This window comes from Shewanella sp. FJAT-52076, from assembly GCF_019457455.1.
In the GTDB taxonomy this organism is placed as follows: Bacteria; Pseudomonadota; Gammaproteobacteria; order Enterobacterales; family Shewanellaceae; genus Shewanella; species Shewanella zhangzhouensis.
In genome coordinates this window covers 4,081,007-4,292,500 of the sequence record NZ_CP080415.1, presented here as the reverse complement: position 1 = coordinate 4,292,500, position 211,494 = coordinate 4,081,007, and the positions used below count along the sequence as shown (strand labels likewise).

196 protein-coding genes, 2 tRNA genes, 2 rRNA genes, 2 pseudogenes and 1 riboswitch (2 of these 203 only partly in view) are annotated in these 211,494 nt (G+C 53.7%); of the genes and pseudogenes, 91 read left to right on the top strand and 111 right to left on the bottom strand.

Translation table 11 applies throughout. The features are described from left to right. The 4 genes from K0H79_RS19075 to K0H79_RS19060 form a co-directional block, all read left to right on the top strand. A 23S ribosomal RNA gene (locus K0H79_RS19075) occupies nt 1-1,827 on the top strand; it begins 1,067 nt to the left of the window's first position. A 124-nt stretch (nt 1,828-1,951) separates the two neighbouring features. Next, nucleotides 1,952-2,067: ribosomal RNA gene (rrf, locus tag K0H79_RS19070) — 5S ribosomal RNA — on the top strand. Nucleotides 2,068-2,090: 23 nt separating this feature from the next. Beyond that, nucleotides 2,091-2,167: transfer RNA gene (locus tag K0H79_RS19065), tRNA-Asp, on the top strand. Between the two features lie 372 nt (nt 2,168-2,539). After that, nucleotides 2,540-3,802, top strand: coding sequence for a mechanosensitive ion channel family protein (locus tag K0H79_RS19060; protein ID WP_220076890.1), 1,263 nt, complete (start codon nt 2,540-2,542; stop codon nt 3,800-3,802). Here K0H79_RS19060 and K0H79_RS19055 read toward each other — a convergent pair. From K0H79_RS19055 to K0H79_RS19040, 4 genes are all read right to left on the bottom strand, one after another. Next, entirely contained in the window at nt 3,792-4,415 is a 624-nt protein-coding gene (locus K0H79_RS19055; protein WP_220066179.1) for a LysE family translocator, read from the bottom strand. The two genes, K0H79_RS19060 and K0H79_RS19055, sit on opposite strands and share 11 nt — an antisense overlap. Nucleotides 4,416-4,477: 62 nt before the next feature. Further along, complete coding sequence (locus K0H79_RS19050; protein WP_220076889.1) at nt 4,478-5,053, bottom strand: lysophospholipid acyltransferase family protein; 576 nt, start codon at nt 5,051-5,053, stop codon at nt 4,478-4,480. Nucleotides 5,054-5,096: 43 nt separating this feature from the next. Then, nucleotides 5,097-5,858: an NRDE family protein gene (locus K0H79_RS19045; protein WP_220076888.1), complete on the bottom strand. Its 762-nt coding sequence runs from the start codon at nt 5,856-5,858 to the stop codon at nt 5,097-5,099. 66 nt (nt 5,859-5,924) lie between these two features. Then, nucleotides 5,925-7,457: a metal transporter gene (locus K0H79_RS19040; RefSeq protein WP_220076887.1), complete on the bottom strand. Its 1,533-nt coding sequence runs from the start codon at nt 7,455-7,457 to the stop codon at nt 5,925-5,927. Between the two features lie 193 nt (nt 7,458-7,650). On the opposite strand from K0H79_RS19040, the gene K0H79_RS19035 reads away from it, so the two are divergent. From K0H79_RS19035 to K0H79_RS19025, 3 genes are all read left to right on the top strand, one after another. Then, nucleotides 7,651-8,247 carry a YhgN family NAAT transporter gene (locus K0H79_RS19035; RefSeq protein WP_011761732.1) on the top strand — a complete coding sequence of 199 codons (597 nt, stop codon included), beginning with the start codon at nt 7,651-7,653 and terminating at the stop codon, nt 8,245-8,247. 68 nt (nt 8,248-8,315) lie between these two features. Then, complete coding sequence (locus tag K0H79_RS19030) at nt 8,316-10,475, top strand: MGH1-like glycoside hydrolase domain-containing protein (RefSeq protein WP_220076886.1); 2,160 nt, start codon at nt 8,316-8,318, stop codon at nt 10,473-10,475. A 235-nt stretch (nt 10,476-10,710) separates the two neighbouring features. Next, nucleotides 10,711-13,530 (top strand): immune inhibitor A domain-containing protein, encoded by a 2,820-nt coding sequence (locus K0H79_RS19025; RefSeq protein WP_220076885.1) that lies wholly within the window; start codon nt 10,711-10,713, stop codon nt 13,528-13,530. A gap of 29 nt (nt 13,531-13,559) precedes the next feature. Here K0H79_RS19025 and K0H79_RS19020 read toward each other — a convergent pair whose 3' ends face one another. Next, nucleotides 13,560-14,123, bottom strand: coding sequence for a chorismate lyase (locus tag K0H79_RS19020; protein WP_220076884.1), 564 nt, complete (start codon nt 14,121-14,123; stop codon nt 13,560-13,562). Nucleotides 14,124-14,266: 143 nt separating this feature from the next. Between K0H79_RS19020 and K0H79_RS19015 the strand changes: the two genes are divergently transcribed. Together K0H79_RS19015 and rlmF are read left to right on the top strand one after the other, a co-directional pair. Then, nucleotides 14,267-14,635: a flagellar basal body-associated protein FliL gene (locus K0H79_RS19015; protein WP_408733402.1), complete on the top strand. Its 369-nt coding sequence runs from the start codon at nt 14,267-14,269 to the stop codon at nt 14,633-14,635. A 40-nt stretch (nt 14,636-14,675) separates the two neighbouring features. Next, entirely contained in the window at nt 14,676-15,617 is a 942-nt protein-coding gene (rlmF, locus tag K0H79_RS19010) for a 23S rRNA (adenine(1618)-N(6))-methyltransferase RlmF (RefSeq protein ID WP_258405440.1), read from the top strand. On the opposite strand, the gene K0H79_RS19005 is transcribed toward rlmF, so the two are convergent. Further along, nucleotides 15,618-16,526, bottom strand: a complete 909-nt coding sequence (locus K0H79_RS19005; RefSeq protein ID WP_220066170.1) for a helix-turn-helix transcriptional regulator — start codon at nt 16,524-16,526, stop codon at nt 15,618-15,620. Then, nucleotides 16,526-17,398 carry a formate dehydrogenase accessory sulfurtransferase FdhD gene (locus tag K0H79_RS19000; RefSeq protein ID WP_220076882.1) on the bottom strand — a complete coding sequence of 291 codons (873 nt, stop codon included), beginning with the start codon at nt 17,396-17,398 and terminating at the stop codon, nt 16,526-16,528. The genes K0H79_RS19005 and K0H79_RS19000 overlap by 1 nt, the downstream gene beginning before the upstream one ends. Before the next feature lie 278 nt (nt 17,399-17,676). Between K0H79_RS19000 and K0H79_RS18995 the strand changes: the two genes are divergently transcribed. From K0H79_RS18995 to K0H79_RS18930, 14 genes are all read left to right on the top strand, one after another. Further along, entirely contained in the window at nt 17,677-18,141 is a 465-nt protein-coding gene (locus K0H79_RS18995; protein WP_220076881.1) for a DUF3305 domain-containing protein, read from the top strand. After that, nucleotides 18,141-18,779 (top strand): DUF3306 domain-containing protein, encoded by a 639-nt coding sequence (locus tag K0H79_RS18990; RefSeq protein WP_220076880.1) that lies wholly within the window; start codon nt 18,141-18,143, stop codon nt 18,777-18,779. The genes K0H79_RS18995 and K0H79_RS18990 overlap by 1 nt, the downstream gene beginning before the upstream one ends. 133 nt (nt 18,780-18,912) lie before the next feature. Further along, nucleotides 18,913-20,577, top strand: coding sequence for a 4Fe-4S binding protein (locus K0H79_RS18985; RefSeq protein ID WP_220076879.1), 1,665 nt, complete (start codon nt 18,913-18,915; stop codon nt 20,575-20,577). 10 nt (nt 20,578-20,587) lie between these two features. Continuing rightward, on the top strand, nt 20,588-21,253 hold the full coding sequence (locus tag K0H79_RS18980; RefSeq protein WP_220066165.1) for a molecular chaperone: 666 nt from the start codon (nt 20,588-20,590) through the stop codon (nt 21,251-21,253). A gap of 90 nt (nt 21,254-21,343) precedes the next feature. Beyond that, nucleotides 21,344-21,538 (top strand): twin-arginine translocation signal domain-containing protein, encoded by a 195-nt coding sequence (locus K0H79_RS18975; RefSeq protein ID WP_220066164.1) that lies wholly within the window; start codon nt 21,344-21,346, stop codon nt 21,536-21,538. A gap of 30 nt (nt 21,539-21,568) precedes the next feature. Continuing rightward, nucleotides 21,569-24,418, top strand: coding sequence for a formate dehydrogenase subunit alpha (locus K0H79_RS18970; protein ID WP_220066163.1), 2,850 nt, complete (start codon nt 21,569-21,571; stop codon nt 24,416-24,418). A gap of 27 nt (nt 24,419-24,445) precedes the next feature. Then, nucleotides 24,446-25,042: a formate dehydrogenase FDH3 subunit beta gene (gene fdh3B / locus K0H79_RS18965; RefSeq protein ID WP_220066162.1), complete on the top strand. Its 597-nt coding sequence runs from the start codon at nt 24,446-24,448 to the stop codon at nt 25,040-25,042. A gap of 59 nt (nt 25,043-25,101) precedes the next feature. After that, entirely contained in the window at nt 25,102-26,118 is a 1,017-nt protein-coding gene (locus K0H79_RS18960) for a formate dehydrogenase subunit gamma (protein WP_220066161.1), read from the top strand. Nucleotides 26,119-26,699: 581 nt separating this feature from the next. After that, nucleotides 26,700-26,894, top strand: coding sequence for a formate dehydrogenase (locus K0H79_RS18955; RefSeq protein WP_220066160.1), 195 nt, complete (start codon nt 26,700-26,702; stop codon nt 26,892-26,894). 12 nt (nt 26,895-26,906) lie between these two features. Next, on the top strand, nt 26,907-29,759 hold the full coding sequence (locus K0H79_RS18950) for a molybdopterin-dependent oxidoreductase (protein ID WP_220076878.1): 2,853 nt from the start codon (nt 26,907-26,909) through the stop codon (nt 29,757-29,759). Nucleotides 29,760-29,786: 27 nt separating this feature from the next. Beyond that, complete coding sequence (gene fdh3B / locus K0H79_RS18945; protein WP_220066158.1) at nt 29,787-30,356, top strand: formate dehydrogenase FDH3 subunit beta; 570 nt, start codon at nt 29,787-29,789, stop codon at nt 30,354-30,356. A 45-nt stretch (nt 30,357-30,401) separates the two neighbouring features. Next, the gene (locus K0H79_RS18940; RefSeq protein ID WP_220076877.1) at nt 30,402-31,373 is read left to right on the top strand and encodes a formate dehydrogenase subunit gamma; all 972 of its coding nucleotides are present in this window, start codon (nt 30,402-30,404) and stop codon (nt 31,371-31,373) included. A 517-nt stretch (nt 31,374-31,890) separates the two neighbouring features. After that, nucleotides 31,891-32,223 carry a hypothetical protein gene (locus K0H79_RS18935; RefSeq protein ID WP_220076876.1) on the top strand — a complete coding sequence of 111 codons (333 nt, stop codon included), beginning with the start codon at nt 31,891-31,893 and terminating at the stop codon, nt 32,221-32,223. Nucleotides 32,224-32,311: 88 nt separating this feature from the next. Continuing rightward, nucleotides 32,312-33,028 (top strand): DUF2971 domain-containing protein, encoded by a 717-nt coding sequence (locus tag K0H79_RS18930; protein ID WP_220076875.1) that lies wholly within the window; start codon nt 32,312-32,314, stop codon nt 33,026-33,028. Nucleotides 33,029-33,191: 163 nt separating this feature from the next. On the opposite strand, the gene K0H79_RS18925 is transcribed toward K0H79_RS18930, so the two are convergent. Both K0H79_RS18925 and K0H79_RS18920 read right to left on the bottom strand, forming a co-directional pair. After that, nucleotides 33,192-33,614, bottom strand: coding sequence for an organic hydroperoxide resistance protein (locus K0H79_RS18925; RefSeq protein ID WP_220076874.1), 423 nt, complete (start codon nt 33,612-33,614; stop codon nt 33,192-33,194). Nucleotides 33,615-33,884: 270 nt separating this feature from the next. Further along, entirely contained in the window at nt 33,885-34,319 is a 435-nt protein-coding gene (locus K0H79_RS18920) for a MarR family winged helix-turn-helix transcriptional regulator (RefSeq protein ID WP_258405439.1), read from the bottom strand. Between the two features lie 369 nt (nt 34,320-34,688). On the opposite strand from K0H79_RS18920, the gene K0H79_RS18915 reads away from it, so the two are divergent. Next, entirely contained in the window at nt 34,689-36,023 is a 1,335-nt protein-coding gene (locus K0H79_RS18915) for a coproporphyrinogen III oxidase family protein (RefSeq protein ID WP_220066153.1), read from the top strand. 48 nt (nt 36,024-36,071) lie between these two features. On the opposite strand, the gene K0H79_RS18910 is transcribed toward K0H79_RS18915, so the two are convergent. Together K0H79_RS18910 and K0H79_RS18905 are read right to left on the bottom strand one after the other, a co-directional pair. Beyond that, on the bottom strand, nt 36,072-38,063 hold the full coding sequence (locus K0H79_RS18910) for a GGDEF domain-containing protein (RefSeq protein WP_220076873.1): 1,992 nt from the start codon (nt 38,061-38,063) through the stop codon (nt 36,072-36,074). A 262-nt stretch (nt 38,064-38,325) separates the two neighbouring features. Beyond that, nucleotides 38,326-40,242 carry a hypothetical protein gene (locus K0H79_RS18905; RefSeq protein WP_220076872.1) on the bottom strand — a complete coding sequence of 639 codons (1,917 nt, stop codon included), beginning with the start codon at nt 40,240-40,242 and terminating at the stop codon, nt 38,326-38,328. A gap of 1,007 nt (nt 40,243-41,249) precedes the next feature. Between K0H79_RS18905 and K0H79_RS18900 the strand changes: the two genes are divergently transcribed. After that, nucleotides 41,250-41,846, top strand: coding sequence for a pentapeptide repeat-containing protein (locus tag K0H79_RS18900; protein ID WP_220076871.1), 597 nt, complete (start codon nt 41,250-41,252; stop codon nt 41,844-41,846). 204 nt (nt 41,847-42,050) lie between these two features. Further along, nucleotides 42,051-43,559 (top strand): bifunctional diguanylate cyclase/phosphodiesterase, encoded by a 1,509-nt coding sequence (locus K0H79_RS18895; RefSeq protein WP_220076870.1) that lies wholly within the window; start codon nt 42,051-42,053, stop codon nt 43,557-43,559. Here K0H79_RS18895 and K0H79_RS18890 read toward each other — a convergent pair. Next, on the bottom strand, nt 43,553-44,191 hold the full coding sequence (locus K0H79_RS18890) for a CPBP family intramembrane glutamic endopeptidase (protein WP_220066148.1): 639 nt from the start codon (nt 44,189-44,191) through the stop codon (nt 43,553-43,555). The genes K0H79_RS18895 and K0H79_RS18890 overlap by 7 nt on opposite strands. 138 nt (nt 44,192-44,329) lie before the next feature. Between K0H79_RS18890 and K0H79_RS18885 the strand changes: the two genes are divergently transcribed. Together K0H79_RS18885 and K0H79_RS18880 are read left to right on the top strand one after the other, a co-directional pair. Continuing rightward, on the top strand, nt 44,330-44,728 hold the full coding sequence (locus tag K0H79_RS18885; RefSeq protein ID WP_220076869.1) for a hypothetical protein: 399 nt from the start codon (nt 44,330-44,332) through the stop codon (nt 44,726-44,728). Between the two features lie 30 nt (nt 44,729-44,758). After that, complete coding sequence (locus K0H79_RS18880) at nt 44,759-45,568, top strand: methyl-accepting chemotaxis protein (protein ID WP_220076868.1); 810 nt, start codon at nt 44,759-44,761, stop codon at nt 45,566-45,568. A gap of 37 nt (nt 45,569-45,605) precedes the next feature. On the opposite strand, the gene K0H79_RS18875 is transcribed toward K0H79_RS18880, so the two are convergent. Both K0H79_RS18875 and K0H79_RS18870 read right to left on the bottom strand, forming a co-directional pair. Continuing rightward, nucleotides 45,606-46,007 (bottom strand): GFA family protein, encoded by a 402-nt coding sequence (locus tag K0H79_RS18875; protein WP_220066146.1) that lies wholly within the window; start codon nt 46,005-46,007, stop codon nt 45,606-45,608. Nucleotides 46,008-46,199: 192 nt separating this feature from the next. Then, on the bottom strand, nt 46,200-48,938 hold the full coding sequence (locus K0H79_RS18870; protein WP_220076867.1) for a pitrilysin family protein: 2,739 nt from the start codon (nt 48,936-48,938) through the stop codon (nt 46,200-46,202). A 228-nt stretch (nt 48,939-49,166) separates the two neighbouring features. Between K0H79_RS18870 and K0H79_RS18865 the strand changes: the two genes are divergently transcribed. Both K0H79_RS18865 and K0H79_RS18860 read left to right on the top strand, forming a co-directional pair. Then, complete coding sequence (locus K0H79_RS18865; protein WP_220076866.1) at nt 49,167-49,763, top strand: Hpt domain-containing protein; 597 nt, start codon at nt 49,167-49,169, stop codon at nt 49,761-49,763. After that, nucleotides 49,763-50,893: a response regulator gene (locus tag K0H79_RS18860; RefSeq protein ID WP_220076865.1), complete on the top strand. Its 1,131-nt coding sequence runs from the start codon at nt 49,763-49,765 to the stop codon at nt 50,891-50,893. The genes K0H79_RS18865 and K0H79_RS18860 overlap by 1 nt, the downstream gene beginning before the upstream one ends. Here the strand turns inward: K0H79_RS18860 and K0H79_RS18855 are convergent. Next, a complete protein-coding gene (locus K0H79_RS18855) occupies nt 50,890-51,084 on the bottom strand; it encodes a hypothetical protein (protein WP_220066142.1) in 195 nt (64 codons plus the stop codon). The two genes, K0H79_RS18860 and K0H79_RS18855, sit on opposite strands and share 4 nt — an antisense overlap. Before the next feature lie 96 nt (nt 51,085-51,180). On the opposite strand from K0H79_RS18855, the gene K0H79_RS18850 reads away from it, so the two are divergent. Together K0H79_RS18850 and K0H79_RS18845 are read left to right on the top strand one after the other, a co-directional pair. Beyond that, nucleotides 51,181-52,209 carry a GlxA family transcriptional regulator gene (locus K0H79_RS18850; protein ID WP_220076864.1) on the top strand — a complete coding sequence of 343 codons (1,029 nt, stop codon included), beginning with the start codon at nt 51,181-51,183 and terminating at the stop codon, nt 52,207-52,209. A 158-nt stretch (nt 52,210-52,367) separates the two neighbouring features. Further along, nucleotides 52,368-53,138 (top strand): phosphatase PAP2 family protein, encoded by a 771-nt coding sequence (locus tag K0H79_RS18845; RefSeq protein ID WP_220076863.1) that lies wholly within the window; start codon nt 52,368-52,370, stop codon nt 53,136-53,138. Nucleotides 53,139-53,176: 38 nt separating this feature from the next. Here the strand turns inward: K0H79_RS18845 and K0H79_RS18840 are convergent, their stop codons facing one another. Then, entirely contained in the window at nt 53,177-53,476 is a 300-nt protein-coding gene (locus K0H79_RS18840) for a hypothetical protein (RefSeq protein WP_220076862.1), read from the bottom strand. A gap of 208 nt (nt 53,477-53,684) precedes the next feature. On the opposite strand from K0H79_RS18840, the gene K0H79_RS18835 reads away from it, so the two are divergent. From K0H79_RS18835 to K0H79_RS18815, 5 genes are all read left to right on the top strand, one after another. Beyond that, the gene (locus tag K0H79_RS18835; RefSeq protein ID WP_220076861.1) at nt 53,685-54,326 is read left to right on the top strand and encodes a TetR/AcrR family transcriptional regulator; all 642 of its coding nucleotides are present in this window, start codon (nt 53,685-53,687) and stop codon (nt 54,324-54,326) included. Further along, nucleotides 54,323-55,285 (top strand): HlyD family secretion protein, encoded by a 963-nt coding sequence (locus K0H79_RS18830; protein ID WP_220076860.1) that lies wholly within the window; start codon nt 54,323-54,325, stop codon nt 55,283-55,285. The genes K0H79_RS18835 and K0H79_RS18830 overlap by 4 nt, the downstream gene beginning before the upstream one ends. Further along, nucleotides 55,278-56,261 (top strand): ATP-binding cassette domain-containing protein, encoded by a 984-nt coding sequence (locus K0H79_RS18825; RefSeq protein ID WP_408733360.1) that lies wholly within the window; start codon nt 55,278-55,280, stop codon nt 56,259-56,261. Before K0H79_RS18830 ends, K0H79_RS18825 begins: the two co-directional genes overlap by 8 nt. Beyond that, nucleotides 56,251-57,378: an ABC transporter permease gene (locus K0H79_RS18820; RefSeq protein ID WP_220076859.1), complete on the top strand. Its 1,128-nt coding sequence runs from the start codon at nt 56,251-56,253 to the stop codon at nt 57,376-57,378. The genes K0H79_RS18825 and K0H79_RS18820 overlap by 11 nt, the downstream gene beginning before the upstream one ends. Before the next feature lie 78 nt (nt 57,379-57,456). Further along, nucleotides 57,457-58,062, top strand: coding sequence for a DUF2238 domain-containing protein (locus tag K0H79_RS18815; protein ID WP_220076858.1), 606 nt, complete (start codon nt 57,457-57,459; stop codon nt 58,060-58,062). Nucleotides 58,063-58,112: 50 nt separating this feature from the next. Here K0H79_RS18815 and K0H79_RS18810 read toward each other — a convergent pair whose 3' ends face one another. Further along, on the bottom strand, nt 58,113-58,352 hold the full coding sequence (locus K0H79_RS18810; RefSeq protein ID WP_220078207.1) for a hypothetical protein: 240 nt from the start codon (nt 58,350-58,352) through the stop codon (nt 58,113-58,115). A gap of 294 nt (nt 58,353-58,646) precedes the next feature. Between K0H79_RS18810 and K0H79_RS18805 the strand changes: the two genes are divergently transcribed. Next, nucleotides 58,647-58,973: a hypothetical protein gene (locus tag K0H79_RS18805; RefSeq protein WP_220076857.1), complete on the top strand. Its 327-nt coding sequence runs from the start codon at nt 58,647-58,649 to the stop codon at nt 58,971-58,973. A 70-nt stretch (nt 58,974-59,043) separates the two neighbouring features. Here K0H79_RS18805 and K0H79_RS18800 read toward each other — a convergent pair whose 3' ends face one another. Further along, a complete protein-coding gene (locus tag K0H79_RS18800) occupies nt 59,044-59,376 on the bottom strand; it encodes a co-chaperone YbbN (protein ID WP_220076856.1) in 333 nt (110 codons plus the stop codon). A gap of 157 nt (nt 59,377-59,533) precedes the next feature. On the opposite strand from K0H79_RS18800, the gene K0H79_RS18795 reads away from it, so the two are divergent. Beyond that, entirely contained in the window at nt 59,534-59,971 is a 438-nt protein-coding gene (locus K0H79_RS18795; protein ID WP_220076855.1) for a DUF6491 family protein, read from the top strand. A gap of 18 nt (nt 59,972-59,989) precedes the next feature. Here the strand turns inward: K0H79_RS18795 and K0H79_RS18790 are convergent, their stop codons facing one another. From K0H79_RS18790 to K0H79_RS18760, 7 genes are all read right to left on the bottom strand, one after another. Beyond that, a complete protein-coding gene (locus K0H79_RS18790) occupies nt 59,990-60,928 on the bottom strand; it encodes a GGDEF domain-containing protein (protein ID WP_220076854.1) in 939 nt (312 codons plus the stop codon). Between the two features lie 516 nt (nt 60,929-61,444). Next, complete coding sequence (locus tag K0H79_RS18785) at nt 61,445-61,870, bottom strand: Hsp20/alpha crystallin family protein (protein ID WP_011761686.1); 426 nt, start codon at nt 61,868-61,870, stop codon at nt 61,445-61,447. 161 nt (nt 61,871-62,031) lie between these two features. Then, nucleotides 62,032-62,214, bottom strand: coding sequence for a hypothetical protein (locus K0H79_RS18780; RefSeq protein ID WP_220066129.1), 183 nt, complete (start codon nt 62,212-62,214; stop codon nt 62,032-62,034). 173 nt (nt 62,215-62,387) lie between these two features. After that, entirely contained in the window at nt 62,388-62,600 is a 213-nt protein-coding gene (locus K0H79_RS18775; protein ID WP_220076853.1) for a hypothetical protein, read from the bottom strand. Nucleotides 62,601-62,678: 78 nt separating this feature from the next. Continuing rightward, complete coding sequence (locus K0H79_RS18770; RefSeq protein WP_220066127.1) at nt 62,679-63,815, bottom strand: ABC transporter permease; 1,137 nt, start codon at nt 63,813-63,815, stop codon at nt 62,679-62,681. After that, nucleotides 63,812-64,546: an ATP-binding cassette domain-containing protein gene (locus K0H79_RS18765; RefSeq protein ID WP_220066126.1), complete on the bottom strand. Its 735-nt coding sequence runs from the start codon at nt 64,544-64,546 to the stop codon at nt 63,812-63,814. Before K0H79_RS18765 ends, K0H79_RS18770 begins: the two co-directional genes overlap by 4 nt. Nucleotides 64,547-64,549: 3 nt before the next feature. Then, nucleotides 64,550-66,073: an alpha/beta hydrolase gene (locus K0H79_RS18760; RefSeq protein ID WP_220076852.1), complete on the bottom strand. Its 1,524-nt coding sequence runs from the start codon at nt 66,071-66,073 to the stop codon at nt 64,550-64,552. Nucleotides 66,074-66,163: 90 nt separating this feature from the next. Between K0H79_RS18760 and K0H79_RS18755 the strand changes: the two genes are divergently transcribed. From K0H79_RS18755 to K0H79_RS18735, 5 genes are all read left to right on the top strand, one after another. After that, complete coding sequence (locus K0H79_RS18755) at nt 66,164-66,535, top strand: GntR family transcriptional regulator (protein ID WP_220076851.1); 372 nt, start codon at nt 66,164-66,166, stop codon at nt 66,533-66,535. 10 nt (nt 66,536-66,545) lie between these two features. After that, nucleotides 66,546-67,400: an ABC transporter ATP-binding protein gene (locus tag K0H79_RS18750; RefSeq protein WP_220076850.1), complete on the top strand. Its 855-nt coding sequence runs from the start codon at nt 66,546-66,548 to the stop codon at nt 67,398-67,400. After that, complete coding sequence (locus K0H79_RS18745) at nt 67,397-68,638, top strand: hypothetical protein (RefSeq protein ID WP_220076849.1); 1,242 nt, start codon at nt 67,397-67,399, stop codon at nt 68,636-68,638. Before K0H79_RS18750 ends, K0H79_RS18745 begins: the two co-directional genes overlap by 4 nt. A gap of 179 nt (nt 68,639-68,817) precedes the next feature. After that, nucleotides 68,818-70,611 (top strand): long-chain fatty acid--CoA ligase, encoded by a 1,794-nt coding sequence (locus K0H79_RS18740; protein WP_220076848.1) that lies wholly within the window; start codon nt 68,818-68,820, stop codon nt 70,609-70,611. A 115-nt stretch (nt 70,612-70,726) separates the two neighbouring features. Further along, entirely contained in the window at nt 70,727-71,125 is a 399-nt protein-coding gene (locus K0H79_RS18735; RefSeq protein WP_220076847.1) for a thioesterase family protein, read from the top strand. 86 nt (nt 71,126-71,211) lie between these two features. On the opposite strand, the gene K0H79_RS18730 is transcribed toward K0H79_RS18735, so the two are convergent. Next, entirely contained in the window at nt 71,212-73,395 is a 2,184-nt protein-coding gene (locus K0H79_RS18730; RefSeq protein ID WP_220076846.1) for an OsmC domain/YcaO domain-containing protein, read from the bottom strand. A 247-nt stretch (nt 73,396-73,642) separates the two neighbouring features. Here K0H79_RS18730 and K0H79_RS18725 point away from each other — a divergent pair, with 247 nt between their 5' ends. Further along, entirely contained in the window at nt 73,643-74,389 is a 747-nt protein-coding gene (locus K0H79_RS18725; RefSeq protein ID WP_220076845.1) for a transporter substrate-binding domain-containing protein, read from the top strand. Between the two features lie 81 nt (nt 74,390-74,470). After that, nucleotides 74,471-74,773, top strand: coding sequence for a hypothetical protein (locus tag K0H79_RS18720; RefSeq protein ID WP_220066118.1), 303 nt, complete (start codon nt 74,471-74,473; stop codon nt 74,771-74,773). 1,005 nt (nt 74,774-75,778) lie between these two features. Here K0H79_RS18720 and K0H79_RS18715 read toward each other — a convergent pair. Continuing rightward, on the bottom strand, nt 75,779-76,261 hold the full coding sequence (locus tag K0H79_RS18715) for a MarR family winged helix-turn-helix transcriptional regulator (RefSeq protein ID WP_220076844.1): 483 nt from the start codon (nt 76,259-76,261) through the stop codon (nt 75,779-75,781). A gap of 109 nt (nt 76,262-76,370) precedes the next feature. Between K0H79_RS18715 and K0H79_RS18710 the strand changes: the two genes are divergently transcribed. Then, nucleotides 76,371-77,297 (top strand): DMT family transporter, encoded by a 927-nt coding sequence (locus tag K0H79_RS18710; RefSeq protein ID WP_258405438.1) that lies wholly within the window; start codon nt 76,371-76,373, stop codon nt 77,295-77,297. Nucleotides 77,298-77,780: 483 nt separating this feature from the next. On the opposite strand, the gene K0H79_RS18705 is transcribed toward K0H79_RS18710, so the two are convergent. After that, entirely contained in the window at nt 77,781-78,056 is a 276-nt protein-coding gene (locus K0H79_RS18705; protein ID WP_220076843.1) for a hypothetical protein, read from the bottom strand. Nucleotides 78,057-78,564: 508 nt separating this feature from the next. Here K0H79_RS18705 and K0H79_RS18700 point away from each other — a divergent pair. The 8 genes from K0H79_RS18700 to K0H79_RS18665 all read left to right on the top strand — a co-directional run bounded on the left by K0H79_RS18700 (nt 78,565) and on the right by K0H79_RS18665 (nt 86,892). Continuing rightward, nucleotides 78,565-79,641, top strand: a complete 1,077-nt coding sequence (locus K0H79_RS18700) for an efflux RND transporter periplasmic adaptor subunit (protein WP_220076842.1) — start codon at nt 78,565-78,567, stop codon at nt 79,639-79,641. Next, nucleotides 79,641-82,673: an efflux RND transporter permease subunit gene (locus K0H79_RS18695; protein WP_220076841.1), complete on the top strand. Its 3,033-nt coding sequence runs from the start codon at nt 79,641-79,643 to the stop codon at nt 82,671-82,673. Before K0H79_RS18700 ends, K0H79_RS18695 begins: the two co-directional genes overlap by 1 nt. A 346-nt stretch (nt 82,674-83,019) precedes the next feature. After that, on the top strand, nt 83,020-83,385 hold the full coding sequence (locus tag K0H79_RS18690) for a hypothetical protein (protein ID WP_258405437.1): 366 nt from the start codon (nt 83,020-83,022) through the stop codon (nt 83,383-83,385). 2 nt (nt 83,386-83,387) lie between these two features. Continuing rightward, a complete protein-coding gene (locus tag K0H79_RS18685) occupies nt 83,388-83,759 on the top strand; it encodes a hypothetical protein (RefSeq protein ID WP_220076839.1) in 372 nt (123 codons plus the stop codon). A 46-nt stretch (nt 83,760-83,805) separates the two neighbouring features. Next, nucleotides 83,806-84,141, top strand: coding sequence for a hypothetical protein (locus K0H79_RS18680; RefSeq protein ID WP_220076838.1), 336 nt, complete (start codon nt 83,806-83,808; stop codon nt 84,139-84,141). A gap of 146 nt (nt 84,142-84,287) precedes the next feature. Further along, the gene (locus K0H79_RS18675; protein WP_220076837.1) at nt 84,288-84,794 is read left to right on the top strand and encodes a permease; all 507 of its coding nucleotides are present in this window, start codon (nt 84,288-84,290) and stop codon (nt 84,792-84,794) included. A gap of 9 nt (nt 84,795-84,803) precedes the next feature. After that, nucleotides 84,804-85,910, top strand: coding sequence for an HlyD family secretion protein (locus K0H79_RS18670; RefSeq protein WP_220076836.1), 1,107 nt, complete (start codon nt 84,804-84,806; stop codon nt 85,908-85,910). After that, nucleotides 85,900-86,892: a DUF2955 domain-containing protein gene (locus K0H79_RS18665; protein WP_220076835.1), complete on the top strand. Its 993-nt coding sequence runs from the start codon at nt 85,900-85,902 to the stop codon at nt 86,890-86,892. The genes K0H79_RS18670 and K0H79_RS18665 overlap by 11 nt, the downstream gene beginning before the upstream one ends. A 191-nt stretch (nt 86,893-87,083) precedes the next feature. On the opposite strand, the gene K0H79_RS18660 is transcribed toward K0H79_RS18665, so the two are convergent. After that, a complete protein-coding gene (locus tag K0H79_RS18660) occupies nt 87,084-87,572 on the bottom strand; it encodes a potassium channel family protein (RefSeq protein WP_220076834.1) in 489 nt (162 codons plus the stop codon). Between the two features lie 426 nt (nt 87,573-87,998). Beyond that, nucleotides 87,999-88,268: pseudogene (locus K0H79_RS18655) on the bottom strand (IS5/IS1182 family transposase); the annotation flags it as partial. Between the two features lie 102 nt (nt 88,269-88,370). Here K0H79_RS18655 and K0H79_RS18650 point away from each other — a divergent pair. Together K0H79_RS18650 and K0H79_RS18645 are read left to right on the top strand one after the other, a co-directional pair. After that, a pseudogene (locus tag K0H79_RS18650) lies at nt 88,371-88,523 on the top strand (IS630 family transposase); the annotation flags it as partial. A 75-nt stretch (nt 88,524-88,598) separates the two neighbouring features. Continuing rightward, nucleotides 88,599-89,673, top strand: a protein-coding gene (locus tag K0H79_RS18645) for an IS3 family transposase (RefSeq protein ID WP_258405436.1) whose coding sequence is annotated in 2 segments (ribosomal slippage) — nt 88,599-88,834 and nt 88,833-89,673 — 1,077 coding nt in all. Because the reading frame shifts where the segments join, the coding sequence is not laid out codon by codon here. A 768-nt stretch (nt 89,674-90,441) separates the two neighbouring features. Here the strand turns inward: K0H79_RS18645 and cas6f are convergent. The 6 genes from cas6f to K0H79_RS18615 all read right to left on the bottom strand — a co-directional run bounded on the left by cas6f (nt 90,442) and on the right by K0H79_RS18615 (nt 97,496). Then, complete coding sequence (gene cas6f / locus K0H79_RS18640; RefSeq protein ID WP_220076833.1) at nt 90,442-91,059, bottom strand: type I-F CRISPR-associated endoribonuclease Cas6/Csy4; 618 nt, start codon at nt 91,057-91,059, stop codon at nt 90,442-90,444. Between the two features lie 26 nt (nt 91,060-91,085). Next, on the bottom strand, nt 91,086-92,129 hold the full coding sequence (gene csy3, locus K0H79_RS18635; protein ID WP_220078203.1) for a type I-F CRISPR-associated protein Csy3: 1,044 nt from the start codon (nt 92,127-92,129) through the stop codon (nt 91,086-91,088). Between the two features lie 8 nt (nt 92,130-92,137). Next, nucleotides 92,138-94,243 carry a type I-F CRISPR-associated protein Csy2 gene (locus tag K0H79_RS18630; RefSeq protein WP_220076832.1) on the bottom strand — a complete coding sequence of 702 codons (2,106 nt, stop codon included), beginning with the start codon at nt 94,241-94,243 and terminating at the stop codon, nt 92,138-92,140. Then, a complete protein-coding gene (locus K0H79_RS18625; RefSeq protein WP_220076831.1) occupies nt 94,237-95,472 on the bottom strand; it encodes a TniQ family protein in 1,236 nt (411 codons plus the stop codon). The genes K0H79_RS18630 and K0H79_RS18625 overlap by 7 nt, the downstream gene beginning before the upstream one ends. Nucleotides 95,473-95,591: 119 nt before the next feature. Further along, nucleotides 95,592-96,968, bottom strand: coding sequence for a DEAD/DEAH box helicase (locus K0H79_RS18620; protein ID WP_220076830.1), 1,377 nt, complete (start codon nt 96,966-96,968; stop codon nt 95,592-95,594). A 3-nt stretch (nt 96,969-96,971) separates the two neighbouring features. Continuing rightward, a complete protein-coding gene (locus K0H79_RS18615) occupies nt 96,972-97,496 on the bottom strand; it encodes a hypothetical protein (RefSeq protein ID WP_220076829.1) in 525 nt (174 codons plus the stop codon). A 169-nt stretch (nt 97,497-97,665) separates the two neighbouring features. On the opposite strand from K0H79_RS18615, the gene K0H79_RS18610 reads away from it, so the two are divergent. Further along, nucleotides 97,666-97,998, top strand: coding sequence for a helix-turn-helix domain-containing protein (locus K0H79_RS18610; protein WP_220076828.1), 333 nt, complete (start codon nt 97,666-97,668; stop codon nt 97,996-97,998). A gap of 199 nt (nt 97,999-98,197) precedes the next feature. On the opposite strand, the gene K0H79_RS18605 is transcribed toward K0H79_RS18610, so the two are convergent. From K0H79_RS18605 to K0H79_RS18575, 7 genes are all read right to left on the bottom strand, one after another. Continuing rightward, nucleotides 98,198-98,857, bottom strand: a complete 660-nt coding sequence (locus tag K0H79_RS18605; RefSeq protein WP_220076827.1) for a hypothetical protein — start codon at nt 98,855-98,857, stop codon at nt 98,198-98,200. Then, nucleotides 98,838-105,086 (bottom strand): hypothetical protein, encoded by a 6,249-nt coding sequence (locus K0H79_RS18600; RefSeq protein WP_220076826.1) that lies wholly within the window; start codon nt 105,084-105,086, stop codon nt 98,838-98,840. Before K0H79_RS18600 ends, K0H79_RS18605 begins: the two co-directional genes overlap by 20 nt. Before the next feature lie 69 nt (nt 105,087-105,155). Continuing rightward, nucleotides 105,156-105,314, bottom strand: a complete 159-nt coding sequence (locus K0H79_RS19415) for an AAA family ATPase (protein ID WP_220076825.1) — start codon at nt 105,312-105,314, stop codon at nt 105,156-105,158. 109 nt (nt 105,315-105,423) lie between these two features. Continuing rightward, nucleotides 105,424-106,440: a TniB family NTP-binding protein gene (locus K0H79_RS18590; protein ID WP_220076824.1), complete on the bottom strand. Its 1,017-nt coding sequence runs from the start codon at nt 106,438-106,440 to the stop codon at nt 105,424-105,426. Beyond that, nucleotides 106,437-108,278, bottom strand: a complete 1,842-nt coding sequence (locus K0H79_RS18585) for a Mu transposase C-terminal domain-containing protein (protein WP_258405435.1) — start codon at nt 108,276-108,278, stop codon at nt 106,437-106,439. The genes K0H79_RS18590 and K0H79_RS18585 overlap by 4 nt, the downstream gene beginning before the upstream one ends. After that, nucleotides 108,278-108,862, bottom strand: a complete 585-nt coding sequence (locus K0H79_RS18580) for a TnsA endonuclease N-terminal domain-containing protein (protein WP_258405434.1) — start codon at nt 108,860-108,862, stop codon at nt 108,278-108,280. Before K0H79_RS18580 ends, K0H79_RS18585 begins: the two co-directional genes overlap by 1 nt. A gap of 281 nt (nt 108,863-109,143) precedes the next feature. Then, complete coding sequence (locus K0H79_RS18575) at nt 109,144-109,890, bottom strand: class I SAM-dependent methyltransferase (protein WP_220076822.1); 747 nt, start codon at nt 109,888-109,890, stop codon at nt 109,144-109,146. Nucleotides 109,891-110,024: 134 nt separating this feature from the next. On the opposite strand from K0H79_RS18575, the gene K0H79_RS18570 reads away from it, so the two are divergent. Beyond that, on the top strand, nt 110,025-110,879 hold the full coding sequence (locus K0H79_RS18570; RefSeq protein WP_220066114.1) for a 23S rRNA (adenine(2030)-N(6))-methyltransferase RlmJ: 855 nt from the start codon (nt 110,025-110,027) through the stop codon (nt 110,877-110,879). 108 nt (nt 110,880-110,987) lie between these two features. Here the strand turns inward: K0H79_RS18570 and K0H79_RS18565 are convergent, their stop codons facing one another. The 3 genes from K0H79_RS18565 to K0H79_RS18555 are packed head-to-tail and all read right to left on the bottom strand — an operon-like array spanning nt 110,988 to nt 113,258. Beyond that, nucleotides 110,988-111,668 (bottom strand): lytic transglycosylase domain-containing protein, encoded by a 681-nt coding sequence (locus tag K0H79_RS18565; RefSeq protein ID WP_220076821.1) that lies wholly within the window; start codon nt 111,666-111,668, stop codon nt 110,988-110,990. Then, entirely contained in the window at nt 111,668-112,684 is a 1,017-nt protein-coding gene (locus K0H79_RS18560; RefSeq protein ID WP_220076820.1) for a DUF3137 domain-containing protein, read from the bottom strand. Before K0H79_RS18560 ends, K0H79_RS18565 begins: the two co-directional genes overlap by 1 nt. 4 nt (nt 112,685-112,688) lie before the next feature. Continuing rightward, on the bottom strand, nt 112,689-113,258 hold the full coding sequence (locus K0H79_RS18555) for a LemA family protein (RefSeq protein WP_220066111.1): 570 nt from the start codon (nt 113,256-113,258) through the stop codon (nt 112,689-112,691). Between the two features lie 637 nt (nt 113,259-113,895). Between K0H79_RS18555 and K0H79_RS18550 the strand changes: the two genes are divergently transcribed. Beyond that, a complete protein-coding gene (locus K0H79_RS18550; RefSeq protein ID WP_220076819.1) occupies nt 113,896-115,503 on the top strand; it encodes an AbgT family transporter in 1,608 nt (535 codons plus the stop codon). Between the two features lie 67 nt (nt 115,504-115,570). Here the strand turns inward: K0H79_RS18550 and K0H79_RS18545 are convergent, their stop codons facing one another. Beyond that, nucleotides 115,571-116,839 (bottom strand): S8 family peptidase, encoded by a 1,269-nt coding sequence (locus K0H79_RS18545; RefSeq protein ID WP_258405433.1) that lies wholly within the window; start codon nt 116,837-116,839, stop codon nt 115,571-115,573. Between the two features lie 335 nt (nt 116,840-117,174). On the opposite strand from K0H79_RS18545, the gene K0H79_RS18540 reads away from it, so the two are divergent. The 4 genes from K0H79_RS18540 to K0H79_RS18525 all read left to right on the top strand — a co-directional run bounded on the left by K0H79_RS18540 (nt 117,175) and on the right by K0H79_RS18525 (nt 119,520). Continuing rightward, entirely contained in the window at nt 117,175-117,624 is a 450-nt protein-coding gene (locus K0H79_RS18540; protein WP_220066108.1) for a YaiI/YqxD family protein, read from the top strand. A gap of 52 nt (nt 117,625-117,676) precedes the next feature. Beyond that, entirely contained in the window at nt 117,677-118,675 is a 999-nt protein-coding gene (locus K0H79_RS18535) for a DUF3137 domain-containing protein (protein ID WP_220076818.1), read from the top strand. A 269-nt stretch (nt 118,676-118,944) separates the two neighbouring features. After that, nucleotides 118,945-119,121 (top strand): hypothetical protein, encoded by a 177-nt coding sequence (locus K0H79_RS18530; protein WP_220066106.1) that lies wholly within the window; start codon nt 118,945-118,947, stop codon nt 119,119-119,121. Nucleotides 119,122-119,223: 102 nt separating this feature from the next. Further along, on the top strand, nt 119,224-119,520 hold the full coding sequence (locus K0H79_RS18525; RefSeq protein WP_220066105.1) for a DUF6482 family protein: 297 nt from the start codon (nt 119,224-119,226) through the stop codon (nt 119,518-119,520). Between the two features lie 87 nt (nt 119,521-119,607). Here the strand turns inward: K0H79_RS18525 and K0H79_RS18520 are convergent, their stop codons facing one another. Both K0H79_RS18520 and K0H79_RS18515 read right to left on the bottom strand, forming a co-directional pair. Continuing rightward, complete coding sequence (locus K0H79_RS18520; RefSeq protein WP_220076817.1) at nt 119,608-122,748, bottom strand: efflux RND transporter permease subunit; 3,141 nt, start codon at nt 122,746-122,748, stop codon at nt 119,608-119,610. Between the two features lie 43 nt (nt 122,749-122,791). Next, nucleotides 122,792-123,928, bottom strand: a complete 1,137-nt coding sequence (locus tag K0H79_RS18515) for an efflux RND transporter periplasmic adaptor subunit (protein WP_220076816.1) — start codon at nt 123,926-123,928, stop codon at nt 122,792-122,794. 422 nt (nt 123,929-124,350) lie between these two features. On the opposite strand from K0H79_RS18515, the gene K0H79_RS18510 reads away from it, so the two are divergent. Continuing rightward, the gene (locus K0H79_RS18510; RefSeq protein WP_408733401.1) at nt 124,351-125,025 is read left to right on the top strand and encodes a TorF family putative porin; all 675 of its coding nucleotides are present in this window, start codon (nt 124,351-124,353) and stop codon (nt 125,023-125,025) included. On the opposite strand, the gene K0H79_RS18505 is transcribed toward K0H79_RS18510, so the two are convergent. Both K0H79_RS18505 and K0H79_RS18500 read right to left on the bottom strand, forming a co-directional pair. Beyond that, nucleotides 125,022-125,708, bottom strand: coding sequence for a DNA-3-methyladenine glycosylase I (locus tag K0H79_RS18505; RefSeq protein WP_220076814.1), 687 nt, complete (start codon nt 125,706-125,708; stop codon nt 125,022-125,024). The two genes, K0H79_RS18510 and K0H79_RS18505, sit on opposite strands and share 4 nt — an antisense overlap. 46 nt (nt 125,709-125,754) lie before the next feature. Further along, the gene (locus K0H79_RS18500) at nt 125,755-126,609 is read right to left on the bottom strand and encodes an NAD(P)H-binding protein (protein ID WP_220076813.1); all 855 of its coding nucleotides are present in this window, start codon (nt 126,607-126,609) and stop codon (nt 125,755-125,757) included. Between the two features lie 115 nt (nt 126,610-126,724). Between K0H79_RS18500 and K0H79_RS18495 the strand changes: the two genes are divergently transcribed. Both K0H79_RS18495 and K0H79_RS18490 read left to right on the top strand, forming a co-directional pair. Next, a complete protein-coding gene (locus K0H79_RS18495; protein WP_220076812.1) occupies nt 126,725-127,624 on the top strand; it encodes a LysR family transcriptional regulator in 900 nt (299 codons plus the stop codon). A gap of 46 nt (nt 127,625-127,670) precedes the next feature. Further along, complete coding sequence (locus tag K0H79_RS18490; RefSeq protein WP_220076811.1) at nt 127,671-128,324, top strand: glutathione S-transferase family protein; 654 nt, start codon at nt 127,671-127,673, stop codon at nt 128,322-128,324. Here K0H79_RS18490 and K0H79_RS18485 read toward each other — a convergent pair. After that, entirely contained in the window at nt 128,321-128,851 is a 531-nt protein-coding gene (locus tag K0H79_RS18485; protein WP_220066097.1) for a thioesterase family protein, read from the bottom strand. The two genes, K0H79_RS18490 and K0H79_RS18485, sit on opposite strands and share 4 nt — an antisense overlap. Before the next feature lie 138 nt (nt 128,852-128,989). Further along, entirely contained in the window at nt 128,990-131,026 is a 2,037-nt protein-coding gene (gene prlC, locus K0H79_RS18480; protein WP_220076810.1) for an oligopeptidase A, read from the bottom strand. Nucleotides 131,027-131,329: 303 nt separating this feature from the next. On the opposite strand from prlC, the gene K0H79_RS18475 reads away from it, so the two are divergent. The 4 genes from K0H79_RS18475 (at nt 131,330) to K0H79_RS18460 (ending at nt 134,726) form a co-directional block, all read left to right on the top strand. Further along, nucleotides 131,330-132,022: a hypothetical protein gene (locus K0H79_RS18475; RefSeq protein WP_220076809.1), complete on the top strand. Its 693-nt coding sequence runs from the start codon at nt 131,330-131,332 to the stop codon at nt 132,020-132,022. Nucleotides 132,023-132,134: 112 nt separating this feature from the next. Further along, nucleotides 132,135-132,746 (top strand): hypothetical protein, encoded by a 612-nt coding sequence (locus K0H79_RS18470; RefSeq protein WP_220076808.1) that lies wholly within the window; start codon nt 132,135-132,137, stop codon nt 132,744-132,746. A 130-nt stretch (nt 132,747-132,876) separates the two neighbouring features. After that, nucleotides 132,877-134,232, top strand: coding sequence for a glutathione-disulfide reductase (gene gorA, locus K0H79_RS18465; RefSeq protein WP_220076807.1), 1,356 nt, complete (start codon nt 132,877-132,879; stop codon nt 134,230-134,232). Between the two features lie 98 nt (nt 134,233-134,330). After that, nucleotides 134,331-134,726, top strand: a complete 396-nt coding sequence (locus K0H79_RS18460; RefSeq protein WP_220076806.1) for a VOC family protein — start codon at nt 134,331-134,333, stop codon at nt 134,724-134,726. A 65-nt stretch (nt 134,727-134,791) separates the two neighbouring features. On the opposite strand, the gene K0H79_RS18455 is transcribed toward K0H79_RS18460, so the two are convergent. The 4 genes from K0H79_RS18455 to K0H79_RS18440 all read right to left on the bottom strand — a co-directional run bounded on the left by K0H79_RS18455 (nt 134,792) and on the right by K0H79_RS18440 (nt 139,285). After that, nucleotides 134,792-135,685, bottom strand: coding sequence for a pirin family protein (locus K0H79_RS18455; protein ID WP_220076805.1), 894 nt, complete (start codon nt 135,683-135,685; stop codon nt 134,792-134,794). A 98-nt stretch (nt 135,686-135,783) separates the two neighbouring features. Next, nucleotides 135,784-138,090, bottom strand: a complete 2,307-nt coding sequence (locus K0H79_RS18450) for a penicillin acylase family protein (protein ID WP_220076804.1) — start codon at nt 138,088-138,090, stop codon at nt 135,784-135,786. A 33-nt stretch (nt 138,091-138,123) separates the two neighbouring features. Next, nucleotides 138,124-138,978 carry a LysR family transcriptional regulator gene (locus K0H79_RS18445; protein ID WP_220076803.1) on the bottom strand — a complete coding sequence of 285 codons (855 nt, stop codon included), beginning with the start codon at nt 138,976-138,978 and terminating at the stop codon, nt 138,124-138,126. A 139-nt stretch (nt 138,979-139,117) separates the two neighbouring features. Continuing rightward, a complete protein-coding gene (locus tag K0H79_RS18440) occupies nt 139,118-139,285 on the bottom strand; it encodes a YqaE/Pmp3 family membrane protein (RefSeq protein WP_203325419.1) in 168 nt (55 codons plus the stop codon). Between the two features lie 143 nt (nt 139,286-139,428). Between K0H79_RS18440 and K0H79_RS18435 the strand changes: the two genes are divergently transcribed. Then, nucleotides 139,429-140,610 (top strand): GGDEF domain-containing protein, encoded by a 1,182-nt coding sequence (locus K0H79_RS18435; RefSeq protein WP_220076802.1) that lies wholly within the window; start codon nt 139,429-139,431, stop codon nt 140,608-140,610. Here K0H79_RS18435 and K0H79_RS18430 read toward each other — a convergent pair. The 13 genes from K0H79_RS18430 to moaA form a co-directional block, all read right to left on the bottom strand. Then, entirely contained in the window at nt 140,584-141,258 is a 675-nt protein-coding gene (locus tag K0H79_RS18430; RefSeq protein WP_220076801.1) for a TIGR01621 family pseudouridine synthase, read from the bottom strand. The two genes, K0H79_RS18435 and K0H79_RS18430, sit on opposite strands and share 27 nt — an antisense overlap. 3 nt (nt 141,259-141,261) lie before the next feature. After that, nucleotides 141,262-142,521 (bottom strand): HAMP domain-containing sensor histidine kinase, encoded by a 1,260-nt coding sequence (locus K0H79_RS18425; RefSeq protein WP_220078201.1) that lies wholly within the window; start codon nt 142,519-142,521, stop codon nt 141,262-141,264. 49 nt (nt 142,522-142,570) lie between these two features. Continuing rightward, entirely contained in the window at nt 142,571-143,248 is a 678-nt protein-coding gene (locus K0H79_RS18420; protein ID WP_011761640.1) for a response regulator transcription factor, read from the bottom strand. 19 nt (nt 143,249-143,267) lie between these two features. Continuing rightward, the gene (locus K0H79_RS18415; RefSeq protein WP_220076800.1) at nt 143,268-143,792 is read right to left on the bottom strand and encodes a hypothetical protein; all 525 of its coding nucleotides are present in this window, start codon (nt 143,790-143,792) and stop codon (nt 143,268-143,270) included. 40 nt (nt 143,793-143,832) lie between these two features. Then, the gene (locus K0H79_RS18410; protein WP_220076799.1) at nt 143,833-144,195 is read right to left on the bottom strand and encodes a YgiW/YdeI family stress tolerance OB fold protein; all 363 of its coding nucleotides are present in this window, start codon (nt 144,193-144,195) and stop codon (nt 143,833-143,835) included. Between the two features lie 69 nt (nt 144,196-144,264). Then, nucleotides 144,265-145,377, bottom strand: a complete 1,113-nt coding sequence (locus K0H79_RS18405) for an ABC transporter ATP-binding protein (protein ID WP_220076798.1) — start codon at nt 145,375-145,377, stop codon at nt 144,265-144,267. Continuing rightward, on the bottom strand, nt 145,361-146,038 hold the full coding sequence (gene modB / locus K0H79_RS18400) for a molybdate ABC transporter permease subunit (protein WP_220076797.1): 678 nt from the start codon (nt 146,036-146,038) through the stop codon (nt 145,361-145,363). Before modB ends, K0H79_RS18405 begins: the two co-directional genes overlap by 17 nt. Then, nucleotides 146,038-146,826, bottom strand: coding sequence for a molybdate ABC transporter substrate-binding protein (gene modA / locus K0H79_RS18395; protein WP_220076796.1), 789 nt, complete (start codon nt 146,824-146,826; stop codon nt 146,038-146,040). Before modA ends, modB begins: the two co-directional genes overlap by 1 nt. A gap of 21 nt (nt 146,827-146,847) precedes the next feature. Next, a complete protein-coding gene (gene moaE / locus K0H79_RS18390) occupies nt 146,848-147,306 on the bottom strand; it encodes a molybdopterin synthase catalytic subunit MoaE (RefSeq protein ID WP_220066077.1) in 459 nt (152 codons plus the stop codon). Nucleotide 147,307: 1 nt separating this feature from the next. Continuing rightward, the gene (moaD, locus tag K0H79_RS18385; RefSeq protein WP_220076795.1) at nt 147,308-147,559 is read right to left on the bottom strand and encodes a molybdopterin synthase sulfur carrier subunit; all 252 of its coding nucleotides are present in this window, start codon (nt 147,557-147,559) and stop codon (nt 147,308-147,310) included. 5 nt (nt 147,560-147,564) lie between these two features. Beyond that, nucleotides 147,565-148,041, bottom strand: a complete 477-nt coding sequence (moaC, locus tag K0H79_RS18380; RefSeq protein WP_203327269.1) for a cyclic pyranopterin monophosphate synthase MoaC — start codon at nt 148,039-148,041, stop codon at nt 147,565-147,567. After that, entirely contained in the window at nt 148,035-148,571 is a 537-nt protein-coding gene (gene moaB, locus K0H79_RS18375; RefSeq protein ID WP_220076794.1) for a molybdenum cofactor biosynthesis protein B, read from the bottom strand. Before moaB ends, moaC begins: the two co-directional genes overlap by 7 nt. Nucleotides 148,572-148,625: 54 nt before the next feature. Next, nucleotides 148,626-149,606 carry a GTP 3',8-cyclase MoaA gene (gene moaA / locus K0H79_RS18370; RefSeq protein ID WP_220066074.1) on the bottom strand — a complete coding sequence of 327 codons (981 nt, stop codon included), beginning with the start codon at nt 149,604-149,606 and terminating at the stop codon, nt 148,626-148,628. Beyond that, nucleotides 149,594-149,728: riboswitch (molybdenum cofactor riboswitch) on the bottom strand. It overlaps the preceding gene by 13 nt. Before the next feature lie 235 nt (nt 149,729-149,963). Here moaA and K0H79_RS18365 point away from each other — a divergent pair. The 3 genes from K0H79_RS18365 to K0H79_RS18355 all read left to right on the top strand — a co-directional run bounded on the left by K0H79_RS18365 (nt 149,964) and on the right by K0H79_RS18355 (nt 154,311). Further along, nucleotides 149,964-151,616, top strand: coding sequence for an electron transfer flavoprotein-ubiquinone oxidoreductase (locus K0H79_RS18365; protein WP_220076793.1), 1,653 nt, complete (start codon nt 149,964-149,966; stop codon nt 151,614-151,616). Between the two features lie 279 nt (nt 151,617-151,895). Next, nucleotides 151,896-153,806, top strand: coding sequence for a methyl-accepting chemotaxis protein (locus K0H79_RS18360; RefSeq protein ID WP_220076792.1), 1,911 nt, complete (start codon nt 151,896-151,898; stop codon nt 153,804-153,806). A 127-nt stretch (nt 153,807-153,933) separates the two neighbouring features. Further along, entirely contained in the window at nt 153,934-154,311 is a 378-nt protein-coding gene (locus K0H79_RS18355; protein ID WP_011761627.1) for a hypothetical protein, read from the top strand. 122 nt (nt 154,312-154,433) lie between these two features. Here the strand turns inward: K0H79_RS18355 and K0H79_RS18350 are convergent, their stop codons facing one another. From K0H79_RS18350 to K0H79_RS18335, 4 genes are all read right to left on the bottom strand, one after another. Beyond that, nucleotides 154,434-155,123: an MOSC domain-containing protein gene (locus tag K0H79_RS18350; RefSeq protein ID WP_220076791.1), complete on the bottom strand. Its 690-nt coding sequence runs from the start codon at nt 155,121-155,123 to the stop codon at nt 154,434-154,436. A 36-nt stretch (nt 155,124-155,159) separates the two neighbouring features. After that, on the bottom strand, nt 155,160-155,750 hold the full coding sequence (locus tag K0H79_RS18345) for a GNAT family N-acetyltransferase (RefSeq protein WP_220076790.1): 591 nt from the start codon (nt 155,748-155,750) through the stop codon (nt 155,160-155,162). Nucleotides 155,751-155,907: 157 nt separating this feature from the next. Continuing rightward, a complete protein-coding gene (locus tag K0H79_RS18340; RefSeq protein ID WP_220076789.1) occupies nt 155,908-156,786 on the bottom strand; it encodes a PfkB family carbohydrate kinase in 879 nt (292 codons plus the stop codon). Between the two features lie 120 nt (nt 156,787-156,906). Then, on the bottom strand, nt 156,907-157,467 hold the full coding sequence (locus tag K0H79_RS18335) for a GNAT family N-acetyltransferase (protein ID WP_220076788.1): 561 nt from the start codon (nt 157,465-157,467) through the stop codon (nt 156,907-156,909). A 288-nt stretch (nt 157,468-157,755) separates the two neighbouring features. Here K0H79_RS18335 and K0H79_RS18330 point away from each other — a divergent pair, with 288 nt between their 5' ends. Next, a complete protein-coding gene (locus K0H79_RS18330) occupies nt 157,756-157,929 on the top strand; it encodes a hypothetical protein (protein ID WP_220066067.1) in 174 nt (57 codons plus the stop codon). On the opposite strand, the gene K0H79_RS18325 is transcribed toward K0H79_RS18330, so the two are convergent. Both K0H79_RS18325 and K0H79_RS18320 read right to left on the bottom strand, forming a co-directional pair. After that, nucleotides 157,889-158,311 carry a GNAT family N-acetyltransferase gene (locus tag K0H79_RS18325; protein ID WP_220076787.1) on the bottom strand — a complete coding sequence of 141 codons (423 nt, stop codon included), beginning with the start codon at nt 158,309-158,311 and terminating at the stop codon, nt 157,889-157,891. The two genes, K0H79_RS18330 and K0H79_RS18325, sit on opposite strands and share 41 nt — an antisense overlap. After that, on the bottom strand, nt 158,304-158,669 hold the full coding sequence (locus K0H79_RS18320) for a nuclear transport factor 2 family protein (protein WP_220076786.1): 366 nt from the start codon (nt 158,667-158,669) through the stop codon (nt 158,304-158,306). Before K0H79_RS18320 ends, K0H79_RS18325 begins: the two co-directional genes overlap by 8 nt. A gap of 326 nt (nt 158,670-158,995) precedes the next feature. Here K0H79_RS18320 and K0H79_RS18315 point away from each other — a divergent pair, with 326 nt between their 5' ends. Together K0H79_RS18315 and K0H79_RS18310 are read left to right on the top strand one after the other, a co-directional pair. Continuing rightward, nucleotides 158,996-159,241 (top strand): hypothetical protein, encoded by a 246-nt coding sequence (locus tag K0H79_RS18315; RefSeq protein ID WP_220066064.1) that lies wholly within the window; start codon nt 158,996-158,998, stop codon nt 159,239-159,241. A 135-nt stretch (nt 159,242-159,376) separates the two neighbouring features. Beyond that, nucleotides 159,377-159,850: a peroxiredoxin gene (locus K0H79_RS18310; RefSeq protein WP_220076785.1), complete on the top strand. Its 474-nt coding sequence runs from the start codon at nt 159,377-159,379 to the stop codon at nt 159,848-159,850. Nucleotides 159,851-159,880: 30 nt separating this feature from the next. Here the strand turns inward: K0H79_RS18310 and K0H79_RS18305 are convergent, their stop codons facing one another. The 3 genes from K0H79_RS18305 to ompR all read right to left on the bottom strand — a co-directional run bounded on the left by K0H79_RS18305 (nt 159,881) and on the right by ompR (nt 163,950). Then, nucleotides 159,881-161,824 (bottom strand): methyl-accepting chemotaxis protein, encoded by a 1,944-nt coding sequence (locus K0H79_RS18305; RefSeq protein WP_220076784.1) that lies wholly within the window; start codon nt 161,822-161,824, stop codon nt 159,881-159,883. Between the two features lie 68 nt (nt 161,825-161,892). Next, nucleotides 161,893-163,209, bottom strand: a complete 1,317-nt coding sequence (gene envZ, locus K0H79_RS18300) for a two-component system sensor histidine kinase EnvZ (protein WP_220076783.1) — start codon at nt 163,207-163,209, stop codon at nt 161,893-161,895. Nucleotides 163,210-163,224: 15 nt separating this feature from the next. After that, the gene (gene ompR, locus K0H79_RS18295; RefSeq protein ID WP_011761616.1) at nt 163,225-163,950 is read right to left on the bottom strand and encodes a two-component system response regulator OmpR; all 726 of its coding nucleotides are present in this window, start codon (nt 163,948-163,950) and stop codon (nt 163,225-163,227) included. Nucleotides 163,951-164,152: 202 nt separating this feature from the next. Here ompR and greB point away from each other — a divergent pair, with 202 nt between their 5' ends. The 3 genes from greB (at nt 164,153) to K0H79_RS18280 (ending at nt 169,214) form a co-directional block, all read left to right on the top strand. Continuing rightward, nucleotides 164,153-164,650 carry a transcription elongation factor GreB gene (gene greB / locus K0H79_RS18290; protein ID WP_011761615.1) on the top strand — a complete coding sequence of 166 codons (498 nt, stop codon included), beginning with the start codon at nt 164,153-164,155 and terminating at the stop codon, nt 164,648-164,650. 124 nt (nt 164,651-164,774) lie between these two features. Further along, nucleotides 164,775-167,108 carry a Tex family protein gene (locus K0H79_RS18285; RefSeq protein WP_220076782.1) on the top strand — a complete coding sequence of 778 codons (2,334 nt, stop codon included), beginning with the start codon at nt 164,775-164,777 and terminating at the stop codon, nt 167,106-167,108. A 165-nt stretch (nt 167,109-167,273) separates the two neighbouring features. Continuing rightward, nucleotides 167,274-169,214, top strand: coding sequence for an LTA synthase family protein (locus K0H79_RS18280; protein WP_220076781.1), 1,941 nt, complete (start codon nt 167,274-167,276; stop codon nt 169,212-169,214). Here K0H79_RS18280 and K0H79_RS18275 read toward each other — a convergent pair whose 3' ends face one another. Both K0H79_RS18275 and bioH read right to left on the bottom strand, forming a co-directional pair. Further along, entirely contained in the window at nt 169,215-169,715 is a 501-nt protein-coding gene (locus K0H79_RS18275; protein WP_220066058.1) for a hypothetical protein, read from the bottom strand. 51 nt (nt 169,716-169,766) lie between these two features. Continuing rightward, entirely contained in the window at nt 169,767-170,549 is a 783-nt protein-coding gene (gene bioH / locus K0H79_RS18270; protein ID WP_220076780.1) for a pimeloyl-ACP methyl ester esterase BioH, read from the bottom strand. Nucleotides 170,550-170,575: 26 nt separating this feature from the next. On the opposite strand from bioH, the gene K0H79_RS18265 reads away from it, so the two are divergent. Further along, nucleotides 170,576-171,328, top strand: coding sequence for a ComF family protein (locus K0H79_RS18265; protein WP_220076779.1), 753 nt, complete (start codon nt 170,576-170,578; stop codon nt 171,326-171,328). Here the strand turns inward: K0H79_RS18265 and K0H79_RS18260 are convergent. Continuing rightward, nucleotides 171,325-173,820, bottom strand: a complete 2,496-nt coding sequence (locus K0H79_RS18260; protein WP_220076778.1) for a M14 family zinc carboxypeptidase — start codon at nt 173,818-173,820, stop codon at nt 171,325-171,327. The genes K0H79_RS18265 and K0H79_RS18260 overlap by 4 nt on opposite strands. A 220-nt stretch (nt 173,821-174,040) precedes the next feature. Here K0H79_RS18260 and nfuA point away from each other — a divergent pair, with 220 nt between their 5' ends. Further along, entirely contained in the window at nt 174,041-174,619 is a 579-nt protein-coding gene (gene nfuA / locus K0H79_RS18255; RefSeq protein WP_011761608.1) for a Fe-S biogenesis protein NfuA, read from the top strand. Nucleotides 174,620-174,710: 91 nt separating this feature from the next. Here the strand turns inward: nfuA and K0H79_RS18250 are convergent, their stop codons facing one another. After that, nucleotides 174,711-175,973, bottom strand: a complete 1,263-nt coding sequence (locus K0H79_RS18250) for an MATE family efflux transporter (protein ID WP_258405432.1) — start codon at nt 175,971-175,973, stop codon at nt 174,711-174,713. Between the two features lie 85 nt (nt 175,974-176,058). Here K0H79_RS18250 and K0H79_RS18245 point away from each other — a divergent pair, with 85 nt between their 5' ends. Next, on the top strand, nt 176,059-177,108 hold the full coding sequence (locus tag K0H79_RS18245) for a polysaccharide deacetylase family protein (RefSeq protein ID WP_220076777.1): 1,050 nt from the start codon (nt 176,059-176,061) through the stop codon (nt 177,106-177,108). Here K0H79_RS18245 and K0H79_RS18240 read toward each other — a convergent pair. The 12 genes from K0H79_RS18240 to K0H79_RS18185 all read right to left on the bottom strand — a co-directional run bounded on the left by K0H79_RS18240 (nt 177,105) and on the right by K0H79_RS18185 (nt 189,004). Next, nucleotides 177,105-178,124 (bottom strand): chemotaxis response regulator protein-glutamate methylesterase, encoded by a 1,020-nt coding sequence (locus K0H79_RS18240; RefSeq protein WP_220066053.1) that lies wholly within the window; start codon nt 178,122-178,124, stop codon nt 177,105-177,107. The genes K0H79_RS18245 and K0H79_RS18240 overlap by 4 nt on opposite strands. Beyond that, nucleotides 178,121-178,942 (bottom strand): protein-glutamate O-methyltransferase CheR, encoded by an 822-nt coding sequence (locus tag K0H79_RS18235; protein ID WP_220076776.1) that lies wholly within the window; start codon nt 178,940-178,942, stop codon nt 178,121-178,123. The genes K0H79_RS18240 and K0H79_RS18235 overlap by 4 nt, the downstream gene beginning before the upstream one ends. Nucleotides 178,943-179,043: 101 nt before the next feature. After that, complete coding sequence (locus tag K0H79_RS18230; RefSeq protein WP_220076775.1) at nt 179,044-181,626, bottom strand: methyl-accepting chemotaxis protein; 2,583 nt, start codon at nt 181,624-181,626, stop codon at nt 179,044-179,046. Between the two features lie 28 nt (nt 181,627-181,654). Continuing rightward, nucleotides 181,655-182,194 carry a chemotaxis protein CheW gene (locus K0H79_RS18225; protein WP_011761602.1) on the bottom strand — a complete coding sequence of 180 codons (540 nt, stop codon included), beginning with the start codon at nt 182,192-182,194 and terminating at the stop codon, nt 181,655-181,657. Nucleotides 182,195-182,209: 15 nt separating this feature from the next. Further along, on the bottom strand, nt 182,210-184,297 hold the full coding sequence (locus K0H79_RS18220; protein WP_220076774.1) for a chemotaxis protein CheA: 2,088 nt from the start codon (nt 184,295-184,297) through the stop codon (nt 182,210-182,212). 19 nt (nt 184,298-184,316) lie between these two features. After that, nucleotides 184,317-184,679 (bottom strand): response regulator, encoded by a 363-nt coding sequence (locus tag K0H79_RS18215; RefSeq protein WP_220076773.1) that lies wholly within the window; start codon nt 184,677-184,679, stop codon nt 184,317-184,319. 14 nt (nt 184,680-184,693) lie between these two features. After that, entirely contained in the window at nt 184,694-184,975 is a 282-nt protein-coding gene (locus tag K0H79_RS18210; RefSeq protein ID WP_220066049.1) for an STAS domain-containing protein, read from the bottom strand. Nucleotides 184,976-185,142: 167 nt separating this feature from the next. Further along, complete coding sequence (locus K0H79_RS18205) at nt 185,143-185,778, bottom strand: SCO family protein (protein ID WP_220076772.1); 636 nt, start codon at nt 185,776-185,778, stop codon at nt 185,143-185,145. Nucleotides 185,779-185,787: 9 nt separating this feature from the next. After that, nucleotides 185,788-186,687 (bottom strand): heme o synthase, encoded by a 900-nt coding sequence (gene cyoE, locus K0H79_RS18200; protein WP_220076771.1) that lies wholly within the window; start codon nt 186,685-186,687, stop codon nt 185,788-185,790. A 13-nt stretch (nt 186,688-186,700) separates the two neighbouring features. Continuing rightward, on the bottom strand, nt 186,701-187,684 hold the full coding sequence (locus K0H79_RS18195) for a heme A synthase (protein WP_220076770.1): 984 nt from the start codon (nt 187,682-187,684) through the stop codon (nt 186,701-186,703). After that, a complete protein-coding gene (locus tag K0H79_RS18190) occupies nt 187,684-188,226 on the bottom strand; it encodes a hypothetical protein (protein WP_220076769.1) in 543 nt (180 codons plus the stop codon). Before K0H79_RS18190 ends, K0H79_RS18195 begins: the two co-directional genes overlap by 1 nt. Nucleotides 188,227-188,254: 28 nt before the next feature. Continuing rightward, on the bottom strand, nt 188,255-189,004 hold the full coding sequence (locus K0H79_RS18185) for an SURF1 family protein (protein WP_220076768.1): 750 nt from the start codon (nt 189,002-189,004) through the stop codon (nt 188,255-188,257). Here K0H79_RS18185 and K0H79_RS18180 point away from each other — a divergent pair. Next, on the top strand, nt 189,003-189,218 hold the full coding sequence (locus K0H79_RS18180) for a DUF2909 domain-containing protein (protein ID WP_220076767.1): 216 nt from the start codon (nt 189,003-189,005) through the stop codon (nt 189,216-189,218). The two genes, K0H79_RS18185 and K0H79_RS18180, sit on opposite strands and share 2 nt — an antisense overlap. Nucleotides 189,219-189,220: 2 nt before the next feature. Here K0H79_RS18180 and K0H79_RS18175 read toward each other — a convergent pair whose 3' ends face one another. The 6 genes from K0H79_RS18175 to lexA form a co-directional block, all read right to left on the bottom strand. After that, nucleotides 189,221-190,096 carry a cytochrome c oxidase subunit 3 gene (locus tag K0H79_RS18175; protein ID WP_220076766.1) on the bottom strand — a complete coding sequence of 292 codons (876 nt, stop codon included), beginning with the start codon at nt 190,094-190,096 and terminating at the stop codon, nt 189,221-189,223. Next, a complete protein-coding gene (locus K0H79_RS18170) occupies nt 190,093-190,659 on the bottom strand; it encodes a cytochrome c oxidase assembly protein (RefSeq protein WP_220076765.1) in 567 nt (188 codons plus the stop codon). Before K0H79_RS18170 ends, K0H79_RS18175 begins: the two co-directional genes overlap by 4 nt. Nucleotide 190,660: 1 nt before the next feature. Continuing rightward, nucleotides 190,661-192,256, bottom strand: a complete 1,596-nt coding sequence (gene ctaD / locus K0H79_RS18165; RefSeq protein ID WP_220076764.1) for a cytochrome c oxidase subunit I — start codon at nt 192,254-192,256, stop codon at nt 190,661-190,663. A 10-nt stretch (nt 192,257-192,266) separates the two neighbouring features. Beyond that, nucleotides 192,267-193,814, bottom strand: coding sequence for a cytochrome c oxidase subunit II (gene coxB, locus K0H79_RS18160; RefSeq protein WP_408733359.1), 1,548 nt, complete (start codon nt 193,812-193,814; stop codon nt 192,267-192,269). 388 nt (nt 193,815-194,202) lie between these two features. Then, nucleotides 194,203-194,709: a cell division inhibitor SulA gene (locus K0H79_RS18155; protein WP_220076762.1), complete on the bottom strand. Its 507-nt coding sequence runs from the start codon at nt 194,707-194,709 to the stop codon at nt 194,203-194,205. Continuing rightward, complete coding sequence (gene lexA / locus K0H79_RS18150) at nt 194,706-195,329, bottom strand: transcriptional repressor LexA (protein WP_203325366.1); 624 nt, start codon at nt 195,327-195,329, stop codon at nt 194,706-194,708. The genes K0H79_RS18155 and lexA overlap by 4 nt, the downstream gene beginning before the upstream one ends. A gap of 151 nt (nt 195,330-195,480) precedes the next feature. On the opposite strand from lexA, the gene plsB reads away from it, so the two are divergent. From plsB to K0H79_RS18135, 3 genes are all read left to right on the top strand, one after another. Further along, on the top strand, nt 195,481-197,904 hold the full coding sequence (gene plsB / locus K0H79_RS18145; RefSeq protein WP_220076761.1) for a glycerol-3-phosphate 1-O-acyltransferase PlsB: 2,424 nt from the start codon (nt 195,481-195,483) through the stop codon (nt 197,902-197,904). Then, complete coding sequence (gene mtr, locus K0H79_RS18140) at nt 197,904-199,160, top strand: tryptophan permease (RefSeq protein ID WP_220076760.1); 1,257 nt, start codon at nt 197,904-197,906, stop codon at nt 199,158-199,160. Before plsB ends, mtr begins: the two co-directional genes overlap by 1 nt. A 63-nt stretch (nt 199,161-199,223) precedes the next feature. Further along, nucleotides 199,224-199,297, top strand: a tRNA-Gly gene (locus K0H79_RS18135). A gap of 33 nt (nt 199,298-199,330) precedes the next feature. Here the strand turns inward: K0H79_RS18135 and K0H79_RS18130 are convergent. Continuing rightward, the gene (locus K0H79_RS18130) at nt 199,331-199,756 is read right to left on the bottom strand and encodes a globin family protein (protein ID WP_220066035.1); all 426 of its coding nucleotides are present in this window, start codon (nt 199,754-199,756) and stop codon (nt 199,331-199,333) included. Between the two features lie 98 nt (nt 199,757-199,854). Here K0H79_RS18130 and K0H79_RS18125 point away from each other — a divergent pair, with 98 nt between their 5' ends. Next, nucleotides 199,855-200,631 carry a VOC family protein gene (locus K0H79_RS18125; RefSeq protein WP_220076759.1) on the top strand — a complete coding sequence of 259 codons (777 nt, stop codon included), beginning with the start codon at nt 199,855-199,857 and terminating at the stop codon, nt 200,629-200,631. A 17-nt stretch (nt 200,632-200,648) separates the two neighbouring features. Here K0H79_RS18125 and K0H79_RS18120 read toward each other — a convergent pair whose 3' ends face one another. From K0H79_RS18120 to K0H79_RS18090, 7 genes are all read right to left on the bottom strand, one after another. Beyond that, entirely contained in the window at nt 200,649-201,620 is a 972-nt protein-coding gene (locus K0H79_RS18120) for a ribonuclease T2 family protein (RefSeq protein WP_220076758.1), read from the bottom strand. Between the two features lie 89 nt (nt 201,621-201,709). Then, complete coding sequence (locus K0H79_RS18115) at nt 201,710-204,856, bottom strand: efflux RND transporter permease subunit (RefSeq protein WP_220076757.1); 3,147 nt, start codon at nt 204,854-204,856, stop codon at nt 201,710-201,712. A gap of 9 nt (nt 204,857-204,865) precedes the next feature. Next, nucleotides 204,866-206,371 (bottom strand): efflux RND transporter periplasmic adaptor subunit, encoded by a 1,506-nt coding sequence (locus tag K0H79_RS18110; protein ID WP_258405556.1) that lies wholly within the window; start codon nt 206,369-206,371, stop codon nt 204,866-204,868. Between the two features lie 103 nt (nt 206,372-206,474). Continuing rightward, nucleotides 206,475-206,825 (bottom strand): heavy metal-binding domain-containing protein, encoded by a 351-nt coding sequence (locus K0H79_RS18105; protein WP_220066030.1) that lies wholly within the window; start codon nt 206,823-206,825, stop codon nt 206,475-206,477. 97 nt (nt 206,826-206,922) lie between these two features. Then, complete coding sequence (locus K0H79_RS18100) at nt 206,923-207,330, bottom strand: hypothetical protein (protein WP_220066029.1); 408 nt, start codon at nt 207,328-207,330, stop codon at nt 206,923-206,925. A gap of 83 nt (nt 207,331-207,413) precedes the next feature. Then, nucleotides 207,414-207,839: a DUF2057 family protein gene (locus K0H79_RS18095; RefSeq protein WP_220076755.1), complete on the bottom strand. Its 426-nt coding sequence runs from the start codon at nt 207,837-207,839 to the stop codon at nt 207,414-207,416. Nucleotides 207,840-207,910: 71 nt separating this feature from the next. After that, a complete protein-coding gene (locus tag K0H79_RS18090) occupies nt 207,911-208,300 on the bottom strand; it encodes a hypothetical protein (RefSeq protein ID WP_220076754.1) in 390 nt (129 codons plus the stop codon). 337 nt (nt 208,301-208,637) lie between these two features. On the opposite strand from K0H79_RS18090, the gene K0H79_RS18085 reads away from it, so the two are divergent. Further along, entirely contained in the window at nt 208,638-209,201 is a 564-nt protein-coding gene (locus K0H79_RS18085) for a NapC/NirT family cytochrome c (RefSeq protein ID WP_220066028.1), read from the top strand. An 86-nt stretch (nt 209,202-209,287) separates the two neighbouring features. Here the strand turns inward: K0H79_RS18085 and K0H79_RS18080 are convergent, their stop codons facing one another. Together K0H79_RS18080 and rsmD are read right to left on the bottom strand one after the other, a co-directional pair. Next, nucleotides 209,288-209,581: a DUF1145 domain-containing protein gene (locus K0H79_RS18080; protein WP_220076753.1), complete on the bottom strand. Its 294-nt coding sequence runs from the start codon at nt 209,579-209,581 to the stop codon at nt 209,288-209,290. A gap of 5 nt (nt 209,582-209,586) precedes the next feature. Continuing rightward, on the bottom strand, nt 209,587-210,210 hold the full coding sequence (rsmD, locus tag K0H79_RS18075; RefSeq protein ID WP_258405431.1) for a 16S rRNA (guanine(966)-N(2))-methyltransferase RsmD: 624 nt from the start codon (nt 210,208-210,210) through the stop codon (nt 209,587-209,589). 174 nt (nt 210,211-210,384) lie between these two features. Here rsmD and ftsY point away from each other — a divergent pair, with 174 nt between their 5' ends. Beyond that, nucleotides 210,385-211,494: the 5' portion of a signal recognition particle-docking protein FtsY gene (gene ftsY / locus K0H79_RS18070; RefSeq protein ID WP_220076752.1), read on the top strand. 633 nt of this gene lie beyond the right edge of the window; only the first 1,110 of its 1,743 coding nucleotides appear in the window; its start codon is at nt 210,385-210,387; the stop codon falls past the right edge of the window.

Below are 211,494 nucleotides of genomic sequence, written 5' to 3'. Positions count from 1 at the left end.
CATTTAAAGAAAGCGTAATAGCTCACTAGTCGAGTCGGCCTGCGCGGAAGATGTAACGGGGCTAAGCAATTCACCGAAGCTACGGGTGTACACGATAACGTGTACGCGGTAGAGGAGCGTTCTGTAAGCCGTTGAAGGTGAAGGGGTAACCCACACTGGAGGTATCAGAAGTGCGAATGCTGACATGAGTAACGATAAAGGGGGTGAAAAACCCCCTCGCCGAAAGACCAAGGGTTCCTGTCCAACGTTAATCGGGGCAGGGTGAGTCGACCCCTAAGGCGAGGCCGAAAGGCGTAGTCGATGGGAAACGGGTTAATATTCCCGTACTTCTGCTAACTGCGATGGAGAGACGGAGAAGGCTAGGCCAGCACGGCGTTGGTTGTCCGTGTTTAAGGTGGTAGGTAGTGTGCTTAGGCAAATCCGGGCACATATATACCGAGAGCTGATGACGAGTCACTACGGTGACGAAGTGGTTGATGCCATGCTTCCAGGAAAATCTTCTAAGCTTCAGGTTAGCAGGAATCGTACCCCAAACCGACACAGGTGGTCGGGTAGAGAATACCAAGGCGCTTGAGAGAACTCGGCTGAAGGAACTAGGCAAAATGGTACCGTAACTTCGGGAGAAGGTACGCTGCTGTTGGTGACGGGACTTGCTCCCCGAGCTGACGGCAGTCGCAGATACCAGGTGGCTGCAACTGTTTATCAAAAACACAGCACTGTGCAAACTCGCAAGAGGAAGTATACGGTGTGACGCCTGCCCGGTGCCGGAAGGTTAATTGATTGGGTTATCGCAAGAGAAGCTCATGATCGAAGCCCCGGTAAACGGCGGCCGTAACTATAACGGTCCTAAGGTAGCGAAATTCCTTGTCGGGTAAGTTCCGACCTGCACGAATGGCGTAATGATGGCCACGCTGTCTCCAGCCGAGACTCAGTGAAGTTGAAATTGCGGTGAAGATGCCGTATACCCGCGGCTAGACGGAAAGACCCCGTGAACCTTTACTATAGCTTGGCACTGAACATTGACCCTACATGTGTAGGATAGGTGGGAGACTTTGAAGCGGGAACGCCAGTTCTCGTGGAGTCAACCTTGAAATACCACCCTTGTAGTGTTGGTGTTCTAACCTCGGTCCATGAATCTGGACTAGGGACAGTGCCTGGTGGGTAGTTTGACTGGGGCGGTCTCCTCCCAAAGAGTAACGGAGGAGCACGAAGGTTGGCTAAACACGGTCGGACATCGTGTGGTTAGTGTAATGGCACAAGCCAGCTTAACTGCGAGACAGACACGTCGAGCAGGTACGAAAGTAGGTCATAGTGATCCGGTGGTTCTGCATGGAAGGGCCATCGCTCAACGGATAAAAGGTACTCCGGGGATAACAGGCTGATACCGCCCAAGAGTTCATATCGACGGCGGTGTTTGGCACCTCGATGTCGGCTCATCACATCCTGGGGCTGAAGTCGGTCCCAAGGGTATGGCTGTTCGCCATTTAAAGTGGTACGCGAGCTGGGTTCAGAACGTCGTGAGACAGTTCGGTCCCTATCTGCCGTGGGCGTTGGAAGATTGAGGGGGGTTGCTCCTAGTACGAGAGGACCGGAGTGAACGAACCGCTGGTGTTCGGGTTGTCATGCCAATGGCATTGCCCGGTAGCTACGTTCGGAATCGATAACCGCTGAAAGCATCTAAGCGGGAAGCGAGCCCCAAGATGAGTCTTCCCTTGGACCTTGAGTCCACTGAAGAGCCGTCCGAGACCAGGACGTTGATAGGCAGGGTGTGTAAGCGTTGTGAGGCGTTGAGCTAACCTGTACTAATGACTCGTGCGGCTTAACCATACAACCCAGATGGGTTTCAGATGGTGTAGATAGTCTTGAAGAGACCAGACTTGATTGAAGTGATAACTCAAACAGCTTTCTAAATTGCATGTTCTTGCTGAGAAGCGGGGGCATAACGAATTTGTCTGGTGACAATAGCGCTCTGGTCCCACCTGATCCCATTCCGAACTCAGTAGTGAAACGGAGCAGCGCCGATGGTAGTGTGGGGTCTCCCCATGTGAGAGTAGGTCATTGCCAGACGCCTAATTTGGGCCTAGCCCAAAGGAGCGGTAGTTCAGTTGGTTAGAATACCGGCCTGTCACGCCGGGGGTCGCGGGTTCGAGTCCCGTCCGCTCCGCCAACTTACACAGAGCCTCGCTGGAAATAGCGGGGCTTTTTGTATTTAACGCTCCTGAAAGTGCTGCGCACTTTGTCGCGGGCGGCCCAGTCCAACAGCGTCCCTGCTTAAAAGCCCAGTTCGGCATCCATGCCTCTCGCTCGTAAGCACATCGCTTCGCGATACTCGCCCGCCAACTAAAGACGAAAGCCTCTGCATGCTCTTGTACACAAGAATGCAGAGGCTTTTTCGTTATGGCGCCTTTCTGATTTTTCCCGTATAGCTCCCTTCCAGTCCTTCGACACCTCTGTTTGTCTGATTTTGTGTTCCGTCATCCGTCGTGCGCGGTTTGAATGTTACACTCGGGTTTTATTGAATATTTGCCGGGATAAGACAGTGGATCAGGAATATAGAAACGAACTGGTGAATTGGCTGACATCGATGGGACTGCGGCCAGAGGACTCGCAGGGGATCTCTATGATTGCCATGTTGGGGGTATCCCTCATTATTGCTGCAATTGCGTATCTGATAATTCGTCGTGGCGTAGTGAAGGCCATGAACCTGGTCATCCAGCGTTCCAGTGTGACCTGGGATGATGTGTTCATGAAGTACAAGGTACTGGAAAAGCTGTCCATGCTGGTACCTGCCATGGTGCTGGATTTATTGCTGCCCATCGTGTTGGCTGAGCACAAACTGGCGGCGAATCTGGCCGATCGGCTTATCAATGTCGCCCTGGTGATACTGCTCATCAGGGCGATTTACTCGGCGCTGGACGCAGTGAACGAAATCGCAGAAATCCGGGATGTGAGCCGTCGTTTACCGGTAAAAAGTGTGGTGCAGCTGATAAAGCTGTTCCTGTTCTTTGTTGGGGTGATTATCGGCATTTCGGTGCTGGCCGATCAGTCTCCGGTCATCTTCCTTTCTGGTTTGGGTGTGGCAACCGGTCTGGTGATGTTGGTGTTCAAGGACACCATCCTGGGCTTTGTGGCGGGTATACAGCTTGCCGCCAACCGTATGGTGAGCAAGGGTGACTGGATCCAGATGGACAAGTACGGCGCCGACGGTGCGGTGGAAGAAGTATCACTCACTACGGTGAAGGTGCGTAACTGGGACAATACCCTGACCATGATCCCTGCCTATGCTCTGGTCTCAGACGCCTTCCGTAACTGGCGAGGTATGTCTGAGTCAGGGGGGCGTCGTATCAAGCGGGCACTGAATCTCGACATCAACAGCATACGTTTTCTGACCGAGGAAGACAGGGTTCGACTGTCACGCATCAATTATCTGAAAGATTATTTGCCCCGTAAGATAATTGAAGTCACAGAAGCCAATGCGGGGATTGCCGATATCGACGTGCCTGTAAACGGCAGACGCCTGACCAATGTGGGCACCTTCCGGGCTTATTTAACTGAATATTTGCGTCATCACGACAAGGTGCACAAGGATATGACTTTGATGGTACGCCAGCTGGCGCCCACCACAGAAGGTCTGCCATTGGAGCTTTATATCTTCACCAACGACACCCGCTGGGTGGTTTATGAGGGCATCCAGGCAGACATTTTTGACCATATCTTTGCGATTCTGCCGGAGTTTGGTTTGACGGCATTCCAAAATCCCACCGGGGAAGATATTCGCAGTTTGCGGCCGGTTAATTCTTGATAGCCAGCAGGGCGGCGAGGCTGACAAAGACGCCGCCACTGGTTCTGTCGAACCAATGCAGACGATGGCTGGCACTCAGTTTGGGTGCCAGCAAGCTGGCAAGACTGGCGTAAATCATCACAAAACTGAAGTCCACTATCGCCCAGCTTCCCGCCAGTATCGCCAGCTGTGGCCCCTGAGGGGCACCAACATCGATAAACTGCGGAAACAGCGCAGCGAAAAACAGCAGGTCTTTGGGATTGCTTATTCCCACCAGAAACGCCTGTCGAAACAGATCCCTTCCCCGCCCCTTTCCTTTTGGAGACTCAAGCCTGAAATCGCTTGGTTGCGGCTTGGTCAGCAGCAGTCTTATTCCCAGATACAAGAGGTAAGTGGCACCGCACCATTTGAGCAGCACAAAACCGTATTCGGTCGCGGCCAGCAGTGCGCCCAGCCCCGCCGCAGATGCCAACATCAGACACAGGGCGGCCAATACACTGCCCAGTGCTGTGGCGAGAGCGCGCCTTTTACCAAAGTGCATGCCGTGGGACATGGACAGCATAGCCATGGGACCCGGGGAAATGGCAATCAGCACAATGGCGGCAAGGTAGAGTAGAAAGGTATCCAGACTCATGGGATTGTATACAAAAAAGCGGTTGGCCGAACTATAGCCAGTTCGGCCACCGCAGGCAAAGGCTATTTACCGCCCTGGTCCTTTTCTGAGGGCATATAATCCGGAATCTGTTTGGGAAAGCGGCCCTTGATGCCACGATAAAATGCGATGATGGCATCCATATCGGCCTGCATATCGCCTGTGGTAGCTCTGGCCGGCCCCAGCACGACCGTACACTCGGCAAAATCCAGCCCCACGGTGACGATAGGCACCTTGGCCTTGACGGCAATATGGTAAAAACCGGTCTTCCAGCGGCTCACCTTACTGCGGGTACCCTCAGGTGCCAGTGCCAGTTTAAAGTTCTTGTCTTCTTCAAACAGGGCGCTTACCGCATCCACCAGGTTGTTGTTTTTGCGTCTGTCCACCGGACTGCCGCCGATGGCGCGGAAAAACCAGCCCCAGGGTGGAATGAACAGCTGATGTTTACCCAAAAAGTGAATGCGCTCGCCCAGGGCACCGCGGGCCATTACGCCCACGATAAAGTCCCAGTTACTGGTGTGTGGCGCAACGGTGATGATGTAACTGGGCAGGGCGGGTAGCTCACCCTCGAAGCGCCAGCCGGTGAGTTTCATCAGCAAGCGGCAAAAAGCATTAAACATGATGTGAGTTCTTGTTGTTGGTTTTCAAAGATTTTAGCGTTAATCAGCGTTCGCTGCCTATGGTAAAGCGATCTGTGCCCAGAATTCGCCCTTTGCCATCGTACCTCACCTCGGTGAATTTCTGCTTACCTGCATTATCGACGAGCAGCAGGCTGGTTGAGCGGGTGCCGTATTCCTCATGGCGGATGTAGATGGATGACAGGCGCCGCTCCCATTCGAGGCTGACTCCGGTCTGTGGCAGGTTGCTGTCGTCGGGTTTGGATTCGTCCCTCATCATCTCCAGCAGCAGAGCTTCATCCGGTTTCCCCGGTTTGGCGGACAGGGTTTCCAGCGCCCGCTGTCCGCTGGACATCTTGGGCCAGATATCGTCCATGGCGCCATTGCTGATGGCGTGACAGCCGGGCGCCAACTCGGTCAGTTCCTGCTTCAGACTGTTGAAACAATAGAAACGCTGACCTTGGCCAAAGACCAGGTTGAACGGATTGTAATTGGCCGAATGGGCCATCAGCCAGGGGGCAAAATTGTTGGGGTCTTGCAGGTATCTGGGGATGAGTTCGCCCCGACTGGCACTGTTGTCGCTGTGGTGCTGAGGGCTGCGAATATTGGTTAGTGCGGCCATCCTTCCTTGCCTGTGGGTGCCAAGCCAGGTACCGCCAGCCAATAAGTCCTGACCGGCCAGAATCTGATTATCGGAAGCCCAAAAGTGTGCCGGTGCCGTGGGTCTGTGGTGAAATTCATCCCGGTTGGCGCAGAGGATCAACGGGTAATCGGGGTTTACCCCAAGGGCCATAAAAAGAATGCACATAGGCAATGATGGTTAGTCGATGATTTCAGTCAGCCTACCCAGCATTGCCCTCTTTGAACAGTCTTTTCAGTGTCTGTGATGGTGATGCCCGTGTGGATGATGATGGGCTTTGGCCTCGCGTCCATGCCACAAACGACGCAAAAATTTACGCGGGCCAAGGCGCATCAGGCTGGCGGCAAACAGCAGTGCCAGCAGTGCCATGGCGACCCATTCCACATCGTGTGGCAGATGGAAGAGCGGCGATGCCTCTGGTGCCAATGTTGCGCCGACAACCAGAAGAGCGCCAAGCAGTGCCAGCGCACCCACCTTAATGGGAAGCGACATCACAGACAGTTGTCGCAGGCTTAACCAAGGCGCTGCAAGCAAGGCGAGTAATACAGCCGGTGCTGACCAGCCACTGAATGCCAGCGACATGGCAAGGACAGCGCCTCCCAAATTACAAAAACGCATGGGCAAGAGCACCACGACCAGAACAGCTGCCTGCAGCCAGGGATTGGCAAGAGGAACAGATGGATGACCGATAAGATTGGCGAGCACCAGGCTCAGCAGCACCCAGGGGGCACTGCGGTCAACCAAATGGCTGAATCCAAACGCCAACGCCTTATTAGGGGTTTTCCCATGGGGATCAACAGGCTTAACCTCTGCCGTGCTGAACACAGCGCCGAGCAGCAATAACCCCACGGCCTGGGCCAGTGCATATACAGGGCCAAGCATCCAGGCTGTCACCACCAGGGCTTCGGGCCCGGCGAGGCGTTGCAGCCAGGCCATGGCGGTATTTGACGTGCCCGGCTGTATGCCGAATCGAAACCTGAGTGCGGCAACGGCGTACGCCAATAAGATTGCCGGTGAAAGCTGCATCAACCAATGCAGCAGTTGGTCACTGCCATGATGCTCGTGGTCGTGGCCGCCATCGGCTACCGCCAGCAGTACAAACAGCAGTGCCATGCCCAGCAGGCTGCCAATACCGGCCTGGTATTCGTGGCGATTGTCATCGTTTGATGACTCACCATGGGGTTGATGCAACACCACGTGCAATATGGAGCCGGTAACAAAGGCTTGCAGATAAACGGTGTTTTCGAGACTCAGTTGCTCGATGATATGGGCGCCGCCAAAGTATCCCAGCGCGGTCAGCAGCATCATGCAAAGCAGTATGGCCAGGGTCCAGCGGGCGCCTATTTGCGGCTTGAGCAGCCACCAGATTGCCAGTCCCACAGGTAGCCGGTGCAATACCACGCCCAGGGCCAGCAACGCTGTGCCATTCCCCTGACTTGCCAACACCATGGCGCCGCCATCTGTGATGGTGTGCAGCATCAGGCCACCGATGCCCAGCACCAGGGTCAGGTTATGGGTCAATTCGGAATAGCGATGAAATAATTTTTCACTGGCTGTGGGCCCCCAAAGGCCCAGTACCACAAACAGCAGTGACAACACGCCACCGTGTGCCAGCAGCTCGGGCAAAATGTGGATAAGCACCAGGCCGCCGAGAGAAACAAAGATAAAGCCGTCCAGCCCCTTCTGCAGCCCATTGCCGTTGGCAATCAGGCGATAACACAGAGGGCCCAGGAGAAGGGCGATGCAGCTGGCAAGCAGATAGAACATGGGTTTCCGGTGCGGTGTGAAAAACGCTGTAGTATACCAGTTGTGCCGTAAATGAGCAGTGTTCTGTCAGTAATTTACCATCTGCTTCACAATGGTCGGTGAGCCTTGCCACAAATGTTAAATTTCCAAGTGGTATTCGCTAAAACGCAGTACACTAAGCAAAGTTTTTGGGCCAGCAGCGAATCTTTCAGTCATGGATATTTTTTCCGCCGCCGTAATGTTGTTTTTGATTATGGATCCTCTGGGCAATCTGCCCATATTTGCCTCTATTTTGCGGCATATCGATCCGAAAAAACGTCGTAAGGTGTTGATCCGTGAACTCCTGTTTGCGCTCGTCATCATGCTGATGTTCCTGTTTGCCGGTGAGGCCATTCTCAATTTCCTCAATCTGCGTTCCGAGTCTGTGAGTATCGCCGGGGGCATTATCCTGTTCCTGATTGCCATTAAGATGATTTTCCCAAGCCCCGGTGGTGTGACTGGCCTGCCAGCGGGCGAAGAGCCCTTTATTGTGCCCATGGCAATACCGCTGATGGCCGGCCCCTCGATTCTGGCGGCATTGATCCTGCTGGCCCACACCGACAGCAGCCGTATGTTGGACTGGACCATAGCTCTGGTGTCTGCCTGGGGCGTGAGTGCTTTTATTTTGATGTTTTATAAAGGCTTTACCCGAATTCTTGGTGAAAAGGGTCTTACCGCCGTTGAGCGTTTGATGGGCATGGTGCTGGTGATGATTTCGGTGCAGATGTTCCTCGATGGCGTGGCCAACTACCTCAATAAATCGGTCAGCTAAAACCCCTCCTTGCCAGTGGCAGGTGGGAATGCGATTATCTGGATATTGTATCCAGATAAATAAAACCTATGTATTCCTGCCTGTTACTTTGTGCCCTGGGGTTACCCGGGGTGGATCTTCTGCCTTATCAAGGTGTGCCTGACTCTGCAGAGTCCCGGGATGCTCGCGGTAATCTGAGTATTCCGGCTGTGTATACCGACAGGGGCGCCTGGCACGGTTTCCATTTGCCGGACGAGTGCCATGCGGGCAGTTTTCCCGGCCCGCTTATCATTGCCCAGGAGTACAGCCTGCATCTGGCTTCCGCCATTGAAGCGGTCAGCATTAGCCGGGACGGAACGCCTCTGCCTGGAGAGCAGGCCCAGCTTCAGACCCAGAGTCTGCCATGGGGTTTATTTCAGCGGCTGCGCTGGCCGGGGACTGAACTTGAAATGTCCCTCGAATACGTTAATAGCCGTACTGCCATAGTCACCACCAAGGTGAGCAATATTGGCACTGAGCCACAAACCCTGACGCTTGAGTGGCACGGTGCCCCCTTTGATACGCACAATTCACAGCCGCTTACCCGATCGTCGCAGTTACAGCAAACGGCATCCGGGCCCAGACTAAGCTGGTCACTGCTACCGGCAAGGGATACCTGGAATCGCCTTATCGATGGGGCCTCGTATCGGCTGGATTTTGAGGGTGCCCGGGAGGCCTCGCTGGAAGCTGACAAGGGCTATCGCGTAAAAACCGAAGTTCGACTGTTGGCAGGTGAGAGTCGCGATTACCGTACCGCCCACAGTTACTTCCATACAGCAGAGGAAGCCGTTGCCGGCAACTTGGTATGGGCAGATGTCGAGCCTGCAGTGAGCGATAATCGTGCGCGCTGGCAGCATCGCTTCGACCAGCTGGTACCTTCCGGTGACCCGGCACTCGACAGGGCTGCCGCCAAGGCCGTCATGACCCTCGCCCACAATTGGCGCTCTGCGGCAGGTGCATTGCAGCGGGATGCAGTTACGCCTTCCATCACCTACAAGTGGTTCAATGGTGTGTGGGCCTGGGACAGCTGGAAGCAGGCGGTGGCGCTGGCAAGATTCGATACGGCACTGGCAAAGTCGAATGTTGAGGCCATGTTCGACTATCAATTCAGCGCGGATGACCCTGTCAGACCCCAGGATGCCGGTAATCTTCCCGATGCCATTTTCTATAATCTGGGGCCTGAACGCGGTGGTGATGGCGGCAATTGGAACGAGCGTAATGGCAAACCGCCACTCGCTGCCTGGGCCGTCTGGGAGATATACGCTCGGGCGCCCGATCTGGATTTTATCAGGCGCATGTATCCCAAACTGGTGGCGTATCACAACTGGTGGTATCGCAACCGGGATCATAATGGCAACGGCCTGGCCGAATATGGTGCCAATGCCCATTCCGCTCATGTTCATCATGGCAAGGCCAACCCAAAAGCCATCCTTGAGGCTGCAGCATGGGAGTCGGGTATGGACAATGCGCCCCGATTTGATGAGCGCGACAGTCTCAAAGTACTCGAAAATCGCGCCGCCGATGGCCAACTGCTGGGGTATTCCCTGAGCCAGGAAAGCGTGGATCTCAATGCCTATCTTTTTGCGGAAAAGCACTTTTTGGCCAAGCTTGCCGATGCCCTTGGAGATGATGAAGTGGCCATTCGTTGGCGCTCTGAAGCAGATACATTGGGCGAACTGATTCGGGAGCAGATGTGGGATGGATCCACCGGGTTCTTTTATGACCTTGATAGCCTGACGGGTAAGCCCCTGCTCGGCAGCGGTAAAGGGGTTGAAGGCTGGATCCCGCTATGGGCCGGTGTCGCGACCCAGCAGCAGGCCAATGTGATGATAGAGCGCCAATTGTCGGTAGACACCTTTGGTACCCTGATCCCCTTTCCCACCGTGAGTGCCGACAACCAGGCTTTTGCGCCCAGCAAATACTGGCGCGGCCCTGTATGGCTGGATCAGCTGTATTTTGCGCTGGCAGGGCTGGAAAGATACGGTGCCGAAGATCTGGTCAAAGCCCTGGCGAAGCGGCTATTTGCCCGGGGTCAGGGAATATTGGACCAGTCACCGATACGGGAAAATTACCAGCCGCTGACGGGTGAGGGTCTCCATGCCACCAATTTCAGCTGGTCGGCATCGGTTATTTTACTGGCGCATCAACAATGGTTGGTTGAAGCGGCCGGGCAACCAACGCCATCTCAAGTAGAATTCACGAAGAAGTGAGTCTAAATTGCTGAATCTTCCCTGAATGGCTTGCAGATATCGGCCTGCGAGGATTGAGACAAATTGGGGGTGCTGTTAATGTTCTGTTCCCAAGCTGTTGCTTTGTTGGTTGTGCCCCTGGGTCTGTACTGCACCCGGACATGCCGGGGGGCAGCTACTAAAATTGGAACATTCCCTGATGTTTCGGGGTCGAAGTAAAAGGTCGTCACAGCCCGGCCGGAAAGGAAGGTTATCAATGGTCAAACGATTTAATACGCCCAAGCTCTGTGCCTTGGGGATTCTGCTGGCGCTGGCCGGTGGTCAGGCGCTGGCGGCGCCCGCCATGGGCTCACCGGCAGACAGTGGCGTTATCAATAAAGAGCGCGTGCTTTACTGGCTTATTAAGCGTGGCGAAATTGCCGAAGATGCCAGTGACGAAGCCAAAGCCGCTGCCGTGGCCGCCTTCGTGGCCCGGGCCAAATCGTCCACACCCGCGATGGAGCAAATCAAAGCTCAGGAGCAAAGCCTTGCCAGTAAGGCTCGCTATGCTCAAAAGCTGCGCAGCCAATACCTGCAGGTGGATGATGCCGATGTCACCAAAACCGTTAAGGTACTTGGTGTGTTGGTGGATTTTCCGGATCTGCCCTACAACGATAACCGTCTGACAGCCGGTGATACCGACATGTATTACACCAGCTATCCGGCGATTCATTATTCCCAGCTGCTGTTTTCTGCTTCGGGTTTTACCGGACCGTCCAATCAGACGTTGATTTCCGGGTTTCAATATTTCCAGCAGGCCTCCGGCAACACATTTTTCTTTACCGGTACCGTGCGTGACTGGGTGCGGGCAGACAACAACGCCGCTTACTATGGCGGTAACGACCCCAGCAACGAAGACAACGACAAGGCCGTGCCTGAGTTGGTACTGGAGGCTGTAACTAAGGCCGTTGTAGGGATGAGCGCCTCTGAGCTCGCCAGCTATGACGTGGAAGACCCATACGATATCAACGGTAACGGCAACCTCAACGAGCCAGACGGCATTATCGACCACATCATGCTGTTCCATTCCAGCATCGGTGAAGAGGCCGGTGGTGGCGTACTTGGCGCCGATGCCATTTGGTCTCACCGTTTTTTCCTCAAGAGCGATCCCTCTGCATATGGCAAGGCTATTCCTGGCACAAACCTGAGAGCTTATGGCTACACAGTGCAGCCAATAGATGCCGCTGCCGGGGTGTGCACCCACGAGTTTGGCCATGATCTTGGTCTTCCCGATGAATATGACTACGACCCAGACGGTGAGGGTTCACCTGTGGGCAGCTGGTCACTGATGTCCGGCGGCAGCTGGACAGGTGTGGTGGCCGGGTCTGAGCCGGTGGGCTTCAGTCCTTATGCGCGCTCGTTCCTGCAGCGCGAATACAAGGGAAAATGGGTTAAGGAACAGGAAATCAGCCTCGATAGCCTCAACTCTGCCGGTACCGATTTCAATCTGGTGGAAGGGGTCAATGCCAACGGGGTTAACCAGCTGTCACTTAAGGTGCCCAGCGAGCCACTGCCGTTCAAAGCGCCCTATGCCGGTGACTATCAGTACTACTCCAATCAGGGGCATAAGCTGAACAATGCCATGTCCTTCAACGTGACTCTGCCGGTGGTGGATTCCCTCACGTTGAAAATGCGCGCCCACTGGGATATCGAGTTCGACTTCGACTATATGCAGGTGCAGGTGGATGGTACGCCCATTCCGGGCAACCACACCAAGGCCACCAGTTATTACGAGGAAGGACGCAATGTTATTACCGGTAGCTCCGCCAATATTGCCGGAAACGAAGGTCCGAACCACTGGGTCGAACTGACATACGATCTCAGTGCTTACAAGGGCATGAGCAAGCAGATCAGCATAATGTACAAAACCGATGAGTTTGAAGGGGGATACGGTATTGCCATCGACAATCTGTCTATCGTGTCCAGCAGCGAGACCCTGTACAGCGACGATGCCGAAACCAGCGACAAGATGATGTTGGCAGGCTTTGTTCGCACCACGGATACCCGTCCGGGCAATGACCGCCGCTACCTGATCCAACTGCGCAGCCAAAACGGTATCGACAAGGGGCTGGCAAGCCACGGGTACAGTCCGGGTGTCGTGTTATGGTTTGAAAATTTCGATTACAGCGACAACAACACCACAGAGCACCCCGGCTATGGGCTGATTGGGGTGGTGGATGCGGATCAGAACCTGATTGGTACCCGTGGCACAGATGTGCAAATTCGCGATGCGGCCTTCAGTACCCGTCAGCAAACGGCCTATGCCGGTGATACCAACCTGGGTCCGGTGAATTTGTTCGATGATTCACTGGATTACAGTGCGCCGCTCAAGCCCCAGGCGGGGATGATTTTGCCTGAGCTCGGCCTGACCATGGAAGTTATCCAACTGGCCGCCAATAACAGCACCGCGACTGTACGACTGAAGAAACACGACGGCAGCGTGCCTGAGCCAACTGATCTCAAGGTCAGCATCGGCGTAACCTTCTCCGGTGCGACTGCGAACTTTACCAGCACTGTCACAGGTGGCGACGGTAACTACAGCTACTTCTGGGACTTTGGCAATGGTGCCAGCTCTACCCAGGCCAACCCAAGTTACACCTATGGCAATACAGGAACCTATGAGCTGAGCCTGACGGTGACCGATGGCAAAGGTGTTGGGGTGATTGTGACTCAGCAATTGTCGGTAACTGTACCCCTCACTGCGAGTTTCACTCAGAGCGTGAGCCAGTTGACCGTCAGTTTTACCAACAACAGCAGTGGTGGTGATGGAAACCTCAGCTACGCCTGGAGCTTCGGTGATGGTCAAAGCAGCACCGCTGCCTCACCAAGCCACACCTATACCGCCGCGGGCAGCTACACGGTGACCCTCACCGTGACCGATGGCAAGGGGGTTTCTGCTACCCGCAGCGCCAGCGTAACCGTTAGCGCACCGGCGGTGACGCCTTCAGACGGTGGTTCTGGTGGTGGTGGCAGCCTGGGCTGGTTAGCCATGCTGGCACTGGTTCTTGCCGGTATGGTAAGACGCAGACAAGCCTGAAGTAAAAAACGCCCCGTTTGGGGCGTTTTTTATTGAGGTCCGAGGATATAATCCATGGCAGCCGGGAGAAATATTTCGCTGACAATCAGCTCGTCACCCTCCCGCTCGAAGTAGCGACGACGGCCCCAAAGACGACCATGGACATTTTGTCCCAGGCTCTCGGCGAGGCGAGCCAGGGTGCCGCAGGAATGAAAACCGGCGATTTCGATTCGGCCCGGTGTGAAGAGGTCGCTGGAAAACAGGAGTTCTCCAAGGGGCCTGTCTCCCAGTGCGGTTAACTCATCTCCGCAGCGGGTCAGCAGGGCTTCTGGCACAATTGTTCGTGCGAACACCCAGGGAGTACCGTCGAGGATAAGCAACACTTCCCGCACCCAGGTATGGGGTAATTGGGGTTCACCGGGCAGGCCTGGCAGCATGGCTTCACCCAGGACCCGGACTTCAAACTGGCTGCAATGGGCTCTTAATCTGGCCGTCAGGCTGCCACTGGCAAGTAGCCAATCGGCAAGGGCACTGTCGGGCAACCTGTCCAGCTCATCCGGCGAATACCAACAAATGGATTCACCGTAAGGAAAACTGAGACTGGTCACACTCATGGGTTGCTCGCTACAATAGAAAATTACAACGGGCCAAGTCTATCATGTTGATGTGGCGGTCGATAGTTGCTGACCTGAGGCTTATTCGTCCATAAGGAGTTCTGGTTTTGATGAAGTACTTACTCACGCTGGTATTGCTGGTGATGTCTCTTGGAATGCCCTCCTGGGCAGAAGAGGAAAAAAAACTGGAAGAATATGCCTATTACGGCTTTGAGCCGGAAATAGTCACCAACTATATTTCCAACCGCAAAAAACTGGGCTTTGTGCGCATCAGCGTGGAGCTGATGGTGAAAAATCCCGATGACCTCATTCAAATTGAGCGCCACGACCCACTGCTCAGGGCGGCCATTATCGAAATTCTCGGTAACCAGCCAGAAGAGAAAATAAAGTCACTCACAGGCCGTGAAGAAATTCGCCGTGAATGCTACGCCGCCGTTAACCGACTCATTGAAGGTGAAACGGGCAAGGCTCTGATAGTCAACCTGCTTTTTACCCGCTACCTGTACGATTAAAGGCTAAAGGCGGCGCCGGATGGCGCCGTTTTTCTCTGTTATGACCACAAAAACGACCCAATCAAAAGGGCTGTCTAAGGGGCTGCATCCTGCCAATGCCCATCGCGATGGCTATGACTTTCCCGCGCTGGTGGCGAGTCATCCTCCGCTGAAACCCTTTGTGCGCCCCAATGCCTATGGCAATTTGTCCATCGACTTTGCCCGACCTGAGGCGGTGAAGGCGCTCAACTGTGCCTTATTGAAACATCACTATGGCATCAGCCACTGGGATATACCCAAGGGCTTCTTGTGCCCTCCAATCCCGGGCCGGGTAGATTACCTGCATTATCTTGAAGACCTGCTCAGGCAAACGCCGGGCGCCGATGGATTGCCACTGCTGGATATAGGCACGGGGGCCAATGGTATTTATGCGCTGCTGGCGGCAAGCCGTTTCCGCCGTGCCGTGGTGGCAACGGACATCGCCAGGGCCTCGCTCACCAATGTGGCGACCATACTCAAAGCCAATCCCGAGCTTGAGAAACTCATTAGTCTGCGTTTTCAAAGTAATGCCAGGCATATTCTGACCGGCGTAACCCAGACCAACGAGCGTTTTGCCGCTTGTGTCTGTAACCCGCCGTTTCATGCCAGTGCCGCCGAAGCGGCCTCGGGTACTAACCGTAAACTCGAAGGGTTGGCCAGGAGCCGTGGTCAGCGCCACGTCAGTGGGCAAGGCAAGCCACAGACACTCAATTTTGGTGGTCAGGATGCCGAGCTATGGTGCGATGGGGGTGAGCGCAGCTTTCTGCTGCGTCTGATAGACGAAAGCGCCCACCTGCCGGGTCTGTGTCTGTGGTTTACGACGCTGGTATCCAAAAACGATAATCTGCGTCCCTGCAAGCGGCGTTTGGAGCAGCGCGGCGCCAGTGAAATCAAGGTGATAGAAATGCAGCAGGGGCAAAAAATCACCCGGATACTGGCCTGGCGCTTTGAGTCTGTTGCCTGATTATTGTCCCTGAGACCAGAGCAGTTGCCCGGCACCACTTAAGTCGTAGCCACCCAGCATGGCCGCGACCTGGCGGGTGTCGGGTGCGGTAAGCATGCCCAGCAGTTGTTGTAACTGGCGGCGGAAATAGATGCCCTGCGACATCACAAAGTCAAAGGACTCGGTCAGCAGTGGCACGAAGGCCAGGCCGCTCTCTCTGGCCACCGCCTGGCAGCCAAAGCCAATATCGGCGTCTTCCCGGGCGATGTAGCCCGCCAGCTCCCGCTCACTCAATGCCGTAAAACGCACATCCAGTTCGGTGGCGGCTATGCCCCTTGTCATCAACCAATGTTCCAGATGCTGCTGGCTGCCGGCACCATTCTGACGTCTTACCCAACGCAGGGGCTGGGTAAAGAGTTCTGTCTGATCCTGCACCCTGTGATGCATTTCCGGCCTCACTATCAGCCCCTGTGCACGCTTGTAGCCGTGAACCAGTATCCATTGCTGGTGGTTTTGATAGCCTTTGAGCAGCCCGGTATGGCGGATGTTGCGCTCATCAAAGCTGCCCCAGTGCAGGGTGCAGACGTCGGCGTAACCCTTGGCGAGCAGCTCCAGCCCCAAACGTGAACCTGTGGCGCTGTAACTCACCAGTTCGCGACTGCCTACCTTGCCCATGAGTCTTGCAACCAGCATCGACAACAGAGGATCGTCACTGCCGGTGATAATCAGGCGATCGGTGAGCATGCCACTGTGGCACGAGTCCATTACCCATCTGTCAATAAGCACCTTTGGAAACAACCACTTGCCCGTTACCTTGGTGGCGGGCAAGATGCGGTCATTGGCCATGGCATAGACCTTTTTTTCATTGAGGTCCAAATACTCGGCCACCTGTTTGGCGCTCATGTACACCAGCTGCACTTCGTCGGTCATTATCCTTGTCCTTGTCCTTGTCCTTGTCCTTGTCCTGTCTTCCCTGGGGTTGCGTCAAAATCTATGGTCTCGGCGCCGTGATACACCAAAAAGTGCCGACCTTTCGCTCTGGCGATAAGGGTTATTCCGAGTTGTTGGGCGAGTTCCAGCCCCATTTGGGTCACGCCACTGCGTGACAGCAGCACGGGAATGCCCATTTTGGCCACCTTGATCACCATCTCTGAGGTCAGGCGACCTGTGGTATAGAAAATCTTGTCGCTGCCGACTTCGCCCTTGAGCCACATCTCACCGGCCAGCGTGTCTACCGCGTTGTGACGACCCACGTCCTCCACAAAGGAGCGTATCTGCTCACCTTCACACAGGCCGCAGCCGTGCACCGCACCGGCGTTTTTATAAGTGTCGTTGTAGTCGTTGATGTTACGCAGCAGCCCGTAAAGGGTGCTTTGTTTGAGGCTGGGCACCGGCAGTGTGATGTCGTCGAGACCAGCCATCAGATCGCCATAAACCGTGCCCTGACCGCAGCCGGTGGTCACGGTTTTTTCCGATAACTTTTTATCAAGGTCTTCGGTTTGCTCACGGGTGATGATGGCTGCCGAGCTGACCGCCCAATCCACAATCACAGACTCCAATTGTGCCAGGTCTTTAATAAATCCCTGATTTTTCATGTATCCCAGTGCCAGTGCTTCGGGGCGGGCGCCCAGGGTCATCAGGGTGACTATGGGACGCCAGTTAAGATACAGGGTCAGGGGGCGCTCGCAGGCAATCTGCTTGTCGAGCACGGCGCCTGTCTCGTCCACTGCAGTCACGGCAATGGTTAAGGGGGCCTCGGCACTGGTTTTGATAAAGCGGGTGTGGGGTTTTGCAGCCGTCATGGCGAACCTCAAAGGGAGAACTTGCCCTGATGCTTAGCAAGTATCGTACCCGTCCGGATTTTGTGATCCGCCACCGCAGTTTTTCCGACAGATTTTCCGTTGAGCGTGTTGTTATGTCCCACTTCATTATCGGCTTGGGACAAATTGTCCTATAAATACCAAGGATTTGATGATCCACTTCAAACTTCTCCAGCCCATCGGCTGGCACCCTTTTTGCAGTCTGGGGTTAAGAGCCGGTGCGGGCTCCCTGGCCGCACCCAACCCAGAGGAATGAGAAGATGCAACACACCCAAAGCGTTTGGCCCATGTATGTGTCGCTCAAAAAAGTGGAAAAACAGGTGGGACGATGGACTTCCACCACCTGGGAGCTGGATTCAGTTATTCCTGCCAGTCAGGCAGGCGAAGGAGAAGGAGAAGGGCAGTTGGTGCTGCTCGAGCTGTATTTGGACGAACGCGCGAGTTATCGCCTGAATCTGGATATGGATAACCCCATGCTTTACATCGTGTGTGATGAGTTGGCAGATGGCACCTGGGTGCCGGCCAGCATCAGTGCCGATCAAAACGTGGCTGCCGGGTGTCTGGAAGGTGATACCCCGGTGCTGAATATGGCCATGCCCGAAGCCGTGGCTTGCTGGATTGAAGCCTTTATCACCCGCCACGGTGAAGTGGAGATCAGCGCCCACCGCCGCAAACACGTTAACCGCCGCAAGGAACTGGCCGAAGCAAACGCCAGGAGGTCCTGATGAGCGATACTTCCCGCGGTTTTCTGGGACGCTGGCAAGCCCGGCGTGAAGCGGTAGCTGCCGAAGAAGCCGTTGAGCTTGCGAATACTCAAGAGCTTACCAACGCTGAGAGCACAGCTCCTGAGGCTGTGTCGACGGCTGACACTGCGCTCACCGATGAGTCAAAAGTGGCGGATACCCAAGCGGACTTAAGTACTGAGGCTGAAGCCGATGCCGAGCTGCCCGCTGAGCCCTTGCCGGATCCTGATTCCATCGAGGTGGGCGGCAGTTTTGCCCGCTTTATGTCGACCGATGTGGATCCTCTTACCCGCACGGCTGCCCTGCGCGCCTTGTGGAAGCAACCCCAGTACAACCATATCGATGGCCTGATTGAGTATGCACTCGACTATTCCAACCAGCCCAAGCTGAGCGCCGATGCCTCTATGGAGCTGGCGAAAAAGGTGTTCAGGCATGTGATGGAAGCCACCACCGAAGAGGAAGAACCTCAGGTCGCCGCAACATCGGCCCTTGGGGAAGAGGTGCTGGCCGATACGGCGGACAATTTGCCTGAGGAGCCAGAGCAGTTGTCCCAAAATGACCTGGAGGAAGTTACAGAGGCGGAGCACCCTGTCGCTCAGGGTCAGTTTAACCGAGTTTAATGTCCATAAAACTGGTATGTGAATTGCTGTAAATAGGGCGGTCAGGTGGCGCAAGTTGCGCAAAATAAACAGAAAAACACCGACCCTTACGTACAGAAACAGCCAAAGAACTGTTCAGGAACGCAACGTGAGCATGACAGAGACAACACGCAGGGCCAGACACGCGGATATTCGCAGTCAGGTATTGGCCCAAACCCGGATCCTCGGGAACCTGATTCCACCCACGGTGAGTTACTCCACCGAGGGACATGTCCTTATTCTTGGCGCAGAGGACTTGGCCCGTCTTGCCGCAGACAAGCTGTCTGCCATGGCGAGCCTGGTGATTCTGGCCACCGACGATATTTCCAGTCAGGACGAAGCACACCTCGAGCGGGTGATGAATGCTGCCCCCGATGTCGAGAGCTATTACAACAAGCTGGTGTCCATCAAGGGCTTTCTGGGGCAGTTTCAGGCCACGGTCGAGCAAAATGGCACCCAGGCACAGCTGTCCACCGTGGCGATTCGCCGCCCCCATTTCGACATAGTGCTCGACCTGTCCATTGAGCCCGCTATTCAGCTGGAACTGCTGCCACCGGGCTATTTTCATGTTGGCCAGGACGAAGCCAAACTGGCTGAGGCGTTGGCGAAAATCCCCGAACTGGTCGGCCAATTCGACAAACCCCGTTATGTGAAGGTGAATGCCGACCTGTGCGCCCACAATCGCAATGGGCTTAATGGTTGTAACCGCTGTCTCAATTTTTGCCCCGCTGATGCCATTCAAAGCGTGGAAAAGAAAATCGAAATCGACCCTTACCTGTGTCACGGTGCCGGCAGCTGTACCAATGCCTGTCCAACGGGGGCCATCAGCTACGATTTGCCCAACCCCCAGGCCCTGCACAGTTTCCTCAACAAACTGGTTTCACGTTTTCGAGACGAGGCCCTCGAAGCCCCGGTGATCCTGTTCCACGATCAGAATCAGGGCGCGGGACTCATCAATGACACCTTGCCCGGTGAGGTACTGCCGGTAGCACTGGAAGAAATTACCGTGGCCTCCATGGACCATTGGCTGGCTGCTCTGGCATGGGGTGCCCGCGAAGTGCTGGTGCTGAATACCCAGGCCACAGCGCCCACCTTGACTGCCATGCTCAAGGGCGAAATCGCACTGGCCTGCCGTATCTTGGCCGAAATGGGTCAGCCAGCGCGGGTGCGTTTGATTGACGAGGCTGAGCTGGCCGCGCTGACGCCGGCTCTGGATATCAGTCTGGATTGGCCTGTGACCGTGCCAGCCGCCTTTGGCGGTGGCAGTAAGCGCGACACCCTGTATGCCGCGATTGATCATCTCAACAGCCAGGCTGCCGACATCAACAGCATCATGCCCATGGGCAACATCCCCTTCGGCAAGGTCACAGTCGCCACAGATAACTGCACCCTGTGTATGTCCTGTGTGGCTATTTGTCCCACTGCTGCCCTCAAGGACGGTGGTGATGAGCCCAAGCTGCTGTTTACTGAACAAAACTGTGTGCAGTGTGGCCTCTGTGAAGCCGCCTGCCCAGAGAAGGTCATCAGCCTGGTGCCCCAGGTGAATTTTGATGCCCCAAGCCGCCAGGCGGCGCGGGTACTCAAGGAAGAAAAACCCTTTGAGTGTGTGCGCTGCGGCGCGCCCTTTGCGACCCAATCCATGGTGCACCGGATGCTGGATATGGTCGGCATGCACTCGGCATTTTCCGCCAACATCGAACGACTCAAGATGTGTGGCGATTGCCGCGTGAAAGACATGTTTGAAGACATCCTTCAAGATCCGGAAAAGCAACTGAGATAAGAGACGCGCTATGACCCAAGCTATTCGACAAGTATCAGAAAACGATCAGTTCCGGGCAGACATTTACCAGTTGTTGGCGGCCTTGCTGCGCCGTGCCCCTTCAGCCGAACTGCTGGCCTTTTTACAGGGCCTGGAAGTTGAGGATGAGCAGGATAACGACATGACCCGTGCCTGGGCAGCCATCAAGTTGGCCGCCGGTCAGTTCACTCCGGAGCAGCTGGAAGACGAGTACTTCGCCCTGTTTCTCGGCGTGGGCTGCGGTGAAATCCTGCCCTATGGCAGCTGGTTTATGACTGGCTCCCTGATGGATACGCCCCTGGCGCTTCTGCGCCAGGATCTGGCCCAGATGGGCTTTGAGCGTGAGGACAACGTCAAGGAGCCGGAAGATCACGTGGCAGCCCTGTGTGAAGTCATGGGCGTGCTTATCCTCGAAGCCCCCGGCTATCGCCAACTGGCCTTCTATCAGCGCCATATTGGCAGCTGGATAGACCGCTTCTGTGATGCCGTGGCCAAAGCGCCGAGTTCAGCCTTTTACGCCACGGTAGCCCAACTTGCCAAGGCATTTTTTGCCGTGGAAGCCAATGAGTTTGAACAGCTGAGCCTGGATATCCCGGTAAATTGCCCGGGCTCGGCCGAGATTGCCCCCGCCAGTCAGGAAGCGGTTGAAGTGCATTAATTCCGACAGGCAGGACAAGAAACCGGCGGCGAGAGCCGCCACAAAAAACTGCCCGGCCTCGGCCGGGTGCGATAACAACAAGGAGACAACATGAAGAAGCAAGCTTCCGAAATGAGTCGTCGCGAACTGCTCAAGGCTCTGGCCATTGGTGGTGGCGCCGTGGCTGCGGCCACAGTGGCCGGCAGCGCTACTGCAGCCCCAACCGAAGCCGCACCAGAAGCGCAAAGCGACAAGTACCGCGAGACTGAACATATCCGCAATTACTACGCCACCCTGCGCAACTGAGCCAGGTAACCTTTAACCAAGGAGATTAAGATGCGATTGACACGCACCTCCACCGAGGCCCGTCAGGCAGAAAAGCCCAGCCTCGGCATGAATCGCCGTCAGTTCCTCAAGTCAGCCGGTTTTGCCACCGGTGGTATCGCCGCCGCCTCCATGCTGGGTACTGGCATGATGCGCCGCGCCGAAGCCAAAGACGTGCCACACAATGCCCCTACCGAAGTGAAGCGTACCATCTGCTCTCACTGCTCTGTGGGTTGCGGTATCTACGCCGAAGTACAAAATGGCGTGTGGACGGGTCAGGAACCGGCTTTCGACCACCCCTTCAACCAGGGCGGCCACTGTGCCAAGGGTGCCTCTCTGCGTGAACACGGCCACGGTGAAAAGCGCCTCAAGTACCCAATGAAACTTGAAGGCGGCAAGTGGAAGAAACTCAGTTGGGATCAGGCCATCAACGAGATTGGCGACAAGATGCTCAGCATCCGTGAACAATCCGGCCCCGATTCCGTATATTTCATGGGTTCGGCCAAGTTCTCCAACGAACAATCTTATCTGTACCGCAAACTCGCGGCCATGTGGGGCACCAATAACGTCGACCACTCGGCCCGTATTTGTCACTCTACCACTGTAGCCGGTGTGGCCAACACCTGGGGCTATGGTGCGCAAACCAACTCCTTCAACGACATGCGCAACTCCAAGTGCATGCTGTTTATCGGCTCCAACCCAACCGAAGCGCACCCTGTTGCCATGCAGCACGTGCTCACCGGTAAAGAGCGCGGCGCCAAGATCATTGTGGTTGACCCACGTTTCACCCGTACTGCAGCCAAGTCTGACGAGTACGTGCATATCCGTCCCGGTACCGACATCCCCTTCATCTATGGTCTGCTGTGGCATATCTTCGAAAACGGCTGGCACGATGAAGCCTTTATCAAGTCACGTGTTTACGGCATGGAACGTATTCAGGACGAAGTGAAGCGCTGGACGCCGGAAGAAGTAGAACACGTGGTGGGTGTCTCCAAGGCACAGATGTACCGCGTAGCCAAGATGATGGCCGAACACAAGCCTGGCACCATCGTTTGGTGTATGGGTGGTACCCAGCACCACGTAGGTAATGCCAACACCCGCGCTTACTGTATTCTGCAGTTGGCACTGGGCAACATGGGCGTGTCCGGTGGCGGTACCAATATTTTCCGTGGTCACGATAACGTACAGGGCGCCACTGACTTTGGTCTGCTGTTCGACAACCTGCCTGGCTACTATGGCCTGACTTCCGGTGCCTGGGCGCACTGGAGCAATGTGTGGGATCTGGATCCTGCTTGGGTATCCGGCCGCTTCGATCAGGGCGAGTACCTCGGCAAGCAGCCACAAACCACGGCGGGTATTCCCTGTTCCCGCTGGCACGATGGTGTGCTGGAAGACAAGACCAAGATTGCCCAGAAAGACAACATTCGTCTGGCATTCTTCTGGGGCCAGTCAGTCAACACCGAAACCCGTGGCCGTGAAGTGCGTGAAGCACTGAACAAGATGGACACTGTGGTAGTGGTTGACCCATTCCCAACCATGGCCGGTGTTATGCACCAGCGCACCGATGGTGTGTATCTGCTGCCTGCCGCCACCCAGTTTGAGACCTATGGTTCTGTGACTGCCTCCAACCGCTCACTGCAATGGCGCGATAAGGTCATTGAGCCGCTGTTCGAATCACTGCCTGACCACGTGATCATGTACAAGCTGGCCAAGAAGTGGGGCGTGGAAAAAGAATTCTGTAAGCACATCCAGGTCAACGGTGATGAGCCGCTGGTGGAAGATGTGACCCGCGAATTCAACCGCGGCATGTGGACCATTGGTTACACAGGCCAGAGCCCTGAGCGTCTGAAGATGCACCAGCAAAACTGGGGTACCTTCGATGTGAACAGCCTCGAAGCACCCGGTGGCCCAGCCAAGGGTGAAACCTATGGTCTGCCATGGCCATGTTGGGGTACAGCCGAGATGAAGCATCCCGGTACCCAAATCCTCTACCGTACCGACCGTGAAGTGCGCTTCGGTGGTGGTAACTTCCGTGCCCGCTTCGGTGTGGAGCATGAAGGCAATAACATTCTGGCGGAAGGCACCTACTCCAAGGGCTCTGAAATTCAGGACGGTTACCCCGAGTTTACCGCTGACATGCTCAAGCAGCTCGGCTGGTGGGATGACCTGACCGAAGAAGAGAAGAAATACGCCGAAGGCAAGAACTGGAAGACCGACGTATCCGGCGGTATCCAGCGCGTTGCCATCAAGCACGGTTGTATTCCTTACGGTAACGCCAAGGCCCGTTGTATCGTGTGGAACTTCCCGGACGATATCCCGCTGCACCGTGAGCCGCTGTACACCCCACGTCGTGATTTGGTTGCCAAGTATCCAACCTATGACGACCGCATGGTTCACCGTCTGCCAACCCTGTACAAGTCAATCCAGGAGAAGGACTTCTCCAAGGACTTCCCACTGGCATTGACCTCTGGTCGCTTGGTGGAATACGAAGGTGGTGGTGAAGAGACCCGCTCCAACCCATGGCTGGCAGAGCTGCAGCAGGAGATGTTTATCGAAATCAACCCTGGTGATGCCGCTGACCGTGGTATCCGCGATGGTGATGACGTGAAGGTTCATGGCCCGGAAGGCGCCGTGATCACCGTTAAAGCCATGGTGACCCCAAGGGTGATTGCCGGTGAATGCTTTATGCCATATCACTTTGCGGGCATCTTTGAAGGTGAGAGCTTGGTTAAGAATTACCCTGAAGGCACAGTGCCTTACATCCAGGGTGAGTCTGCCAACACTGTACTGACCTATGGTTATGACCCTGTGACCCAAATGCAGGAAACCAAGTCCAGTCTGTGCCAAATCACTAAAGCCTGACCGTAACTTGATGAGGAGAAAGCCATTATGGCAGTCATGAAATTTCTGTGTGACACCAAGCGCTGCATCGAGTGTAACGGTTGTGTCACCGCTTGTAAGAACGAAAACGACTCCGCCCTCGAGTGGGGTATTCAGCGTCGCCGTGTAGTCACCATCCGTGATGGTGAACCCGGCGAGGCCTCAATCTCGGTTGCCTGTATGCACTGTACCGACGCGCCCTGTATGGCGGTGTGTCCGGCGAACTGCTTCTACAAAACCGACGACGGTATAGTGCTGCACAACAAAGATACCTGTATCGGTTGTGGCTACTGCTTCTACGCCTGTCCGTTCGGTGCGCCGCAGTTCCCGAAAAAGACCGCCTTTGGCAGTCGCGGCAAGATGGACAAGTGCACCTTCTGCGCCGGTGGTCCAGAGGAGAACTTCTCTGACGCTGAGCGTAAGAAGTACGGTGCCAACCGTATCGCCGAAGGCAAGCTGCCCATGTGCGCCGAGCTGTGCGCCACCAAGGCCCTGCTCGCCGGTGATGCAGATGTCGTATCCAGCATCTACCGTGAGCGTATGGCTGCCCGCGGCAATCCCAACGTGATCTGGGGCTACAACCCTCAGACAGGTGAGATTAACTGAGGCCAAGCTGTGGCAACAGAGCGTCATCATTGAGCACTGTTGCCGCTATAGGAGTGAAAATGTTATCCAAAACGTTTAACAAGTCACTGCAGCAGCTCTGGTCTGTGGCCTTGTTGGCGATGGCTCTGGTGCTGGGATCCGTTTCGGGTGCCTGGGCCGCCGATGAGCAATCCAGTCAACAACAGGCAGCGCAAACCAGCGATGCCGATCTGTGGCGTGCGGTAAAGGCCGGTGAATCCGGTTATACCACCGCCCAGGGCGTTGAGGCAGGCGTGCTGATCAACGTGGCCGGTAATCAGGGTAAGGAAGTCCGCAACCAGTATCTGACCCCCGTCATGGGCTTTGCCGTGGTGGGTGTGTTCGGTGCCTTCCTGCTGTTCTATCTGGTCAACGGCCCCTCGAAGCTGCATCACGGCTTCTCGGGCAAGCTGGTGGCCCGTTGGAGCAAGGCGGATCTGACTATCCACTGGGTGATGGCCATTGCCTGTTTGTTGCTGATCTTCACCGGCTTAACCATCATGCTGGGGCGCCATGTGCTCGAACCTTATGTGGGCTCGGGTTTGTGGGCATCGCTCATCTATGGCAGTAAAACAGTGCACGACTTTGCCGGGCCTGTATTTATGCTGGCCTGGGTAGTGTGTGTGGTGAAGTGGATGCCGCTGCAAACCTTCAAGCTGTATGACCTGAAATGGTTCCTGCTGGTGGGTGGCTACATCAACTTCGGCCCCTTCAAGGGCAAGCACCCCGACAGTGGTTTTGCCAATGCCGGTGAAAAGATGTGGTTCTGGACCCTGACCATCTTCGGTCTGTTTATCAGCGTGACCGGGGTGATGCTGGTGTTGCCCGGCCTGGATCTGCCGCGGGAAGCCTCAATGGCGGCCCTGCTGATCCACGCCATCAGTGCCATCATCATTATCGCTTTCACCATAGTCCACATCTGGATGGCGACTGTGCTCAGTGAAGGTGGTATGGAGTGTATGAAGTCCGGTTACTGTGATGAAAACTGGGCCATTCAACACCACAACCTTTGGTACGACGAAATCAAGGCTAATGGCAGCTTGAAATACAAGGACTGATGTATAGTCCAATGTTGAAAAAGGCCCAGTATTGACTGGGCCTTTTTGCACAATCGGCACCACAACATTTGGTACGACGAAATAAAAGCTAATGGCAGCCTGAAATACAAGGACTGATGTATAGTCCAATGTTGAAAAAGGCCCAGTGTTGACTGGGCCTTTTTGTGTCTCCAAGGCGCGATATCACCACGCCTGCTGAGCGCGTGTAACTTCACACCCAATCAAACCGCTGGCCACTCATTTCTGCTGTGCTCTCCCATCTTATCCATCTCACAGCCAATACAGACTTTTAATGGCTCTCAAGCCCCACAAAAAATTCACAAATTTAACTATTTTGCATTTTTGTATCAAAGGGTTACCTGCTCGCTTTTTTGTTGATTTCTTGCGTCTGTTAACAGAACGCGATTCCTGACTACTGCGCCAGGCCACAACACTGCGCCAGATCAAGTCTGTGTCTCACGCGCGCGGCTACAGTGGCGGCGCAAATTACCTAACTCACTAATAAAAGTGAGTTTTACAACAATAATCATGCTTTTTGTTAACAGGGTGGGTCAGCCCGGCTGATCAATTCAGGAGTCAATATGAAAACAACCCCCAACAGCGCAGAGCGCCGGGCGTTTCTCAAGACCATGGCCATGGGCAGTGTTGCCGGTGTAGCCGTGGCCACTTGTGGCAGCGCCGTGGCACAGCCACTCGAGTCTGCGTCTGCCCAGTCCAAGGGCTATCGCGAGACAGAGCATGTCCGCCGTTATTACGCCAGCTTACGCGGCGAGTAAAAGGAGTCTGTAATGAAACTTACCCGTACCTCAGACGTGGCCGCCAAGGTCGAGGCCAAGCCGCTGGGCATGAGTCGCCGTCAATTTATGAAAACGGCCGGTATTGCCACCGGTGGCATCGCAGCCGCCTCCATGCTTGGTACCGGCATGATGCGCCGCGCCGAGGCCAAAGATGTGCCCTACAATGCGCCGATTGAAATTAAGCGCACCATTTGCAGTGCCTGCGCCGTGGGTTGTGGCCTGTATGCCGAAGTGCAAAATGGCGTCTGGACCGGTCAGGAGCCTGCATTCGATCACCCCTTCAACGCCGGTGGTCACTGTGCCAAGGGTGCTGCGTTGCGTGAGCACGGCCATGGTGAAAAACGCCTCAAGTATCCGATGAAGCTCGAAGGCGGCAAGTGGAAACGTATCAGCTGGGAGCAGGCGATTAACGAAGTGGGCGACAAGATGCTCAGCATTCGTCAGGAGTCAGGCCCGGATTCTGTGTACTTCATGGGATCGGCCAAGTTCTCCAACGAAGGCTGCTATATGTACCGCAAACTCGCGGCCATGTGGGGCACCAACAACGTCGACCACTCGGCCCGTATTTGTCACTCTACCACTGTAGCCGGTGTGGCCAACACCTGGGGCTATGGTGCGCAAACCAACTCTTTCAACGACATTCAGAATGCCCGTGCCATCTTCTTTATCGGCGCCAACCCTGCCGAGGCGCACCCTGTGTCCATGCAGCACATTCTGACTGCCAAAGAGCGCAACAACGCCAAGATCATCGTGGTCGACCCGCGCTTCTCCCGCACGGCAGCCCACGCCGACCTGCACGTGGGCATTCGCCCCGGTACCGATATTCCCTTTATTTACGGCATGTTGTGGCACATTTTTGAAAACGGCTGGGAAGACAAAACCTTTATCGACCAGCGCGTATTTGGCATGGACAAAATCCGCGAAGAAGCCAAAAAGTTCCCGCCAAAAGAAGTGGCCGATATCACAGGTGTGTCTGAAGAGGCCATCTATCAGGCCGCCAAGCTGATGGCCGATAACCGCCCCGGCACCGTGGTTTGGTGTATGGGTGGTACCCAGCACCACGTGGGTAATGCCAACACCCGTGCCTACAGTATTCTGCAGCTGGCGCTGGGCAACATGGGCGTTTCCGGTGGTGGTACCAACATCTTCCGTGGTCACGACAACGTACAGGGCGCCACCGACCTGGGCCTGCTGTTTGACAACCTGCCCGGTTACTACGGCCTGACCAGCGCCGCCTGGCAGCACTGGACCCACGTGTGGGATCTGGATCTGGAATGGGTCAAGGGTCGTTTCGACCATGGCACTTACCTGGGTCGCGAGCCCATGACCACCCCCGGTATTCCGTGCTCCCGCTGGCACGACGGTGTGCTGGAAGACAAGGCCAAGCTGGCTCAGAAAGACAATATCCGTCTGGCGTTTTTCTGGGGGCAGTCGGTTAACACCGAAACCCGTCAGCGCGAAGTGCGTGATGCACTGGACAAGATGGACACAGTGGTTGTGGTTGACCCCTTCCCAACCATGGCCGGTGTTATGCACCGCCGTAAAGATGGCGTCTATCTGCTGCCTGCCGCGACCCAGTTTGAGACCCGTGGTTCCATCTCCAACTCAGGCCGCTCCATCCAGTGGCGTGAACAGGTTATTGAGCCGCTGTTCGAGTCCAAGACCGACATCGAAATCATGTACCGTCTGGCGGAAAAGCTGGGTATTGCCGAGCAATACACCAAGCGCATCAGCAAAGAAAATGGCGTGCCGCTGATTGAAGACATCACCCGCGAAATCAACCGCGGCATGTGGACCATCGGTATGACAGGCCAGAGCCCAGAGCGTATCAAGGCCCACACCATGAACTGGGGCACCTTCTCGCAGAAGAGCCTCGAAGCCGAAGGCGGCCCATGCAAGGGCGAAACCTACGGTCTGCCATGGCCATGTTGGGGTACGCCCGAGATGAAACACCCAGGCACCCAAATTCTCTATAACACAAGCAAACATGTGAAAGACGGCGGCGGTAACTTCCGCGCCCGTTATGGCGTTGAGTATCAGGGTCAAAACCTGCTGGCCGAGGGCTCGTTCTCCAAGGGGGCTGAGATTGAAGACGGTTACCCTGAATTTACCGCCGACATGCTCAAGCAACTGGGCTGGTGGGACGACCTGACCGCGGCCGAAAAAGCTGAGGCCGAAGGCAGGAACTGGAAGACGGATCTGTCCGGCGGCATCGTGCGTGTTGCCATCAAGCACGGCTGTATTCCTTTCGGTAATGCCCGTGCCCGCTGTGTGGTGTGGACCTTCCCCGATGCCGTGCCTGTGCACCGTGAGCCGCTGTACACTGCCCGTCGCGATCTGGTGGCCAAGTACCCCACCTACGACGACATGCAGGTGCACCGTCTGCCTACCCTGTACAAGTCGATTCAGGAAAAAGACTTCAGCGGCAGCTATCCGCTGGTGCTCACCTCCGGTCGTTTGGTGGAGTACGAGGGTGGCGGCGAAGAATCCCGCTCCAACCCTTGGCTGGCCGAGCTGCAGCAGGAGATGTTTGTGGAAATCAACCCGGGCGACGCTGCCGACCGGGGTATTCGCAACAATGACAATGTCTGGCTGGAAGGCCCAGAGGGTGGCCGCATCCTCATCAAGGCACTGGTGACACCCAGAGTGAAACCCGGCGTGACCTTTATGCCTTACCACTTCGCCGGTGTGATGCATGGCGAGAGTTTGGCCCCCAACTATCCGGAAGGCACCGTGCCCTACGTCATCGGTGAATCCGCCAATACGGCCCTGACCTATGGCTACGACCCTGTGACTCAAATGCAGGAAACCAAGTCGAGCCTGTGTCAGATAGTCAAGGCCTGAGCGCGGTAATCGAGGAGATAAGTCATTATGGCTACAATGAAATTTTTGTGTGACACCAAGCGCTGCATCGAGTGCAACGGCTGCGTCACCGCCTGTAAAAACGAAAACGATTCCGCCCTCGAGTGGGGTATCCAGCGCCGACGCGTCGTTACCATCCGTGATGGTGAACCCGGCGAAAGCTCCATTTCGGTCGCGTGCATGCACTGCTCCGACGCCCCCTGTATGGCGGTGTGTCCGGCCAACTGCTTCTACAAAACCGACGATGGCATAGTGCTGCACGACAAGGACACCTGTATCGGCTGTGGCTACTGCCTGTACGCCTGTCCGTTTGGCGCGCCCCAGTTCCCTAAAAAGGGTGCCTTCGGCAGCCGCGGTAAAATGGATAAGTGCACCTTCTGTGCCGGTGGCCCGGAAGAGAACTTCTCCGACGCCGAGCGTCAGAAGTACGGCAGCAACCGCCTCGCCGAAGGCAAACTGCCCATGTGTGCCGAGCTCTGTGCCACCAAGGCGCTGCTCGCCGGTGATGCGGAAGTGGTTTCCAGCATCTTCCGTGAGCGCGTGGCCTATCGTGGTGCCGACAACGGTGCCTGGAAGTAATCACAGCCAGGGGGGCGGTCTGTTCGCCCCCAACGGAGGTTAACAATGAACAATTGGTTCAAAATCCTGGCCGTGGCTGTGCTTCTCATGCTGGGGATGGGGCTCGGCCACGCCGCCGATGCCAATGCCCAGTTGGGAGATGCCCAGATGTGGGCCGAGCTGAAAGAGGGCGCTGTGGGTTACACTACCTCGACCAGTGAGTTTCATGGTCAGCCCATCAATACCTACGACCCCAGACTGCTGGAGGCTCGCGGCACCTGGTTGGCGCCGGGGCTGATGGCGGCGTTGTTTGGCATGATAGTAGTGTTTGCCCTGTTCATCATGGTCAATGGTATCTCCAAGTTGCACCACGGTTTTTCGGGCAAGATGGTGTACCGCTGGTCCAAGCTGGACGTGAGCATTCACTGGTTGGGGGCCATCCCCTGCCTGCTGCTTATCCTCACGGGTTTGGTACTGCTGGCAGGCCGCTTCTTCTTCCAACCCTGGTTGGGTGAAGGCGTATGGGCCGGCCTGGTGTATGCCGCCAAGCAGGTGCACGATGTCATGGCCATTCCCTTTATGATTGGCTGGGCGCTGATGACCCTGATGTGGGCCAAAAATCAGCTGCCGAAAATGTACGACATCAAGTGGTTTATGGTGGTGGGTGGCTATATCAACTTTGGCCCCTTCAAAAACCAGCACCCCGACGCGGGCTTTGCCAACGCCGGTGAAAAAATGTGGTTCTGGACCTTTGCCCTGTTCGGACTGGTGATCTCGGCCTCCGGCATGTTGCTGTTGTTCCCCAACCTGTTTGAGCCAAGTCGTACCTTAAGCCTCACCGCTCTGATCCTGCACGGCATCAGCGCCATCATTATTTGTGCCTTCTCCATAGTACACATCTTTATGGCGACCGTGATGTCAGAAGGCGGCATGGAGTGTATGGTGTCGGGTTATTGTGATGAGAACTGGGCAACGCAGCACCACAATTTGTGGTTTGATGAAATCAAGGCTAATGGTTCTCTGAAGTATAAGGACTAATTCCTTAACCTTTAATACTGAAAAGCCCCGCAATTGCGGGGCTTTTTGTTGCTTGCAGCAACGGGGCTGCTTTGAGTTGACTGAGCCAAGCTGCGCTTGGCAAAAGGTCGTGGGCGTCCCGCCCACACCCGGGGAAAGGGGGCCGTTTCGACTGGCCCCCTTATCCAATCCCCCTGCGACTCCCTACGAAGCGGAAAGCCCCTCGGTGATTTGCTTCAAATTGCCTGACGCGCCAGACGCTCATCCTTGATTCGACTGGCGCTGGCTCGGCGTCCTTGCCTCGCCCACGGCATTTGAACCAATCCCCTTCGGCCGCTTCGGGGGAGGAGTGGTGCTTTACGAAGGCTTGCCATGTTTTGAGTGAGGTTGTGATTGGCTTTTACTTAAAATCCTGAACGAGTGCGCTTTTCACCCAAGATGGATTTTGGTAAGTTTTAAAAATCGAATTTAAAAACAGTATGTTGTGACATTTGTGTGCATGTGCACGAAGCAAATATAGCAAGTCATAGGTGATGCTGTGCCAAGCAAAATTGAAATATATAAAAGGTTCAATGCTATTCCTTTTCCTCCCAAAGAAAGGGAAAAGCTGGGGATTGCGATCGAAACTATCGGGAAGCTTCCAATTAATGGATTGCGGCGCAATCCAGAAAATGGGACCTGTGGTTGGTACATTTGGTGTGGCGAAGAAATGTCTGACGATGCAGACTTTTTCAAGCCTCTGCATGTTGGCCACATATTGGAGTATCTGCCTGAAATTGAGCAGTATTTATCATTGCCACCAGGTTATAGATTTTTGGTTGCTCACGAGTACGAAGACGTTTGGCAAGATCTTCCGCTCACTACTCTATAACAAGGCCGCGTATGTCGCCTACGGTTGGGCTTGTGCTATGCAGTTCGCCCGTGTCGGCAAAACTAATAGCCTTTAGATGGATTATCGTATGACTAATAATCAACAAACCTTCTACAAGTATAAGTCACTACATAATTTTGAGTTTCTACTGGATTTGATTCTCAGGGAAAGATTGTATGCTGCTCTTCATTACGAATTAAATGACCCAATGGAAGGTGTGGTTAAGATTGACGGAACGATCCCAAAGGATAAAGAACAAGAGTGGGATGATTTAATTAAAACGTTCCGTATAGTCTGTTTTAGTCGAGAGAAAGATCACCCTCTGATGTGGTCTCATTATGCAGATGGGGCAAGGGGATGTGTTATAGAGTTTCAGTTAATTGATGATCAGCAAATACATAAGGTCTCATACGTCAAAAAGCCATTGATAACTGAGAAGCATATCACCAGAAAAAATGCGGAAGAAATTCTCATTTATAAAGAGAAGCCTTGGAAGTATGAGGCGGAAAGCCGATGTCTACTTGATGTGGATGACAAGTTTTTGCCCATTCATATCAAATCTGTGACATTTGGAAGCAGAGCTGAAAAATCAAAAGTAGATATGTTGATTCATATTTTATCGCTATGTAAGCCAGATTTGGCAATCCAAGTTATGGGTGAGCAAGGGCTAATTGATGGCATAAAAGTCGTGTCTCGTAACAGGAGGGTTTATATGAGAGATAGAGTTAGGAGTGAAGATTATTGCCCGCAATGTGCCGAGGTTAAAATGACGCAACAAGATTATGTTTCACGGCATCGTGGGTAGAGGAACTCTTGAGCAAAATGGTGGGAGAGGCTGCACATCGTGCTTTCCCATGGCTTTGCTTTGGAACTATAAGGGCGGTGTTTCATTGCCGCTGGGCTCTTTTCTGGCGCAGTGTGTGATAAGGGGACGGGCTGAGAAGTGTTGCACCCGTCCCTTATTTTGATCAGATAAGAGTCAGGGTCACATCCACGTTACCGCGAGTGGCGTTGGAGTAGGGGCATACCTGGTGCGCCTTTTCAATCAGGGCTTGGGCCTGGGTCTGCTCCAGACCTGCAAGCTTGACGCCCAGCTCCACCGAGATGGCGAAGCCCACGCCCTTGGGGTTGGCACCTATGCCGACCTTAGCCGTAACCTCGGGTTCGTTTGGCAGTCGCAGTTTGTCCTGGCCGGCGACAAATTTGAGTGCGCCGATAAAGCAGGCGGAATAACCGGCGGCAAACAGCTGCTCTGGATTGGTGCCCGGACCGTCATTGCCACCCAGGGCCTTGGGTGTGCTGAGTCTGACACTCAGGCGACCATCGTCGGATGCGGATTTTCCTTCACGTCCACCGATAGAAGTGGCGCTGGTATTGTACAGTGCGTTCATAAGTATTCCTCGTTAAATAGGTGTCTGGTTGCGTTCGTTTAGCTTTGTTATTTCAATAATAGTTATCGCGGTAACTATGCTGTGAAATAAAAAGCCATTACGGCGTCTTGATGATAAAGTTATCGCGATAACTAAATGTGCGCAAGTATAAATGACGGCGCAACGTGCAAGAACGCCTGAAATGTGAGCTGGATCACGTATGGGGCGGCAGATGGGAGTTGAGCATTGTGAAGCGGTCGCAGCTTGGTAAGGGGCTGGGAAATCGCAGGGTTAGCTGCCGAGTTTGTCGCGCAGGTCGTCCAGCAGCTGTTTGAGCGCTTGCAGTTCGGGGATTTCCATTCCGCAGTGGCTAATGATGCATTGGTTGACCTCAAGGGCCTGTTGCTCCATGGCCTTGCCTGCTTCGGTCAGGGAAATCACCAGAGAGCGCTCATCCTCATCGCTGCGGCGTCTGTGTACCAGACCCTGGCTCTCCAGGCGCTTGATGACGGGGGTCAGAGCACCCGATTGTTGCCCGAGACGCTCTGCTATGTCCTTGAGGCCCATTCCATCCTGCTCCCAGAGGATCAGCATAATGAGATACTGGGTGTACGTCAGGCCCAGTGGCTCCAGCAGCGGTTTATAGAGAGAGGTCATTGCCAGCGAGGTGGAGTAGAGGGCAAAACAGAGCTGGTTGTCCAGAAGCAGGCGTTGATGGCTGGGCATGGCTTTTATCTTCAATGACTTGTTTGGCGGCACTATAGCAAATGCGACCGGGGCGGGCAAAAGTCCGGGCAGGGCGCGGCATAGAATTGATGATCGGTGTCGTCCCTGTGCCTCCGTGTGCGCGGCTGACTCGCGGGCCAAGGTTATGTATCCGGCTTGTAATCGTGTGATAAACGAACTGTGTATTCGCAATGGCTAAAATATGCGCTGCTTAACAAAAACGGTAATCTAAACTTGCTGGAACGGCCAAATTGGTGGAAGTTCACATTTTACCTATGTCTAAATGGGTAGGCTATGGATAGCAAACTCGAAATGTTTTCTTTGTTTTTCAAAAAGATCCATTTCAGATAATCTTTGACAGGAAGCCCTATGACCAGCAGTTCAACCTTAGCCATTCCCGCCGCCCATCAGGCGCAAGTCGATATTACTCTGCCGGCATGGCTGCTGGGCACCGCTGAGCGGGTGATGAACTTCTATGTTGATCGCAACCTGCGGCTCGATACCCTGTCGGTCGATACCATGCCCGCACCAGTGCCCGGCAAAAAGTACATGCTGTATGCCCACGTGCCCTTTTGCCATACCCTCTGCTCTTACTGCACCTTCCACCGCTTTACCTTTAAAGAGGATAAGGCGCGCGCCTATTTCATTTCACTGCGCAAAGAGATGACCATGGCCAAGGAGCTCGGCTATGACTTCGAATCCATGTACATAGGTGGCGGCACTACCACCGTGCTGGAAGACGAGCTGGCCCGCACCATTGAGCATGCGCGGCTGCTGTTCCCGTCCATTAAGGAAGTCTCCTGCGAGTCTGACCCACGCCACCTAGCAAGCCCAGAGTTCCGTCAGCTCAAGGGGCTGGTGGACCGCATGTCCATTGGGGTGCAGAGCTTCGATGACGGCATTCTCAAGATGACCGACCGCTTCGAGAAGTTTGGCTCGGGGCTGCAAACCTTTGACCGTATTCAGGCGGCCAAGGAGCTGTTCCCCATCATCAACGTGGATTTGATTTTTGGTTTCCGTGGCCAGACGGAAGAAGTGATCCAGCGGGATCTCGACATGGCCCGTCGCCTCGACCCCCGGCAGATCACCACCTATCCGCTGATGATCACCCACCAGACCCGCAAGAGCGTGAAGGGCAAGCTGGCGGCGCCACAGGCGGATCTGGCCCGTCAGTACAGCCAAATCCTCACCAGTTTGCGTGGCCAGTACAACCAGCTGTCGAGCTGGGCATTCGGCAAGGCCAACGACGAAGGCTTTGACGAGTACGTGATTGATTATGATGAATACCTAGGCGTAGGCTCGGGCTCGTTCAGCTTCCTCGGTGACACCCTGTATGTGAACACCTTCTCGCTGCGCAAATATCAGGAGCGCATCGAGGCGGGCAAGATGAGCGTTGAGCAGCAAAAACGCTACGACACCAAGGCCATCATGCAGTACCGCTTTTTGTTGGGGCTCTTCTCAGGCAGGCTGTCGCGCCAGTATTTCCGCGACACCTTTGGGGTGAATCTCGATACCGCATTGTTTAAGGAAATGGCCGCCATGAAACTGATCGGCGCCCTGAAAAACGACCCCGCCAACCCCGAGGAACTCCTGGTGACCGACAACGGCAACCTGATGGGCCTCTTAATGATGAAAGAGTTTTACTCCGGCATGGATAACGTCCGGGCACAGCTGCGCAAGCCGCTGAAGAATTGCGATATGTAAGGCGTGCTTGTACCTGTAGGAGGTTAGCGGCATTCAATATTGACGCGTTTACTCTGCGATATTGGTTGCGGGATGGTCCGGTGCGATAAGCCCGCTGGCTGAGTCCACGAACCGCTGACAGAAGCTGTCTGCACAAACCTGTTGGCGACCGTTGGCTTTTGCCCGGTAAAGCAGTTCATCAGCCTGACGAATCGCCTCTTCAATGTCCGGGATGTCAGTTGCACCGTTACCCTCGAGAGCAGCAATACCGGCTGAGAAGGTAACATTAAAGCCAATGGCCGGATCCTGCTGACACACCTGAATAAATGAGCGTTGCACACGCTTTAGCAGGCCTGCAAATACAATGGGGTCTTTCTCCGTCGCCAGCAGAATAAACTCCTCACCACCAAAGCGGCCGATAATGTCCGTTTGCCTCAGTGTCTTTTTCGCCGCCTGAGCAAATGCCCGCAAGACGGCGTCGCCAATGTGATGCCCATGTTTATCATTGATGGCTTTAAAGAAATCCAGATCCAACAGGGCAACGGATAACGGGAACTGCTGACGTTCGGCAAGTCGTTGCATCTGACGGGCCTGATGTAAAAAGGCACGCCGGTTAAGCAGTCCCGTTAAAGGATCCGTATCCGAGAGTTGTTGCAGTTTTATCCTGTGCTGGCGGCTGCGAAGTAGGTACAGCGACAATATCAGGGTGATCATTACGCCTGCACTAATCACTATCAGTGTGATATGCAGCCTTGCTTTTGCTTTTTGTTCTGCCGCGGCAATACGTGCTGCTTGTTTTTCTTGCGCTGCGGCCTGTGTTTCTTCCTGAGCCAGTGCCAGGCGGGTTTGAAAGCTGCTTAGCATTAACGACCGCGCCTCAGCGTCTTTTGCGGCTCTTAATTGATGATAACGCTGAGAGGCTTCAAGTGCGGCCTGATAATGACCTTGCTTCTGATAAATTTGTTGCAGTAGATCCTGACGCTCCCAGTTATCTTCTTCTGTAATTCTGTCAGCCATTTCTTGCGCCGCTGACACATTCCCCAGCAATAGATATGCTAGCCCGGCATAATATGCAGAGCTCTCATTCAGGTGCGGTATTTGCTGTACGGGATTGAATTGCATTAATCGATTTACATTGGAAACGTTGCCTTGCTGAATTTCTGCCAACCAAACAATTTTTTCCATGACGTCTGAACAGGCGATATTATTGTGGGCTGACAGCGAAGCCTGGGCATAACGAACTTTTTCCTGGAACGGCAGAAAATACATATTGGCAATGTTGCAGTAAATAATTGCCATGTGCTCAGAGTTATTTTTCTGCTCATAGTGCTGCGCGAGTTTGCCGTATTGCTGAATGGCTTGTTCCGTGTCACCAATCAAACTGCTGTGATAGGCTAGCTCTTCTTCAAGATAAAATAATAGATCTTTGCTGTTTGTACTTAATTCAACTTCCTTTGAAATTTGTGAGAGACGAAAGAGAGGTTGTGGGATTTTTTCAAAAAGTTGAAGCTTATAATACGCCTCGAGTAAGTGTTTTAAAAAAATAACATGTATATATGGTATGTTTCCTAGTTCAGGTTTTTTTTGTATGTTTTCCAGTAAATTGACGGCCAGTTCAGGGTTGTTTTGATAGGCATATATTTCATAGCTTTTAACTGTCATAGCATAGATGTATAGTTCTGGTTGTTTATCATAGCTAATCAAATCAAATGCTTTAGATAAGCTCTCATTAATATAAGATAATCCGTGAAACCGCAGTTTTTCAGCTTTGAAGGTTAATAATGCGGCTGTTCTTACTGGGTCGTGTTTTGCCTCACTGATATTTAGGTCTATCTTACTGATAACGCTATCCAGATTTTCTTTTGAAAGTGCTTTGTCCAGTTGTGCCAGCTCTTCCTGGAGGTCTGCCATGCCGTATCGCTCTTGCGCCAGAGCAGGTTGTGTTACCAGCAGTACCGTCAGCCCTGCAATGATGAGCCGAATAAAGCGCAGCATGGGTTTTTGACCATCCATGTCGAGAGCAGAGTTAAAAAGCGAATAGGGCATAGCACTGAAGATCAACAGAGTCACTCCAATAGCAAGTTTTATACAATGTTACATATAATCAAAAAAATAGGCTGTTGTATTTTGCTTGTTTTGTGAACAAAATATCTGTTTGTTGCCATGCCACACGAAGCCACAGCCAATGTCGAAATATTCGTTAATCACCTTGGCGGTACTTAAGCCCGCTGGCATTTTATCCCTCTCTGGCTTGTTCAAAGCTGGGGAGGTGCTTCAGCCCTGTACTTATTAAGCTTACCCTTGGTTAACTTGTGGTTCCGTATTAGCCTTCCGCTCGTTTCCCGGAATCGCAGGAGACGGCGAAATATTCCGACGCTGTGCTTAAGGTAAATCTGGGGTACAGGTTAATCAATTCTTCATAAGCAGTCGGTTTTCTGTGCTGCAACTCAAACAGGGCTCTCAGGTGATGTTCCTTGAGTCCGCCGGAGTTTTGTTCGAGGGTATTCATCACCCTTTCTCTGTCGATTTCAACACCAAACATGGTGAAGGAACCCGTAGAGAAAGACTTGATGGCAAAGTAGAGCGGATCGAGTTCGTCATCCCGCCATTCGAGATTTGGATGGCTGCCGCTGATACTTTCATAGACACGCGGCTCACCAATTTGGGCTGCCGCCAGTGCAATGGCTTTGATTTCCTTGTCTGTCCAGGCCATATCATTGGCCCAGAACAGCCAAGCGGTTGAATCCAGCTGCCCCAGCATCGCCAGCAGTGTTTTGCGGTCTGGCTGAGCACCTTGTTGTTTTAACCACTGAGCGACTTCCAGGCTGGGCATATTGAAGTTGAGTGCTAAAAATGTGTTGCTGAGCAGCACCATGTATGACCTGTCCTCCTCTGAGGACGCCTGAGCCAGCAGTGTGCCAACGGGGTATTGCTGCCAGTCTGTTGTTTGTTGCATGGCGTCCCGCAGGGGCGCAATTAGCTCGTTCATTTGCGAAGGCAGACTGGTATCAGAAGACCAGATTTTCTCGTCGCAGTAGCGTATTTCAGGCGAGTTTTTCACTTTGTCCATAAAAGGCGAGTCGCGATATTGGGCCAGTTTCTCCGGGTTGAATCGGCGGGCATCAAACCATGCTTGCTGCTGTTCGCATTGCTTTAAACGTGCCCTGGTGTCTTCGTCCAGAGTACTGCCGATATTCCCAAGCTGCTGCAACAGGTCTTGTCTGGCGGTAACGTCATAGCTATCTGTGTACGCTACGTGAACAGAGAATCCTTGTTCTTCCAGGATTTTTACCGTGCGAATTGCCCGTCCACCCCGTCGCATTTTACTTGCGCTGCTCAGCACCACAGGCTGCGCTTGGGGTAACTTTTCCCAAAACCTGGTAAAGGCCTCAGTGCGAACAAGGGTCTCGGTAATTTCCAAATGCAAACCAATCAGAGTGTTGTACATCAGCTGGTTTTCGTACGCCGCATCGGATTGCAGCAGGGATGGAAAGGTATCCAGCAAGGTAGTGGCAGATGTCAGGTCACCGACCTTCAGCGACGCCAAATAAAAGCGCGGTATCGGGCTCAAATAGTGGTTTTCGAGTATCTCGGATGGCACAGAAGCACCGCGAATTTGGGAAATATACACATCAATATCTCCTTTGTCCGGCGCCCTGTTCCAAAGGTTTGGAAATTGTGTTTTCCACAGGCGTCCTATCCCAATCTCCATAGCTGACAGATTGTCCGCCAGGTCGCTGGTTGCTGGAAGTTGAAAGACGCCATTCGCGGTTTTCAATACTTCGCGGCCCGGCCCACTTCGAGACAGAAAAGACTCAGCAGTTAACACCGCCTCACGTAATTTGACGAATCGATAGAAATCCCGGCCTTTGTCAAAGTCGTCCACCGCCAATGCATCGGCTATATCCAAGAGTGGTTCGCCCTGCTGGTAGAGCTGCCATGCCATCAGAGTGCGCTGCTGTTGTTGTTTATAGTCGGCATCAGCGCCCAGGCCTGCAGCCCGCAGACACTCGACGGCACTCAGACTGGTCTCCAAAGGGCTATCTTCGAAGGTCAGCAGCTGTGTTTGCCGGTTTGCCTCTGTGATAGTGTCAGCGGTATCTCCCGGGGCATCCTGACCGCTTTCTAAGGCCGTTGTGTTACCCGGCTCCAAGGTGGTTGGGGACGGCGAAAGTATGGTTAACGCGCCAACAATGCCCAGGATGGCGGCGATGGCCAAGGTTATTTGGGTCTTATTCATAACAATCCCTGTAACGCGCGCTCGTTGCCGCCTGGCTGCCGGAGTGGCGGTGTTATAACGCAGTGGCTGAGTGGATGCTTAACCGGGCAGGACGTTGATGAAGCAACTGTCGAGGTTGACGCTGAGTCATGGCGGTCCATGCCGTATGAGAGTTCACTTAAAACAGCCATGTTTTCATACTGGTATCTCTGATTCAAGGAGATGTCATCAGATTCAACCGTTCACTTAGCTTGCTCTAACCTTGCCATGAGAAGTGGATAGAATAACGATCGCCGTGCGTGTTTGATTTCAGACATAACCCAATTTTTCATTCTAAGAGCCGTATTACTGCAATTCAATTACTGTGATATGTGATCTTGCTTTCTCAATCAGCCGATTCAATTTTTCGACTACTGCTGGACAGATACAATTAAATGTAGTTTTGTACGGATTGCCGAGAGTGAACTTTCATAAATACGGATTTTATGTAAAAAATATCTATTTAATTTAGGTTTGTATCTAGGTTTTCTGGCGAGATAGAGTGATGGTCTTTAAATGTGCGAGTTTTTATATGGCATGATTTTATTGCCACATATAGAGTCAGTAAAGAATCTCAGAAGGTTGAGATTCCTTACTGTAACTTATTTAAATTGGATCTTTATATTCTTTATAGCAGAATGCATTAGGTGCAATCCAACTGCGCGTATGAACCTCTCCGTCTCCGAGGTTTATTACTTCCGTGTACATTGCAACTCCAGTACCTATACATGAATAACTCACATTCGCGTGAGCTTGATAAGAGTAGAATAGTCCCAGAAAAATAGTAGTTACTGCAATTATGTATTTCATTTTATACTCCTTTTGTGTGTTTCTAAATCAAGATCAAGCTAACAGTTGAGTTATAAATGAAAAATAACAATTAAGTCTTATTTTTCTAACATTAATTGGTAATATTTTCTTTTTGTAGTTCTTTCGATGTGTGTCAGCTATTTTTGAGAGCCAGGATTTAATTGGATTTTCTTAGCACTATGGATTTCAGCGATGGCGAGCACTACTACGATATCCGCTTTGAGCAACTGGACATGGCCAATGCCTGTTATCGGGACATGGAGTTTGAAGACTGCGTGTTTTCAGATTGCGACTTCGCGGCTGCCTCTTTCCAAAACTGCCGCTTTACTCAATGCCGCTTTGAGCGCTGTAATCTCAGTCTGGCGGTGTTTGCCGCAAGCCGCTTGTTCGGCGTGACCTTTATAGAAAGCAAGCTGATCGGGGTGGACTGGACCCGTGCCGATTGGCCCGACTTTCATCGTGACTTTGAGCTGGCATTCCAGCAATGCATCCTGAACGACGCCTCTTTTTATGGCCTGACGATGGAGCAACTGGTCATGGCCGAATGTCGGGTGCAGGAGGTGGATTTTCGCCACGGCAACTTCAGCGGCGCCAGCCTCACCCAATGTGACTTCTCCGGCAGCCTGTTTGTGCAAACCAATTTAAGCCGTGCCGACTTCAGCGGCTCTGAAGGTTTTAACATCAATGTGCTTGAAAACACTCTCAAGGGCGCAATCTTTTCGCGGTTCGATGCCTTGAGTTTGCTGGAGTCGCTGGGCATAGAGTTGGTGGATTAACTCTGGGGCGATTCGGTGAGCGCCTTGGCATTTACAAGGAAAGGGATTGATGTGAAGTTGCTTAGTTAGCACAGGATTGTTGAATTGTTCTCTGTTAACTGCATGAAAATAACAGACTTGCCAGTATAACCATTTTTATTGTGCGATTTTTGTTGTGGGCTGTGATAATTTGAGCAAACGAATAAGTTACAGGTTCAGCCAATTATGGACAGAGCTGTCATTTCGGCCTTCCGGGTCGCCATCATTTATGCGGTTTTTGCCGGATTCTGGATCCTGTTTTCAGATATTGCCGTCGAATTACTGCTGGACAGCCCTCAGCTTCGCGCCATTGCGCAAACCTATAAAGGATTGGCCTTTGTCATTATCACGGCAACCCTGCTGCTGATGTTGGTGCTCAGGAGCAACAGGGCGCTGGAAAAAGCCAACGACATGGACACCTTGACCGGGCTGAGCAGCCTCAGCGTGTTTATCCGCTCCCTGAATAATACCATCCGTAAACTCAAGCCAAATGAGCGCCTTATCCTGGGCTATCTGGATATCGATGATTTCAAGCAAATCAACGACACGCTTGGCTATGAGCGAGCCGATGCCTTCTTGCGGGATTTGGCCAACGACATCAGTGATGCCGCCCTGCCTGGCTCTGTGGTGTCACGCCTACATGCAGACCAGTTTGCCAGTTTTGGCCGCCTGGATACCTCGGTGGATATGGAAGCCCATATTCGGGGGTTTCAACGTTTGTTCGCTCACCGTGCCAGGCAACATGGGATAGATGCCACTTGTTGTATTGGTGTTGCCCTGTTCCCTGCCGATGGCACCAATGCCAAAGAAATGATGGTATCGGCCACCGAAGCGCTGAATATTGCAAAAAAGAAGAAAAACGCCATTCAATACCATGATAAGGCACTCAGCGAAAAAGCCTCGCAGCGACGCCAGTTGGTCATGGATTTACGCCAGGCCATCAGTGACGAGGTCCTGTCGCTGGTGTATCAACCCAAGTATGAATTGAGCACGCTTACTGCCTGCGGCGTTGAAGTGCTGGTGCGTTGGCATCACCCGGTGAAGGGCTATATTTCCCCCGACGTGTTTATTCCACTGGCCGAGGAAAATGGTATGACAGCGGCCATCTCCAAGCTGGTTGTCGACAAGGCAGCAGCTGAGCTTGGCAGTGCAGGTTTGCTGGATGGCAGTCTGGCGCATGTGGCAGTGAATGTGTCGGCGGACGAATTCAATAACGCCGACGAAATGTATGCACTGACCCAATTTATCAAAAGCAAAAAAGCTCTGGCACCCTATGTGCGGATTGAAATCACCGAAACTGCCACGCTCACCGACATGCAAAAAAGTGTGGAGATTATTTCCAACCTCCAGGCCAGCGGTATCACTTTTTCCATCGATGATTTCGGTACCGGTTATACCTCCCTCGCAATGCTCAAAGACCTGACCGTGGATGAAATTAAAATCGATCGCAGTTTTGTCTCCGGGGTGGAGCTGGACGAGCGCTCATGCACCATCGTCAGTGCCATTGTCGCCATGGCCCAAAGTTTCGATATCCATATCGTGGCTGAAGGGGTCGAAAATGCCGCGCAGCTGAAAATATTGCAGGATATGGGATGCCAGCAGGCTCAGGGGTTTTATCTGGGACGTCCCATGGCATTGCATGATTTGGTGAAGCACCTTAACCAAGACACCACCGAGTTCAGCGCCGCTCACTGAGGGACGAGGCTGAGATACTGGCCTGCGCCCAGGGTAAAAAGCCACAGGCCCCAGAGGCTATGTTCCAGCACGCAGGCGGCAGTTGAGCGGGAGCTGGCATAGGTGTATGCAAACATCAGCCCTCCAACAAACGCCAGTACCACAGCAATCCAATTGGCATAGATGATATGGGCCAGGGCAAATACAGCTGCACTGACCCAAATTCGTAATGTCTTGCTTGGCATTATCCCTTTGAATCGGTGGAATAAATAAGTGCGAAATATCAGCTCCTGCGGGATCACCGAAAACAGCGGATACAGGGCAAGCAGCAAACACCAGGTGTAAAAATCGCGGGTGGGCAGTACAAAGACTTGCTCCGGGGCATAAGCAGACAGAGCCAGGATTGATATCAATACGCCAACAGCAAACAGCACCGGCGAGTACCACAGCAGGCGTTTCAGATTGGCATAGTTGGTCAGGCGAAAACGCTTAAAGTGGCTATCGTTCAGGATCAAAAACAGGCACAGCAATGCCAGCAGGCACAGCAGAGGTAACAACCAGTTGCTCAGTAGGTGTCGATAGTGAAAGGCGGTAAGTGGCAGGAGCACAAACATGCACACAAACTCTGCCCATCGCAGTAACCGGCTTGCCATTTTATTCTCCCATGGGTCTCCAACAACACTAGCACAGGACGTAAACTCTCGTTTTGCATCTTGGTTGGATGAATATTTTTGGCAATAAATTCAATCAACAGCCATACTCAAGTGCCAAAAGGGAGGCTGGGATCCGATATGACAACCAAGACTGTGTGGCTGATTATTCTGATGGGCTACGGGCTCACTGGTGCCCTGTTTGCGGGAGCCTGGATGCTTGGCTGGTGGCTGGCAGGTTTGCTGTCGATGGCGGCCTTCGGTGCTCTGGTTGCCTGGGCTATCCGACGCCAGTTCGCCGACAGCGCCCGGTTTTTGGCACAGTCCATGGACATTCACAACGGTAGCGTCGACCTCCAATCCAGGCTGGATGCTGCCAACCATTCCTCTCTGCGTGAATGTATTGAGGCCAGCAACGGCATGCGGACTTTTATGGATCAGCAACTCTTGCTGGTGTCCGAGTCTGTGGGGCGTCTCATTCCAATCTCATCTGAATTATCAGAGTCTTACTCAAATATGACCCAAAAGGTCAGCCTGTAGAATTAAGTCAGCGGTGCCATTGAAGCCGACATGGAGTCCATGTGGCAGGCCTGTTTGCATGTGCAGGCCATGACAGAGCGCATTGTGGCGGCCTCTAATGCCAGCGATGACAGGGCCAAGCAAGGCATGAGCACTACCCAGGTTGCCCTGACGAGTTTTTATGACTTGGCCGAACGTCTGGAAAAGGCCTTTGCCGAGGTGGAACAACTCAAACAAAGCAGTGACAGAATTGGCGGCATACTCGAGGTGATCAACTCTATTTCACAGCAAACCAACTTGCTGGCACTGAATGCCGCTATTGAGGCGGCCAGGGCCGGAGAGGCGGGCAGAGGGTTTGCTGTAGTGGCCGATGAAGTTCGTTCTCTGGCTGGCCGAACCGCCGAGTCAACCCACGAGGTGCGTGCCATTACCGATGAAATCTTGCGGGCGGTGAGCATGCTGTCCCAGCATATCCACGAATCCCACGGTGAACTCTCGGTGACCCAGAACCAAATCGATGGGGTGGAAGTGTCTCTGTCCGGCATCGCAGAGGCCGTGCAGGAGACCAATGGCGCAGTGGCCGAGATTTCTCTGGCCATCGAAGATCAGACCCGGGCGGCCAAGCATGTGCGCCAGTCCATTGAGGGATTGCAGGACCTGAACCGGGATGCACTGACAGGCTCGCAGATGCACACGGTCTCGGCCGATGATCTGACCCGGCTGGCGAACCATCTGTATGACAAGATGGCCGTGTTTCAACTGTCACAGCACCCAGATAGCAAAACGTTCGTGCGCCGCAGCCAAAGCCGCAATGAGCCTGAACCTTCTGTGGCAGGCTCATCAGGGGTGGAGCTGTTTTAGCCGAGCCGTCCCTGATTAGCCGGGATTAGTCGGTCTGTTAAGCCTTGCGATCCGAGGGATGATTGACCCCATCACAGACGGGGACGTCACCCAAAAGGAAGGGATCCACGCCTTCCAGGCAACCGATGTTGTATCCAAACTCGGCAGGATTGGAGCGGCGTTGGTGATGGGTGTAAATGCCACAGTGGCCGCAGAAGAAGTGCTTGGCCGTGCAGGTGTTGAATTGGTATTGGCGCAGCGCGTCCTGCCCTTTGAGAATTTTCAGCCCCGCCAGCGGCACGCTGGCGGCTATGGCGCCACGGCGACGGCACATGGAGCAGTTACAGCGACGTGGATTGACAATCCCATCGGGTAAATAAAGCTCCAACACCACGGCGCCGCAGTGGCAGCTGGCAAGATGTTTGTCCCGTATTTGTGTGTTTCCCACCTGTTTAATCATTGCGCACATCCCCCAGGTGCAGAGCCAATGAAGAAGTCTTAAGGTACGGCTGAAGGTGAGACCGGGCAAGTAAAATGCGTGGTTTCGGCTAGTTTACTGCGCAAAGCACATGGTCAGCGCCTGAGCTCTGGAGAGAGCGACATCCATAAAAAAACCGGACGCGTAAGCGTCCGGTTTTGTCAATTGAAGAGCTTACTCAACCTTACTTTGATCGCCTGCTTTAATCAGGGCGAAATCATCCACCTTGATGTATTTGCGGAAGGCCTTGTTCAGGTCGTCTGCCGTCAGTGCAGCCAGTTTGGCTTCAAAATCGGCATCAAAGGCCATGGTGCGCTCAAGCTTGAGGTTGCTCACCAGGGTGCCCACCAATTCTTTGTCCTGCGAGCGGCTGACCTTACGGCCCTGCAGCAAGCCAGACTTGGCAGCTTCCACTTCGTCGGCAGTAAAGCCGTCTTTCAGCAGCCTGGCTATCTCCTCCCGGAAGCCGAGTTCAACCTTGGCCAGGTTTTGTGGCGCGCAGATGGCGTAGGCACCCAGGGAGCCGCGCTGATCTTCACTGCTTAAGCGCAGGAAAGAGCCGGCACCGTAGCTCAGGCCATCCTGCTGGCGCAGACGGGTGGCCAGACGCGAGCTTAAGAAGCCGCCGCCGAGGATGTAGTTACCCAGGGTCAGTGCAGGCGCATCGGCATCCATATCACCCACAGGCAGACTGAGGGAGGCCACAAAGGTGGCGTTTTCCTTGTCCGGTGTGTTGAAGGTGATGGGCGAGGCATCGAGCTTCACATATGGCGAGGCGATACGCTGATAGGTCTGCTTGCTCTTCCAACCCTTGGTGAGGGTGTCCAGGGCGCTGACTGTGGCGTCTTTATCGAAGTCACCGATAATGGACACCTGCATCTGCTTGGCATTGTAGAAATCGCCGTGGTAACGCTTCACCTGCTTGAGGGTGAGCTTTTCCAGCTCGGCCAACTGCTCTTCAAAGGTGCCGACATAACGCGGGTCGTCCTTGCCATAGGGTGACTGATGGCGGCTGTAGGCATTAAAGGCCAGCGACTGTGGGTCTTGCAGGTTTTGCTCAATGGCCACCTTGGTTTCAGTCTTGTACAGCTCAAACTCTTTTTCAGGGAAGCTGGGGCTTCGCAGCACGTCCGTGACGATATCGAGCACCGGCAACAGGTTGGCCTTCGTGGTTTCTACCGAGGCAAACAGGTTACCATTGCTGCCACCGATACGCAGGCTCGCCTGCAGCTTATCCAGCTCTTCTTTGATTTGCTCGCGGCTGTATTTACTTGAGCCACGCAGCAGCATCTCACCTACTGCATCGCCAACGGCATTCTTGCCAGACAGGCTGCGAAGGTCGCCAAACTGGCCGCTTATTCTCACCACCACGGATTCGCCGCGGGTCTTTTTCTGCAGCAAAGACACCTTGGTGCCTGAACTCAGGGTGAGGGTTTCGGTGCGGCTGTCGATGTTGGCCTGTGACGGGTCAAAGGCCTCACCCTGTGCCACCTGCTCGCGGCCCTTGTAGTCTTTGACCAGGGCATCGACGTCGGCCACCAGAGGAATTTCTACCCGTGCCGGTTTCTCGGCCGGAATAAAGCGCCCCAGGGTGCGGTTGTTCTGGGTGAGATAGTACTCGGCAACCCGCTGCACATCGGCGGCACTGACACTCTCCAGACGGTCACGGTTCAAAAACAGCAAACGCCAGTCGCCCATGCCCAGCCACTCAGACAACTCAAGCGCTACACGCTCGGAGGAGTTGAACGCCAGGGTCAGGTTTTTCAGCAGGGTACGCTTGGCGGTTTCCACTTCTTTGTCGGTAATGGGGTTATTGCGAATGGATTCCAGGGTATCCAGCAGGGCCTTTTGGGTGGCATCCATGTCGGCGGTCTTGTCCATTTCGGCCATGAAAATGGCCACACCGGGATCTTGCCACTGGAAGTTCATCCCAAATACCGAGGAGGCCAGCTTGGCTTCGACCAGCGATTTGTGCAGGCGGCCGTTGGGGGTGGCCGACAGCACTTCATTGAGTACATCGATAGCGGCATAGTCCTCGTGGGCGCCCGGCGGCACATGGTAGATGGTGCCGAGCAGTTGCACGTCGCCAACCCGGCGCACGGTAACCTGACGCTCGCCGTCCTGTGCAGGCTCCACAGTGTACAGAGGCTCTATGGTGCGGTTGGGCTTGGGAATAGTGCCGAAGGTGGCTTCAATCTTTTTCAGCATGTCTTCTGGCGCAAATTTGCCCGCTACAATCAGGGTGGCGTTATCGGGCTGATAATACTTGCGGTAAAAGTCCTGTAGACGCTCGATGGAGACATTCTCCAAATCAGAGCGTGCACCTATGGTGGACTTGCCATAGTTATGCCATTCAAACGCAGACGCCATCATGCGCTGCAGCGTGATGCGAAAAGGACTGTTTTCGCCGCGCTCAAACTCGTTGCGCACCACTGTCATTTCGCTGTCGAGATCTTTCTTGGCGATAAATGAATTGACCATGCGGTCCGATTCCATAGACAAGGCCCAGTCGATGTTTTCTTCGGTGGCGGCGAAGGTCTCAAAGTAATTGGTGCGATCTGTCCAGGTGGTGCCGTTGGGGCGGGCACCGTGGGAACTCAGCTCTGCCGGAATGTCCTTGTGCTTGGGGGTTCCCTTGAACACCAGGTGCTCCAGCAGGTGGGCCATACCTGTCTCGCCGTAGTTTTCGTGCTTGGAGCCGACTTTATAAGTCACGTTAACGGTCACGGTTTCCTTGGTGGGGTCAGGAAACAGCAACACCTTGAGACCATTGTCGAGGCGATATTCGCTGATACCTTCTACCTCGGTGACCTTTTGGAGGTCGGCCAGTGCCTGAATGGGGGTGAGACTGCACAGGGCCAGCACCATGGCGGTGGCCAGGGTCGGCAGGCGCCGCTTGAAAGTGGTTTGCATTGAGACGTCCTTTTCCTTGTTGAAGGGATTAAAAAATCAACATTAACAAGCCCTAATAACACAATCCAGTTTTTTACGCCGTGGCGTGCCGGCGCAGCTTCCCGGGGATGAAAATCCGCTGCTATCTGCATAGCTGACTATACTTTGAGACTGCGGTAGCGCTTTTATGCAATTAATTCATTCACTTCAATGCGTCACCATTTTATGGACAGCCAGTGGAGACAGACAATGCCCCTGCCAGTAAGCCCGCTGCAAGCGCTGGATTATGCCTCGGCCCTGAGGCGTCTTGGCGGAAATCAGCAACTGCTGAATGCCGTATTGGCAAAGTTTGCCGAAGATTTTCAAACGTTTCCCGAACGTTTAGTTAGCCTGTCTGAGGCGGGCCAATGGGACGAGCTGAGGATCCTGACCCATACCCTCAAGGGAAGTGCTGCCAACATCAGTGCCGGGCGCCTGAGCAGCGCCGCCGCTGCCATCGAAAGCGTAATTAAGAGTGGTGCTGTGATGCTTTCTCCAGCGCTTTGCGGCGAGTGTCTGGAGGCATGGCAGCAGTTGTCGCAAGAGCTTGAGGCCATACACGAAGCCCAGCAGGTACCTGAGCCGGTCGCCATGAGTCTCACCGAAATGTTGGTAAGGCTGAAACGGTTGGAGGTGCTGATTGACAATGATTTTGCTGCGGCAGACGCCATGTTTCTCGAACTGAGGCAACTGCGGGTGCCTGATAGATACCAGAGTGACTTCAATCTGTTTATCAAATTATTCGATGCATTTGATGTGCGTGCAGCCAAGTCGGTTTTGGCCAGACTGTTGGGGAGGGAAGCCTGATGCGTGATAAACCGGAACTCTTGTTGGTGGATGACTCTCCCAACGAAATTCGTATATTGATGGAAATTCTCAAGCAGGATTATCGTCTCAGGGTGGCCACCAATGGTGCCCAGGCGCTGGAGATGATTGCCGAAGCCAACCCTGATCTGGTGTTGATGGATGTGGTGATGGAGCCCATGGACGGATATGAGGCCTGTAGCCGTCTTAAGCTGGACTGGCCCGAATTGCCGGTAATCTTTGTCTCGGCCAACACAGAAACCGATGAAATCCTCAAAGGCTTTGCTGCGGGCGGCCAGGACTATATTACCAAACCTTTTGATCCCGAGATTTTACAGCGAAAGGTCAGGCTTACCTTGTCGCAGGCTGCGCAGCGCCTGCAACTCTCCAGCGAAAAACAGCAGGCCACGGCCATGGTGATGGCCGCCATGAACAGCGCTGCGGATATCAGTGTGGTGGTTAATTTTCTGCGGGCCTGCACCAAGCACAGGGATGCCCAGGCCCTGGTACAGGAAATCTGTCGTGCCAGTGCCAATTTTGGGGTACAGGTGTGCAGTCGTATTGTGGGCGTGGGTGACAGGCCCTTTTATGCCGCCAGTCAGGGGGCTGTGCAGCCCCTTGAACAGGTGTTGATGGATAGGGCCTCGGAGTTTGAATGCCGCATGCTGGAAAAAGGTAACCGACTGATTTTAAAATTTTCATCCGTGGTGATGTTGGTGAAAAATCTGCCGGAAGTACCTTCGCGTGCCGGTGAGCTTAAAGATTACCTGCTTATCCTGATGGAAGCGGCACACGACCTCAATCAGCGGGTCACCGCCGATACCAGCATGGCGCAGCAGCGGCTTTCCCTCATGATGGATACCATTGACAAGTCCCGGGTAGCCCTGCAGGAAATCAAAGACTTCCAGGTTGACCACAAGGAAAAAAACCTCGCCATTATGAATCAGTTGATGCTGGAAATTGAAACCGGCTTTGTCTCCATGGGACTCTCGGAAGAGCAGGAAGTCTGGATAACAGGGGTTATCAAAGACAAGCTGGATGAGAGTCTGGCGCATCTGGAATCAGGGCTGACGGTCGACCGCAAGCTCCATGGCATAGTCGAGCAGCTTGATGCCCTGGTGAAAACCTTTTAATCGGCACAGTCACAGCCCCGGCGCCACATCAAACCCGCGCCGAGGGCTGTGATCAGCATCAGGGTCGGTAACACCACAAAGTGCACCATGGGTGAGGCCGCCAGCTGAAAATTCAGCCACAGCAACAGATACCAGCTGACACCCAAATAACCGCTGCCCATCAAAACCTGAGTCAGAGAAAACTTTTTCATGGCCTTACCTCCTTGGTGGCGATGAAAAGAGTTTAAAAAAACACCAGCAAACCTTAAAGTGTCGTTAATGACAGTTTTATGGTTGAAAGTGACACAATGATGCAGACAGCTTGCAACACCCTGAATATCGCGATCCTGATACCCGAGACACCGGTAATGAGCGGTGTGACGGCGTTTTTGGATCTGTTTCGCCATGCCAATACCTATGCTGAACGAACCGGTCATGCCGGTGTACCCTCGATAGAGCCCAGAGTGTACTCGGCCCGGGGAGGCTGGGTGAGTGCCGACGGGATAGGGGTGGAATCCTTGTCCATGGCCGCGCTGGACCTGACACAGGTCAATGCTCTGGTAATCTCGGCGCCGCTTATTCTGGATGGTCGGGACTTGCATCGCGAACTGGCGGGCTTCAAGGCCTTTGATGTTCAGATTAAGGCCTTGGCAGATCTAGGTGTACCCGTCGCCGCATGCTGCGCCGGTGCCCTGCTGTTGGCTGACACCGGGCTCCTGGATGGTCGTAAGGCCACAACGGCCTGGTGGCTGGCGCCGCTGTTTGAGCAACACTTTCCCAAGGTTAAGCTGTCGATGGAATCTTTGGTGGAACGCGATGGCCTGTTTTTTACCGCAGGTGCCTCCACGGCAAGCTACAGCCTGGGACTGGCCCTGTTGGAGCAATTGGTGGATGAGCACTTTGCCCAGGCGATGGCCAAAGTCTTTCTAATCGACCCCAACCGCAGCTCCCAGCGGGTGTTTATGGATCAGGTGCCACTGCAGCCCCTGCATACGGATCCCCAGGTGGCAGACATCATGCACTGGATAAGCAATAACCTCACCGGGGATTTGGCGTTGGAGTCGCTGGCCGAACGTTTTGCCATGGGCAAGCGCACCCTCATTCGGCGCTTCAAGGCAGCGCTGCACGACACCCCCTCGAGTTACATTCAAAAGCTGCGCATAGACAGAGCAAAGCGCTTACTGGAGCGCACCGATCTGCCTCTGGAGCGCATCCTGCCTGAGCTGGGATACGAGGATGTCAGCTCGTTTCGAAAGCTCTTTATCCAACATACCAGCCTGACCCCCAAGGCATACCGGGAAAAGTTTCGCCCCAGCGAGCGCTGCTGCGACCACTGAGGTGGCCGATATCATCCGGCCAAGGGGCTAAACGCATTGGACATATGTCCTAAAGCCCGGGTATTGGGGCATGTCGGCAGGGTCTTTTCCCCTTGGTACTGGAACTTTCGTTGTAAACTCCGGCCTTAAAAACCAAGACGTAACAGGTTGGAGCTTGCATGCCCCGGATTCACTTTGACATCAATCCACGACAGTGGTGGCTTCGCCATCTGCACATCCCCCTGCTGCTGGGGCTGACATTTTTGGTGTTGGCGACCCATTGGGACTGGGATATTTCTGTATCTTCAGCGTTTTTCCGCCTGGAAGGCGGTGTGCATTCCTGGCCGCTGAGATATTGGTGGTTAACCGAGAAGGTGTTGCATACCGGCGGTCGGGATTTGGTGGTACTGGCATCGGTGCTGTTACTGGCCTTAACGGTAACCGCCGCGCTGAGTCAGCGTTATAAACCTTATCTGCGCGGATTTCTGTATCTCCTGTGCTCAGTGGCACTCAGCGTGATGCTGGTGCGTTGGGGTAAGTCGCTGACTCAGGTGAACTGCCCCTGGGATCTGACCTTATTCGGTGGCAAGTATCCCCATGTGCCTTTTCCGGCGAGCATGGAAGGCCCGGGTTTTGGGGGGCAGTGCTTCCCCGGCGGTCATTCCAGTGGCGCCTTTGCCTGGGTCGCGCTCTACTACTTTGCCATGGCCTATTTTCCCCGCTGGCGCTGGCGTGTACTGGCTTCAGTGCTGGCGGTTGGGGCTGTGTTTGCCCTGACTCAGGAGCTTCGCGGTGCGCACTTTTTAACCCATGATATTACCAGCCTGTTGTTGTCCTGGCTGGTGGCCACCTTACTCTATCCGCTGTTTTGGCGCCGTGGCTTTAACGCTGACAGGGCTCTTTCCGTCAACGTCGCCAAGGCCGCCAACGCAGTCGCCAAGCCAGACTGAGTTTGAACCGGGCAAACCGCCGTGTTGATGTCGCGACGTTAAAACTGAGATAGCAATGCCAGCAGCAGTAGCAGTGAAGAGAGACTGATGGCGGCCTTGTGGAGTCTTAAGTAGATAACCACGGGCGTATCCTGGCTGTCTTTCAGCTCACCCTGGCTTAAGGCTTCCTTGATGTAATTACTTCTAACCGCCGTGCCGGGGTGGCGGTTGTAGCTGTAAGCTTGATGCCAGATATGTGGGTAGTGAGACTTGATGTGGGCGACCAGCCTGCGCCAGGCTCCCAGGTCCAGTAGCTGCAATGCCAGAACCAGATAAATGACATAATCGGCTGTGTGCATGTGATTTTTCCTCCCTGCTAAATCCTGGCTCGTCTCCATGACAGCCATACTTGCTGCGCGTTTCCCGCGTGTTTGCCCCCTGGAATCCCAAGCATTGCCTACGGCGACAAATTCCTCATTATTAAAGAAAATGGAGAATTTTCATACTGCCATTTACCCGGCCTTTCTCCTAGTATGTTCATCAAGAGAGGAATTTCGGGAGTTCAGTATGTCGGACCCGGGCCGCCCCAAGGGTGACAGTGATGCCAGAGCCAGATTAATTGCCGCCGCGATAGAGTGTTTTACCGAGCGCGGTTATCAGGCGGTTTCAACCCGCAGCATAGCCCGCAAAGCCGGTGTGGATGCGGCCATGATCCGTTATTACTTCGGTGGCAAACCGGGGCTCTTTGAACACATGGTCAGGGAAGTCCTGTCACCGGTACTGGCGAAGTTTCAGAGTCTGTCTCAGCAGGGCGCACCCTCAGATTTGGCCGCCCTGATGCAAACCTATTACCGCGCCATCGGCGCCCATCCCAGATTGCCCCGACTGATACTGACGGTATTGCACGAAGGCCAGAGCAGTGAGGCGTTCAGGCTGCTGATGTCGGTCTTTGGGGATGTGCTGCGTCTGTCGCACAGTTGGCTGATGCAATCCCTGGTGGCCAATGGTGCCATTCGTGCCGACGTAGACCCACAACTGGCCCGCCTCAGTCTCATCAGCCTGATGGTGTTCCCCCTGATTGCCCCGCCTGCTTTGGTCGACTCACTGGGGATAGACACCAGCCCGGACGGGCTGATGAGTTTGGTGCCTCATCATATCGCTGTACTTAGCCAGGGCATTTTGGCAAGTGATGCCGGAGATAAATCATGACGTTAATAAAATCCCCCCACTGGGCGGCGCTGTTTGCCCTGTACCTCACCGCTTGTGGCGAGTCCTCGTCTGCCGTATACGGTACTGTGGAGCGTGACCGCTTAACCCTAACCGCGCCTGCCACGGAACTCATTGCCGACATTCAGGTACGGGAAGGCGACAGGGTGAGCGCAGGCACAGCACTGCTGCGGCTCGACAGCCGCGCCGCCGACGCCAGGCTGGCGCAGGCGATGGCCAATCTCGCTCAGGCGCAAGCCCGTCTTGCCGAGCTGACCCGGGGCGCCCGGGATGAAGAGCTGGCGCGGGCCGAGGCGCGGCTTGCCGGTGCCAGGGCAACCCTGAATGAGGCTAGGGCCCAGTATGATCGTACAGTCCGTCTGGTGGCTGAGAAGGTGCTGACCGCCGCCGACCTCGACAGGGCCGTTGCCGGTAAAGACAGGGCCCAGGCCGATGTCGACAGTGCCAGTCAGGCGCTGAAGGAATTGATTGCCGGTACCCGCAGCGAGCAGTTATCGCAGGCTGCTGCTGCAGTGGATGCCGCCCAGGCTCAGGTGCTGCTTGAGCAAAAGTTAAAGGCGGATTTAACCCTAATTGCCGCTCGGGATGCCGTGGTGGACCTGTTGCCCTGGCGGGTGGGGGACAGGGTGAATCAGGGGAGCCAACTGGTGGGCTTGCTCGCCCAGGATGCTCCCTATGTCCGGGTCTATCTGCCTGCCTCTGCCCTCGATAAACTGCTTCCCGGCGCCGAGGTTGGAGTGCGGGTGGATGGGCGGCCAGAACCGGTTATGGGCAAGGTGCGCAATGTCCGCAGCGAACCCGCCTTTACTCCCTTTTATGCCCTCAACGAGCGTGACAGGGCTCGCTTGATGTACCTGGCCGATATCGACCTGCCGGTAGACGCAGGTTTGGCTTCCGGGCTTGCGGTGGAAGTCTTGTTGCCGGAGGCAAACCATGAGTGAGGTTCCCGCGACCGAAACCCGCGCCACAATGCCTCAGGCGAATGTTCCTCTCGCAATCGAGACCCGAGGTATGACACGGCAATTTGGTGCTCTCAAGGCAGTGGATGGCGTGGACCTGGCGATTCCCCGAGGCAGCATCTTTGGATTTCTCGGCCCCAATGGCTGCGGCAAGTCCACCTCCATCCGTATGCTGACCGGGCTGCTTAAGCCCACCAGCGGTGATATCCGGGTGCTGGGTGAGCCCCTCAAGGGCGCAGAAGAAAAACTGCGCCGCCGCATCGGTTATATGACCCAGAAATTCTCTCTGTACGAGAACCTGACGGTGCTGGAGAACCTGAGATTTGTGGCACGCATCTACGGTCTGCAAGGCAATCAAGTCAAAGACAGAATAGCGCAGCTGTTATCCCTCTACAGCCTCGCCGGCCGTGAAGGCCAGATGGCGGGCTCCATGAGTGGTGGGCAGAAACAGCGGCTGGCGTTGGCGGCCGCCACCATACACGAGCCAGAGCTCTTGTTTCTCGATGAGCCCACCTCGGCGGTGGATCCGGAAAACCGCCGCGAGTTCTGGGAGCGTCTGTTCGATCTCTGTGCCAAGGGCTGCACCATTTTGGTTTCCACCCACTACATGGATGAGGCCGAGCGTTGCCATGGGCTTGCCATTCTGGAGCGGGGCATCAAGCGTGCCGACGGCTCGCCCAAGGCGCTGATGCAGGCCATGGGGGCCAGGGTGGTGGAAATCGGTGGCCAGGACTTAAGAACACTCAAGCAGCAATTGTTGGCCGAAGCGCCGGTATTGTCGGCGGCGCAGATTGGCAGTCGGCTGCGGGTGCTCATTCGTAGCCAGATAGATGACCCCGTGGCCTGGCTTGGCCAGCGCGTGGGGGCGAGGGAAATGGACGAGGTACGTCCCAGCCTCGAGGATGTGTTTGTGACCTGCACCGGCCAGCGGGCCGGGGGAGGTGCCCATGTGGCTTAGAATTCTGGCCATTCTCACCAAGGAGCTTAAACAGCTGTCACGGGACCGCATGACCTTCGGCATGATAGTGATGATCCCGCTGGTACAGCTGATGCTGTTTGGCTACGCCATCAATACCGACGCCAGGCATCTGCCTGCCGGTTTGGTGGACATGAGCGGCAACAGCCAGGGAAGGGCTCTGGTGCAGGCGGTTTCTGCTACCCAAGTGGTCGACTTTGTTGAGCACTATCAGTCGATTGCCCAGGCTGAAGAGGCCATTACCGCTGGACATGTGAAGGCTGCACTGGTGATCCCGGCTGACTTTGGCGCCCGGCTGGTTACCCATCCACAGGCACAGACCGGCAAGGGGACTTATTTTTCGCGCCCGGTGGCGCAGTGGCTGGTGGATGGTTCAGATACCGTGGTGGCCTCCACCATCAAGTCACTCAGAACCATGCCCCTTGCTGAAGTGCTTGGGCTGCCGGTGCCCGAGAGCACCGCCACCATGGAGGTGGTGATGTACTTCAACCCCGAGCAACGTACCGTGGTCAACATAGTCCCGGGTCTCCTTGGGGTGATACTGACCATGACCATGGTGCTCTTTACCTCGGCCGCGATTGTGCGGGAGCGGGAGCAGGGCAACATGGAGTTTTTAATTACCACGCCGGTCAAGCCACTGGAGCTGATGCTGGGCAAGATTTTGCCCTACGTGCTGGTGGGCTTTGTGCAGGTGGCCATTATTCTTGGGGCGGGTAAGTTATTGTTCGCCCTGCCCATACGCGGTGGACTCGACTCGCTGGCGTTGGCGGCCATGCTGTTTATTCTGGCAAGCCTCACCCTCGGGCTGGTGATTTCCACCATAGCCCGTACCCAATTGCAGGCAATGCAGATGACAGTGTTTATCCTGCTGCCATCCATTTTGTTGTCCGGCTTTATGTTTCCTTACGAAGCCATGCCGGTGCCGGCGCAGTGGATTGCCGAAGCCTTGCCGGCAACCCACTTTATGCGCATGTCGCGGGCCATTATCCTGCGGGATGCCGAAGTGACGCAGCTGGGATTCGATGCGCTCTGGTTGTTGGGTTTCTGCGCCCTGGGGCTGCTGGTCGCGACCCTCAAATTCAACAAACGACTGGACTGAGGCGGGTCCCTTGGCACTGACAAGCGGCCGCTTCGGGGTTACACTGCCAAAGTCTCTTGATTGAATTGAGGTTTCTCCATGGTAAGGATGCTTTGGTTGTTGGTGTTTTTTGCCGTATTCCTCTGGTCGGCGGTGGGCCCATTTGACCGCTTTACCTGGTTTTTGGAAGTGGTGCCCGCACTGATTGGGTTTGCAATTCTTGCGGCCACTGAGCGGCGTTTCCCTCTCACGCCCCTGGTGTATGGCCTTATCCTTATTCACTGCGTGATCCTGATGGTGGGCGGTCACTACACCTACGCCGAGGTGCCGCTGTTCGACTGGCTGAAAGAGCCCATGGGCTGGGAGCGCAATAACTACGACAAAGTGGGCCATTTTGCCCAGGGCTTTATCCCTGCCATGATCGCCCGTGAACTGGTGCTGCGACTGGGGGTAATGACCAGGGGCAACTGGTGTAATTTCTTCGTGGTGTGCTTCTGCCTGGCGCTAAGCGCCTTTTACGAACTCATCGAGTGGTGGGTGGCCATTGCAAGTGGCGAAGGCGCCGAGGCCTTTTTGGGGACTCAGGGTTATGTGTGGGACACCCAATCCGACATGGGCTTCGCTTTACTTGGCGCCATAGTGGCCTTGCTCAGTTTAAGCCGCTGGCATGACCGCCAGTTGACGGCACTGAAGCCGCCAGGCTGATAGCCGCGCACCTTTAAAACCGCCTTCGGGCGGTTTTTTGCTTTTCAGCGTCAGTCGTTTTCGCCATCTCCGCTGGGAGAGGCCTTGTTTTTGCGTTGCTCCTGCTTGGCCTCATCGAGCTGTTTCAGGGATTCGGTGGGGATGGGAAAAAGCGATATCAGCGGGAAAAATGCCAGAAAGAGGTAGGCGCCCCTGGGCATATTTCTCGCCCAGCGGTACAGGCGCCACATCAGCCAGGGTAATACAGCCAGCATGAGTATGACAAAGCCAATCAGCGGCAGCTTATCCATGGTCGATTTCCCTTATGCAGTTGGCAATATGTCCTTATGGCTTTGATATGGTGCTGAATCGTTAACTATCAAGTGGACGCTGCCGCATAGGCCGCGCGTCCGTTGCAGCGTCCGCCTGTCCGGACGGACAGCCTTGAGTGTCCGTTGTGGGTGAACGGACAACCGGGGAGAGTGTCCGGTTTTGTTTAGATTTTAAAAAAATCAATCTTAGTCAGTGTGTTACATGTTTGGCACGGGAGTTGATTCAGTCAGTCTGTCCAACAGGGACGAACAATTCACTCAAGGAGTTTTGCCATGAATCATCTGACCATAAAAAATCTGACCGTAAAAAGCCTGCTGCTGGCCAGTTTGTGTGTGACGCCGTTTTGCCAAAGTGCAGAAGTCGGCCATCTGGAGCAGGATATTCGCGATGGTCTCAGACAGGCGCAGCAGCAGGGACTGGTGAGCGAACAAAGTGATATCCGCCTCGAGCAGAGCCTATCTGTTTCAGCGCTGACGCCCACGATGTCAATAGACTCCATGGCCGATAGCCGGGTGCAGATGCAAGCCCTGCCGTTGGAGTCGGTCAGCCGTTTGTTGCCGGATTCATTCGATAGTGTTTCGCTAACAGCGAGGGATTAAGCATTATGAAATCTGCTTATGCCGCCGGAGCCGTGACTCTCCCATGGCCCGGTGGTGACAGACAGAGTCGTCAGCTAAAACACAGGGAATAGGGCCGCTCAAGCAAGTTTTTGATATCGGCCATGGAAAACACCCGCGTCAACTCACCAAAACTGTCCCCATGGAAAAACACTCTGACAACCGGCAGTGAGAACACCCCAAGCTGTCCACAAAGCACTGCCCCTGAGGCCTGGCAATCGATATAGGCCAGCGTCATGGCAGGGAACTCTGTCGCCAGCAAGGTGGCAATTCTTGGCTTGAGCGCCTGGCATACGCCGCAGTCTTTTCCGCCAATCAACAGCAATAGCCCCGGATGTTGCACAAGTGCCTCGGCCAGTTGTTGCGGCGTTTCCAGCGTAAGCATGTCAAAGTCTCTCAATCTGCATGTGATAGCGCATTTTGCCACAATTTTTTATAAGGCGGCCTGGATGCAATTTGACACCATGAGCTGACTGTATCCCGTCGGTGTTGGCGCTACACTGAATGTCTACAAAGCTTGGTATTCCAAAGGGAGATGCCTGATGAAAAGTGCGCTTAAATCCATTGCAGTGATGAGTTTGTTCTTCTTGCTGCTGGCCTGTTCAAGCAACCGTCTCAGCCGTGATGAGTGGGAGTTGAAGGTGAACGACTCCATTAGCCAGTGGCAACTGGAGAGCGTGAAAAAAGTGAATACCTTCAGGCTCGACAGCTGGGCCAGTTTGGGGGAAAAGCATCTGATCCTGCGAACCAGTCCCGGCAAGCCGTATTTGGTTGAGCTGGATTCCCGGTGTCCGCAACTGCACTTTGCCAGGGCGCTGATGCTTGATCAGGCCATGTCCACCAGTTTGGATGCGGGCTTTGATTCGGTGTTTACAGCCCAGGAGCCGCATATAAAGTGCCGGATAAAGACCATCTATCCCCTCAACAGGGAGCAGGATAAAGCCTTACTGGCGTTGGATAAGCAGGCTGCTGAAGACTAAACCGCCAATCTCAGGAGCTTAACAGGACAGCAGCTTACAGCAATTCTTTCCTGCCGCTTTGGCCTGATAGAGCGCAGAGTCGGCCAGGGAACAGAGAGTGTGTTCCTGCTCCATTTGCTGCCCCGGCTCCAGGGTCGCGATGCCGAGGCTCGACGTCAGCTGCAGCCCATCTTCTATTCTGATATTCAGGTTTTCGATAGCGGCGCGCACCTTTTCGGCAAGCCCGAGCCCCGCGGCGGCGTTTGTATTGCCAAGCACCAGTGCAAACTCATCACCACCAAAACGGCAGGCCAGATCTGTGGGGCGTTGACACACCGACAAGAGCACCTGACTGACCTGCTGTAAATGCTCGTCTCCCACCAGATGGCCGAAATGATCATTGCAGGCTTTGAAGTGGTCCAAATCCAGTAAAATCAGGGTGAGTGGGACTTGCTCCCGTTGGCTTCTGCGCCATTCGTTGTGTAAAAAGCTGTTGAATAAACGCCGATTGGCGAGGCCGGTCAGCGGGTCATGCATCGACAGCTTGGCAACCTTCAGTTCCAGCAGTTTTCGCTCGGTGATATTGACATGGGCAATGGCAAAATAGCGCGACGCCAGACCGGCAATTTCGGTCGTCCGCATCATAAACCAACGCTGGGTTGTGGGGCTGTGGCAGGGGTATTCAAGGTAAAACTGCGCTCCTTCACCTGCCATCACCCGCCTGATGCCTTCTGCGGCAGTTTTGCTGAATGACTCGGTCGCGCCATCGCAAACCCGCAAGTAGTTGGTACCAAGCCAGTTGTGTCCCTGTGTCATGCCGTTCTCTTCGGCAAACTTGTTCCAAGCAAGGTTGGTGTAGACGATGGTGCCCTGGATATCGATGACAACCACCTGATCTTCAACCGAATTCAGCAGTGCCTGCAGGCACAGGGCGCTGTCGGCAAAGGTGGTTGTCTCAAGCAGAGCGGCATCATTCATTCAATCTTCCCCGGCGGCCGTAACAGTAAACAAGCGGTCAAATGTGGATGAACACCGGCCACCTGGCGTTGAGTAGAGTCGTATTCTTGCCATTTTCGAGTGCGTTGGCACCGTGTGGAACGCTTTCCAACGAGCCTGGCATGTGTGCAAACATGCCAAGCAAAGCCCTCCATGGCAAGAACGCCGGTCGCAATTGTCGATACAGCGCTAATTTGTGGTGTCAGGTTTTCGCACGCTCCCCGGTTCCGCAAAATGTCACCGGTGGAATGTCAGTAAATCAAAGGCCGATACGTTTGCCACCGGGAGGTTATCCGTTGGCCCCTGAGGCGGTTATCTGGTCGCTTTACCCATAGTTTCGATAGCAGTGACCCGAGGTGTCGGGGATAAATTTTTTGATTGAGTGGTTTGGTGAAACGCCCTATTGGGACAAGGCTCTGGAATACGAGGAACGCGCGCATCAGGGATAAACAAAGCGCCGCGATAGCGGCGCTTTTCTTCGTACCATGAGCCATGACTCTAGTGGATATCAATCCGTTGGCAGCGTTCTTTTTTGACCTCTGTCTTTGGCAGGGTCAGGTATAACATGCCGTTTTCGAATCGGGCATCGATGGCAGTATCGTCAACGTTGTCAGGCAACTGGAAGCGGCGGGTAAATTGCCCGTGGAACCGCTCATTCAGATGCTGCTTATCGTCGGTGTGCTCATACTTGCGTTCGCCGCTGAGAACCAGATAGCCATCTTCAACGGCCAATTGGATGTCATCCTTACTGATCTCGGGCATTTCGACTTTCAGCTGATAGCTTTCGGCGTTTTCGCTGATATCGGTCGCAGGTAACCAGTTGCGCTGGCCATTTACCATGGCGGTAGGCCAATGCAACATGGGCTCAAACCGGCGCAGCATGTCGTCGAAAGTTTCAGCAGGATTCCAGGGACGCAGTTTCATGGTGTCCTCCTTACAGACGTCCGTCCTGTCTCACTTCAACGAAGGGGAGAACTACATCTCCCTTGAAAAATTATGGTCTTTACCCAGTGCTTTTCAAGGCTTCAAAGGCCTGTTCGTGTGCCTGGCGTGTCCCGAAATATTGCCAGCCTTGAGTGAGGTTTTCAGCGGTCAGGGGGCGGCTGTTTGACGTTGGCGGAATGGTAGAAGGCAAGTGTCATGGCGACTGTCATGGGCAGGGCAATGGCCAGCCCTGTGATCAGGCTGTCCATGGCAACACCGCAGGCTATGCCTATGGCAAGTCCGGGTCCAAGCGCTGACAGCAGCGCAGTGAATTTGGTTTTCATTGGAGTCGTCCCTGATGCCTGATTGATTCAATGCCGTGCGTCCGGCCTGTATCACATGGCAGTTCATCCGCGTCCAAACAGCCCCACCTCAACCGTCAGAAAGCGGCGCAGTGGCTTAAGCTCTGGACATAAAGTGGTGATTGCTGCGTCCGGCTGTGTAAGCTGTACTCAACTCAGAGTCGGGAGATTTCACGCTTCAGCTCGTAGCCGGGTTCGGTCACTATGGCCTCCAGCGCCGCGATACGGGCCTTGAGGGCGGAATTTTCTTCGGACAAGGCTTTTACGTCGATTGGGGAGCGGGTGCGCTGGCTTCGAAAATAACTGGTCAGGACCTGGGCTGCGAAAGCGGCCAGCATGATCAGGGTGACTGCGGTTAACTTATCCATAAGGTGTCTCCTTGATATTTCAGGTTTTCTCTGTGGTTATTGCCGGGGAAGCTCCCCGGCAACCTGGGGTATTGGCCATTACAGACCAAACACCACCTTTTCACTCTTGAGCGATCTTTCCATGGTGAAGGCCAGTACCAGCGCGATGGCCAGGGTCCCGGCCGAAGTCGCCAGCAGCTGCATCATCGGCAAGTCTTTGCCCTTTACCAGTTCCATCAGCGCCTGCTGCTGGCCTGAGATAGGCAGCCAGGCCAGTACGTCGGGCGCGATTTGGTAGGTGGAGGCCATGGCCAGCGCCAGGGGCACAAACAGCACCATGGTGAGATAGGACTGCGCCTCTTTAAAGGTTTTGGCCATAAAGGACACGGCCAACTCGAGGCTGGCGGCCAGCAGGGCAACCGGCAGGGCGACCAGCAGCATCACCAACATAAATCTGGGGTCCAGATTGATGGCAAATCCCAGTTCCTGCCAGGGCACCATGGCGTAGGCAAACTTGGACACGAGCAAGATCAGCACTACCCCCAGGATGGCAAAGCCGGTCACCGCCAGGATTTTCGACCACACCAGCTCGCGGGTGCTGATGGGATGACTCAGCAGCAATGCCAGGCTGTTACGCTCACGCTCACCGGCGCTGGTGTCGATGGCCAGGTTCATGCCCGAGATAAACACCGAGTAAATCATGGTGAAGATGGCCAGACCCAGGATCATGCCGCCCTTGGAGTCGGCGGTGGCCTCATCCTGCAGCTCCACATTGAGGGGCTGCACCACCCTTGGGTCAATGCCACGGGCAATGAGTCTCAGACTGCCCATTTCGGCGCTGTATTGCTGAAGCAATGCTTGCAGGCGGCGAATGGACTTTTGCAGCTTTTCGTCTGAATTGTCGGCCACCAGCGTCACCAGTGCCGCTTCCCCTTTGGCCATCTGCGCCGGATATTCTTCGGCGATGACGAGGCGTATGGGTTTGGCCTGAGTCGCATCGTCGCTGTGGCTGACGCCCTTGCTTTCGAGGTAATGCACCAGATCCTTGGCCTTCGCGGCATTTTCTATCTTGATGAAGAGGTCATCCGGACTGGAGAGCTGATTTATCAGCACCATAAAGAGACCAGACATGATTAGCGGCGTACCTATGGCGTAATAGAGGCCCGCCATCACGGAGCGCTTGTCCCGGAGCGCATCGAGAAACTCTTTGCGCAGCATTGTCAGTATCCGTTTCATGCGGCAATCCCCTCGTCGGTTCCAATCAGTTGAATAAAGGCTTCTTCCAAAGAAGCGTGTCCGGTTTGTTCACACAGCTCGGCGGGGCTGCCCACGGCAACCACTTCACCACGGGCCATCACGATCACCCTGTCACAGAGCGCGGCGACTTCCTGCATCACGTGGCTGGAGAAGAGGACGCAGTGTCCCTGGGCGCGTAAATCACTCAGCATGCCCCTCAGCACCCGGGTACTCATCACATCCAGGCCGCGGGTGGGCTCATCGAGGATGATGTTTCGCGGTTGATGCACAATGGCCTGCGCCAGTGCGGTTTTCATTCTTTGTCCCTGAGAGAAGCCTTTACAGCGACGGTCAGCAATGTCCTGCATGTGCAATTGAGCCAGCACCCGGGTGGTGGCCTCATCGGCTGCGCGGCCATTTATGCCCGACAGTTCGGCGAAAAAGCGGATGTATTCCCTAGGAGTTAAGCGTTCGTAGAGGCCAAAGGGGTCCGGAAAGAGTCCCAGGGCCTGCTTGGCGATAATGGGCTGCTCGGCCACATCAACCCCATCGATGATGGCATTGCCCTCATCGGGCTTCAGCAGGCCAAACAGGGTGCGCAGACAGGTGGTTTTCCCTGCGCCGTTGGGGCCAAGCAGTCCGGTGATCTCACCGTCACGGGCCTCAAAACTAAGGTTGTTGAGTGCCTGTACCTGGCCAATTTTTTTGTATAAGCCATTCACTTTAATCATGATTTATTCCTTATTGGCCAAAGGGCTTACGGCAGGCAGTGGCTCGACCGTACTGGCATTGAGATAAAAACCCCGGCGGATATCCTTTTGCAGGCAGTCTGTGTCCAGCGCATCGACAGCGCCTTCGCTGACAAATTCGGCAATGATGCCACTGGCACAGGATTCACGGGCGATACCATGGCCCGAGTAGGGCGCCACCAGATGGCGGGCATTGGGCATGTTCGCCATGGCCATCTCGGCCCAGCTCGGCGGGGTGGCAGGGTCCAGCTCACCGGACAAGAGGAGCACCGGCAGCTTGGTGTCCACCGCGTCGGCAAAGGAAGCATCCATGGTGGGCACCTGCCAAACGCTGCAGGCTTTTTGCAGGCCATCGAGCATCAGCTTGCCGTAGTAACTCTGTTGCAGGCGCTGTTGCAGGTCGGCATCAATGCGATGCATGTCTTCGCCGCACACCACGGAATTGTGCATACCGGCGGCCAAATCCAGGCTGCCCAGAGTCATGCCGTACAAACCGAGAATGCTTTGATAGTTGCCTTTTGACGCTTCGTGGATGGCCAGCGGCAACAGGGCGCGGGTAGTGGGTGAGTAGAGGGCCAAACGCACTACTCCGGCAAACTTACTGCGGGTGAGCAAAAACTGCTGTGGCTCGCCGGTGAGGGGATGATTAACGCCAATATCCACCGGGCTTTGAGCCAGGCGGTTGTGTACGGCGGCCAGCTCGTCGGCCAGTTGCGGGAAGCGCGCCTGGCAGGCGGTATTCCCGGCACAGTCTTTAAGCATCAATGCCACGGCACGGTCAATGGCTTCACCAATGGCCAGTACCGATTGCTGCATGGGCACAACACCATCCAGGGTGACGGTTGCCAGCGCCTCAGGGTAGTGGCGCAGGTACAGCTGCCCCATGCGGCTGCCGTAAGACACGCCGTAAACGTGCAGCTTTTGGTAACCCAGAGCCTTTCGTACGGCTTCGAAGTCGCTCAGTGCAGTGACACTGCCATACTGGCTGATATCGGCCTCCTGGGTAGCCAGGCACGCGCGGGTTTCGGCAATCATGTCGGCGTTTTCATCGTCGATGGCCAGGGGATCCAGGCCGTTGTCGCTGCAGGCCAGCAAGTTGGAGCGACCGGTGCCGCGCTGATCGATGAGCAGTATGTCACGGGTCTGACGCACCTTGCGGAACATGCTGTTAAAACCTGCGGCATTGTCGATGGCGGATTGGCCGGGGCCACCTGCGATGGCGAGAAACGCCTCACCGGGAAAGCTGGGCTTGATGGCAGGCAAGACGGCGTAGTGGATATCTATTTGTTTGCCATCGGGCTTTGCGGGGTTTTCCGGTACTGTAACCAGGCCGCACAGGGCGCGATCGGAGATGTCCTTCAGATAGCAGCTCTGTGGCCCGTTGCTTGCCGGGCGTTCCAGTATGTCTGTCGCCATGGCATGGCTTTTCAAGGCCATCATCGCCAACAGGGCTGCACCGGCAAGCCGGGGAGCCTTGTGGGCAAGTTGGCGTAAATTCCTTAGCTTCATAAGACCTATTTCCTTTTTGCAATCCTGGCCGACTGTGTTAGTTTATAGTGTATCGGTGTATCAATGTATTAATACAGTGATTCAAGGCTAATGTTAGAACTCCTCAATGTCAACCCCTCGAGTGGCGAGCCGATTTACCGGCAGTTGCACGAGCAGATAGTCAGACTCATAGTCTCTGGGCAGTTATCCCCGGAGACAGTGCTACCGTCTGTGCGCCAGATGGCGGAATATCTGGCGGTCAATCCCATGACGGTATCGCGCGCCATCCAGCAGCTGGTGGATCAGGGCTATCTGGAGCGCCGACGTGGTCAGGCTACCCGGGTGGCTGAGAGCAGCGGCAGCCACGCCACCTCGGGGGCGCAGCTGCTGACGCCTGAGCTGGAAAAGCTCTGTCAGCAGGCGCGACAACTGGGCGTAGACCTTGATGAACTTAAATCTCTGCTCGACAGCATCTGGCAATGAGGCCTGAAGGATGGACATGGAACTGATGAACGATGGCCCGCTGCTTGAAATCCGGGGACTGAGAAAACGCTTCGGTGACAAGACGGCATTAAATGGCGTGGATCTCACCCTGGAAAGCGGCATGGTGGTGGGGCTGCTGGGGGAAAATGGCGCCGGTAAATCTACTTTGATGCGCTGTATCCTCGGCCTGATGGACGCCGATGAAGGCGAAATCAGCACCCTTGGACAAGCGCCTGCGACGCTCTCGGCCAGCACCAAGGCCCGCATTGGTTATGTGCCGCAGCAACACTATGGCTACGAAGGCTTCAGTGTTGAGCGGGCCTTGTCGCTGCATGCCAGTTTTTACCCCGATTGGGACCCAAAGCTTGAGCAGAGCTGGATGAAGCGCTTCGGTCTTGACCCCAAGGCGCAGGTAAATCGCCTCAGCGTGGGGCAGCGCCAGTCGCTCGCCATCATCATGGCCATGGCCTACCGTCCAAGCCTGTTGGTCCTCGATGAACCGGTGGCGAGCCTTGATCCATCTGCCCGTCGCCGCTTTATGGGCGATCTTTTTGAGCTGGCGCTGGAGTCGGGGTCGGCGGTCATTTTCTCATCCCACATCACCTCAGATCTGGAGCGGGTCGCCAGTCATGTAGCGCTGCTCAAAGACGGCCAGTTGCTTATTATGGGTGAGCTGGACGCGGTGCGTGAATCGGTACGCTTGCTGACGCTGGCCGAAGGCAGCCAGTTGCCGGGTGCTTATCGGGTGCTTGGGCGACAGGGTAACCGGGTGCTGGTGGATGGCTTCGGCGGTGAATCCTTCCCCGGGCTGCTGGGCGTGGACACTGTGAATCTGGAGCAGCTCTTTATGGAGCTGCACCCATGAGAGCCCTGACAAGCTTTTGGTCGCTCTGGTGTAAAGACGTTGGCAGCGCCAGCTTTATTGGTATGGGAGCCCTGTTTGCTGTGGTGTTTGTGCCCATGGCCTTGGTGCTGGGCAAAATCGACGAGGCGGGCTTTATGTTGAGCTTTGCAATCATCGGCTTTTCCAGCGCTATCGCCTGGCAGTGGAACCGCCTGCACGCCGCCGAATGGAGCCTGATTAACCCCGGTTTTAAGGCCATGGTACGCCAACAGTCATTGGCGCTGATAGGTGCCAGTGTGGCTATCATCCTGGCCAGCTGGGTATGGCTGGATGTGCCCCTTGGTTACGGTGGTCTGGCACTACTGCTTGGCGCTGGCTTTTTATGGCTTTGCAGTCGCCGCCCCGGCAACTTTTATCTGTCCATGGTGGCCTTTTTTGCCATAGTGCTGTTTAAACCCCTGCTGGCGTTGGCGCCCATTATTAACTCCCTGGCCCTGCCACTGGCGTTGTTGGCCTGGATATGGCTGGATGCCAGGCTGTGGCATACCCAATGGCAGCGTGGCGCTGTGAGTATTTACTGTAACGGTATGACCACCGGTGGTTTTTTCCTGCCAAGCTGGCGATGGTTGCAACCAACCAGGGCCGTGGATGCCTGGTTGTTCCCCTTCAGTTATTTCGGTGGCCCGGCCATTAACGCCTTTTTGCTGTTAATCCCTGTGATGGCACTGCTCGTCAGTGTGCTGCTGAAAATAAAGGGCAGCGACACCAGCTTTTTGCACCTGTGGGTACAGTTTTCGGTGATGATGAGCGCCATGGCCCATTGGACCCGCACCATGCGCTGGCATTCAGTGGATGGCCTGCTGATGCTGCCGCTGTTTTCGGGCTGGGATGATTTTTGTCAGCGCTACTATCGCGCTCAGCTGCGTTTTTTACTGCTGACAGCGCTTAGCATGGCGCTGACCGCTGCCGTGGCAATTGGCCTGTTTGCCTTACCCGTTTGGCTGTGGCTGCTCACCATTCTGGCCACCGTCTGGGGGGCGGCGCTGATAATGGCTCTTGGGGTATTCTGTCGTAACAGTTTGCATACTACAGCACTGATGTTACTGATGATTTTACCTCTGGTGACCGTGGATGTTGCCATTCGATTCAGCCTCAAAGGTGAGATAGATAGCGGGCTGTGGCTCGCGGTAAATGCAGGACTTGTGGTGATTAGCCTGCTTTTGATGCGGGCCACCGCAGGACGTCTGCCAAGGGCATAATCCTCCTTAACCCACGACTGTGCCACCCATAAACTCCATGGGTGGCGCTCACTCTTTCGACAATTTTAGAGTAATAACTCTTACCTTTGTGTGTGCCTTGGGCTAGAATGCCGCCAAAAAGAGGAACAGTTGTAAGCCAAAGTGGCTGCAAGGTCCCCGGTTTATCAGGCAGGTAACTCATGTCACTCGAGCAATTTCATCTGGTCAGGCTGCTCAAAGCCAAGACTCAACAAAATCCCGATGCCATCGCCCTGAAAGGCTTCGAAACGGCCGCTCCCTGGGATGCTGTCAGCCGCAAGACCTTCGATCACAGCAGTGACAGTCTGGCGATGCAATTGATTGCCGGTGGGTTGGACGTGCAGGCCAGGGTGGGTATTATGTCGAACAACTGTCCACAGTGGACGGTTGCCGATGTGGCCGCACTCAAGGCCCGCGCCGTGGTCGTGCCCATCTATCCCACCAGTACCCTCGAGCAGGCGGCTTACATACTCAATGATGCCGAAGCCAGTTGGCTGTTTGTGGACAATGCCGAGCGCTATGGGCTTGCCTGCGAGCTGCGTGCTCTGTGCCCACAGCTCAGGTCGATAGTGGTGTTTGATGACGCTGTGACCCTGGTCCATGGTAATGACTTCCACCTGAGCCAGCTTTTGATGTCTGCACCCGATGGCGAAGCGGCCAAGGAGTTGGGAACCCGCCTGGCGCAGGCCAATCTGGCTGACTTGCTGACACTTATCTACACCTCGGGCACCACGGGGGAGCCCAAGGGCGTGATGTTGCCCCACAGAGCCATAGCGTCCACCATTCGCCAGCACGACAAACGCCTGGCCTTTACCGAAGGTGATGTGTCGCTGGCGTTCTTGCCACTGAGCCATATATTCGAACGCGCATGGAGTTTTTATGTGCTTGGCCGCGGCGGCTGCAATGTGTACCTGACCGACACCAATCGCGTAAAAGAAGCCATAGCGGCGGTGCGTCCTCACACCCTGTGTGTGGTGCCCCGCTTCCTTGAAAAAGTCTACAGTGCGGTGCAGGACAAGTTGTCCCGGGCGCCGGCATCCCGCAAGGCCCTGTTTGCCTGGGCCATGTCAGTGGGTGGGCGCCGCTTTGAAGTGGCTCAGGGCCGCGCCAAAGGTGGCTTGTTGTTATCCCTGCAGGCCAGATTGGCTGACAAACTGGTGGGCAGCAAGATCCGTGACGTGCTGGGTGGCAGACTAAAATTTATGCCCTGTGGCGGTGCGGCGCTTAACACCGATGTGGGCGCCTTTTTCAATGCGGTCAATGTGCCCGTGCTCTGTGGTTATGGTCTCACCGAAACCACGGCCACGGTAACCTGTAATACCCTGGATAACCGGGTGCCCGGATCCAACGGTCAGTGTTTGCCCGAGGTGGAAATCCGCATCGGTGAAAACGATGAAATTCTGGTCCGTGGCGATACCGTGATGACCGGCTATTACAAGCGCCCCGAAGATACCGCCAGCGCCTTTGACGATGGCTGGTTTAAAACCGGTGATGCCGGGCGACTGGATGAGGCCGGTAACCTCTTTATTACCGATCGTATCAAGGAGCTGATGAAGACCAGTAACGGCAAATACATCGCACCCCAGCGGGTGGAAGGTGTTGTGGGTCGTTGCCCCTTTATCGAGCAGGTGGCGGTGATTGCCGATGCCCGCAACTATGTGACAGCGCTGATTGTGCCAGCCTATGAGGCGCTGGAAGCCTGGGCCGGGGAAAAAGGGCTCAAGTACGAATCCCCATTGGAACTTATCCGCCACAGCCACGTGCTGGAGCACTTTGAAGTCCGGCTTAAGCTGATGCAGGAAGGGCTGGCCGGGTTTGAACAAATCAAGAAGTTTACCCTGCTGCCAGATGCCTTCACTACGGAGTCGGGGCTGATTACCCCTACGCTGAAGCTGAGGCGCAAGGTGATTTATCACAAGTATCAGCGGGAAATCAGTGCCATGTACGGCAACTGAACCCAATGAGATAACAGGCCGCCTTCTGGCGGCCTGTTATTTTCTGTCATGGTCTTGAGAGCCTGATATACTGTTGGCGCCTATTAGAATCAAAATCCAACAGGAACAGTAACCTATGGCACAGTTTGACCTCAGCATTCAGCCCAGATTCAACGAAACCGATGGTTTGGGCCATATCAATAACACGGTGATCCCCGTCTGGTTTGAGGCCGCCCGCGAGCCGATTTTTGCCATCTTTAATCCCGAGCTGGACCTAAACCACTGGAACCTGATTGTGGCCGGGTTCACCATCGCTTTTACGGCGCCCACCTATTACGGCAAGCAGGTTGAGGTGGTTTCCCGCATCTCCCGTATCGGTAACTCCAGTTTTGAAGTGCTGCAGCAGAGTTTTCAGGCCGGTAAGATGACCGCCGAAGCCAAAACCACCCTGGTGCATTACGACTACCAGACCGAAAAGAGCGTGGCGATTCCCGCCGATATCCGCGAGTTGCTTGGCGCCTACCTCACCGCCTGACGTCAGTTTCCTTGCCAACAAAAAAGCCAACCCAAGGGGTTGGCTTTTTGATGTCCGGTTCTGCGTCAGTAACGCAGAACTGCGAATTACAACCCCGCCAGTTTGGCGCGGGCGGCGTGCAGCTTCTTGTAGCTTTCAATCAAACGCTGATGGCGATCCAGTCCTTCCAGTTTTGTGCTGGTTGGGGTGAGGCCATAGAAACGCACTGAACTTTCCACCGAGCCGATGACCGCATCCATGGTCTCTTCGCCGAACATGCGGGTGAGATTAGGGCGGTAGTCTTCCAGCGCGAGCTCATCATCCAGGCTGATCTCCAGTACTGCCGACATGGCCTGATAGAAGAGGCCGCGTTTTACCGTGTTGTCGTTGTACTGCAGGAAGGTCTCGGTCAGTTCCTGGGCCGCTTCAAGCTCGCCCAGCGCCAGGTAGCACAGCAGCTTGAGCTCGAGAATGGTCAGCTGACCCCAGACGGTGTTTTCATCGAACTCGATACCAATCAGGGTGATGATGTCGGTGTAGTTATCCAGCTCGCTCTCTTCTAAGCGCTCAACCAAATCGGCAAGCTCATCGTCACTCAGGCGATGCAGGTTGAGGATATCTTCGCGGAAATCCAATGCCTTATTGGTGTTGTCCCAAATCAGGTCGGTCACCGGATACACCTCTGAGTAGCCGGGCACCAGAATGCGGCAGGCGCTGCCAAGGGCAGTGAATTCAGCGATGTAGGCCTCAAGACCCAGGTCTTCGAGGATGCCGAACAGGGCGGCGGATTCTTCTTCATTGGTGCCGGAAAAATCCCACTCTACGAATTCATAGTCGTGTTTGGCACTGAAGAAGCGCCAGGAGATCACCCCGGTGGAGTCGATAAAGTGCTCAACGAAGTTCTCCGGCTCCTGCACCGCCATGCTGTTGAAGGTCGGCTTTTGCACATCGTTCAGACCCTCGAAGCTGCGGCCCTGCAGCAGCTCGGTGAGGCTGCGCTCCAGCGCCACTTCGAGGCTTGGGTGGGCGCCAAAGGAGGCAAATACACCGCCGGTGCGTGGGTTCATCAGGGTCACACACATTACCGGGAACTGGCCGCCGAGGGAGGCATCTTTTACCACCACCGGGAAGCCCTGAGCCTCCAGCGCTTCGATACCCGCCACTATGCTGGGGTACTTGGCAAGCACCTCTTTAGGCACGTCCGGCAGGGCAATTTCTTCTTCGATAATTTGGCGTTTAACCGCGCGCTCGAAGATTTCTGACAGACACTGTACCTTGGCTTCGGCCAGATTGTTGCCTGCGCTCATGCCGTTGCTGAGGAACAGGTTTTCAATCAGGTTGGAGGGGAAATATACGGTCTCGCCATCGCTGTGGCGGGTGTAAGGAATGGCGCAGATACCGCGCTCATAGTTGCCCGAGTTGGTGTCCACCAGATGTGAACCGCAAAGCTCGCCATCGTTGTCGTAAATATCCAGGCAATACTCGTCCAGCAGGCCTGCGGGCAGCGAGTCGTCCTCTTCCAGTGGGAACCACTTTTCGTTGGGATAATGCACGAACTCGGCATTGGCAATTTCTTCACCAAAATACTGATCGTTATAGAAGAAGTTGCAGCTGAGGCGTTCGATAAACTCACCCAGTGCCGAACACAGGGCGCTTTCTTTGGTGGCGCCTTTGCCGTTGGTGAAACACATGGGCGAGGCGGCGTCGCGGATGTGCAGCGACCAGACATTGGGCACCAGGTTGCGCCAACTGGAGATTTCAATCTTCATCCCCAGCTCCGCCAGTTTGGTGGTCATGTTGGCGATGGTCTGCTCCAGTGGCAGATCCTTACCCAGAATAAAGGTGCTGTGGTCGGCATCGGGCGTCACCATCAGCATGGCCTGAGCGTCTTCGTCGAGGTTTTCCACGGTTTCGATAACAAACTCGGGGCCAGTCTGGACGACTTTTTTCACGGTGCAGCGGTCGATGGAGCGCAGAATGCCTTCGCGGTCTTTGTCGCTGATGCTCTCTGGCAATTCCACCTGAATCTTGAACTGCTGGTTATAGCGGTTTTCCGGGTCAACGATGTTGTTTTGCGACAGGCGGATACCTTCGGTGGGAATATCCCGCGATACGCAGTACACCTTAACGAAATAGGCAGCGCACAGGGCGGAAGAAGCCAGGAAGTAGTCGAACGGACTGGGGGCGGAGCCATCGCCCTTGTAGCGAATAGGTTGGTCGGCAACCACTGTGAAGTCGTCGAATTTTGCTTCGAGTCTCAGGTTATCGAGAAAATTAACTTTGATTTCCATGGGATAATTCCAGATGTTGCGGGCAAATGCAGTTGCCCTGCGGCAAGACCGCCTAAAAATTAGCGCAATTATCGGCTTTTTTGCCCCATTAGTCTTGGGTTAATTGTGCAGGCACAAATCAGGTTAAAAGAGGAGGAAGTTTGCCGCAGCGCTGCGATAAGGCGTCCTATACTGAGAACAGGCTTGAGGCCCTGCCCAAGATGGCGCAGCCAACCACTCGAGAGTAAGGAATACCAAGGGGTTAACAGTGGCAAAAATTCGCGGGTTTTATGGAATCTTGCTCGTGCTTATCAGCCTGTGTTTTGGTGTCAGGGGCGAAGAGGCGCCACTGGTGTTTATTAATGCCAGGGACGAAAACAACAGCGGCTATAAATGGTTGCAACTGGTGTATGACGAAGCCTTTAAGCGACTCGGCAAGGAATACGAAGTCCGTATATATCCGGATAAGCGAGGCGAACTTTTGTTGGCACAGGGTGCTGTCGATGGCGATCTCGCCCGAACCCAAGACTTTATCGTGCTGCATCCCAACCTGATTTTGGTGCCTGTGGCGGTGGCATGGAGCAATGTGGCAGCGTTAACCACCAGGGAGGACTTGGTCCTGCAACAGTGGGAAGATCTGGCCCTGTACGACCTAAGAGTGGAATACCGCCGTGGCTCTGTATTGGCTGAGACTCGCCTCGTGCCTCTCATCAAGCCGGAAAATCTTTCCATCGCCAATGACTGGGAAACCGGGATTCGAAAATTACTCGCCGGCAGAACCGATGTGTACGTGGATATGGAGGTCGACGTGATGTCGCTGCTCGCCAGCGGCGCCTTTCCCCACGCGAATCTGAAAATGGCGGGTGTGCTGGAAAAAGTTTACGGCTACCCCATACTGCACCCCAAGAATGCTGCCTTGGCCAAACCCCTGGAAAAGGTGTTGGGAAGCATGACCCGTGAAGGGTTAATTGAGTCCTATCGTCGTCAGGCATTGGAAGCCAGCGGCAGTCCTTAATCCGTTCTAATGGCGTATGACGTGGCTTTATCACCATGCCGGGGAGTATGATGGACCCATAAGCAGTTGGTGGAGTGTGGTATGAGCGGTTTTACGCCCGAGTTGGCAGTTGTATTACTGAATCTGGCGATCATAGTGTTGGCTTACGGCTTGGTATATCCCAGAGTTGCAGGCAGCGATTTTCAACGTATTTCCATCTGCGACCTGGGCGCCTCCGGGTTGGCCTTGCTGACAGTGGGGATGAAATACTGGGGTACAGGTGCAGCCTTTAATTTGCTTTTTACTGAGGTGAATTGGTTCTGGTTTACTCTGGTCAGCTACTTTGTACTCGAGCTGCCAGCCATCTTTTGGTACTTCAAAAAATACGGAGTGAAACTCTCCTGAGTCTGTTTTTGCGGCCATTCCTGTTTGGTTGATTCCGGCAGGTTTGGATGGCATTACCCCGTATAGCTGGTGATTTACTTTCATCTATTATCGTTAGGTCATATAAGGTGTTTCTGAGGTGCCTGTGGAGCGAGGCCTTCAATCCGCGACTTCCGTTTGTTGCATTCCAGACATCGTGAGCATGTGTTCCATTACCCAAATAAAAAACTGACAATCGACCTGATACCTCCTTCGATTCGGTGATTTGCTGTCTGTTAAGTGCTGTAGTTCCATCTGGTGCAATGGGTAGGCGTTAGATGACTTTTCAATGATTTGCATTGTTTACGGAGCAATGTATTTCATCTATTTAATCATTGGTCATTAGTTAAAGCGCTGTTTTTAATTAATATTGTTTTATTTGATGATTTTATGGATGCTTTATTTGGTGTCGTTCTGGCGAAGTTGGAACGATGGAATTAGCGTGAAACCTCAGTAAATTTCGGACTGGCCTACCGTGCCCGTGCCAGAGTCTTTAGTGCTATTTGACCACTCAGGCCCAAGCTCAAGTCCCAGCGCAAGCGATTGAATGAGCCTTCGGGCTATGCAGGGCCTAATGCCATTTCACACCTGGCCTGGCGCCATTTTGCCTGAGCAACACAGATGTAAAGAAGAGGTCAAAGCTTAATGGGTGAGAGATATTTATCTGTGGTGCGGTGTGCAGCACATCTCCACCTATCGTTTTTTGAGGTGTTTTTGCCAATATGCCAGAGGAGGTATCCGCGCGGTTTTGTCCGTGGTTCACGGATGCCAGCCCGGTGGTAAGGGGGCGGAAGGTGTGCTGATCTCTTTGGGGGACTAAGCCGGATTCTGGGTCGGTGCCAGCGGCTTAAATAAAAGAGAAGACTCAAAGGTTGCGCTTAACACCTCTGTTTGTAAGTCAGGTCATGAGCGCTTAAGCGCAAAACGTAACGAACAGTTCCGGATGCCGCTGATAATCTGAGCCGTGAATGTGGATCCCGACGACACTTACTCAAAATGAGCAAGCCAATCTTTCAATAGCCGGCTGAGGAGCAGTTGCTCATCCCGGCTTAACTTGGACAGCACCCGATTTTGCGTCTCGACATGACGCGAGAGTACCTGCGCCAGGGTTGAAATTCCCTTGGGAGTCAGACAAACTTCGACACTGCGTCTGTCTTTCTGACAGTGCTCCCGGGCAATAAACCCCTTCGCTTCCAAGCGGTCGAGTCGGTTGGTCATGGCACCGGATGTGAGCATCATGGCAGACAGCAAATCCGACGGTGTGAGCCGATAGGGAGCACCGCTTCGTCTCAGGGTGGCGAGTACATCAAACTCGCCGGGTTTGAGACTATAGGCCTTATGGCAAAGCGCAATTTCCTGCTCCAGATGTTTGGTGAGTCTTGCCAGGCGGCCCATGATACCCATGGAAAGGGTATCCATGTCGGGTTTCTCTTTTGCCCACTGCGCCAGAATTTTATCTACGGCGTCCATATAAAATCTCATACTTTCATTGGTATAAAAGTATATTAGCATAAAGATACTTTACGAAAAGTTTTTTCTGCGTTAGCCTGAAAACAGTCTCAATATAAAGATACTTTGTATGAACATAATTTTAGCCCTATTGACTGCGGCCCTGTGGGGAACCACATATGGGGTGACGCAATACACTTTACCCGACTGGCCGCCCCTGCTTTTGGGGGCAATTCGCGCTCTGCCAGCGGGGGTAATTCTCTGGTGTTTTCGCCCTAAGTTTCCCGTCCGTGATCATGGGTTGGCGCTGCTGAAATTAGGGGCTGTGAACATAGCACTTTTCTTCAGTTTGATTTTTGTCATGGCCCATACCTTGCCATCGGCTATCTCGGGTGTGGGCATGGTGTCCGTTCCCCTGTTTGCGATGATCTTCCAGTTTCTGGTGCTAAAGCATAAGCCTACAGGGCCACAGATATTGGCTGGCGTCTTGTTGTTGGTTTTGGGATTAATGCTCTTTAACCCCGCCAGCTTGACACTGAATCCCGTAGGACTTGCCGCCATGTTTGCCGCAATAAGTTGCATCATTTTGGGTAGTCGTATGACCCAAACCCTGAGTGGCAGGCTACATTGGTGGGACGTGCTGGTGTGGCAATTGATTCTGGGTGGTGCTTTGTTGGCGTTGGTCAGTACCGGTCAGTGGCTGATCGCACCAAGCGGATTTGCGGCTGTGGCAGATGGTATCAGTGGCCGTGAGTTTGCCGGCATCGCCTGGATTGTGCTCTTCAACACTGTGCTTGCTTATGGTCTGTATGTGTTTTTGATGCAGAGGATGAGTATTGTCGACTTTACCTTTGGTGGCATTGCCAACCCCATCACGGGCATTGCCCTGGGGGTGCTGCTGATTGGTGAGCAATACAGCCACACCCAGTACATGCTGATGGCCGGTATGATAGTGTCTTCACTGTTACCCAGTCTGTGGCTGTCGCGAAAACCAAAACCTGACATAGGTACCGCCAAGAAATCAGCGAGTTACGGACGGCATAAATCCATAAGCTGACATAAAGCAAACCCATAAGTTGACAAATCGATTCATGAGTTACGCCTCATGATTTTAGGGTTAATTGCAATCTGTAATTTTACTACATTTTCATAATAGGGCTGAGGTTATAGACCCTTCCGAAAGGTTATGATTTCCTAGTTTTATGGTCAGGCGTTCACTATCTATCTGTGCCAGCATGTTATGGGGATTAAACCGTCGAACTATGCTTTCTGGCATCCTATAAGAAAAGGGGGGGACAGTCTTTGGGATTGAAGTGCTGGAGATCCTGCACCTTTCCATAATGAGAGGGACAAGCCAAAGGCTAGATTTTGTATTCGAAACCCTACCTTTGATTACTCAATTGTGTCCTTAGTAACGATGTTATGGAGCAAGTCTTTAAAGGAGTGAACTATTGAAAGCCTCCAAGTACACGCTCAGTGACCCAATCGTTTAACAATACGATGCCCGAATCCTGAAAGAGCCTCACAACCTCGGCAGGAGTCAGCTGCCCAAAGGCAAAAAGCGGTTCTCCGATGTACCAGGCCCAGGCAGCATGATCGGATTAAACCAAGGTCGAACACGACGCAGTAGGGCATGAATTTCTTTCAGGCGAGTCTGAATTTTTGTCTGCTTTAAGCGTTCAGGGCGCTTCAACGACTGAGCAGGCAGATCCACAAAGCGAGCGATGTGTTCTACGGTTGTGAAGTATGCCTGAGCCCATAGGGTCGGCTCTTCAATCCCTTTTGTAGGCGTCTCATTGATAGCAAATACAGCCATAAATCCCACCCGAACTTAAAGACGACATAAATTTGAGTCAAAGATATGTTATGTACTGTGCCGGCGCAAGGTTGTTGGCACAACGGCCGGCAGGCATTGTGGAAACTAAGCAGGCTAGGCGTAAGAACCGATATCACGGGCAATGTCCTGTTGATTTTTGTGGATTACGCCAAATTCAAACTAACCTTATCTACCGTTTCTATTGTATAAGATGTTGGGGGATGACCAGAGTGCGTAATTCAGCGTATTTATGTCACAGAATTACTATGTCAGGCTGAGAATGACGAGAGTTTACCGATCTTTGATTATGCAGATTGGTAAACTTAGCGCGATATGCTTAACTCGTCCCAGCGGTGGTGATTGTTTGAGCATGCAGTGCATTCCCTTTACAGAGCGGTTTCAATCCTTTGCCGCTTGCCAGACCGGGTCTGCGCCATTCTGAATAATCCATTCCGACTTTGCCTGAGCCACCGGCTTTTGGGAATTTTGACAATTAAGGGAACTCCCCATGAAATCCACATCAGCACGGTTTGCTTTATCTGCGCTTTCTATTTTTGTTGTCAGCTGGCTTGTCGGTTGCGGCGACAAGGTTGCGACACCGACGACAGCGGCACCCGTGTCGCGGCCAGCCATCATACTCACCTTACAGCCGCAGGGCGTGTCGCAGACCAGCTTTACCGGTGTGGTACGCAGTGCGCAGCGAGCCGAATTGGCCTTCCGGCAGTCTGGCAAACTCGAAACCATGACAGTGCAGGAAGGCGACAAGGTCAGCCGTGGACAGGTACTGGCCACCTTGGATCCCAAAGAGCTGAAAACGGCGCTGAGCTCTGCCGAGGTTGAATTTAATCAGGCCAATGCCGATTACGAGCGCGGCAATAAGATTTTTAAAGCCTCACAGGCGATCTCACGCAGTGATTTGGAGCAACTGAAGGCCAAGCGTGATTTGGCGGCCAATAAGGTCACCAAGGCCAGACAAGATCTGGAAAACACCACCATAACCGCGCCATTTGCCGGGGTGGTTTCACAAAAGCTGCAAAATAACTTTGCGACTGTGCAAGCCAATCAGTCGGTTTATGTGCTGCATAACCCCGATGATATGGAAGTGCTGATCAACGTGCCAGCTAAATTGTTTTTAGAGCCGGTAAAAGGCCAAAAGGCGGTGGCTGAGTTAGAAGGCTTACCGGGCAAGCGTTTTAACCTGACTTATCGCTACTTTGCTTCGGATGCCGACCCCGTCTCCCAGACCTATCAGGTGGTGCTCGGGTTTGATGACCCAAGCGGCGTGGCGCTGCTGCCGGGGATGTCGGCGCGGGTGTTTGCCGTGATGGATGAAACCGCGTCAGCCAGCACCATTTTGGTGCCTATTGATGCGGTGGTGCCATCCAACACCGGCACGCAATTTGTGTGGCTGGTGGGCAGCGACGATGCGGTAGCGCAGAAGCCGGTCAAAGTCGGCAATATTCTGGGCAACCAAATAGAAGTGCTTGAAGGGCTGAGCGTTGGCGATCGCGTCGTGGTGGCTGGCGTGCAGGCGCTGACAGCGGGTATGAAAGTGCATCCAATGGCTGCAGAAGGAACTCGCTGATGGATATCGCCCGTTATTCCATTCAAAAACGCACCAGCATGTGGGTGATTATTTTCCTGCTGCTGATTGGTGGTTATATCAGTTATCAAAAGCTGGGTCGGTTTGAAGACCCTGAGTTTGTTATCCGTCAGGCGCTGATCATGACGCCATACCCGGGCGCCAGCGCCAGGGAGGTGGCTGACGAGGTGACCGATGTGATTGAGTCGGCAGTGCAATCACTGCAGGAAGTCAAAGAGGTTAAGTCGGTCTCCAAGCAGGGGATGTCGGAAGTGACGGTCGAAATCGACCTGCGCTTTTCCAAGACCAAGGGCGAGCTGGATCAGGTATGGGATAAACTCAGGCGCAAGATTGGGGATGCCCAGCGCCAGCTGCCCAGCGGTGCCGGGCCTGCCATAGTGAATGACGATTTTGCCGACGTATATGCGCTGTTTTATGCCGTCACCGGCAAGGGTTACAGCGATAAGCAGCTGTTTGACTATGTGGATTTTTTGAGTAAAGAGCTGGCGCTGGTAGATGGGGTCGCCAAGACAGCCATACTCGGCAACCGCCAGGAAGAGATTTACCTTGAGTTTTCAGCGCCAAGGCTAGCCTCGCTTGGGGTTTCTGCCCAGCAAATTTTTGCTGTGCTGCAAAAGCAAAATCTGGTCACAGTGGCGGGTGACTTATCTGCGGGCAATATGCGCCTTGCGGTAATGCCACAGGCGTCGGTCAGCAGCTTTGAAGCGCTCAAACAATTACCCCTGGGGCTTGGCAACAACGGCAGGACCTTGCTGCTCAGTGACGTAGCCAATGTGGTGCGCGCCTACAAAGAGCCCATGGGGCTCATCATGAATTACAACGGCGAGCGCGCCATTGGATTGGGGGTTTCCAATATCACCGGCGGCAACGTGGTGGAAATGGGCGATGCGGTCAAGGCGCGGCTTGCTGCGCTCGAAGGGCAGCGACCTGTCGGCATGGAGCTGAATGTGGTGTCGATGCAGTCTGATTCGGTGCGCTCATCGGTTGCAAACTTTGTCGATAATCTCATTGCGGCCGTGGTGATTGTGTTTGTGGTGCTGCTGCTGTTTATGGGTGTGCGCTCCGGGATCATCATCGGCTTTGTACTGCTGCTGACGGTGGCCGGTACGCTTATCATCATGCTGATGGATGACATCGCCATGCAGCGGATTTCCCTCGGCGCGCTGATTATTGCGCTCGGGATGTTGGTGGATAACGCGATTGTGGTCACCGATGGTGTGCTGGTGAAGCTGCAGCAGGGAGAAGATCGCGATAAGGCCATCAGCGAGGTGGTTAATTCCACCGTATGGCCACTGCTTGGCGGTACCCTGGTGGGCATTCTTGCGTTCAGCGCCATTGGTTTGTCTCCCAGTGATATGGGCGAATACGCCGGTTCGCTGTTTTGGGTGATCCTGTACTCCATGCTGCTCAGCTGGGTGTTTTCGGTCACCATTACTCCGCTGCTGTGCCATCAGTTTTTGAAGGTTAAACAACAAGCTGCCGGTCAGAACGGGGGCAAGGTTCTGGGCGCCTATCGCGCCATCCTGATTTGGGTACTTGGCAACCGCACCCTAACCGGAGTGGGGTTGATTGGCCTGCTGGCAATGGCACTGTTTGGCATGCGTCTGGTTCCGCCAGGCTTTATGCCAGAATCACAGCGGCCACAGTTTGTGGTGGACGTGTATTTACCTCAGGGTACCGACATCAACTACACCCATTCTGTGGTTAACCGCATCAGCGATGAAGTAGCCAAAGAGGCGGCCGTGACCGGCATTACCAGCTTTACCGGCGGCGGAGGTCTCAGATTTATGCTGACTTACTCCCCAGAACCACGTAACCCGGCCTATGGCCAGCTACTTATAGATGTGGATGATTATCAGAACATTGCGGCGTTGGTGGTTAAGCTGCAGCAGCAACTCTCAGAAAAATACCCCGATGCCTCCGTCAAGGTGTGGAAATTCATGCTTGGCCGTGGCGGTGGCAAAAAAATTGAGGCGGGATTCAGTGGCCCAGATCCTAAGGTCCTGCGCCAGCTTGCCGAGCAGGCCAAGGTGGCCATGTTAAACGATGCCAATCTGATTGCGGTGCAGGATGACTGGCGGCAACAGGTGCCGGTATTGGTGCCTGTGTACAATCCGGCATTGACCCAGCAGATGGGCCTGACCAGCGTTGAGCTCAATCAGGCGCTGGCGCAGTTGTTAACCGGTACCACTATTGGCGCATATCGGGAGGGCGACTCACTCATTCCGCTGGTGGTGCGGGCACCGCAGGAGGAGCGTAATTATCAGCGAGCCATTGAAAGCCTGCAGGTATACAGCCCTGTCGCTGGACGTCAAATCCCCATCAGTGAACTGACCGATGATATTCGGGTTGAGTGGCAGGATGCCATGATCCGCCGTATCGACCGCCAGCCCACCATCATGGTGCAGGCGGATCCGGCGCCGGGGATTTTGACCAACGATGCCTTTAACCAAATCCGCGGGGCGATTGAGTCGATTGAGTTGCCGCCGGGCTACTCCCTTAACTGGTACGGTGAACACAAGGCCTCAAAGGATGCCAACGAGGGATTGGTGGGCTCGGCACCCTACGGTTTTGCCGCGATGATATTGGCGGTGGTGTTTATGTTTAACGCCATTCGCCAGCCACTGGTGATTTGGCTTACTGTGCCGCTTGCCATCATCGGGGTTGTGGTGGGACTGGTTGCCTTTAACACGCCGTTTGAGTTTATGGCTATCCTCGGGTTCCTGAGCCTTATCGGTATGATGGTGAAAAATGCCATTGTGCTGGTGGACCAGGCCGACAACGAAATTCGCGCCGGCCTACCCGCACTTGAAGGGCTTATCCAGGCGTCGGTCAGCCGGGCGCGGCCTGTGGTATTGGGGGCTTTAACCACGATTCTGGGGGTTGCCCCATTGGTGATGGACCCCTTCTTCAAGAGCATGGCGGTGACCATTATGTTTGGTCTTTTGTTTGCCACCATACTGACGCTGGTGGTGATCCCACTGCTGTATGGCGCCATGTTCCGCATTCGTTGATATTTGCTGATATTGGCGGAATAACTGACTAAAGCGCCCCTTCGAGGGGCGCTTTTTTATCAGTGGCACTGCATTTTAGAAGGCATAAGGGTGGCGATTTATCCCGGCTTTCAAAGGCTGGTTATGGCAGGTGGGATGGTTGCATTGATGGTGGCTTGATGATGGCATGATAGTGGAATGGAGCGGCGGTGGCGGGCTTTGTGAGCACAGTTTTTAAAGGCGACGCAGTCTTTTCGAGCGTAGTTTTTCGATGTCATCCCTTGTTGTGGTTGATGTTTTTTTAATCACTGCTAGTCTTCTTGGGTGTAACAAATTTTTCGCCTAAACAAACTGATGGAGAGAAATGATGTTGAAGATGGCACAGATAACAATGCTCAGCTTAGCCGCCGCAACATTTGCAGTCTACGCAGACGAAAAGCCGGTCGACCCGCTGCAAGTGGAAGCCGAAATTGATGAGGGTTTAAAGAAGTTCGGTTACATGACCGGCCTTGCTCTTGCCTGCGTGGCAACGGAGCAGAAAGATGCGCTGGAGCGGGAAGCGATGGACATCAATAGTGAAATCTCGCGCACCCTGGGTGGCGACCGGGCATTTTTGTTTGCCGCCAGTTTTGGTTATGGCAGTAATATCGTGCTCAAAGTTGACGAGTGCACTGAAGTATTAAAGCGCTATGAAGAGCGGGTTGCGTCCTTTCGTAAAGGAAAAGGAGCATAACCATGAAACTTAAGGTCATGCTGCCCTTGTTGGCATTGGTGCTGTGTTCCAGCGTCTGGTCGCCCCTCGCGAGTGCTGGCCGGTGGGAGGTTCGTCACGAAATTCGCGAAGGCGCCAGAGAAGTGGAGCGCGAAAAGCGGGAAGCCAAACGTGAACTGATGCGCTGTAAAACCCGAGAATGTGCCAGACGTGAAATTCGCGAAGGTTACCGCGAGGTCAACAGGGAGAAACGCGAAGCCCGGCACGAGATCCGCCGTGAGTTGCGTGAAGCTCGCCGTGACAGATGGGATGACAACAACGATATTTTAGGTGGCGTGATTGTTGGCGCTGCAATTATCGGTGTCGCATCAGCCATTGCCAATGACGATGATTAAGCGGTTGAAAAGGTGTTTGTGTTAACTGTCACTCCGAGGAGGCGTTATGCTGAAAATCAGTTCCAGCCTGTTAATGTGTGTTGTGTTGTTCGCTTGCAGTTCGATTCCGAAAGATTGGTCTGGTATGAATTCTGACGAAATATCTGCGTGGAAGTCTGCAGGCTTTAGCTCCGAGGTCGCACAAAAGTGGTATCAGAAAGGGTTTAGCGCGCAGGATGCATCAGATTGGAATCGCGCCGGATTTAATTTGAAAGATGCCACAGAGTGGGGTGAAGAAAAGTTTACTGCGCAAGAGGCCCAGAGTTGGCGCAGTTCAGGATTCGATCTTGATGATGCCATAGAAAGCCGCAATAAAGGCTTAACCCCGATTGAAGACAAGTAATGCAACTATCCTTGTCGGGATTGTAGTGGAAGAGCATACTTCGTATGCTCTTTTCGACTTCTGGTTAGTGGATGTATTGGTGTAATGAACCCGGCATTATTGCTATAGTCCACAACAGGATTTGAATAGAATTTTAAGGACTAAATGTGGATATTAAAGTGAAAGATTCATTAGTTGGTGGCGTGGTGAATGGAGCCATTAATGGATACATCGCAACCTATCATTTTAAGGGAATGGATAGTGTCCCCATGTCACTTAACTTGATCACTAATTCTGAGGTGACCGTATGGGGGCAAGCGATCTCTTTGACATTTGGTTTAGGGGTTATTTTATCTCTTATCACTTCAATGATATTTATTCATCAACTCAAAAAGTCTTACCCAGAGTATATAAAAAACATAAATACTAGTTTTTGGTCTCACCTCGTTCCTATAGCAATAATGCACGCAGCGGCTCTATTCGGTTGGTTTGTTGCTCTTGCTGTAATCTGGACCAAATATGCAGGTGAAGTGTCGGTATCTTCTGCTGTTGCAGTTGGATTGATTGGACTGTTTGCTTTCATTATCACAATTGCCGTAGAGGTAAGAACCAAGGAAAGTATCATCTATAAAAAGGTCAATTTACTGAAAAATAATACGAGTGAATTAGCATAGGAAAGTCTCATGTCAGAAAATAACGTCAAAATGAGTTCTGAGCAAAGCGAAAAGAAAATAAGCCAAGCTCGTTCATTCACTTACTATATCTTTGCACTTTTTGCCATTCTTTGGCTTTACACTCTGTGGGCAGACCGTGTTACCCCCATGACAGACCAAGCTAGAGTTAATGGTCAATTGATCAGAATTAGCCCAGAAGTTTCGGGGCCTATTTCGCAAGTGCATATTACCAATAATAGTTCAGTAAAGGCTGGTAGCGCACTTGTTACGATTGACCCGCGTCCCTTTGAACTAGCCGTTAAGGCTGCAAGGTTGGAGTTACAAAAAGCAGCACAATCGTATGAGGCTGATTCAGCTGCGATCAGTGTCGCCCAAGCTAATGAAGTAGCGGCTCGTGTTAAGGTTGAGAATGCAAAGAAAAACGTAGAACGTAATCGTGTTTTGGCGCAAAAAGGCACTATCAGCCAAGCTTCGATGGATGACATCATCGCTGAACTGGAGACCGCACAAGCGGGACTTGCTCAAGCATCCTCTGCATTAGAAAAAGCAAAACAAGAGTTTGGTCCAAGAGGAATAGACAACCCAGAGATACAATCTGTTCTAAATCGGCAAGAGCAAGCTCTTCTTGATCTCAACCGTACTATACTTCTCGCTCCTGCAGATGGTGTGATAACTAATATGGATGTTGCGGTTGGTGATTATGCGGGTATAGGTCAACCTCTTCTTACATTTATCAATAACAGTAATCTGTGGTTGACCGCCATGGTAAGAGAGAATTCTCTGGCTCATTTAGAAACAGGTGATAAAGTTAAAATTGTATTTGATGCCTATCCTGGTGAAGTATATGAAGGAATAATATCGTCTGTTGGTTGGGGAAGCAGCGGTAATGGCAGCCTTGCACAAGATACCAGCAATGGACTTATGACTTCACCAACCAGCAGTGCAAAAGCACAACGCTTTCCTGTTAATATTGAGTTTACCCAACTGCCCGATGATCTTCAGCTAAGATATGGTGGTCGTGCAGTTGTTGGTTTCTATCCTGATGAAAACTACCTAGGTGAAAGACTGCAAGATTTCTGGATCTGGGCATGGAGTTATATCAGCTATGTATCGTAGTGCAGCAAACCCAATCATTAGAGTTGCGGTATTTCCAGTTTTATTACTGTTTTGGCAATATGTGTTTGGAACCGATTTACCGTTATTAGCGCCAGCCATGTGCGCTGTGTTTCTTACCACAACTCACGAACCACCACCGATTGTCATGGTGGTTATAATGGGTGGGGTCTTGTTCATTACAGCTTGGTTTCAGGCAAAAATGAGTGGGCTGTTGAACGATTATGTGCATCTTTACTACCTGCTATTGTTTGGAGTCTTTTACTGGTGCATGGAGCGGACTAAGAAGAATCCACAAGATGTGTTTGCAATATTGCTCATTGTTTCTACGGCGATGATTGCAGTTTTTACCCGTCAAAAAGGAATCAGTGTTGAACAAATTCCAATGGCACTGTTAGAAAATATTTTTATCGCAGGTTTTACGGCTTATTTTGCTTATTTTTTATTTCCTGGCGGCGATCCACTTTCTGTAAATGAAAAAACAGTATCGTCGAAAATAAAATATCTATTTGATTGGCAAACGCTTTTGAAGGCGATAATTGTTATGGCCATGATGGTATGTAGCATCCAGTTGGACATGGAGCAAAGTACGATTATAACCATCATTGTAGCTTTAATTATTAAAGATCCAGATCCCAGCATTGGTAAGGATTATGGCTTTAGAAGATTACTTACTACATACGCTAGTTTACTCTATGCAATTCCACCGCTAGTAATGAGCCTATTGCAGGCTAATATAGTTGGAACCCTGGGAGTCGCTGTGATTAGTGCGTTATTTATGGGTATTAATGCTGTCTCCAACAAAGCCAGTTACAACTCAATTCAATTACTGTATTCCAGTTATGTTGTTTTGGTTTTCTATGGGATTACTTCAACGAGTATCAGTGCAATTTCTGACGACCTAGTTCGTTTTAGCTCCGTGTTTTCAGCAGTCTTGTTTGGAATTATGAGTTTAATAGTATTGTATCCTAAAAAAATTGAATGACTAAAAATAGTTATAAGCTATCACTTTTGCTACTCATTATACAAAATACTGACTTTTACTCTAATCCGAAATTCGCCGTAGTTGCATTGCTAATTTTTAAAATTTTTTAAGAACCATAATAAAAATGAAAATACTTTCGAAGTATGCATTCATGGTTTAAAATAGACTAAGGATTTTTTAAATAAAGGCAGCTATATATCAATTTGTTTTTTATTTAAGCTTGCACCAACTAAACTTGAAACAACCACTGACATATAAAAAATCCCAACCGCAGACTCTAAGTAAACTAAGAGTTTTGCTAATGATGACCTCGGCGTAATATCACCATAGCCCAGTGTGGTTAGTGTAACAAAGCTAAAGTAAGTAGCATTGCTGAAGTCCGTATTTTGAGATTGTAAGCATATACCAGAAAACGAATCTGAGTCTAGCTTTAAAATAATTAAATACAAAAATGACCAAATCAGGCCTAAAACTAAGAATAATGACAAAGAGCCAACTATTTTATTTAAATCAACATGGCCGCTAAACAATACTTGCCTCGCAGCTAAGGAAAATATAAAAGAAAAGAAAATTGTAGAAATAGATAGTTTTAATAGATCTATAACAAACTCGTGACTCATCCAAAAAAATTTTAAAATCCCTAAAGCAATCCAAGATCCTAAACAAATAGTTAAGATCATAATGAATCTAGTATTAAACCTAACGCTTAAAATACAAATCAGGAACCCAAGGGCAGTTGAAATGTTGAAAATAAAATAGCTATTACTGATTTCATATATGACTGGTGAGGAAAGTACAATTAAAATAGATATTAGGAAATAGAAGAAGTTATTTCTCTCAGATATATTAATTTTCATAATAAAAACCTGTATTTTTAAAAAAAGAGAAACATGCCTCATGCTAAGATGTACCAGATCAGGCTTGACTATACTCGATACCGGCGTTGTTGATCAAATCATCAAGGCCATAAAACAGCAAAAGTCGATGACTGAATCGCCACTACTTCATCCGGCGACAGTGACTCATTAAGTGTGCTCACTATGCCAAAAGGGCGTTGTTGATCAAATCATTGCGCGGATAGCAACTGCCCCAAGATCTAGCTCGGTTTAACGGCCAGCGCCCCTTGAAGGCATGCCCAAGCTCAGCATTTTGTTCATGGCCTTAACTCCGGCTAAGGCTTCGCCAACTTGGGCATTGTAGTCTCGCAGCGACAGGGTCGGGCTTATCAGTTGTTTGTATCGGTACATCGCGGTTTCCGCTAGCGACCTTTTACCGTACTCATGTTGCTGCTTCCAGTCTGATAGACTGCCTGCTTTGAGCGCTTCCACAGCCTCATCGCGAATAAGCCCTCTGGACCAGTAACCCGCATTCGACCTAAATAGCTGTTCCAAATAGTAGATCACAGGAAGGGAACTCAGTCCTGTTTGAGCGATCAGATCTATCGCCAAACAAACCCACCACTCGCCCAAGGACTGAGAATGGCCATCTTAGCACCACTATGCCGCGCTGAACGCAAGCGCATGCAAAAATTGATTCAAAAAACCAATGATAAGCACTTTGCCAGGCGTTTGATGGCGATGTTGATGTTGCATCAAGGGCTGCCGGTTACCCAAGTTCAGCACATCACCGGCGTGACCTCTCCCCCAAAATTAAGACCATGACATTGATGAGATTTCCAATACACTGGAGCCAATGGAGATCTCAACATGAAGAAACGTTACACCGAAGAACAAATCATTCAGGCCATCAAACAGCATGAGGCAGGGGCAAAGGTCGATGACATTTGCCGAGAGATGGGCATATCCACGGGCACATTCTACAACTGGCGCAGCAAGTATGCGGGGTTGGAAGTAAATGAAGCGAAGCGGCTGAGAGAGTTAGAGGTCGAGAACAACAAGCTCAAAAAAATGCTGGCCGACAAGATGCTGGAATTTGAAGCATGAAGGATGTGTTGTCAAAAAAGTGGTAACGCCAGCGGCAAAAAAGCCTGTTGCTCAACACTTGATTGAAGGTTTCAGTCTCAGTGAGCGTGTGGCCTGCAAGCTGGCTGGGTTGAGCCGGACTGCGTTTCGCTATCAGCCCATGGCAAAGGCTGACAACGGGCTCAGACAGCGACTGAAGGCGCTGGCGACGCAATATCCTCGCTATGGGTATTTGATGCTGCATGGTTTGCTCAGAGGCGAAGGCTGGGTCAAAAACCGCAAACGAACCTATCGGCTCTACACGGAGGAAGGCTTGCAGGTCAGAACGAAGAAGCGCAAGAAGCTAACTCGGCCAAGGCAGCCTATAGAGGTGCCGATAGAACCGAATCAACGTTGGTCGATGGACTTTGTGTCAGACCAACTCAGCAATGGTCGCCGCTTTCGGGTACTGAATGTTATGGATGATTATTCGCGGGAAATGGTCGGTCAATTAGTCTCTGTAGCCATCAGTGGCAAGCAGGTAAGCAGATTCCTGGACCAGTTGATGGAAGAGCGAGGCAAACCCAACAAGGTGACTTGCGACAATGGGACAGAATTTACCAGCAAGGCAATGTTCTTCTGGCGTAAGGAAACAGGCGTCACGCTGAGCTTTATTCAGCCAGGAAAGCCTACGCAAAATGCCTTTGTGGAGAGCCTGAATGGCAAATTCCGGAACGAATGTCTGAACCAGTGCTGGTTCAGAACCTTGGACGAAGCCAGATACGAGATCGAGCTATGGCGCGAACACTACAACCAAGTTCGCCCACATAGTTCACTGAACTACATGCCGCCTGTTGAGTATGCCAAGCAGGCAGCATAAGCTGGAAAATCTCATCAAGGGATTGGTACTAATCTCGGGGAAAGGTCACAAGCCTGCATTCTAACAAATCGATATCATAAAAAAGCCCGCTACTTGCGGGCCTTTTTGCCATGAGCTTTACGGTGAGGTTAGTCTTTTTAACGAGGGGATAGCCCTACGAGCATCCTATGAAGGAAAGAGTAGCGTTTAACCGTGATGGTGAGCCATGTAGCCTAGCATGCAAAAACCGATAACGATCAGTACGCCTGCCAATGTCAAAATTACACCTGTAGTCATAATCACCTCCGATACGAGATCAGGTTCAAGGCTATACACAATCAGTATATCCATAAGTCGCCTGAACGACCAAGGCACTGAAGAATCTGACCCCGCATACCCATAAAAAGATGCCCTCTCGAGAGAGGGCATCTTTCACTTATTATGTAAGTTGAACAAACTCTGCCTATTCGGCAGACGCGTGCCTTAACTTAAACATCGAAACGATTGTTTTTATCTTCAACTGCCTATTCGGCAGTTCACACGTTTTGAAGCTTTGCGAAGAGAGTGTAAAGATTTTCAGCTGCCTATGCGGCAGTTCACGATTACGTTAAGGAAGAAACATCGCAAATACTATTTTCAGCTGCCTATGCGGCAGTTCACTATGAACACTATCTAAAATTCCAATGCTGTTCAATAGTTTGATAAATTTATCCTATTTTATCCATCTAAAGACGATGCGGGGATAAATTAAATTAATTCAAATGGTTAAGCGTTGCTCACAAAAAAGAGTTAACGGGTATCGTTCGGCTTGAATGGGTTCAGATCTGGCACGGTTCCGCTGAACTTTTGGTTAGTCGAGAGCCCGTATTGATTAAATTCAATCGATGTTGCCTGATTCACAGTCTCTTTTTGTATGTGAAGTAAAAAGTCTTGGTCTGTGCTTGCGCTGCTCACCGCCACGCAGTGAAAGGGGTCTAGTTCTTTGGCGTGGTTCCGGATGGCAGGCGTGAAGGGTTCACCTCTGGCCTCCGCTCGCTTTTTCAACCGTGCTAAACGTCTCCGACTGTCTTTGGCAAAAATCTTGGCAATGGTTTGATTGCGTTTGAACCGCACTTCTTTGCAATTGCTGGGGACAGCTGAAACTGCACCGAGCCGGAAGAATCCAACTTGTTGCATATCTTGGAAATAGGATTGTGACCTAAGTTCGGCTAATACATCGTGATCGACATGGACAAATGCAACTGACGCCCCGATTGATTTTTCGGTCCAGGAAGGAAAGCTGACTCCCAAGCCCAGGATGTTGTGTTTGCAAATAAACCCATGCATGACTGAAATGCATCGTCCAGTCAGAAGCTCCAGATTGGCTCTTTTCGGTATAAATTCCACAATGAAATAGTATCGTTGCATGCAAACTCTCTTTTAAATCGTTGATTTCATTGCTTCTCAGCCTTTTTTTGAAACATGCCGCCTTTGATCAGTACAGAAAACAAATAGTAAATATCAGGATTGCTGGGTGACTTCGAGTTTTCGTGGTTTTGCTTAAGCTCGGTTAGATACGCCTCCGAATTGACGAAAAGAGAGTAAAAGCTTTGCTCTGACTCTGGTGGGCGACGAGCTATTCCCAGTTCCCTGTCGGCACCATACTCGTGGACCCGTAATCGTTTAGATGGTTCATCGGCCCACCAATCATCAATAGACTGTATGGCCGCTCCAATTTTGACCGAATTAAAGCTCACGGCATCGCGGCCATCAATGCACTTGACCTTAGAAAACTGCTTCGACGCCTCGCCTTGAGTTTTGTCTATAAGAAGCTGGCTTGGATAGATTTCCTGGCAAAAGGCAGTTTCAATTTTTGCTGTGATGTCTGCATGCCAAAATGCAGATGGGTTTGTCAGTGCTTCGTGCATTTCTTCGGTTAACACGTTCAAGGCTTGATGAGTTTCATCAGGCCAGAGGCTATCCCAAGCAAGCCGCCTGGTATTGCTTACCTTCAAACAATGACCTGTGGTGGTTAAAATCTCAATTTCAGTGTTTCCGGTGTTTTGGTTTCGACCAAGCCAAGTCCCCAGCATCAGGTTCTTGCAGTACCGCAGCGCCAGCTCTTTATAGCCAGAACATGCGTTAAATGTTTTCCCCAAGTCTTCCAGTAGGGTAAAGACTTCAGGGTCGCTACAAGCTGAGGGTTTAAGTGAGTTAGCCTGCACTCTCAGGGAAAAACGGCAATAGACGTGGGTGATATTTGGGGGGACGTAACACTCTTCTAGAATGATTGGGTTGCTGTGAGCAAGATCTTGGGGAGCAAGGTTTTTCGGCTTAAATTGAGGGGTAAAGGCCTCTGTAAAGCCAGCCTTTTGGCCTCGTATACGATTTATGACTGCTTCGAGCGGTACAAAGTCATTCTCGGCTGTTTTGTAGAAAAAGACTGCCTTACTTGGATATAGGGAGCGGTCATATTTTAATAGGTTGCATAATTCCATTGGCACCCTCAGATCCGTTTCATGAGCATGGAGTTCTCTTTTACGTCGAGCATCCAGAATGCTTTTTTGAAAAAGTGACTCATTCCCTGCAACCTTATATCAATTGCCGACGAACACTCAACCACCCCCAAAGCAGGCTCAGCGTAACAGTGTAGAGTCCCCAAGGCCCCCTCTCGGCCTACAGGGGAGCCTAGCAGCATGAAACCAGACATCACCGGACATAAAGAGGCATTTTGTTTGAGTAGCTGTAATAAATCATCCAGCGTATCCAATGAGTGCTCTGCTGGCATGATCCACTTTCCTGACATTGGCAGTCGCCTAAGTAAGGTGAAAAGTGCCTCTTCGCACTTAAAGACTTCACACCATTGTTTGGCCGATTTTAGTTCGGGCGGATGCATGACTCCACCGGCAAAGGTCGCAGGGAAGCTCGACATAACTAGACCACACTGACTGTCCAATCGTGCAAGGTCTTCCTCATAGCCGTCAATGTGGATAATAAGATCAAACTCTAAATCGCAGTACCGACCGTCAACTATTCCCGGGCGGCGGAATTGAGCATCTCTGGCCCCTTGCATGCCAAGTTCGGGTAGTTTCTTTCCTGGCACAGCAGAGTAGCGATGAATAAACCACGCAAATGAGCTCATTCTGAGGTTACTGCCGAGCCGTTCGTTTAGCCGTCTTTGGTAATTGTGCATCATTCCCCAAACGGCAGTTAGAGAAGGCAATCCAACGCAGTAAGGATTGGATAACGCCTGAGCGTCAAATACACGTATGCCTTTTAGATATAAATACCGCTGATTTTTTGCGGGTTCTGAGGCTGTTTCCGGCACATCTGGCCCTTTTGATAAGTTCACCAGTAGCCAGTTCATGCAACTCTTGAGGGCAGGCATCAAACGCTGATGGAAGGCGAATTTCTGAGTTGCAGCCAAATGGGATAACGCTGTGTGGAGCATGCTAAGCAATGGTGTCAGCAGCTCACTGATTGAGTCATCAGTGCTGTTTAAAAACTGATACTCGATTGTTCCACGAATGCTTTCCAGTTCATTTACTGACAGGCCGCTTTCCTTGAAGTCAAATCGCCATTCCACCAGAGGTGCCAACCAGGCAGTAAGTGTTGCTCTTATCCGTTTGTAGCAGGCAACTTTTTGTTGCCTTCTCTGCTTTAATGCCAAGGCTGAACCCAGCGATAACAGGCCTTCCAGTGCAGATAGAAACTGGCTTTGTGAAAGTCGCTTGTTATCGATGACGGGCTTTCCCATCTGGACCATTGAGAGTCTGAATTGGGCCAGCCCCATAATTTTCTGCAGAATTGGTGGGGGGTAGTGTAATGCTCTCACTCTCCCTCCAAGAGATGCAGCAAGCTCGCTAACTGCTGCGGGCCGGGTGAACTCGATATGGGTAAATCGGCCTAGTTTATTGGTGGCTGCTTGTTGTAACTCGGCTTGCAGTGCGTGGCTGGCAACAGGCGTGAGTGCTATATAACCATCACGGTAGGGCATACGAACCTGAGAGGAATATTTGTCAACGATTTGGGGAACATCATCTGCAGGCAGAAACCCAATAACCCGGCCACACAAATTTTGAAATTTGGCTGTCGGCATCCCCAAAGCCTGAAAGGCGGCTTTCCACTGCTTTGGAGGGTGAAGCAAAATGGTAGCAAGACAGTAAACCTCTTCCTCCCATTTGAAGTGGCAGGTGAATAACTTTGCCAGATTTACCTTCGCCGCATCATGCGACCAGCCAAAGCTTTGACCGCAATTGGCGCTGCTTAAAACCGTTTGATGCATCGGTGGATGCTGTGCAATTAACCTTTGTTTACTAACACGGATATCTGGATACTTAAGGTTATGAGTATGCAGCCATTTTACTTCACTGATACAGGCATCAATGTGCTTGTCGTTACCAAGTGTCTTCTTTGCGAGCTTTTTGTCCAGCAGATTGTCTACAAGCTTTTTGGGGAAGGTAAGATTAAGCAATACAGCAAGTGCAGCCACTTCATTATTCGTGACATCCACATATGGGGTAAAGGAACTAAAGGCTCTTCTTAACGCGACGTTACGGTCCTCAACATCGGCAATCTCGAGCAGCGAGTGTAAGTTAGTTTGTTCTACCATGAGGAAGCGTACTCTCTTTGCCTGTTATCGCCAAAACTGTGCTTGTACTCAATGACTTGTCTCAAGTAAAAAACACCGACATCAGGTTCAATTCGTCGATGCAGTTTTTGCCTCAACCCAGATGTTAGTATTCCGTCCTGGTACAACCGGTAAACCTGCTCGTGGGTGGCTGATAGCAAAACGGCAGCTTCACTCACAGAGATCAGTAAGTCAGCTACGTTCGCTTTTTTAGACTTAGGATGAGCCGCGACTAAGTTGCAGAGGTATTCCACCAAAGCCTGATGGATAAAATGCGGCGTTTTGTCCTCTGGGATTAAGCACTGACAACGTAATATCAGGTCACCATAAATAGACCTAAATGCTGTATGGTTAAACAAATCAATCAACCTAAATTCTGCCCCTTTGGTCATCTCGTCCAACCAATCGTGGAATTGTTTGGGCCAACTCCCAAAGTAGCCTTCAACCTCCATAACCACGGCCTGCATATCCTTATTATGGCTCTTTTGGTACCAAGCTAGTGCTGCCAGTCGATGTGTGGCAGAAGCACTGGAGAAGATGGCGTCATGCTTCGGAGATGATGCATCGGCAAATAAGTTACGAGCCACAGAGACTGCTTCGTTCTTCGCTTTAATGCTCGCGGCCGTGGCGAACTCGAATCCGCAGGGGCAATGGGTAATGGATTCGTTGTCCAAGTAGTTGATCTTGCTGTGGCACTCTGGGCAATGGTGGAGCAACTCACATTTATGCTTTGCGCAGGCGATGACGGGCTTTAGATGCCAGGTTTGGCGGATGTAAGCATTTTCTGCCAGACATTGAGGGCATATTGGCACGGCTTCTGCGCCATGGTCAGCAGAGTATCGAATGAAGCTCAATGGGACATCGATACCGTTTCTATGAACTGCGACCATAGAGCCCAAAAACAGCCGGCTTGATCTAAGCAAGGCGAGTTTGTGAAGTTCGTTATGGGGTAAGCCCAGCAGGGTTTCTATCAAACGTAACGCCCGCATCCGAAAGTGGCTATTGTGCTTGGCGTGGTAAACATTGAGCCGTTTCAACTCAACCGGAAAGGCACCGTGAGCTTCATAGTCCAATTCATGGAGCTCTTCGCGTATGGCCAAGCTTAGCTGTTCGTAGGTATCAAAAAAGTTCTCATTCACTACGCGCAGCAGATAGCTTTCCAACGCCTCATCACTGAAGGCCCGGGATTTGGGAGCAAAGAGAAATGCCATTACTTGACCTGGAAACTAAGCAATCCTAAGTTTAAGTTAAAGGCCTTGTGGGCACATATCAAGCAATATTGTTGCTTAAGAGTCTTCAGTTTTTGCATTCAATGGTGCCTGATATCACCTTATGCCAAGATTAATCCGCACAGCCTGTTTCGAAAGGAACCAAGAAATTCTAAGGTGGGCAGGGCAGCGAGCTTATGGGTTGGACTGGTTGCCGGGCCGAAAAGTGGTTCTGCCAGACTTATCCGGCAATCTACATCTAAGTAATCCAATGAAATGGCTTCACCAACAATGCTGGCACTGCGTGGCTTTTCACTTGGCGCGGCTTCTATTCTGCTTGTAAACAATACCCGATGTTCCGGTAAGTCTTCGGCAATTCTATTGGCATAATCAACTATCTTGGGTTCGGCAAAGGTATACAGCCAGGTTTCGCCATCGCAATCCGTTGTCATGCGGATCCCCCTTCCCAGTACCTGACGGAAGTAGAGTTCCGTTGTGACATTGCTTAAATGGCAGCAAACCTGAAGACGAGGAATATCAGTGCCCTCGCTAATCATCCCCACACTCACAATCCATGGTTGATTACTATGACGGAAAGTCTCGATTATTTGCTGTGGATTCGCTTCCTGGTAGGTAACCAGTGATGCCGACAGTCCAAATGCATCACGGAGCAGCGCAACAATCTCTTTCGCGTGAGCTACCGAAGATGCTACAACCAATCCCCCGGCCATGGCGTTATTGCTGCGTAGTTGCTGCAATTTTTCTATGCCTAATTTTAAGCAATGTTTTAAGGCGTTATGATTGCGCAAGATACTGCGGTAGGCGGTGTTTGAGCCGGTCAGTAGCGCCTCAATACCCGAAAATTCCTGTGTATTTCCGGTATCGTGAATCACCAGTTTTTCATTGTCGATGAGCACAATATTGGGCTTGCGACATACGCCTTCCGCTACGGCTCGTTGCAGGCCATAGGTATAGTCACAGGTGATGCCGTTATTACCATACGGCGACAGCACAATAGGACGCATATCCGAGCGCCATGGAGTACCGGTTAGGGTTAAGGTGTATGCGGCGCGGTGTTGGATTTTGGCCAAAATCTCTGCCCCCCACTTGTTGGCATTGCCCAGATCTGAACCCGCGCAGTGGTGGATTTCATCAAATACGACAAACACTTTATAGCGATCGAGGAGAGCCCAGAATTCCTCATCTTGGTGTGGCATGGATTGATAGGTATACGCTCCACCTATCGCACCTAGTTTGCCGTCGAACGGCAAGTCAAAGCGGTCAGAAAAAGTTCGTGCGAGACCGGATGCAATAGTAACTGACGGTGAAAAGCAAAGAATAAAATCAATCGTATCAGTCTGATACAGACGTATTGCCAATTCTGCAGCCATCATACTTTTTCCAGCACCGGGCGTAGCTTGGCAGAAAAAGTGCGGTTGTGAGCGATAATGCTGCAGCGCTTGTTCTACGCATTCTGCCTGCCATTTGCGTAACTTCATGATTCAGCTCTTTGTAGATTGTTGGAGGATGCGATTAATGGCGCGTATCTGTCCTACCAGTTCGGCACTCTTATCTTTGGCAGCTTGGTGCATCCGCTCTATGTTGGGGCGCAAATGCGGGAACTCGTTTACCAGTAGCTGGTATTCTTTGCATTCACCAGCATAGGCCAGCATATCGACATGGTATTGGCTGAGCCGCAGCATAAGTTCATCGATGTTGGTTTCTTGGATCGAACTTGATTCAGGTTTTACCGATTGATTTTCATAAAACATTGTCTCGAATGCCGCAGTTACAACATAGAGTGCTGACCCTTTACCTTCTTTGGTTTTGTTCACTAAGCCGTGCTTCATCAGGTAAGCAAGGCGCCTGCCCAGCCATTGTCGGAGTTGGATTCTGGAGCTGTGGCCATGATCCGTGTACCGGGCTTCGTATGCATCAACCAGTGACGGAATTGTTATTCCGGATGCCGGAGCTTCAACCAACAATGAAACCAAGTTGGGATCCAGCCTCTTTGATAGCTGTGCCAAAAAATATCCTCTTCAAGTGGTTACGGGTTCATTAACGCCTTCAGCCTAGTTGGTCTTCGCATGAGGACTGAGAAGGCAACACAATAAGCAAAGCTTAGGATTGCTAAGTATACCTAATCAGGTAAAACTTAGACAATCTAAGTACCGAGGTCTCCATTATGTTCCGTCAGTGCGAAATCAAAATCCTTTACCTGCACGTCTCAAGGCTGCAAGAACAAAGCTGGGTATCAGCCAAAAAGAGCTGGGGCAGCGGCTCGGCATGGACCCGGGGACGGCCAGTAGCCGTATGAACCACTACGAGAAGGGTCGGCACATGCCGGACTATGACACCCTCGATCGCATGGCGAAGGAATTGGGCGTATCTGTGGCCTATTTTTTCTGCCAGACAGAGAGTGCCGCTGAGTTGGTAAAATTGATTGAAGCTATGTCAGAAGAGCAAAGGAAGGCGCTGCTGGAGTCCATTAAGCATCAGCAAAATGGGGCCGACACCGAGCAGTGTTAACGAAACGGCACTTACTTTATACAAGCTCAAACCTGAGCTGACCGTTACCCGATTTTAGGGTGCCCTTTAACAAGGCATCCGAACATAAAGAAAAGTTACCCTATGGTGGGTAACCGAAATCGCGGATTCAGTACGGTAGTAAATAGATCGCCTCCGTGCTTGATCTTAATTCCTTAGGATATGTAGGCAATGCGGAAAGCTAAGATTCCAATGCTTCCAGTTCTGCCTCAATGCTTTCGACTGCCTCCGAAGCTAAAGCTACAAAACCTCTCAGTCTTGACAGTCTTTCTTGCAGGTAAGCCTTCTTTGTCTCCAACTCACTATTAACCTCTTTATCTAGCGTAAACTTAACAAGTAGGGCCTCTGCGCCTTCATTAGCACCAGCCTCCAGAGCCAGTTGAACCCATGGTTCAGCTTTCAGTACTGATTTTTCTGCTGCATTTTTCAAGGCATATCTGATGAGTAAACGTGCTGAGTAGTCGAGCCCAATGGCCACATCGAGCCACTCCTTTACGTCGCCTTCAACATCGGCAATTGCCGCTTCTCGAAGAGCAGGGCGGTAGAAATGATGCTCATCATCGCTAACACCAAGTGCTACTAATGTTCTTATCACCGGTTCGAGGTCACCTAATGGGCGTAGGTGTTTCGGTAATGCTGAACGATGCTCCCACAAACTCAAAATTGCTGTAGAGCAAGCCTCAGCGACTTCCGAATCATCAGCGCACTTCTCGGCTTCCTTTATCAGTTCTGCAATACGATGAGCCATCCAGGAAGACAATATATCGTGGTTGTCTATGCTCAACTGAGTGACTAAGCGCTTCCCTAACTCGATGACTGCTTCAGATTGATTTAGCGACACCATCTTTCTCCATCAAGTAAAATCGAACGTACGGTTGGTGATATGACATACGCTCCTCACTACTTTCCTCGTACTTAGGAACTGTTCTGCTAACGGCTACACTGATGATCAAGCACTCAGTTGGGTAGGCTGTCAGAAGCTCTTCAATGAATTCCGGGCTAGCACTGAGGCTGGTACTACCGACCATCTCCTCATCCCGCCCGTAACCATATGCTTCAATCCAAGACTGACTTCGAAGCAGACCATCCTTCCCTGCCCACCAACGACGTCCATCAGCTGATGCATTCAAGTTCATTAGCTCACTAACTTCTGCAGATGGCATCGGCCCCGGATATGCCAAATTCGTTGACCATGGGTCATACTCATCCAGGCGAGCATAAACATCATCGTCAAAAACCCATCCCTTCAAGGTCAATTCACCCATCTGAAGACAGTCATCCCCGTTGGCACTTGGTAGGGCATACTGCTCTAGCTCCGCCGATGTCTGCAGCGCCACTACCAGCGCTCCAGCACCTGAACGCGATACAAGAGCACTGCGTATTTTTGTCACTTCACTGTAGCTATCCGAGTACTTGGTATAGTGACCCCATAGATTCAACCCGCCGTCATCTGCATTTAGTTTTCCATCCAAATATTCAGCAGTAATGCCCCATTTCCAGTCTTGCCTGTTTTTACCCTCAGGTGCTGACCAATTCTTTTGAATAGGAGGGTCTCGTCTGTCGAACAACCAATATCCATCCTTGCGAGTCAATTGATACTTTTCAAGCCACTGTTGGAACTCGTCGGCTTCTTCATGGATATTTCGAAGAACGGAACGTTGTGCTAACAGATCTGCAGCTACAATCATCATTGCGTGAAAACATTGATAGGTCTTCAAACTATCTGTCTTTGGCATACTGCCGTGGGAGTGTGAAGTTTCTCTGTCATTAAAAATGCCTTTCTTCCCCCTAGCATCCTGCTCATATCCACGCTTTCCATTCCATCCTAGATGCTTTCGCAATACGCTCCTTGCTCTATTTTCAACGGCATCCTGAGCAATCCCAAAGGCCCGACCTAATGGTTCAAGCCAATATGGCCCGATATCAATTCCAAAGAAATAGCGCTCATCGTCACTCAAAGCAACGTCTTCTTCCTCGTCATCATCTGGCTCTGCACGATTCCAACCGGAGTATGTTTTCTCAGATAGAGCAGGCTTGTTGGCGACCATCAAACCAGATACGTCGTCCTTCATCAGGTATCCAGAGTCAACCAAAATCCTTATCCCCTGGGCAGCAAATTCTCGAATTAATACATGGTTTAAGTTTGCCATGCGGCATAAAAAGTCGGCTGCTAAATTCAATGCAAATGGGTTTTCTAAACCTCCGCGAGAAAGCCCTATAAGTAACCATTGTCTTGCGTGCCACAGGTAAAATTCAAAGCCTCCATCTACATAAGGAAAAGCCTCATCTTGATCGGCCCAGCGCGTCAGCTCTTCGAGCACTTCCACCCAACCAAGCTCAACTAGAGCTCGAACCACATGTGCATACTCCCAGCGTTCTGATGCAACAGGTGAGCCCAGACCCGCCCATACATATCCGGCAACAGCTGATTCAACAGATCCAGCGGGCGCCAACTCTGCACGCCACGCTCCATCACTATCTTCCTCGTTAAGAATGTCTTCGAGCAAATCAAAGCCGAAGTGCAGCACTTCATCAGCTTCATCAGGGCTAAGTGTTGCTGCAAGAGGTTCTAGCAATTTAAAGAGTCCACCTGCATCAAGATCTTTTATTTGTGACTCAAAGCCTGTCAGAGTTTCCTGAACAACTTCCTCATCTGTAACTAGCCCATCGTCGTACAACGTCTGAAATGGAATCGGCTGCCACCAAGAACGTCTAAAAACCTTTTCAGGGTTCCGTCGGCAAGCAATCAGCACGGCTTCTTTAATTGATCTTTTTGTAGATATCTGCTTTTTGGACCTCAAAGACAGCGCATCCAGCAGGTACCTTACTGTATAGATGCCAAAGTCCGGCCAGTTGCAAATAGCTTTGATCAACAGTGACTCTTTGCCTATACGGACATGCTCAAACGCAGCCTTAAAAAATGAGTCCAAATAGATAGAGGTTCCTTGTTGGCGTGCAGTCTCGTAAGCCATACGCAGTGAATCAGGGCAACTAAAATCTGTACTGGCAAAGACATCTCCCCAGTTAATGCTCTGTTCATCGCGAGCACGCTCCGAATCTGCAATCTCCTCAACATCGCTACTATTCGAGGCTTCGTTAGCAATAAGTCGGTCAATGTCAAAGAGCGCCGCCCCTATAGATTTTCCTAACTCTTTTAGTTCGATAAGCTTAGCCTTTTGAGTTGTACTTACACGAACATAGCGATAGCCAATATCAAAAATCACCAGTGGAGACTTTGAATCACATTCGACAACAGCCTGTTCAAGATCCCTCGCTCTGCTCCATTCAGCATGAATCCCACTCAAAACAATGGGCGCATATTTGGGAAGGTGCCCCAAGGCGCAAAGGTGATAGATAGCTATCGGAAGAAGCCTGTCAGAATTACCAAACCTTCTGTCCCGCCAACGGCTAAGAATAGCTAATGCAGAGCAAGGACAAAGCTCAACAAGAGACTCGGCTGTACGATCCCAATCGAAGTGTTTATCTCTAGCTACGTATTCATATGTAAGCTCGGCTAAACGAGAAAGGCGATAAGCGGTTCGGGGACGAGGGGCATTCTGCTCCCCTGCGGCTTCAGACAAATGAAGGAATGCTGACCAGCGATCTATATTTTCATCACCTATGCGGCTAGCAATTTCTATCGCCTGATCAAAATAAGCACTAGCTTCGTCAGTACTTAATGGGTAGATCGCACGAGCAAGTTCTACGTATGACTCAACCCGAGACTCAGCATGCTCCCGAGACTTCTCTAAACGTTCGAAAACACTGACGGATAAGTCAAATGAAAGTGACTCTAAACCCTCTGTCCGAGCTGCAAGACGACATAAGTTTGTCAGGGTATTAGGCCAAATATCACCTTCATTTTTCTTGAGCCATGCTGTGAACTTACTTAGATGCTGCTCATTTATAACAGATGCACTGATGATTATTCTCAACCATTCAAATGCAATAACCTGAATAAGTGACGAATCATGGCTGTAGATAGAGGAGATACAGGAGTTGGAATGGCTCAAAGCTTGCTCAATAGAACTTTCCAGATTCTTTGGGGTTCTCCCACACGCAAGGCCGTAGAACAGATTTACCCAAGGCAAATGGCCTCCAACTTCACGTTTTAACATGCGAAGCTCTTGACTGTGGCTATAGTGGTTATTGGACTCGATTTGGTGTCGGATGTCCTTCGGAGCAACCTCTACTAACTCTAACTCTTTGTCTTGAAGATTAGCGTTTAAAGCGTAGGCTCTTAATAAACCGACTCGCGTCCTTCCAAACTGACTGGTGAAATCTTGTGGTGGCTCCGATGGTAAATAGCGCTGAATCACTGAACCCCATGATTCTTGGTCCTTTGGTGCAGTTTTTAGCGCAAGCTCAACAGTCGAGCAAACAGCTTCCAATATCGCCCATTGATCGTTGAAGTTCGATGACTCGATTAACTTTACTCTTCTATCTCCTAGAAGACGTAATACACGCCTAAGAGGGCCTATCGGCACCGAATGCCCTACAGAGTTAGCTTCGCTAAATAGCCCCAAAAGCAACCAGATATCATTTCCAGTAGCCTCAATAAGAGCATCTAGCTGATCGTAGTGCCCCAGGTCTATAAGCCTTGCACCCAGACCTCGACCGGCATCAAAAGCTAAGTAACGACTTCTCCACCCTCTTAAGAATCGCGCAGTCTCACCAGGGCCGCGCAGCCGCAAGATTGCTGACGCAAGCTCTACCCTATCCTCATGACTAACATCCTCTCGATTCCCTCTATCGGGCTTAGAGCGGGCCCAATTATGTAGCCAGTCTATTGCCATGCGTAACCGACTAGAAGCGTCGGCAATAAACTCCGGCTTGCCAGATAGTAATCCTGCATCGTATGCATGGTAAGCTCCCATCCATCCAGATTTAAAAGTTCCCCTAGAAACAATTTCTTCAATTCGATCTGGACTCAGAATTTTCGCAGCAAGGTCTGTATTACTCTGTATAAGAGCATTCTGTCGCCCCTCTCCAGCGCACTCTCCCCCGGCCTTGAGTGCCAGCTTAGCGGCCGCGCCATAGCGTTTTTGCTGTAAAGACGCCTTTATCGAAAACGTTAACCTCTGAAGTTCTACATCTCTTTTTTCTAGCGGGTTTTCTGCTGGAAGACCTTCGCCACTTAGCGCCAGTGATATCAATTCATTCATCATTCCAGCTTCCAACAGGAGTGGTGGAAGTGCTGAAGCAACGTATGAACTCTCACTGGCAAGTGACTGTAAACGTTCGACAAACCCAGTGATCTCGGCTTGACTGGGTTTGAAGCGTTCTCTGAACCACGTTTCTGTCGGCTCATCTAAGAAGTGGAGACTATTGCCTTTCAGTAAAAGTGGGCGACCAAAATCCAGCACAAAGCTTCGAATTGCGCTTTCTGGTGTTTGAGAGAGCCTTGCAAGCACTGGAATAGGAATGAGCGGCCGTAATACTGCTAGTCCTTTACACATCATATCAATGTGATGAGCTTCAGTACTTCCTGCATTATCTTTAAGTTTGGCAATTGCACTTTCTAATAAATCTCCAATTGCCTGCTCAACTGTCGTAGGTTCTGGACCAAGTCCCTTGAGTATCTCCCGAAGTGGCACCTTTCGCTCGAGTGCCAAAGCTTGTACTCGTGGATTAAAGCTACTTAAAAAATGAAACTCATTTGTCTCTGTATCGTTAGCTTCGGGAAAGAACTTCCGAAGATGAAGAGCGCTCTCATTCAAGCTAAATGGTTGGAGATTTAGCTCCACAGAATTTGCTTTGGCTCCAAGCATGGTTCGACGGTGTGTACGGCAGGTAAAAGCTAACCTTACCCCATCAGGACATTCTAGTCTGATGAGGTCACGAACAAAGCTAACAGGATCTTGTTGTTCTCCCGCAGCCATTTCCGCGTTGTCCGCGGCATCAATAATAATGCAAAGAGATGCATTCTGATTTTGGGATCGTAATACACCGATTGCTTGTGTTATGCGATGCTTAAAAGCACGCACATACTGTTTGGAATCGGCATTCTTCGACGGGATCAGTGGGTGGCAAAGGCCTCTGGCGGCAAGTTCATTTGCAATCTGTACTAAACCATCTTCATGTCTATGACGAAAGTGCAATGAACTACGATACAGGCCATCTCCAAAACAATCATAGAGTACAACTGCAGATTCTGCGGGTATCGACCTAGCGATCCTCGCAGCGATAATTGACTTCCCAACGCCCCCATCCGCGTGGATGATTAAGGGAACATTACTTTGCAGAAGCTTTTGTGTAATTGAGTTTTCTTGCTCTCGGGGGATAGTATCTGGTGGTGTTGAGATCAAGCATGGCGCTGGTAATAATACATTTTCGCTAACCTTTAATGCCCGCAAGACATCATGCCGCCGAATCGATGGGTTAAATTCAAATTCAGTGGTCGCTTTTCGAGTGACAAGGTCTTTCAGCTGGACGGGGGTATCGTAGTCTGCATCAACGAGATATGCGCTGAGGTCTTGCACCAATAGGTTTTGTTGCTCCCAAAGCCCATGCTCGCTGCCAACAACGTTAAAGAGTTTAAAAAAAACCGATGCCTGAGAGGAATTGAGTCCGGAATAGCGCAGCAGTGTCTTATGCACGGTATCTGTACAAGCTTTACCATCGCTTTTGAGATCGACTAATGCATCTACCACTTTTTTATCGATTGGCCTGTTAGTCGTAAACTCAAATCTAAACCGCTCAGCAATATTTTCTGCGGAAAAGTGGTCGAGCAATTTCTGATAGCGGGCAACAAAGCCTTGTATCGTTTTCTTAAGGCCACTTGCCGTCCACGGTTCATTTGATGCAACTGTTGAGTGCTTTAGTTGGACATACTGAATGCGTTCAGCCTCGGTACGATCTTCTGAACCGAAGTAAAATCCGACATCGATGATTTCCTCTCCATCGGAGATCCTTTTGCTCTTGGATTCCTGTTCTGAGGCCCCTTCAATGGTTATGGCTACTAGGTTTTCTGTTCCAGGTAGTAACCTTAAACATTGTCGAGCTGCCCATAAGTAGTGAAACTGGTCTCCATCACGACTCGTCCGAACCAAATCCGTGTTTTTTGCCATTAATCCCTCTAAAGCGATCTAATCTTGTCATTGCATTGAGTTTACGTGCGCAGTAATTACTGGTGCGGATCATTCATCATGTCCGGCGAGTAGTGTCCTAAGAGCATCTACAACGGCGCTTTTGCCTACGTTATTTGGGCCAACCAATACATTCAAACCAGGTTGGAATTTCAACGTGGCATTTTGCAATTTTCGAAAATTTTTAATATTAAGTTCGGCAAGATACATGACGAAATCCGTTTCAGAAACACTGCGACTTAGAAGTGTACAGCGTTAATCTCTAACTTTAATATGCAGAGGTCAAAATTTTTGCTCCTCGGTTTTAAACCAAAAGAAATTACGATTTTCTAAGCAAGTATGCCAAGGTCTGCGGCTTCGAAAACTCGCGAGCAATTAGCATGTCACCAGAAGACATGGCGTTGGCGTTATAGTGAGATGGCTTGCTCAGCTCCGAAATTAACACTTGATCCAGAGGTTGGCGGAAGGGGTTTTGCTGATGGGGTGCCCCAAAGAGTCTGTCAAATGCATCAGATAGATGGTCTGTCTCCAGGCTCGCCGAATGATTGGAGAGGGCTATCTTGGCAGCTTCTACCAGAAGGTGTTTTAACGCTCGGTTTTCGCCCCTGGAAGCCGCAAAAAGTGGGATAGAAATACCTCGGTCTTCAAGTTTTGGAGGCTCATCAAAGGGCATGTATTTAGCTAGCCCCTTCAGGTACTTGAGGTAATAATTACGATCATCTTTAAGGCTGAAGTACTCCAGTTTGCGCCTCCGGACCAACCGAGATGACCATTGAGGCTCATCTGCAATCTGCTCGGCCCATGGCATTCCTACGATGACGATGGGAACTCTGGCTTCTTCGCTGATGAATTTGAGCGCATTGGCAATCAGTTGACGTTCCTGAACCGTCTTGAACTCTATAAGTTCTTGAAATTCATTGATGATGAGAAGTTCAACATTAGCTCGAATCAGGCTGTTGACCAGCTTTTTGGTGAGATCGGTAGCGTAGCCACGTTTTCTTCTTTGATGGCTGCCAAACAGCTCCAGGTCGGAAATTATTTGTACTAAGGTCGCATCCAGCCCCCTGCCTCGTGAGATGCGACTGATAAGCACGGGCATGGTATCGCGACCGCAATGTTGGCTGGCCAATACACGCGTTTTGTAGTGATTAATCAGGTGGCTCTTGCCGACGCCGGTGTCGCCGGTTAGCAACATGCATTGCTGATCGGATTGAAAATGCCTGTTTAATCTCAGCTCATCGAAATCCTGAAGGACCGCTTCAACTTGAGGATGCAGGATGAAGCATTCACTGAAGTTCCTAAGCTGCTCTATTTGAGAGGGGGTTAGTGCGTTCATTCGAATGCCTCTAAGTCTTCCCCCCAGCCTTCGAGGATGTCCTTAATATTGTGTTGACTATTACTTTCCTTCGGCTGCGATTTTGATGGTAGTGTCGGCGAGATGGACCTCTGGCCTGTATTGCTAATACCGGCAAACTGAGCTTGTTTTTTTGTTGCGGTGAGCTTGGTTTTGGAGGCCGCGACCAACTCCTGCTCTTGCTGGATCCGCTCATTGATAGCCATGCGTGCTTGGGCTAATCCCAAGTTGTCCTTACTTTCACGAATAATTTCACGGTTAACTTTTTTAATGACGGTATGTGCATGCAAGCTTAGGCCTTGTGTATAGCCGGTGGCATCCGTACATGGGACTCTGAGATACCCTTCCAGTTCTTCTAAATAAACGTGAATACTGGAGAGATCGTCGGGATCAATTTTAATGAGCTTTTTGATGGATTCCTTACTTTGAGGATACTGCTTTCGGTAGTCAGCCAGTGCGGCAGAGTCGTACATGAGGTCCGAGTACTTAATGCCATTTCTGGTCAGGGTTCTTCGCTCCGAAAGTCCCATGAGAGCTTCGAAACGCCTTTCATCTTCTGCGGTCATTCTTAACGGAGGGTATACATCAAAACCTTGCTGCCATCGCTGAATGGGGATCCTTGTTTCACGTGAGTTCGTGTCTTGATGGTAAACATCAACAATCCATCGGTGGAACTCTTCCACAAACACCGAAAATCGCATGATTGCGTCCTTTTCTGGCTTGTAATCTTCCTTCTCCAGAATATTTGAAAAGGTTTTTCCAGGGATTTCAGCGAGAAAGCTTTGATTGATCATCCCAAAAAAACGCTCTACAAAGGGCTTCAGCCAAGGTTTGCGAACAGGATTGTATTGGATATTGATCCCTGCTTCTTTGCAGGCATGATCTAAACTGTGCGACCAAAATTCTGCGCCATTATCAACCACCAGGGTTTCAAATTTGCCCCAGCAAGGCCAGCCATTTTGGAGTTCTATGCCAACCATATCGAGTGTCTTAGGCTTAATTGCATGTACGATTGCCTTGGCTGCTGACACATAAGATGGAGAGTTGTAGCCTAAATGGAAGCCCAATACACAGCCGCTGAAAACATCTACTACCAGAGTCAGATAGGGCCTTCCAAGGGGTATTAATAAAGCATCATCGAGTAAGATAAGGTCGAGTGGAGTATGGTCAATTTCCACTCGTTCTAAAATTCTCGTGGGTGGCTTGTGTGACGCGCAGTAATCGAACCATTTATCAGCCATGAATTTGCCATGCCTGGCCACCGCGACATGGTAGGGTGGTAGAGACTTAATCCTGTTTTTAAAGCTGTTATACGAAATGATAGGGATCTTTCCATCGACGATTGAGTCATTTTCAATCGTAATGGTGTCTTTATAATACTGATAAGCTTTTGTTATGTTTGGCCTTTTGGCGTCAAGAAAGCGAAGTAGAGCAACTTCAAAAAAGTGCTCATCGCCGTCAACTCTCTTGTTTCTATTGCCCTTTTTGTGATTTTTTTCCACCAACGAAGCTAAATCACCATTACTATCCATGTAACTTTTATACCATCGAGCGACGGTCCGCCAATTTGGCCTTTCTCCGACGTTTGTGGCAAAAAATGAGTCAAGCAACGGGTCTAGGTTTTTTTGTGTCCATCCGCCGGTATTTTTTCGTTCGATGAAATTAAGCAGCTCGTATCGCTTTAGCGCATTTTGCTTAATCTCTTCAGGGAAGGTTTCAAGATCGCGCTTTGTTAGCTGAGCTTCGCTTAATCTGACGTATTGAGCAGGTGGATGAGGTTTAGCCCCTTGGACCTGAGTAAATTCATCTTTAAAGTCCATCAGCTGCACCAGACATAAGGATTAAGTGAAAAGTCATCTTTAACCACATCTGATTTTAGCAACCCTTTATTTAGTAATGAAAAAATATAGGATCTAACTTCCCCAATGGGTAAGCCATACTCTTGGGCAATTTCCGTTAAACGACACTTGCCTGAAGCTTGGACCCACGACAGTAACTCGCGTTGAATGTTGCAGATTGTATGGACACCAGAATATCGATGAAGCAGTTTCAGGTTATTCAAGACTGGAGTGACTTGAATTTGTTCGTCGGTTACTAAAATAAGTTCCACGCCAAGCAACTGAGCAGCCTGTTGTTTTGCGAAAAACTTGGCTTTAAAGATGGGGTCATATGTCTTACTTAAAGGCTTGTATTCATGGAGCTGAATGCGGCCGTCAATGTACTGAACAATCGTATCTGGTGTGTAAGGTAAATCTTTGCCTTCGAATTGATAGTAAAAACCTTCAGGCTGGCTATCGAACGTCCTCACCAACTCGTTGTATTCGTGATGAAAACAGGCATCGAACTCTAGCAAACTCTCGCACATGATGGTTTTACCCACTTTAGCGCTGGCGAACTTAAACACATTTTTGTTCGGTGACGGCTTACGTAGATTTCGAATATACATGGGCAAATTTTAATCGATGCGATATTGCCAGAGTACTTTGAAACGCCAATTTGTCAAGTTATGGCTTTAACATAACCCTAATGGTTTGATTTTAATTTGAAATTAAGGAGTATAAAAACTCTGCAATGATGGTTTTGTGTCAGCTTATGGATTTATTTTGTCAGCTTATGGGTTTTCTATGTCAACTTATGAATTCAGCGACAGTGGCAGCGCTTTAAACGGCCTGCTAACTGAGCCAATTAGCCCATGGCCGCTTTGACATACACGTCGAAGCGGTTTTTCTTGGTCTCGATACGGGTGCTGGGTTTGATGCCATCGAGATCTTCGGCATAGTCGGGCCGCTTTACCACCACCCGTTTTTGCGCCAGTCTCAGCGCCGGAGCAAGCAGACCATCGGCATCTGTGTCGGCACCCACCAGCGACTGGAATACCCGCATCTCCTTTTTCACCAGTGCAGATTTTTCCCGGTGTGGATACATGGGGTCGAGGTACACCACGTCGGGTTTGTCCTCGAGATTGTCCAGTGCTTCAAGACTGGAGCCATGCACCAGTTGCATTCGCTGCTGCATCCAGGGGCCAATTTCGCTATCGAGATAGGCTCGGCGCAGGCCGTCTTCAAGCAAGGCGGCCACCACAGGATGGCGTTCTATCAGGAGTACCCGGCAGCCGAGACTCGCCAGCACAAAAGCATCCCGCCCCAAGCCCGCGGTGCCGTCCACCACAGTTGGCGTTGCCCCGGCCTTTAGGCCCACCGCCTTGGCAATGGCCTGGCCGCGGCCGCCACCGAACTTGCGTCTGTGGGCAACGGCGCCTGACACAAAGTCCACCATGATGCCGCCGAGCTTGGGTTCGTCACGCTTTTTCAGCGTGAGTACGTCTTCCTCAAACAGCAGGGAAAATTCGGCATCGTTATTGGGCATCAGGTCCCAACGGGCACAAATTTGTGTAAGACGTGGATCGTTTGGCGCTATCTGGATGGGAAACAAGGCTGGATGTCCTGTAATGAAACTCGCGGCAGTATAACGCCAACCCGGGCGCGCCGGAACAAAAGCATACAGTGGCTTGGCTAGCAGTTATAATGTTGGCAGTTTTCAACCCAGTACAGACCCCGGGATCCCCTATGTTGAGTTATCGCCATGGCTTTCATGCCGGCAACTATGCGGATGTGCTCAAGCACGCCATTTTGCTGCAAGTTATCGATTTAATGCAGAAAAAGGATAAGCCTTTTGTGTACATAGACACCCATTCCGGGGCGGGTGGCTATAGTCTGATGGATGAATTTGCCCAAAAGACCGGCGAATACAAAGAGGGTATCGCTCGCCTGTGGGATAAAACCGATTTACCTGCGTCGCTCAAACACTATGTTGAGGCGGTGCGCCACTTCAATGAAGGCAACGAGAATCCCACCGAAGATCTGACCTGGTATCCGGGTTCGCCAGCGTTTGTGGATATGCACCTTCGGGAAAACGACCGCATGGTATTGCACGAGCTGCACGGTACCGACTTTGAACTCCTGAATGAATACTTTGAAGGTGCCCGTCAGGTACAGGTCAGTAAGTGGGATGGCTTAAGCGGTCTGCTGGCCAGCGTGCCGCCGCTGGAGCGTCGTGGTGTAGTGTTGGTAGACCCGAGTTTTGAAATCAAGACCGACTACGAGGCCGTGGCCGATGCCATCATCAAGGCCCATCGCAAGTTTGCCACCGGGGTATATATGCTTTGGTATCCGGTGGTAAACCGGGCGCAAACCGAAGCCATGCTCTCAAAGCTGAAAGACAGCGGCATTCGCAGGCAGCTTCGGATTGAGCAGGGCATCAAGCCCGACTCAGACGAGTTCGGCATGACGGCAGCGGGCCTTTGGGTGATTAACCCACCCTGGCAACTGGATACCATAGCCACAGAGATGCTGGACTATTTGCAGCCGGTGCTGAATGTGGATGGCGGCTATGTCAAGGTCGAGTGGGAAGTGGGCGAGTAACAGCTTGTCGTCGACTCCAATAAAAAACGGGCTTTTTGCCCGTTTTTTATTGGCCGCGGGTCTTGGATGGGAAAGCACAGAAGGCTTTATGTCCCTAGGTCCGGCCTGTTAAGTGCGCAAATTGCGATAGCGCTGCAGGAGGATATTGACCCGCTCTATGTAGGCCTTGGTCTCGGGATAAGGGGGTATACCACTGTATTCCTCAACCCGGGTCGGCCCGGCATTGTAGGCGGCAAGTGCATGATTTAAATCACCCTGGAATCGGTCCAGCATCAGCGACAGGTAACGACTGCCACCCAGGATATTGTCCTGAGGCAGGAAAGAGTTACGCACGCCCATATCCTTGGCCGTTCCCGGCATCAGTTGCATCAGGCCCACGGCGCCGGTGCGGGAAATCGCCTTGGGATTAAAGTTGGACTCGGCATGGATCACCGCTCTTATCAGCGCCGGCTCCAGCGAGTAGGTTTTGGCAGCCAGTAAAATGTCTTTCTCGTAGCTGCGGTTCAAGCGGATGGTACGCCAATTAACCTTGGACTTGGGATTACAGGCATAACAGTCAAACAGCAGGATTTCATACTTGCCACTGGATGGCGCCTTGTCGCTGAATGCCACTGTGCCATTGGGCTGGACATACTGATACACCTTGGTTTGGGTGCTGGTGCCATTTTCGGAGTAGCGCGCGGTAATGCGGGGTTTCTCGGTGCTGGATGACGATGTATCAGAAGCACCGGCGCTGGTGCCGGTGAGAACAAAAAAAAGCAGGGAAAACAGCGACCAGCGAAATGACATTAGAGACCCGTGTACTCGTTAAGCTTAAGTAATTCTATGATAGCAAAGAGTTGCTTCATTTCGCCGTGGATCCGGCCGAATTCGTCTTCAAAGGTGGCGGCGCTGAAAATCGACGACTGCTCGAAGCGATTTTGGCTGCTCTCTATGGTGATAAGCAGGCGGTCGCGGTGGAATGCACATTGGATCCGGCTGGAGAAAAACTGCGCCAGCGCCATGAGTCGTTCCATAAAGGCGGTGGTTAACAGCACCCTTGCTTCAATCTGATCCGTTGAAAACACATCGAACATTTTTTCAAACTGCGGATCTTCCAGATGCACCCGTTCCAGCCCGCCATGGCTGTCAGAGAAAAAGTTGGTCAGGGATCCCCGAGAGCGAATGGCCACAGTATGGCCTCTGAAGGCTTTGTGACTGGAGAGTGAAATAAATAAGCCCCGAAAGACAGTCACATCACGGTTTTTATCCTTGTCCCTTTCTTCGCGCAGCAAATGTACTTCGTTGATGCCTATGCTGACCCCAAGATAGCTGCCAAGCACACAGTCATCGAAACGGGCCTTGTCATAAGAGGGCAAAATTTTTGCCTCTTTAAACATACGGATCCCCATGTCCTGCCTTTTGGCAAACACAAAGTCAGGGCCGAAAAACCGAAAAATCCGCGGGTAAATTTCGCTTTGCACCGCCCCGGTATATTGGCGCATCGGCGAGCTGGCCCAGCGCCAGATTAAAAAGGCGATGCCCACGGCCGCAATCCAGCTGAAGGGCACAAACTGGGCGCCGGGTTTTATCAGCGGCAGACAGGCGATAAGCAGAGCGAGAAACACACCCAGCCCAAGATAGATGCGTTGCCGTGCTTGCTTCAGTGCCCTGATGCGTTGGTTTTCAAATTTACGGCTGAGGGGGGCGATTTCGGTATCGTAATAGGCCTGCAGACGGGGTAGGTCGTCTTTGTGTGCCTTGAGCCCTGTGGCTGCCCGCTGCGCCCTGATGGGCGCACCGAACAGAAATGACAGCATGTTCATGGGGTTACTTCAGGTAGTCGCTGGCGTTTACCGGTGCCCTGTCGGCTTCCTGAGCTTCAAAAAACGGCATGGCCTTAACCGATGCCATGCTGGCGATCAGCGAGCCGGGGAAAATTTCCACTGCGGTGTTAAGTTCAGACACGGCCGAGTTGTAAAAACGGCGGGCGGCACTGATGTGGGCTTCCACTTCGTTGTAGGTTTGCATGGCTTGCACCATGGTCTGGTCGCTTTTCAGTTCTGGGTAATTTTCAACCGTCACCATCAGCTGACCCATCTTGCTGTTGAGCGCATCGGCCTGTGCCAGGTGCTGGCGCACAGCATCGGCATCATTTTTGTCGTATCCGGCGGTGAGTTGAGTGCGCAGCGCGGTGATCTCGGTCAGCAGCGACTTTTCGTGATCCATAAATTTCTGCGCAATGGTCAGAATATTGGGGACCAGATCGGCACGCTTTTTAAGCTGCACATCGATACCCGCCAATGCCTCACGGGCAGTATTGCGCTTCTTGATCAGGCTGACATACCAGAGGTAGGCCACTATCAAGACTAAAACCAGACCTATTAATAATCCTTCCATCATCAATCCTTTCAAAGGGGTGCCTGCAGGCCATTGCTGCCCAAGATAACCACAAATCGGGCCAAATTGCACCCGTGGCGGGTGAAATCTAAACAGGTTGGACATCAGTATGGTGATTTTCCCTGCTTTTTATCATCAGAAACTATTGATAGTTAAGATTTTATATTGCATTGCGCAACTGGCCGTTAAATATCAGAGTTAAGGTGGTTTGTTTGCGTCTTCAATTCTGTATCTGTCTGTATTTATGGTGAAAAATCACCATTCGATTTGAGTGAAAAAACGACACCAATGCAAGCTAACATGTCAATGGCAGCGGTTTATCCCTGTGAAAAGACGCTTATTTGGCAATTTAACAATTAGCCCCGCCTTACAAGCCTGTAATCAGTCATTTAGTTCAGCTTGAGTTCAGCCTGAATACAATAGAGTTACAGGTACACAACATTTGGATTTGGCGACCAATTTGCCGTGATGGGATCCCCCGAGGGATCCCTTTTTTTCAGCTTAAGTTTGACTTAACTCGTTTGTGATAGGGTTTCGAGCCCGCAGCTGACGCTGGTTTGGCGTTTATGCCGCCCATTGCTGCTGAATGAATTAATGATAACGAGTGCTGCCCAGCAGCCAGGCCGAAGGAAAGAACATGAGCACCAACTCCCGGGAGGCGACCGCCTCTGAAACACCGGAAGACATCGCCAAAAGCGGCTGGTTTGTCCGGTTTTTGAATCTGGTGGAGCGTCTGGGGAATCTCTTGCCCCATCCCATCACCCTGTTTGCCATGTTCTGTGTTGCTGTGGTGCTGCTGTCCGGGATCCTGGGCTATTTCAAGCTCTCGGTGACCGACCCCCGCCCCGAAGGCGCCTCCGGTCGCAATGCCGATGGGATCATTTCGGTCGTCAGCCTGATGAATGCCGAAGGTCTGCGCCTCATAGTCTCCAACCTGGTGACCAATTTCACCGGCTTCACACCCCTGGGCACTGTGCTGGTTGCTCTGCTTGGGGTGGGCATTGCCGAGCGCTCCGGGCTGCTCAGCGCCGCGATGCGCGCACTGGTCATAGGCCGCTCCCGCCGCCTGGTGACTGTTACCATCGTTTTTGCCGGCATCGTATCAAACACGGCCTCCGAGCTTGGCTATGTGGTGCTTATCCCCATGGCGGCAATGATTTTTCACTCCCTCGGAAGGCACCCTCTCGCCGGTTTGGCTGCCGCTTTTGCCGGGGTGTCGGGGGGGTACAGTGCCAACTTGCTGCTGGGCACCATAGACCCCTTGCTGTCGGGTATCACCGAAGCCGCCGCCCGGATGATTGACCCCGAGTATGTGGTTGGCCCCGAGGTGAACTGGTACTTCATGTTTGCCTCTACCTTTGTCGTGTCCTTTATGGGCGCCTGGGTGACCGAAAAAATTGTCGAGCCTAAGTTGGGTAAGTACGACCCCAGTGAAGCCTCCATCGATCTCGATGGTCAGGCCATGGAGCAGGTCACGGACATCGAGCGCCGTGGCTTGAAAATGGCGGGATTGGCTGTCCTTGTTCTGGGCGTTATTCTGGCCTTGACCGTGGTCCCTGAAGGTGCGCCGCTTCGTCATCCGGATACCGGCCTGGTGGCCGGCTCACCCTTCCTCAAGGGCATAGTGGTGTTTATCTTTGTCTGCTTTGCCATTCCGGGTCTGGTGTATGGCAAGGTGGTTGGCACCATGAAAAAAGACACTGATGTGATCAACGCCATGAGCCACAGTATGGGCACCATGGGGATGTACATAGTGCTGGTGTTCTTCGCGTCTCAGTTTGTGGCCTTTTTCAAGTGGACCAATCTCGGTGCCGTGCTGGCGGTGATGGGCGCAGATGCCCTGAGTGCCATTGGCCTCAACGGCCCTTTGCTGTTTTTGCTGTTTATCGCCATGTGCGGCTTTATCAACCTGATGCTGGGCTCGGCCTCTGCCCAATGGGCGGTCACGGCGCCGATTTTTGTGCCCATGTTGATGTTGGTGGGTTATGCCCCCGAGACTATTCAGGCGGCTTACCGCATCGGTGACTCGGTCACTAACCTTATCACCCCCATGATGAGCTATTTCGGGCTTATCCTCGCCGTGGCCTGCCGTTACAAGAAGGACATGGGCATAGGTACCCTGGTGGCCACCATGCTGCCTTATACCCTGGTGTTCTTTGTCGGCTGGACCAGCTTCTTCTTCCTGTGGGTGTTCGGCTTTGGCTTGCCGGTGGGGCCGGGTGCTGCCACCTACTACACCCCGTAAGGGTGCCCAATAAAAAAGCCCCGCCAGAGCGGGGCTTTTTGTCGTCAAGTAACAGCGCCGTCAGCGATTAAAAGCTGCTGACATCGAGTCGACCATTGCTGGAGACTTTACCCTGGCAGGAACCTGTGGGTGTGGCACCGTTAAGCAGAGCATCCTTCACGTCCATGTGGCTGGCACTGGGGTGCAGGGCTTTGTAGAGTGCGGCAGCGCCCGATACATGAGGTGTAGCCATGGAGGTACCGTTGTAGCTGGCGTAGCCTGAAATCACCTGACCCTTGCTGCTCTTGGGCACGGTTGAGTAAATGCCGGAGCCCGGAGCACAGATATCTACAGTGGTGGCACCATAGCTGGAGAAGGAACTCATGGCACCGCTGCTGGTGATGGAGGCTACAGCAATGATGTTGTCATTTGGGTATTCGGCTGGATAGCAGTTTGAGCCCGAGTCGCAGTTGTAGCTGTCGTTACCGGCAGCGGCGATGAAGAGGATACCTGCATCATTGGCACGGCCAATGGCATCTTCCAACGCCTGAGAGTAACCACCGCCACCCCAGCTGTTGCTGGTAGCGACCAGATTGAGCCCATGGCGCTGTTTCATATCGGTGAAGTAGTCCACCGCCTTAACGGCATTGGCCGTGGTACCGCCGCGGCGACCCAGGAACTTGCCGCTCATCAGCTTCACGTTCCAGCAAACCCCCGCCACGCCTTTACCATTACCGCCGACAGCGCCTATGGTACCGGCCACGTGGGTGCCGTGATCGTCTATGGTGCCATCAAACACCGAGTTGTCGTTGCCATCAAAGTCCCAGCCATAAACGTCATCCACATAGCCATTGCCATCGTTGTCTATGCCGTCGCGTGGGATTTCGCCGGGATTTTGGAACGCGTTGTCTGCCAGATCTTCGTGCTCGTACATGTAGCCTTCGTCGATGATCCCAACGACCACATCGCTGCAATCTGTGTTACCGGCATTCCATTGCTCACCCGCGTGTGAGCCCCAGCCATTGGCCGGGTTGGTGGCGTCACCGTACATGCCCCAGAGCGAGCCATTGGTGTAGTAGGTGTCATTGGCCGCATCGGCGTGCTGGTAAATCCAGTTGGGTTCAACAAATTCCACGTTGGGATCGGCGGCCAGTTCGCGCATGGCTGCTGCCATGTCCTTGCCAACGGGCAGGCTGACGAGGCGAAGTTCGCCGCGCTGATTTTTGCCGAGGGTTTCAATGTGGTTGGCCTGAACTCTGGCCAGGGCGCGTTCTTTTTGGCTGTCGTTGGAGTCGGCGCGGTATTGGACAATCAACTCATCGGCAACGTGGGCGCGACCATTTTTGAGCCCCTGCATTGCTTTGTGATTGTCGGCAGCCAGGGAGCCGGCGCTGGCCAGTGCAATGGCAACGGCAAGAGAAACGCGAGTCTTAATCTCCTAAAGAGTATTGTTATCAGGGTTTTATACTTCTTATTCACGTGATTTACGTGCCCGGTTTTTGTGACCGGAGATCTGAACATACAAGCATTGGGCGAAAAAGTGTACGATTCTATAACGATCTGTTAACTATTGTTGCCCGTGTACCCCCGCCCCTGGCTCTGGCATAATTTGCACTGTAGCCCAAGGGGTTGCGACAACCGCGGCCGCGAAAGCGGGTCGTGCCATATACAGTCTGTGTTTGCGGAGTCTCTGTGCAAATTTGGGTCGATGCCGATGCCTGCCCATCGGTGATTAAAGAGGTGCTTTTTCGTGCCGCCGAGCGGCGACAAATCACAGTGACCCTGGTGGCAAACCAGAGTGTGCGTGTGCCGCCATCACCTTTTATCAAGTCGATTAGGGTGGAGTCGGGGTTCGATGTGGCCGACAACGAAATCGTCAAACGCGTCAGCAAAGGTGAGCTGGTGATCACCGCCGATATTCCGCTGGCGGATGAAGTGATTGCCAAGGGTGCGCTGGCCCTCAACCCCCGTGGCGAGCTTTATACCGCCGAAAACGTCAAGGCCCGGCTGAATATGCGTGATTTTATGGAAACCCTGCGTGCCAGCGGGATCCAGAGTGGTGGCCCTGCGCCCCTGTCACAGGCCGACCGCCAGGCCTTTGCCAACCAGTTGGATCGCTGGCTCGCCAAGCTGCCCAAGTAACATCCACAGCCCGGAAGTGGGCGTTGTTAATCTCAGACCATCAGGGAGTCAGATGGCCACCTCAGACTTTAATATTCCATTCGAACATCGAAAGCCATTTTCCAAACATTATCAGCAATTTATCTGGCCGTTGTGTAAAAAGTTGGAGGCAAGGCGCGGGCCCATTGTGGCCCGTCAGCAGGCGCGGATGGCGGAAATCAGACCCGTCACCCGGTTATTCTGGCCGATGATTTGGCTGTCGTTTGGCAGCAGTGTCCTGGGATTTTTTGGCGTTCTGCCATCACAGTGGATTTTCATCGGCTTTGGTTTGGCCTTTGTCATTATGCTTGGCATGGCCGCGCTGGCCTGGTGGGCGGGCAACGAACTGTCCAATTTTATGGATGAAGGCATGGACAGGCTTTATCCCAGGGTACTGGCGTATTTCGGCAATGACTTTGTCCTCAAGTGGGGCAAGGAGGCTAACGGCCAGCACAGAGCCTATGAAGATTTCGGCATTTTCCCCAAACACGATAAATCGAGCTGCTTCAGCCACCTGAAGGGCAGCCACCACGGGGTGCCGTTCGAGTTCTTCAATGTGGGTTTTTACGAAAAGAAAAACAACGATAAGTACGAGCTGGAATTCAAAGGTGTATTGCTGGCTTTTACCCTGAAAAAGCCCTTCAGGGGCACCACCCGGGTGGTGCGCGATGGCGGCTTCTGGCTCCGCCTGGGGCAGCGGGGGCTCGACAGGGTGAAGCTGGAAGATCCCCGCTTTGAGGCGAATTTTGAGGTATTTGCCTCGGATCAGGTGGAAGCCCGTTATCTGCTGAACCCAGGCATGATGGAGCGCTTCATCGAGCTCGACAGCCACTTTGGCCATGGGCTTGAGGCCTGTTTTAAAGACAACAAGTTGCTTATCCGTCTGCCCACCTCGCGGGATTTTTTTACCCACGACCAGGACCATGAAAAGCCCATCGATTTTAAAGATCCCATTGAAGCGATCTTTGCCGATCTCGGCTTTATTTTTGGTATTGCCGACGAGTTGGCGATTGCGCGCCATACGGGGCTGTAATGCTGGCAAAATGCCCAATTTCAATGGCTTATCTGATGCAGGAAAACGGCATAACGTACTGTTTGCGTTAGCTATTCCTTTGCAGTATGAGATATGGGCAATTGATGGAGTTTTTCGCTCGACATTTGAGCGGATGCGCTGTAAATTGCGCCCGCCCGGCAGGTCGCCGGGTGCTTTGAACAGAACGCCGCGCCTGAGACGTTGGCCGTCAAAGCGAGCAACGCCCACGGGCTCAAATAAGCATGTCAGATTTCATTTCGAGGACACCCATGAAGTACGCTTTTGCAGCGCTCCTTGTTATTTTTGCCAGCGGCTGTGCCACCACAGGCAGCGAGCAGGTTGCCAATCCACAAGTGCAGCAAGCCGAGGCAGTCGCCGGCCACAAGAATCGTTCTGTGATGCCGGGCAAGGCAGCCAATCCAAGAAAAGCCGTATCAGCCCTCTGAGCCGAGCCTTTTAAGACCCCGCCCAACGCGGGGTTTATTTTTTAATCCATTCAGTCGTTGGCGGCGTATCCATTCTGGCAACCCAAGCCAAGGAGCCTTGCCATGACTATTCGCTTTTCAAGCCTGAAAGTTCTGCCTTGCATTGATAAGGCCTGCATTCACTCGCTGGACATGTCCCTTTACCAGCTGTCTGTGGTGATAGACGGCGCTGAACTGTATGTCACCGATGAAGAGGATCGCATGCTCAGGAGTTTGAATCTGTGTCAGATGCAGGCGCTGCTTGAGGGCTTGCCGGTTCGCCAGACTGTACTGCGTCAGGAGAGTGCATACGATGAAATGGTGGGGCAGGCGGTGCGACACTGTGACAATGCCATGGAAATTCCGCTGCGCGTTGCCTGAGCGCAACCAGGCTTAACACCCCAGCCGTAATAAAAAGCCCCGCAGTGCGGGGCTTGTTGCTTCATGCTATTCGATGGCGCGACTGACTCAGTGTTTGCCAGCCTCCGCACCGGATTGTGCCTTTTTCTCGCGCTTGCTGAAGATACGCTCAACAATCACAAAGAACAGCGGCACGAAGAAGATACCGAGGAAGGTCGAACTCATCATACCGCCGAGCACACCGGTACCGATGGCGTTCTGGGCACCCGACCCCACACCGGTGGAAATGGCCAGTGGTACAACCCCCAGACCAAAGGCCAGCGAGGTCATCAGAATGGGGCGCAAACGCACTCTTACTGCGTGCAGCGTGGCCTCAATCAGACCGGCACCCTTCTCATAGTATTCCTTGGCGAATTCCACGATAAGAATGGCGTTCTTGGTGGCCAGACCCACAGTGGTCAAGAGGCCAACCTGGAAGAACACGTCGTTGGACAGACCGCGGCCATTCATGGCCAGCAGGGCACCGATGATCCCCAGCGGCACAACCAGCACCACGGCAAAGGGCACTGACCAGCTCTCATAGAGGGCCGCAAGTACCAGGAACACGACCAGAATCGACAGGGCATAGAGGGCCGGTGCCTGGTTGCCTGAGAGTCGCTCTTCATAGGACAGGCCGTTCCACTCGACACCAAAGCCCGGTGGCAACTGCTCGACAATCTTTTCGATATCATTCATGGCATCACCCGTGCTGTAGCCAGGAGCGGTGGCGCCCTGGATATTCATGGCGGGCAAGCCGTTGAAGCGCTCCAGACGTGGTGAGCCAAAGTCCCAGCGGCCGGTGGCGAAGGCCGAGAAGGGCACCATTTCTCCCTTGGCGTTACGTACATACCAGGTGTTCAGGTCTTCAGGCTGCATCCGGTACTCGGCATCGCCCTGTACATACACCTTCTTCACCCGTCCACGGTCGATAAAGTCGTTCACATAGCTGCCGCCCCAGGCGGTGGCGATGGCACTGTTCACCGAGGAGATATCCACACCCAGAGCGCGCAGCTTGGCATGGTCGATATCCAGCTGGTACATGGGCGCATCTTCCTGACCGTTGGGGCGCACGCCCACCAGGTTGGGATTTTGTGCCGCCATGCCCAACAGTTGGTTACGGGCCTCCAGCAGCTTGGCGTGGCCCTGGCCATTCTTGTCCTGCAGGTAGAAGTCGAAACCGTTGGCGGTACCGAGTTCAATCACTGCCGGTGGCGCAAAGGCAAACACGAAGGCTTCTTTAATCTGGGAGAAAGCCATCATGGCGCGACCCTGCAAAGAGAACACGTCCTGCCCCGCGCCTTCACGCACGGCCCAATCTTTCATGCCAACGAAGGCAATACCCATGTTCTGACCCATGCCCGCAAAGGAGAAGCCGGCCACCGAGAACACAGAGTTCACGTTGTCCTTTTCCTCTTCGCGGAAGAACTTGTCCATCTTTTCCAGCACCTTCACCGTGGACTCCTGACTGGAGTTGGTGGGCAGGATCACCTGGGCAAAGAGGATGCCCTGGTCTTCATCGGGCAGGAACGCAGTGGGCATGCGCATAAAAATCCAGCCGGTCGCGACCACCAATGCCAGATATATCGCCATCACCCTGGCTGAGCGCTTGAGGATTGCGGCAACGCTGCCCTCGTAGCGCGAGGTCATCTTTTCAAAACTGCGGTTGAACCAGCCAAAGAAGCCGTGCTGACCATGGGCATGGCCGGGCTTGAGAGGCTTGAGCATGGTGGCGCACAGGGCGGGCGTCAGGATCAGGGCCACCAGTACCGACAGCGCCATGGCCGACACGATAGTGATAGAGAACTGACGGTAAATCACCCCGGTTGAACCTGACATAAAGGCCATGGGCACGAATACCGCCGACAGGGTCAGACCGATACCCACCAGGGCGCCGGTGATCTGATCCATGGACTTGCGGGTGGCTTCAACCGGCCCCAGACCTTCTTCCTGCATCACACGTTCAACGTTTTCCACCACCACGATGGCATCGTCTACCAAGAGACCGATGGCCAGCACCATGGCGAACATGGTCAGGGTGTTAATGGAGAAACCAAAGGCCGACAGAATGGCGAAAGTACCCAGCAGTACCACAGGCACGGCAATCGTCGGGATAAGGGTTGCGCGGAAGTTCTGCAGGAACAGGTACATGATAACAAATACCAGTACCACGGCTTCCAGCAGGGTGTGCACTACGCCTTCGATGGATTGTTTAACGAAGGGCGTGGTGTCGTAGGGATAAACCACCTCGAGACCCGCCGGGAAGAAGGGCTTCATTTCGGCGATTTTTTCCCGCACCCGGGTCGCGGTATCCAGGGCGTTGGCGCCCGTTGCCAGGCTGATGGCGATACCGGCAGCCGGACGGCCGTTGTAGAACGACTCCACCATATAGCTTTCGGCGCCCAGCTCAACCCGGGCTACGTCGCCGAGGAACACCTTGGCACCGCTGGTATCGGACTTGAGGATAATCTTGCGGAACTCTTCCGGGGTCTCCAGACGGCTTTGGGCCGACACTGTCGCGTTCAGCTCCTGACCTTTTACCGAGGGCGCGCCGCCCAGCTGACCGGCCGAGACTTGGGCGTTTTGCTCGCGGATAGCGGCAATCACGTCCTGTGTGGTCAGGTTGTATTGGGTCAGTTTCAGCGGGTCTAGCCATATACGCATGGCGTAAGGCGCCCCGAACAGGGTGATTTCACCCACACCGGCAACCCGGCTTAAAGGGTCCTGGACGTTGGAGCCCACATAGTCGGCGATATCGTTTTTGGTCAGGCTGCCATCTTCCGACACAAAGCCCAGTACCATCAAAAAGCCCGAGGTGGACTTGTTCACCCTGACACCCTGCGCCTGTACTTCCTGTGGCAGCAGTGGCATGGCCGATTGCAGCTTGTTCTGCACCTGTACCTGGGCGATGTCGGCATCGGCCTCGGCGTTAAAGGTCAGAGTGATAGCTGCGTTACCGAAACCGTCACTGGTGGAGTTGATATAACGCAGGTGATCCAAGCCCGTCATGCGCTGCTCAATCACCTGGGTGACCGAGTCTTCCAGCGTCTTGGCGGAGGCGCCTGGGTAGTTGGCGGAGATCACCACAGTGGGTGGTGCGATGTTCGGGTACTGGGACACGGGCAGGCTTTTGATAGCCAATACCCCTGCCAGCATCACCAAAATCGCGATCACCCATGCAAAAATGGGTCGATCAATAAAGAAACGTGCCATAGCTTAATCCTGAATTTCGCGGGTTCCTGAGGTCCTTGGCCAATTACTTGGCCTGCGCCGCTGTGGCAGTGACCGGTGCACCGGGGCGTATTTTCTGCAGCCCTTCAACAATCAATTTATCGCCGGCAGTCAGCCCTGACGTAATACGCCACTGATGATTGATAACCTCCGCTGTGGTCACGGTACGGGCCTCAACCTTGTTTTCGGCGTTCACCACCATGGCCACGGCTTCACCGCGGGTATTGCGGGTAATGGCCTTTTGCGGCACCAGAATGGCGTTGGGATCCACCCCTGTGTTCAGCATGGCGCGTACATACATACCCGGCAGCAACACGTTGTCTGGGTTGGGGAATTCGGCTCGCAGAATCACAGAACCCGTGTTTTCATCCACGCTCACTTCGGCAAATTGCAGCTTGCCCTTGTGCTCGTAGGTGGTGCCATCTTCGAGTACCAGTTGCACTTCGGCGTTATCGGCCGCCTGCAGCTTACCGGCTTTGAGCTTGGACTTGAGGGCCAGCAGCTGGGCGCTGGATTGAGTGATATCCACATTAATGGGATCCAGCTGCTGAATGGTGGCCAGTATTTGCCCCTGATTGGCGGTGACCAGCGCACCTGGCGTTACGGACGACTTACCGATGCGGCCAGAAATCGGGGCCTGCACTTCGGTGTAATTCAGATTGATATTGGCGGTATGCAGCTGGGCCTCGGCCACCTTCACCCGAGCCAGCGCTTCCTTGTAGGCAGCATCGGCTTCGTCAAAGTCCTGCTTGGAAATGGCATTGGTTTTCACCAATTTTTCGTAGCGGGCGGCGCGGGCCTTGGCGCTGGCCAATGAAGCCTGCGCGCTGGCGAGGTCGGCCTTGGCGCTTTCGAGGGTGGCCTTATAGGTGGCGTCATCGATTTTGTAGAGTGACTGACCTTCTTTCACTTCACGCCCTTCAACGAAGTTGCGCTCCATGATGATGCCGGAAACCTGGGGGCGAACCTCGGCTTCGAGGAAGGCGCGGCTGCGGCCGGGCAGTTCAACCATGATGTTCTGGGGTGCAGCAGTGACCTGCACTGTGCCGACTTCCATGGGGGGCATTTGCTGCTGATTGGCAGCTTGCTGAGCATCTTCCTGGCAGGCACTGACCCACAAGACCATGCCTATGGCCGAGGCAATTTTTAACATTTGCCGCATTGAAATCTCCTTTTTGTGTCTGGGCTAACGGGGATGTGCGGATAAAAAGCTCACGATACCCAGACAAATCGCCCATTTTTAATACTGAATTTATGATCATCCAGTTATCTCACACAGGGTGGGGCAGCTCAAGTCAGCAAATGGCTTAAATTTGTAAAGGAATGCAAAAATCTCGTTTATTTGCATGTATTTAGCTATTTGTTAACATTTGAGTTTATGGGAAAGTCAGTCGGTAACCTCCGTTAACAGCTGTTCATATTTCTTCATAAACTGTCGCGAGCTGTTCACGCGCCTCATCAAGGCCATTCATAACCCGTCCTTATCATTGCCCTCAGCGGGACAACCCACATTAAGAGGCAGTGATGATGAAATTGAATAAAACCTTGTTGGCCATGGCCGCCATTGCGTGTTCCAGCGGTGTGATGGCAGAGGAAGCCAAGGTATTCGGCGGCACCCTGGGGGGCAAACTGACCATCGCCAGCGACTATGTATTCCGTGGCGAATCAGAAACCATGGACGGCGACGTGCCTGCCATTCAGGGCACCCTGAGCTGGAGCAATGATGCCGGCTGGTATGCCGGTTTCTTCGGCTCCAATATCAAGTTTGCCGATCCGAATCTGGAAGTGGTGACAGGGCCCTTTATCGGCAAGGCCGGTGTATTTGGCGATTCAGGTTTCACCTATGATGTGATGGTGTTTTCCTACCTGTATCCCGGCGCCTCCTACAGTAATTACACCGAGTTGTGGCTGAAAGTCGGCAAACAGTTCGGCCAGCTGAACATGCAGCTGGAAGTCACCCCCACCCTTGATGACTGGTTTGGCGTAGCCGGTTGGCAAGGGGTTAACTATGCCATTCACCCAAGTTATTCCTTTGACAACGGTGTTCAGCTGTCAGGCTCTGTTGGGTATCAGGACCAGGATGGTGAAGGTGCCGAGGGCTGGGGTCACTGGAACCTGGGCGTGTCCAAAACCTGGGCCGGCTATACCCTGGACCTGAGATACCACGGCAGCACTGTGGGCTCAGATCACAAGGTTTACGGTACCCAAACCGAGATTTTTGACGATCGTTTTGTGGTTGGGATCAGTAAAGCGTTTTAAATCCGGTTGTCACCCACACCACAGGAAATAATGCGGCTGATTTGTGCCAGCGTCCGGCCTGATTCAGCTTGCCAGTGGTTAAAGGCGGCCTGAGCTTGGGTCAGCCCCTTTTGAGTGGCCATCCCGGCATCCACCAGGCCTGTTGCCGTCAGATAACCTTCAACATCTGAGGTCAGCAGGAAGGTGTCTTTCCCTGTGGCGCGCAGGAAGTAGGGGCCTGTGTTGCCCCCAAGCCGCGCACCACGCTTCCTGAGCACCTGCCACAGCGAGGTGATCTCTTCCCCGGGCCAGAGGGCGATATAACGCGCCAAACTGCCATGTTCTGCGGCAATGTCTTTTATCATCAGGGCATTGTCATAAATGGCCTGGGTCTTTTTGGCATGGCGGATAAGGGCTGGATCGCTGGCGCGTGCGGTGAGCTGCTCCGGTGACATCAGCAGCACTTTAAGCGGATCGAAGCCAAAGAACGCGGTTTCATAGGCCGACCACTTGGCATCGACTACCTTCCACACAAAGCCACTCTGAAATATCTGTTTGCTCATGGCCGACAGCAGGCGGTCATCGGAATACTCCTGATATTCGTCGGCCGACAACGACTGCGGCAGCAGGGCTTCCAGCGCATCGGTGCCGCCTTTGCGCTCGGCGGCGCGCTGATAAATACTGGCAAAGGATTCGATTTTCATGGACTTCCCTGAATCTGTGAATGGCTTTGCCAGTTTACTTGCACACTCAGTTTGGCTTCAACGCTCCTTTGATGACAGCAGCCAAACCAGTGGGTGCGCGGCCAAGCAGCAGGGCTAAATCATACGTGCGTTTATCGTATTCCCCAGCGGCAATGGCCCGACTGGCGCCGCCGAGTGCCGTGGCTAAAAATGCCGGTAATCCCATTTTCAGCAGCCCATCGACTTGGGCTTCGGCCGAAATAAGGTGGGTGCTGATGGCTTTACCACTGAGCTGTCCAATCAGGGCGGCGATATCGGCATAGGACAGGAGTTCAGGGCCAGTCAGTTCATAGGTCTTGCCCGTGTGGCCATCGGTCATCAAAATTCGCGCCAGCGCCTCGGCCAGATCCTGTTTGCTCACGGGGGCAAAGCGTCCCTCCGCAGCGGCATGGGTCAGTACGCCCGTTTCCAGTGTGTGGCCCAGGCCCATGAGTTGCAGCTCAGCATAAAAGGCGTTGCGCACCACAGTGGCGGGAATGGCTGCCACGCTGATGGCTGCCTCGGTGGCGGCGTGGCTTGCGCCAAAACTGAAGGCGCTGTCCAGTGAGGGTGATTGAAAACTGGTGTATACCAGCTGGGCAACCCCGGCCTTTTTGGCTGCGGCGATAACCCGCAGATGTTGACCAAGTCTGATGTCGTTCGGTGTATTACCGGAAATAAACAGCACCTTGTCTGCTCCTGCCATGGCCGTATCCAGTGAATCTGGCTGGTCATAGTCGGCAAACACGGCATGGCCGAGTGCTGGGTCCAGTTTGTCCGGTGAGCGGCTGCCCAGTCGTACAGTTTCGGTATTACCAAGAGTTTTCAGGGCATTGGCAGTAAGGGTAGCCAGTTCACCACTGGCGCCGAGTATCAGGATCATCTTAAGTACCTCAGGGTTGGTATGAATGAGGTGCTCAGTTTATTCCCGTGGCGAAATTGGATAATGAGTGATTTACTTATATCTTTGGTAATTCAAACTTAACAAAAGGTCGCCCATGGACGCTTCACAATTGTATCGCATGTTGGTGTTTGCTTCGGTTGTTGAGCAAGGGTCACTGACGATGGCCGCGGAAGTGTTGGGGATCAGCCGCTCCATGGTGAGCCAGCACCTGAAAAAGCTGGAAGAGCGTTTGGGTTGCGAGCTGCTTCACCGCACCACCAGGCGTATAAGCCTGACCGAAGATGGGCGGGAATTTTTCCATTACTGCGGCGAGCTGTTGCAGCTGGCAAGGCAGGCCGAGGCCGTGACCAGCCCGGCGGATGAGCATCTTCACGGTAGCCTTCGGGTGACGGCGCCGGTTGGCCTGGGTGAACATACGCTGCTGCCCCTTCTCGGCGACTTTCATCGCCGTTATCCCAACATTCGCCTCACACTGATGCTTGAGGACAGCAAGCTGAACCTGCTTGAACATCAAATTGACGTGGCCATTCAGGCCGGTTGGCCGGAGGATTCCGAATTCAGGGCCATTAAGCTTGGCAGTTTTGATGAGCAGTTGGTGGCCAGCCCCGAATACGTGGCGACTCATGGAAAACCGTTACACCCAGACAACTTACAGCATCATCAATGGTTGGCCCATGCATCAAGCCATCTACCCAAAACCTTGACGCTGCACAATGGTCAGGGTGAAGAGTTTCGGGTCAGGATCACCCCTTTTATCAGTTGCAACAGCACCAATGGCCTGATTGCCCTGGCGCTGCAGGGGCTGGGGGTGGTGATACTGCCGGATAATCTGGTGACTGAGCATTTGGCGTCAGGGGCACTGGCACTGCTGTTACCTGACTATCATTTGCGCGAAGGCGGTGTATATGCCCTGCATCCCTACAAGGAAAACACACCCCCGAGGGTGCGGGTATTTCTCGACTTTCTCAAGGAGCGCTTGATCCAATCCCGCTAAAACCAACTAAATTAAACAAAGGGCGTTTGATTGGGAGCCTGATTCCATGGAGCTCTTTTACCATCCGTTGTCGCGATATTCCCAAAAGGTTCTGCTTGGATTGTATGAAAAGCAGGTCAACTTTTATCCCCGGGTAACAGAGCTCAGGGATCCCATTCAACGTCAGGCATTCAGCAAGATTTACCCTCCCTGCAAGCTGCCACTGCTCAAGTGCGCCGATGGCAGCCTGGTACCTGAATCCACCATCATCATCGAATATCTGGACCAACATATCCCCGGAGGCTCGCGGTTGCTGCCAAGAGACAGCGCCGAGTGCCTGCGGGTACGCTTATGGGACAGGATTATCGACAACGACGTCAGCAATCAGTTGTTTTTGCTGGAGCAGCAATTGGGCATGGCGCCTGAACACCGTAATGAGCTGGCCATGGCGCAGGTCAGGCAGCGCTTGGTGCAGGTATTGGCCAGCATTGATGATGAACTGGCCGATTCCCATTGGCTGGTGGGGGATGGCTTTACCCTGGCGGACTGCGCCCTGGTGCCCTGCCTCGAACCCGCGTTTGAGCTCATGTCCTTACTGGATCTGGAAAACCTTTGTCGTTACCGCCAGCAGGCCAAGCTCAGAGGTGCATGGGAGCTGGTGGCCGAGGAGGCACAGCTCGCCGCCGCCGAAGAAGTTACCGGGCTTAAACTCATCCCTTAGCTGTTACGCTCTTTCTTGAGCTGTAAAAAGGCTTTCCATTTTTGCACTTCAGGCGACAATTCGGGCGTTTCGCCTTCATAGCCCGCTTCCCGCACCAGCTCACTGATGGGCACCTGCTTGCGGTTACACACGAATACCCCGCGCACATGCACTATGCAGTGGAGGCCTCGCTCGCTGACAAAGCGTTGATCAATATAAAAATATTTTTCGTCCCACCCGACTACCCGGCTCTCGATGGTGAATTTTTGCAGTGGCTTGATGTCGCGGATATAGGTGAATTCGGCGGCGTTGACTATGGGCATCCACTTGAGCTTGAGGAAACGCTTCAGCAGGCCCATTTCCGCCAGCATGTAGGTGCGGGCCAGGTCCATAAAGGCCGGATAACGACTGTTGGTCAGGTGCATATTGATGTCGCAGTCTGACGGCAGGGCGCGATACTCAATGAGGCTGGTGTCGAGAAAACCAATGGAGCGGCAGTGGCGAACACGCCATAAAAACAACCAGATAAGTCTGAAATACAGGTTCATGGATTCGTAGTTTAGAGTTTTTGCGTAAAGCAGAAGGCTAACAGAGGTCCTACCAGCGGGCAACTGTCAGTGCATCCACAAGGCCTTTGCTCCGGGGAATAAAAAAGGCGCCGAAGCGCCTTTACGATGTGTCCAAATTCAGTGCTGAATACCACTGTGGCGCAGCAGCGCATCTGTGTTGGGCTCGCGACCCATAAAGCGGCGGAACAGTTCCATGGGCTCTTCGCTGCCACCCATCTCGAGAATATGGGTGAGGAAGTCGCGGCCGGTATCCGGGTTAAAGATACCTTCGGCCTCAAAGCGTGAGAAGGCATCGGCCGACAGCACTTCGGCCCATTTGTAGCTGTAGTAACCTGCGGCATATCCCCCGGCAAAAATATGCGAGAAGCTGTGTTGGAAGCGGTTAAAGCTGGGAGGGATCACCACGGCCACCTGTTGACGCACTTCGTCCAGGGTTTCCTGGATGCGGGCACCGTCTTCGCCGCTGTATTCCAGATGCAGGCGGAAATCGAACAGTGAAAACTCCAGCTGGCGCACCATCATCATGGCGGACTGGAAGTTTTTGGCCGCCAGCATCTTGTCCAGCATGGCCTTGGGCAGCGGCTCGCCGGTTTCATAGTGGCCGGAGATTTCGCCGAGTGCGGCTTCTTCCCAGCACCAGTTTTCGAGGAACTGGCTTGGCAGCTCCACGGCATCCCAGGGCACACCATTGATGCCGGATACGCCACCCACGTCTACCTTGGTCAGCATATGGTGGATGCCATGGCCAAACTCATGGAACAGGGTAACCACTTCATCATGGGTAAAGAGTGCCGGCTTGTTGCCCACGGGACCATTAAAGTTACAGGTGAGGTAAGCCACGGGCTTTTGCAGCCCATCGGGGGTTTGACGACGAACCCGGCACTCGTCCATCCAGGCGCCACCACGTTTACCGCTGCGGGCGTAGAGATCCAGATAGAAGCTGCCTCTGTGCTCCCCTTCGCTGTCCATAATGTGGAAGAAACGCACGTCTTTATGCCAGCGATCAAAATCCTGCTGCTCGACGATTTTCATGCCAAAGAGACGCTCTACCGTGTGGAATAGGCCGCTCAATACCTTGTTTTCAGGGAAATAGGGCCGCAGCTCTTCCTGGGAAATTTCGTATCTGTGCTGTTTGAGTTTTTCGGCGTAAAAGCTTAAATCCCAGGCCTTGAGATCGGTTTGGCCATACTCTTTGGCGGCGAAGGCCTTGAGCTCATCCAGCTCCTGCTTGGCCTGGGGACGGGAGTGCAGGGCCAGCTCGTTCAGGAAGCTGATGACCTGAGCCGGTGTCTCGGCCATCTTGGTGGCCAGCGACTTGTGGGCAAAACTTTCGAAGCCGAGCAGGGTGGCCAGCTCGTGACGCAGCACCAGCAGCTCTTCCATCAGCGGGCCGTTGTCAAACTCGCCGGCATTGGGGCCCTGATCCGAGGCGCGGGTAACGAAGGCGGTGTAGCACTCCTGGCGCAGTTCACGGTTTTCGCTGTACATCATCACAGGCAAATAAGATGGGAAGTCGAGGGTGAACAGATATCCCAGCTCGCCTTTCTCTTCTGCCATGGCGCGGGCTGCCGCCAGAGCCGACTCGGGCAGGCCCTGCAGCTCGGATTCATCAGTAATGACTTTCTGCCAGGCGTGGGTGGCATCCAACACCTGATTGGAGAAGCTGCTCGACAGTTCCGACAGGCGCTTTACTATTTCGCCGTAACGGGCCTTTTTGTCGTCATCCAAACCGATACCCGAGAGCTCAAAGTCACGCAGTGCATGGTCAATGACCTGCTGCCGCGCCTTGGACAGACCTTGAAATTCATCGGAATTTTTAAGGGTTTTGTAGGCTTGGTACAGCCCCTGATGCTGGCCAACAAAGGTGCCATACTCAGACAGCAGCGGCAGGCAGGCGTCGTGGGCGGCGCGCCAGGCTTCTGTGCTGAGCACTGAATTCATGTGGGATACCGGTGACCAGAGTTTGCTGAGGCGGTCATCTGCTTCTTCCAGCGGCGCAACCAGTCCCTGCCAGCTGAAGTCGCCACGTTCCATTACACGAGCAATTTCTGCGCGGCAGTGTTCGATGGCCTGCTCAACGGCTGGCTGAATGTGCTCTGGCTTGATGGCTGAGAAGGAGGGCAGCGCGCTGGCCGCAAGCAGTGGATTGGTCATGGAGATCCCTTATTGTCGTGCAAAGAATGTCGAGCAAAGCAAGTGTTGCCTGGCAATTGCGGCCAAGGCCATGGAGCATACATAAGGGCTGGCGCCCGAATTATCAAGGCAAAGCCGCAGGACACCATGCTTTACTGCTATGTACAGGATAGATTTTCAGTGATCTGTATCCTGTTTTGCAGCCTTTTGTCCTTTGCCTTACCAACTTTGCTGCATGCCCCTCAAATGCTATCAATTCTCATTTACTATGCTTGGCTCAGTAATATCATCGCCCAAGAGTAAAACAGATTCTGGATGGGTGGTATGAAACGCACAGCGATTGCCATAATCGCCTCTGTGGCATTGCCGGTAATGGCGGCGGAGCCTGAATTTGCCATAGAGGTGGGATGGGACAGTAAATATGTGTCTGAAGGACGCAACAACTTGCCCCATGGTGGTATAGGTTGGGCTGGCGCTTCTGCCACAGTGGGTGACCTTACAGCTTATGCGCTGGTTGGGCGAGCCGACGCTGCGCATTTCACCGAGTGGAATTTTGGCGTGGAATACCAGCTGCATTTGCACGATACGCTGGAGGCCTTTGTTGGCGCGCAGCGCATTGAGAACTATGGGGATGTGCGCTGCAGCGACAATGAACTTTTCGCCGAACTTGCCTGGACCGCCTGGGACTATCTGGTGCCCTCCATTGCGTATACCTACAGCACCGAAGCCGGTGGCTATTTTGTGGAGCTTAGCCTGCACAGCAACTGGCATCTTGGCGAGCAACTTATCCTGAGCCCTTATCTTACGCAGGGATTCGACTTCCAATACGTCACCGAAGACCATAATGGCGCCAATCACCTGCAATTTGGCCTGGAAGCCACCTGGGCATTTTCTGACAATCTGTCAGTGTCGGCCCAGGTCAGCCGGGTGATCGCCGGCAAGGATATTGAGGTAGACCAAGGCGAAGAGGCACGGGATGAAACCTTTGCCGGCGTTCGCCTTGCCTGGGCGTTTTAACCGGCCTGAACTACACTTGTGAAACGCAGATTGGGGCGGGATTGCCCCATGGTTGCAGCCGCCAGCAGCAGTTATCTGTCAGGGCGTTGCATCACCAACAGGAGGACAGGGAATGTCACCTCACTTTAACCTCTTTTCATGTCGGTTTTTGTCATGGCTGCTGGTCACCTTGTGGGTGGGCGTGCCTTCAACCCTGCTTGCCCGCCAAAGCGTGGACGAAGGCGCCAGCGAATATGAATCCCTTATCAAGGCCACCCCAGCAGCGCCGCCGGAAGAGTCGGTACAAGGTCAGTCTGCTGCCGAAGCCCGGGTGCTGAATAATCAAAGCTTGCTCAGGCCGCGCCAACACAACCGGGAAACTGCCCTCGACAGTGAAGGACGTCCACTTGCCATCCCCACAGAGGTCACACCTGCCATGGAACTTGGCCCGGAGTCACGGGCCTGGCTGAAGGAGTCCCGGAGCGACAAAGCCGCCCCGTCTGCCCATCGCAGCGCAAAGTCCAAAACGTCAGCTGGCAAAGACCGTGGCAAAGTGGCCAACGATCCCAGCTGTCGCTGGCTGGATACCCGAATCGATCAGCTGGAAGACCTGCTCGCATCCAGCGGCGGTGGCGCTCATCATCAGGATGAACTGAGGGCGAGAATGGGGGAGTGGCGATGCCTCAAGTGTGGCGCCGACGGACCAAAACAAGGTGACCATTCGCTGTGCCAATACCGGCGCTGAGCCCTGCGGTATCCAAGTCATTCTCCCAATCCTGTGACAAACTGGGTCTCGTGCCGGTCTTTGCTCTGGTCTCTATGCAAAAAGCTCCCTACAATTGAGCCTTTGCCGGTCGTTCACAACGGAGAGTTACATGGCCCAACACTACGATTACATCTGTCTCGGTGCAGGCAGTGGCGGTATTGCGTCCGCCAATCGCGCTGCCATTCGTGGCGCCAAGGTTTTATTGATTGAAGCCAAGCATGTCGGCGGTACCTGCGTAAACGTTGGCTGTGTGCCGAAAAAAGTGATGTGGTACGGCGCTCAGGTTGCCGAAGCCATGCATCTTTACGCCAAAGATTATGGCTTTGATGTAGATGTAAAAAACTTCGACTGGAACACCCTGGTGGCCAGCCGTGAAGCCTACATTGACCGGGTACATGCCGCCTATGGCCGTGGTTTCGCCAGCAACGGCGTCACCCTGGTGGAAGGCTATGGCAAGTTTAAAAATAACAACACCATAGAAGTAAACGGTGAAGAGTACACGGCCGATCATATTCTGATTGCCACCGGTGGCCGCCCAAGCATCCCCAATATTCCGGGCGCCGAGCACGGTATCGACTCCAACGGCTTTTTTGCCCTGACTGAACAGCCCAGGCGGGTTGTGGTAGTGGGCGCCGGTTATATTGCGGTGGAGATTGCCGGTGTGCTGCACGCCCTTGGCAGCGAAACCCACCTGTGTGTGCGTAAGCACTCACCGCTGCGCAGCTTCGACCCCATGCTGAGTCAGGCACTCACTGATGCCATGGCCGAAAATGGCCCCACACTGCATACCCATGCCGTGCCCAAGGCCGTGGAAAAAAATGCCGATGGCAGCCTGACGCTGCAGCTCGAAAACGGTGAGACCATCACTGTGGATTGCTTGATCTGGGCCATTGGCCGTGAGCCTGCAACCGATAAAATCGGTCTGGAAAATACAGATGTGGCGCTGGACGACAAGGGTTACGTCATAGTGGATGAATGGCAGCAAACCAGTGCCAAAGGTATCTACTGCGTTGGCGATATCATGGCCGGTGGCATTGAGCTCACCCCGGTAGCCGTGAAAGCCGGACGTTTCTTGTCTGAGCGCCTCTTTGGCGGCCAACCCAATGCCAAAATGGACTATAGCCTGGTGCCCACCGTGGTATTCAGTCACCCGCCCATAGGCACCATGGGGCTGAGTGAGCCCGATGCCAAGGCGCAATACGGCGAAGATCAGGTGAAGGTGTACACGTCGACCTTCACCTCCATGTACACCGCCGTGACTGCCCATCGCCAACCCTGCAAAATGAAACTGGTGTGTGCCGGTGCCGATGAGAAGGTGGTGGGTATCCATGGTATTGGTTTTGGGATGGATGAAATCCTCCAGGGCTTTGGCGTGGCCATCAAGATGGGGGCCACCAAGGCCGACTTCGATGCCGTGGTGGCTATCCACCCCACCGGCGCCGAAGAGTTTGTAACCATGCGCTGAAATTCAACAGCCGCTCAATGAGCGGCTTTTTTCTGCCCTGTCGCCCGCATTTTATCTTCCGACATCGTCAATATATCCCTCAGTAAGGAACTCCCGAGATGATTGACCACCTGAGTACCTACGCCACCAACTACATAGCCACTCGCGACTTTTATATCGCCGCCTTTGCCCCTCTGGCTTACCCACTGCTGTTTGAAGAGGAGGCCAGCTGGGATGCCCTGTGGCCGACCCGGCGCATGTGCGCATTTGGTCCTGCAGGAAAACCCATTTTCTGGGTGATTGAAACCGCTGAGCCAGCATCGCCGAGGCACACCGCCTTTGTGGCGCCAAACCGTGGTGCGGTGGCCGACTTTTACCATGCAGGCCTGGCGGCAGGCGGACAAGACAACGGCGCCCCCGGCTTAAGGCCCATCTACCATGAGCACTATTTTGGTGCGTTTCTGCTGGACCCCGATGGCAACAACGTCGAGGCGGTATGCCATACGCCGGAATAAGCCGCGGCTCAATGTAAAAAGACCGCCATTCGGCGGTCTTTTTATGTCTTGGTGTAAAGCGTCGCTCACCAGGGGATGGGTGGCGGCTCCAGGCGTTGCCCCTGATAGCCTGTGACCGGGCCGAAGCGGGGATCCTGTGCCAGCCATTGTGCCTGGGCCTCAGCGATTTCCGCCTTGCTGTGGCCGACAAAGTTCCACCAGATGGTGATGTCATCGGTGAGGGGCTCGCCACCGATAAGCAGCAGGCGGCATCCGGCCTGCAAGCTGATGGTCACGGACGTTTCGCCCCGGTTCAAAAAGGCCAGTTGGTTATCGCTGAAGCTCTCCCCTGCCAGGTGGAAGCTTCCCTCCAATGGCATGAGTCCGTGCTCGAATGTTGGCTCAAGGGGCAATGTCAGGGTCACTGGCGCCCCAGTGTCGGCACTGTGGAAAATCTCCAGTCCCAATATGGGTGAGAAGTGCAGCACAGGGGAGCGGTGTTCTGCCCAGTCGCCTATCAGGAGGGTGAAATTCGCCCCGGCGTTCTGCCAGCGCGGCAGCGTGGGATAATGATCGAACCTGGGTGCTGTGTCCTTGTGGGCAGCAGGCAGGGCAATCCAAAGCTGAGCGGCGTGCAAATGGGTCTGATTTGGCAAAGACTCTTCGGTGTGGGCGATGCCGTGGCCTGCGGTCATCAGATTAACCTGGCCGGGACGTATCACCTGAGTACTGCCGAGGCTGTCGCGGTGCAGTATTTCTCCCGCCATCATCCAGGTGAAGGTTTGTAGCGCCGTGTGTGGGTGTTCGCCCACGTTCGCTGTTACCGGGCCTGAAATGGGGCCAAGGTGATCCAAAAAACACCAGGGGCCAATCAGGCGTCTGGCCTTTTGGGGAATGGCCCGGGCCACAGGTATGCCACCAACGTCGCTGGTTCTGGGGAGCAGTCGCTCTGCCACTGGCTGGGTTGCTTTTGTTTCCATGGCTAATGCCCTGTTGAATGTTGTCTAATCAGACTCGAACATTTCCATGGTTTTGGCAAATCACCTGGCCAGTTGGCGGTCGTTCCTTTTCATTTGGTTTACTGCGGGGTTAAACGCAGCATGTGCTTTACCTCGCCCGGCAGCAAGGGTGTTGGCCTGTGATTGGCGTAATCGTCAAAGCCGCTGCGGTAATAAGGCGATAACGGATGGCCAGACTGACCGCCCGGCACCATCAGGATGCCATTGGACTCGCGCCCCGGCTGCACTATCAGACGCTGGGACGCACCGAAGCCCGGGCTTTGCACCGCAGGTTCGAAGTGGCCCCCGAATCCAGCTACCTGTGGCATGTCCAACAGCGGTGCCAGCAGTGGGATTTGCTTGCTGAAAGGATGCTGTATTTTCAGCGCATTGACCTTGCCCCAATTGAGATCGGCAAGCTTGCCGGCTTGAGAATGGCGGCTTAGCAGTTCATCCCGGTTATTGCGGTAAATTTGTAGCAGGTAGCTGTCCCAATCGGCCATGTTTTCGGGAAGCCAGGAGTCCGGTTGTTGGCGCAGCAATTGCCATACCGACACTTCCAGATTCCCCTTGATTTTGCTCAGGCTGAGACCTTCTTCGGCGAGGCGGGTTTGCAGCGGGGCAAACAGGCTGTCCATGACCCGAATACGGAATTTGCTGACCAGGGTGTAGCCCACCGACTCGCTGCAGGCACAGGCGCCCCAGTTGGCCAGCGCCTTGAGGTCATCCGCAAATTCATCGGGTTGCAGTTTCAGCGTCTTGGTCAACAACTGGTGCCAAGGTGTTAGAAACAGCGCTCTGTTATCCAGTTGCATGGCGAGAAAGTCCCGCTCGTCGAAGTTATCTTTGGCCAGCAGGTTGTCACGAATTTGCGCTGCGCGGCTGGCAATGGCATAACCGCCGTCGCCGAAGCGTTGGGTGTCTGATATGGACAGGACTCGGCTATTGGCGCTCCAGAGTCGCTGATTGGTGGGGTTACTGACGATGGGCACATCTTCAGCCGGTATTGCCCAGCCATTGGCTTGCCAGCGGTTGGCAGCCTGCGCCGTCTGGGTTGGGTTATCCCGCGCCGAAATGGCACCGGTCAGGCGCCAGGCCGCATTGCCAGCCTCATCCACTATCAGCATGTTTTGCACCGGGATGCCGGTATGTCGGGTGAGTTCCAGCCCCTCACCCACGCCAGTGGCGGTTTCCAGATGCATCAGGTTGAGGTTAATGGCAAAGTCGCCGTGAGCCACCCAGGAAAGCGCATAGTCTTTGTCGCCGAGGTGTTTCACCGGACCAAAACGGGACAACCTGAGTGTCATGTCTTTGCCTGCGCCTGTGCTGTCTAGGCGCTCTGTAACGGTTTCGGTGGCTTCATCTGCCGCCAGTTCAATCCAGTCTGCGGTGTCAATATAGCCGTTGGTAAAGCCCCATGCGATATGACCATTGGTGCCGACCACAATGACCGGAGCGCCGGGCAGACTCACACCCGTAACCTGAATATCGCGCTCGCCCATGTCACCGCCGGTATGGGGGTAATTGAGCTGGGCTCTGTACCAAATGATGGGAACGGCGAGGCCGAGGTGCATATCGTCGGACAGCATGGCGTGGCCGCTTTGGGTAAGGTGCCCCGTGACTGCCCAGTTGTTGCTGCCCTTGACGAAGGCATCGAGCTCGCTTCCTATGGTGCTGAGCTCCGCTCTGTCGAGCGCTGCGGCGGACAAGGTGGGCGCCACCATGGCCTGGGTAGGCAGGGTGCTGCCGTCCAATGCGGCCTGAATAGGGTCGTTCTGGCTGACGAAGGCGAGCATCTCGTCGCCATAAAGCTGCTTGATACGTTCCAGCACCAGCTCGCGCTCAACCGTATTCCCCTGTAAATCCAGATACATGGAGAATATAGTCAGCAGGCTGTCTTCGGGTTGCCAGGGCTGAATATTGCCGCCGCTCAGCAGGTATTCAAAACCGGGCAGTGCTTGCTGGGACAGTGCCTGATTTACGCCGAGGCTATAGGCCTCCAGAACGGCTCTGTCTTCTGCAGGCAAGTGCTTCAGCAGTGCCTGGGCGCGTTTTCTGAACTGGTGAAAGCGGTGGCGCTCGTCCAGCTTCAGCGCCGCATCACCAAAGAGTTCAGCCAGCTCGCCGGCTGAGTTGCGCCGCAGCAAATCCATTTGAAAAAATCTGTCCTGACCGTGGGCGTACCCCAGTCCAAAGGCGGCATCGCGCCGACTTTGAGCCCGTATGATGGCGGTACCCAGGCTATCCCGCTCAATGTCGACGGCCTGCTCCAGCCCCGCGACAAGCTTGTTGCCACCCAGCTCAGGCAGGCTGGCGTGGAGGGTAACATACAGGCTGATACACAAGAGCAATACCAACAGCAGTAACCATTTGATGGTTTTTAACATGGGGTTCTTCCTTGATAGTGATTGCTGCGGTCGTTATTGGGCGGCGTCTGTGCCGGTTTGTTCATCCAGCCAGCCAATGAATTGCTGGATCTGGCGCTTGTTACGGCATTCCTGTGGCAGTTGGATGCTGTAACCCGGGCCCGGCAGGATTTTTTCCGGCAGACAGGGTTTCAGCCAGCCTTTTTCAACCAGAGATGCCACCAACAGCGAGCTGGTCAGTGCCAGTCCCTGTCCGGCGAGGCAGGCCTGTACCAGCTGGTCTTCGCGATCAAACTCGATGAACTGGGCTTCTTTGAACTTGCCATAATCTTTCTGCCATCTATCCCAGTTGATTTGTGTGACACCTGAATGACGGCGCACGTGCATCAGGGTTTGCTGTGGATGTTTGCGGGATAGATAGGCGGGGCTGGCATAAATACCAAAGTGTTCTGTCAGTGTGGCATCTTCGACCTTATCGGCCGGGATAATGGCCACATGCCCACCCTGGGTATCGGGGGTATCGGAATGGCTGACCGATACCCTTACCTCGGGAAAACGTCGCTGAAAGTAGGGTAAATGCTGCGCCAGCCACAGGGCGGCAAAGCCGTGTGGGGCGCTGATATGTATTTCAGAGTCTTCACCCACCCCCAGACTGGTCAGGGTTTGATCTATCTGGCGCAGCACCTGGCGACTGGTTTCAAATAATGTGTGCCCCGCCGCAGTAAGTTCTACCGCCCGGGTGTGGCGAATAAACAACTGAATATCGAGCTGTGACTCCAGATTGCGAATTTGATGGGAAACCGCCGTCGGTGTGAGCTCCAGTTCCTTGGCCGCGAGTTTAAAACTGAGATGTCGGGCTGCCGCTTCGAAAACCCGTAGACCATTGAGAGAAGGTAGATGCGCAAACATGATTTATAGATGAATAAAATGACGTCATAAACAGGATGATGGTCATTAAATGGCAAAAAGTCCACAACCCTGAGTAATTAAATTCATCTATAAAAAAGCCCCATCAAGGGGCTTTTTCAGTTGTGCTTTGAGCCTGGTACTAGCTCTTTGTCACGACCCATAGAGCATGCAGCAGGCCGGGCAGCCAGAAAAACAGGCACAAAATGATATTGATCAGCAGATGCTTTCCCGCACCTTCTTTTAAAAATACCGCCACAGGTGGCAGCAATATGGCGATGATCACCAGCAGTAGTTTATTGGTATCCATTAGATCTCCTTGCTCGGACTACTTGGCTAACTTCGCAACTGAGCCGAAAAATGGCAAGACTTGTCGGACAAAAAACTGACATTATCTCTTTGCGGCGGCTATAGTAAAGCCACTAAAAAAAGAATAAGTACAATCGGGGTTTAATGGACATCCAAGCTGAGATCCTCATTGAGGTCATAGTGCTGTTGACGGCCGCCTGTGCCGCAGCCTGGGCACTGCTGGCGGGCCCATTACGCATTGCACCAAAGGCCTGTCGCCAGTACGCAGTGGCCAATGGTTTGTTGATGTTGGGGCTTATTCTCAACACATTCCGCTCGGAGGACCCGAGCTATCTTGCCTGGTTCGGTGCCGATTTAAGTCTGATTGGCGGCATCATCATGATGCGCTTTGGCACTGTATTCCTGTTTCGATTGCCGATGAACTATAAGCCTGAGCTGTTGCTGTTGGCTGTGGTGATATTCGCCATGTTGCTGGTACCGCCGTCGGTGGAATCACAGCATTATCTCGGCATCGTGTTTTCGTTGGCGGCGGCCGTGCTGTTCGCCCGTTTGGGGGTGTCGACCTACAAGGGGTTGCTACCGGGTGTCGGCGCCAGTATCACATTAATGCTGGTCATGCCCCTGATACTGGCGGCTGCGTTGTTTTTAGTGCGACTCGGACTCATCCTGACCCAGGAACATGCAGAAGAGCGCTTCATTTCCATCCATACAGCCGATGCCGTGCCCATGCTGTGGTTTTATTTGGTGCTCAGTCTCAGTATCAATGTGGTTGCCATAGGCAATGCCCTCACTCGACTGGTACAAAAAATACGGGTACTGGCAGACAGGGATATGCTGACAGGGCTTTGGAATCGCCGCAGCGCTGAACTGAGACTCAGAGAGCTGTATCTGCGCTGGCAGAAGGGGCGCGAGTCTTTTGCCATAGTGCTGCTGGATTTGGATCATTTCAAAAAAATCAATGACAAGCTTGGGCATCAGGCGGGCGATGCGGCGCTGCGGCAAGCGGCGCTGATTTTAAGCAACAGTCTCAGAGAAACCGATATGTTATGTCGCTTTGGTGGCGAGGAGTTTTTGGTCATTTTAGCCGGCGCCGGTATAAAGCAGGCACATCTGGTGGCCGAAAAACTGCGGGAAAGCCTGGCGGCAACGGCGCTGCGGTGGGATGACGACGAGGTGGTTTTGAGCGCCAGCTTTGGCTGTGCCGCGATGGCTGAGGGGATGAGTGTCTCTCAGCTGATTTCGGCCGCCGACCATGCCATGTATCAGGCAAAGGCTTGTGGCCGCAACTGTGTGATGGATTCAGCGGCCGGGCCAGTCCAGGGCTGATGGATTGCGCCAGTCGTTTTTGAGCTGCTGTGATAGTGCTTCTGAACGGAAGGCTTCACCCTCTGAGGGCTCGCTTTCGAAGTGGTATTCCTGCCCTCTAAATTGAAACTCCAGCTGCCAGGCGTGTAGATACGCTCTGTCAGAGGTTTCACCGCCGTAAAGGGTATCACCGAGTATAGGGGTACCCAGGCTTGCCAGGGCGACCCTGAGCTGGTGGGTTTTTCCGGTAAGAGGTTTGAGCAGATAGGCCCTTAATCCCTCTGCCACCGAAGCGGAGAAAAATTGGGTAACGGCCGGGTTATCCATGGTGCGCAGTAACTTGTATTGGCTGCGACGGGACTTGGCCATGTCACCGGCAATCTTGCCCTGCTTCTTCTTTGGCTTGCCCCTGGCGAGCGCCAGATAATATTTCTGCACCCCATGACGGCTGAACAGCTCGGTAAAGTCGGCTGCTGCAGCGCTGGACTTGGCCAGTATGATGAGGCCGGAAGTCAGGGTGTCGAGCCTGTGCACCGGGTAGAGCTTTATCCCCAAATCGGATTCGGCCTGGGCCACTACACCGGCGTTGCCATCCTGGCTATGAAAGTGCACGCCCGGTGCCTTGTCGATAAGGAGAAAATCCGCCTCGTCGGCGATGATGCGATACATAGCTTATTGAAACTCGATGACGGCTCTCAGACCCGGTTGGTTGTCTTCGAGGCGTATATGGGCCTGATGGCGCGATAATATCGCCTTCACCATCGACAGTCCAAGTCCCGTGCCCTGATGATGACGGCTGGGGTCGAGTCGTACCAGGCGCTCGAACACCCGCTCGCGGCTTTCTGGTGGGATCCCCGGGCCATTGTCGGCAATTACCACTTCGCGGCCATTTTGGCTGATACGAATGGCGGCGCCGTCTCCTGCGTACTTGATGGCGTTATCCACCAGATTGAACAGTGCCTGAAACAACAGGTGCTTATCGCCCTGCAGCGTGCATTCACGTCCTAGTTCCAAACTGAGGGTTTGCCCGCGTTCTTCGGCCAGCAATTCGGCCATCTCCACCAGATCGGCACACAGCGCCGACAGGCTTAGCTGCTGCAGATCCAGCTGTTGCTGCCCTTCTTCGATACGGGTCAAAGACAACATGGCATCGAAGGTGGCCAGGCAAAAATCCAACTCCTCTATCAACTGCTCGGCTTTCTCGGCGCGTTCTTCCTGGGGCTTATCCCTCAGTTGTTCAAGGCCGATGCGCAGGTGCGACAGCGGCGTGCGCAGGTCGTGGGCGATATTGTCGGTCACGCCACGCACCGCCTGCAGGTTGGCCTCAAGGGTGTCCAATACCCGGTTAAACTGGCGCGCCAGCATATCGAATTCATCCTGACGCCAACTCACCGGCAGCCGGGTGTCGTAGTGGCCGCGCTCGATGCGCTGTGCCAAGCGGTTGTATTGCACCAAACGGCGCAGAATGGCTTTGGAAAACAGATACCCCAGGGCCATGGTCAGCACTATGGTCAGGGTCATGGTGGTCACTGCAGCCCGCAGGAATTTCTTAATCAGGGTCGCCAGCTGGTCGGTGCGGGTGGCAATCAGCACCGGCCCGTAGCGGGTAATCACCAAGCCGCCGGTGAGAATGTGCAGCTTGTCGGGGCCGCCGGTCAGAATGGGGAACTCTACCGTTTCTGGCAGCAGCGGAATATCTTCCGGCATCAGGCTAAGCGAACCTACGATATCGAAGCTGTTGCGCCAGGCCACCAACACCGACTTGGGATCGGCGGCGCGGATCTGGGCGGCAAAACTGCGCCGGTCAACGGATTGTGCCAGTTGAATATAGCGCTGCTTTTCGGTCTCCAGGTGCTGCTCTATCTGATACTGCTGCTCAGTAACCAGTTGGCGGTAGAGGGTGAACAGCAGGGCGCCGGTGATAAGGGTCACCAGCGCGGTAAAAATCAACGTGATGCCCCAGATGGAGCTTTGGTGAGGCTTAATGCCTTTGGCGAAGACGATAACCCGCTCCCCGGACTGTTTCTATCAGTTCGCCGTAGCCCAGTTCTTCAAACTTGCGCCTGAGTTTGGCGATATGGACATCAATCACATTGGTACGGGGATCGAAGTGATAATCCCACACGGCCTCGAACAGCAGGGTGCGGCTGATGACCTGATTGGGGTGTTCCATCAGGTACTTGAGCAGCTGAAATTCCTTGGGTTGCAGCATCAGCTCGTGGCCATCCAGGGTCACGTTGCGGGTGAGCAGCTCCATTTCCAGCGGGCCCGCCTGCAGGTGTGTCTGCACAGGTGCGGTTTGCCCCCGGGATACCAGAATTTCGGCGCGAACAAGCAGCTCTGAGAAGGCGAAAGGCTTGGTCATGTAATCGTCGCCGCCGCTGCGCAGACCCTTTACCCGCTCGTCCACGTTGGACAGCGCCGAGAGAATAAGCACCGGAGTTTGATTCGCGTTGGCCCGCAGCGCCGCCAGCAGTGCCAGACCATCGAGGCCGGGCAACATGCGGTCGAGAATGATCAGGTCATACTGGTTGCTGGTGGCCAGCAACAGCCCCTGATGACCATCGGCGGCCGCTTCAATATTGTGTCCCTGCTCGGAAAAACCTTTGACTATGTATTCTGAAGTGGTGTTGTCGTCTTCAACCAAAAGGATTTTCACAGTCGCTCCTTAGTGTGGCTCAGCGTTCCCATTGCAGCATAGGCAAGGGTTTGAGCTTTTGGATGTCAAAGGCATGTTTGCGCTTGCCGTTTTCATCCACCATTTTGAATTCCAGGTAGCTGATCCCCAGATCGTGTTCCAACTGGGCACCCATTAACTTACCTTCGTGCTGCTCACTGGCCATACGCACCAGTTCGGAAAAGCGCAGCTGCTTGCGATCGAGCAATTTGACCGCTTCCAACTCGTCGTGGTCGTCGGCTTCCAGCTTGCTGTTGCGCTGCAGGATCAGTGTGCCATCGGTGGCGCGAAAGGTCAGCTCTGTGAGGGTGTTTTCATCGGCATTGATCACGTCGAACTCGTATCTGAGCTCCCCGTCCTGCACATCCAGCTCAAAATCGGCGATATAACCGGGATGGTCTGTCTCCACCCTTTCCATCATGGCAACAGGGTTGACCCTGTCACCCGTGTTGAGCAAGTTGAACAAACTGGTGTTGGCCGAGGCGCCGGCTGTCACCATCAATGCTCCAAGCAACCAATATCTCATTGATGCCTCCATAAAAAACCAGTGTCGGTATCCTAAAAGACTATCCCTGCGATGTCACCAAGCGGATGCTGTCTATCTCCACTTCCGGGCCGCGCCAGCCGTTGTCGATTTTGCCCCTGAGTTCTACCTGAGTCCGGTCGCTCAGGGTCAGGGTGCGCAGCAACACAGGGTCGATTTCTACCTTGATCTCGCCGCTGGCATCACGCAGCACAAAGTGCTTGTTGTCCAGACGTTTAACCAGTTGCCCATTCAGTATCGCCCGGGCGCCATCGGCGGCCTTGAGGGCCTCATGGGTGTTATTTACCTGGCGGGACGCCTGCTCGGTATTGGCCGCATGGGTGAGGGCAGTGGCCGTGGCTGTAATCAGCCCCAGCGCCAGAACCAATGGCATTATGATACGCATGGGCACTCCTCATTTCAGACTATGGCAGCAGTCTAACGGCTTGGGACTGAAATGAGGGTGGCGGCAAGATTAAGCTTTGATCATCTCGAAGATGTGTACCTGATCTGACTTGAGCGCTACCTCGGTGGCCGCGCCCTGCGTAAGCGCCAGTTTGTGGGCCAGATGCAGTGGGATCTCGACGTTGAGTCTTTCTCCCGAGTCCTGGACACTGGCTTCTATCCGCACCGATTCTCCCAGGGTCAGCAGGCTGTTGATATGGATAGGCAGAATGTTGAAACTGCGACACAAACGGCCACTGGCAATGGAGTTGAAGCGTATTCCCTGATTGGGGATCACCCAGCGCACCTTGTCGCCAATGTTTACGCGGGGCAGGCTGTCGGAGGCAATCAGGCGGTCACCGAACTTCAGCCAGGTCACGCCCTTGGCGCCATCTTGGGCGACCACATGGGCATCGAAGATATTTCGCAGGCCCATTTGCCGGGCAACGGCTTCGTTGCGGGGACGGGAAAAAACGTCCTGTGGGGTGCCGTGCTGCAGCATATGTCCCTGACTAATCAGCAGCATACTGTCCGCAAGCAGCAGGGCTTCATTCAGGTCATGGGTCACCATGATAACCGGAATGTTCAGCTCGGCTTTGAGCCGGGCCAGTTCCAGATAGAGGCGTTCCCGGGTTTCGCGGTCTACGGCCGAGAAGGGCTCGTCCAGCAGTAATACCCTGGGCTCCCGCGCCAGCGCTCTTGCCAGCGCAACGCGTTGCTTTTGGCCGCCGGAAAGCTGGGAAGGCAGGCGGTCGGTCAAACCATGAAGATTGACCTTTTCCAACGCTGCCAGGGCTCTTGGCCTGCGCTCGTGGCTGGGCAGATGGTCAAGGGCAGCCATGATATTGCCAAGGGCACTGAGTTTGGGAAACAGACCAAAATGCTGAGGGACGAACCCTATATGCCTATGCTGGGGCGAGCAGTTGATGCCCTCTTCACTGTCAAACCAGGTGCGTTTACCGCAGCGAATGCTGCCACTCTCGGGTTTGGCGAGCCCGGCAATCATCCTCAGCAGCGTGGTTTTACCGCCACCCGAAGGGCCCACCACTGCCAGAAATTCACCGGCGCGGCAGCGAAAATTGGCCTCGATGCGGATTCCTTTGGTTTGCCGAATCTGTACCTGAAGCTCAGCGTTGCCGCTCATGCTGGCCTCCCATTCGACGTGAAAGACTGGTGGTCAATGCCAGTGCACTGATGGCAAAAAGCAGCAGAATAAGCGACATGATCCCGGCAGCGTCGAAGTCAAATGCCTGCACGCTGTCGTAGATGGCGATGGAGATGGTTTTGGTTTCACCGCTGATATTGCCGCCCATCATCAGCACAACGCCAAATTCTCCCAGCACATGGGAGAAGGTGAGCACCAGAGCAGTGACCAGTCCGGGCCAGATCATCGGCAGTTCTATGCGGGTGAGGATTTTGCCTTTGCTCATGCCGCAGCATGCCGCGGCGTCCCGCACATCCACGGGAATAGCTTCGAAGGCCCGCTGTATGGGCTGTAACGCAAAGGGAATATTGACCAAGATTGACGCCAGTACCAGGCCCGAAAAATGGAACACCAGCTCAATGCCAAAGCTGTCCCTGAGCCATTGGCCGAGCCAACTCTCACTGCCGAAGCTGACCAGCAGATAGTAACCCACCACAGTGGGGGGCAAGACCAGTGGCACCATGATGAGGGCCTCAATCAGGCTCTTCCCGCGAAATTGATGATAGGCAAGGGCGCGCCCGGCAAACACGCACAGCGGCAGCAGGATAAGCACTGTCACCAGCGCCAGCTTGCCCGATAGCCACAGCGACTGCCAATCCATCAGGGCGCTCCGTGGGCCTTGGTCGGCAGTGAGAAACCATAGTCAGCGAAGACTTTACGTGCCTCATCTCCCTGTAAATATTGGTAAAAGCTATTGGCAGCAGCAGAAGCCCTCGGCATTAACACCATGCGCTGTGCCAGCGGCTGATGCTGGTCTTCCGGGATGGGGAGGTAATTCGCCTTGGCACGAAACTGGGGTGCAACCGCCAGCGACAGAGCCACTATGCCGCCCTGGGCCGAGCCGGAAATCGCAAATTGCGCCGCCTGGGAGACGTTTTCACCCAACACCAATTTGTCTTTGATGGCGTCCCACAGGTCTGCCTGTTGCAGCAGGGCTCTGGCGCGTTCGCCGTAGGGGGCTAAATCCGGATTGGCCAGCGCAAAGCGCTTGAGCTCGCCGGTTTTAAGCAGTTGCCGCAAACCTTCAAACTCATTATCCAGCTTCAGCGGCGAGGACTTGGCTGCCACCAAAGCCAACCGGCCATAGGCGTAGATAACGCCGTTGTTTTGCACCACGCCGGCGTCCTGCAGCCGGTTTACATACTGCTCGTCGGCGGACAGAAACAACTCAAAGGGCGCGCCATGACGGATTTGTGAGGCAAAGTTACCCGATGAGCCATAACTGACCCTGAGCTTATGGCCAGAGCTCTGCTCAAAGCCGCGGGCGATGTCTTCCATGGCAAACTTAATGTTGGCTGCCGCCGCCACAGTGACTGTCTCGGCACGGGCAAATCCGAGGGTGCCAACCCCCAGCAGTATCAGCAGTACAACAAGACGCACTAACATCATCCTTGGTCCTTCGCGGGTTGTTTATTGCTCCCAGGCCTTGGCGGCCTGATCGTCAGCATCACGGGCCTCGACCCAGCCCTGGCCCTTGTCACTGGTTTCCAGTTTCCAGAAGGGGGCCTTGGTCTTTAGGAAGTCGATAAGGAACTCACAGGCAGCGAAGGCCGCCTTGCGATGGGCACTGCTGACACCGATAAACACGATTTGCTCACCCAAGTGCATGGTACCGACCCTGTGGATGATGGTGAGGTGATTCAGCGGCCAGCGTTCACGGGCCTGGTCGGCGATTTGTTCCAGCACCTTTTCGGTCATGCCGGGGTAGTGCTCCAGGGTCAGGTCGCTCACCTGATTGCCTTCGTTGAAGTCACGCACCTTGCCGACGAAGGTCACCACGGCGCCATCCTGGTTGTCGGCGGCAATGCGTTGGTATTCCCCGGGCACGCTGAAATCGGCGGTTTGCACCAGAATGCGGTTTTGGCTCATATCAACCTCCGGTGACCGGCGGGAAAAAGGCCACTTCGTCGCCATCCTTGATGGGCGTGTGCCAGTGGCACAGGGTTTGGTTCACCGCTACCAGCAGCTTGTCAGAGGCCAATACCTTGGCCCATTTGTCGCTGCGATTTGCCAGGGTTTGGCGCAGTGCATCGGCGGTTGCCGTGCCGTCACCGGCATCGAGTGTCAGAGAGGATTCACCCAAGAGCTCACGTACCTGAGCAAAAAAAAGCACATTTATCATATGAGTTACACCTTGAAGTGGCCGGATTTTCCGCCACGTTTTTCCAAAAGACGTACCTGAGAGATCACCATGTCCTTCTGGACTGCTTTGCACATGTCGTAAATGGTCAGCGCGGCCACGGAGGCGGCAGTCAGGGCTTCCATTTCCACTCCGGTTTTTCCTGACAGCTTGCACAAACTGGTTATTCTGACCCGGCTCTGTTCCGGCTCCGGCTCCAGTTCCACTTCCACTTTGGTCAGCGCAAGCGGGTGACAGAGGGGAATCAGATCGGAGGTTTTCTTGGCTGCCATGATACCGGCGATGCGGGCGGTAGCGAATACGTCACCCTTGTGATGTTTGCCTTCGAGGATCATCGCCAGTGTGGCGGGGGCCATCTCTATGTAGGCTTCGGCGCGGGCCTCGCGCTCGGTCACGGTTTTATCCGTGACGTCCACCATATGGGCTGTGCCCTTGTCACTCAAATGGGTAAAAGCACTCATGATGATGGCAACTCCTTGGCGGGTTTAAGATGGGCAACAAAATTACAGGGGCGATGGCGGGCATCCAGTTGTTCACTGAGTATGCCACGCCAGGCGGTGCGACAGGCACCGGTGGAGCCGGGCAGGCAAAAAATGGCGGTACCGTTGGCGACGCCGCCAAGGGCACGGGATTGCACAGTGGACGTGCCAAGCTCCTGGAAACTCAGGTAGCGGAACAGCTCACCGAAACCCTCAATGGCCTTGTCAAACAGAGGCATCACGGCATCCGGCGTATTGTCACGGCCCGAGAAGCCGGTACCGCCGGTGCTGATAATTACCTGCACCTCAGGGTCGGCAATCCAGGCGGAGATTTGGGCGCGAATGAGGTATTTGTCATCCTTGATAATGCGCCGGGCAACGAGCCTGTGACCCGCCCCGGTAACGGCATCGGCAAGGAAGGCGCCCGAGGTATCGTTGGACTCATCCCGGGTATCTGACAGCGTCAGCACAGCAATATTCAGGGGTTTGAATTCGGTTTCGAGGCAGTGTCCCATGGTGTCTCCTTCGGCACTGGGTGAACTGAAACAGATCAGGGGCAGCGGCTGAAATCAGCCGCCAATGGACGCCAGATGCTGGGTCACGCCGGTAATGCCCTGATGCAGGAAGTGGGTCTCTTTTTTGAGCCTGAGCTGGTCTTCGAGCCGCGCCAGCAACGCCGGTTGTTGCTCTGGGCTTTGCAACAGATCCCGAAGATCCAGTCCCTGCTCGGTGAAGAGGCAAAGATGCAGCTTGCCCTTGGCGGACACCCGCAGCCGGTTACAGCTGGCGCAGAAGTTATTCTCATAGGGCATGATAAGCCCGATGCGGCCCCGATAGTCGCTGTGGCTGAAGTTTTGTGCAGGACCATCTTCGGCGCCGCGTTCGTCCAGCTGCCAGCCATCGGCAAGCAGCTGTTGCTTGATTTGGCTGCCGGGCAGATGGTGTGCCTGGAAATAGTCGCGACCAAGGCCGGTTTCCATCAGCTCGATAAAACGCAAATCGATGGGGGTGTTTTTGATCCAGTGCAGGAAGCGGGGCAAGTCTTTATCGTTGAGGCCCTTAAGCAGCACGGCGTTAATCTTGACCCGCTCGAATCCGGCATTCAGGGCGGCATCTATGCCCCTCATCACGGTATCGAATTTGTTTTCACCGGTAATCTGGTAAAACATTCTGGGGTCGAGACTGTCCACCGACACATTGATACGGCGCAATCCCGCATCAAACCACTCTTTGGCATGTTGCTCCAGGCGGTAACCGTTGGTGGTGGTGGCCAGGGTATTGATGGCCTGGTTGTCTGCGATGACCCGGATGATATCGGTAAAGTCCTTGCGCAGGGTCGGCTCTCCGCCGGTGATACGCACCTTGCGGGTACCGGCCTTGGCAAAGGCGGCAATCAGATTTTCGATTTCACTGAGGGTCAGAAAACTCGGCCTACCATCAGGGTGGTAGCCGTCGGGCAGACAATAGCTGCATTTGAAGTTACAAACGTCGGTAACCGACATCCGCAAATAGTGAAACTTACGACCAAAGCTGTCTTGAAGTTGAGACATGATCACCTTTCCAAGTATCGGGAGGTGAAGCCATTTCTGCACCCCACCCCGGTGGCACCGCGCCACGGCTCAAACACCATATCCATTGACTTAGGTGCAGGAGCTCGGAGAACCGTCATTGAGGGATTATAGGCCTAAAGCATGACCGAACCATACCTCTAAACGTGTATTTATTGGTCTGGATCATGCTGCCGTGAACAAATTGTGACGCCGCTCACTCGGAATATTATGGTGGTTTGCACTGCCCCAACCAGCTATCTACTGTGCCTGCGAGTGGATTTCGGGTAAGGTGGTTGAGTTACAGAATATAAAACACCCGTTTACATCGGGGGCACAAGTACAGGAATGAGGTGAAAGATGGAACGCGAATTCATGGAGTTCGATGTTGTTATCGTGGGTGCAGGTCCTGCCGGATTGGCGACAGCCTGCCGCTTAATGCAGATTAGCCGTGATGCAGAAAAGGAACTGACCGTTTGCGTGGTCGAAAAAGGATCTGAAGTCGGCGCGCACATTTTATCGGGCGCCGTGTTTGAGCCCAACGTGCTGGATGAGCTGTTCCCCGATTGGCGTGAAACGGGCGCTCCGCTCAATACCGCCGTGACCCATGATGAAATCCATCTGCTCAAGTCCCCCCATGACGGCAAACTGATGCCCAATGCCATAGTGCCCAAAACCATGCACAACGAAGGCAACTACATCATCAGTGTGGGTAACCTGGTGCGCTGGCTCGGCGGTCGCGCCGAAGAGCTTGGCGTGGAAATCTTCCCGGGCTTTGCCGCCAGTGAGCTCCTGTTCAATGACGATGGCAGTGTTAAAGGCATACTTATCGGTGATATGGGCATCGGCGCCAATGGCGAGGCCAAAGACAGCTTTATGCCCGGCATGGAGCTGCACGCCAAATACACAGTGTTTGCGGAGGGCTGTCGTGGCCACCTCGGTAAGCAGTTGATTGAAAAGTTCCACCTGGACAACGGCAAGACCCCGCAGCATTACGGTTTGGGTTTCAAAGAGCTGTGGAAAGTACCCGAAGGCAAGCACACGCCCGGGCTGGTGGTGCACACAGGTGGCTGGCCCTTGACCGAGTCCAAGTCATCCGGTGGTGGCTTCCTCTATCATATGGAAGATAACCAAGTGGTGGTTGGCCTCATTATCGACCTGAATTACCAGAATCCGCATCTGAGCCCCTTCGATGAGTTCCAGCGTTACAAGACCCATCCTGTGATTGCCCAGTATCTGGAAGGCGGCGAGCGCATCTCTTACGGTGCCCGAGCCATTACCAAGGGGGGGCTGAACTCTCTGCCCAAGATGAGTTTCCCCGGTGGTTTACTGATTGGCTGTGATGCCGGCACCCTGAACTTTGCCAAGATTAAAGGCACTCATACCGCCATGAAGAGTGGCATAGTGGCGGCTGAAACCCTGGCCGAAGCCCTGTTTGTTGGGGTTGAAGGGGGTAAGGATCTGGATTGCTTCCAGGAGCGCTTTGAGCAGAGCTGGCTCGGTGACGAGCTGCACCGCTCCCGTAACTTTGGTCCGGCCATGCACAAGTTCGGTACCTTCCTGGGCGGTGCTTTCAACTTTATCGACCAGAATATTTTCGGCGGCAAGCTACCCATTACGCTGCGTGACAACAAAGCAGACTACGCCCAAATGGGTCTGGCGAGCGATTTCCCCAAAATCGATTATCCCAAGGCCGACGGTAAACTGAGCTTCGACAAGCTTTCTTCTGTTTATTTGTCCAACACCTTCCATGAGGAAGACCAGCCCTGCCATCTGCGCCTCAAGGATGCCACCATACCGCTGGCAGTTAACCTGCCAAAGTTTGATGAGCCAGCGCAGCGATACTGTCCAGCCGGTGTGTATGAAGTGGTCGAAGAAGCGGGTGAAAAGAAGTTTGTCATCAATGGTCAGAATTGTATCCACTGCAAGACCTGTGACATCAAGGACCCCAGCCAGAATATTACCTGGGTAACCCCAGAAGGCGCCGGTGGCCCCAACTATCCCAACATGTAAGGGTGGTTGTAAACAACTCATTGGCCGGAGAAGAAATTCTCCGGCTTTTTTATATCAGGCAATTGCGAATTGCCCAATCTTTCGCCATAATTCGCCGCCTAAAAATCATAAGTTCATTTTTTCTTCAGTGCCCACTGTTAGCCCCCTTGTCACCGCAATGGGCGGCGTTATTACTTTTTATGCATTATTTCTGAGCCAAGCGGAAAAAACGCTTATTAGGGTCAATACTGCATAGTGAGTACTTATCCCTATTTCCTCAGCTTCAGGAAGAATAAGGCAATGAACTTAAACATGCTTACCATCAAACAAAAGATTTTGCTTACTGTCTCGCTGGCGGTGATCCTTTCCACCGTCGCGGTGGGGCTATTGGGGCAGCACAGCGCCAGAGACGTGGTAGAGCAGCGGATGCTGGGCTCGGAAATGCCGGCCAAAATGCTGAGTATTCGCAACGAGCTTGAAAAAGACATGGTAAGCCTGCTAAACGCTGCAAAGCAGCTGGCTGATAGCCGCATGTTAGGCAAATGGCTTGAGCAGGACCGTCCTGCAGAAGACGAGTCCAGAGTGGTTGCCCAGTTGCAGGATGTGGCCAGTCAGTACCAGCTGGCACAGGCTTCCTATGCCGACCGCGAAACCGGTGCTTACTACACCCAGGGTGGCTTCTTGCGGGTACTGACCCCGGAACAGGACGGCTGGTTTTTCGATTATCGCAGCAGCGGTGTGCAGCAAAGCCTGAATGTGTTTACCGAAGCCAACGGTGAAGTGAAGCTGTTTATCAACTATCAGCAGCTCAATGGTCGCGGCCTTGCGGGACTGGCCAAGTCGCTGGATGCCATGGTGCAGCGGCTCAAGTCTTTTAAGCTGGAAGAATCCGGCTTTGTCTATCTGGTCGATGCCAAGGGTGAAGTGCAACTGCACTCAGATCCCAGCAAAATTCGTAAGGCCACGCTCAACTCCTTGTATGGTAAAAGCGGCAGCTTGTTGTCCAGGGCCGATTTCAACTACATGGAGGTGGAAGTGGACGGTCAGCCCATGATGGTGGCCAGTAGCTATTTGCCCTCCATCGATTGGTACTTGGTCGCTCAGGTGCCAGAGGCTGAAGTGTTCGCCCTGCTGGATGACGCCGCGCTGAAAATTTTATTTTCTACTTTGTTGATTGCACTCGCTTTTGTGGTGTTGTCTGGTTTTGTCGCTTCCAGTGTCAGTAAGCCTATCGCCGCCGTTGCACGTATGTTCCGTGATATAGGTGAGGGTGAAGGGGACTTACGCCAGCGTTTGCCGGTGCAGGGTGAAGATGAATTGGCGCAACTTGCCAGCGGCTTTAACAGCTTTATCAGCAAAATCCAGGACTCTGTGATTGAAGTGGCCCAAACCAGCGAGCAGCTTGGCAAGTCGGCCATTGATGTGTCACGCCAGGCACAGCAAACATTGGAAGACAGCCAGGATCAGAAAGACCGCACCATGCAGGTGGTGACCGCCATCAACGAGATGGGCGCCACAGTGAACGAGATTGCCGCCAACGCAGCCCAGGCTGCCGAAGCCGCCAAGGACGCCGATCGGGCTTCTGGCTCGGGTCAGAAGGTGGTGACCCAGGCGCGGGATACCATCAATCAGCTTTCCAAAGATGTGTCTCAGGTGGGTGAGGTGATTGAGTCCCTGGCCACCCACACCAAGTCCATCGGCAGTATTCTGGACGTGATCCGCGCGATTTCAGAACAAACCAACCTGCTGGCGCTCAATGCCGCCATCGAGGCTGCCCGCGCCGGGGAAGCCGGCCGTGGATTTGCCGTTGTGGCCGACGAGGTGCGTAATCTGGCATCCCGCACTGCGGCCTCCACCGATGAGGTGCAGGTAATGATAGATAAGCTGCAATCCGAATCGGCCAGGGCGGTCAATGCCATGTCCCAGAGCCGCAGCCGCTCCCAGGAAGGGGTGTCGGCGGTTGATGAAGCCAGCAATACCCTGAGTGGCATTTCCGATCAGATTGGACTTATCAGCGACATGAATATTCAGGTGGCTGCCGCAACCGAAGAGCAATCGACCGTAGTGGAAGATATCAACCGCAATGTGACTGAGATTAACGACATCACCCAGCGCACCGCAGCAACGGCTCAGGCAGCTGCCCGAGCCAGTAAAGATCTCAATGCCCTTGCCACTCGCCTCGATCAGTTGGTGGCTCGCTTTAAGGTGTAAATCATCGCTGGGCCGGGCTCGCAGCGCCGGACACAAGCGCTTGCGACCCGGGCCAGAGTGGCGTAACCTGCCCGGGTCTACTGCAATTATCGGTGCCCTGTCGCGGCACTAAATCAGAGGAAATACCATGTCAGTAATCGCCGTCCCGGAGCTGGAAAGGCCACAAGTTAAATCCCACCACAAGGCTCGTCACCTGAAGAAGCTGGCGCTGGGTCCCTGGGCTGAAACCTGTATCGAATTTCGCTTTCAGGCTGATGAAGACAAGTTCGAAGCGCTGGATGAAGCCCTGGCCAATCAGGAAATCGAAAACGGTTGGGATCTGCTGATTGCCTATTACAACGACCGCTACCATGTGTCTGTGAGTTTCTTCTCCGGTCAGGGCAGTGTGGCCGAGGTGGCTAACACGGTAGCCGAGAGCATCCGTGGTGTGTTTGGCGATCTGCCGCTGACCATTTATGCCGGTGATGCCAACTATGGCGACTGGGACACCACGTATGTGGATTAATGCCCCCATCTGGATGTAAATAAGCCCGGCTTTGCCGGGCTTTTTGTTTTGAAAGACAGTGTTAAAGCCTGCCGAGAATACGGGCATAGGCCTGTAGCTTGTTTGTTTAATCTGGGCCAGTGTTATTGCCCTTGGCCCATCAAGCGCGGGCGCCAGTCTTCAATTTTGCCACTGGCAAGGCGCTTTTCCAGGCTGTTGCGCCAGCTTTGGGCTAGGCCCGGGCATGCCAGCAATCGCCGATAACCCGTTTCGTGAAACTCAGCCGCAAAATAACACTGCATGGCATCTGCCACACTGATGTCAGACAGGCGTTCTTTCAGCTGCAGAGTATCGGTTTCAGTGATTTCACCGGGCGTCAGCACACGGTAAAACCAGCCACTTTTACCCAGCGTTTGCATCACCAGCGCAAAGCCGGGGTAGGCGAAGCGTAAATCCAGCTTAAAACAGGGAGAGCGTGGCTGAGTCACCTGCAGTACTGTGCTGCCAAAGCTGAGAATGTCACCAATGTGCAGTGTTTCTTCCGTCAGGCCAACGGTACTGATGTTCTCACCCATTGCCGGGGCATCCACAAAACCCCGGAACATATCCCGTCGGCGATACTCGCCGTAATGTTCCCGGGGAAAATGATGCACCGCCCTGTCAGGTCCGCCATGGTGCCGGGTATCCACCTGGGCATCGCCCACAATGCCCTGTGCTGTGACTTGCAGTACTGCTGCGCGCTGTTTGTGTGCGATACCGCTGGATACCTGGCCGAGTTGACTGCTGTCTGTACCGCGATAGAGGGCTGATTTAGTGATGAATGTAGCGGACAATGAGGCGCTCCCCTGTGCTGTTAACCTAATCCCTGACTAGGGCGACAGAGTAACAGCGGTGCGCCACAGCGCCAAGTCATCCACCAGGGCTCCCCGGTTCAGATTGGCGGTAAAGCCCAGCCAGGGTGGGGTATCCAATCCGGCTTTTGGGGTGAAGCCGAGTCTGCCCAGCAGGGCGATGCTGGCGCCGTTACCCGCCATGGCACGGGCTATCAGCTCAGTCAGGCCGTACTTATCGATGGCCAGCACCATGGCGGCTCTGGCCGCTTCGGCGGCCAGGCCCTGGCCCCAAAAGGGGCGCATTAATCTGAAACCCAGGTCGACACTGGCGTCCCCATGTCGCTTCAAACCACAGAAACCGATGAACTCACCCGAGTGAAGCTGAATGGCCCAACGGCCAAATCCATGGTCGTGGTAATGTTGGTACCCCAGGATAAAGTCCCGGGCCGCTGTTGGGCTCTCAAAGGGTAAGTCCCCGGTGTATTTGAGTACTTCTGCATCCCGGTTCAGGGTGTAAAAATCCGTCGCATCGTCCACTGTGAAGCGGCGTAGTCCCAATCTTGGGGTCAGGGCAAGGCAGAGTTCGGAGGGCATGGGTTCCTCAGTGTCGGCGGCAGGCTTGAGCATGCTGTTTTGGAAATCCTAAAACACCACTGGGACAGAGGCCAAACTTTGCGCAAAAAAAAGCCCCGTTCGGGGGACGGGGCGACATAACGAGCAAACAACTGACAAATGGGAAGTTCAGGAGCGCAAACCCAAAATCATGCATCTCACGGGGCTTATACTAGGGCGCCTTGGTTGCAGTTGTATGACATTCTGCCTCTTTTTCCGCCAGATGATCTTTAAGTGCTTCTCCGGGGGTAGAGCTTTCACTTTCCACAGCAATCGCTGCCCAAATGGCGGCTTCTTCCATGGCCTGTTGCAGGGTAAGAGCCGACACCAAACCATGAATAAGCCCCGCGGCATACACATCACCCGCCCCCGTGGTATCCACCACGTTCGCGGGCCTGGCCGGTACATGCAGGGTTCCGGCTTCGCTGTAGGCACGGGCTCCTTTGGCGCCATCGGTCACGATAAAATGCTGCAGGCTGTCACCGGCAATGCCTTTGGCGTATTGCCACAGGTCGCCAGAGGCCCTGCCGGCGAGATCCGATGCCGAGGTGATGAGGATATGACAGGGACGCTGGCGCTCGTCCTTGGCCAGTTGCCCAACCACCAGGCAATGTTCCAGCGCCGTTTTGGCCCAGCTGACGGCGCCTTCGGCGGACGAGTTGATATAGAGTACATCCCAGCGCTGCCAACGGGGCGGCGCCGGCAACTCGAAGACGGGTCTCTGGGGGCGTATGATGGTGCGGTCACCATTGGGAGTCATCATCAGCAACATCTCACAGGTATTGCCGGGGCGGCGCGAAATGAGGTGGCAATCGATACCCGCAGTGCTGGTTTCGGCGAGCAGCCAGTCTCCCACCTTATCTCTGCCGACCTGACTGACCAGGGCGACCCTGTGTCCGGCCCATACCAATCCGAGACCGGTATTGGCGCCACCGCCTCCCAGGCGTTGACCGCCATCATGGTAATGAAAGCGCCCGCCGCTGGTCAGGGGTTTGTCCAGCAACAAGATGCGGTCACAATTGAGGTTGGCTACCAGTAAAACATTGGCCATGGCAAGGTTCCGGAAACTGTCTTGCATTGATGGTAACCGTCCTTGGCTGGGCTGCAAAGCGGGGCGTGAATGACTCGGCGGATTGGCGTACCGTTTCCTGATCTGGGTCGCGCTTTGGCCTCAGAGGATGCCAACAGGCCGGGAGCGCCACTCCCGGGCGAGCAGGGCATATTGATACTCTGAGCCCCAGGCCCCTTTAAAGAAGATATTCTCCACCCAGTGGGCTTCTCGCCTGAAGCCCAGGGCTTGCAGTAGTCGCCAGCTGGCCAGGTTCTCTGTATCACAGATTGCCGTCACCCTGTGCCCCGCACTTTGCAGCAGATACCAATCCAGCAGGCAGGTGAGGGCTTCCTTTGCCAGGCCTTGGCCCTGATGTTGGGGAGCCAGGGTAAAACCTATTTCCAGCTGGTTCTCGTCGATAAAATGCAGCGCCAGGTCGCCCAGTAGCGCATCGGTGTCTTTGTCGACAATGGCCATCTGAAACCAGGAATCGGCTGCGCCGAATGTACCGCCCAGCTGTGCGTTCAGCAGGGCTTCTGCCTTGCCCATGTCGTAATCTGACCAGCCTTGATAGCGGGCTACCTCCGGCTGTTGGCGGTAGAGGGTGAACGCAGGCAGGTCTTGTTGGGACAGTGGGCGCAGTGCCAGGCGCGTCGTCTTAAGTTGGGGGGCTGTGAGCATGGGATGTCCTTGGCTTTTAACCGGTCGGTATATTGTAATTTTATTAAAATCAATGCGTTGTAGTGTGAAGCCTCTCTCGGCGTAAGCCCCTGCGCCAATTACTGTGCGATATTTGCCACCCGGGTAAGGGGACCGCTGACGTTATTTGGCTAACACATTGTAAGTTATGGCTTTGCTAAGCCGGTGCCTCTCGCTGCCAAAGCGAGCGGATCCACTGAAAGTGGAGATTTTGCTCTAAACTGCAGACTTCAACCTATGCCGAGTGATCACATGGATGTGATGTAGAAAATGGATTTTCTTTTTTTACCGACATTGACCGCAGAGCGCAGGCTGGAGATGTACCTGGCCTGCCTCGAAGAATTTGAACGTTTGGACTACGACGACAAATACGTGGCCGAAATCCGCCATGAAGTTGAGCGTATCAGGGCTGGTATACGTTCGGGCGGTGTATCTCCATCATGATCCCCGTGTTGCCCAGGTCGGTAAAACCAAACTGACGATACAGACCATGGGCATCGCTGGTGGCCAGCATCATACGTCTTAACCCGGCGAGTTCCGGGTGCGCCATTACGGCCTGCATCAGTACTTTGGAGCCACCTTGTCCGCGGTGGCTTTCCAGCACAAAGACATCGGCCAGATACGCGAAGGTCGCCTTATCGGTGATCATACGCGCAAAGCCGATTTGGTCGTTTCCGCAGAAGAGCCCGAAACAGAGACTGTTTTCAAGGGCGCGGCGTAATGTGGCTTCCGGGATCCCTTTTGCCCAATAGGAATGTTGCAAAACACCGTGGATGACGGACATGTTCATGTCAGACAGTGCGCTGGTAACCCTGAAATCAGTCATTGCTAGGGATTCCCTGAATTTTGTCTGCGCCAAAGCTCCACAGGGTTTGGATAAGACCGTCTCGAATTTCATACACCACGGCCACTTCAAACGCATCGGGGCCTAACCCTGTGATGTGCTCATGGTCTATCACTTTATTTCCCAGCACCATGCGATTGCTGACTTCGGCATGGAGTGTGGGTACACAAAAGCGCTCTTTTCGATAAAACTCAGCAAATTCGGCCTTACCCTGCAATACAGGCTTGGACGCGGGTGGACGGATAACGGCCACCTTGTCACTGAAAAAGCGTAAAAAGGCGTCCAGGTCATGGGCGTTATAGGCGTCCAGCTGCCCTTGCACCAATTGCTCCGGTGTCATCTTGTTTCCTTTTTTCTGAGTAAATAAGCCGTCGCTACTATGGCGCTATCCCGCTTGCTATGGGCGTTAGTGCTGCTTTAACAACCAACAGGAATAGCATGCCTGAAAAAAAATATAAAAAAATTTTTTGTGCGCTTTAACGTATCTGATTTTGTAACTGGTTGTATAAGAAGCCATTAATATATTGCGCGCAATTTATTTCGTCATATTTTTGACTGGTCAAAAAAACTGCTATTGAAAGTACTGATTTTTTTGAACAAAATTCGCCGTGAATAGAGCTGAATCTATTCCTGAGTAACAGATCGGAATAATTGAAGGATATTGTCATGAAACGGCAGATTTGCTATGCCATTCTCGCGTATGCCGCCTGGCTTACTTATCAGGATATCAACGGCACACTGCAGGACACTAACCTTGAAGGCATGCAGCCTCTGCTTCGCCAGGCTGTTGCCCAGCAGGTGGGTGATGCCAAGAGCTTGTCGGCTTATCGCAGCGAGCCAGAAACGGCAACATGTGTTGACCCCTATGCCTGTAATCAGGCCGGGAACAAGTCTCCTGAACAGGGAGAATAATGACCCTGCAGGTCAACTCAGTAACAAACGGCACCCCAGGGTGCCGTTTGTGTTTTTTGCCCCTGCTTTTTCTCGGTGTTTGTCATGCCTTAAAGGGAGTAGCATGACGAAAACAATCCCTCTCTGGAGCTTATTATGATCACTACAGGTCAATCTCTGCCTGCGGGCCAACTGGCCGAGCTCACCGCCGATGGCATGGTGAACCATGATGTACAAAGCCTGTTTGCCGGCAAAAAAGCCGTAGTATTTGCCGTTCCCGGCGCTTTCACCCCTACCTGCTCTGCGGCTCACCTGCCCGGTTACGTGGTGCTGGCCGACGAGATAAAGGCCAAGGGTGTCGACTTTATCGCCTGCATTTCCGTGAACGATGCCTTTGTAATGAAGGCCTGGGGTGATGCCCAGAATGCCGCTGAGATTAAGATGCTGGCCGACGGCGATGGTCAGTTTACCCAGGCATTGGGCCTGACCATGGACACTGGGGCATTCGGCGGCGTACGTTCACAGCGCTACGCCATGGTGGTAGATAATGGCGTGGTAACCCTGCTGAACGTTGAAGCGCCCAAAGCCTTCGAGGTGAGCAAGGCCGAAGTCGTGTTGGCGGCGCTCTGAGATTGCAGACCCGGCTAAGCCGGGTCTTTATTAAGCCTGTGCATTGCCACTCAGGGCGTCTTCGATGGCGGAAACCTGAGTGGCAACTTCGGCGGCGATGGCCTGGCTCTCATTGACAGCCTGACTGGATTGGGTCAACAGCGCCGTCATGGCATCGTTAAAGGCTTCCAGGCAGCGCATTTGGGCTCTGGCATTGCTCAGCCCCTCTTCGGCGGTGCCCGCCATCACTCCTGCATGTTCACGCACGGCCTCGGCCGCTTCCCACAGCTGGCTGGCTTTTTGTTGCTGGGTGCCCGTGGCTGAGTCTATGCCATCCACCCTCAGTGCCAATTGATCGCTGGCGCCCTTGAGTTCACCCAGAATATTCTGGATTTCCTTGAGCGAAACCTGCGTGCGCTGAGACAGGCTGCGTACCTCATCGGCCACCACGGCAAAACCGCGTCCCTGTTCTCCAGCTCTGGCAGCCTCGATGGCGGCGTTGAGGGCCAGCAGGTTGGTTTGTTCTGCGATATTTCCAATCACGTCTATGATGCCCGCGACCTTACTCACGGAACCATTCAGGCTCAGCAGCGAGCTATTACAGTCCTCAACGGCGCCACGGGTTTCCTTGATGGCGCTCAGCATTTCTTCCGCACCTGCCTGACTTTGCGTCATGCGTTCCACCGTGGTGTTGGCGTCGCTGGCCACGCGGGTGGAGTTGTCGCTGACTTCACTGGCCAGCATTTTTAACTCTTCCGTGCGTTCCCGCGCCTGGGTGACAATCTCACCCGTGGCCTCGGCACTGTTGGCCATGTCGGCGATTTGGCGTCTGAGCTGGTCGAGGGTGGCAGAAATTCCGCTGATCCTGTGTCGCTGGGCCTCGTCTTCCACCTCGAAGCGCTGCAGCAAGCGGTTAAAGTGGCCAGCTATCTGGCCAGTTTCACAGCGGCTGCGGACATCCAGTTGCTGACGCTGGCCGGTTTCAGTGAGTTGCATAAAGGCCTGATTGAGCCGTTTTAGCGGCTTGACCACCCTTTTTTGTTGTATCACCAGATAGAAGAACGCATAGATAGCCAGCGCCGCTGCCATGGCATAGAGAATAAGCTGCATTTGTTGCTTGAGGTGTTGGCTGCGTAGGTGCTGCTCGTCAACCATGGCGAGCAGCAGGCTTTCGGTATCGGCGATGGCAGATCGCAGTGCTGCCTGGGTTTGTTGGTTGTCGGTCAGCAGCTTGTGGGTATTGTCGATTTCACGGCGGTAGCGTCCGCTGAGACTGTCGAGTTCGGCTATCAGGCTTTCGGCCCTGTCCTGTGCCGGTGGAGGTTCTTCGCCGGGCATCAGGGCATCTTCATCTATGGTCTCCAGCAGACCAAGCAAGGGGGCGTTGGTGAGCGCGGCGCGCCATTGCTCGAGGCTGTCCAGACTCGAATCCAGAATGCCCTTCAGGCGAGTATCTTTGTCAATAAGATAGCCGTGGGTTTGCTGAGATAATCCATAAACCAGTGGTGGCAGTTCGGCAGTGAGTGCAAGGAGTTGGCTCGCCTTGTCGGGCGAAGTTTCCAGGCCTTCACGGGCATAGGCGGCCAACAGGCGGTTAAAGTCGAGCAGCTCCGTCTCGGCGTGGGACAACAACTGGCGTGGATTACCGGCCAGCTTGCCGGCTGCGCGGTATTTGCCATCGAGCTCACTGCCAAAGGTGTCGAGTCGGCTTGCCAGCGATTCGGCCTGGGAGGGCTCCAATACTGCCAGCGATGTGCTCATGTCGGCCAATTGATTGCGGGCGGCCTCCAAACGGCTGGCATCGCCACTGGTGAGGTATGATTCCAGTAAGCGCCTGACATCAATTACAAAGTGCTGCTGCAGTCGATTGAGTTCGCTGGTTTGAAATTCCAGTTGCTGACGCTGATTGCTGGTCCACAACAGGGTGGCGGCCATCAGGCTTGCCAGTACCAACAGCAGGGCAGATGCGCCCAGAGACAGGGTCGAGATTTTCATCCGGATTCACGTTTAAGGCCGATTTTCATCAGCTTATGACGGTTGGATGACAATTTTATGAAGCTGACTTATTCCAGCGGTAAAAATACCTCGGCTTTCAGACCGCCTTCAACCCGGTTGCTGAGTTTCACCTTGCCCTGATGCCTGTCCACGATTCGCTTGATAATGGCCAGCCCCAGACCGGATCCCAGGCTGCCCCGGGCCATGTCGCCCTGGGTAAAGGGTTGAAAGAGTTTGGGGATTTGATCAACAGGAATGCCGGGACCGTTGTCTTCCACTGTCAGTACCAAGGCCGACTTTTCCATTCGGGTCGAGATGCGTATCCAGCCCCGACCGTAGCGGAAGGCGTTTTCCACCAGGTTACCCAGTACCCGTTTGATGGCGATAACCTGCACCGGGATCGTCTGACAGGGGCCGAGTGCCAGTTCAATTACCCCATCACGTTTGGACTCGGCCTGGGCATACTCGCTTACCAACTGATTGATATCGGCTTTCTCCCATACTGCTTCCTGATCCTGGCGTATATAGGCGATGAATTGATTGATGATGGCGTTCATATCATCGATGTCGGCGATGATGCCGTCTCTGAGGTAGGCATCCTCATCTACCATCATTTCCGAGGCCAGACGAATGCGGGTGAGGGGAGTGCGCAGATCGTGGGAGATACCCGCCATCATCAGTGCCCTGTCCTGCTCCAGCATCCGCATGCTGTGAGCCATCTGGTTAAAGGCGTGGGTCACTTCCACAATTTCGCTGGAGCCGGCAGGGGGAATGGCTTCGGGGTATTCTCCCCGCGACACATTGATGGCTGCCTTCTGCAGTGCCTTGAGGGGCTTGCTCTGGCGGCGGGCAAACAGCCAGCCACCGGCCACACTGAGCGCGCCAATGACCATCAGGTACAGGGTCAGCAGCGACATTTCCAGTTCGTTGAAACTCGACAGGGGTACCCGTATCCAAACACTGGGTGCCTGTGGCGGGCGGATCCAAATTTGCACTGTCTCGCCCTGGGTGATGCGGACTTCGGCATTGCCGCCGAGGTATTCTGACATCTGATTCGACAGCAACCCGTAATAGGTGGCGTTGTCTATTCCAGCTTCCTTGGCCTGCTTTTGGTTGAAAACGTGCATGCTGCCATCGCCGACCTTGGCATTGAGGGCATCCACCAGACTCAGGTATTCGCGGCCAATGACCGCCTCTTCGGTAAACAGAAAATTGATTTGCCTGGCAATGAGCTGGTTGATTTGCTGATAGCTGGGTTTGATGACGTAAAGCGCCACAGACACATAGGAAAACAGCTGATTAATCAACAGTAAACAGCCTATCAGCATCACGGTTTGACTGAAGGCGCTGCGGGGCAGCAAGCGCTGCCACCAGCGAAGTTTCATGATCCGGCTCCGGGCTTAACGACGGGCGCTGCCGTCGGGTACAAACACATACCCCAGGCCCCACACGGTTTGGATATACCTTGGATTGGCGGGATCTTTTTCAATCAGGCGTCGAAGGCGGGACACCTGCACGTCGATGGAGCGCTCCAGTGCCGAATAATCGCGGCCCCGCGCCAGGTTCATCAGCTTATCCCGGGAGAGGGGTTCACGTGGATGTGTCACCAATACCTTGAGCACGGCAAACTCACCGCTGGTGAGCGCAATGGACTCGTCACCGCGATACATTTCGCGGGTCGCCAGATTGAGATGAAACTCACCAAAACCCACTTCTTCTTCCTGCTGCGCCGGTGCACCGGGGATTTCCTGGGTCTGACGGCGCATCACGGCTTTGATGCGGGCCAGCAGTTCCCGTGGATTAAAGGGTTTGGGCAGGTAATCGTCGGCTCCCAGCTCAAGGCCGATAATGCGGTCGACTTCATCGCCTTTGGCGGTAAGCATGATGATGGGCAGGGGGCTGCCGGTCTGACGCAGACGCCGGCAAATAGACAGGCCATCCTCACCGGGCAGCATCAAATCCAATACCAGCAAATGAAAATTCTCGCGCTCCAGCAGCCGGTCCATTTGCTCGGCATTGGCAGCTGCCCTGACCTGAAATCCCTGCTCCACCAGATAGCGCTCCAGCAGGGCTCTGAGTCTCATATCATCATCAACGACCAGAATCTTGGAGGTTTCCTGTCCCATGTATCCTTCCCCTCAAATTGGCACGCAAGTTTTCGGAATCTTAACCGAAAAAGTGACCGAATATCCTAAATTTAGCCACTTTGTACGCAAAAAGCACCCGGGACTTTGTAACATTCAATAATCATCTGAACACCACAGGGCTTGAAAGCCAGTCAAGGTTCTGGAACCCTGTCTCAAGATTTGTTGGCCATGCAAGATATCCATGACAGAAAAAGCCCATCTCATTACCCGCAAGGGCTGGGAAGCTCTGGACAAAGAGCTCAAGTACCTGTGGAAGGAATACCGTCCCGAAATCACCCTCAAGGTGCAGGAGGCGGCAGCCCAGGGCGATCGCTCCGAGAACGCCGATTACACCTACAACAAGCGCCTGCTCAGGCAAATAGACAGCCGGGTGCGCTATCTCATCAAACGTCTAGAAGTGCTTAAAATCGTAGACTATTCGCCCCAACAGGAAGGCAAGGTCTTCTTTGGCGCCTGGGTGGAGCTGGAAAACGACGAAGGGGCTGTGGTGCGTTACCGCATTGTTGGCAAGGATGAAATAGACACCAAAAAGGGCTATATCACCATAGATTCGCCCATGGCTCGAGCCCTTATCGGCAAACAGGTGGACGATGAAGTGGTGGTGCAAACCCCTTCAGGGCGAAAAGAATGGTTTATCAACGAGATTCGCTATCAGCCCTTTGATGGCATGGAAGCTTAGGTCGCAGGCAAAAAGCGGCATGGCAGGCCAGCCGGCATGAAACTGCGGGGTGGCCGTGATACTCTTGGGCCACAGCCGATCCTTTCATGTGTTTATTGACACTTAAGACGTACGAGTAAAACAGATGACATCGAATATTGCGCGGATCATTGCCGATGAACTGAATGTCCGTGAGGCGCAGGTCACTGCAACCATCACCCTGCTGGATGATGGTGCCACGGTTCCCTTCGTGGCCCGCTATCGTAAAGAAGTGACAGGGGGGCTGGATGACACCCAACTGCGTACTCTGCACAGCCGTCTTGGTTATTTGCGTGAGCTGAATGACCGCAGGGACGTGATCCTCTCCTCCATCGACGCTCAGGGCAAACTGAGCCCCGAACTCAAGGCCGCTATTCTGGGGGCTGACAGCAAGACCCGCCTTGAAGATCTCTACTTACCTTATAAGCCCAAGCGCCGCACCAAGGGGCAGATTGCCATCGAAGCCGGAATCGAGCCGCTGGCGAACCTCTTGCTGCAACAGCGGCCTGCAAATCCCGAGGCCGAAGCCGCTGCCTTTATCAATACCGAAGCTGGTTTTGCTGACAGCCGCGCCGTGCTCGACGGTGCCCGCTACATTCTGATGGAACGTTTTGCCGAAGATGCCGAGCTTATTCGCAAGGTGCGTGAACACCTGTCGGGTGTGGCCGTGCTGCAAAGCAAAGTGATTGAAGGCAAAGAAAAAGAAGGGGCCAAGTTCAGGGATTACTTTGAACACAGCGAGCTGCTGGCCAAAGTCCCTTCCCACAGGGCGCTGGCCATGTTGCGTGGTCGCAATGAGGGCATTCTCAGCCTGAGCATGATTGCCGACCCGGACTCAGAGCCCGGCAGTGGCAGTTACTGCGAGGTTATTATCGCCAACCATTTGGGGTTGACCCTTGGCGACAGCGAGGCCGACAAGTGGCTCAAGACAGTGGTCACAGGCACCTGGCGCATCAAGGTGGCACTGCAGATGGAAACCGAGTTTATTTCCCGCTTGCGTGAACAGGCCGAGGACGATGCCATCAAGGTATTTGCCCGTAACCTGCACGATCTGCTGATGGCGGCACCGGCGGGTTCCAAGGCGACCATGGGGCTGGACCCGGGGCTGAGAACCGGCGTGAAGGTGGCTGTGGTGAACGACACCGGAAAGCTGGTGGCTCATACCACTATTTTCCCTCACGAGCCACAAAATCAATGGGATAAGTCGCTGCGAACCCTGGCTAACCTGGTGAGCATGCACAAGGTGGAGCTGATTGCCGTGGGCAATGGCACTGCCTCCCGTGAAACCGATAAGTTGGCGGCCGAACTGATTGCGGCGGTCAAAGAACATCACCCAACGCTGACCAAGGTCATGGTTAGCGAGGCGGGTGCGTCCGTTTACTCGGCGTCTGAGCTTGCGGCCAATGAATTCCCGGATTTGGACGTGTCCATCCGCGGCGCCGTGTCCATCGCCCGTCGTTTGCAGGACCCGCTGGCTGAGTTGGTCAAGATTGAGCCCAAGTCCATCGGCGTGGGCCAGTATCAACACGATGTGAGCCAGAGCCAACTGTCCCAGTCGCTGGAAGCCGTGGTTGAAGACTGCGTAAACAGTGTGGGTGTGGACGTTAACATGGCGTCTGTTCCCCTGCTCAGCCAGGTGTCTGGCCTGAACAAGACACTGGCCAAAAATCTGGTGGATTACCGCGACGAGCACGGCCAGTTCAAGACCCGTAAAGAATTACTCAAGGTGCCACGACTCGGGCCCAAAGCCTTTGAGCAGGCCGCCGGCTTTTTGCGTATCCGCGAGGGTGATAACCCCCTCGATGCGTCGGCAGTCCACCCCGAAGCCTATTCGTTGGTGGAAACTATTGCCCAAACCCGTGAAGTGCCGCTGGCTAACCTCATCGGCAATACCGAGCTTATCCGTACCCTGAAGGCCGGTGATTTTGTTACAGACGCTTTTGGTTTACCCACGGTGACAGATATCCTCAAGGAATTGGACAAACCCGGCCGAGACCCCCGTGGCGAGTTCAAAACGGCGCACTTTAAAGAGGGCGTGACCGAAATCCGTGACCTCAAGCCGGAGATGATCCTCGAAGGCGTGGTGACCAACGTGACCAATTTCGGTGCCTTTGTGGATGTGGGCGTGCATCAGGACGGTTTGGTGCACATCTCTTCCCTGTCGGACAAGTTTGTCAGTGACCCCCATACCGTGGTGAAAGCCGGAGATGTGGTGAAGGTGAAAGTGATGGAAGTGGACGTTGAGCGTAAGCGTATCGGCTTGTCGATGCGGCTCGATGAAAAACCTCAGCCAGCACAGGCCGCCAAGGGCAAGGCGCCTGCCGCCAGAGCTCCCCAAACCAAGGGTGGCAAGCCCCAGTCCAAACCCCAGAAGCCTCAGGCTATCAATGCGGCCATGGGCAATGCGTTTGCAGATGCCTTTGCCAAAATGAAGAAATAAGCATTAGCTTCAATCCGTTGAAAACGCGGCTCTGGCCGCGTTTTTTGCTTTTTCGGATCAAATCGAAAAATTGTGTGAATCTTTCATGAACTTTTGTTGTCGTTCTGTATCATACAACCCGCGTATGACACACCGCCAGCAAGAGCGGGATTTTGGAGTAACACAATGAGAAGCACAAAACCGCCACAAAGCATTTGGCGGATGATAGCCATTTTTGGCCTGGTGGCCATGGTTGCCCTGACGGCAAGCCGTATTGGACTTGGTCTGTGGCAGAGTGAAAGAGTGGCAGCAGCTGAGGGATGGACCCATATGCTGTTGCAAGGCGCACGGGTCGATATTGCCACCCTGTGCTGGCTGTGGGGCATTGCCGCCCTGGGCACAGTGATTTTTTCCGGTAATCACGCCATAGGCCGTGTGTGGCTGGTGCTGCTCAGAGGCTGGCTGGTGCTTGGCCTGTGGCTGATGCTGTTTCTTGAATTATCAACGCCTTCTTTCATCGAGGAATACGGCATTCGCCCCAATCGCCTCTATGTGGAATACCTGATTTATCCCAAAGAAGTTCTGTCCATGCTCTGGAGTGGCAGGCCAATGGAATTGGTGTTTGGTCTGCTGGCATCCTCTGGGATCCTCTGGGGGGGATGGCGTTTATCCGGGCGTCTCTCCACCCATCTGGTTTATCCGCGCTGGTACTGGCGCCCCGTGTTTGCTTTCTTGGTGATTGTCGTGACCCTGATGGGGGCGCGCTCTACCCTGGGGCACAGGCCGCTGAATCCGGCCATGGTGGCCTTCTGTGACGATCCTCTGGTGAATTCGCTTACGGTGAATTCGGCCTATTCACTGGTGTTTGCCATTACTCAGATGGGCCAGGAAGAAAATGCCGCCAAGATGTATGGTCAATTGACGGACGAAGAAATCATTGCTGCCGTGCGCGAGGACAGTGGCAGATCTGCTGAGCGTTTTGTTTCAGACCTATTGCCCAGCCTGTCGGATAACCCGGCATCCTATCAGGGCAAGCCCCGCAATCTGGTGATTATTCTGCAGGAAAGCCTGGGTGCCCGTTTTGTCGGCAGCCTCGGTGGTTTGCCCTTGACGCCCAATCTCGATGCCCTGTCTCAGGAAGGCTGGTACTTCGATAACCTCTTCGCCACAGGTACCCGCTCGGTACGCGGTATCGAGGCCGTGACCACGGGCTTTACTCCGACGCCCGCCAGAGCCGTAGTTAAACTGGGCAAGAGCCAACAGGGCTTTTTCACCATTGCGGATTTCTTACGCCGCCAGGGGTACGACACCTCGTTTATCTATGGCGGTGAAAGCCATTTTGACAATATGCGCAGCTTCTTCCTGGGCAATGGCTTTGGCCGTATTGTTGACCAGGATGACTACCAGAATCCGGCCTTCGTGGGCAGTTGGGGTGTATCCGATGAAGACTTAATGCGCCGCGCCGACAGCGAGTTCAAACGCCTGCATCAGCAGGGCACGCCCTTCTTCAGTCTGGTGTTCAGCTCAAGTAACCACGATCCCTTCGAGTTTCCCGATGATCGCATCGAACTCTATGAGCAGCCCAAGCAAACCCGTAATAACGCTGCCAAGTATGCCGACTTCGCCATCGGTGAGTTCTTCAAGCTCGCCAAAAATGCTGACTACTGGAAGGACACGGTATTTTTGGTGGTGGCGGATCACGACAGTCGTGTTGGCGGCGCCAATCTGGTGCCGGTAAATCGCTTTCGTATTCCCGGCCTCATCATTGCAGACGGCGTGGCCCCCAAACGCGACCCGCGGGTGGTAAGCCAAATCGATTTGGCCCCGACCCTGTTATCACTGATCGGCGTTTCTGGCCGCTACCCCATGCTGGGGAAAGATCTGACCCGCATGCCAGAGGATTGGCCGGGGCGGGCGCTGATGCAGTACGACAAAAACTTTGCCTATATGCGCGGTCAGGATTTGGTGATCCTGCAACCGGAGCGTGACCCCGAAGGTTTTACCTATCAAGCGGAAGATGGCAGCTTGCTGCCCAGTCAACAGCCAAAGAGTATGCAAAAAACCGCCTTGGCCTGGGCTTTGTGGGGAAGTCTTGCCTATCAGAAAGGATTATTCAGGCAGGAGTGATCACACCCAGGAAGAGAGGGTACTTTCCGCCCTGGGCTCACTGGTGTGATGATAAAAGCTGTCTACATGGGATGCGATGGCACGATAAAAGCTGTCGGGGTGCCCGGCTTCCGGAGAAGCCGTTTTGCTCCCCAGCGGGTGCCTCGGTTCCTGTGGCTGGTTTTTTACTCTAAGGTCACTGCGGCTGAGGGCGCCTGCGGTTTTGGCGGGGCGTTTCAGCGGCCTTGGCAACGCCTGCTGTGATTGCTGCTCGGCGTCTTTATGCTGTTGCTGCTGATGTTGTTGCTGTTTCTCTTCTACCCGCTTTTGCAGCCTGGCCTGAACCTGGGGCTCGTCGGCAGTGCGTTCATTTTGCGGATTAAAGGCTCTCTCTTCGTGCCCCTTGGTCAACTGAGGTGGCGGCACTATGGGTGGGCGCTGCTGGTTTTCTACCCGCGCGCTGTCCGTCGCAACATTGCTCGTTGCTAAGGGCACTTGAGGGTAGTTGGTTACAACCAGCATGGCTCACTCCAAAAACAGGATGATTAAATAATAACCTCTCGTTTGAGCAGATTAAAGCCGGGAGAGCCAGTCTTTCACTCCGGTCACAAATTCAGTGGGGTGAGAAAAGAACGGGGCATGGGACGCTTTGGCGAGCATCAGGTCCTCGCAGGCACCGGCGGGGCTTGGCATGGCTGGCATGACCCGCTTAGGCACCAGTCCGTCGAGGCGTCCCCAAACTCTCAACCAGGGTTGGCTCAGGGTTGCCAGCTCGGGGCGTAAATCCACGTCTTTTAACATGTTCAGCCCCTGATCCAACGCCACTTGCTGGGGCAGGGGGCGTGACAGCACCAGATCCCGCAGGCGCTTGATGTCTTCCCTTGCCGTTTCGCTGCCCATGGCCTGGATAGCGAGAAAGCGTTCTATGGTTTTGGGCAGATCTTTGCCAAGCTCAGCGCCGAATTGCGACAACACCTGGGGTGGAATGCCTGGCCAGCTTTCTTCCTCCCGCGCCATAAAACAGGGGGATGAGGCAATGGTCATCAGCGCCTCTACCCTGTGGGGATAACGCAGCGCGGCTCTGGTTGCCACAAGACCACCGAGTGACCAACCCGCAAGCACCATCTGCTCGGGCAGGGCCTGCATCAGGGTATCGACCCAGTCATCCAGAGTATCGCCAGACACAGTGCTATGGCCGAATCCCGGCAGGTCAGGGCAGCGCAGCCTATACTCGGGAAAGGCACCCATCAGGGGCGTAAACACCGCCGCGTTCATGCCCCAGCCGTGGAGAATGACCAGGTTTTTACCCGTGCCATGGGTGTCGATATGGATATGTGCCTGTGAACCTTGTGTCACTTGAGCCTCTAGTCAGGGATGATGCCATGGATGAAGTATCCGTGTGGCGCCGAGCATGGACGTATGTCGTTACCACCTTGGCCCAGAGTTTACCCAACCGCTGCCTGCTGTGCCACCAAACGGTAATCGAAGGCTCCGGGGTGTGCAGCCTGTGCCTGCAACGCTGTCTGTATTGCGGCCCCGTGTGCCTGGGTTGTGGTCGCAGTCTGGTTAATGACGGCGCCTTTTGCGGTGCCTGCCGGGTGTTGGACGCGCTGCCCGTTATCGCGCCCTGCAGTTACCATCAGGGTCTGGGAGCCAGTATTGCTGCCATTAAATATCAGGGGCAATTTGCAGCGCTGGATGTATTGTGCCGTGCCCTGATGGCCAGAGTGACTCAACTGAAAGAGGAGGGCGAAATCCCCCCGGTCTCTTTACTCCTGCCAGTTCCCCTTCACCCCAAACGCCTTAAAACCCGTGGCTTTAATCAGGCCTATGAAATTGCGCTCTCGCTTTCAAAGCTCAGTGGGATTCCCCTGTGCGATGACCTGTTACAGCGACGGCGTGATACCCAGCCTCAGGCTGGTCTTACCGGTAAGGCACGGCGCAAGAATTTATTGGGCGCCTTTGAACTCACCGGCAACTGCCATCAGGGTTCAGTGGCCTTGGTGGACGATGTAGTCACCACCGGCAGCACGGCCAATGAAATCGCCGCCATGTTGCAGCATCAGGGCGTCAGGGTTCAGGTGTGGTGTCTTGCCCGGGCGGAAGCCCCCGGGCTGCTGGACACGTTCGGTTAGCGGCTCATGGCCGCCGGTAACAGGTAGAGCGCATTGGTGTAGATTTTTTCGGTACCGAGCCAGATGTTGCGAAACAGCAGGTTATCTGTTGTTCCCACCACAACACCCTTACCCTTGGGTTCTGCCAGGAGGGTATTGCTCAGGCCGAATGCCCTTTGGTATTCGCCAGAGAGGTAGCCGGAGATCAGCGGGTTTTGTGGATAGCGTGCGGCGATAACGAAGGGCTCGCTGGTGTCGGATAACCCCAGAACTTCATTTTTTATCACGGGTACAGTGGCAGAGGGAATACCGAATGCCAGTGGATGAGCCGGATCCAGTTGCCAGTTGAGTATGGCGCCACCAATGGCCTGGCGGGCGCGCAGGGCCTCTTTGTCATCAAAGCCAAGCCCAGCCGTGGAAAACTGCTGCTTGTAGAACCCTTCTTCCAATACCGTGTTTCTGAGCAGGTTGTGCTTATTGAGCCAAATGAGCGCCCGTTTCTGAGCCACAATGACGCCGCCCTGCTCGGCAAACTCACTGAGCTTGCGTCCAAGTGCGTCGTCCAGGTGATCATAATTTCCGTCTGCCAGCAGTATATGGCTGTAACGGTTAAGGCTAGTCCGTGCCAGTCTGTCTGAGTCCACCAGGGTCACGCCCTGTTTCAGCTCCAGATCCAAATAACGCCAGATTTCCCCCACCTCGGTGGCATCGGTGCCACGACCGCTGACCAATAAGGCATTCACGGGCTTGAGTGGAACAAAGTCACCACTGCCGAGATCAATGCCTTTGGCGGAAGCGAATGAAGCGACCGGGAACAGGCGGACCTCATATTGCTTGGCAAGGTTAGCGAGATAAGGCAGCAATGCGTCCCGCGTCATTTGCTGCTGGGCTGTGCTTATCATCAGGGTGCCGGCGGCAAACGCACGGTCACTTGCCACGGGAGTAAAGGGTTTTACCGAGGCCCTGACGGCTATGCCATCCCGGTGAAGCTGCGCCAACAAAGAGGCTGCGCCGCTCTGTTGCCAGTCGATGAGCAGGGCTACCGTGTCTTCTGGCAGTGCCTGCTGCCCAAACGCTGGCGCACCTGTGCTGAGCTGGTTCCCGGCAGGCCGCATGTTCTCTGCGATGACCAGATTGAAGGCGCTGCCCAGATCCCAGGCGCTGACATCGTAGAAAGTGGGGTCTTCAAATCGGGTACGTCGTTCAAACAGGGCTTCTACCAATACAGATTGAGGTTGTTCGTTGGGAATAAACACACTATCAGCTGCGGCGAATATCTGTTTGCCTTCTTTCATATCCTGCGTCAGGTAGCGGTAAACCACGCCATGGTCACGAAGGAGTTCGGCCAATGTGAGCAGTCGCTGTCTGTCTCCCAGGGTCGAGATAAGGCGCCCCTGTTTTCCCACCCGGCCTTTGCCAGCGTAAAAATCGTGCTGAAAGTCGATGAGTTCCTGACGGAGTTGGTGAGCACCTTTGAGGGCCGCCACTGAAGTCGTGAACTGATTATCGATGGCCTCAGCCAGGCTGATGCCACCGTATTGTGAGTCCTGCACCTGACCACGGGCGCTGGCCTGCTCGAACAGTACCCCCACAGCGCCATTGATGTCCGGATAGGTAGAGCCTTTGCCGTAGAAGAAGTCATCGAATCCCTGCCGGCTGAAGTAGGCCTGCTGCTTGGCATCCAGCGCCTGGCGATAAAAATGGGCTAACTTCTCAGTCAGTTGCTGGTTTCGTTGTTCTGTCAGTGGGTGAGTGCGCTCGGGAACGCCGGGTTGGAAAAAGTAGCTTTGGTTGTGACCCATTTCGTGGAAGTCCCCCACATACTGGGGTTGCCACCTGTGGAGCAACGCGACCCGGCCGCGGCTCTCCGGATGACGTAAAAACAGCCAGTCACGGTTGAGGTCGGCGAGAAAATGGTTATAGCGTCCGGCAGGCCAGTTTTGGTTATGTTCCTTGTGGTTTTCATCGGCCACAGGCACGGCTATCCCACGGTAGCTGTTGGACCAGTTGGCAAAACGGTCGAGTCCATCGGGGTTTTGGCTGGGGGTGATAAGCACCACACTCTGGCTGAGCAGCTCGGTAATCCAGCTCTCCTGGCTCATTGCCAAATGTTGCGCCAGTGCCAAAGCGGCATGGGCGCCACTGGCTTCATCGCCATGAATTGAATAGGCCAGCCATATCACCAACATTGGCTGCGCTTTGCCCTGTTTGACCTGGGCCCTTTCGGCCAGAATCTCATTGAGCCTGGCCTGATTGGCCGGTGCGGTGATTACCGCTGTCAGTTGCCTGCGCCTTTCATGGCTGTAGCCCGTATCCTCCAGCGAGACTCTGGGATTATCGGCGGCCAGTTTTTCCAGGAAGCCATTCACCTGATCGTGTCTGATGTGCCACTCCCCCAGGGGATAGCCCAGATAGGCCTCCAAAGAGGCAGCGTGTGCAGTGAGGGGCAGCGAGAGGCACACGCAGTAACAAAGTGCCCGGCCAAGGGAGGCGAAAATCGACAGAAATGACATGTTCTACTCGTTATTATCTTTTTGTATTGCTGAACAAATTAGCAGTTTGTTGATTCATTGACCACCAAGGCTTACCTATCCCGGATGGCGTACAGTGAGATCTAGTCGACAAAATTCCCGGGTGCCATATAAGCCGGGGCTACAATCTGGTTCCTATCCGGAGTATCATAGCCGGTAATTCTTAGTAATTTACTCAGGTTTCCCTGATGGAGCGCTCTACATGATTACCATTTCCGAAGCGGCTCAGGCCCACTTTGTGAAGCTGTTGGCCGATCAACCAGAAGGTACCAACATCCGCGTATTTGTGATTAGTCCAGGTACTGCACAGGCGGAGTGTGGTGTGTCCTACTGCCCGCCAGATGCCGTGGAAGATGATGATATTGAACTGGAGTTCAACGGTTTCAATGCCATGGTTGATGAGAAAAGCGCTCCTTTCCTGGAAGATGCCAGCATAGATTTGGTGACTGATCAGTTGGGCTCACAGCTCACGCTCAAGGCGCCCAATGCCAAAATGCGCAAGGTGTCGGCTGATGCGTCTCTGGTTGAACGTATCGAATACGTCATTCAGGCAGAAATCAACCCGCAGCTGGCAAGCCACGGCGGTAACATTCTGCTGGTGGAAGTGACCGATGATGGCGTGGCCGTTATCCAGTTCGGTGGTGGTTGTAACGGTTGTTCCATGGTGGATGTCACCCTGAAAGATGGTATCGAGAAGCAACTGCTGGACATGTTCCCGGGTGAGCTGACCGAAGTGCGCGATGCCACTGAGCACCAACACGGCAGTCACTCTTATCAGTGATGCCTGAAAATAAAAAACGCGGCCCGATGGCCGCGTTTTTTATTGGGCTAACGGATAGCGCACATCCAAATTAACCATGATTGGCCGCGTATCAGGCAACAAAGCCGTGACGATAGCGCACAAAGTGCCAGCCCAGACTCAGGCTGCGGCACAACATAAAGCCGCCCATGGCGAGCCAAAGTGCATGGTTTCCCCAATCGGAAAATCCCCACCAGAGTGGAAAAAATACCCCGACGGTTGAGAGCAGCATGCTGTTTCGCATCACTCTTCCCTGGGTGGCGCCGATATACACGCCATCGAACAGATAGGAGCCAAACGCCAGTAAGGGCATGGCTATCAGCCAGGGTAGAAAGCTATTGGCGAGCTGCTGAACAGCGGTTATATCGGTCATCACAGTCGTCAGCCACTCACCCCACAGCGCAAATCCACCACTGAACAGGAAGGCAAAAACCGCCGACCAGGCAAATGCCAGTGCCACAGTACTATCGAGCGCGTCCGGGTCGCGACGCCCTACGGCGGCGCCGGTTTCAGCCTCGGCATAGTAGGCAATCCCATCCAGTGCGTAGGATGTCAGCATTAAAAAGTTAAGCAGTACCGCGTTGGCTGCCACTGTAGTGTCTCCCAGACCGGCGCCTTTGAAAGTCATAAAGGCAAAGGTGGCCTGCAGGCAAAGGCTGCGAAGAAAAATATCCCGGTTCAGTCTGAGCAGTTGGCCGAGATTCGCCAGAATGTCGTGCAGCAGCGGGGATGGGCAGGCAAGCGTTCGCCAGGCCTTGGCGGTAAAAAATGCAGCGATGGAAAAGGCGCAGATATCAGCCATAACGGACGCCAGGGCGGCCCCTTTAACACCCCAGCCAAAGCCAAACACAAACAGGAAATCCAGTGCGATATTGACCAGGTTGGCCAGGATCAGCTGCCACATGGCCACCTTGGGTTGTTGGCGGCCCAGAAGCCAGCCAAGCATGACCAGATTGGCCAGCGCCAGCGGCAGAGACCAGATGCGAATGGCAAAGTAGTCCCGGCAGTATTGCAGTACTTCTGCGCTGGCATCAGACCAGCCCAGCAGCGTATTGAGCAAGACTGGCTTTATCAGCAGTACCAATAGCCCGGCGCCGACCGCCAGTGTCAGCCCTTGCACAAGAATGCGTTTTTGGGCTTCACCATGGTCCCCCCCCCAGGCTTGGGCGGTCAGGCCCGTGGTGGCCATCCGCAGGAAACCCAGCAACCAGACGATTAGCGTGAACACGGTTGACCCCAGTGCAACCGCGCCCAAATAATAGGCCTCACTCAGGTGACCCATGATGGCGGTATCCACCAGACCGAGCAGCGGCACGGTAATATTGGACAGCATCATAGGCAGCGCCAAGGCCCACAGACGTTGATGGGCTGACCAGGTCAATGGGAAAAAATTCACAAGTTTAATCAGAGAGTTCCTCTAAATGTATAAAGTGTTGTTGTTCATCTGTGGTTTGTTTTCCTGCCAGGCTCAGGCGGCTGTGGTGTTGCAGTATCACCATGTCTCTGAGACCTCGCCCCGGGTTACCAGTGTGACGCCCGCCGAATTTCGCAGCCATATGGAATTTTTGGCAAAAAATGGCTTTGAGGTCGTGCCTCTGACTGACCTGATCACCCAGATAAAACGGGGTGAAACGCCGCCTTTGAGAGCGGTCGCCATCAGTTTTGATGATGGTTATCAGAACATTGCTGACAATGCCGTTCCCATCTTAAAGGAATATGGATTTCCCTACACATTGTTTGTCTCTATCGCCCCCATGATGGAGGGGCATAAGGGGATGATGAGTGAAGCGACGCTGAAACAGTTGGCAGCTGAAGGCGCCGAGATTGCCAATCACAGTTACGATCACGGCCATCTGGTGAGGCTCTTGGAAGGGGAGGATGAAGCAGCCTGGCTCTTGCGTATCAAGACTCAGCTTTTGCAAACCGAAGCTGCACTGACCCGTATTCGTGGTGAATCGACACAATCCATGTTGGCCTATCCCTTCGGCGAATATAACGCTGCGCTGCAGTCTTTGGTTGAGGAGCTTGGGATGGTGGCATTCGGCCAGCAGTCAGGTGCGCTTGGGCAGTACAGTTCCTTAACCGCCTTACCGAGATTTCCCGTGGGGGGGCGTTATGCGAGCCTGGAGACCCTGAAAGAAAAACTGCACAGCCTGCCCATGCCGGTGGCGACCATATCGCCTGCAGATCCCCTGTTATTACAGGATTGGCAACCGCGCATGAAAGTGACCCTGGCGGAGGTGGCCGATATCAATAAAGCCGGGATGCGATGCTTTTTACCCAATCAGGAGGCAGTTTCACCACGCTGGCTGGATGATGTCAGTTTTGAGGTGCAGGCGGGCAAACCACTGCCGCCGGGGCGCTCACGTTACAACTGCACCGCACCATCCAAAACACAAAAAGGATTTTACTGGTTTTCCCAGGCCTGGCTCAGACCCAACCAAGATGGCAGCTGGCCAAAAGAGCCCTAATCTGATTTGAGCAAACTGAGCAGCTTGGGGGCAATCTTATCCAGATGGAGCTGCTCACAGACGGCGCCCAGCTCAACGGAGCTGCCCGGCATGCCCCACACCACAGAGCTGTCTTCATCCTGGGCTATGGTGTAGGCCCCCTGTTCCCGCATATGCAGCAGTCCCTGGGCGCCATCACGCCCCATGCCGGTGAGAATTACGCCCACGGCTGCCCTGCCTGCGACTTCCGCCACACTGTTAAACAACACATCCACAGAGGGCTTGTGGCGGTTCACCGGGTCTGTGTCCAAAATGGCGGTACGAAAGTGGGCACCCACCCGACGAATGACCAGATGGGCGTGACCCGGGGCGATATACACGTTGCCGACTTTTAATTGTTCATTACCGATGGCCTCAACCACTTGCATCTGCGAGTTAAGGTCCAGACGCTTGGCAAAGGAAGCGCTGAAGGCGGCGGGTATGTGCTGTGCGATAACCACAGGCGGGAAGTTGGCCGGCAACATGGAAATGAGTCGTTGAATGGCTTCTGTGCCGCCGGTGGAAGCACCTATGGCAATTACGCGGTTTTTCAGCTTGCCGGGGCTCTCAGATTCAGGTGGTGGCGCAGACAGGGCCCTTACCCTGCTGACAGCGGCCTGGCGGACTTTTTCCAGCAGTTCATCCTGATAGTCGAGCAGCTTGTTGGTCAGGTCATGTTTGGGCTTACTGATAAAGTCCACGGCCCCAAGCGACAGGGCTTCCAAAGTAACGGCGGCACCCTTTTCCGTGAGTGTTGAAATCATGATGACGGGCATGGGGCGCAGCTTCATCAGGTTGCGCAAAAACGCGATGCCATCCATCCGGGGCATTTCAATATCCAGAGTTATCACATCCGGATTGAGCTCCTTAATCATGTCCCTCGCCTGATAGGGATCTTCGGCACAGCCCACCACATCGATGTCCTCTGCCTGCGCCAGCATATGGCTCAGCAACTGCCTGACCAGGGCAGAGTCATCGACGATGAGTACTCTTATCATTTTCTCTCCCCGTTGAGTCCCGAAATGCTGCCTGTTCTGGGTTTGTATATGGTCTGGCCAATGAGATCAAAGTCATCGGAAATCAGGTGCAAGGTTTCCGAATGGCCAATAAAGAGATACCCATCATCGCTGAGCAGCTGTCTGAATTTCTGAATGATTTTTTTCTTTGTCGGATTATCGAAATAAATGAGTACATTACGGCAAAAAATGGCATCGAAGGGCCCTTGCATAGGCCAGCTTTCCAACAGGTTAAGCTGGCGGAAAAACACCAGATCCCGCACCGAGTCCTTCACTTTGGCCATGCCGCCCTGAGCCGTGAAATACTGTTCTGCCAGTGTTGGAGGCAGATTTTCGAGGGTTTCTGGAGGGTAGATCCCCGCCTCGGCTTTGGTTAATACATTCGTGTCCAAATCGGTCGCCAGAATTTTCAAATCCCACTGAGAGCGTGGAAAAAAAGGCTCCAAGGTCATGGCAAGAGAGTAGGGCTCTTCACCGGTTGAGCAGGCCGCCGACCAGACCCGCAGACGACGACTGCGCCTTTGCCGCCATTTGGGTACCAGATGATCCCGCAAATAGTGAAAGTGGTGCTTTTCACGAAAGAAGGCGGTGAGATTAGTGGTCAGGGCGTTGATAAAGTGGCCCATCTCATCGGGCTCCTGTTGCAGGTAGCCACAGTATTCGAAGAAGGAGCGTATCCGAAGGGCGCGCAGGCGACGGCAAAGGCGGGAATACACCATATGGCGCTTCCGTTCAGGTAAGACAATGCCTGTTTGGTTGTAGGCCAGCTCCCGAATGAACTCAAAATCCCTTTGAGTCATCGGAAACTCCCGTTCGGATGTGAATTCCAAAGCGCCTCCTTTGGCCCCAAAAGCATCTCTGACAACAAGGGGCTCTGACGAGCCCCTTGTTGTCGGTCAGGTCAGAACTCGTGCCATTCTTCTTTACTGGCTTTAAATTTGGTCGGCCGTTTTTCGCCGCCAGCGACCAATGCCAGTGGTGCCGCTGAGGATGCCTGTACGTCGGTTCTGAAGAACCCGAGTTGACGTCGCATATTGCGGGCCTGTTCGGCCATGGCATCACCGGCTGCGGAGACTTCTTCCACCAGTGCGGCGTTTTGCTGGGTCATCTCGTCCATTTGAGACACGGCTTTGTTCACTTCCTGGATACCCGATGCCTGCTGTTCGGCTGCGACACTGATTTCATTAATCATCTCAGCCACCTTGGATACGGCGTGCACGATTTCCTGCAGGGTGTTGCCGGACTGGTTCACCAGCGAGGTACCGTCATTGACCTTATTCACGCTGTCGCGAATAAGTTCTTTGATTTCCTTGGCCGCCCCCGCTGAGCGTTGGGCGAGATTACGCACCTCACCAGCCACCACGGCAAAGCCTCGGCCCTGTTCGCCGGCGCGGGCGGCCTCTACCGCCGCATTCAGTGCCAACAGGTTGGTTTGGAAGGCGATTTCGTCGATAACACCTATGATGTCAGCAATTCGCTTACTGGATTCGTTAATGGCCTCCATGGCGGTAACCGCCTGCTTGACCACCTTGCCGCCATGATCTGCCTTGGTGGAGGCCTCTTTGGCGAGGGTGTTGGCCAGGGTGGCGTTTTCGGCGCTCTGTTTTACGGTGGCCGTCATCTGCTCCATGCTGGAGGCGGTTTCTTCCAGTGACGCGGCTTGTTCCTCGGTGCGCTGGCTCAGGTCGGCATTACCCTGAGCAATTTCTTCGGCACCCGAGGTGACGGTATTGGCTGATTCACTGATGCCGCCGAGGACTTCAGTCAGACGGCTGACGGTGGCATTGGCGTCGGCCTTGAGCTTGCCGAACTGTCCCTGATATTCGCCATTAATCTTGCGGGTTAAGTCACCCTTAGCCAAACCATCAAACATATCAACGACATCGGAAATAACGTTATCGGCAATGCCGACAAGGCTGTTGAGGCCGTTGGAGAGATTGAGGAAGAAACCTTCTTTATCATGGGTGGCGATGCGCTGCGACAAATCGCCGGAGCTTGCGGCTGCGATGATGCCATCAATCTCATGCTCGATGGCCGTTTCGGCGGTGCGGTCTGCCCACTCAACTACAGTCCCGATACGGGTGCCATCTGTGTCGTTAATAGGGTTGGCGATGATCCGGAAGGTGCGACCACCGACTTTAAGTTGGCTGCTGTAAGTGCTGGTGAGGTTGGCCAGCAAGTTTCGTTGGTGAGCAGGGTTTTTATGGAACACATCTATGTTTGCACCCATCAGCTTATTGCTGTTGAAATTGGGTAAGTCCCTGACAATGTCGGATTGGGCAATGCTGAACATTTTTTTAACTGCATCATTGAGATAGATGATATTGCAGTCTGCATCCGCCACCATGGTGTTTGACGATACATTGTCCAGCGCCTGACGGATACGGGCATTTTCGGCAGCGAGAGCCCGTTCTTTCTCTTCCCGGGCCAATTGCGCAGTAATGTCGCTCCACTCCACTACTGTGCCTGTGCGTTTGCCATTATCGAATACAGGAGTGGCAATCAGGTCGAAGGTTAAGCCTGCTACCTTGATGCGGGCCTTGTAAGAGCTGGTGAGTTTGGCCAGCAGCTGGCGCTGATGCTCGGGGTGTTTGTGGAAGATATCTATGTTGGTGCCCATCAGGGTGGAAACATCAAATCGGTTGATGGATTCGCGCAGTTTTTCCTCATTGCCGGTCAACATGGCTTTGAGGGAGTGGTTGAAGTAAATGATGTTGTTATTTTCATCGGCCATCATCACGTTAGCCTGACAAACATCCAGCGCCTGCTTGATGCGGTTGGTTTCGCGGATCAGTTTTTCTTCGGCTTGCTGCCGTGCCAGGGATTCGGTCAGGTCCTGCCATTCCACCACGGTTGCGATTCGTTGATGCTGCTCATCGAACACAGGTGAGGCAATCAGGCTGAAGGTACGGGTACCGACTTTGATTTTGGCGGAGTAGGTGGACTTTAATCCGGCTATCAGACGACGTTGATGGGATGGCTCGCGGTGGAAGCTGTCCATGTTGGCGCCCAGCAGACGACTCACATCAAAGTTGGGTAATTCTTTGCGAATATCCGCTTCGGCATCGCTCAGTGTGGTGCGGAGTGAGTCGTTAAAGTAGAGGATTTCCCCGTTGGGATCCGCCAGCATTACGTTTGCCTGGCAGATGTCCAGTGCTTTGAGGGTGGCCCGGCCTTTTTGCTGCTCGTCCCAGAAGCTGGCAAATTCTTCAGAGAACTCCTGCCAGCCAGGGATATCGTAACTGCCAAGTTTGGGTCTGGTATGGCTTCGCAGCGCCTGACGTATTTCTGCCAGCGCTTCAGCAACCCTCGGGCCGCCCTGACTTAAACCAATACCCAGTACAATAAGCGCTAAAACCAGGGCGGCACTGACCATGTTACCGGATTGCCCCATCAGGCTGAGTACCAAAGAAACGGCAACTATCACCATGCCGCCCAAGGTAAATGGGGCTGGCCCCATCAGCTTTTTATTGCCTGCGTCCATGTTGATTCCTCTTGCTTTAGTGTCCATTTCAGGCAGTCATTACCTGAGCTTGTTGTTCGAGATTGCCGATGATCCGATTCAGTGTCTCGGGATCCGGTAAGATGGCGGAGCCAAGTAACCGGTTGATCTCAAGCAGAATGACCATCTTGTCCTGCACATTTGCCAGCCCCTTGATGAACCGCAGGTCGGTGCCGTGACCAAAGTCAGGGGCCTGGCGGATTTCTTCTTCTTCGATGCTGAACACATCTGATACGGCATCTACCACTATGCCTATCACCTTTTGTGTTTCATCCATGGTTACCTTGACCACTATCACCACGGTGGTAGCGCCATATTCCAGAGTTTTTATCCCAAACTTTTGCCGCAGATCTATGATGGGGACTATGGTGCCCCGCAGGTTGATGACGCCTTTGACATAGTCGGGGGCGTTTGGCAGCACAGTGGTGGGCTCCCAGCCGCGGATTTCCTGCACGGAGAGAATGTCCACGCCGTACTCCTCATTGGCCATGATGAAGCTCAGATACTGTTGATTACCTTGCTTGACCTGTTCGATGGAAATGTCAGCCATATCGAGTCTTCCTTTTTACGCGGCGTGTTCATTGCTGCTGCCAATACCAGCCAACTTGACCAGTCCGGCAACGTCTATGATGAGTGCGACTGTGCCATCGCCCAGTATGGTGGCGCCCGAGATACCCGGAATACGGGTGTAGTTTTCCTCCAGGCTTTTGATCACAACCTGTTGTTGCGCCAGCAGTTCATCCACCAGCAGGCCGGTTTTTTCATTATTGTGATCCACTACCATCACCAGGCCATCTTTGATTTCCCGCGCATCGGCGTCGTGGTTGAACTCCCGGTACATCTTGATTACCGGTAAATATTCGTCCCGCAGACGGATCAGCTCATGGCCATCGGACAGCCGATTGATGCGGTTGGTGGGCACCTGCAAGGATTCGTAGATGGACACCAGCGGCACCACGTATATGTGCTTGCCGATGCGGATAAGTTGACCGTCGAGAATAGCCAGTGTCAGGGGGAGCCGAATGGTAAAGCGGCTGCCTTTGCCCGCCTCGGATTTCAGTTCGATGGAGCCGTTGAGTTCGTGAATATTGCGTTTGACCACATCCATGCCCACGCCACGCCCTGACAGGTCTGACACCGCATCGGCGGTGGAAAAGCCTGGCTTGAATATCAGCTGGTGGATGGCCTCTTCCGATAATTCTTCATCGGGCCCTACTATTCCTTTTTGGCGGGCTTTTTCGAGGATTTTGCGGGTATTGAGTCCGGCGCCATCGTCCACTATTTCGATGATGATGCAACCGCCCTGATGGTAGGCATTGAGCATAATGGTGCCGGTTTCAGACTTACCCTGTGCCAGCCTGAGCTCGGGGGATTCCAATCCATGGTCGAGTGAATTGCGTACCAGATGGACCATGGGGTCGACAATCTTTTCCAGTACGGTTTTATCCAGCTCTGTGTCTTCACCTTTGAGGATAAGCTCTACTTTCTTACCCAACTGCTGACCTATGTCTCTGACCAAGCGGGGGAAGCGGTTAAACGCAAAACTGATGGGCAGCATGCGAATTTGCATGACGCTTTCCTGCAAATCCCGGGTATGGGAAGCCAGCTGCTCAAGCCCCTGTTGCAGCAGTAACAGCGACTCCTGGTTGATTTCGTCCTGTTGGCCTATCTGGCCCAGCATGGCCTGGGTGATCACCAGCTCGCCCACCATATTGATGAGCATATCGATTTTTTCTGTGCTGACCCTGATGGAGCTGCTTTCTCCACTCTTGGCGGCAACCGCGTTTTGTTTTTGGCTGGATGCGGCTTTGTCTGTGGAGGGGGGTTGTACCTCCGGTGCCAGCGCAATGACCTCAGGGGTTGCTGCAGGCGCGCCAATTTCGGCTTGCGGTGATGGCGACAGCATCTCTGTGGGGGCATCTGCCGAAGGTGCCGCTTCCATTTGTTGGTAACTGATTTCGCACTCATCTTCGACCCATTCGAACACTTCTTTGAGTTTTTCCAGTGGCTCGTCTGTGATCAATCTTAAGCGCCAGTGCAGGTAGCAGGCTTCGGGATCAAAGTCGTCCCATGAGGGCAAGGAAACCGGCAGGAGTTCGGCCGTCAGTGTGCCCTTGGAGGCGAGCTCAGCAAACATCAGCATGGGATCGTTGCCGCAGCGCATAATGTCGGCGCCAGCCTTGAAATCAATTTGCCAGCACAGTGCTTTTGAGTCGGAGCCTGATAGTGCCTGAGGGGATGAAACCGATTGCGTTTGGCTTGGTTGATTGGACAGGGTGTGATTCAGCCGCAACTCAAGCTCGGATAATTTGGGGTCATTGAATTCGGCTTGGCTCATTAGGGCCTCGAACATGCCCCTGAGCAAATCCACCGACAACAGCAGCATGTCAACGTGGTCAGGTTGCATCTGCCGACGTCCGTCGCGGATTTCGTCAAGCAGAGTTTCAAGCAGATGCGTGTAGTTGGCCACCTGCATAAAACCGAAGGTGGCACTGCCGCCCTTGATGGAGTGTGCTGCCCTGAAGATAGTGTTAATGGTCTCTGGGTCCGGCGCGGCCACGTCCAGCTTCAGCAGCTCAGACTCCATAATCGCCAGGCCTTCGATACTTTCCTCGAAGAACACCTGGCTGAATTGGCTAAGATCTATGTCCATTCCCTAGTCTCTCTGCGGGTTATCCCAACACTTTGCGCACCGTGGCCAGCAATTGTTCCGGATTGAAGGGTTTCACAATCCAACCTGTAGCACCTGCTGCCCGCCCTTCCTGCTTTTTATCGCCACCGGATTCTGTGGTCAGCATCAGCAGTGGGGTGAATTTGTAAGCAGGTAGGGTTCGCAGGTTACGGATAAGGGTGATGCCGTCCATCACGGGCATATTCACATCCGATATAACCAGGTCGTAATGGCCTGCCTGCGCCGCTTTCAAGGCTTCATCGCCATTGCACGCCTCGGTGACATCAAATCCGGCGGTTTTCAGCGTAAACCCCACCATTTGTCTCATTGAGGCCGAATCATCAACGGCAAGAATCTTCTTCATAGGTTGTTGTCCTTTTACGCTTGGCTGGTTATTCCCGGAAGTTGCATACCCATCTGCTTGAACTGAGCGACAAGTTCTGTAGTTATTCCTTTCCAGTTCAGTGGGATACTACTGTTTACACAATGGGACTGCAGGCACAGCAGCAGTTGCAGGCCAGCAGTGTCTGCCTTGATTAGCCTGGCGGCATTCAGGGTGACGGGTCTGCCCTGATGCAGCAGATCGGCTAACTGACTGTAGATAGGCTGGATATTGCGGATGGTCAGCTCGCTTCCGAGCTCTACTGTGTTTTCTGACATAGAGGCATCCCTTGAGTGCTGGACCTGAGTTCCTTTACACACAAAAGATAGACGCCATTTTGGACTGTCGCCTCATTTACAAGGATTTTTTCTTTTGGAATGGCGTTTGATGCTAAAGGGGCAACAGCAAGGGCAAAACCGGTGTTTTGCCCGGGTTTATTGGAGGGTCAGTATTGATGACGAATCAGGCGCATATCAGAAATCAGCGCCTGATTCCGTATTTGAGGAATGGATTGGCCATCGCTCTTGGGTTTGAATACGGCGTACCTTTCACCTTTGGGTGAAATCACAACGATGGAGGCACTGTGGTCGACCTGATAGTCGGGGCCATCACCCACCATGGTGTACACCATGCCCAGAGATCGGGTAAGGGAATACAACTCGCTGTGCTCTCCGGTGATAGCGAGAAATTCCGGATGGAAAAAGGCCGCATATTGGGCCAGCCTGGTTGGCGTGTCCCGCGCCGGGTCTACAGAGAGAAAAATCACCTGCAGCGAGTTTTCCTGATTCAGTTCAGGATAAGCCGCTGCCAGCTTTGACATGGTCGTTGGACAGATGTCTGGGCAAGAGGTGTAACCCAGAAAAATCAGGCTCCACTTACCAATGAGTCTTTGATTATCAAAGGTTTGTCCCTGCTGATCGGTCAGTTTAAAAGGGGGCAACGGCTTGGGCGCTGGAAACACATAACCCGTGTCCAGTGTGGGTGGCGTCTGGTTATCACTGGAGTTGCCCGAGGTTATCAGCAGTGTCAGACCGCCCATCCCCATCAGGAAGACGACGGCCATCATCCAGGATTTTTTCATGCATGCCCCTTATATGTAGTGGTCAATCAACAGCAGGATAAACAGCAGCATCAGGTGATAGATAGAAAAGCGGAACACGTCCATCGCCATGCCTGGGGTCTCATGATACTTAAGCTGCCATGCCTTATAGATAAAGCCGATACTCAGCAAGGTTGAGCCCAGCAAATACAAGGCCCCACTCATGCCAACCAACACGGGTAGCAGGCAGGCCAATGCAAGCAACACAGTGTAAAGAAAGATACAGGTCTTGGTAAATTCCACGCCGTGGGTCACGGGCAGCATGGGAATATCGACCTTGGCGTAGTCCGCTTTGCGATGTATCGCCAGCGCCCAAAAGTGGGGTGGTGTCCAGGCGAAGATAATAATCACCAGCAGCAAACCATGGCCGTGGAAATCATTGGTCACCGCTGTCCAGCCCAGTAAGGGGGGCATGGCTCCGGCGAGTCCGCCAATCACAATGTTTTGTGGTGTCGCACGCTTGAGGTAGGCGGTATAGACCACGGCATAGCCAAGCAGACTTGCAAGTGTCAGCCAGGCCGTGAGTGGATTGACCAACCAGTAGAGGCAGACAAAACCAATCAGTGCCAGCAGGGCGGCAAAGGTAGCTGCGTGGCTGACGGGCACCTTGCCTTTGGGTAGAGGGCGATTATAGGTGCGTGCCATCAGACCATCGATACGCCGGTCAATGAGGTGGTTCATCGCGGCTGCGGCGCCTGCCATCATGGCAATGCCCGCCATTCCGGCAATCAATGGCTGCAGTGGTACCGCGCCCGGCAATGCCAGGCACATGCCCACAAGCACTGTCAGCAGCATCAAGGCAACCACCTTGGGTTTGGTCATTTCCAAATAGGCGCGCCATGGTAAACGGGACAGGCCTGATACGGGGGTAATGGAGATGGATTTGGCCATAACAACTCCTTTTTCAGGCTTTGCGCCACAGTGCGTAATTAATAAAGACCAGTGTGACCAGCAAAAATGCGGCCCCCAGATTGTGGGCAACGGCAATTGCCAGAGGGAGATGAAGCACTACGTTGGAAATCCCCAGGCCAATTTGCAGCACCAAAAAACCTGCCAGTACCCAACCGGCATGGCGAAGCACCTTGCTATGTGCCCGGCTTATCATGCGAAACGCCAACAGCCCCAGCAAAGCCGCAGTAATCATGGCACCAAAGCGATGCGCGATATGTATGGTCATTCGGGCGTGGTAGTCCAGCACACCAAATTCAAAGCTGGGGTGCGTACCCTGGAAGGGTGAGAAGGCATCGGCAATTTTCAGATTGGTTGTCCAATCGCCCTCGCAAAACGGTAACTCTGTGCAGGCGAGGGCCGCATAGTTGGACGAGGTCCAGCCCCCTAAGAGGATCTGGGCAACCAATACGCCAACGCAGGCCAGTGCCAGTCGCTGATACTGACGCATGCCCGGATCTCCGCCGGGGATGCGGAAACCACTGGTACGCAAATACAGCAAGGTCAGCAGCGACAGCAGGGTAAAACCGCCAAGCAAATGAGACATAACCACCACGGGCATCAGCTTCATGGTGACAGTCCAGGCGCCCAGTGCGCCCTGGAACAAAATGAGCAGCAGGATAAATATCGGCAGTTTGCGCGGTGCTTCTTTCAACCTGTAGCAGGCTACCAGCACCAAGATCACCAGCAAGCCGAGGCTGCTGGCAATGTATCTGTGGATCATTTCCGGCCAGGCTTTGGTGGGATCAATCGTATGGTCTGGAAACAGCGACTCGGCTCTGGCCAGCTCATGGGCCGCAGAGGGGACTTTAAAGTGACCATAGCAGCCGGGCCAGTCGGGGCAACCCAGGCCGGCATCCGACAGGCGGGTATAAGCCCCCAGTAAAATCACCATCAGGGTGCAGGCGAGGGTGAGTTTGAGCAGGTTTCTCAGTGTCATCAGCCAACCCTCGATAATTTAAGCAGTTTACGCAGGTCGGCCAACATGGCTTTGCCTTGGGAGATATTGGCTTCTTGTCCGCTGACCGAGGGATAGCGCATCACCAGGGTGCCCATGGGGTCGACCAGAATAAATTCCTGGGATGCCAGTAAGGGGTTCAGTGCCATTGGCAGTGAGGCTGTGGGTAACTCAGCGCCGTCGAGGGCTGAGATGTCGCTCGAGTCAGACACCAGCACCAGGGGGGTGACCCGGCTTCGCTCAGCGCCAAGCGCTGTGTGGCTTTGATGAATGACATAGAGCCTGTCTTTACACATCTGATCGCAGGTTTTGGGCATCAGATAAAGAATTTGCCATCGTTGTGGTGCCGGGTTGGTGGCGCCCAGGCTTTGGTAACTGGTTTCCTCGGTGAAGAGTTGCCCCTGATTGGTCACCCCTTCGTTGTACCAGTGTTGGGTGAGGACGAGCTTCGCCAGCGCGACTGGCAGTATGAAAGCCAGCAACAGCAGAAGCAGGGGGCGCGCACTGAATTTTTGGGAGTTCATGTCTCTCTCCTCTTACATTTATGAATGATTAATCCCTTAACTCGTTCTGTTTCTTCCTTGACTTCACAACATAAAAAATCACCAACAGCGCCAATGCTGCCGCCAGGGAAAACCACTGTGCCGCGTAGCCCAGATGTTTTTCCGGTGGCATATTGACCGGCATCCAGCGCCTGGGTAAGGGCGTACCCGGCAGGCTGTCTGGCTGTAGCACTAGGTCGATAACCACAAGCTGCAATTGAGTCGCAAGCGCGGGTATGTTGAGCGCCTGAATGCGTATTGGATCGCCCGCTTCGGCGGCCAGTTCATCACTCAGTGGATTCAGTTTGCGCCGATAAATCCGGCCCTTTACGCTCAGCTGGCCATCAATTGGCTCAATTTGTGGCAGCGTTGCTCTGTCGCGGCCCGCAGGCACAAACCCCAACTCCACCAACAACACACTTTGAAATCCATTCACCCGCAGCAGGCGAAACGCCTTGTATCCCACCTGGCCATCCAGCACCTGATTGTCCAGCAGTAGCGTTATCCCGGGGATAAACTCCCCGGTCACTTCCAGTCGGTAACCTTCGAGGTCGTCCGAATCGGCTTGCCTTGCCAGCAAACTGTCCATCGATAAGGGGGAGGCCTGATGGTTTTCTGCCAATGATGCCAGCAATTCACGTTTTTCCTCTGCCCGTTCGAGTTGCCAAAATCCCAACTTGACGAGCACAGTAAACAGCACCAGAGTTAATAACATCAGCAACTTGCCGGCATATCCCGGCTTGATACCCGGAGAATCCATGACTGCCTTTGTTTTTAAATCTGTGCTGGTATTGCTGCTGTTTTTTATCATCTTCAATCTCGGTCGCGCCCTTTACATCATGGTCAAGGGGGATGGCAGTGTCCCCATGAGCCGCTATTTGGGTCGCCGTGTCGCCCTGTCTGCCCTGGTCATACTCTTGCTGCTGGTGGCTCTGGCGCTGGGGTGGATAACACCTCACCCCAGGCCTTACTGAACCTAAAGTACGTAAACAAACACAAACAGGCAGAGCCAAACCACATCCACAAAGTGCCAGTACCAGCTGCCAGCCTGAAACGCGAACTGGTTATCGTGGCTGAAATGGCCCTTAAGCACCCTGAAAAACAACACCAGCAGGAAGATGGTGCCGAGGGTAACGTGCAGGCCGTGGAAGCCTGTGAGCAAAAAGAAGGTGTTGCCATATACACCGGACGCCAGGGTTAGCCCCATTTCGGTGTAGGCATGGATATACTCTTCAACCTGCAGCGACAGGAAGCCCAATCCCAATAAAATGGTGAACCCGAGCCAGATTGTCAGCGCCGTGCGTTTGCCCTTCTCAAGCCCCATGTGGGCAAAGTGCAGGGTAAAGGAAGAGGTGAGCAGTAGGATGGTGTTGATAAGCGGCAGACCCGTCCAGCCCATGGCCTGGGTTTTGGTGCCGTCGGGGGTGGTTTCCAGTGGCCACACGGCCTCAAACGCCGGCCAAAGTACTTCGTGTGTCATGGCGTTATTGGAAGCACCGCCAAGCCAGGGCACTGCTATGGTGCGGGCGTAGAGAAGCGCGCCAAAGAAGGCCGCAAAGAACATGACTTCAGAAAAGATGAACCAGCTCATTCCCTGGCGGAAGGACCTGTCCATCTGGCTTGAGTAGAGCCCCGACATGGACTCATCAATCACATTTCTGAACCAGCCAACCATCATGAACAGAATGACGGCAACACCGGCGAGCAGAATGTATCCGGCGCCGCTGCCACCCGATTTAAGCTGATGTACAAAATTACCCGCGCCGTAGGCAATCAAAAACAGGCCAATAGCGCCGATAATGGGCCAGCCACTCTGGCTGGGAACATAGTAGTTTTGATGCTTGCTTGTCATTTCATGGCTCCCGCCTGCAGGGCACCGGCCAGATCCTTGTCTGTGATGTCATACAGGGTGTAAGAGAGGGTCAGGGTATGGATAGACTCAGGCAAATCCGGATCCACAAAGAAAATCAGTGGCAAATTGGCACTGTCTTTTCCTGCCAACACCTGTTGGTTAAAGCAAAAACACTCAGTCTTGTTGAAATAAGCGGCGCCCTGTCCGGGGGATACCGAAGGAATAGCCTGGCCAACCAGAGCATTTGACGACAGGTTGTGTGCCAGAAAATCGGTGCGTACCAGCTGCCCTGGATGTACTTCCAAGCGCTTAACCGCCGGGCCAAATTCCCATGGCATCCCGGGTTGCACCTGCGCCATAAACTCCACGGTCACAGTTCTGGCTTCGTCTACCTGCATCTGGCTGTATTGCGCGGCTTCGGAACTGGTTTTGCCGTTAATCCCCAATTGTTCGCACAGCACGTCGTAAAGGGGGACAAGGGCGAAACCAAAACCGAACATTCCAACGCAGCCAAGGCAGAGTCCGATTATCAGCTTTCGGTGAGAAACCCCGGGCGCCGTCATCTTATTTCACCTCGGGAGGAGTGCTGAACGAGTGGTAGGGGGCAGGACTTGGCAGCGTCCACTCCAAACCCTCTGAGCCTTCCCATGGCTTGGCCGGAGCAGGTTCGCCGCCGCGGATACACTTGATAACCACCGCCAGGAAGATGAGCTGCGACAGACCAAAGGCAAAGCCGCCTATGGAGACTATCTGGTTTACGTCAGCGAATTGAATCGCATAGTCCGGAATTCGCCTTGGCATACCCGCGAGGCCAAGAAAGTGCATCGGGAAAAACAGCACGTTCACTGAAATCACCGAACACCAGAAGTGCAGCTTGCCGAGCTTTTCGTCATACATGTGCCCGGTCCACTTGGGTAACCAGTAATAGGCCGCCGCCATAATCGAGAAAATGGCGCCGGACACCAGCACGTAGTGGAAGTGTGCAACCACAAAGTAGGTATCGTGGTATTGGAAGTCCACTGGCGTGATGGCAAGCATCAATCCCGAGAAACCGCCAATGGTAAAGAGGATGATAAAGGCAATGGCAAACAACATGGGTGTTTCAAAGGTCATGGAACCACGCCACATGGTCGCGACCCAGTTAAACACCTTCACCCCCGTGGGTACCGCAATCAACATGGTGCAGTACATAAAGAAGAGCTCGGCAAACACCGGCATCCCAGTGGTGAACATATGGTGTGCCCACACCAGAAACGACAGGATGGCGATGCTGGCCGTGGCGTAAACCATGGAGGCATAACCGAAGAGCTTTTTACGGCTGAATGCCGGCACTATCGCCGAGATGATCCCAAATGAAGGCAGGATCATGATGTAGACCTCGGGGTGACCGAAGAACCAGAAGATATGCTGGAACATCACAGGGTCACCGCCACCTGCGGCATCAAAGAAACTGGTACCGAAGTATTTGTCGGTGAGCACCATGGTAACAACCCCGGCCAGCACTGGCATCACGGCAATCAGCAGGAATGCGGTGATAAGCCAGGTCCAGACAAACAGCGGCAGTTTCATCCAGGTCATACCGGGGGCGCGCAGGTTGACTATGGTCACTATCACGTTGATGGCACCCATGATGGAGCTGATCCCCATGATGTGAACCGAAAACACAAACAGTGCTGTACTGTCGGGGCTGTAAGTAGTGGAGAGGGGGGCGTAAAACGTCCAGCCGAAGTTGGGTGCACCGCCTTCCATAAACAGCGAGCTGAGCAAGATGAGGAAGGCAAAGGGCAAAATCCAGAAACTCCAGTTGTTCATCCTGGGCAATGCCATATCCGGTGCCCCAATCATCATGGGGATCAGCCAGTTCGCCAACCCGGTAAAGGCTGGCATAACGGCACCAAACACCATGATAAGGCCGTGTACCGTGGTCATCTGGTTAAAGAAGTTAGGCTCAACCAGTTGTAATCCAGGCTGGAACAACTCGGCACGGATCACCATGGCCATGGCGCCACCGGTCAGGAACATAATAAAACTGAACCAAAGGTAGAGTGTGCCTATATCCTTGTGATTGGTTGTTAATATCCAGCGCATTATGCCCTTTGCCGGGCCATGATGGTGTTCGTCATGGACGCCCTGATGGGTATCGTGGGTCGTGGTTGTCATTATCGTTCCCCTACTTTCCATGATTGTTTACGTCGGTGGCCTGAACGCTATCACCGGTGTTGTTATCCCAGGCGTTACGTTCATAGGTCACCACCGCAGCAATGTCCCTGGCAGACAACATTGAGCCAAAAGCCTGCATCGCGGTCCCGGCTTTGCCGTGAATGACTATGTCGAGGTGATTGGCGATGGGACCGGTAGCGATTGGGCTTCCCGTGAGGGCGGGAAACGCACCGGGCAAACCGGCACCATTGGCTTGGTGACACGCCGCGCAAGAAGCCATGTACACTTGCTCACCACGGGCCATCAAAGCGTCCATCGACATGGGCTCGTCGGTAGCAGGTTCGGCGGCTAGCGGAGCTTCGGTCGATGTCACGGCTTCGCTGACGGGTGTCGCCTGGTCAGTTCCCTGCATCTCGGTCTGGGCTGCGGGAGCGCCGTTACTGCCATGGGCGTTAACATCAGAGGCCTGCACTGTGTCACCTGTACTGTTGCCCCATGCATTACGCTCATAGGTCACAACAGCGGCAATCTCTGTGGCAGACAACTGCTTGTTGAACGCTTGCATGGCTGTGCCGGCTTTACCGTTGAGAACGATGTCGAGATGCTTGTCGACAGGACCCATGGCAATGGCACTGTCCTTAAGGGCGGGGAATACGCCGGGCAGGCCCATACCATTGGGTTGGTGGCAGGCGGCGCAGCTGGCCATGTACACCTTTTCACCCTGCGCCATCAGTTCTTCCATGGAAAGGGTTTGGTTCAATGCCGCAGCGGCTTGGGCAGCGGCGTTGCTTGCCAGTTGCTTCTGGTTTTCAACCCAGGCGTCAAACTCTGCTTCGGGCAATACCTCAACCACTATGGGCATAAAACCGTGGTCTTTACCGCACAATTCGGCACATTGGCCGCGGTAAATGCCGGGTTTATCTATCCGGGTCCAGGCCTCGTTGATAAAGCCCGGATTGGCATCTTTTTTTACGGCAAATGCAGGCACCCACCAGGAGTGAATAACATCGTCGGAAGTCATCAAAAAGCGAACCTTACGGTTGGTGGGCAGCACCAGATGCTTATCCACTTCCAGCAAGTAGTGATCGCCTTTTGCTTCGGCGCCTTCGATTTGACTTCTGGGGGTCGCCAGGATGCTGTAAAAGCCGAAGTCGTGGTCGAAGTAATCGTAATGCCACTTCCATTGGGAGCCGGTGACCTTGATGGTCAAGTCGGCGTTGGAGGGATCTTCCATGGCGATGAGGGTCTTGGTTGCCGGAATAGCCATGGCAATCAGGATCAGAAAGGGCACCAGAGTCCACGCGATTTCGACCTTGGTACTTTCGTGAAATTGGGCGGCAACGGCCCCTTTGGATTTGCGGTGGTTTATCATGGCGTAAATCATGGCGCCAAAAACCACTACCCCTATGGCACAGCAGATGTACAGGATAGTCATGTGCAGGCCATAGACCCTGCCACTTATCTCAGTAACACCTTGTGTCATGTTGAGCGGCATATCAGCCGCAAGGATGGGCGGGGCCATAAAAGCCGCCGCGAAACAATACAACCATTGCTTCACAAGACATCTCCTCTGTCAATTGCATCAAGCAACTACAAAGAAGAGTCACACAGTAAGTCTCTGCTCTATGCAAACTCTTCGGTTCCCACAAAAAGCAACGATGACTTCAAAGTGCGTTGGCGGTTGGTATCTTATTTAATGAATTACAGCTTTGTTCACCACACTTGCACCTACAGCTGAATATATCGGTCAAATACACAATATCCATGGCGCAAGCCTCAGATACTGCGACGACATAATCGCCCGGATATAACAAACAAATCGTTGTTAACCTGAACTACATTACTTGCAGTTTAAATATTGATCAAGATCACTTTATTTTCTAATTATCTGAAAAAATTATCGAAAAAAAGCCCCGATAACGGGGCTCAAAGGGATGAAGAGATGATCAGTGCAGTGGAGAGGCACTGCGAAGGGTGTGACTTAACTCGGGCCTAACTGCAAAAGCGCTGGCCTGTGAGTGAGCATTTACATTTTCAAAAATGACACCCAATGCCACGGCATTTTTGGCTACCAATGCCAATCTGCGTTTATCTCTTGGATCCAGTTCGTTGGTCCAGCACAGCACGGCGCTTGAGGTACCGTTGGTTAGGGCTTTTTCCATCGCCCATAGGGTTTCAACTTCGTCTTTGGCATGTACCAGCAGCACACGGTCCATGCGCACACCAGCCTGTGCCAGAGTGGATTTAAGTCCGATGTTGGGTGGGCTGATAAGCACTATCCATCGGCCCTCAAGACTGAGGCGTGCGAGCTCTGGGGCGAGCTGCTGTATCTCCTGGCGCCCCTGGGATTGAGTGCTTTGGGTGATCACCTGAGATGCGGGGCAAACATCTTTGGCGGCGGAATCTGTCCACAAGCCGGGATGACGGGGTGCGTTACCAATCAGCTTGTTCATAGCCAGTCTCCATTACGGATAACGCCCACGGCCAAGCCTTCGATAGTCAGACTTTGGCTGGCAAGATCCACTCTGATAGGGGCGAACGCCTCGTTTTCTGCGTGTAAGAACACCACATTGCCTTGTTTCTCGAAGCGTTTTACCGTGACATCGTCTTCCACCCGGGCAACGACAACCTGGCCGTTTCGTGCCTGGTTCATCTTGTGCACTGCCAGCAGGTCTCCGTCGAGAATGCCTATGTCTTTCATACTGTCGCCGCGAACGCGCAGCAGAAAATCGGCATGGGGGCGGAACATGGCAGGATCGACCTGATAATACTGCTCCACATGCTCCTGGGCGAGAATGGGCTCACCGGCAGCCACCTGACCTATCAAGGGCAGCCCCGGGTCTGGCTGATCTTCCAGCTCATCACCCGCCAGTCTGATACCTCGCGAGGTGCCGGGCATAATCTCAATGCAGCCTTTTTTGGCAAGCGCTTTAAGATGCTCCTCGGCGGCATTGGCACTTTTAAAGCCGAGTCTGGATGCAATTTCTGCCCGTGTTGGGGGCATGCCGGTTTCGGCGATGTTGCGTTTGATTAGGTCCAGGATCTCGGCCTGGCGAGGCGTCAGCGGTCTCATGGTCATCCCTGTTTTTCTATACAGTTACTGTTAGTATATACAGTATTTTAGTCAGCGCAAGTATTAACCATTTTTCAGATTATTGGCTAATGGCTGCGGCTGTCTGATATTCTATTGCGCTATTGATTAAAGCCAGGTTCCCAATATCAGCATGTCAGCACACGAGTCTTTTTGGTTTAAGTCTTTGCGTTGGATCCAGAAGCAGTTGGTACACACCATTGTGGTACCTCAGGATCCCTTCGCCGATTTGAATCTCGATCCCTCCCGCCCCTTGGTTTACGTCATGAAAACCGAGTCAGTGAGCGATATTGCTGCGCTCCATGAGGTGACCGGCAAGTTGGGGTTACCCAGCCCATATCAGATGCTGGAAGTCGATGGGATCAAGACCCCACGGGTCGTGTGTCTGGAGGGCAGAAAGCCGCTGTTTGGCAAACGTGACAGCAATGAGCCTTTTTTGCAGACTTTCCAGCAACTGCTGGCATTGCACCGTCAGCAGCAAGAGCTGGATATACAGCTGGTGCCTGTAAGTCTTTACTGGGGGCGAACCCCGGGTAAAGAAGATGACACTATGCGTGCAGCAGTGCTTGAGCGGGAAGATCCGACCTGGCTGCGTAAATGTTTGATGATTTTATTCCTGGGTCGCCATAACTTCGTGCAGTTTTCCCGTGCCGTGTCACTTCGTCATATGGCCGATGAACATGGCACAGATAAGCGCATTGCCCACAAGCTTGCCCGGGTGGCGAGAGTTCATTTCCGCCGTCAGCGTAAAGTGATGACAGGGCCTGTGTTGCCCAATCGTCAGGCCATGTTTCATGCGCTGCTGAAATCCGACAACTTGAAAAAAGCGATTGCCGAAGAAGCCGCCAGCAAAAAAATCTCTGAAGAAAAGGCCCGTGAAACCGCCATTCAATATCTGGATGAGATTGCAGCCGATTACTCCGATAGTCTGGTGCGCATCGCCGAGCGCTTCCTCACCTGGCTGTGGAACAAGCTCTATAAAGGCATCAGCATCAAGGGCGCCGAACAGATTCGCCAGTTGCACCATGACGGCCATGAGATTGTGTATGTGCCTTGCCACCGGTCGCACATGGATTATTTGCTGCTGTCTTACATCCTTTATTACGAAGGCATGGTGCCGCCCCATATCGCTGCCGGGATTAACCTGAATTTCTGGCCCGCCGGCCCCATGTTCCGCCGTGGCGGCGCCTTCTTTATCCGCCGCAGCTTTAACGGCAACAAGCTTTACACCGCAGTATTCCGCGAATATCTGGATCAGCTTTTCGCCAAGGGATACTCGGTGGAGTACTTTACCGAAGGTGGCCGCTCCCGCACCGGCCGTCTGCTGGCACCCAAAACCGGCATGCTGGCCATGACATTGTCTTCGGTTATCCGCGGAATTGAGCGACCTGTGACCCTGGTGCCCGTGTATTTGGGTTACGACCATGTGATGGAAGTGGCTACCTATCACAAAGAGCTGTCGGGTAAGAAAAAAGAAAAGGAATCCGTATGGCAGGTTTTTGGTGCCATACGCAAGCTGGGTAACTTTGGCCGTGGCTATGTGAACTTTGGCCAGCCCATCACCCTGCAGAACTTTTTGACCGAAAAAGTCCCCAATTGGCGTGAAGAAGTGGGTGAAGATCCAGAGCAAAAACCGTCCTGGCTGACCCCTGTGGTGAATGCGCTCGCCAATCGGGTAATGACCCGCATCAATGATGCCGCAGCCGCCAGTTCTGTCACGCTTTCCAGCATGGTGTTGCTGGCCTCGGAGCAAAATGCGCTGGAGCGCAACCAGCTGGAGCGCCAGATTGATTTGTACCTGAGTCTGCTCAAATCCGTGCCTTATACCTCGTACGCATCAGTGACCGAGGGCAGTGGCAAGGAACTGGTCGATCGCGGTATTGAGCTGAACAAGCTGACCGAAACCAAGGATGACCTGGGTACCATCATTTCCATCGATGATAGCCTTGCGATTTCCATGACCTATTACCGTAACAACATCATCCACTTGTTTGTAATTCCGTCATTGATTGCCACCGTGATGGTGCGCCACGAAGAGGTCTCCCGCGAAGAACTGCAGGAGCTGGTTACCGAGTTTTATCCGCTGCTTAAGGCCGAGCTCTTTATGGGTGTTGCCGATTTGCCAGCCTATGTGGATGCGCTGGTGGAGTGCTTTAAGTCAGAAGGTCTGATTACCGGCGATAACCGCCTGAAACTGGTAGATGAGCGCATTAATCAGCTGTTGTTGCTGGCCGGTGTGGTAGGCGAAACCTTGAAACGCTACGCCATTATTTTCAACCTGCTGGGTGAGCAGCCCAGAATGGAACGCGCCGACCTGGAGCATCACAGCCATCGTCTGGCCAGTCGTCTTGGTGCCATTCATGGTGTCATGGCGCCGGAGTTTTACGATAAAAAGCTCTATGCCTTGCTGTCGAGCAAGCTGAAAGATCTGGGTTATCTGTCCGACAAGGCCGATGGTGACAAGGTGCGTAAAATACGTGATCACGCCAACGGACTGCTGAGAAGTTCGGTACGTCAAACCATTATAGAGACGCTGAATCAGGAGCAGGACGACTGATGGCTAACCATATGAATGCCGCCAGGCATCCGGTCAAAACCCCCTCGCTGCTGGGTGGTGCCATGATTATCGCCGGTACCACTGTGGGCGCGGGAATGTTCTCCTTGCCCGTGGTGGGCGCCGGCATGTGGTTTGGCTATTCGCTGCTGCTGATGGTGGCGATTTGGCTGTGCATGTTGCTGTCGGGATTACTGCTGCTGGAAACCAACCTCAGGTTTGAGCCGGGCGCCAGTTTCGATACCCTCACCCGCGATACGCTGGGGCGCTTTGGCCGTATCGTTAATGGCCTCTCCATTGCCTTCGTCCTCTATATTCTCACCTACGCCTATATCAGTGGTGGTGGCTCCATCGTAAATCACAGCCTGTCGGGCATGGGCATCAGCTTGCCCCAGAGTGCGGCAGGTCTGGTGTTTGCGGCGGTATTGGCGGCTATCGTTATGATAAGCACCAAAGCGGTGGACAGAATCACCACCATCATGCTGGGCGGTATGATAATTACCTTCTTCCTGGCAGTGGGCAATCTGCTGATTGAGGTGGAGCCGGGTAACTTATTCTCACCCGATGGCGAGGCCCGCTTTGCCCCATTTTTGTGGGCCGCAATTCCCTTCGGACTGGCGAGTTTTGGCTACCATGGCAATGTGCCTTCCCTGGTCAAATACTACGGTAAAAATCCGTCCGTCATTATCAAGGCGATTTGTATCGGCACCTCTATCGCGCTGGTGATTTATGTGTGTTGGTTGCTGGCTGCCATGGGTAATCTGCCGCGCAGCCAGTTCAGCGATATCATCGCCCAGGGCGGCAATATGGGTGTGCTGGTGTCGGCCCTGTCTGAGGTCATGGCCAGCGACTTACTCGGTAAAATGCTGACCCTGTTTGCCAACCTTGCCGTGGCATCTTCATTCCTTGGCGTTACCCTGGGATTGTTTGACTATCTGGCGGACTTGTTTGGTTTTGCCGACGATGCCAGTGGTCGCCTGAAGACGGCTGCCGTCACCTTTTTACCGCCTACCCTGTTGGGGTTGCTGTTTCCCGACGGCTTTTTGGTGGCCATCGGCTTTGCTGCGCTGGCAGCCACCGTTTGGACCCTGCTGGTTCCGGGGGTGATGGCGCTGAAACTCAGAAAGCAGCAACCTGACTACCCTGGTTTCAGGGTGCCCGGTGGCACTGGCGTTATTTATCTGGTGATAAGTTTTGGTATCCTGACAGCGGCTTGCCATCTGCTCGCGATGGCTGAGCTGTTACCTCTTTACCGTTAAAATATGCTGCCATGCCTTTGCTTGACAAAGGCATGGATTTCAGTAATTTATAACGCGTAAAAGGCGGGTGTAGTTCAATGGTAGAACGGCAGCTTCCCAAGCTGCATACGAGGGTTCGATTCCCTTCACCCGCTCCATTTCACTTGCTTCACGTCTCCTGCTTCACGTGACTAGGCACAGCCCTGCTTTTTCATCTCCGCCTTCATCACATCTGCTACCAAATGTAATACCGCTATCCAGGCGTCTTTTACTTCTTGGGTAAACTTGTCACCCAGGCCTTCTGCCAGGGTATACAGCAGTGCGTTGCCCACGGGGGAAAAGTGATGGGTTTTCACACCATATTGCACATGCCGCCGGGCCAGGTCCTGCAATACAGGGACTAATTTATCCGGGTTATCCAGTCCCTTTACTGCGGCATCCAACATCGCCATCAGCTTGCGTCCCTGTGCCTTGAGATCAGATTTAAATAATGACCTCAGTGATGGGTCTATTTCGAACAGGTTGCGATAGAAAAGCGCTGCGGCATCATCGGCAATGGGACGAACCAGCCCAAAAGACTGGTTGATGAGCGATATTTGGTCGTTGGTCAGTGACATAGAGATTCCATCCCTGAAATTGTTTCCCTAAGCATAGACAAAGTTAGTTAAGACTACTTAACTTGAATTCCATACACTTATCCGAAGGAGTCAGGGGCATGCGTGTAATCGAATATGCACCGGGTCAGCCTTGCTGGAGTGAGCTGGCCACCCATGACTGGCAGGGTGCCAAGGACTTTTACCATAAGTTGTTTGGTTGGGAGATGGCAGACATGGCCATGCCCGGCAGTGCCTTTTCTATGTTTACTCTCGATGGTGACGACCTCGGTGCCATCTATCAGGTGCCTTCTGCATTGGCCGGCAGCGTAAAGACCCAATGGGGAATTTACTTTGCGACAGAAGATGTGAATGCGGCAATTGAACGGGTTAAAGCGGCGGGGGGTGAACTCATTATGGGGCCCCACGAGGTTGGTCATGCCGGTTGGATGGCGCAGTTGGCTGATCCCGAAGGAGCCCGGTTTGCCGTGTGGCAGAGCAAAAGGCACATTGGTGCCAAGCGTCGCGGCGAGCCAGGCGCCCTGTGCTGGGTGGAGCTTGCCTGCCGAAGCCCGTCACGGGCGCAGGGATTTTACAGCAAGGTTTTTGGCTGGGACTGCCGGGAATCCGCAAACGAGGACATGCCTTACCGGGAATGGCTGGTTGCCGACGAGGCCCTTGGCGGTATGTTGGAGATGACCGCCGAATGGGGCGAAATGCCCGCCCACTGGATGCTGTATTTTCAGGTGGTGGACTGCGATGTCTTTGCCAAGAGGGCGCAGGAGTTGGGTGGCACCCTGTGTGTGCCCCCCACCAATATTCCCGGGGTGGGTCGCTTTGCTGTGCTCAACGACCCGGATGGTGGTGTGTTTTCTGTCATCGCCATCCACAGTGCCTGAGGCAGGCCAACGGAGGATTAACCGGGCGTATCAACCAGAAAGCTTGCCGGGCAGCTATCTCTGAGCTCTGGGCCTTGGCGCGCCAGCAGGTGATTCAGTTGCAAAGAGGCATCCAGGGTTGCTGGCAGGCTGATGCGGATTTCCGTCAACAGGCCTCGACTGCAATGAAAACTGATCCGCTTTGCACTCTGCTTACCAAATTCTTCGGTAAATGCCTGACGCAGCGTTGCCGTTGACTGCATTTTGCCGCTGCTGTCTGACAGCAGTTTTACCATGCGGCTTTCATTGACCAATCCGGTAAGTCTGGCGGCTTCGATAAAGTACTGATCAGCATTCATCTGCTGACAACTGCCGTGTTTCCACCACTGATGTTTTTCAAGGCAGGAGCCAAAATCGGCCGATGGCATCACCTGAGCCAATTTGCCCTGTGCGGCATCGCCGAGGGCAATGTCAGGATAGCTGCAAAAACCCCTGGCCTTGCGTTTCACCTCTCCACAAAAGCCATAGTCGGTACCGCAGGCGCTCTTGTTGGGCCACAGGCCATGGAGCGTCAGCGACAGCCAGCGAGTCGATGTGGCAGTCTTGTCCAGCGCCTTGCATTCGGGCTTGCCGTTGCCAAAGAGTTCACAGAAGGCGCCTTGCCAGCTCAGTGCCAGCACATGGCTGTCCTGCTCGCCGCTTAGGTCACAGCGGCTTGGCGCCTCTTCGGCCGTATGGCTCTCCAGGTTACCGCACTTTGCCGCGACCCAACGCTCGGGGGATACCAGCGCCGCCGTGGTGACCCGAACCCAGTCGGGTCGCTTTGGATTGCCCAGCAGCTCCAGCACCTGATATGCCTGTCCTGGGACAGTCATCACCTCATTGGGGTTGGTCAGTTTGTTTTTGGATTGATACAGGGGGCAGCTTTGTTTGGCCACAAAGGTATCGGCAGAAGCAGGCAGGGATAAAACACCGACAAACAGCGGTAACAGGCGCAGAAAAAACGTCACTTGGAGCATTACCTCAGAAGAAAATTAGCTCAGTGTATCAGGCTTCCCCTTAAGAGGAAGCCTTACATATCAATAAGTAGGCGAAAATATCACTGCTCTTCACCCTTGGCGGCGAAGCTTTTACGGTACACCAGCAAATAGAGCGCTGGCAGCACAAACAGCGACAGTAATGGTGCCGTGACCATACCGCCGACCATGGGCGCGGCTATCTTTTGCATCACTTCGTTGCCCGAACCTGCGCCCCACATGATGGGCAGTAGACCAAAAAAGATGGTCGCCACTGTCATGGCCTTGGGTCGGATACGCATGACGGCACCTTCTACCAATGCGGCCTTGAGATCGCTCTCGCTGTGGTAGTGGCCCAGTGCATCGCGGTCTTTGATGGCGTTGTTCAGATACACCAGCATCACCACCCCAAACTCGGCGGCCACACCCGCGAGGGCAATCATACCAACTGCCACCGCGACCGACAGGTTGTAGTCCAGCAAATACAGCAGCCAGGTGCTGCCTACCAGCGCGAAGGGCAGGCTCAGCATGATCATGCTCGCTTGCTTACCCGAGCCAAAAGTCAGCATCAGCAGGATAAATATGATACCGATGGCGAGGGGAACCACCTGCTTCAACTTGGCATCGACCCGCTGCATGTATTCGTACTGACCGGCAAAGCTGTAGCTATATCTGGGGGGCAGATTCAGCTCCGCTTCCAACGCCGATTTTGCCGTCTCTATGTACTGGCCGATGGAGGTGCCCTGAATGTCCACAAACACCCAGGAGATCAGGCGGCCGTTTTCGCTCTTCAGCATAGGAGGGCCATCACTGATTTGAATGTCGGCGAGATTACCCAAAGGCAGGTAGTGCCCTGACTTGGTGATGACCGGCAGTGCCCGCAGTTTTTCCAGGCTGTCGCGCAGCTCCCGCGGATAACGCAGGTTGATGGGATAGCGTTCGGCGCCCTGCACCGACTCACCTATGTTCATGCCACCGATGGCGTAGCGCACCACATCCTGAATATCGTTGAGCGTCATGCCGTAGCGGGATGCCACATCCAGCTTGGGCGCTATGTCGATATAACGCCCACCGCCGGCCCGTTCGGCGTAGGCCGAGCGGGTGTTGGGCAGCGCCGCCAGAATCGCCTCGACGTTGGCACCAATTCGTTGCAATTCATCCACATCGGCGCCGGTTATCTTGATGCCCACCGGCGTCTTGATCCCGGTAGAAAGCATGTCGATACGGGTCTTGATGGGTTGCACCCAGGCATTGGTGAGCCCTGGCACCCTCACGGTGCGCTGCAGTTCATCCACTATGTCATTCAGACTGATGCCCTCGCGCCATTCCTGCCTTGGTTTGAGCATGATGGTGGTTTCCAGCATGGTCAGCGGCGCGGGATCGGTGGCGGTTTCGGCGCGGCCGATTTTGCCGAATACCCGGGCAACTTCGGGCACGGTTTTAATCAGCCTGTCGGTTTGCTGCAGTATTTCGGCGGCCTTGCCGGCGCTTATCCCCGGCAGTGCCGTGGGCATGTACAGCAGATCCCCTTCTTCCAATTCGGGCATAAATTCGCTGCCCATGCGGCTTGCCGGATACACCACACTGGCCAGTGCCAGCAGCGCCACCAAGAGGGTCAACTTCGGGTAAGCCAACACCTTGTTCAGCGCGGGTTTGTACAGCGCAATCAAAAAGCGACTGATGGGGTTGGCTTCCTCCGACGGGATTTTGCCGCGGATAAAATAGCCCATGAGAACCGGCACCAGGGTAATGGCCAGCACAGACGCTGCCGCCATGGCGAAGGTCTTGGTGTAGGCCAGCGGCGCGAACAACCTGCCTTCCTGGGCCTCCAGCGCAAACACAGGAATAAAGCTCAGGGTGATGATCAGCAGCGAGAAAAACAGCGCAGGTCCCACTTCCAGCGATGCCTGAGTCACCACTTCCCAGTGCTCGCGGGTGCTGGGCTCACGCTCATGTTTCCGCTTGAAGTGTTCCAGGTGCTTGTGCAGGTTTTCAATCATCACGATGGCGCCGTCCACCACGGCACCGATGGCGATGGCAATACCGCCGAGGCTCATGATGTTGGCATTAATACCCATGTGATTCATCACGATAAAGGCGATAAGAATCGACAGTGGCAGGGTAAACACGGCCACCAGGGTCGAACGGGCGTGCAGCAAAAACAGCAGGCACACCAGACCCACCACCAACATTTCTTCCACCACCTTGGTCAGCAGGTTGTCCACCGAGTTTTGGATCAGCTGAGAGCGGTCATAGGTGGGCACAATCTCGACGCCATCGGGCAAACCAGCCTTGAGCTCGTCCAGCTTGGCTTTGACAGCATCTATGGTGGCCAGGGCGTTTTCGCCGTATCGCATCACTATAATGCCACCCACCACTTCGCCTTCACCATCCAGCTCGGCAATGCCGCGGCGGGACGCCGGCCCCTTGCGAATGGTGGCCACATCTTTCAGCAACAGCGGCGTACCGGCACTGGTGGTGATCCCAAGGGGGATTTCCCTGAAGTCTTCCAGCGTTTGGCGGTAGCCTTTGGCGCGTACCATGTACTCGGCTTCGGCCATTTCTACTACGCTGCCACCGGCCTCGCTGTTGGCGCGGGTGATAGCGGCCTTGATGGTGGCGATGTCGAGCTTATAGATGGCCAGCTTGTCGGGCTCCAGCACGATTTGGTAGGTCTGTTCCATGCCGCCCACAGTGGCGACTTCAGACACGCCTTCAACACTTTGCAGTTCGAGCTTCAGGTACCAGTCCTGCAGGCTCTTGAGCTGTGACAGATCCAGGCTGCCGCTTCGGTCAACCAGAGCGTATTCATACACCCAGCCTACCCCGGAGGCGTCCGGGCCAAGGGACGGCTCAACCCCAGCGGGCAGCCGGGTGCGTACCTGGCTCAGGTATTCCAGCACCCGCGAGCGGGCCCAGTAAATATCAGTGCCGTCTTCAAAAATCACGTAAACGTAGGAGTCTCCAAACATGGAGAAGCCCCGCACGGTTTTCGCCCCCGGCACAGCCAGCATGGCAGTGGACAGGGGATAGGTGACCTGTTCTTCCACCAGTTTGGGGGCCTGGCCCGGGAAGCTGGTTTTGATGATCACCTGCACGTCAGATAAGTCAGGCAGGGCATCCAGCGGTGTACGTTTCAGCTCTGTGATGCCCCACAGGGTCACCATCAGCGCCACCACCAGCACCATAAATCGCTGGCGGATAGAGGACTTGATAATGTAATCCAACATAAGGCCTCCTTAGTGCTGATGGGCGCTGCCAAGGCGCATCAGACTGCCCTTGAGACTGGCTTCGGAGTCCAGCAAAAACTGCCCGGAGGTGACGACTTCTTCACCGTCACTCAGACCGGACAGCACCTCAACCTTGCCCTGGGAATACATGCCGACAGTGACCTGGCGGGCCACAAAGCTGGCATCGGCGGTGCGGACTATTACCCGGTTTTCCTTGCCGGTTTGAATCAATGCCTCCTGGGGAATGGTCAACACATCCCGTTTGGGCCCACCGTAAAGCTTGACCTTGGCAAGGGTATTGGGGCGCAGCTGTTGGTCTGGATTATCCAGCACTACCCGTACCCGCAGGCTGCGGGTTACAGGGTCAAGTTCGGGGTAAATGTAATCTATGGTGCCTTCGATGCCGCTTAGCCCCATGGCAGGTACCGCCACTTCAGCAGCCTGACCTACCTTGAGCCAGCTCTGCTCGTTTTCGAATACGTCGGCAATCACCCATACCTTACTGATGTCCGTCAGGGCCAGCACTTCGGTCATGGGTTGAATATACATGCCCTCACGGGTATTCAGGGTGGTGATCACCCCATCCTGGCGGGCATAAAAGGGCACGCGGTATTGGGTCGTTTGGGTTTTGGCGAGCTCTTTGATTTGCGCCTCATTCATGCCGAGCAGTTCCAGTCGCAAGCTGGCTTTACGCAGCAATTCTTTGTAACGACCCGAATCCCCTGACTTTTTAAAGGTATCCACCGCAAGCAGGTAGTCATCCTGGGCGTTAACCAGATCTGGCGAATAGATTTCGTAGAGCAACTGCCCTTTCCTGACTTTGTCACCAACGGCATTGACCTTAAGGGTTTCAATCCAACCGTTCAGGCGGGCGTGCACATGGTGAATTTGTCGCTCGTCGTACTCGATTTGGCCGACGGTATCGACAAATTTCCACAGGGTTTGGCGTTCGGCCTTGGCAACCCTGAGGGCCAGTGCCTGCTGCATACCACCAGATACATCGACCTGAACCTCCTGGCCACCGCCGAGTTCTACCTTCTCGAGGTCCATGCCGCAGATGGGGCAAGTGCCGGGCTCGTCGCTGATGATATGAGCGTGCATGGGGCAAACATATTTGACCTTGCCTCCGTCGATTGGGCTGGCCGCAGGCTTGGCGAAAATATCCTTCGGCGCGGCCTGATGGGCACTGTGATTTTCTGTCGCCTTATGCTCTGGCTCAGGTTCGGACTCTTCTTCCTCTTCTTTTTCAACCAGGAACATTTTGCACTTGGGACAGCGGCCTGGCTCATGGCTTTCCACTTCTGGATGCATGGGGCAGATGTAGGTCTTGTGCGCTGCAGCCAAAGGTTCGCCGGACTGGGCAGAAATACCTGCACCGGGTACCAGAAACATCTTGCACTTGGGACAGCGGCCCGGCTCGTGGCTTTCTACCTCGGGATGCATGGGGCAGTGATAAACGGCGGCCTCTGTGGCCTCAGATGCGGGAGACTGCTGTGGGCTTTCAGCCAACACCATGGCAGGCATGCCGGGACCAAAGGCCAGACTGGCGCCTATCAGCAATAGGGCGCTTTTTTGCTTTTTCGTGTTCATAGTAAACCTCATTTCCACCCTTGGCCTGTCAGTGATGCTGATGGTTCATGGCTTTTTTCGGACAGTTGGCGCAGTGCTCTCCCTGGGCTGCAACCGGCTCGAGATCCATGCCACAGTCTGGGCAGGAATCACCGGCAGCACCGGTTACCTTGGGATGCATAGGGCAGGCGTGGGTATGCTTTGCTTCCAAATCCATGCCGCACTTGGGGCAGCTGTCACCGGCTTTACCGGTAACCTCGGGATGCATGGGGCAGGCATGGCTTGCTTCGGCGGCGGTTGCCTGATGGGCGTGATGCTCATGGGCAGGCGTTGCCTGGGCGCCAACGGACAGAGTGACAGATAAAAGGGCGGCCAAAAACAGGCCAATCAGTGTTTTCATAGAGATACTCCACTCGGGTCAGCAGCTCAGCGAGAATAGCTGCAACGACCTTATATTCAAAGAAGCTGAATTAATTGCGTATTTTTGCGGTGTGCGTTCAGGCCCTGGGGGGCTTGAAGGCGGCAGTGGGCGCAATGGAGTGGAAATGAGGCAAGGGCAGCGCCATGGCTTCTTCCGGACCATAGGAAAATGGCCAGACGTTGCCAATGGGCAGGCTCAGACTAACAGAAATGGTCAGACAATGACCGCAATCACCGGTGCAAAACCCGTTGCCATCGCAACAGGAAGACATGCTGTGGTCGGGAAGCATAGTCATGTCCTGGCTGTCACAACAGTCATGGGTTGAGTCGGCCATGTCAGTTTGCTGAGCCATTACGGCGCTATCCATGGTCATGGCCATGTCGGGTTGCATCACCATGGCATGACCATTACCCACCAATGCCTGTCCCACAAGGGCAAGCAGGGTAATTATCACCAGCAATGGTTTACGCAGCATCAGCGACATAAAGACCTCGGACCATGAACAGCGTCGATATTAGCACAGTGCAATTAATTGGATATTGATTTTTCTCACAAACCCGCAGTCGCTCAATGCGCTGCAGCCATCCTGGCCATCATGGCTGCGTGGTCGAGCAGAATGACTTGCCCGTCTGGCTTGCCGTCGCGGTTCAGCGTGGCTTTTGGCGCCTTGAGGAAACGTCTGGCTTCATCATAGCTGTAGAGTTTGGGCAGCGTGAGTGTCAGCAGCTGCTCATCGCCTACGCTCAGCGGCAAATACAACGGACCTGAGCGCAGCCACCGGCCGGAATCGTCGGCGCTGCTGGCGTACATCTCGGCAAAGCGCAGCTCCAGCAAGTGGTCGCCTTTGGGCAAGTTCAGCGGCTTGGTGATGCTGCGTTCGCCATTCACGGCCTGTAATCCCAGCTGTTCCGGCAGGCTGATATTGGCGGCACTGGCGAGGGGAGAAAGCAACAGACCTGCGGTGATAACAAAAGATTTGATAAAGGTTTTCATACAATTACTCCTAGGCAGCGATAGACGTGCCCTAATCAATCAACGTTAATTTTGCGTGGGTGTGAAAACACTCAGGCCAAATTTGGAGGCGGAGTTTGCAATGAACCTATAAAGGCAATCAGGCTCCAAGACGCAGTGGCAAAGGCATCCTGGGGGTGATGATGGGTGCTGTTAAGCGGCAATGTCGGCAAAGCCATTGCCGAGGCGCAGTGACGGGCGCAGTCGGATTCACTGTGGCTGGCGCAGTGGGTCTGGCAGTCGGTGTCGTGCTCACCTGTCACCATCATGGTGCTCATGTGGCTGACCTTGGGCATCAGTGTTGTGCCCTCATGGGAAACCTCTCCCATGGTCACGGGCGCATTCACAATGGACACAAGAGCCTGCACTGGGGTCAGCATTTGCCCCAGCAGCATGGTAATCAGCAAGAGTTTTAATGCCAGTTGCGGCAATCTCAGGCTCATGGTTGGCTCCGTTTATGTGTCGATTAATCAGACCGGTTTGGTTGAGTAAAAGTTCCCAGGCCAACAAAAAACTGAAACTTTTAATTGATAATCAAATGGATTTAACCAATTAAGGGTCACTGTACGGCTTGCAAGCACCTAAGCTTTACTTTAGGTTTTAATGTTGAAACATCAGGGAGGACGTTATCGAACTGGCAAAGTTTGCGCTGGATCTCAATCCCACACAAAATTTGGCTATTCGCTAAAAAATCCCGGTTAGCATCAAATTTCTTCAACCAAAATTACCCTACTATGGGGCTACTAAAAAAATAACCCTAAAAATTTAGGAGATAGAGTGATGAACTGGCGTGCACTATTCAAACCCAGCGCGAAATACTCAATATTTGCCCTGTTGTTGGTAGGTGTTGTGGTTGGCGTGGTGGGTTACTTTGCGACTCAAACTACCTTGCATATGACCAGTACAGACCAGTTCTGTATGAGCTGTCACAGCAACCATTCCCTGAAAGACGAAGTGTTGGCTTCGGCTCACGGCAACAATAAAAACGGTATTGTTGTGCAGTGTCAGCAGTGCCACATTGCTCAGGAACCTTTCGCTTATCTGAAGAAGAAAATCATCGTATCCAAGGACGTTATCGGTTTCCTGACCATCGATGGTTTCAACACTCAGGAATGGCTGGAAGCGAACCGTAAAGAGCAAGCGGACCTGGCACGTGACTATCTGCGTTCCATCGACTCATCTACCTGTCAGAACTGCCACAATCGTATTTACGAAAATCAGTCTGAGAACATGAGCAAGATGGCCGTGCGTATGCACACCAACAACTTCAAGAAAGATCCTGAAAGTCGCAAGACCTGTATCGATTGCCACAAGGGTGTTGCCCACCCTTATCCAAAGAGCTGATAACAGCGTTTGCGATAGTGGCTCATTCGATAAGAATAACCCGATAGCAAAAAGCCCCGATTACGGGGCTTTTTTGTTGGGTGGCTTTAAGCCCTGCGGGCCTCTGCTTCAAACTTGGTCAAAGCTCTGGCGCGGTACTCCAGTAGTGCAAATACCCCAAAGGCAAACACCTGCAGATAATCGCGGCTTTTGAGTGGCAGGAGCTTCTTGAACAGCAGATGAAACACCCCCAACTGGAAGCTGTGCATCACCACAGTGACCCCCAGTAAAATTTTGAGCAGGGTGCCTATGTTGCCTTCGAACGGGGCAAACAGGTTATAGCCCATCATCACCCAGGCACCGAGGGTTGCGAGTTTTCCAAACATGATTAGCCACTTCATTATGCTTACTCTCCCTGGTTGAATTGCAATAAGCGGTAGCAGACCTGGCCAGCTGTCTTGTGTTTAAGCTCTGTAAAGCCAGATGGCAGCGGCATGGCCGCGAGTTCACTCTCGGTTTCGAGATACACCAAGGCATCCTCTTTCAGCCAGCCATGGTCCCTGAGGGCATGCAGGGTTGCATCTGCCAAACCTTTGCGAAAGGGTGGGTCGATAAAGACGATATCGAAATCTTCAGTGGTGCCAGCGGCCAGTAACGCCAGGGTATCGCCATTGACCACCTCGGCGCAGTCGCACTTCAAGGTTTGCAGGTTGGTTTTCAGCTGATTGGCAGCGTCCCGCTGCAGTTCAAACACCTTGGCAAAGCTGGCATAACGGGACAGGGCTTCCAGCGCCAGAGCGCCACTGCCCCCAAAGCAATCCAACACCCGTGCATGGGGCAGGTCGGCCGCAATCCAGTTGAACAGGGTTTCGCGCACTCTGTCAGTGGTGGGGCGCAGTCCCTCCAAATCTTTGATGGGCAGCTTACGTGAACGCCACTGGCCGCCAATGATCCGAACCTGGCCCGAACCCATGGCTCCGCTCGGTTTGGTGCCTGGCCCGCGCCCGGCCGATGAACGATTTCTGCTCATTGATTTCCCGTCATTTTGCCCGAAGAAAGAAAGTGGTAGACTAGGCCACCCCGTAAAAGGTCGTCATTTTAACGTAAAGCGTATCCTCAGGGATACCTTCCCAGGCGGCACGGAATTACCGATGAAGCCTTGGCTTCGAAAACGGCCCAGTGCCAACACAGACCGGTACCAAAGATGTCAAAGAAAGGTTTTTTCTCCTGGTTCCGCCGGGACAAGGATGATGCGGCCGCAAAACAGGCCGAAGCAGAACACGCGATCGTCGAACAGGATCAGGCAGCAAGCGCCGGGGCCGAACAGGCTGAGGCTGAGCGTTTAGAAGCCGAGCGTAATGCCGCCGAACAAGTCGAGCAGGAACGCATTGCTGCCGAGCAGGCCGTAGCCGAAGCTGCCCGCCTGGAAGCAGAACGTCAGGAAGTGGCCCGTCTTGCAGCCGAGCAGCTGGAAGCCGAGCGCCTCGCCGCCGAACAAGCTGAGCAGGAACGCATTGCTGCCGAGCAGGCCGCAGCCGAGGCTGCCCGCCTGGAAGCAGAACGTCAGGAAGTGGCCCGTGTTGCCGCTGAGCAGCTGGAAGCCGAGCGCATTGCCGCCGAACAAGCCGAGCAGGAGCGCATTGCTGCCGAGCAGGCCGCAGCCGAAGCTGCCCGCTTGGAAGCAGAACGCCAGGAAGTGGCCCGTCTTGCAGCCGAGCAGCTGGAAGCCGAGCGCATTGCCGCCGAACAAGCCGAGCAGGAGCGCATCGCCGCCGAACAAGCCGAGCAGGAACGCATTGCCGCTGAGCAGGCCGCAACCGAGACTGCCCGCCTGGAAGCAGAACGTCAGGAAGTGGCCCGTGTTGCAGCCGAGCAGCTGGAAGCCGAGCGCATCGCCGCCGAACAAGCCGAGCAAGAACGCATTGCTGCCGAGCAGGCCGCTGCCGAAGCTACAGCGGTTCAAACTGAGCAGGCAGAAGAAGTTCAGCCAGAGCCTCAGGCCAAGCCGGTGAAGGAGGGCTTCTTCGCCCGTCTGAAGCGTGGCCTGATGCGCACCAGCGAGAACATAGGCAGTGGCTTTATCGGCCTGTTCCGCGGTAAGAAAATTGATGATGAGCTGTTTGAAGAGCTGGAAGAGCAGCTGCTGATTGCCGACGTGGGTGTAGAAACCACCTCAAGGCTTATCAAGAGCCTGACCGAGCATGCCAGCCGCAGACAGCTGAAAGACGCCGAGGCTCTGTACGAACTGCTGCGTGAAGAAATGCAGCGCACCCTGGAGCCGGTCAGCGTGCCTCTGGTGCCGGAAAATGCACAG

Bases quoted from the DNA above. Each gene is read 5' to 3' on its own strand.
- K0H79_RS18315 (WP_220066064.1), top strand. From the start codon at position 158,996: ATGAAACGGCAGATTTGCTATGCCATTCTCGCGTATGCCGCCTGGCTT.
- K0H79_RS18600 (WP_220076826.1), bottom strand. From the start codon at position 105,086: ATGGCAAAAAACACGGATTTGGTTCGGACGAGTCGTGATGGAGACCAG.
- K0H79_RS19020 (WP_220076884.1), bottom strand. From the start codon at position 14,123: ATGAGTGTGACCAGTCTCAGTTTTCCTTACGGTGAATCCATTTGTTGG.
- K0H79_RS18990 (WP_220076880.1), top strand. From the start codon at position 18,141: ATGAGCGATACTTCCCGCGGTTTTCTGGGACGCTGGCAAGCCCGGCGT.
- K0H79_RS18795 (WP_220076855.1), top strand. From the start codon at position 59,534: ATGAAAAGTGCGCTTAAATCCATTGCAGTGATGAGTTTGTTCTTCTTG.
- K0H79_RS18785 (WP_011761686.1), bottom strand. From the start codon at position 61,870: ATGAAACTGCGTCCCTGGAATCCTGCTGAAACTTTCGACGACATGCTG.
- rlmF (WP_258405440.1), top strand. From the start codon at position 14,676: ATGACCACAAAAACGACCCAATCAAAAGGGCTGTCTAAGGGGCTGCAT.
- K0H79_RS18885 (WP_220076869.1), top strand. From the start codon at position 44,330: ATGACAACCAAGACTGTGTGGCTGATTATTCTGATGGGCTACGGGCTC.
- K0H79_RS18630 (WP_220076832.1), bottom strand. From the start codon at position 94,243: ATGGTAGAACAAACTAACTTACACTCGCTGCTCGAGATTGCCGATGTT.
- K0H79_RS18865 (WP_220076866.1), top strand. From the start codon at position 49,167: ATGCCCCTGCCAGTAAGCCCGCTGCAAGCGCTGGATTATGCCTCGGCC.
- K0H79_RS18775 (WP_220076853.1), bottom strand. From the start codon at position 62,600: ATGGATAAGTTAACCGCAGTCACCCTGATCATGCTGGCCGCTTTCGCA.
- cas6f (WP_220076833.1), bottom strand. From the start codon at position 91,059: ATGCAACGATACTATTTCATTGTGGAATTTATACCGAAAAGAGCCAAT.
- K0H79_RS18905 (WP_220076872.1), bottom strand. From the start codon at position 40,242: ATGAATAAGACCCAAATAACCTTGGCCATCGCCGCCATCCTGGGCATT.
- K0H79_RS18130 (WP_220066035.1), bottom strand. From the start codon at position 199,756: ATGTCACTGACCAACGACCAAATATCGCTCATCAACCAGTCTTTTGGG.
- K0H79_RS18900 (WP_220076871.1), top strand. From the start codon at position 41,250: ATGGATTTCAGCGATGGCGAGCACTACTACGATATCCGCTTTGAGCAA.
- K0H79_RS18915 (WP_220066153.1), top strand. From the start codon at position 34,689: ATGACCAGCAGTTCAACCTTAGCCATTCCCGCCGCCCATCAGGCGCAA.
- rsmD (WP_258405431.1), bottom strand. From the start codon at position 210,210: ATGAGCAGAAATCGTTCATCGGCCGGGCGCGGGCCAGGCACCAAACCG.
- K0H79_RS18445 (WP_220076803.1), bottom strand. From the start codon at position 138,978: ATGTTTGCGCATCTACCTTCTCTCAATGGTCTACGGGTTTTCGAAGCG.
- moaB (WP_220076794.1), bottom strand. From the start codon at position 148,571: ATGGGACACTGCCTCGAAACCGAATTCAAACCCCTGAATATTGCTGTG.
- K0H79_RS19000 (WP_220076882.1), bottom strand. From the start codon at position 17,398: ATGACGGCTGCAAAACCCCACACCCGCTTTATCAAAACCAGTGCCGAG.
- K0H79_RS18560 (WP_220076820.1), bottom strand. From the start codon at position 112,684: ATGAACATGCTGTCATTTCTGTTCGGTGCGCCCATCAGGGCGCAGCGG.
- envZ (WP_220076783.1), bottom strand. From the start codon at position 163,209: ATGAAACTTCGCTGGTGGCAGCGCTTGCTGCCCCGCAGCGCCTTCAGT.
- K0H79_RS18405 (WP_220076798.1), bottom strand. From the start codon at position 145,377: ATGAGCGGCAACGCTGAGCTTCAGGTACAGATTCGGCAAACCAAAGGA.
- K0H79_RS18355 (WP_011761627.1), top strand. From the start codon at position 153,934: ATGTCAGTAATCGCCGTCCCGGAGCTGGAAAGGCCACAAGTTAAATCC.
- K0H79_RS18510 (WP_408733401.1), top strand. From the start codon at position 124,351: ATGGCAGAGGAAGCCAAGGTATTCGGCGGCACCCTGGGGGGCAAACTG.
- K0H79_RS18460 (WP_220076806.1), top strand. From the start codon at position 134,331: ATGATTGACCACCTGAGTACCTACGCCACCAACTACATAGCCACTCGC.
- K0H79_RS18815 (WP_220076858.1), top strand. From the start codon at position 57,457: ATGGTAAGGATGCTTTGGTTGTTGGTGTTTTTTGCCGTATTCCTCTGG.
- K0H79_RS18760 (WP_220076852.1), bottom strand. From the start codon at position 66,073: ATGAAGCTAAGGAATTTACGCCAACTTGCCCACAAGGCTCCCCGGCTT.
- K0H79_RS18855 (WP_220066142.1), bottom strand. From the start codon at position 51,084: ATGAAAAAGTTTTCTCTGACTCAGGTTTTGATGGGCAGCGGTTATTTG.
- K0H79_RS18985 (WP_220076879.1), top strand. From the start codon at position 18,913: ATGACAGAGACAACACGCAGGGCCAGACACGCGGATATTCGCAGTCAG.
- K0H79_RS18100 (WP_220066029.1), bottom strand. From the start codon at position 207,330: ATGTCGCTGATGCTGCGTAAACCATTGCTGGTGATAATTACCCTGCTT.
- K0H79_RS18330 (WP_220066067.1), top strand. From the start codon at position 157,756: ATGGATTTTCTTTTTTTACCGACATTGACCGCAGAGCGCAGGCTGGAG.
- K0H79_RS18695 (WP_220076841.1), top strand. From the start codon at position 79,641: ATGGATATCGCCCGTTATTCCATTCAAAAACGCACCAGCATGTGGGTG.
- K0H79_RS18780 (WP_220066129.1), bottom strand. From the start codon at position 62,214: ATGAAAACCAAATTCACTGCGCTGCTGTCAGCGCTTGGACCCGGACTT.
- K0H79_RS18305 (WP_220076784.1), bottom strand. From the start codon at position 161,824: ATGAAAATCTCGACCCTGTCTCTGGGCGCATCTGCCCTGCTGTTGGTA.
- K0H79_RS18730 (WP_220076846.1), bottom strand. From the start codon at position 73,395: ATGGAAATCAAAGTTAATTTTCTCGATAACCTGAGACTCGAAGCAAAA.
- K0H79_RS18950 (WP_220076878.1), top strand. From the start codon at position 26,907: ATGAAACTTACCCGTACCTCAGACGTGGCCGCCAAGGTCGAGGCCAAG.
- K0H79_RS18975 (WP_220066164.1), top strand. From the start codon at position 21,344: ATGAAGAAGCAAGCTTCCGAAATGAGTCGTCGCGAACTGCTCAAGGCT.
- K0H79_RS18105 (WP_220066030.1), bottom strand. From the start codon at position 206,825: ATGAAAACACTGATTGGCCTGTTTTTGGCCGCCCTTTTATCTGTCACT.
- K0H79_RS18880 (WP_220076868.1), top strand. From the start codon at position 44,759: ATGGAGTCCATGTGGCAGGCCTGTTTGCATGTGCAGGCCATGACAGAG.
- ctaD (WP_220076764.1), bottom strand. From the start codon at position 192,256: ATGACAACCACGACCCACGATACCCATCAGGGCGTCCATGACGAACAC.
- K0H79_RS18125 (WP_220076759.1), top strand. From the start codon at position 199,855: ATGCGTGTAATCGAATATGCACCGGGTCAGCCTTGCTGGAGTGAGCTG.
- K0H79_RS18585 (WP_258405435.1), bottom strand. From the start codon at position 108,278: ATGGACTTTAAAGATGAATTTACTCAGGTCCAAGGGGCTAAACCTCAT.
- K0H79_RS18265 (WP_220076779.1), top strand. From the start codon at position 170,576: ATGGATGAAGTATCCGTGTGGCGCCGAGCATGGACGTATGTCGTTACC.
- K0H79_RS18850 (WP_220076864.1), top strand. From the start codon at position 51,181: ATGATGCAGACAGCTTGCAACACCCTGAATATCGCGATCCTGATACCC.
- K0H79_RS18415 (WP_220076800.1), bottom strand. From the start codon at position 143,792: ATGAGATATTGGTTGCTTGGAGCATTGATGGTGACAGCCGGCGCCTCG.
- K0H79_RS18930 (WP_220076875.1), top strand. From the start codon at position 32,312: ATGACTAATAATCAACAAACCTTCTACAAGTATAAGTCACTACATAAT.
- cyoE (WP_220076771.1), bottom strand. From the start codon at position 186,687: ATGGCCAAATCCATCTCCATTACCCCCGTATCAGGCCTGTCCCGTTTA.
- mtr (WP_220076760.1), top strand. From the start codon at position 197,904: ATGGCTAACCATATGAATGCCGCCAGGCATCCGGTCAAAACCCCCTCG.
- K0H79_RS18365 (WP_220076793.1), top strand. From the start codon at position 149,964: ATGGAACGCGAATTCATGGAGTTCGATGTTGTTATCGTGGGTGCAGGT.
- K0H79_RS18110 (WP_258405556.1), bottom strand. From the start codon at position 206,371: ATGGTGTTGGCTGAAAGCCCACAGCAGTCTCCCGCATCTGAGGCCACA.
- K0H79_RS18225 (WP_011761602.1), bottom strand. From the start codon at position 182,194: ATGGCTGACATTTCCATCGAACAGGTCAAGCAAGGTAATCAACAGTAT.
- K0H79_RS18550 (WP_220076819.1), top strand. From the start codon at position 113,896: ATGAGCACCAACTCCCGGGAGGCGACCGCCTCTGAAACACCGGAAGAC.
- K0H79_RS18195 (WP_220076770.1), bottom strand. From the start codon at position 187,684: ATGACACTGAGAAACCTGCTCAAACTCACCCTCGCCTGCACCCTGATG.
- fdh3B (WP_220066158.1), top strand. From the start codon at position 29,787: ATGGCTACAATGAAATTTTTGTGTGACACCAAGCGCTGCATCGAGTGC.
- K0H79_RS18175 (WP_220076766.1), bottom strand. From the start codon at position 190,096: ATGACAAGCAAGCATCAAAACTACTATGTTCCCAGCCAGAGTGGCTGG.
- K0H79_RS18830 (WP_220076860.1), top strand. From the start codon at position 54,323: ATGACGTTAATAAAATCCCCCCACTGGGCGGCGCTGTTTGCCCTGTAC.
- modA (WP_220076796.1), bottom strand. From the start codon at position 146,826: ATGATGTTAGTGCGTCTTGTTGTACTGCTGATACTGCTGGGGGTTGGC.
- K0H79_RS18515 (WP_220076816.1), bottom strand. From the start codon at position 123,928: ATGCGGCAAATGTTAAAAATTGCCTCGGCCATAGGCATGGTCTTGTGG.
- K0H79_RS18520 (WP_220076817.1), bottom strand. From the start codon at position 122,748: ATGGCACGTTTCTTTATTGATCGACCCATTTTTGCATGGGTGATCGCG.
- K0H79_RS18490 (WP_220076811.1), top strand. From the start codon at position 127,671: ATGGAGCTCTTTTACCATCCGTTGTCGCGATATTCCCAAAAGGTTCTG.
- K0H79_RS18825 (WP_408733360.1), top strand. From the start codon at position 55,278: ATGAGTGAGGTTCCCGCGACCGAAACCCGCGCCACAATGCCTCAGGCG.
- K0H79_RS18335 (WP_220076788.1), bottom strand. From the start codon at position 157,467: ATGCTCACAGCCCCCCAACTTAAGACGACGCGCCTGGCACTGCGCCCA.
- csy3 (WP_220078203.1), bottom strand. From the start codon at position 92,129: ATGGAATTATGCAACCTATTAAAATATGACCGCTCCCTATATCCAAGT.
- K0H79_RS18360 (WP_220076792.1), top strand. From the start codon at position 151,896: ATGAACTTAAACATGCTTACCATCAAACAAAAGATTTTGCTTACTGTC.
- K0H79_RS18620 (WP_220076830.1), bottom strand. From the start codon at position 96,968: ATGAAGTTACGCAAATGGCAGGCAGAATGCGTAGAACAAGCGCTGCAG.
- ompR (WP_011761616.1), bottom strand. From the start codon at position 163,950: ATGGGACAGGAAACCTCCAAGATTCTGGTCGTTGATGATGATATGAGA.
- K0H79_RS18535 (WP_220076818.1), top strand. From the start codon at position 117,677: ATGGCCACCTCAGACTTTAATATTCCATTCGAACATCGAAAGCCATTT.
- K0H79_RS18995 (WP_220076881.1), top strand. From the start codon at position 17,677: ATGCAACACACCCAAAGCGTTTGGCCCATGTATGTGTCGCTCAAAAAA.
- K0H79_RS18525 (WP_220066105.1), top strand. From the start codon at position 119,224: ATGACTATTCGCTTTTCAAGCCTGAAAGTTCTGCCTTGCATTGATAAG.
- gorA (WP_220076807.1), top strand. From the start codon at position 132,877: ATGGCCCAACACTACGATTACATCTGTCTCGGTGCAGGCAGTGGCGGT.
- K0H79_RS19030 (WP_220076886.1), top strand. From the start codon at position 8,316: ATGTATTCCTGCCTGTTACTTTGTGCCCTGGGGTTACCCGGGGTGGAT.
- K0H79_RS18555 (WP_220066111.1), bottom strand. From the start codon at position 113,258: ATGGAAGGATTATTAATAGGTCTGGTTTTAGTCTTGATAGTGGCCTAC.
- K0H79_RS18205 (WP_220076772.1), bottom strand. From the start codon at position 185,778: ATGAAAAAATCCTGGATGATGGCCGTCGTCTTCCTGATGGGGATGGGC.
- K0H79_RS19025 (WP_220076885.1), top strand. From the start codon at position 10,711: ATGGTCAAACGATTTAATACGCCCAAGCTCTGTGCCTTGGGGATTCTG.
- K0H79_RS19005 (WP_220066170.1), bottom strand. From the start codon at position 16,526: ATGACCGACGAAGTGCAGCTGGTGTACATGAGCGCCAAACAGGTGGCC.
- K0H79_RS18870 (WP_220076867.1), bottom strand. From the start codon at position 48,938: ATGCAAACCACTTTCAAGCGGCGCCTGCCGACCCTGGCCACCGCCATG.
- greB (WP_011761615.1), top strand. From the start codon at position 164,153: ATGACAGAAAAAGCCCATCTCATTACCCGCAAGGGCTGGGAAGCTCTG.
- K0H79_RS18715 (WP_220076844.1), bottom strand. From the start codon at position 76,261: ATGGACGCCGTAGATAAAATTCTGGCGCAGTGGGCAAAAGAGAAACCC.
- K0H79_RS18925 (WP_220076874.1), bottom strand. From the start codon at position 33,614: ATGAACGCACTGTACAATACCAGCGCCACTTCTATCGGTGGACGTGAA.
- K0H79_RS18210 (WP_220066049.1), bottom strand. From the start codon at position 184,975: ATGTCAGAAAACACAGTAGAGCTCGGAAGCGAGCTGACCATCCGCAAT.
- K0H79_RS18745 (WP_220076849.1), top strand. From the start codon at position 67,397: ATGAGAGCCCTGACAAGCTTTTGGTCGCTCTGGTGTAAAGACGTTGGC.
- K0H79_RS18660 (WP_220076834.1), bottom strand. From the start codon at position 87,572: ATGATCTTAACTATTTGTTTAGGATCTTGGATTGCTTTAGGGATTTTA.
- K0H79_RS18820 (WP_220076859.1), top strand. From the start codon at position 56,251: ATGTGGCTTAGAATTCTGGCCATTCTCACCAAGGAGCTTAAACAGCTG.
- K0H79_RS18980 (WP_220066165.1), top strand. From the start codon at position 20,588: ATGACCCAAGCTATTCGACAAGTATCAGAAAACGATCAGTTCCGGGCA.
- K0H79_RS18770 (WP_220066127.1), bottom strand. From the start codon at position 63,815: ATGAAACGGATACTGACAATGCTGCGCAAAGAGTTTCTCGATGCGCTC.
- K0H79_RS18260 (WP_220076778.1), bottom strand. From the start codon at position 173,820: ATGTCATTTCTGTCGATTTTCGCCTCCCTTGGCCGGGCACTTTGTTAC.
- K0H79_RS18710 (WP_258405438.1), top strand. From the start codon at position 76,371: ATGAACATAATTTTAGCCCTATTGACTGCGGCCCTGTGGGGAACCACA.
- K0H79_RS18240 (WP_220066053.1), bottom strand. From the start codon at position 178,124: ATGATAAGAGTACTCATCGTCGATGACTCTGCCCTGGTCAGGCAGTTG.
- K0H79_RS18565 (WP_220076821.1), bottom strand. From the start codon at position 111,668: ATGTCATTTCGCTGGTCGCTGTTTTCCCTGCTTTTTTTTGTTCTCACC.
- K0H79_RS18170 (WP_220076765.1), bottom strand. From the start codon at position 190,659: ATGACGGCGCCCGGGGTTTCTCACCGAAAGCTGATAATCGGACTCTGC.
- K0H79_RS18115 (WP_220076757.1), bottom strand. From the start codon at position 204,856: ATGTTGGATTACATTATCAAGTCCTCTATCCGCCAGCGATTTATGGTG.
- K0H79_RS18435 (WP_220076802.1), top strand. From the start codon at position 139,429: ATGGACATCCAAGCTGAGATCCTCATTGAGGTCATAGTGCTGTTGACG.
- K0H79_RS18590 (WP_220076824.1), bottom strand. From the start codon at position 106,440: ATGAACGCACTAACCCCCTCTCAAATAGAGCAGCTTAGGAACTTCAGT.
- K0H79_RS18500 (WP_220076813.1), bottom strand. From the start codon at position 126,609: ATGATCCTGATACTCGGCGCCAGTGGTGAACTGGCTACCCTTACTGCC.
- K0H79_RS18685 (WP_220076839.1), top strand. From the start codon at position 83,388: ATGAAACTTAAGGTCATGCTGCCCTTGTTGGCATTGGTGCTGTGTTCC.
- moaD (WP_220076795.1), bottom strand. From the start codon at position 147,559: ATGATAAATGTGCTTTTTTTTGCTCAGGTACGTGAGCTCTTGGGTGAA.
- K0H79_RS18235 (WP_220076776.1), bottom strand. From the start codon at position 178,942: ATGACTCAAAGGGATTTTGAGTTCATTCGGGAGCTGGCCTACAACCAA.
- K0H79_RS18430 (WP_220076801.1), bottom strand. From the start codon at position 141,258: ATGTATCGCATCATCGCCGACGAGGCGGATTTTCTCCTTATCGACAAG.
- K0H79_RS18810 (WP_220078207.1), bottom strand. From the start codon at position 58,352: ATGGATAAGCTGCCGCTGATTGGCTTTGTCATACTCATGCTGGCTGTA.
- moaE (WP_220066077.1), bottom strand. From the start codon at position 147,306: ATGAGCCAAAACCGCATTCTGGTGCAAACCGCCGATTTCAGCGTGCCC.
- K0H79_RS18570 (WP_220066114.1), top strand. From the start codon at position 110,025: ATGTTGAGTTATCGCCATGGCTTTCATGCCGGCAACTATGCGGATGTG.
- K0H79_RS18740 (WP_220076848.1), top strand. From the start codon at position 68,818: ATGTCACTCGAGCAATTTCATCTGGTCAGGCTGCTCAAAGCCAAGACT.
- K0H79_RS19035 (WP_011761732.1), top strand. From the start codon at position 7,651: ATGGATATTTTTTCCGCCGCCGTAATGTTGTTTTTGATTATGGATCCT.
- K0H79_RS19415 (WP_220076825.1), bottom strand. From the start codon at position 105,314: ATGTATCTTGCCGAACTTAATATTAAAAATTTTCGAAAATTGCAAAAT.
- K0H79_RS18340 (WP_220076789.1), bottom strand. From the start codon at position 156,786: ATGGCCAATGTTTTACTGGTAGCCAACCTCAATTGTGACCGCATCTTG.
- K0H79_RS18280 (WP_220076781.1), top strand. From the start codon at position 167,274: ATGAGAAGCACAAAACCGCCACAAAGCATTTGGCGGATGATAGCCATT.
- K0H79_RS18895 (WP_220076870.1), top strand. From the start codon at position 42,051: ATGGACAGAGCTGTCATTTCGGCCTTCCGGGTCGCCATCATTTATGCG.
- K0H79_RS18410 (WP_220076799.1), bottom strand. From the start codon at position 144,195: ATGCGTATCATAATGCCATTGGTTCTGGCGCTGGGGCTGATTACAGCC.
- K0H79_RS19015 (WP_408733402.1), top strand. From the start codon at position 14,267: ATGTCTCTTGGAATGCCCTCCTGGGCAGAAGAGGAAAAAAAACTGGAA.
- K0H79_RS18700 (WP_220076842.1), top strand. From the start codon at position 78,565: ATGAAATCCACATCAGCACGGTTTGCTTTATCTGCGCTTTCTATTTTT.
- K0H79_RS18230 (WP_220076775.1), bottom strand. From the start codon at position 181,626: ATGGACGCAGGCAATAAAAAGCTGATGGGGCCAGCCCCATTTACCTTG.
- K0H79_RS18185 (WP_220076768.1), bottom strand. From the start codon at position 189,004: ATGGATTCTCCGGGTATCAAGCCGGGATATGCCGGCAAGTTGCTGATG.
- fdh3B (WP_220066162.1), top strand. From the start codon at position 24,446: ATGGCAGTCATGAAATTTCTGTGTGACACCAAGCGCTGCATCGAGTGT.
- K0H79_RS18245 (WP_220076777.1), top strand. From the start codon at position 176,059: ATGTATAAAGTGTTGTTGTTCATCTGTGGTTTGTTTTCCTGCCAGGCT.
- K0H79_RS18080 (WP_220076753.1), bottom strand. From the start codon at position 209,581: ATGAAGTGGCTAATCATGTTTGGAAAACTCGCAACCCTCGGTGCCTGG.
- K0H79_RS18875 (WP_220066146.1), bottom strand. From the start codon at position 46,007: ATGATTAAACAGGTGGGAAACACACAAATACGGGACAAACATCTTGCC.
- K0H79_RS18090 (WP_220076754.1), bottom strand. From the start codon at position 208,300: ATGAGCCTGAGATTGCCGCAACTGGCATTAAAACTCTTGCTGATTACC.
- K0H79_RS18095 (WP_220076755.1), bottom strand. From the start codon at position 207,839: ATGAAAACCTTTATCAAATCTTTTGTTATCACCGCAGGTCTGTTGCTT.
- K0H79_RS18220 (WP_220076774.1), bottom strand. From the start codon at position 184,297: ATGGACATAGATCTTAGCCAATTCAGCCAGGTGTTCTTCGAGGAAAGT.
- K0H79_RS18085 (WP_220066028.1), top strand. From the start codon at position 208,638: ATGAACTGGCGTGCACTATTCAAACCCAGCGCGAAATACTCAATATTT.
- K0H79_RS18960 (WP_220066161.1), top strand. From the start codon at position 25,102: ATGTTATCCAAAACGTTTAACAAGTCACTGCAGCAGCTCTGGTCTGTG.
- K0H79_RS18970 (WP_220066163.1), top strand. From the start codon at position 21,569: ATGCGATTGACACGCACCTCCACCGAGGCCCGTCAGGCAGAAAAGCCC.
- K0H79_RS18625 (WP_220076831.1), bottom strand. From the start codon at position 95,472: ATGGCATTTCTCTTTGCTCCCAAATCCCGGGCCTTCAGTGATGAGGCG.
- K0H79_RS18530 (WP_220066106.1), top strand. From the start codon at position 118,945: ATGAAGTACGCTTTTGCAGCGCTCCTTGTTATTTTTGCCAGCGGCTGT.
- K0H79_RS19055 (WP_220066179.1), bottom strand. From the start codon at position 4,415: ATGAGTCTGGATACCTTTCTACTCTACCTTGCCGCCATTGTGCTGATT.
- K0H79_RS18155 (WP_220076762.1), bottom strand. From the start codon at position 194,709: ATGAACAAGCTGATTGGTAACGCACCCCGTCATCCCGGCTTGTGGACA.
- moaA (WP_220066074.1), bottom strand. From the start codon at position 149,606: ATGTCTCAACTTCAAGACAGCTTTGGTCGTAAGTTTCACTATTTGCGG.
- K0H79_RS18890 (WP_220066148.1), bottom strand. From the start codon at position 44,191: ATGGCAAGCCGGTTACTGCGATGGGCAGAGTTTGTGTGCATGTTTGTG.
- K0H79_RS18720 (WP_220066118.1), top strand. From the start codon at position 74,471: ATGAGCGGTTTTACGCCCGAGTTGGCAGTTGTATTACTGAATCTGGCG.
- K0H79_RS18310 (WP_220076785.1), top strand. From the start codon at position 159,377: ATGATCACTACAGGTCAATCTCTGCCTGCGGGCCAACTGGCCGAGCTC.
- K0H79_RS18215 (WP_220076773.1), bottom strand. From the start codon at position 184,679: ATGAAGAAGATTCTTGCCGTTGATGATTCGGCCTCAATGAGACAAATG.
- K0H79_RS18705 (WP_220076843.1), bottom strand. From the start codon at position 78,056: ATGGCTGTATTTGCTATCAATGAGACGCCTACAAAAGGGATTGAAGAG.
- K0H79_RS18475 (WP_220076809.1), top strand. From the start codon at position 131,330: ATGAAACGCACAGCGATTGCCATAATCGCCTCTGTGGCATTGCCGGTA.
- K0H79_RS18800 (WP_220076856.1), bottom strand. From the start codon at position 59,376: ATGCTTACGCTGGAAACGCCGCAACAACTGGCCGAGGCACTTGTGCAA.
- K0H79_RS18440 (WP_203325419.1), bottom strand. From the start codon at position 139,285: ATGGATACCAATAAACTACTGCTGGTGATCATCGCCATATTGCTGCCA.
- K0H79_RS19040 (WP_220076887.1), bottom strand. From the start codon at position 7,457: ATGTTCTATCTGCTTGCCAGCTGCATCGCCCTTCTCCTGGGCCCTCTG.
- K0H79_RS18250 (WP_258405432.1), bottom strand. From the start codon at position 175,973: ATGATGCTGTCCAATATTACCGTGCCGCTGCTCGGTCTGGTGGATACC.
- K0H79_RS18495 (WP_220076812.1), top strand. From the start codon at position 126,725: ATGGACGCTTCACAATTGTATCGCATGTTGGTGTTTGCTTCGGTTGTT.
- K0H79_RS18320 (WP_220076786.1), bottom strand. From the start codon at position 158,669: ATGACACCGGAGCAATTGGTGCAAGGGCAGCTGGACGCCTATAACGCC.
- K0H79_RS18485 (WP_220066097.1), bottom strand. From the start codon at position 128,851: ATGAACCTGTATTTCAGACTTATCTGGTTGTTTTTATGGCGTGTTCGC.
- K0H79_RS18790 (WP_220076854.1), bottom strand. From the start codon at position 60,928: ATGAATGATGCCGCTCTGCTTGAGACAACCACCTTTGCCGACAGCGCC.
- K0H79_RS18955 (WP_220066160.1), top strand. From the start codon at position 26,700: ATGAAAACAACCCCCAACAGCGCAGAGCGCCGGGCGTTTCTCAAGACC.
- K0H79_RS18345 (WP_220076790.1), bottom strand. From the start codon at position 155,750: ATGCTCAAGCCTGCCGCCGACACTGAGGAACCCATGCCCTCCGAACTC.
- K0H79_RS18190 (WP_220076769.1), bottom strand. From the start codon at position 188,226: ATGAACTCCCAAAAATTCAGTGCGCGCCCCCTGCTTCTGCTGTTGCTG.
- K0H79_RS18690 (WP_258405437.1), top strand. From the start codon at position 83,020: ATGTTGAAGATGGCACAGATAACAATGCTCAGCTTAGCCGCCGCAACA.
- K0H79_RS18750 (WP_220076850.1), top strand. From the start codon at position 66,546: ATGGACATGGAACTGATGAACGATGGCCCGCTGCTTGAAATCCGGGGA.
- K0H79_RS18920 (WP_258405439.1), bottom strand. From the start codon at position 34,319: ATGCCCAGCCATCAACGCCTGCTTCTGGACAACCAGCTCTGTTTTGCC.
- K0H79_RS18505 (WP_220076814.1), bottom strand. From the start codon at position 125,708: ATGAAAATCGAATCCTTTGCCAGTATTTATCAGCGCGCCGCCGAGCGC.
- K0H79_RS18285 (WP_220076782.1), top strand. From the start codon at position 164,775: ATGACATCGAATATTGCGCGGATCATTGCCGATGAACTGAATGTCCGT.
- K0H79_RS18450 (WP_220076804.1), bottom strand. From the start codon at position 138,090: ATGTTAAAAACCATCAAATGGTTACTGCTGTTGGTATTGCTCTTGTGT.
- K0H79_RS18670 (WP_220076836.1), top strand. From the start codon at position 84,804: ATGTCAGAAAATAACGTCAAAATGAGTTCTGAGCAAAGCGAAAAGAAA.
- K0H79_RS18765 (WP_220066126.1), bottom strand. From the start codon at position 64,546: ATGATTAAAGTGAATGGCTTATACAAAAAAATTGGCCAGGTACAGGCA.
- K0H79_RS18835 (WP_220076861.1), top strand. From the start codon at position 53,685: ATGTCGGACCCGGGCCGCCCCAAGGGTGACAGTGATGCCAGAGCCAGA.
- K0H79_RS18665 (WP_220076835.1), top strand. From the start codon at position 85,900: ATGTATCGTAGTGCAGCAAACCCAATCATTAGAGTTGCGGTATTTCCA.
- K0H79_RS19045 (WP_220076888.1), bottom strand. From the start codon at position 5,858: ATGTGCATTCTTTTTATGGCCCTTGGGGTAAACCCCGATTACCCGTTG.
- K0H79_RS18545 (WP_258405433.1), bottom strand. From the start codon at position 116,839: ATGCAGGGGCTCAAAAATGGTCGCGCCCACGTTGCCGATGAGTTGATT.
- K0H79_RS18275 (WP_220066058.1), bottom strand. From the start codon at position 169,715: ATGCTGGTTGTAACCAACTACCCTCAAGTGCCCTTAGCAACGAGCAAT.
- K0H79_RS18455 (WP_220076805.1), bottom strand. From the start codon at position 135,685: ATGGAAACAAAAGCAACCCAGCCAGTGGCAGAGCGACTGCTCCCCAGA.
- plsB (WP_220076761.1), top strand. From the start codon at position 195,481: ATGTCAGCACACGAGTCTTTTTGGTTTAAGTCTTTGCGTTGGATCCAG.
- K0H79_RS18755 (WP_220076851.1), top strand. From the start codon at position 66,164: ATGTTAGAACTCCTCAATGTCAACCCCTCGAGTGGCGAGCCGATTTAC.
- K0H79_RS18680 (WP_220076838.1), top strand. From the start codon at position 83,806: ATGCTGAAAATCAGTTCCAGCCTGTTAATGTGTGTTGTGTTGTTCGCT.
- modB (WP_220076797.1), bottom strand. From the start codon at position 146,038: ATGGATTGGCAGTCGCTGTGGCTATCGGGCAAGCTGGCGCTGGTGACA.
- K0H79_RS19050 (WP_220076889.1), bottom strand. From the start codon at position 5,053: ATGTTTAATGCTTTTTGCCGCTTGCTGATGAAACTCACCGGCTGGCGC.
- K0H79_RS18180 (WP_220076767.1), top strand. From the start codon at position 189,003: ATGACTGCCTTTGTTTTTAAATCTGTGCTGGTATTGCTGCTGTTTTTT.
- K0H79_RS18840 (WP_220076862.1), bottom strand. From the start codon at position 53,476: ATGCACACAGCCGATTATGTCATTTATCTGGTTCTGGCATTGCAGCTA.
- K0H79_RS18805 (WP_220076857.1), top strand. From the start codon at position 58,647: ATGAATCATCTGACCATAAAAAATCTGACCGTAAAAAGCCTGCTGCTG.
- lexA (WP_203325366.1), bottom strand. From the start codon at position 195,329: ATGAGACCGCTGACGCCTCGCCAGGCCGAGATCCTGGACCTAATCAAA.
- prlC (WP_220076810.1), bottom strand. From the start codon at position 131,026: ATGACCAATCCACTGCTTGCGGCCAGCGCGCTGCCCTCCTTCTCAGCC.
- K0H79_RS18860 (WP_220076865.1), top strand. From the start codon at position 49,763: ATGCGTGATAAACCGGAACTCTTGTTGGTGGATGACTCTCCCAACGAA.
- K0H79_RS18470 (WP_220076808.1), top strand. From the start codon at position 132,135: ATGTCACCTCACTTTAACCTCTTTTCATGTCGGTTTTTGTCATGGCTG.
- nfuA (WP_011761608.1), top strand. From the start codon at position 174,041: ATGATTACCATTTCCGAAGCGGCTCAGGCCCACTTTGTGAAGCTGTTG.
- K0H79_RS18735 (WP_220076847.1), top strand. From the start codon at position 70,727: ATGGCACAGTTTGACCTCAGCATTCAGCCCAGATTCAACGAAACCGAT.
- K0H79_RS18845 (WP_220076863.1), top strand. From the start codon at position 52,368: ATGCCCCGGATTCACTTTGACATCAATCCACGACAGTGGTGGCTTCGC.
- K0H79_RS18940 (WP_220076877.1), top strand. From the start codon at position 30,402: ATGAACAATTGGTTCAAAATCCTGGCCGTGGCTGTGCTTCTCATGCTG.
- K0H79_RS18325 (WP_220076787.1), bottom strand. From the start codon at position 158,311: ATGACTGATTTCAGGGTTACCAGCGCACTGTCTGACATGAACATGTCC.